The sequence below is a fragment of the Microbacterium sp. MTN4-26 genome (assembly GCF_042846595.1).
Taxonomy (GTDB): Bacteria; Actinomycetota; Actinomycetes; order Actinomycetales; family Microbacteriaceae; genus Microbacterium; species Microbacterium luteum.
Genome location: NZ_BTGO01000003.1, coordinates 1 through 226,415 on the forward strand (window position 1 = coordinate 1; position 226,415 = coordinate 226,415).

216 protein-coding genes, 4 tRNA genes, 2 pseudogenes and 1 riboswitch (1 of these 223 running past the window's edge) are annotated in these 226,415 nt (G+C 70.1%); of the genes and pseudogenes, 132 read left to right on the plus strand and 90 right to left on the minus strand.

Translation table 11 applies throughout. From position 1 onward, the window contains the following. Positions 1-44: 44 nt before the first annotated feature. From ACGG9C_RS02835 to ACGG9C_RS02880, 10 genes and pseudogenes are all read right to left on the minus strand, one after another. A complete protein-coding gene (locus ACGG9C_RS02835; protein ID WP_194385461.1) occupies positions 45-1,283 on the minus strand; it encodes an IS256 family transposase in 1,239 nt (412 codons plus the stop codon). Positions 1,284-1,484: 201 nt separating this feature from the next. Beyond that, positions 1,485-3,113, minus strand: a complete 1,629-nt coding sequence (gene lnt / locus ACGG9C_RS02840) for an apolipoprotein N-acyltransferase (protein WP_187326203.1) — start codon at positions 3,111-3,113, stop codon at positions 1,485-1,487. A 96-nt stretch (positions 3,114-3,209) separates the two neighbouring features. Beyond that, complete coding sequence (locus tag ACGG9C_RS02845) at positions 3,210-3,575, minus strand: co-chaperone YbbN (RefSeq protein WP_194384910.1); 366 nt, start codon at positions 3,573-3,575, stop codon at positions 3,210-3,212. Positions 3,576-3,629: 54 nt separating this feature from the next. After that, positions 3,630-4,523, minus strand: coding sequence for a sulfite exporter TauE/SafE family protein (locus ACGG9C_RS02850; RefSeq protein ID WP_036542721.1), 894 nt, complete (start codon positions 4,521-4,523; stop codon positions 3,630-3,632). 121 nt (positions 4,524-4,644) lie between these two features. Continuing rightward, positions 4,645-4,878, minus strand: coding sequence for a YgaP-like transmembrane domain (locus ACGG9C_RS02855; RefSeq protein WP_218871006.1), 234 nt, complete (start codon positions 4,876-4,878; stop codon positions 4,645-4,647). A gap of 112 nt (positions 4,879-4,990) precedes the next feature. Next, positions 4,991-5,245: pseudogene (locus tag ACGG9C_RS02860) on the minus strand (rhodanese-like domain-containing protein); the annotation flags it as partial. A gap of 100 nt (positions 5,246-5,345) precedes the next feature. Further along, complete coding sequence (locus ACGG9C_RS02865; RefSeq protein WP_036542718.1) at positions 5,346-6,755, minus strand: rhodanese-like domain-containing protein; 1,410 nt, start codon at positions 6,753-6,755, stop codon at positions 5,346-5,348. A gap of 71 nt (positions 6,756-6,826) precedes the next feature. Next, a complete protein-coding gene (locus ACGG9C_RS02870) occupies positions 6,827-8,071 on the minus strand; it encodes a hypothetical protein (protein WP_194384911.1) in 1,245 nt (414 codons plus the stop codon). Beyond that, positions 8,068-8,937: a cytochrome c biogenesis CcdA family protein gene (locus ACGG9C_RS02875; RefSeq protein WP_102209895.1), complete on the minus strand. Its 870-nt coding sequence runs from the start codon at positions 8,935-8,937 to the stop codon at positions 8,068-8,070. The genes ACGG9C_RS02870 and ACGG9C_RS02875 overlap by 4 nt, the downstream gene beginning before the upstream one ends. A 6-nt stretch (positions 8,938-8,943) precedes the next feature. After that, the gene (locus tag ACGG9C_RS02880) at positions 8,944-9,696 is read right to left on the minus strand and encodes a DsbA family protein (RefSeq protein ID WP_051016935.1); all 753 of its coding nucleotides are present in this window, start codon (positions 9,694-9,696) and stop codon (positions 8,944-8,946) included. Positions 9,697-9,788: 92 nt separating this feature from the next. Here ACGG9C_RS02880 and ACGG9C_RS02885 point away from each other — a divergent pair, with 92 nt between their 5' ends. Genes ACGG9C_RS02885 through ACGG9C_RS02905 form a run of 5 tightly spaced genes read left to right on the plus strand, consistent with a single transcriptional unit; the run spans position 9,789 to position 12,833 of the window. After that, positions 9,789-10,379 carry a hypothetical protein gene (locus ACGG9C_RS02885; RefSeq protein WP_194384912.1) on the plus strand — a complete coding sequence of 197 codons (591 nt, stop codon included), beginning with the start codon at positions 9,789-9,791 and terminating at the stop codon, positions 10,377-10,379. Beyond that, positions 10,376-10,765: a BlaI/MecI/CopY family transcriptional regulator gene (locus tag ACGG9C_RS02890; RefSeq protein WP_036542093.1), complete on the plus strand. Its 390-nt coding sequence runs from the start codon at positions 10,376-10,378 to the stop codon at positions 10,763-10,765. Before ACGG9C_RS02885 ends, ACGG9C_RS02890 begins: the two co-directional genes overlap by 4 nt. 17 nt (positions 10,766-10,782) lie before the next feature. Then, the gene (locus tag ACGG9C_RS02895) at positions 10,783-11,745 is read left to right on the plus strand and encodes a M56 family metallopeptidase (protein ID WP_228480970.1); all 963 of its coding nucleotides are present in this window, start codon (positions 10,783-10,785) and stop codon (positions 11,743-11,745) included. 53 nt (positions 11,746-11,798) lie between these two features. Then, positions 11,799-12,104 carry a hypothetical protein gene (locus ACGG9C_RS02900; RefSeq protein ID WP_112266848.1) on the plus strand — a complete coding sequence of 102 codons (306 nt, stop codon included), beginning with the start codon at positions 11,799-11,801 and terminating at the stop codon, positions 12,102-12,104. A 30-nt stretch (positions 12,105-12,134) separates the two neighbouring features. Next, entirely contained in the window at positions 12,135-12,833 is a 699-nt protein-coding gene (locus ACGG9C_RS02905; RefSeq protein ID WP_028850584.1) for an aspartate/glutamate racemase family protein, read from the plus strand. 39 nt (positions 12,834-12,872) lie between these two features. Here the strand turns inward: ACGG9C_RS02905 and ACGG9C_RS02910 are convergent, their stop codons facing one another. The 5 genes from ACGG9C_RS02910 to ACGG9C_RS02930 are packed head-to-tail and all read right to left on the minus strand — an operon-like array spanning position 12,873 to position 14,469. After that, on the minus strand, positions 12,873-13,526 hold the full coding sequence (locus ACGG9C_RS02910; protein WP_194384914.1) for a bifunctional 2-polyprenyl-6-hydroxyphenol methylase/3-demethylubiquinol 3-O-methyltransferase UbiG: 654 nt from the start codon (positions 13,524-13,526) through the stop codon (positions 12,873-12,875). Then, on the minus strand, positions 13,523-13,705 hold the full coding sequence (locus ACGG9C_RS02915) for a hypothetical protein (RefSeq protein ID WP_194384915.1): 183 nt from the start codon (positions 13,703-13,705) through the stop codon (positions 13,523-13,525). The genes ACGG9C_RS02910 and ACGG9C_RS02915 overlap by 4 nt, the downstream gene beginning before the upstream one ends. A gap of 54 nt (positions 13,706-13,759) precedes the next feature. Next, positions 13,760-14,035, minus strand: a complete 276-nt coding sequence (locus ACGG9C_RS02920) for a metal-sensitive transcriptional regulator (RefSeq protein ID WP_026529653.1) — start codon at positions 14,033-14,035, stop codon at positions 13,760-13,762. Next, a complete protein-coding gene (locus ACGG9C_RS02925; RefSeq protein ID WP_194384916.1) occupies positions 14,022-14,342 on the minus strand; it encodes a hypothetical protein in 321 nt (106 codons plus the stop codon). Before ACGG9C_RS02925 ends, ACGG9C_RS02920 begins: the two co-directional genes overlap by 14 nt. Then, entirely contained in the window at positions 14,335-14,469 is a 135-nt protein-coding gene (locus ACGG9C_RS02930) for a hypothetical protein (protein ID WP_257996725.1), read from the minus strand. The genes ACGG9C_RS02925 and ACGG9C_RS02930 overlap by 8 nt, the downstream gene beginning before the upstream one ends. A 263-nt stretch (positions 14,470-14,732) precedes the next feature. Between ACGG9C_RS02930 and ACGG9C_RS02935 the strand changes: the two genes are divergently transcribed. From ACGG9C_RS02935 to ACGG9C_RS03030, 20 genes are all read left to right on the plus strand, one after another. Continuing rightward, positions 14,733-15,317, plus strand: a complete 585-nt coding sequence (locus ACGG9C_RS02935; RefSeq protein WP_112266852.1) for a hypothetical protein — start codon at positions 14,733-14,735, stop codon at positions 15,315-15,317. Between the two features lie 208 nt (positions 15,318-15,525). Then, on the plus strand, positions 15,526-16,377 hold the full coding sequence (locus ACGG9C_RS02940) for a helix-turn-helix domain-containing protein (RefSeq protein ID WP_164498149.1): 852 nt from the start codon (positions 15,526-15,528) through the stop codon (positions 16,375-16,377). Between the two features lie 220 nt (positions 16,378-16,597). Then, positions 16,598-17,695 (plus strand): ImmA/IrrE family metallo-endopeptidase, encoded by a 1,098-nt coding sequence (locus ACGG9C_RS02945; protein ID WP_194384917.1) that lies wholly within the window; start codon positions 16,598-16,600, stop codon positions 17,693-17,695. 14 nt (positions 17,696-17,709) lie between these two features. After that, positions 17,710-18,609 (plus strand): bifunctional DNA primase/polymerase, encoded by a 900-nt coding sequence (locus ACGG9C_RS02950; protein WP_390178247.1) that lies wholly within the window; start codon positions 17,710-17,712, stop codon positions 18,607-18,609. Further along, positions 18,606-19,316: a helix-turn-helix domain-containing protein gene (locus tag ACGG9C_RS02955; protein WP_194384919.1), complete on the plus strand. Its 711-nt coding sequence runs from the start codon at positions 18,606-18,608 to the stop codon at positions 19,314-19,316. The genes ACGG9C_RS02950 and ACGG9C_RS02955 overlap by 4 nt, the downstream gene beginning before the upstream one ends. Continuing rightward, the gene (locus ACGG9C_RS02960) at positions 19,313-19,732 is read left to right on the plus strand and encodes a hypothetical protein (RefSeq protein ID WP_194384920.1); all 420 of its coding nucleotides are present in this window, start codon (positions 19,313-19,315) and stop codon (positions 19,730-19,732) included. The genes ACGG9C_RS02955 and ACGG9C_RS02960 overlap by 4 nt, the downstream gene beginning before the upstream one ends. Before the next feature lie 92 nt (positions 19,733-19,824). Beyond that, positions 19,825-20,721 carry a hypothetical protein gene (locus tag ACGG9C_RS02965; protein WP_194384921.1) on the plus strand — a complete coding sequence of 299 codons (897 nt, stop codon included), beginning with the start codon at positions 19,825-19,827 and terminating at the stop codon, positions 20,719-20,721. After that, positions 20,718-21,743, plus strand: a complete 1,026-nt coding sequence (locus ACGG9C_RS02970; RefSeq protein ID WP_194384922.1) for a ParB N-terminal domain-containing protein — start codon at positions 20,718-20,720, stop codon at positions 21,741-21,743. The genes ACGG9C_RS02965 and ACGG9C_RS02970 overlap by 4 nt, the downstream gene beginning before the upstream one ends. 41 nt (positions 21,744-21,784) lie before the next feature. Then, positions 21,785-22,474, plus strand: a complete 690-nt coding sequence (locus ACGG9C_RS02975; RefSeq protein WP_194384923.1) for a hypothetical protein — start codon at positions 21,785-21,787, stop codon at positions 22,472-22,474. A 13-nt stretch (positions 22,475-22,487) separates the two neighbouring features. After that, entirely contained in the window at positions 22,488-24,119 is a 1,632-nt protein-coding gene (locus ACGG9C_RS02980; RefSeq protein ID WP_390178227.1) for a M23 family metallopeptidase, read from the plus strand. Further along, a complete protein-coding gene (locus ACGG9C_RS02985; protein WP_194385462.1) occupies positions 24,119-24,385 on the plus strand; it encodes a DUF6112 family protein in 267 nt (88 codons plus the stop codon). Before ACGG9C_RS02980 ends, ACGG9C_RS02985 begins: the two co-directional genes overlap by 1 nt. 125 nt (positions 24,386-24,510) lie before the next feature. Further along, the gene (locus ACGG9C_RS02990) at positions 24,511-24,780 is read left to right on the plus strand and encodes a DUF6112 family protein (RefSeq protein WP_026529668.1); all 270 of its coding nucleotides are present in this window, start codon (positions 24,511-24,513) and stop codon (positions 24,778-24,780) included. A gap of 28 nt (positions 24,781-24,808) precedes the next feature. After that, the gene (locus ACGG9C_RS02995) at positions 24,809-26,140 is read left to right on the plus strand and encodes a conjugal transfer protein TrbL (RefSeq protein ID WP_194384924.1); all 1,332 of its coding nucleotides are present in this window, start codon (positions 24,809-24,811) and stop codon (positions 26,138-26,140) included. Positions 26,141-26,146: 6 nt separating this feature from the next. Beyond that, on the plus strand, positions 26,147-27,613 hold the full coding sequence (locus ACGG9C_RS03000) for an SCO6880 family protein (RefSeq protein WP_194384925.1): 1,467 nt from the start codon (positions 26,147-26,149) through the stop codon (positions 27,611-27,613). 50 nt (positions 27,614-27,663) lie between these two features. Next, on the plus strand, positions 27,664-28,461 hold the full coding sequence (locus tag ACGG9C_RS03005; RefSeq protein WP_194384926.1) for a hypothetical protein: 798 nt from the start codon (positions 27,664-27,666) through the stop codon (positions 28,459-28,461). A 41-nt stretch (positions 28,462-28,502) separates the two neighbouring features. After that, the gene (locus ACGG9C_RS03010) at positions 28,503-28,952 is read left to right on the plus strand and encodes a hypothetical protein (RefSeq protein WP_194384927.1); all 450 of its coding nucleotides are present in this window, start codon (positions 28,503-28,505) and stop codon (positions 28,950-28,952) included. Beyond that, positions 28,949-30,433 carry an ATP-binding protein gene (locus ACGG9C_RS03015; RefSeq protein ID WP_390178228.1) on the plus strand — a complete coding sequence of 495 codons (1,485 nt, stop codon included), beginning with the start codon at positions 28,949-28,951 and terminating at the stop codon, positions 30,431-30,433. The genes ACGG9C_RS03010 and ACGG9C_RS03015 overlap by 4 nt, the downstream gene beginning before the upstream one ends. A gap of 166 nt (positions 30,434-30,599) precedes the next feature. After that, complete coding sequence (locus ACGG9C_RS03020) at positions 30,600-31,112, plus strand: hypothetical protein (protein ID WP_194384929.1); 513 nt, start codon at positions 30,600-30,602, stop codon at positions 31,110-31,112. A 53-nt stretch (positions 31,113-31,165) separates the two neighbouring features. Further along, complete coding sequence (locus ACGG9C_RS03025) at positions 31,166-32,887, plus strand: type IV secretory system conjugative DNA transfer family protein (RefSeq protein WP_194385463.1); 1,722 nt, start codon at positions 31,166-31,168, stop codon at positions 32,885-32,887. An 80-nt stretch (positions 32,888-32,967) separates the two neighbouring features. Continuing rightward, the gene (locus tag ACGG9C_RS03030; RefSeq protein ID WP_194384930.1) at positions 32,968-33,555 is read left to right on the plus strand and encodes a hypothetical protein; all 588 of its coding nucleotides are present in this window, start codon (positions 32,968-32,970) and stop codon (positions 33,553-33,555) included. A gap of 108 nt (positions 33,556-33,663) precedes the next feature. On the opposite strand, the gene ACGG9C_RS03035 is transcribed toward ACGG9C_RS03030, so the two are convergent. Further along, positions 33,664-35,199 (minus strand): recombinase family protein, encoded by a 1,536-nt coding sequence (locus tag ACGG9C_RS03035; protein WP_228481058.1) that lies wholly within the window; start codon positions 35,197-35,199, stop codon positions 33,664-33,666. Between the two features lie 36 nt (positions 35,200-35,235). Between ACGG9C_RS03035 and ACGG9C_RS03040 the strand changes: the two are divergent. Then, positions 35,236-35,727, plus strand: a pseudogene (locus ACGG9C_RS03040) (ABC transporter ATP-binding protein); the annotation flags it as partial. Here the strand turns inward: ACGG9C_RS03040 and ACGG9C_RS03045 are convergent. Together ACGG9C_RS03045 and ACGG9C_RS03050 are read right to left on the minus strand one after the other, a co-directional pair. Continuing rightward, a complete protein-coding gene (locus ACGG9C_RS03045) occupies positions 35,708-36,229 on the minus strand; it encodes a MarR family winged helix-turn-helix transcriptional regulator (protein ID WP_071042833.1) in 522 nt (173 codons plus the stop codon). The pseudogene ACGG9C_RS03040 and the gene ACGG9C_RS03045 sit on opposite strands and share 20 nt — an antisense overlap. 42 nt (positions 36,230-36,271) lie before the next feature. Further along, entirely contained in the window at positions 36,272-37,267 is a 996-nt protein-coding gene (locus ACGG9C_RS03050; protein ID WP_071043344.1) for a LacI family DNA-binding transcriptional regulator, read from the minus strand. Between the two features lie 211 nt (positions 37,268-37,478). Between ACGG9C_RS03050 and ACGG9C_RS03055 the strand changes: the two genes are divergently transcribed. The 9 genes from ACGG9C_RS03055 to ACGG9C_RS03095 all read left to right on the plus strand — a co-directional run bounded on the left by ACGG9C_RS03055 (position 37,479) and on the right by ACGG9C_RS03095 (position 47,495). Then, on the plus strand, positions 37,479-39,509 hold the full coding sequence (locus ACGG9C_RS03055; RefSeq protein ID WP_194385464.1) for a beta-galactosidase: 2,031 nt from the start codon (positions 37,479-37,481) through the stop codon (positions 39,507-39,509). Positions 39,510-39,608: 99 nt separating this feature from the next. Beyond that, positions 39,609-40,850, plus strand: coding sequence for a maltose ABC transporter substrate-binding protein (locus ACGG9C_RS03060; RefSeq protein WP_071042835.1), 1,242 nt, complete (start codon positions 39,609-39,611; stop codon positions 40,848-40,850). Positions 40,851-40,932: 82 nt separating this feature from the next. Beyond that, a complete protein-coding gene (locus tag ACGG9C_RS03065) occupies positions 40,933-42,561 on the plus strand; it encodes an ABC transporter permease subunit (protein WP_194384932.1) in 1,629 nt (542 codons plus the stop codon). Next, positions 42,561-43,499 (plus strand): sugar ABC transporter permease, encoded by a 939-nt coding sequence (locus ACGG9C_RS03070; RefSeq protein ID WP_228480971.1) that lies wholly within the window; start codon positions 42,561-42,563, stop codon positions 43,497-43,499. The genes ACGG9C_RS03065 and ACGG9C_RS03070 overlap by 1 nt, the downstream gene beginning before the upstream one ends. A gap of 63 nt (positions 43,500-43,562) precedes the next feature. Beyond that, a tRNA-Gln gene (locus tag ACGG9C_RS03075) sits at positions 43,563-43,634 on the plus strand. A 1-nt stretch (position 43,635) separates the two neighbouring features. Beyond that, positions 43,636-45,087, plus strand: a complete 1,452-nt coding sequence (gene glmU / locus ACGG9C_RS03080) for a bifunctional UDP-N-acetylglucosamine diphosphorylase/glucosamine-1-phosphate N-acetyltransferase GlmU (RefSeq protein ID WP_194384933.1) — start codon at positions 43,636-43,638, stop codon at positions 45,085-45,087. Continuing rightward, positions 45,077-46,111, plus strand: coding sequence for a ribose-phosphate diphosphokinase (locus ACGG9C_RS03085; protein WP_194384934.1), 1,035 nt, complete (start codon positions 45,077-45,079; stop codon positions 46,109-46,111). The genes glmU and ACGG9C_RS03085 overlap by 11 nt, the downstream gene beginning before the upstream one ends. A 96-nt stretch (positions 46,112-46,207) precedes the next feature. Beyond that, positions 46,208-46,630 carry a hypothetical protein gene (locus ACGG9C_RS03090; RefSeq protein ID WP_194384935.1) on the plus strand — a complete coding sequence of 141 codons (423 nt, stop codon included), beginning with the start codon at positions 46,208-46,210 and terminating at the stop codon, positions 46,628-46,630. Between the two features lies 1 nt (position 46,631). Beyond that, on the plus strand, positions 46,632-47,495 hold the full coding sequence (locus ACGG9C_RS03095; protein WP_336510687.1) for an FAD:protein FMN transferase: 864 nt from the start codon (positions 46,632-46,634) through the stop codon (positions 47,493-47,495). On the opposite strand, the gene ACGG9C_RS03100 is transcribed toward ACGG9C_RS03095, so the two are convergent. The 4 genes from ACGG9C_RS03100 to ACGG9C_RS03115 are packed head-to-tail and all read right to left on the minus strand — an operon-like array spanning position 47,485 to position 51,738. Further along, positions 47,485-48,582 carry a hypothetical protein gene (locus ACGG9C_RS03100; protein ID WP_194384936.1) on the minus strand — a complete coding sequence of 366 codons (1,098 nt, stop codon included), beginning with the start codon at positions 48,580-48,582 and terminating at the stop codon, positions 47,485-47,487. The two genes, ACGG9C_RS03095 and ACGG9C_RS03100, sit on opposite strands and share 11 nt — an antisense overlap. Beyond that, positions 48,579-49,811 (minus strand): glycosyltransferase family 2 protein, encoded by a 1,233-nt coding sequence (locus tag ACGG9C_RS03105; RefSeq protein ID WP_286717730.1) that lies wholly within the window; start codon positions 49,809-49,811, stop codon positions 48,579-48,581. The genes ACGG9C_RS03100 and ACGG9C_RS03105 overlap by 4 nt, the downstream gene beginning before the upstream one ends. Then, positions 49,811-50,743, minus strand: a complete 933-nt coding sequence (locus ACGG9C_RS03110) for an ATP-grasp domain-containing protein (protein ID WP_194384938.1) — start codon at positions 50,741-50,743, stop codon at positions 49,811-49,813. Before ACGG9C_RS03110 ends, ACGG9C_RS03105 begins: the two co-directional genes overlap by 1 nt. Beyond that, positions 50,740-51,738, minus strand: coding sequence for a PIG-L deacetylase family protein (locus ACGG9C_RS03115; protein WP_194384939.1), 999 nt, complete (start codon positions 51,736-51,738; stop codon positions 50,740-50,742). The genes ACGG9C_RS03110 and ACGG9C_RS03115 overlap by 4 nt, the downstream gene beginning before the upstream one ends. A gap of 253 nt (positions 51,739-51,991) precedes the next feature. Between ACGG9C_RS03115 and ACGG9C_RS03120 the strand changes: the two genes are divergently transcribed. Further along, positions 51,992-53,560, plus strand: coding sequence for an FAD-dependent oxidoreductase (locus ACGG9C_RS03120; RefSeq protein WP_228480972.1), 1,569 nt, complete (start codon positions 51,992-51,994; stop codon positions 53,558-53,560). Positions 53,561-53,566: 6 nt separating this feature from the next. Here the strand turns inward: ACGG9C_RS03120 and ACGG9C_RS03125 are convergent, their stop codons facing one another. Continuing rightward, positions 53,567-55,111 carry a cell wall metabolism sensor histidine kinase WalK gene (locus ACGG9C_RS03125; RefSeq protein WP_071042846.1) on the minus strand — a complete coding sequence of 515 codons (1,545 nt, stop codon included), beginning with the start codon at positions 55,109-55,111 and terminating at the stop codon, positions 53,567-53,569. After that, positions 55,108-55,842 (minus strand): response regulator transcription factor, encoded by a 735-nt coding sequence (locus ACGG9C_RS03130; protein WP_071043346.1) that lies wholly within the window; start codon positions 55,840-55,842, stop codon positions 55,108-55,110. The genes ACGG9C_RS03125 and ACGG9C_RS03130 overlap by 4 nt, the downstream gene beginning before the upstream one ends. 167 nt (positions 55,843-56,009) lie before the next feature. Between ACGG9C_RS03130 and ACGG9C_RS03135 the strand changes: the two genes are divergently transcribed. Both ACGG9C_RS03135 and ACGG9C_RS03140 read left to right on the plus strand, forming a co-directional pair. Continuing rightward, entirely contained in the window at positions 56,010-57,485 is a 1,476-nt protein-coding gene (locus ACGG9C_RS03135) for an ABC transporter permease (protein WP_194384940.1), read from the plus strand. A 58-nt stretch (positions 57,486-57,543) separates the two neighbouring features. Beyond that, a complete protein-coding gene (locus ACGG9C_RS03140) occupies positions 57,544-58,269 on the plus strand; it encodes an ABC transporter ATP-binding protein (RefSeq protein ID WP_194384941.1) in 726 nt (241 codons plus the stop codon). A 23-nt stretch (positions 58,270-58,292) separates the two neighbouring features. On the opposite strand, the gene ACGG9C_RS03145 is transcribed toward ACGG9C_RS03140, so the two are convergent. Further along, positions 58,293-59,288, minus strand: coding sequence for an NAD-dependent epimerase/dehydratase family protein (locus ACGG9C_RS03145; protein WP_194384942.1), 996 nt, complete (start codon positions 59,286-59,288; stop codon positions 58,293-58,295). A 53-nt stretch (positions 59,289-59,341) separates the two neighbouring features. Beyond that, a complete protein-coding gene (gene gndA / locus ACGG9C_RS03150; protein WP_194384943.1) occupies positions 59,342-60,802 on the minus strand; it encodes an NADP-dependent phosphogluconate dehydrogenase in 1,461 nt (486 codons plus the stop codon). A 166-nt stretch (positions 60,803-60,968) separates the two neighbouring features. Between gndA and ACGG9C_RS03155 the strand changes: the two genes are divergently transcribed. After that, positions 60,969-62,405 (plus strand): gluconokinase, encoded by a 1,437-nt coding sequence (locus ACGG9C_RS03155; RefSeq protein WP_390178229.1) that lies wholly within the window; start codon positions 60,969-60,971, stop codon positions 62,403-62,405. A gap of 17 nt (positions 62,406-62,422) precedes the next feature. On the opposite strand, the gene ACGG9C_RS03160 is transcribed toward ACGG9C_RS03155, so the two are convergent. Further along, positions 62,423-63,121 (minus strand): FadR/GntR family transcriptional regulator, encoded by a 699-nt coding sequence (locus ACGG9C_RS03160; protein WP_286717735.1) that lies wholly within the window; start codon positions 63,119-63,121, stop codon positions 62,423-62,425. Positions 63,122-63,277: 156 nt separating this feature from the next. Between ACGG9C_RS03160 and ACGG9C_RS03165 the strand changes: the two genes are divergently transcribed. The 5 genes from ACGG9C_RS03165 to pth all read left to right on the plus strand — a co-directional run bounded on the left by ACGG9C_RS03165 (position 63,278) and on the right by pth (position 68,140). Beyond that, a complete protein-coding gene (locus tag ACGG9C_RS03165) occupies positions 63,278-64,666 on the plus strand; it encodes a GntP family permease (RefSeq protein ID WP_071042852.1) in 1,389 nt (462 codons plus the stop codon). A 39-nt stretch (positions 64,667-64,705) separates the two neighbouring features. Then, positions 64,706-65,473 (plus strand): SDR family oxidoreductase, encoded by a 768-nt coding sequence (locus ACGG9C_RS03170; RefSeq protein ID WP_286717737.1) that lies wholly within the window; start codon positions 64,706-64,708, stop codon positions 65,471-65,473. Positions 65,474-65,489: 16 nt separating this feature from the next. After that, a complete protein-coding gene (locus tag ACGG9C_RS03175; RefSeq protein ID WP_286717738.1) occupies positions 65,490-66,512 on the plus strand; it encodes a zinc-binding dehydrogenase in 1,023 nt (340 codons plus the stop codon). Positions 66,513-66,847: 335 nt separating this feature from the next. Then, a complete protein-coding gene (locus tag ACGG9C_RS03180) occupies positions 66,848-67,471 on the plus strand; it encodes a 50S ribosomal protein L25/general stress protein Ctc (protein WP_071042855.1) in 624 nt (207 codons plus the stop codon). An 84-nt stretch (positions 67,472-67,555) separates the two neighbouring features. Continuing rightward, on the plus strand, positions 67,556-68,140 hold the full coding sequence (gene pth, locus ACGG9C_RS03185) for an aminoacyl-tRNA hydrolase (protein WP_071042856.1): 585 nt from the start codon (positions 67,556-67,558) through the stop codon (positions 68,138-68,140). Positions 68,141-68,264: 124 nt separating this feature from the next. On the opposite strand, the gene ACGG9C_RS03190 is transcribed toward pth, so the two are convergent. Next, positions 68,265-69,002: a hypothetical protein gene (locus tag ACGG9C_RS03190; protein ID WP_390178230.1), complete on the minus strand. Its 738-nt coding sequence runs from the start codon at positions 69,000-69,002 to the stop codon at positions 68,265-68,267. A 71-nt stretch (positions 69,003-69,073) separates the two neighbouring features. Between ACGG9C_RS03190 and mfd the strand changes: the two genes are divergently transcribed. Next, positions 69,074-72,685, plus strand: a complete 3,612-nt coding sequence (gene mfd / locus ACGG9C_RS03195; RefSeq protein WP_390178231.1) for a transcription-repair coupling factor — start codon at positions 69,074-69,076, stop codon at positions 72,683-72,685. A 79-nt stretch (positions 72,686-72,764) separates the two neighbouring features. Continuing rightward, on the plus strand, positions 72,765-73,172 hold the full coding sequence (locus ACGG9C_RS03200) for an SRPBCC family protein (protein ID WP_390178232.1): 408 nt from the start codon (positions 72,765-72,767) through the stop codon (positions 73,170-73,172). Here the strand turns inward: ACGG9C_RS03200 and ACGG9C_RS03205 are convergent, their stop codons facing one another. Next, positions 73,173-73,403 (minus strand): hypothetical protein, encoded by a 231-nt coding sequence (locus ACGG9C_RS03205; protein ID WP_390178233.1) that lies wholly within the window; start codon positions 73,401-73,403, stop codon positions 73,173-73,175. A 44-nt stretch (positions 73,404-73,447) separates the two neighbouring features. Between ACGG9C_RS03205 and ACGG9C_RS03210 the strand changes: the two genes are divergently transcribed. Beyond that, positions 73,448-74,281 (plus strand): sulfurtransferase, encoded by an 834-nt coding sequence (locus ACGG9C_RS03210; protein ID WP_071042859.1) that lies wholly within the window; start codon positions 73,448-73,450, stop codon positions 74,279-74,281. Between the two features lie 215 nt (positions 74,282-74,496). Here the strand turns inward: ACGG9C_RS03210 and ACGG9C_RS03215 are convergent, their stop codons facing one another. Next, positions 74,497-75,141 carry a DUF2461 domain-containing protein gene (locus tag ACGG9C_RS03215; RefSeq protein ID WP_071042860.1) on the minus strand — a complete coding sequence of 215 codons (645 nt, stop codon included), beginning with the start codon at positions 75,139-75,141 and terminating at the stop codon, positions 74,497-74,499. A 94-nt stretch (positions 75,142-75,235) separates the two neighbouring features. Here ACGG9C_RS03215 and ACGG9C_RS03220 point away from each other — a divergent pair, with 94 nt between their 5' ends. Continuing rightward, positions 75,236-75,832, plus strand: a complete 597-nt coding sequence (locus ACGG9C_RS03220) for a gamma carbonic anhydrase family protein (RefSeq protein WP_071042861.1) — start codon at positions 75,236-75,238, stop codon at positions 75,830-75,832. A 6-nt stretch (positions 75,833-75,838) separates the two neighbouring features. Here ACGG9C_RS03220 and ACGG9C_RS03225 read toward each other — a convergent pair whose 3' ends face one another. After that, positions 75,839-78,514, minus strand: coding sequence for a phosphoenolpyruvate carboxylase (locus ACGG9C_RS03225; RefSeq protein ID WP_390178234.1), 2,676 nt, complete (start codon positions 78,512-78,514; stop codon positions 75,839-75,841). Between the two features lie 148 nt (positions 78,515-78,662). Here ACGG9C_RS03225 and nhaA point away from each other — a divergent pair, with 148 nt between their 5' ends. The 18 genes from nhaA to ACGG9C_RS03315 all read left to right on the plus strand — a co-directional run bounded on the left by nhaA (position 78,663) and on the right by ACGG9C_RS03315 (position 96,041). Beyond that, complete coding sequence (gene nhaA / locus ACGG9C_RS03230; RefSeq protein WP_390178235.1) at positions 78,663-79,856, plus strand: Na+/H+ antiporter NhaA; 1,194 nt, start codon at positions 78,663-78,665, stop codon at positions 79,854-79,856. Continuing rightward, positions 79,808-80,557 (plus strand): MazG family protein, encoded by a 750-nt coding sequence (locus tag ACGG9C_RS03235; protein WP_071043350.1) that lies wholly within the window; start codon positions 79,808-79,810, stop codon positions 80,555-80,557. Before nhaA ends, ACGG9C_RS03235 begins: the two co-directional genes overlap by 49 nt. 31 nt (positions 80,558-80,588) lie before the next feature. Further along, positions 80,589-81,839 carry a histidine--tRNA ligase gene (gene hisS / locus ACGG9C_RS03240; protein WP_390178248.1) on the plus strand — a complete coding sequence of 417 codons (1,251 nt, stop codon included), beginning with the start codon at positions 80,589-80,591 and terminating at the stop codon, positions 81,837-81,839. A gap of 67 nt (positions 81,840-81,906) precedes the next feature. Continuing rightward, positions 81,907-82,737, plus strand: a complete 831-nt coding sequence (locus ACGG9C_RS03245) for an SGNH/GDSL hydrolase family protein (protein WP_194384948.1) — start codon at positions 81,907-81,909, stop codon at positions 82,735-82,737. An 836-nt stretch (positions 82,738-83,573) separates the two neighbouring features. Further along, entirely contained in the window at positions 83,574-83,939 is a 366-nt protein-coding gene (locus ACGG9C_RS03250) for a GntR family transcriptional regulator (RefSeq protein WP_390178236.1), read from the plus strand. Next, positions 83,936-84,985 carry a DUF1648 domain-containing protein gene (locus tag ACGG9C_RS03255; protein WP_390178237.1) on the plus strand — a complete coding sequence of 350 codons (1,050 nt, stop codon included), beginning with the start codon at positions 83,936-83,938 and terminating at the stop codon, positions 84,983-84,985. The genes ACGG9C_RS03250 and ACGG9C_RS03255 overlap by 4 nt, the downstream gene beginning before the upstream one ends. After that, positions 84,982-85,905, plus strand: coding sequence for a CPBP family intramembrane glutamic endopeptidase (locus ACGG9C_RS03260; RefSeq protein ID WP_390178238.1), 924 nt, complete (start codon positions 84,982-84,984; stop codon positions 85,903-85,905). The genes ACGG9C_RS03255 and ACGG9C_RS03260 overlap by 4 nt, the downstream gene beginning before the upstream one ends. Before the next feature lie 32 nt (positions 85,906-85,937). Then, the gene (locus ACGG9C_RS03265) at positions 85,938-86,654 is read left to right on the plus strand and encodes an O-methyltransferase (RefSeq protein WP_286717200.1); all 717 of its coding nucleotides are present in this window, start codon (positions 85,938-85,940) and stop codon (positions 86,652-86,654) included. 60 nt (positions 86,655-86,714) lie between these two features. Next, a complete protein-coding gene (eno, locus tag ACGG9C_RS03270) occupies positions 86,715-87,995 on the plus strand; it encodes a phosphopyruvate hydratase (RefSeq protein ID WP_390178239.1) in 1,281 nt (426 codons plus the stop codon). A 30-nt stretch (positions 87,996-88,025) separates the two neighbouring features. After that, complete coding sequence (locus ACGG9C_RS03275; protein WP_228480973.1) at positions 88,026-88,553, plus strand: septum formation initiator family protein; 528 nt, start codon at positions 88,026-88,028, stop codon at positions 88,551-88,553. Between the two features lie 57 nt (positions 88,554-88,610). Then, entirely contained in the window at positions 88,611-89,132 is a 522-nt protein-coding gene (locus ACGG9C_RS03280) for a DUF501 domain-containing protein (protein WP_286717197.1), read from the plus strand. After that, the gene (locus ACGG9C_RS03285; RefSeq protein WP_390178240.1) at positions 89,129-90,406 is read left to right on the plus strand and encodes a S8 family serine peptidase; all 1,278 of its coding nucleotides are present in this window, start codon (positions 89,129-89,131) and stop codon (positions 90,404-90,406) included. Before ACGG9C_RS03280 ends, ACGG9C_RS03285 begins: the two co-directional genes overlap by 4 nt. 31 nt (positions 90,407-90,437) lie before the next feature. Then, positions 90,438-91,811: an NAD(P)/FAD-dependent oxidoreductase gene (locus ACGG9C_RS03290; protein ID WP_071043356.1), complete on the plus strand. Its 1,374-nt coding sequence runs from the start codon at positions 90,438-90,440 to the stop codon at positions 91,809-91,811. A gap of 25 nt (positions 91,812-91,836) precedes the next feature. Further along, positions 91,837-91,910: transfer RNA gene (locus tag ACGG9C_RS03295), tRNA-Leu, on the plus strand. 1 nt (position 91,911) lies between these two features. Then, positions 91,912-93,138, plus strand: coding sequence for an alanine racemase (locus tag ACGG9C_RS03300; RefSeq protein WP_194384953.1), 1,227 nt, complete (start codon positions 91,912-91,914; stop codon positions 93,136-93,138). Then, positions 93,135-94,448 carry a D-arabinono-1,4-lactone oxidase gene (locus tag ACGG9C_RS03305; RefSeq protein ID WP_194384954.1) on the plus strand — a complete coding sequence of 438 codons (1,314 nt, stop codon included), beginning with the start codon at positions 93,135-93,137 and terminating at the stop codon, positions 94,446-94,448. The genes ACGG9C_RS03300 and ACGG9C_RS03305 overlap by 4 nt, the downstream gene beginning before the upstream one ends. Positions 94,449-94,525: 77 nt before the next feature. After that, the gene (locus ACGG9C_RS03310) at positions 94,526-95,095 is read left to right on the plus strand and encodes a LemA family protein (RefSeq protein ID WP_194384955.1); all 570 of its coding nucleotides are present in this window, start codon (positions 94,526-94,528) and stop codon (positions 95,093-95,095) included. A gap of 52 nt (positions 95,096-95,147) precedes the next feature. Beyond that, entirely contained in the window at positions 95,148-96,041 is an 894-nt protein-coding gene (locus ACGG9C_RS03315) for a M48 family metalloprotease (protein WP_071042872.1), read from the plus strand. A gap of 22 nt (positions 96,042-96,063) precedes the next feature. Here ACGG9C_RS03315 and ACGG9C_RS03320 read toward each other — a convergent pair whose 3' ends face one another. Both ACGG9C_RS03320 and ACGG9C_RS03325 read right to left on the minus strand, forming a co-directional pair. Beyond that, positions 96,064-96,969, minus strand: a complete 906-nt coding sequence (locus ACGG9C_RS03320) for a hypothetical protein (protein WP_194384956.1) — start codon at positions 96,967-96,969, stop codon at positions 96,064-96,066. Further along, complete coding sequence (locus ACGG9C_RS03325; RefSeq protein WP_194384957.1) at positions 96,966-98,258, minus strand: winged helix-turn-helix domain-containing protein; 1,293 nt, start codon at positions 98,256-98,258, stop codon at positions 96,966-96,968. Before ACGG9C_RS03325 ends, ACGG9C_RS03320 begins: the two co-directional genes overlap by 4 nt. Before the next feature lie 62 nt (positions 98,259-98,320). Here ACGG9C_RS03325 and ACGG9C_RS03330 point away from each other — a divergent pair, with 62 nt between their 5' ends. Both ACGG9C_RS03330 and ilvA read left to right on the plus strand, forming a co-directional pair. Next, the gene (locus ACGG9C_RS03330) at positions 98,321-99,517 is read left to right on the plus strand and encodes an AI-2E family transporter (RefSeq protein WP_071042875.1); all 1,197 of its coding nucleotides are present in this window, start codon (positions 98,321-98,323) and stop codon (positions 99,515-99,517) included. Further along, positions 99,514-100,740 (plus strand): threonine ammonia-lyase, encoded by a 1,227-nt coding sequence (gene ilvA / locus ACGG9C_RS03335; protein ID WP_071042876.1) that lies wholly within the window; start codon positions 99,514-99,516, stop codon positions 100,738-100,740. Before ACGG9C_RS03330 ends, ilvA begins: the two co-directional genes overlap by 4 nt. 75 nt (positions 100,741-100,815) lie before the next feature. Here the strand turns inward: ilvA and greA are convergent, their stop codons facing one another. Further along, positions 100,816-101,307: a transcription elongation factor GreA gene (greA, locus tag ACGG9C_RS03340; protein WP_071042877.1), complete on the minus strand. Its 492-nt coding sequence runs from the start codon at positions 101,305-101,307 to the stop codon at positions 100,816-100,818. Between the two features lie 126 nt (positions 101,308-101,433). Beyond that, on the minus strand, positions 101,434-101,826 hold the full coding sequence (locus ACGG9C_RS03345) for a DUF4307 domain-containing protein (protein WP_194384958.1): 393 nt from the start codon (positions 101,824-101,826) through the stop codon (positions 101,434-101,436). A 65-nt stretch (positions 101,827-101,891) separates the two neighbouring features. Here ACGG9C_RS03345 and ACGG9C_RS03350 point away from each other — a divergent pair, with 65 nt between their 5' ends. Next, a complete protein-coding gene (locus tag ACGG9C_RS03350) occupies positions 101,892-102,200 on the plus strand; it encodes a hypothetical protein (RefSeq protein WP_071042879.1) in 309 nt (102 codons plus the stop codon). A gap of 10 nt (positions 102,201-102,210) precedes the next feature. On the opposite strand, the gene ACGG9C_RS03355 is transcribed toward ACGG9C_RS03350, so the two are convergent. Next, on the minus strand, positions 102,211-102,903 hold the full coding sequence (locus ACGG9C_RS03355; protein WP_083336367.1) for a hemolysin III family protein: 693 nt from the start codon (positions 102,901-102,903) through the stop codon (positions 102,211-102,213). Positions 102,904-103,043: 140 nt separating this feature from the next. Between ACGG9C_RS03355 and ACGG9C_RS03360 the strand changes: the two genes are divergently transcribed. Then, positions 103,044-103,814, plus strand: a complete 771-nt coding sequence (locus ACGG9C_RS03360) for an isoprenyl transferase (RefSeq protein WP_194385469.1) — start codon at positions 103,044-103,046, stop codon at positions 103,812-103,814. A gap of 227 nt (positions 103,815-104,041) precedes the next feature. Continuing rightward, a complete protein-coding gene (locus ACGG9C_RS03365; RefSeq protein ID WP_071042882.1) occupies positions 104,042-105,397 on the plus strand; it encodes a PhoH family protein in 1,356 nt (451 codons plus the stop codon). Between the two features lie 140 nt (positions 105,398-105,537). Here ACGG9C_RS03365 and ACGG9C_RS03370 read toward each other — a convergent pair whose 3' ends face one another. Genes ACGG9C_RS03370 through xseA form a run of 7 tightly spaced genes read right to left on the minus strand, consistent with a single transcriptional unit; the run spans position 105,538 to position 112,009 of the window. Then, entirely contained in the window at positions 105,538-106,194 is a 657-nt protein-coding gene (locus ACGG9C_RS03370; protein ID WP_071042883.1) for a response regulator transcription factor, read from the minus strand. Next, on the minus strand, positions 106,191-107,699 hold the full coding sequence (locus tag ACGG9C_RS03375; protein ID WP_071042884.1) for a HAMP domain-containing sensor histidine kinase: 1,509 nt from the start codon (positions 107,697-107,699) through the stop codon (positions 106,191-106,193). The genes ACGG9C_RS03370 and ACGG9C_RS03375 overlap by 4 nt, the downstream gene beginning before the upstream one ends. Before the next feature lie 38 nt (positions 107,700-107,737). Continuing rightward, entirely contained in the window at positions 107,738-109,132 is a 1,395-nt protein-coding gene (locus ACGG9C_RS03380) for an aspartate ammonia-lyase (protein ID WP_194384959.1), read from the minus strand. A gap of 30 nt (positions 109,133-109,162) precedes the next feature. Next, positions 109,163-109,762, minus strand: coding sequence for a carbonic anhydrase (locus tag ACGG9C_RS03385; RefSeq protein ID WP_083336368.1), 600 nt, complete (start codon positions 109,760-109,762; stop codon positions 109,163-109,165). Positions 109,763-109,794: 32 nt separating this feature from the next. Continuing rightward, entirely contained in the window at positions 109,795-110,433 is a 639-nt protein-coding gene (locus ACGG9C_RS03390; protein WP_194384960.1) for a DUF4245 family protein, read from the minus strand. Further along, on the minus strand, positions 110,433-110,684 hold the full coding sequence (locus ACGG9C_RS03395) for an exodeoxyribonuclease VII small subunit (protein WP_071042888.1): 252 nt from the start codon (positions 110,682-110,684) through the stop codon (positions 110,433-110,435). Before ACGG9C_RS03395 ends, ACGG9C_RS03390 begins: the two co-directional genes overlap by 1 nt. After that, a complete protein-coding gene (xseA, locus tag ACGG9C_RS03400) occupies positions 110,681-112,009 on the minus strand; it encodes an exodeoxyribonuclease VII large subunit (protein WP_071042889.1) in 1,329 nt (442 codons plus the stop codon). Before xseA ends, ACGG9C_RS03395 begins: the two co-directional genes overlap by 4 nt. Before the next feature lie 103 nt (positions 112,010-112,112). Here xseA and ACGG9C_RS03405 point away from each other — a divergent pair, with 103 nt between their 5' ends. Together ACGG9C_RS03405 and ACGG9C_RS03410 are read left to right on the plus strand one after the other, a co-directional pair. Further along, complete coding sequence (locus tag ACGG9C_RS03405; protein ID WP_075807072.1) at positions 112,113-113,135, plus strand: 4-hydroxy-3-methylbut-2-enyl diphosphate reductase; 1,023 nt, start codon at positions 112,113-112,115, stop codon at positions 113,133-113,135. Further along, positions 113,132-113,719 carry a DUF6264 family protein gene (locus ACGG9C_RS03410; protein WP_194384961.1) on the plus strand — a complete coding sequence of 196 codons (588 nt, stop codon included), beginning with the start codon at positions 113,132-113,134 and terminating at the stop codon, positions 113,717-113,719. Before ACGG9C_RS03405 ends, ACGG9C_RS03410 begins: the two co-directional genes overlap by 4 nt. 247 nt (positions 113,720-113,966) lie before the next feature. Here the strand turns inward: ACGG9C_RS03410 and fbaA are convergent, their stop codons facing one another. Next, positions 113,967-114,998, minus strand: a complete 1,032-nt coding sequence (gene fbaA, locus ACGG9C_RS03415) for a class II fructose-bisphosphate aldolase (RefSeq protein WP_071042893.1) — start codon at positions 114,996-114,998, stop codon at positions 113,967-113,969. Positions 114,999-115,201: 203 nt separating this feature from the next. Here fbaA and glpX point away from each other — a divergent pair, with 203 nt between their 5' ends. Both glpX and ACGG9C_RS03425 read left to right on the plus strand, forming a co-directional pair. Beyond that, on the plus strand, positions 115,202-116,191 hold the full coding sequence (gene glpX / locus ACGG9C_RS03420; RefSeq protein ID WP_071042894.1) for a class II fructose-bisphosphatase: 990 nt from the start codon (positions 115,202-115,204) through the stop codon (positions 116,189-116,191). Positions 116,192-116,329: 138 nt separating this feature from the next. After that, positions 116,330-116,536, plus strand: a complete 207-nt coding sequence (locus ACGG9C_RS03425; protein ID WP_071042895.1) for a UDP-N-acetylmuramyl pentapeptide phosphotransferase — start codon at positions 116,330-116,332, stop codon at positions 116,534-116,536. Between the two features lies 1 nt (position 116,537). Here ACGG9C_RS03425 and ACGG9C_RS03430 read toward each other — a convergent pair whose 3' ends face one another. Both ACGG9C_RS03430 and ACGG9C_RS03435 read right to left on the minus strand, forming a co-directional pair. Further along, a complete protein-coding gene (locus ACGG9C_RS03430) occupies positions 116,538-117,869 on the minus strand; it encodes a DNA recombination protein RmuC (protein ID WP_071042896.1) in 1,332 nt (443 codons plus the stop codon). A gap of 111 nt (positions 117,870-117,980) precedes the next feature. After that, the gene (locus tag ACGG9C_RS03435; protein WP_071043357.1) at positions 117,981-118,589 is read right to left on the minus strand and encodes an exonuclease domain-containing protein; all 609 of its coding nucleotides are present in this window, start codon (positions 118,587-118,589) and stop codon (positions 117,981-117,983) included. Between the two features lie 64 nt (positions 118,590-118,653). Between ACGG9C_RS03435 and ychF the strand changes: the two genes are divergently transcribed. Further along, positions 118,654-119,727 (plus strand): redox-regulated ATPase YchF, encoded by a 1,074-nt coding sequence (gene ychF / locus ACGG9C_RS03440; protein WP_071042897.1) that lies wholly within the window; start codon positions 118,654-118,656, stop codon positions 119,725-119,727. 21 nt (positions 119,728-119,748) lie between these two features. On the opposite strand, the gene ACGG9C_RS03445 is transcribed toward ychF, so the two are convergent. Next, positions 119,749-120,054: a hypothetical protein gene (locus ACGG9C_RS03445; protein WP_071042898.1), complete on the minus strand. Its 306-nt coding sequence runs from the start codon at positions 120,052-120,054 to the stop codon at positions 119,749-119,751. 221 nt (positions 120,055-120,275) lie between these two features. On the opposite strand from ACGG9C_RS03445, the gene ACGG9C_RS03450 reads away from it, so the two are divergent. Beyond that, positions 120,276-120,692, plus strand: a complete 417-nt coding sequence (locus ACGG9C_RS03450) for an arsenate reductase ArsC (RefSeq protein WP_071042899.1) — start codon at positions 120,276-120,278, stop codon at positions 120,690-120,692. 34 nt (positions 120,693-120,726) lie between these two features. Here ACGG9C_RS03450 and ACGG9C_RS03455 read toward each other — a convergent pair whose 3' ends face one another. Next, a complete protein-coding gene (locus ACGG9C_RS03455) occupies positions 120,727-121,227 on the minus strand; it encodes a GNAT family N-acetyltransferase (protein ID WP_071042900.1) in 501 nt (166 codons plus the stop codon). A 57-nt stretch (positions 121,228-121,284) separates the two neighbouring features. On the opposite strand from ACGG9C_RS03455, the gene ACGG9C_RS03460 reads away from it, so the two are divergent. Genes ACGG9C_RS03460 through ACGG9C_RS03470 form a run of 3 tightly spaced genes read left to right on the plus strand, consistent with a single transcriptional unit; the run spans position 121,285 to position 123,034 of the window. After that, the gene (locus ACGG9C_RS03460; RefSeq protein WP_194384962.1) at positions 121,285-122,169 is read left to right on the plus strand and encodes a metalloregulator ArsR/SmtB family transcription factor; all 885 of its coding nucleotides are present in this window, start codon (positions 121,285-121,287) and stop codon (positions 122,167-122,169) included. 20 nt (positions 122,170-122,189) lie between these two features. After that, the gene (locus ACGG9C_RS03465; RefSeq protein WP_228480974.1) at positions 122,190-122,684 is read left to right on the plus strand and encodes a DNA-formamidopyrimidine glycosylase family protein; all 495 of its coding nucleotides are present in this window, start codon (positions 122,190-122,192) and stop codon (positions 122,682-122,684) included. Beyond that, positions 122,663-123,034, plus strand: a complete 372-nt coding sequence (locus tag ACGG9C_RS03470) for a hypothetical protein (protein WP_237673321.1) — start codon at positions 122,663-122,665, stop codon at positions 123,032-123,034. Before ACGG9C_RS03465 ends, ACGG9C_RS03470 begins: the two co-directional genes overlap by 22 nt. A gap of 197 nt (positions 123,035-123,231) precedes the next feature. On the opposite strand, the gene ACGG9C_RS03475 is transcribed toward ACGG9C_RS03470, so the two are convergent. The 3 genes from ACGG9C_RS03475 to ACGG9C_RS03485 form a co-directional block, all read right to left on the minus strand. Next, positions 123,232-123,783: a type 1 glutamine amidotransferase domain-containing protein gene (locus ACGG9C_RS03475; RefSeq protein WP_071042902.1), complete on the minus strand. Its 552-nt coding sequence runs from the start codon at positions 123,781-123,783 to the stop codon at positions 123,232-123,234. A 105-nt stretch (positions 123,784-123,888) separates the two neighbouring features. Continuing rightward, positions 123,889-125,406 (minus strand): DHA2 family efflux MFS transporter permease subunit, encoded by a 1,518-nt coding sequence (locus tag ACGG9C_RS03480; protein WP_194384963.1) that lies wholly within the window; start codon positions 125,404-125,406, stop codon positions 123,889-123,891. Positions 125,407-125,560: 154 nt separating this feature from the next. Further along, the gene (locus ACGG9C_RS03485) at positions 125,561-125,761 is read right to left on the minus strand and encodes a hypothetical protein (RefSeq protein WP_071042904.1); all 201 of its coding nucleotides are present in this window, start codon (positions 125,759-125,761) and stop codon (positions 125,561-125,563) included. A gap of 42 nt (positions 125,762-125,803) precedes the next feature. On the opposite strand from ACGG9C_RS03485, the gene ACGG9C_RS03490 reads away from it, so the two are divergent. Beyond that, complete coding sequence (locus ACGG9C_RS03490) at positions 125,804-127,768, plus strand: ABC transporter ATP-binding protein (protein ID WP_071043359.1); 1,965 nt, start codon at positions 125,804-125,806, stop codon at positions 127,766-127,768. On the opposite strand, the gene ACGG9C_RS03495 is transcribed toward ACGG9C_RS03490, so the two are convergent. Genes ACGG9C_RS03495 through ACGG9C_RS03520 form a run of 6 tightly spaced genes read right to left on the minus strand, consistent with a single transcriptional unit; the run spans position 127,755 to position 134,372 of the window. Further along, positions 127,755-128,717: a glycosyltransferase family 2 protein gene (locus ACGG9C_RS03495; protein WP_194384964.1), complete on the minus strand. Its 963-nt coding sequence runs from the start codon at positions 128,715-128,717 to the stop codon at positions 127,755-127,757. The genes ACGG9C_RS03490 and ACGG9C_RS03495 overlap by 14 nt on opposite strands. A gap of 24 nt (positions 128,718-128,741) precedes the next feature. Further along, positions 128,742-129,869 carry a cysteine desulfurase family protein gene (locus ACGG9C_RS03500; RefSeq protein WP_075807065.1) on the minus strand — a complete coding sequence of 376 codons (1,128 nt, stop codon included), beginning with the start codon at positions 129,867-129,869 and terminating at the stop codon, positions 128,742-128,744. Positions 129,870-129,873: 4 nt separating this feature from the next. Beyond that, the gene (gene nadC / locus ACGG9C_RS03505; RefSeq protein WP_194384965.1) at positions 129,874-130,737 is read right to left on the minus strand and encodes a carboxylating nicotinate-nucleotide diphosphorylase; all 864 of its coding nucleotides are present in this window, start codon (positions 130,735-130,737) and stop codon (positions 129,874-129,876) included. Then, positions 130,731-132,284: an L-aspartate oxidase gene (gene nadB / locus ACGG9C_RS03510; protein WP_194384966.1), complete on the minus strand. Its 1,554-nt coding sequence runs from the start codon at positions 132,282-132,284 to the stop codon at positions 130,731-130,733. The genes nadC and nadB overlap by 7 nt, the downstream gene beginning before the upstream one ends. Positions 132,285-132,294: 10 nt before the next feature. Beyond that, entirely contained in the window at positions 132,295-133,617 is a 1,323-nt protein-coding gene (nadA, locus tag ACGG9C_RS03515) for a quinolinate synthase NadA (RefSeq protein ID WP_194384967.1), read from the minus strand. Positions 133,618-133,646: 29 nt separating this feature from the next. Further along, positions 133,647-134,372 (minus strand): NUDIX domain-containing protein, encoded by a 726-nt coding sequence (locus tag ACGG9C_RS03520; RefSeq protein WP_083336351.1) that lies wholly within the window; start codon positions 134,370-134,372, stop codon positions 133,647-133,649. A gap of 94 nt (positions 134,373-134,466) precedes the next feature. On the opposite strand from ACGG9C_RS03520, the gene ACGG9C_RS03525 reads away from it, so the two are divergent. The 4 genes from ACGG9C_RS03525 to gcvP all read left to right on the plus strand — a co-directional run bounded on the left by ACGG9C_RS03525 (position 134,467) and on the right by gcvP (position 140,447). Then, positions 134,467-135,657 carry a MarP family serine protease gene (locus ACGG9C_RS03525; protein ID WP_228480976.1) on the plus strand — a complete coding sequence of 397 codons (1,191 nt, stop codon included), beginning with the start codon at positions 134,467-134,469 and terminating at the stop codon, positions 135,655-135,657. An 83-nt stretch (positions 135,658-135,740) separates the two neighbouring features. Further along, positions 135,741-135,831, plus strand: a riboswitch (glycine riboswitch). A gap of 148 nt (positions 135,832-135,979) precedes the next feature. Next, positions 135,980-137,185 carry a glycine cleavage system aminomethyltransferase GcvT gene (gene gcvT / locus ACGG9C_RS03530; protein WP_071042912.1) on the plus strand — a complete coding sequence of 402 codons (1,206 nt, stop codon included), beginning with the start codon at positions 135,980-135,982 and terminating at the stop codon, positions 137,183-137,185. Continuing rightward, positions 137,182-137,565, plus strand: a complete 384-nt coding sequence (gene gcvH / locus ACGG9C_RS03535; RefSeq protein WP_071042913.1) for a glycine cleavage system protein GcvH — start codon at positions 137,182-137,184, stop codon at positions 137,563-137,565. The genes gcvT and gcvH overlap by 4 nt, the downstream gene beginning before the upstream one ends. Before the next feature lie 62 nt (positions 137,566-137,627). Further along, positions 137,628-140,447 (plus strand): aminomethyl-transferring glycine dehydrogenase, encoded by a 2,820-nt coding sequence (gene gcvP, locus ACGG9C_RS03540; RefSeq protein ID WP_237673326.1) that lies wholly within the window; start codon positions 137,628-137,630, stop codon positions 140,445-140,447. A 54-nt stretch (positions 140,448-140,501) separates the two neighbouring features. On the opposite strand, the gene ACGG9C_RS03545 is transcribed toward gcvP, so the two are convergent. Next, the gene (locus ACGG9C_RS03545) at positions 140,502-141,281 is read right to left on the minus strand and encodes a CPBP family intramembrane glutamic endopeptidase (RefSeq protein ID WP_071042914.1); all 780 of its coding nucleotides are present in this window, start codon (positions 141,279-141,281) and stop codon (positions 140,502-140,504) included. 159 nt (positions 141,282-141,440) lie between these two features. Here ACGG9C_RS03545 and ACGG9C_RS03550 point away from each other — a divergent pair, with 159 nt between their 5' ends. From ACGG9C_RS03550 to ACGG9C_RS03560, 3 genes are all read left to right on the plus strand, one after another. Further along, complete coding sequence (locus ACGG9C_RS03550; RefSeq protein ID WP_071042915.1) at positions 141,441-143,273, plus strand: ABC transporter family substrate-binding protein; 1,833 nt, start codon at positions 141,441-141,443, stop codon at positions 143,271-143,273. A gap of 161 nt (positions 143,274-143,434) precedes the next feature. Beyond that, positions 143,435-144,952 (plus strand): ABC transporter permease, encoded by a 1,518-nt coding sequence (locus tag ACGG9C_RS03555; RefSeq protein WP_071042916.1) that lies wholly within the window; start codon positions 143,435-143,437, stop codon positions 144,950-144,952. Between the two features lie 3 nt (positions 144,953-144,955). Next, positions 144,956-146,164 (plus strand): ABC transporter permease, encoded by a 1,209-nt coding sequence (locus tag ACGG9C_RS03560; protein ID WP_071042917.1) that lies wholly within the window; start codon positions 144,956-144,958, stop codon positions 146,162-146,164. Positions 146,165-146,171: 7 nt separating this feature from the next. On the opposite strand, the gene ACGG9C_RS03565 is transcribed toward ACGG9C_RS03560, so the two are convergent. Continuing rightward, a complete protein-coding gene (locus ACGG9C_RS03565; RefSeq protein ID WP_071042918.1) occupies positions 146,172-146,780 on the minus strand; it encodes a PH domain-containing protein in 609 nt (202 codons plus the stop codon). A gap of 31 nt (positions 146,781-146,811) precedes the next feature. Here ACGG9C_RS03565 and ACGG9C_RS03570 point away from each other — a divergent pair, with 31 nt between their 5' ends. The 8 genes from ACGG9C_RS03570 to ACGG9C_RS03605 all read left to right on the plus strand — a co-directional run bounded on the left by ACGG9C_RS03570 (position 146,812) and on the right by ACGG9C_RS03605 (position 155,326). Continuing rightward, on the plus strand, positions 146,812-148,713 hold the full coding sequence (locus ACGG9C_RS03570) for an ABC transporter ATP-binding protein (protein ID WP_194384970.1): 1,902 nt from the start codon (positions 146,812-146,814) through the stop codon (positions 148,711-148,713). A gap of 80 nt (positions 148,714-148,793) precedes the next feature. After that, a complete protein-coding gene (typA, locus tag ACGG9C_RS03575) occupies positions 148,794-150,707 on the plus strand; it encodes a translational GTPase TypA (RefSeq protein WP_071042920.1) in 1,914 nt (637 codons plus the stop codon). Between the two features lie 215 nt (positions 150,708-150,922). Beyond that, entirely contained in the window at positions 150,923-151,675 is a 753-nt protein-coding gene (locus tag ACGG9C_RS03580) for an AzlC family ABC transporter permease (RefSeq protein WP_071043364.1), read from the plus strand. Beyond that, entirely contained in the window at positions 151,672-151,986 is a 315-nt protein-coding gene (locus tag ACGG9C_RS03585; RefSeq protein WP_194384971.1) for an AzlD domain-containing protein, read from the plus strand. Before ACGG9C_RS03580 ends, ACGG9C_RS03585 begins: the two co-directional genes overlap by 4 nt. 23 nt (positions 151,987-152,009) lie before the next feature. Next, entirely contained in the window at positions 152,010-152,393 is a 384-nt protein-coding gene (locus ACGG9C_RS03590) for a histidinol dehydrogenase (RefSeq protein WP_071042922.1), read from the plus strand. Positions 152,394-152,402: 9 nt separating this feature from the next. Continuing rightward, positions 152,403-152,723, plus strand: coding sequence for a ferredoxin (gene fdxA / locus ACGG9C_RS03595; RefSeq protein WP_071042923.1), 321 nt, complete (start codon positions 152,403-152,405; stop codon positions 152,721-152,723). Between the two features lie 3 nt (positions 152,724-152,726). Further along, positions 152,727-153,839, plus strand: coding sequence for a succinyldiaminopimelate transaminase (dapC, locus tag ACGG9C_RS03600; protein ID WP_071042924.1), 1,113 nt, complete (start codon positions 152,727-152,729; stop codon positions 153,837-153,839). Positions 153,840-154,030: 191 nt separating this feature from the next. Then, a complete protein-coding gene (locus ACGG9C_RS03605) occupies positions 154,031-155,326 on the plus strand; it encodes a citrate synthase (RefSeq protein WP_075807067.1) in 1,296 nt (431 codons plus the stop codon). Positions 155,327-155,369: 43 nt separating this feature from the next. Here the strand turns inward: ACGG9C_RS03605 and ACGG9C_RS03610 are convergent, their stop codons facing one another. Genes ACGG9C_RS03610 through dapD form a run of 3 tightly spaced genes read right to left on the minus strand, consistent with a single transcriptional unit; the run spans position 155,370 to position 157,665 of the window. Continuing rightward, positions 155,370-156,032: a hypothetical protein gene (locus ACGG9C_RS03610; RefSeq protein ID WP_390178241.1), complete on the minus strand. Its 663-nt coding sequence runs from the start codon at positions 156,030-156,032 to the stop codon at positions 155,370-155,372. A gap of 39 nt (positions 156,033-156,071) precedes the next feature. Beyond that, positions 156,072-156,677: a YdcF family protein gene (locus ACGG9C_RS03615; RefSeq protein ID WP_071042926.1), complete on the minus strand. Its 606-nt coding sequence runs from the start codon at positions 156,675-156,677 to the stop codon at positions 156,072-156,074. Between the two features lie 31 nt (positions 156,678-156,708). Beyond that, positions 156,709-157,665, minus strand: a complete 957-nt coding sequence (gene dapD, locus ACGG9C_RS03620; RefSeq protein WP_194384973.1) for a 2,3,4,5-tetrahydropyridine-2,6-dicarboxylate N-succinyltransferase — start codon at positions 157,663-157,665, stop codon at positions 156,709-156,711. Between the two features lie 44 nt (positions 157,666-157,709). Between dapD and dapE the strand changes: the two genes are divergently transcribed. The 3 genes from dapE (at position 157,710) to ACGG9C_RS03635 (ending at position 160,239) form a co-directional block, all read left to right on the plus strand. After that, positions 157,710-158,783, plus strand: coding sequence for a succinyl-diaminopimelate desuccinylase (gene dapE, locus ACGG9C_RS03625; protein ID WP_194384974.1), 1,074 nt, complete (start codon positions 157,710-157,712; stop codon positions 158,781-158,783). Continuing rightward, entirely contained in the window at positions 158,780-159,991 is a 1,212-nt protein-coding gene (locus tag ACGG9C_RS03630) for a hypothetical protein (protein WP_194384975.1), read from the plus strand. The genes dapE and ACGG9C_RS03630 overlap by 4 nt, the downstream gene beginning before the upstream one ends. 74 nt (positions 159,992-160,065) lie before the next feature. Then, positions 160,066-160,239 carry a DUF3117 domain-containing protein gene (locus ACGG9C_RS03635; protein ID WP_064485917.1) on the plus strand — a complete coding sequence of 58 codons (174 nt, stop codon included), beginning with the start codon at positions 160,066-160,068 and terminating at the stop codon, positions 160,237-160,239. A 67-nt stretch (positions 160,240-160,306) separates the two neighbouring features. On the opposite strand, the gene ACGG9C_RS03640 is transcribed toward ACGG9C_RS03635, so the two are convergent. After that, entirely contained in the window at positions 160,307-160,948 is a 642-nt protein-coding gene (locus ACGG9C_RS03640) for an O-methyltransferase (protein ID WP_071042928.1), read from the minus strand. A gap of 72 nt (positions 160,949-161,020) precedes the next feature. On the opposite strand from ACGG9C_RS03640, the gene ACGG9C_RS03645 reads away from it, so the two are divergent. Together ACGG9C_RS03645 and ACGG9C_RS03650 are read left to right on the plus strand one after the other, a co-directional pair. Further along, positions 161,021-161,395, plus strand: a complete 375-nt coding sequence (locus ACGG9C_RS03645; protein WP_228480977.1) for a Sec-independent protein translocase TatB — start codon at positions 161,021-161,023, stop codon at positions 161,393-161,395. A gap of 102 nt (positions 161,396-161,497) precedes the next feature. After that, positions 161,498-162,655 (plus strand): carbohydrate-binding domain-containing protein, encoded by a 1,158-nt coding sequence (locus ACGG9C_RS03650; RefSeq protein ID WP_194384976.1) that lies wholly within the window; start codon positions 161,498-161,500, stop codon positions 162,653-162,655. Positions 162,656-162,688: 33 nt separating this feature from the next. On the opposite strand, the gene ACGG9C_RS03655 is transcribed toward ACGG9C_RS03650, so the two are convergent. The 3 genes from ACGG9C_RS03655 to ACGG9C_RS03665 are packed head-to-tail and all read right to left on the minus strand — an operon-like array spanning position 162,689 to position 165,668. Further along, complete coding sequence (locus ACGG9C_RS03655) at positions 162,689-163,840, minus strand: Mrp/NBP35 family ATP-binding protein (protein WP_228480978.1); 1,152 nt, start codon at positions 163,838-163,840, stop codon at positions 162,689-162,691. Further along, positions 163,837-164,373, minus strand: a complete 537-nt coding sequence (locus ACGG9C_RS03660) for a DUF1003 domain-containing protein (protein WP_194384977.1) — start codon at positions 164,371-164,373, stop codon at positions 163,837-163,839. Before ACGG9C_RS03660 ends, ACGG9C_RS03655 begins: the two co-directional genes overlap by 4 nt. After that, positions 164,373-165,668 carry a magnesium transporter MgtE N-terminal domain-containing protein gene (locus ACGG9C_RS03665; protein ID WP_194384978.1) on the minus strand — a complete coding sequence of 432 codons (1,296 nt, stop codon included), beginning with the start codon at positions 165,666-165,668 and terminating at the stop codon, positions 164,373-164,375. The genes ACGG9C_RS03660 and ACGG9C_RS03665 overlap by 1 nt, the downstream gene beginning before the upstream one ends. 38 nt (positions 165,669-165,706) lie before the next feature. On the opposite strand from ACGG9C_RS03665, the gene ACGG9C_RS03670 reads away from it, so the two are divergent. Together ACGG9C_RS03670 and ACGG9C_RS03675 are read left to right on the plus strand one after the other, a co-directional pair. After that, complete coding sequence (locus tag ACGG9C_RS03670) at positions 165,707-166,369, plus strand: general stress protein (protein ID WP_194384979.1); 663 nt, start codon at positions 165,707-165,709, stop codon at positions 166,367-166,369. Continuing rightward, entirely contained in the window at positions 166,366-167,034 is a 669-nt protein-coding gene (locus ACGG9C_RS03675) for an alpha/beta family hydrolase (RefSeq protein WP_194384980.1), read from the plus strand. The genes ACGG9C_RS03670 and ACGG9C_RS03675 overlap by 4 nt, the downstream gene beginning before the upstream one ends. 8 nt (positions 167,035-167,042) lie before the next feature. Here ACGG9C_RS03675 and ACGG9C_RS03680 read toward each other — a convergent pair whose 3' ends face one another. From ACGG9C_RS03680 to ACGG9C_RS03690, 3 genes are all read right to left on the minus strand, one after another. Beyond that, positions 167,043-168,776, minus strand: a complete 1,734-nt coding sequence (locus tag ACGG9C_RS03680) for a gamma-glutamyltransferase family protein (RefSeq protein ID WP_390178249.1) — start codon at positions 168,774-168,776, stop codon at positions 167,043-167,045. A 64-nt stretch (positions 168,777-168,840) separates the two neighbouring features. Next, entirely contained in the window at positions 168,841-170,262 is a 1,422-nt protein-coding gene (locus ACGG9C_RS03685; protein WP_071042936.1) for an aminopeptidase P family protein, read from the minus strand. 43 nt (positions 170,263-170,305) lie between these two features. Then, a complete protein-coding gene (locus ACGG9C_RS03690; RefSeq protein WP_071042937.1) occupies positions 170,306-171,331 on the minus strand; it encodes an endonuclease/exonuclease/phosphatase family protein in 1,026 nt (341 codons plus the stop codon). 119 nt (positions 171,332-171,450) lie between these two features. Between ACGG9C_RS03690 and ACGG9C_RS03695 the strand changes: the two genes are divergently transcribed. Next, positions 171,451-172,314 (plus strand): PHP domain-containing protein, encoded by an 864-nt coding sequence (locus ACGG9C_RS03695; RefSeq protein ID WP_194384981.1) that lies wholly within the window; start codon positions 171,451-171,453, stop codon positions 172,312-172,314. Between the two features lie 13 nt (positions 172,315-172,327). Here ACGG9C_RS03695 and ACGG9C_RS03700 read toward each other — a convergent pair whose 3' ends face one another. Beyond that, positions 172,328-173,797 carry a DEAD/DEAH box helicase gene (locus ACGG9C_RS03700; protein WP_071042939.1) on the minus strand — a complete coding sequence of 490 codons (1,470 nt, stop codon included), beginning with the start codon at positions 173,795-173,797 and terminating at the stop codon, positions 172,328-172,330. A gap of 215 nt (positions 173,798-174,012) precedes the next feature. On the opposite strand from ACGG9C_RS03700, the gene ACGG9C_RS03705 reads away from it, so the two are divergent. Then, positions 174,013-174,726, plus strand: a complete 714-nt coding sequence (locus ACGG9C_RS03705) for a ferritin-like fold-containing protein (protein WP_071042940.1) — start codon at positions 174,013-174,015, stop codon at positions 174,724-174,726. 30 nt (positions 174,727-174,756) lie between these two features. Here ACGG9C_RS03705 and ACGG9C_RS03710 read toward each other — a convergent pair whose 3' ends face one another. Beyond that, positions 174,757-175,047 (minus strand): hypothetical protein, encoded by a 291-nt coding sequence (locus tag ACGG9C_RS03710; RefSeq protein WP_071042941.1) that lies wholly within the window; start codon positions 175,045-175,047, stop codon positions 174,757-174,759. 3 nt (positions 175,048-175,050) lie between these two features. Continuing rightward, positions 175,051-175,275: a DUF3107 domain-containing protein gene (locus tag ACGG9C_RS03715; protein WP_071042942.1), complete on the minus strand. Its 225-nt coding sequence runs from the start codon at positions 175,273-175,275 to the stop codon at positions 175,051-175,053. 174 nt (positions 175,276-175,449) lie between these two features. Between ACGG9C_RS03715 and ACGG9C_RS03720 the strand changes: the two genes are divergently transcribed. After that, positions 175,450-178,623, plus strand: a complete 3,174-nt coding sequence (locus ACGG9C_RS03720; protein WP_194385472.1) for an ATP-dependent DNA helicase — start codon at positions 175,450-175,452, stop codon at positions 178,621-178,623. Beyond that, a complete protein-coding gene (locus tag ACGG9C_RS03725) occupies positions 178,620-181,925 on the plus strand; it encodes an ATP-dependent DNA helicase (RefSeq protein WP_194384982.1) in 3,306 nt (1,101 codons plus the stop codon). Before ACGG9C_RS03720 ends, ACGG9C_RS03725 begins: the two co-directional genes overlap by 4 nt. An 18-nt stretch (positions 181,926-181,943) precedes the next feature. On the opposite strand, the gene ACGG9C_RS03730 is transcribed toward ACGG9C_RS03725, so the two are convergent. Further along, positions 181,944-183,368 carry a phosphotransferase gene (locus ACGG9C_RS03730; RefSeq protein WP_194384983.1) on the minus strand — a complete coding sequence of 475 codons (1,425 nt, stop codon included), beginning with the start codon at positions 183,366-183,368 and terminating at the stop codon, positions 181,944-181,946. 77 nt (positions 183,369-183,445) lie between these two features. Between ACGG9C_RS03730 and nudC the strand changes: the two genes are divergently transcribed. Together nudC and ACGG9C_RS03740 are read left to right on the plus strand one after the other, a co-directional pair. Continuing rightward, positions 183,446-184,351, plus strand: a complete 906-nt coding sequence (gene nudC, locus ACGG9C_RS03735) for an NAD(+) diphosphatase (protein ID WP_071042945.1) — start codon at positions 183,446-183,448, stop codon at positions 184,349-184,351. Continuing rightward, a complete protein-coding gene (locus ACGG9C_RS03740; protein WP_194384984.1) occupies positions 184,348-186,108 on the plus strand; it encodes an ATP-dependent helicase in 1,761 nt (586 codons plus the stop codon). The genes nudC and ACGG9C_RS03740 overlap by 4 nt, the downstream gene beginning before the upstream one ends. Before the next feature lie 735 nt (positions 186,109-186,843). Here the strand turns inward: ACGG9C_RS03740 and ACGG9C_RS03745 are convergent. Continuing rightward, complete coding sequence (locus tag ACGG9C_RS03745; RefSeq protein ID WP_194384985.1) at positions 186,844-188,301, minus strand: zinc-dependent metalloprotease; 1,458 nt, start codon at positions 188,299-188,301, stop codon at positions 186,844-186,846. A gap of 126 nt (positions 188,302-188,427) precedes the next feature. Here ACGG9C_RS03745 and ACGG9C_RS03750 point away from each other — a divergent pair, with 126 nt between their 5' ends. Next, the gene (locus ACGG9C_RS03750; protein ID WP_194384986.1) at positions 188,428-189,546 is read left to right on the plus strand and encodes a PDZ domain-containing protein; all 1,119 of its coding nucleotides are present in this window, start codon (positions 188,428-188,430) and stop codon (positions 189,544-189,546) included. A gap of 110 nt (positions 189,547-189,656) precedes the next feature. After that, positions 189,657-192,569, plus strand: coding sequence for a UPF0182 family protein (locus ACGG9C_RS03755; protein WP_071042949.1), 2,913 nt, complete (start codon positions 189,657-189,659; stop codon positions 192,567-192,569). Positions 192,570-192,579: 10 nt separating this feature from the next. On the opposite strand, the gene ACGG9C_RS03760 is transcribed toward ACGG9C_RS03755, so the two are convergent. From ACGG9C_RS03760 to ACGG9C_RS03790, 7 genes are all read right to left on the minus strand, one after another. After that, on the minus strand, positions 192,580-193,473 hold the full coding sequence (locus tag ACGG9C_RS03760; RefSeq protein ID WP_194384988.1) for a prenyltransferase: 894 nt from the start codon (positions 193,471-193,473) through the stop codon (positions 192,580-192,582). After that, positions 193,470-193,796: a lycopene cyclase domain-containing protein gene (locus tag ACGG9C_RS03765; protein ID WP_071042951.1), complete on the minus strand. Its 327-nt coding sequence runs from the start codon at positions 193,794-193,796 to the stop codon at positions 193,470-193,472. Before ACGG9C_RS03765 ends, ACGG9C_RS03760 begins: the two co-directional genes overlap by 4 nt. After that, positions 193,793-194,146: a lycopene cyclase domain-containing protein gene (locus ACGG9C_RS03770; protein ID WP_194384989.1), complete on the minus strand. Its 354-nt coding sequence runs from the start codon at positions 194,144-194,146 to the stop codon at positions 193,793-193,795. The genes ACGG9C_RS03765 and ACGG9C_RS03770 overlap by 4 nt, the downstream gene beginning before the upstream one ends. Before the next feature lie 2 nt (positions 194,147-194,148). After that, entirely contained in the window at positions 194,149-195,699 is a 1,551-nt protein-coding gene (gene crtI / locus ACGG9C_RS03775) for a phytoene desaturase family protein (RefSeq protein ID WP_194384990.1), read from the minus strand. Beyond that, on the minus strand, positions 195,696-196,571 hold the full coding sequence (locus ACGG9C_RS03780; protein WP_194384991.1) for a squalene/phytoene synthase family protein: 876 nt from the start codon (positions 196,569-196,571) through the stop codon (positions 195,696-195,698). Before ACGG9C_RS03780 ends, crtI begins: the two co-directional genes overlap by 4 nt. Next, entirely contained in the window at positions 196,568-197,623 is a 1,056-nt protein-coding gene (locus ACGG9C_RS03785) for a polyprenyl synthetase family protein (RefSeq protein ID WP_194384992.1), read from the minus strand. Before ACGG9C_RS03785 ends, ACGG9C_RS03780 begins: the two co-directional genes overlap by 4 nt. Positions 197,624-197,773: 150 nt before the next feature. Beyond that, positions 197,774-197,847, minus strand: a tRNA-Met gene (locus ACGG9C_RS03790). A 102-nt stretch (positions 197,848-197,949) separates the two neighbouring features. On the opposite strand from ACGG9C_RS03790, the gene ACGG9C_RS03795 reads away from it, so the two are divergent. After that, entirely contained in the window at positions 197,950-198,468 is a 519-nt protein-coding gene (locus ACGG9C_RS03795) for a DUF6328 family protein (RefSeq protein WP_071042956.1), read from the plus strand. After that, positions 198,465-199,262 carry a carbon-nitrogen hydrolase family protein gene (locus tag ACGG9C_RS03800; RefSeq protein ID WP_194384993.1) on the plus strand — a complete coding sequence of 266 codons (798 nt, stop codon included), beginning with the start codon at positions 198,465-198,467 and terminating at the stop codon, positions 199,260-199,262. Before ACGG9C_RS03795 ends, ACGG9C_RS03800 begins: the two co-directional genes overlap by 4 nt. Positions 199,263-199,297: 35 nt before the next feature. Here the strand turns inward: ACGG9C_RS03800 and ACGG9C_RS03805 are convergent, their stop codons facing one another. Further along, entirely contained in the window at positions 199,298-200,497 is a 1,200-nt protein-coding gene (locus ACGG9C_RS03805; RefSeq protein WP_194384994.1) for an aminotransferase class I/II-fold pyridoxal phosphate-dependent enzyme, read from the minus strand. 98 nt (positions 200,498-200,595) lie between these two features. On the opposite strand from ACGG9C_RS03805, the gene ACGG9C_RS03810 reads away from it, so the two are divergent. Genes ACGG9C_RS03810 through ACGG9C_RS03820 form a run of 3 tightly spaced genes read left to right on the plus strand, consistent with a single transcriptional unit; the run spans position 200,596 to position 204,861 of the window. Beyond that, entirely contained in the window at positions 200,596-202,086 is a 1,491-nt protein-coding gene (locus ACGG9C_RS03810) for a S1C family serine protease (protein ID WP_194384995.1), read from the plus strand. 40 nt (positions 202,087-202,126) lie between these two features. Next, entirely contained in the window at positions 202,127-203,404 is a 1,278-nt protein-coding gene (locus ACGG9C_RS03815) for a CDP-glycerol glycerophosphotransferase family protein (protein ID WP_194384996.1), read from the plus strand. Further along, complete coding sequence (locus tag ACGG9C_RS03820) at positions 203,401-204,861, plus strand: CDP-glycerol glycerophosphotransferase family protein (RefSeq protein WP_194384997.1); 1,461 nt, start codon at positions 203,401-203,403, stop codon at positions 204,859-204,861. The genes ACGG9C_RS03815 and ACGG9C_RS03820 overlap by 4 nt, the downstream gene beginning before the upstream one ends. Positions 204,862-204,891: 30 nt before the next feature. On the opposite strand, the gene ACGG9C_RS03825 is transcribed toward ACGG9C_RS03820, so the two are convergent. Then, a complete protein-coding gene (locus tag ACGG9C_RS03825) occupies positions 204,892-205,917 on the minus strand; it encodes a glycosyltransferase family 2 protein (protein ID WP_071043370.1) in 1,026 nt (341 codons plus the stop codon). Positions 205,918-206,026: 109 nt separating this feature from the next. Here ACGG9C_RS03825 and ACGG9C_RS03830 point away from each other — a divergent pair, with 109 nt between their 5' ends. After that, a complete protein-coding gene (locus tag ACGG9C_RS03830) occupies positions 206,027-207,292 on the plus strand; it encodes a CDP-glycerol glycerophosphotransferase family protein (RefSeq protein ID WP_071042966.1) in 1,266 nt (421 codons plus the stop codon). Between the two features lie 6 nt (positions 207,293-207,298). Here the strand turns inward: ACGG9C_RS03830 and ACGG9C_RS03835 are convergent, their stop codons facing one another. Together ACGG9C_RS03835 and ACGG9C_RS03840 are read right to left on the minus strand one after the other, a co-directional pair. Beyond that, entirely contained in the window at positions 207,299-208,228 is a 930-nt protein-coding gene (locus ACGG9C_RS03835) for a hypothetical protein (protein WP_071042968.1), read from the minus strand. An 84-nt stretch (positions 208,229-208,312) separates the two neighbouring features. After that, positions 208,313-209,005, minus strand: coding sequence for an NTP transferase domain-containing protein (locus tag ACGG9C_RS03840; RefSeq protein WP_390178242.1), 693 nt, complete (start codon positions 209,003-209,005; stop codon positions 208,313-208,315). Positions 209,006-209,403: 398 nt separating this feature from the next. On the opposite strand from ACGG9C_RS03840, the gene ACGG9C_RS03845 reads away from it, so the two are divergent. From ACGG9C_RS03845 to ACGG9C_RS03855, 3 genes are read left to right on the plus strand one after another with little or no spacing between them, the layout of a single operon-like run. Further along, a complete protein-coding gene (locus tag ACGG9C_RS03845; RefSeq protein ID WP_286717123.1) occupies positions 209,404-210,687 on the plus strand; it encodes an ABC transporter ATP-binding protein in 1,284 nt (427 codons plus the stop codon). A gap of 8 nt (positions 210,688-210,695) precedes the next feature. After that, a complete protein-coding gene (locus tag ACGG9C_RS03850) occupies positions 210,696-212,228 on the plus strand; it encodes a hypothetical protein (protein WP_286717121.1) in 1,533 nt (510 codons plus the stop codon). A 51-nt stretch (positions 212,229-212,279) separates the two neighbouring features. Further along, entirely contained in the window at positions 212,280-212,546 is a 267-nt protein-coding gene (locus ACGG9C_RS03855) for a DUF3039 domain-containing protein (protein WP_071042973.1), read from the plus strand. Positions 212,547-212,574: 28 nt separating this feature from the next. Here ACGG9C_RS03855 and ACGG9C_RS03860 read toward each other — a convergent pair whose 3' ends face one another. Beyond that, positions 212,575-213,906 (minus strand): nicotinate phosphoribosyltransferase, encoded by a 1,332-nt coding sequence (locus tag ACGG9C_RS03860; RefSeq protein ID WP_390178243.1) that lies wholly within the window; start codon positions 213,904-213,906, stop codon positions 212,575-212,577. Between the two features lie 58 nt (positions 213,907-213,964). Here ACGG9C_RS03860 and murI point away from each other — a divergent pair, with 58 nt between their 5' ends. The 4 genes from murI (at position 213,965) to ACGG9C_RS03880 (ending at position 217,182) form a co-directional block, all read left to right on the plus strand. Continuing rightward, positions 213,965-214,783, plus strand: a complete 819-nt coding sequence (gene murI / locus ACGG9C_RS03865) for a glutamate racemase (protein ID WP_071042977.1) — start codon at positions 213,965-213,967, stop codon at positions 214,781-214,783. A 25-nt stretch (positions 214,784-214,808) separates the two neighbouring features. Next, a complete protein-coding gene (gene rph, locus ACGG9C_RS03870; protein ID WP_071042978.1) occupies positions 214,809-215,558 on the plus strand; it encodes a ribonuclease PH in 750 nt (249 codons plus the stop codon). Positions 215,559-215,571: 13 nt separating this feature from the next. Next, positions 215,572-216,183: an RdgB/HAM1 family non-canonical purine NTP pyrophosphatase gene (rdgB, locus tag ACGG9C_RS03875; RefSeq protein WP_390178244.1), complete on the plus strand. Its 612-nt coding sequence runs from the start codon at positions 215,572-215,574 to the stop codon at positions 216,181-216,183. A 90-nt stretch (positions 216,184-216,273) separates the two neighbouring features. After that, positions 216,274-217,182 carry a cation diffusion facilitator family transporter gene (locus ACGG9C_RS03880; protein WP_390178245.1) on the plus strand — a complete coding sequence of 303 codons (909 nt, stop codon included), beginning with the start codon at positions 216,274-216,276 and terminating at the stop codon, positions 217,180-217,182. Between the two features lie 7 nt (positions 217,183-217,189). Here the strand turns inward: ACGG9C_RS03880 and ACGG9C_RS03885 are convergent, their stop codons facing one another. Beyond that, entirely contained in the window at positions 217,190-219,733 is a 2,544-nt protein-coding gene (locus ACGG9C_RS03885; protein ID WP_390178246.1) for an ATP-dependent DNA ligase, read from the minus strand. A gap of 92 nt (positions 219,734-219,825) precedes the next feature. Between ACGG9C_RS03885 and ACGG9C_RS03890 the strand changes: the two genes are divergently transcribed. After that, positions 219,826-220,722: a Ku protein gene (locus tag ACGG9C_RS03890; RefSeq protein WP_194385007.1), complete on the plus strand. Its 897-nt coding sequence runs from the start codon at positions 219,826-219,828 to the stop codon at positions 220,720-220,722. 29 nt (positions 220,723-220,751) lie between these two features. Here ACGG9C_RS03890 and ACGG9C_RS03895 read toward each other — a convergent pair whose 3' ends face one another. The 3 genes from ACGG9C_RS03895 to ACGG9C_RS03905 all read right to left on the minus strand — a co-directional run bounded on the left by ACGG9C_RS03895 (position 220,752) and on the right by ACGG9C_RS03905 (position 221,968). Beyond that, positions 220,752-221,564, minus strand: coding sequence for a DedA family protein (locus ACGG9C_RS03895; RefSeq protein WP_194385008.1), 813 nt, complete (start codon positions 221,562-221,564; stop codon positions 220,752-220,754). Positions 221,565-221,615: 51 nt separating this feature from the next. Further along, positions 221,616-221,697 (minus strand) — tRNA-Leu (locus tag ACGG9C_RS03900). A 58-nt stretch (positions 221,698-221,755) separates the two neighbouring features. Further along, the gene (locus ACGG9C_RS03905) at positions 221,756-221,968 is read right to left on the minus strand and encodes a PLDc N-terminal domain-containing protein (protein ID WP_071042985.1); all 213 of its coding nucleotides are present in this window, start codon (positions 221,966-221,968) and stop codon (positions 221,756-221,758) included. A 102-nt stretch (positions 221,969-222,070) separates the two neighbouring features. Here ACGG9C_RS03905 and ACGG9C_RS03910 point away from each other — a divergent pair, with 102 nt between their 5' ends. The 7 genes in view from ACGG9C_RS03910 to ACGG9C_RS03940 are tightly spaced (at most 17 nt apart) and all read left to right on the plus strand, a layout consistent with a single transcriptional unit that may run on beyond the window. Next, the gene (locus tag ACGG9C_RS03910) at positions 222,071-223,222 is read left to right on the plus strand and encodes a CpaF family protein (RefSeq protein WP_228480981.1); all 1,152 of its coding nucleotides are present in this window, start codon (positions 222,071-222,073) and stop codon (positions 223,220-223,222) included. Next, entirely contained in the window at positions 223,219-224,073 is an 855-nt protein-coding gene (locus ACGG9C_RS03915) for a type II secretion system F family protein (protein WP_071042988.1), read from the plus strand. The genes ACGG9C_RS03910 and ACGG9C_RS03915 overlap by 4 nt, the downstream gene beginning before the upstream one ends. A 5-nt stretch (positions 224,074-224,078) precedes the next feature. Next, positions 224,079-224,999, plus strand: a complete 921-nt coding sequence (locus ACGG9C_RS03920) for a type II secretion system F family protein (protein ID WP_286716683.1) — start codon at positions 224,079-224,081, stop codon at positions 224,997-224,999. Positions 225,000-225,016: 17 nt separating this feature from the next. Then, positions 225,017-225,217 carry a hypothetical protein gene (locus ACGG9C_RS03925; RefSeq protein WP_071042990.1) on the plus strand — a complete coding sequence of 67 codons (201 nt, stop codon included), beginning with the start codon at positions 225,017-225,019 and terminating at the stop codon, positions 225,215-225,217. Between the two features lie 4 nt (positions 225,218-225,221). Continuing rightward, on the plus strand, positions 225,222-225,632 hold the full coding sequence (locus ACGG9C_RS03930) for a TadE/TadG family type IV pilus assembly protein (protein ID WP_228480982.1): 411 nt from the start codon (positions 225,222-225,224) through the stop codon (positions 225,630-225,632). Beyond that, positions 225,607-226,128: a TadE/TadG family type IV pilus assembly protein gene (locus ACGG9C_RS03935; RefSeq protein ID WP_194385009.1), complete on the plus strand. Its 522-nt coding sequence runs from the start codon at positions 225,607-225,609 to the stop codon at positions 226,126-226,128. Before ACGG9C_RS03930 ends, ACGG9C_RS03935 begins: the two co-directional genes overlap by 26 nt. Beyond that, a protein-coding gene (locus tag ACGG9C_RS03940; RefSeq protein WP_194385010.1) for a pilus assembly protein TadG-related protein crosses the window boundary here: on the plus strand, positions 226,125-226,415 show its 5' portion. The gene runs 180 nt beyond the window's last position; 291 of the gene's 471 nt are visible here — the first part of the coding sequence; the start codon lies at positions 226,125-226,127; its stop codon lies off the right edge, out of view. Before ACGG9C_RS03935 ends, ACGG9C_RS03940 begins: the two co-directional genes overlap by 4 nt.

Sequence of the window (226,415 nt, forward strand, 5' to 3'; positions counted from 1 at the left end):
TGGACGGGTGTGTCCGATAAACGGTGGATCTGGTTTGGCGTTCATTAGTTGATTCGGCCTTCGAATGCGATCGCGAACGCGTTCAGCGCCGGCTTCCACCTCGTCGCCCAGCGTGCCCTGCCGCGCCCGGTCGGGTCAAGCGAGCGGGTCACGAGGTAGAGACATTTCAGCGCGGCGGCGTCGTTCGGGAAATGCCCGCGTGCCCGGACTGCTCTGCGGTACCGGGCGTTGAGTGACTCGATCGCGTTCGTGCTGCAGATGATCCGTCGGATTTCCACGTCCCAGTCCAGGAACGGCACGAACTCACTCCAGGCGTTCTGCCAGAGCTTGCTGATCGCCGGATACTGCTGACCCCATTTCGCGTCGAACTCCACGAATCGCTCACGAGCGGCCGCTTCGGTCGGCGCCGTGTAGACAGGGCGCAGGTCCTTGCCCATCTCTTCCCAGTAATGGCGAGACGCGAACCGGAACGTGTTGCGGATCAGATGGATGATGCAGGTCTGCACCGTCGCGAGCGGCCAGGCGGTGTTGATCGATTCCGGCAGACCCTTCAGCCCGTCACAGACGACGATGCAGACATCCTCGGCGCCACGGTTCTTGATCTCCGTCAACACGCCGAGCCAGAACTTCGCCCCCTCGCCGCCATCGCCGGCCCAGATCCCGAGGATGTCGCGCTCCCCGTTCACGGTAACGCCCACGGCGATATAGAACGGCTTGTTCCGCACCTGGCCGTCTCGGACCTTCACCACCAGAGCATCAATGAACACCACAGGATAGACGCGATCCAGCGGACGGTTCTGCCATTCGGTCATCTCCTCGATGACCTTGTCGGTGATCCTCGAGATCGTGTCCTTCGACACCGACGCCCCGTAGACATCGTCGAAGTGCGCCGCCACCTCGCCGGTCGTCAGCCCGCGCGCGGTCAACGACAGCACGATCTCATCCACGCCGGTCAGGCGCCGCTGCCGCTTCTTGACGATCTTCGGCTCGAACGACCCCTCACGGTCTCTGGGAACGTCGATCTCGACGGGACCGACCTCCGTCAGCACCGTCTTCGATCGGATCCCGTTGCGAGCGTTCTCGGCGATCGTGTTGCCGTGCTTCTCGTAGCCAAGATGCTCGGTCATCTCCGCCTCGAGCGCTGTCTCCAGCACCCGCTTGGTGAGCCCGTTCAGCACCCCGTGGGGGCCGACGAGGTCGACACCCTGTTCCTTCGCCTGCTTCAGCAGCTGCTCCGCGAGCTGCTGCTCATCGATGATCTCTCCCGTCACAGGATCGATCATCTCGATGACATCGGTCATCGCCCTTCCTTTCGGTCAGGCCAGACCAGATCCACCGTTAATCAGACAGTCCCTAGTGGACCGCGGCCGTCGCCCGAGTTCGTGGAGTGGTTGATGGGTCTCCCCAGTGGTTGGATCACTGATCCGATCCATCAACTCACGGCTAATCAGCAGATCGCTGCGCTCGGCAACGGCGTTCTTCCGCTACAAGCGCTCTCGGCGATGCGCGTCGGCGCACTCGTGCAGGCCGATGCTGCTTCGTTGGCTGGAGTCCAGCACCCGATGGTGTCGCGAGGATGCACGGTCTCGCAGGAGGAGGAAGGCGAGGACGAGAAAGCCGGCGAGAGTGCCTGAGACGATCAGCGTGTTGATCGACTGCGCCAACATGACGGCGGCGGTGAGCCCGTCCCGGAGCTCAAGGTCGGCGATCATGAGTCCGGGTTCGTCCGCGGCTAGTGCGGCCAGCGTGGCGCCGTTCGGGGCGAGTACCTGGCTGGTGCCGGTGGTGGAGAGGTTGACGACGCTGCGGCCGGTCTCGATGGCGCGCATGCGCGCGAACGCAAGCTGTTGCAGGTGTTCATCGGTGTCGCGAAAGTCGGCGTTGTTCGTCTGGAACATGAGCACCTGGGCACCGCTGTGCGCGCCTTCGTGAATGACGTCATCGAAGGCCACGTCGAAGCAGATCGCCAGTCCCACCTCTACGCCGTCGACCTCGATGGCGGGTGTGTCGACGCCGGCGGCGTACTCGCGTTCTAGGAGGTCTACCAGGCTGGGCACGAGCGCGCCGTAGAACCACCGGTCGGGCACGTACTCGCCGAAGGGGACGGGATGGCGTTTGGCGTGCGCGGCCGTCGGCCCGTTCGAGGTCCAGAGGAAGGAAGTGTTGTAGACGAGGTGGCCGTCTGCCGCGGCGGCGTTGAGCAGGATCGGGGCGTCGTATCGGGCGGCTGCATCGTCGAGCGCGTGAGCGGTGGCCTCGTCGGCGAGGGGATCACTGTCGACGCCGCCCTCGGGCCAGAGCACGATGTCGACCTGTTCGTCTTCGAGAGGGGCGGAAGCGGCGAGCTGAGATTCCAGGACCGCGCCCGGTTCGTGCTCATCGACGTACGCGGCGGGGCCGTTGCCCTGCACAGCGCCCACCCGGATGGTGCCCGCGTGACTGGTCGGGAACTGCGGCACCAGGACCATCACCGCTGCGAGACCGAGCACGGGGATCGACGCCGCCCACGAGGCGAGAGGTGTTCTCGGGTGCTCGGTGGCGTTACCGCGTGCCGGTTGCGCGCGCACGATCCAACGGACTGCTTCGATCGCGGCGGCGCACACGGCGACCATCAGGAAGCCCAGGCCGGAGACGCCGACCCATGACGCGACCGGAGCGATCGGGCTTTCCGATTGGCTCATCGCCACCCGTCCCCACGGGAATCCGCCGTAGGGCCAGGAGCCCATGATGAGTTCGCGGATCGTCCAGGCTCCCGCTACCAGCAGCGGCAGCGCCAGCAGCCGCATCGCGAAGGCGTTGCGCCGGCGCGGCAGCCATCGGTAGGCGAGGGCGATCGGCACCGTCAGCACAGCCGTGTAGATCGTCAGCGCGCCAGCCAGGGCCACCCACGGGACCCAGCTCAGCGGATGCTCCCCGAGAAACTGCGCCGACCATGACACGTGAGGAAACCAGAACGCTGCGCCGAAGACTGTCCCGACCAGCAGCGCCCCCCAGGACCGTCGCCCGATGAGAGTGACGAGGGACAACGTCACCGAGACGAACGCCAGCGGCCACCACCCGAGTGCGGGGAACGCCGCATCCATCGCGAGCCCGGCCACGCCGGCGACTGGCATCGCGGCCCATAGCGGCAAGGGCGCAGTCTCGGACGCCCGCGTCCGCGTGTCGGCCGATGTCTCGACTCTGAGCCCGGAAATGATGCGCTCCCTGTTCTAGCGAGGGTCGGACGCCTGCATTTGCGCGCGCACGTGGTCCATGTCGAGGTCGCGGATTTTGCCGATCAGGTCGTGGAGCGCTTTGGCCGGGAGCGCTCCGGGCTGGGAGTAGACCAGGACGCCGTCTTTGAAGCCCATCAGCGGGGGGATGGAGGTGATCTGTGCGGCGGCGGCCAGGGATGCCTGGGCCTCGGTGTCGACCTTGGCGAACAGGATGTCGGGATGCTCGGTGGACGCGGCCTCGAAGACGGGGGCGAAGCTGCGGCATGGTCCGCACCAGGCGGCCCAGAAGTCGACCAGCACGATGGGATGGTCGGTGATGGCGGCTGAGAATGCGTCTTCGGTGAGGTCGATGGTTGTCATGAGGGTGGGGCTCCGGAGTCTGGTCGGCGACGGTGTGTTGTGAGGTGAAGTGGTTCAGCCCGGGGTCGGCCGGGCTAGGCCGAAGGGACAGTTGAGAGCGGTCAGCCGGCAGACGAGGACGAGGACCACCGTGATGAGTCCGAGGCCTCCGGCGGCGATCGCCCAGGCCGGCGGCAGCTCGATCACGAGCACGAGCGTTCCGGTGAGCAGGACGAAGACGCCGAAGACCTTCTGGAGGGCGTCGGCTGGTATGCGTCCTGACAGGCGCGCACCGAGGAGCGCTCCGAGCACGGCCATCGCAGTGACCGCGGCCACCAGGGGCCAGTCGAGGGTCACCGTGGTCAGGTAGCCGGCGAGTCCGGCGAAGGACTTCATCGCGATCACCAGCAGTGAGGTGCCCACGGCCACCGGCATGCTGAGGCCGCCCAGCAGCACGAGGGCGGGGACGACGAGGAAGCCGCCGCCGGCGCCGACGATCCCGGTGATGAGGCCGACGACGATGCCTTCGAGCATGGTCCGCAGCATCGGCAGCGAGTGGGCGCGCTCGGTCCCGGCATCGGCCGTGGGTTGGTCGGTGTCGCGCCTGGGCTTTCTGGTGACCATCGCGATCGCGGTGGCGATCATCATGATCGCGAAGGCCACCATCAGCACGGCACCGGGGAGCTGGCCTCCGATGAGTCCTCCGGCGAAGGCGCCCACCATGCCAGCGGCTCCGAAGATGAGCCCGGTGCGCCATCGGACTCGACGGTGCCGGGCGTGCACGACGAGGCTGGACAACGAGGTCACGCCGACGATCAGCAGCGAGGCCGCGATGGCCTCTTTCGGGGGCATGCCCGCGATGTAGGTGAGCAGCGGGACGGTCAGGATCGACCCGCCACCGCCGAGCGTCCCTAGCGCGAGCCCGACACCCACGGCGAGCACGAGGGTGAGGATCAGGGTGCCGCTCACTCGTGCTCACCGGGCATCGCGGTTGGTGCTGCGGGTCGTGACGCCGACCGTGCCGATGCCGGTCCTAGATGCGGGGTCGTTGCAGTTGAACGCCGTCGGAACGTCGGAGCACGCCAGGGCATCACAGTTCCTGGGTCGCGACCGGGATGGATGCGATCGCGCTCCGTGCGGTGGGGCTGGCCGTGACCTTGTTCCAGGGCATGCGGGAGAGGATGCGGCCCATCAGGCAGGAGCCGGTGAGCGCCGCGACGACGAGCCCGGCGCTGAGCGCGAACGCGATGAACCGGGACTCTGGCCAGAGGAACTCGGCCACGAGCAGGCTCACCAGGACGATCAGCCCGGCCGTGAACCGCACCCCGGCGCTCGATGTCCCAGCGAGCTGCGCTGCGGACCACCTGGCCGCCAGCGGCCTCGAAGGCGGGCACGCCGCCGGTGAGCACGTTGGCCGTCCGCACGCCGGCGGCAGCGAGATGCTGCTGGGCCTGGGTGGCGCGGTTGCCGGACTGGCACACGAGTACCGCGCGGTGCCCGAGCCGCTCTGCCAGATCCGAGGCGTGTTCGGTCAGCAGCGGCAGCGGGACGTTGTACGAGCCGTGAATGTGGAGGGTCTCGAACTCGGCCGGGGACCGCACGTCGATGATCGTGAGGTCGTCGTGGAGCTGACGCCACTGGGCGAGCTCCTCGGCGGTGAGCGTTCGGAGCTCGGCGGAGGGATCGGTCATGGGGTGGTTCCTCGTCAGGTCTGGCCGCGGGCAGCGGAGATGCGAATGGAAGGGGCTGGGGCCGACCGCCCGTCGGAGGATGCGATCGTTCTGCTGTGCGTCAGGCCAGCGCGGTCTCGCTGGTGGTCTCCTGCCATGCGCGCCAGGCGTTATAGCTGCCGTCGAGCTCGACGACGGCGTGCCCGGCGCGTCGTAGGGCACTCGCGGCGACGGTGTTCCGCATCCCGGACTGGCAATAGGTCACGATCGTGCCGGAGCGCGGCAGCTCGTCTTGGTGCCAGAGGACGCGTGCGGCGCTGAGCTGTGTGGCGCCGGGGATGTGCCCGGCGGCGTACTCGCCGCGCTGGCGCACGTCCAGCAGCAGCGCGGCATCGAAACCTGCCAGCTCTGCCGGCTCGATGAGGGGCGGGACGAACCGGGGAAGCCCGTCGATGGTGGTGACGTAGCCGGCGGTCTGGTCGATGCCGACCCGCAGCAGCCGATCCGCGATCGCCTGGGCGGCGGTCTGGTCCTCGGCCAGCAGCACCAGCGGACGCGAGTCGGCCTCGGGATCGTAGGCCCAGGCGGCATAGGTGGCGGTCTTGGAGCCGTCGGGGATGTTGAGCGAGCCGGCAACGGTGCCCTGATGGGCCTGCGCCGGCGGGCGGGTGTCGACGAAGGTGATCTCGTCGGCCTCCAGCCGCCGCGCCACCTCCGCTACGGCCAGCTCGGGCACCGGGCCGCGCTCGCCCAGCACGGCGGGACCCTCGCGGTTCTGCTTCTTCATCCTCGCGAAGTAGGCGTGCGCGTCGGGCTGCCCGTCGAGCAGCTCCTCGATGAACCCCTGCTCGTCGTCGGCAGCCAGGTGGCGCGACCACCAGGCGTTCGCGCGTTCGTAGCCGACCGTGGTCGAGGGCAGCGCGCCGAGCGCCTTGCCGCACGCACTGCCGGAGCCGTGCCCCGGGTGGACCTGGACGTGATCCGGCAAGGTCAGGAACACCTCACGCAAGCTGGTGAACAGTTGCCGCGCGCCCTCGAAGCGGGTGTCGACCCCGCCCGCGGCCTCGTCCAGCAGGTCGGGGCGGCCCAGGTCCCCGGCGAACACGAAGTCGCCGGAGATGAGGTAGCCGGGCTCGCTGGCGAAGGCGCCGTCGGTGACCAGGAACACCAGGTGCTCAGGAGTGTGACCAGGCGTGTGCCGGGCCTGGATCGTGATGTTGCCGATCGTGATCGTGTCGCGGTCGTACAGACGCCGGGCGTCGAACCCGTACTGCCAGTCCGCGCCGCCCTCGCCGGAGACGTAGACCTCGGCGCCGACCGCCGCAGCCAGCTCGCGGGTCCCGGACAGGTAGTCAGCGTGGATGTGGGTCTCGGTCACTGCGACGATCCGCATGCCGTGCTTGGCCGCGAGCGCCAGGTAGTCCGCGATGTCGCGGCGCGCGTCGATCACCACCGCCTCGCCCTTGGCCTGGCAGCCGATGAAGTACCCGGCCTGCGCCAGGTCCTCGTCGTAGATGCGTTCGAGGAGCACTGTTCATCCTTCCGTCGATGTCATCGATACCCTGGGGGGTATTTTTACCGTCTCATACCCCCTGGGGTATTTCAAGTCGAGTCTGCGACCCGAGCGCCCACGATCGACATGCCCGCGTGGCTGGACGTCGGGAAGGACTCGTTCAGAGGGGACTCAGCGATCGTCGCCACCAGGTGCCGTCGTTCCTGGAGGAAGAGTGCAGCGCCGTTGATGGTGATGTGGGTGGGCACGATGATCGGTCCTTGGCCGTCGGGTTCGTAGGCTTGGGCGACATCGCCGGTGAGGACGTTGTGGACCCGGATCGCCCCGTCCTCTCGCAGGTAGAGGAAGACGCCGCCGATCGCGGCGATGGTGGTCTCGGCGGCAACAGGCAGGGACCACAGCGGTCGGTCGTCGGCGTCGTAGCCGTGCAGGCCGGTGTCGTCCAGGGTGACGAGGGTCCCCGTGGTGGGGTCTACGGCGGCGTCGCGGGCGGTGCTGCTCACGATGCTGCCCTGATCCAGGTTGAGGAGCGCGCCGGTGGTCTCGGAGGTGGCGATGAGCGCGAGCCCGTCTCCCGGTTCAGGGCGCAGGGACGCGCTGATGGACGCCGCTGTCCAGCCGTGCTCGGCGAGGGGGATGCGCCAGAGCTCGTGATCGTCGGCCGTGTCGCGCGCGATCAGAGCGTCCTCGTGGGTGAGCAGCACGATGCCGTGGTACTCGCCGATGATGCGGATACCTTCAGGGCTCGACTCGTCGGCCGCGACGTCTCCGGTGGTGGGATCGAGCGCGACGCGTGGGCCGGTCTCGCCCATGAAGCCATCGGGAGGTGCGGCGAAGACCAGGCCGGGGCCTTGGTAGGGGCCGGGCACCTCGACCGGACCCCAGACCTGTTCCCCGGTCGTCAGGTCGTAGGCGGTGGCAGTCGTCGCGGCCAGGGCATCGGCCGTGATCTGGAGGTCGCCCAGGATCGCGAGGGCTCGGCCGTGCGCGTCGGTGGTCACGACGAACCCGGTGCAGCTCGCTGGACGTTGCGCGGCCCACAGCACGTCCCCGTAGACGTCCACGGCGGTGAACTCCAGCACACCGTCGCGTTCACCGGCGGCCAGGTACACCCCGTCCGCGTACTGAGGAGTGATGTCCCACCCGGGGTCCACGACCTCCAGCTCCTCGAACGGCGTCGGCAGCTGCAAGCCCGAGGTGTCCACCACGGGTAGCGACCCATCGACCGGGTAGGGGTCTCTTACGGGCTCGGGCTCGGATGCCCCGCAGCCGGTCACCAGCAGCGCGGCCACGGCGGCGAGGGCAAGGCTGGAGCGTCCCCGGCGCGGCGTCATGACTGTTCCGCGCGGTGCTCGCCCGCCTGGGCGTCAGCGCGAGCGTGGGTACGGCGGCGTCTGGCCCAGAGCACGAGCACGATCCCGGCGATGAGGACGACGGCGAGGATGTCCAGGATCGGGTTCGCCAGGATCGCGGTGTTCTCCTGGAGCCAGGCCTGGGCGTCGAGCGGAACCAGTTCGGGAGCCCCGACCAGGCCGTTGGTGGTCCAGAACAGCACCCCGACGCCCACGATCAGCAGCCCGGTGACCACCGAGGTGGTGTGCAGCTCCCGGCCCAGCACGGTGAACGATCGCCCGCGCAGGAACCGGCGTCCACGGGCGCCCAGGCGCTGCCAGAGCGCGGCGATCAGCAGCAGCGGCAGCACCATGCCCGCGCCGTACACGGCGAGCATGACGCCGGCGGCGAGGGTGTCGCCGCGGGCGGCGGCCAGGGTGAGCACGGCGCCCAGGATCGGGCCGGCGCAGAATCCCGCGATGCCGCTGGCAGCGCCCAGCAGCACCGTCTTGACGAGTCCGGTCTTGGACGCCGCTTGCGCGTGCAGGTCTGCCCCGGCCGGTAGCAGCCGGGCAGGGTCGAACCCGAACCCGAGCGCCTGCGCCGCGCCGAGGACGACCAGGACCAGCGAGGCGACGAGCACGATCGCCTGCCGGTGAGTCACGAACAGCGTCCCCAGGGCGCCGGCTCCGACCCCCACGGGGACCAGGACGGTCAGCAGGCCGACGTAGAACACGGCTCCGTGCAGCAGCAGCCGGGGCCCGCTGCCGATCGTGGAGGCGAAGAACGCCGGCATCAGCAGCGCCGCGCACGGGCTCAGCAGCGCGAGCGTGCCGCCGGCGAACGCGGCGAGCAGTCCGATGTCCACGCCGCCTCACTCCGCCGCGTCGAGCGCGCTCTGGAACGCTTCCTGGAACACCTCGGTGGGCTGCGCCCCGACGATCGGCTGTCCGCCCAGGATGAAGATCGGGGTGGAGGTGGCGCCGAGGTCGAACCCGAACTGCTGGTTGGCGGCGATCACCTGCGCCGTCTCCTCCGAGCCCAGGTCCGCGGCGAACTGCTCGGTGTCCAAACCGAGTTCGCCCGCCAAGGCGACGAGGGCTTCCTCGCTCAGCTCGCTCTCGGACCTGCGCTCCCCGTCCTCGAACAGGGCGTCGTGGTACTCCCAGAGCGCCCCCTGGAGGGCGGCGGCGTACGAGGCCCGCGCTGCGCGCTCGGACGCGGGACCGAACACGTTGATGTCGCGCCACTCGATCCGCAGATCCCCGGCGTCGACGTGCTCCATCATCGACGGCAGTGTCTGCTCGCTCCACCGCGCGCAGAACGGGCACTGATAGTCCGAGAACACCACCAGCACCACCGGCGCATCCACGGGCCCGGCCGCGAGCAGGTCCGCCTCGTCCCTGGTCTCGGCCGCAGACAGGTCCGGTTGCTCGGGGTTCTGCACCTCCGTCGGCGCGCCGCTATCCGACGGCGAGCCCCCCTCCTCGGCCGTCGTGCCACTCCAGTTCACCGCCACGATCACGGCGATCAGGACAGCAGCCAGGGTCAACACGGCGACCGGCACGATTTGTGACGACCTCGAACGGTTCGACGGTTTCGGGCGGTTCGTGGTCTCGGTGGGCATAGGGATTCTCCTGTCACTGTCGCGGGCACCGACCTCTACTATCTCAGATAGTCGACTATGCGTGGTAGTCGAGTCGTGTCAGAATGGGTTCCATGACCTCTCCCACGACTCGATCCCGCCAGGGCATCGGCGAAAGCTTCCGGTTGGCGGTCCAGGCGCTTCGAGGGTGGACGGGCAGGCAGGTGCTGGCCGCGATCGCTGCCTCGGCGGTTGTCGCGGTGGTGATCGGGGTGGCGACGGTGCTGATCCCCAACCCGCTGTTCGGTCGAGACATCCCGCCGGTGTGGTGGAACTATCCGGTGTGGCTGGTCACCTCGGTGCTGTCGGGCATGCTGGTCGCTACGTATATCCGCCCGTACCGCGCCGCCGCGGACGAGCAGCAGGCGAATGCGGTCAGCGGGGACGGCGCCGCCACCGACGCGGCCGATGAGGCGCAGGCTCGGCGCAGCAGCCGGATGGGAATGGCCGGCGGCATCCTGGCGTGGTTCGCGGTGGGGTGCCCGGTGTGCAACAAGCTGGCGCTGCTGGCGCTGGGGTACTCGGGAGCGATCACCTGGTTCACCCCCGTGCAGCCGTTCCTCGCGCTCGGCGCGCTGATCCTGACCGGCGTCGCACTGGTGTGGCGACTACGCGGGCAGGTCGCTTGCCCGGTCCGCCCCGAGCCGGTGGCGGCTGTGCGATGAAGGCCGCCGATGGGCGCTCCGGCGACCTGCTGCGCCTGGGGGCGTTGGAAGCGCAGGTGATGGACGTGCTGTGGGACCACGGCCCGGCTACCGTGCGCGAAGTGATCGAGCACCTGCCCTCCGACCCCGCCTACACCACCATCGCGACCGTGCTCACCAACCTGGATCGCAAGCGCCTGGTGACCATCACGAGGCAGAACCGGTCCACCCGGTACGGCGCCAAGATCACCAGGCACGAGCACGCCGCGGGGCTGATGGAGCAGGTGCTGGAGGCTAGCCGCGACCGGGCCGCCTCGATCCTGCAGTTCGTGGACTCGATGCCCGAGAACGACCTGGACCTGCTGCGCGACTACCTGGAACGCCGCGACCGGGGAGACATGCCATGACCGCGGGCATCCTCACGATGGCTCTGTGCACCGGACTGGTGGCATTGGCGGTGTTCGGGCCGTGGTTGCTGCGGCACGCTGCCCCCGCCCTGGTGCGCGTCCCGCGCTTGGCGATCGTGGTCGTCGCCGGCGGCATCGGGGTCTGGCTGGTCACGCTGCTGGCGATCGGCCCGGTGCTGGCCTGGGCCGGAGCCGGCCCCGCGCTGCTGCCCGAACGCGCGGCCGAGATCTGCCAACGGTGCCTGACCGCCGCGAACCCGTTCTCCGCCGACACCACCGAAACCCTGATCCCCGCGGTGCTGCTGCTCGCCCTGCCGGTGGCGCTGGCCCTTGCTCTGGGAGCAGGTCTTGCCCGCCAGATGGTTCGGCGCAGCTCTCGCTCCCGGGACGCCGCCCGCACGCTGCTGCACGGCGCGCGGCGGCAGCTCCTTCACGGGCACGAGGTGGCACTGGTCGACGCCGAGCACCCGTTCGCGCTTACCTTCCCCGACCGTCACGGCGGGATCGTGCTCTCCACCGGCGCGGTGCGCGCGCTGGGGCCGGGCGAGCTGGCCGCCGTGCTGGCCCACGAGCACGCCCACCTGCACCAACGCCACCACCTCATCACCGCGCTAGTGGACAGCATCGCCGCCTACCTACGGTGGGTGCCGCTGATCCGCGCTGTCGCCGACGCGCTGCCGCACTACCTGGAGATCGCCGCGGACGACCAGGCCCGCCGTCACGCAGGAACCAGGGCGCTGGTCAGCGCCCTGGTCAAGCTCGGCGAACGCACCCACCCCGCCATGCCGCAGCACTCCTGCCCTGTCGCCTTGCACGCCGCTGGTCCCGAACGCATCCGCCACCTCGTCCACCCCAGCGCCGGGCTGGCAGGCGCCCTGCCCGCCGTCGCGATCGCCGCATACCTGGTCGGCATGGCCGCCCTTGCTGCCCTCGTCCATCTGCCCTACGTCTCGGCCGCCCTCACCGGCTGCACCATCTGACCCTGCCGGAAACCAAGAGAGAACACCAAACAATGAATGAGAACACTCGTGAGGTGATCCTGCACGTGGCCGACGACCCCGCCGACGTGCAACGGGCGCTGGACGCCGCCGCCGGACTCCACGCCGCCGGCCTGGGAGTGCGGGTGCGGGTGATCGTCAACGGCCCGGCACTGGCCGGCCTGACCGGCACCGATGCCGTCCAGGTGCCCGAGCACACCGAGGTGGCCGCGTGCAGCGTCGGGCTCGGACGGCGCGGCATCGACCCCGGCGAGTTGCGACCCGAGGTCGGCACGGTCCCCTCCGCGGTCACCGCGATCGTCCATGCGCAACTGGCCGACGCCGCCTACATCCGCATCTGACCGGACCAGAAGGTGGCAGATGGAGCGCCGATGAGGACCATCGGGTTGCTGCACGGGATGAGCAGCGTCGCGACGGTGGACTACTACCGCCGGATCAACGACCGCGTGAACGAGCTGCGTGGCGGGCACGAGCGAGCCGAGCTGGTGCTGTCCAGCGTGAACTTCGGCGTCATCGAACGATGCGTGCGCGCCGAAGCCTGGGATGAGGCCGGACAGTATCTGGCAGGCAAAGCCCGGGGCCTACAGCGGGCGGGAGCGGACTTCATCGCCTGCGGGAGCAACACGATGCACCGAGTCGCGCCCGTCATCGAGGCGGCGATCACCGTCCCATTCCTGCACATCGCCGATGTGGTCGCGACCACAGCGACCGACATCGGGGTGACCCGGCTGGGACTGCTCGGCACCGCGCCGACGATGGAACAGGACTTCTACCGGAGAAGACTCGAGCGAGCGGGCTTCACTGTGCTGCCCCCGGAGCCCGTCGACCGGACCACGGTCGATCAGATCATCTTCGACGAGCTGACCAGACACGTGTTCCGGCCTGAGTCTCGGGAGACCTACATCCGGGTCATGACAGACCTCCACGCGGCCGGGGCCGAGGCGATCGTGCTCGGATGCACCGAGATCATCCTCTTGGTCGGCCCCGACGACGTGCCGGGACTGCCGCTGCTTGACTCGACCACGCTGCACGTCGAAGCCATCGTCCAGACCGCGATGTCCCGCGGCTAAGCCGCCCCACAGCGGGTCCGCCGCGCCGGGACGAGCCGGTCACCGGCGCTGGAGGAGAAGTACCCCGTCGGTCAGCTCGGCGGCCTCGCCGGAAGGGGCGGTGGCGTGTCGGGTGTGCGTCTGGATGCTCAGGACGAGCCAGTCGTGCTCGTTGAGGTTCAGCTCCACGAACTGTCGTGCCGGGCTGGGAAAGCTGTGCGCGGGATGATCCGCGGCGTCGACCCAGGGTGGGAGTGCGGCGTGGGAGAGGACCACGAGGTGACCGCCGGCGCGCACCGTGGTGGCTGCGCGTTGCAGGATCGCGATGCGCGGGAGCGGGACAGGCGAGTGCAGGAAGCTGGCGGTCATCAGATCGTAGGGGCCGTCGTCCGGCTCCCACCGTGCCAGGTCGGCAGTGACGAACCGGGTGGCCGCGCTGGCCTGTTGACGCTGAGCCTCGCGGCGTGCGCGGGCGATAGCGGTGGCGGAGATGTCCACGCCGGTGACGAGCCAGCCCTGGGTGGCGAGCCAGATCGCATCGGCGCCCTCCCCGCACCCCAGATCCAGCGCTTTCCCCGGAGCCAAGTGCTGCACAGCGTTGACCAGGCTAGGGTTCGGGCGGCCCGACCACACGCGCTCGGCGTCCCGGTAGCGGCCCTCCCAGAACTCCTGAGGATTCTGAGAGGGCGAGTCGTGGCGCGTGGCGCCTGTCATCGTCCGAACAGGCGGGCGAAGAACCCGCTCGTCGCGGCTGCCTTCTCCTTCTCCTTCTCCTTGTCGTGTCCGGGGCACCACTGGCCCGCCGGCACGGTGCGCTTGACCTCGGCGATGTGCTGGCCGCAGCCGGCCCAGGTGGTCTTGCCGCAGGTCTTACAGGTCACAGCTCGGCACATGGATTGCTTCTTCCTTCGAGGGCTGTCTGTCGGTTGGTCGTGAGGATCGCTCGTTCAGGCGAGCGTGAGGAACAGCTTCTCCAGCTCCTCGGTGGTGATGTCGTCGGCACGGTTGGTGCCGTCGGGGTCGGCGATGCAGTCCTTCATCGCGGTGGAGATGATCGCGAACCCGGCACGGTCAAGAGCCGAGGAGACCGCCGCGAGCTGGGTCACCACCTCCCGGCACGACCCGCCGCCTTCGACCGCGTCAATGACGGCGTTGAGCTGGCCGCGGGCGCGGCGGAGCCGGTTGAGGATGCGGCGCTGGGCGTCGGGGTCACTCGTGGACATGAGAACTCCTGTTCGGGACGGGGGCGCTCGTCAGGTCGACGTGCTGCCGGGCATCGGGGATGTCGAGTGTGTGCTGCGGCGTCTGAGGCTGCCGACGAGTGGTGAGCCAGCTCGTCGGGCATGTTCCTGTGACCGCCATGACCGCGATGACGGTGGCCATCACGCCGGCGGCTACCGCGATCGCCGGGTCCGTCGACAGCATGGATGCACCGAACGCGCCGACGATCAGGGCGACGACTCCACGGCTCAGCCGCCCCCATACGCCGGCGCGGCATGCCGGGGCGCAGGTGAGCTGTCGGTCAGACATAGGCGAAACTCCTCTGACTGTCAGGAACGTCGTCGAGTGGGTGGTCGGCCCAAAAGCCCAGGATCGGCACCGAGCTCTCCTCGACCACCCGGGTCGGGTTCTCTCGCCTGATCTCGGTCGCGCCCATGACTCCACTATACCCCCGGGGGTATCGCGATCTCAACTTTGTCATCGCAGCGTCGCGAACGAGGTCTCCGCGACAGAGGCAAGCGGACTCTCCGGACGGTTGTGCAGCGCCCGCCGATCGCTCCTCGCGCAGCCCACTCCTCTCGGACCGCGTGGGCCGCAGAGGTCACGAACCGGGCGGGAGGCGGCTACCCCACGGCGGCCGGCGAAGACAGGCTGAACCATACGACTATGCTAGATAGTAACTATCATGGATAGTCGAACATGAGGTTGGTCAACGTGCGGAACGGGGTTCGGAGCATGCGGGAGACAGTCGGACGGAGTAAGCCACCGCCGCGGCGCTGGCATGGGTTCCTCAGCGCGGCGGCGGGGACGGTCCTCGTCCTCGCTGGCGGGGCGCTGCTGGTAGGCCTTCTCGCCGCGCCGGAGCGGGTCGAGTATGTGTACGGGACGGTGAAGACGGCGGTCACGGGAAGCATCCATGCCGCGCGGGAGGACGCGTTCGGAGACCTGCCCACCGTGGACTTGGGCGCCACGGGTGGCGTGCACGAACTAGACGGCTGCGACGGAACGTTCACGGAGATGAGTTCCTACGAGCGGGAGGGCGTTCCGCCGGTATGGGCAGCTCACAACAATTGTCAAGGCGACGTCCTGCTCCCCTGGGAGATAGGCCAACGGGTGCAGGTCGAGGGTAGCGATCAGGTGTATCAAGTGGTTGATATCCGCCACACGCCAAAGACCTGGGCGACCACCGATGACCTACTTGGCCTCGACGGTTCATTCGCCTTGCAGACATGCTTCTACGGCGAGGACCGGATGAAGTTCGTTGGGCTCGAACCGGTCGATTAGTCGCGGGATTGTCGAGACCCGCCCGTCGCGCAGTCCTCAGCGCGGTCCGTCTGGTGCCCGCGAAAGAGGTGGTCAGGAATCCCATCCCAGGAATGCGGTTGATGAGCCCGAATCGGTCGCGGCGTCGAACCAACACGAGTCCTGCAGTCTCCGCGGTTTCGCACCCATCCTCGCCCGGAACCGCATCATCGTCCAGCCGGTCGGGCCGTTGGCCTACGACTGCGTTCAGGTCATCGTCGTTCGCGATGGAAGCGCTATCCTGTTTAGCGAGTTCAAGCAGAAGCTGGTCAAGTTTGGGGACGTGATTCTCCTGGGGGCCAACACACTGCTTGGGGGTGAGCCCGAGGGTCGTGCAACTGTGACGACGGTCTATCTCGACACCGACTACTTGATTGACCAGATTTTCTGGCAACACGTCGGCATATTACGGGACCGCCTCGACGCGCAGTGCTTTGCCGAGACTATGTATGCCGAGCCTGCGCAGGTACTTCATATCGGCGAAGATCGAGCGGGTATGCTGATGCCGCGTCTCGATGAGCTGGTTGCTCTCAGTATCGATGGCCGATTCGCGGAGAACTTCAATCGAATGCAGGCATTGTGGTTCAGCATCGCTCATGTCGTGACTCCCTTTGTCAAGACCTCACCGATCCGTACATCCCCGACGCAGCGCGCGACCGCGATACCCTCCCTACCTCGTGTTCGTCGGTTTGCGCCATTGCGCACAGAAGCGCGCAAGGTCGCTGAACTCTTACGGACGGACCCGGCGCGGCGTTGGTCCGTGTCGGACTTGGCAGATGAAGTACATCTGTCGAAGTCACAGGTCAACCGCATCTTCGTTGAGGCGTACGGGAAGTCACCGATCGCTTACCTGACCATGCAGCGAGCCGAGCGGATGGCGCATCTTCTACGCACGACGTCCCGCTCTGTTGCGGCGATCGCTCAGGAGGTGGGCTGGAGCGATCCTGACTTCGCCGCTCGCCAGTTCCGCCGCGGCGTCGGCCTTACTCCCAGCGACTACCGGACGATGCATCGGGTGACGTCCACGCAAGTGGCCGGGTGAAGGACGCATCTGTCCGGGTGATAGCCGCGGGATCGGTGGCCGCAGGCCCCAGGGCCAGTTCCGATCCGGTAGGCCGGTAGAGACTCGTCGGGTTCGTCGCGGAGCTGACGGTCGCCAGTCTTGTTCCGTCGTCCGTCTTGTCTTCCTGATCCGCCCGGCGTACCTCGCGGTCGCACGGTTGCTCCCACTCGGAGTGGCCCTGGCGGAGGGAGGTCAGGCGATGGCTGCGAACGAGGACAAGCAGGCGGCGCGGCAAGTGACGCTCGATGCGCTGGAAGAACGCATCGTGCGTTCGGTCGAGGAACTGGTGTCGGGCGATGACTGGCGGCGTGCGATCGAGTTCGCCGCGAGGTTCCGGACCCGCTCGTTCAACAACACGCTGTTGATCTGGGCGCAGCATCTCGAAGCCTACGAGCAGGGCCGGGTGCCGACGCCGACGCCGACATGGGTGGCGGGGTTCAAGGACTGGCGGAAGATGGGCCGCTGGCCGGAGAAGGACGGCGGCTATCGGATTCGCGGTCCGGTCAAGGCGCGGTTCGCATCGGCGACCCCGCGCGATCCGGCGTCGTGGCGGCGGTTGGGGTCCTGGGAGAAGCCGCGGCCGGGCGAGGTGGTGCGTCGCCGGATCGTCAGTGTCGTCCCGGCTTATGTGTGGGACGTGTCGAGGACGCATGGAGACCCGCTTCCCGAGCTGCCGCGTCCGAGGCTGCTGGAAGGCGAAGCCCCTGCTGGGTTGTGGGAGGGCCTGGCGGGGCAGGCGGAGTTGCTGGGGTTCGAGGTGTTGCGGATGCCGCGCGATCGCATGGAGCGTGGCGCGAACGGCTGCACCGATTGCGAGACCCGTCAAGTGATGGTCTGCGCGGACATGGAGCCGGCCGCGCAGGTCAAGACCCTCGCGCACGAGCTGGCGCACGTCCGGCTGGATGGCCCGAACCAGCAGGAGGAGGCCCGCGAGCACCGCGGGATCAGCGAGGTGCGGGCCGAGTCGGTGGCGCTGATGATCGCCGCCGCGCACGGGATGGACACCAGCGACTACACGATCCCGTATGTCGCCGGATGGGCGGCCAACGTCGACGGGAAAGACCCTGTGGCGGTCGTGCGGGCCACGGGCGAGCAGGTGCGCAGCACCGCCTTCGACGTTCTCGACAAGCTCGACACGCCCCAGCTCGGCAACGGCAACCCGCTGTCCCTGCGGGTCGACGACCCGGAGCACACGTCGCAGTCTCAGGAGACCCCACAGCGGGCGCCGCGCCGGGTCGAGCCGCTGCCGGAACGGGAGACGTCCACCGCGCCGGTCACTGCGGGACGGGGCCTGTGATGGTCACCGCCGTGATGGCTGCCGCCGTGTTCGGCCGGCTCGACGGGGCGCCGCTGCCGGTCGCGGCGGGTGAGCTGGTGCGGGCCGGGGTGCCGGTGTTCCCGTGCGCGCCGGGCGGGAAGCGGCCGATCCCGGAGCGCGGGTTCCACGAGGCCAGCGTCGACCTGGACCGGGTTGAGGGGTGGTGGCGGTCGCGGCCGACTGCGAACATCGGCATCCCGACCGGCGCCGTCTCGGGGCTGGTCGTGATCGACGTGGATGTGCATGGCGTCAACGGGTATGCCGCCTATGCGCGGGCGGCGCGGGTCGGGCTGATCCCCGAGCCGTTGGCGGTCGTGCGCACGCCCACCGGCGGCCAGCACGCCTACTTCCCGGCCGACCCGAACCAGGCTCAACGGTCCTGGCAGGCCGGGAAGGTCGGCATCGACTGCCGCGGGGACGGCGGCTACATCATCGCCCCGCCCTCGCTGCTGCGCCTGGACGGCGTGCGCACCCCGTACCGGATCGAGCAGGTCGCGGCCGGCGCTGCCCGGCCGATAGATGCGGGCCGGCTGCGGGACTTCCTCGATCCTCGGCCCGCGCCCCGGCCGCGCCCCGGTGGGCCGGTGCGGCGGGAGGACGCGGAGCGGCTGGCAACATGGCTGGGCCGACAGGCCACCGACCGCAACCTCAAACTCTTCTGGGCCTCCTGCCGCTTGGCCGAGGGCGGGGTGCCCCTCACGGATGCCCTGGACGCGATGGTGACGGCCGCGCAGTCGGACTTCGGGGAGAGGGAAATCGCCCGGACCGTCTACAGCGCCTATCGCAGCGTCGGCGCCGGAGCCCGGCGGGACCGTCCCACCGCGTCGCATTGGGGCGAGTTCGCTCGCGGGACCGCGCAGCAGCGGGCGCCTGCCACGCGGGGGCTGCCATGAAGGAGCTACGCGGCCGCCGGTGGGCGGTTATCACCTCTGTCGCCGGGACGGTGTTCATCGCCGCCGGCGCGTTCTGGTTGTCGTTCACGTCCCTGGCCGACCTTGCCCGCCGATCCGGGATCGGGGTCGGTCAGGCGTGGGCGTGGCCGCTGATCGTCGATGGCGTGATCGTGGTCTCCACGGTCGCCGTCGTCGCCCTCGCCGGTGAGCGGACGGCGTGGTATGCGTGGGCGCTGCTGATCGGCGGTGCCGCGGTGTCGGTGACGGCGAACAGCTTGCACGCGGTGGTCGCGGCCGACGCCGACGTGCCCGGACCGCTCGCGGCCGCGGTCGCCGCCGTGCCGCCGGTCGTGCTGCTGGCGATCACGCATCTGACCGTCGTGCTGACCCGCGCCACCGCACGCCCCGCTACTGCGATCGAGGTGCCACCGGCGGTCGAGCCGATCACCGCCCAGCCACAGAGCGAGACGGCACCTCTCGACCCGCCACCTGCGGCGGTCGGCGTCACCGTCGTGGACGCGGACGGCGGGCCGGATCGTCGGGCGCTCGCGGCAGAGCTGCGCGATCAGGACTGGTCGAACAAGGCCATCGCCCGGCACCTGGGCGTGCATCCCTCGACGGTGGGCCGCTGGCTGCCTCGTGCTCACCAGTCCGATGAGGCGGACCCCTCCGGGTCGCAGCCCGAGATGGAAGGAGCCCTGCCATGAACGACGAGGACCGGATGCGGGAGCAGCATCACCAGCACCCCGAACCCGAGCCGCTGCCCCGTGAGCGGAGCGACCCGAACTCGACCGAGCCGAGCGAGGCTGCGGAGGTTACAGGGACGCCGGATGCGGTCAAGGACGCCGAGTCCCGCAAGGCGGCGAAGGAGAGGCTGGCGCGGGTACGGGGCCGGGGCGTGGATTGGGTGCGCCCGACCGACCTGCTCGCCCAAGGCGGCGGCGCGCTGTCCCGCCGGGGCATCGACGGGACCGCCGAGATGAACCGGCACGTCCGCGCCCCGATTGAGAAGGGCGCCCGCTGGGTCGCCGAGCGAGCCAAGCGGCTGCCGCCTCTGAGCGCGTTCGGCCGTCGCGGCGGCGCCGAGCAGGGACCGCGCCGCTCCGGGGTCGGGATGAGGTAGCCGGGTGGTGATGAGTCATGGGCGCCCACTCCACAAAGGCGAGACCCGCAGTCGTCTGCGGGTGCACCTCGCCGCCGGGAGGTGCCCAGACCATGACCAACGACACCAGCACCATGAGCGAGACCAGCGGCCGGCCGGCGGAGGGCTACCGCACCAGCGAGGGCCTGCGTGCCCTGCTGAAACGGCTGCACGCCGCCGGCCAGCGCGCCTGGGAGCACGACCCGGTGGCGGCAGAGCTGATGGCGTTCGCGGCCGAGAAGTACGCGGCGCTGGCGCACAAGCACCGGCTCGATCCGTGGGAGGCCGCGTCGGCGGCGTTCGACGTGATGCGCACCAAGACCGCCCGCACCGCTGATGACCCGTGGGCGGTCATCACGCACGCGGTGCGGATCACCTGCATCGCCGAGGAACGCGGCCAAGGGCTGCTGTGCTCGACCCACCAGGCACGCCGGCCCCGCTACTCGATCTTCCACGACCCCGAACGGCTCTCCGACCGCGAGAACGTCCTGAGCGACTACCATCCCGCGTTCCAGATCAAGGACGCCCACGACCGCGACAACACCCCGGAGCAGGCACCGGCCGAGCCGGCGGCAACCACCGCGGCGTCGGCGGTCGAGGACGCGATCACGCTGCTGATGCTGCTCGACTGGCCCGAGGGCACGGCACGCCCGGCGGTAGAACACGTCTGCGTGGCGCTGACCCGCGTCGGGAACCGGCACACCGCCTACGAGACACTGCGACGCGACAAGCACGCCCGAGCCCTGATCGACCTTCCTGGCCGGTCCTGGGCGGTGCTGCTGCGCGCCCTGCTCGGCTGCCCGGACCCGGCGCTCGCGGCGACCGGCGCGGGACGCGGCATCCTGCTGCGGCTGCTGATCGGCGAGACCCTGCCGGTGCTGCTGCGCGATGACGACCTCGTGCTCACCCTCTCCCTGGCCGCACCGGGCATCAGCAAGCCGGGCGCGAGAAAGGCGCGAGGTGCGGGATGAGCGCACCGGCCGGACACATCGAGCTGGAGCGGGCGGTTGACTCCATCGCTGTCGGCCGCCGGCACCGCACGGACCTGGGCGACATCGACGCGCTCGCGGCGTCGATCGACCGGGACGGTCTGTTGCAGCCGCCGACGATCACCCCGGACGGGGTGCTGGTGTGCGGGGCGCGCCGGATGGCCGCGATCAAGAAGCTCGGCTGGCGCCGCGTCAGCGTGTGGGTGCGCTCCGGTATCTCGGACCGGCTGGGGCATCTGCTGGCCGAGCAGGACGACAACCAGCTCCACAAGCCGCTCACCGCGATCGAGGCCGCCGCCTTGTACCGGGAGATCAAGGAACTCATGGCCGAGGACGCCGCACGCCGCAAGGCCAAGACCCAGTTCCACGAGGGCCACGAGCCCGGAAAGCATGGTCCCGCCGATTCGGCGGGACCATCGGACTCGCACCAGCTCGGAGACGCTCGGACACAGGCGGCGCGGATGGTGACCGGCTCGGCGTCCTACAGTCGGCTGGAACAGATCGGCTACCTGCAACACCTGGCCGACGATCCGAGCACCCCGGAGACGATCCGCGTCCAGGCGCGGGACGGGCTGACGCAGATCGAGGCCGGTGCGGCGGTCAACCCGATCTTCCAGCGCCTCCGCGACAGCCAAGCCAAGGCCGACAGCGAGCGGGACCAACGGTTGCACGAGCTGGCCGACGAAGCCCTGGCCCGCGTCCACGCCGCCAAGACCAGCAAGGCCAGCAAGGTCAGCAAGCCGGCCACGCCGAAGCGTCGCCCCGTCGTTGAGGACGAGGAACCGACGCGGTACCCGCTGCGGGCGTTCGTACTGACCTGGGGCGACCTGGAAGCGTGGTGGACCCACTACGACGTGGACGAGCTGGCCGTCGAGCTCACCGACGAGCAGGCCGAGGCGTTCTTCGCCACCGTCGAGGGCACCACCGAGTTCGCCGACCGGCTCCGCACCGCCCGCACAACCGTCGCTGAGTCGGCGGGCCGGCCGCTGCTGCGCGCCCTCTGATGCACCGGTAGGGCCAGTCACCGGCGGGCTCACCTCTGGGCATGAAGACGAATCTCGCTTCCTGGTCCCGTGGCCGACTCATCGCGGTGATCGCCGCCGGCCTCGTGCTGCTGCTCCTGATCGGCGTCGGCGTGTATGGGCTCATCACCGGCCCACGACAGCCCACCGATCGCGCGCCCGATCCGGCTCCGACCATCACCGCTCCGGGTGAGTCCGAGCCCGGCAAACCGGGGCCGCCGCGGGTGATCCCCTCGCACGACCCGGATGAGTTCGCCCGCAATGTCGCTGAGGCGCTGTTCGCCTGGGACACCGGCTCCGGGCTGATGCCGCTGGATTACTCCGCCGCGATCTTGGAGGTCGGGGACCCCTCCGGCCATGAGCAGGCCGGCCTCGCCTCCGACATCGCCGGCTACCTGCCCACCCGTGATGCGTGGACCGAGCTACGCAAGTACGCCACCACCCAGCACCTCACCATCGAGTCCTCGTTCGTGCCCCAGGCATGGGACACCGCGGTCGAGCAGGCCCAACCCGGCCAGCTCCCGGCCGGCGCGACCGCGGTCACGATCGAGGGAACCCGGCACCGCGAGGGCGTCTGGAACGGCGAGACGGTCACGAGCGAGCACCCCGTGGCCTTCACCGTGTTCCTGGCCTGCCCGCCTCCGGCACCGGAGTTCCGCACCGGCCTGTGCCACGTGCTGCGCCTGTCGCAGCTCGATAACCCGCTGCGATGACCGGGAGCGCGTCGTGGTCAAGAAGCTCCTCATTCTCGGGCTCGCGTTCGTCTTGTTCGGCCCGGCCTGTCTCCTGCTGGCGATCGGCGTGCTGATGAACCCCGCCGCCGCGAACTGCGCCGTCCCCGGCGGCAGCGTCACCGTGGGCAACGTCCCCGACGCGCTGACCGTCACCACCGCCGACAGCACCACGTTCACGCTGAACAAGACCCAACTCACGCACGCGGCCACAATCATCACGATCGGCGGCGGGATCGAGGGCGTCGGCCGCCCCGGAATCAAGATCGCGCTGATGGCCGCGCTCACCGAGAGCACCCTGCGCCAGCTCGCCAACACCGGCGCCTACCCCGAGTCCGCGAATTACCCCAATGACGGCAACGGCGGCGACCACGACTCCCTCGGCCTGTTCCAGATGAGACCCGCCGCCGGGTGGGGAACCGTCGCGGAGCTGATGGACACGAACTTTCAGGCCCGAGCGTTCTACGGCGGACCCGATGGCCCGAACTACCCCTCGCCGCGGGGCCTGCTGGACATCCCCGGCTGGGCGCAGATGGACCCCGGCGAGGCCGCCCAGGCCGTCGAGGTCAGCGCCTACCCCGACCGCTACCGCAACTACGAGCCGGTCGCCGAACGCATCCTCGACGCCCTCACCGGCGCGACGGGTGCGGCTGGCCCGGCCGCCGCCCCCGTGGCGGCGGGTCCGGTCGCGGAGTCCTCGCGGGTCGTGTTCCCGCTCCCCGAGGGAACTTGGGTGCTCACCAGCGAGTTCGGGCCGCGTATCCATCCGATCACCGGGGAACCGTCGTTCCACACCGGCACCGACTTCGCCGCACCGGACGGCACGCCGATCCTCGCCGCCGCAGACGGGACCGTGACCGTGGCCGAGTTCTCCGGCGGCTACGGCGGACTCATTGTCATCGAGCACCAGATCGACGGGCAGACCGTGGCGACCGCCTACGCGCATATGTGGCAGTCCGGCATCCTCGTCGCGGCCGGAGATCGTGTGACCGCGGGCCAGCACATCGGCGATGTCGGCAGCTCCGGGAACAGCACGGGGCCACACCTGCATTTCGAGGTCCGGCCCGGCGGCACGAGCGGCGAGGCCGTCGACGCGGCCAAGTGGCTTAACGACCACAACGCGGTCGACCTGCCCGAAGCCACGGTCGGCAGCCCGAACGAGTGCAGTTCCGGTGGAGCGCCGGGCGATCCCGCCCCGCTGGACGGCGACCCCGACCAGATGGTCGATGACCCCACCAGCGACGGGCAGATCACCGCGCGGATGGCGCACGTCATGGCCCAAGCCCGTGCCGCGTTCCCCGACAGCTCCTGGGCCTGCTACTCGCCCCGGCCCGGCACAACGTCAGAGCACCCGCTGGGCCGGGCGTGTGACATCACGTTCGGGAACCCGATCGGGACGCACCCGACGCCCGCGCAGCTCGAGGACGGGTGGCGGGTGACGAACTGGATGAAGGACCACGCCGAGTCGCTGGGCGTGGAGTACCTGATCTGGCAGGGCCAAATCTGGTCCCTGGCCCGCGACGCCGAAGGCTGGCGCCCCTACAACGGCGGCGGGATGCACGACCCCGGCGACGTGACCGGCGGCCATTACGACCACCTGCACGTCACCGTCAGGGCCGGTTCGTGATGGAAGTGTTCCCCGACTTCGACGGGCTCGGAGGCATCGGTGATCTGAAACAGGTCATCGGCGCCCTGCTGATGTTCGTGCTCATCGTCGCGGTGCTCATGGTCATCGTCTCGGCGATCTGCTGGGCGCTGGGCGCCTCGCACGGCAACCACTCGCTTGCCTCCCAGGGCCGGGTCGGGGTGCTCGTCGGCGTCGGCGCCGCCGCGCTCGCCGGCGCGGGGGTGGCGTGGGTGAACTGGCTCATCGCCCTCGGCCAACAGCTCTGATCCTCCGTCGCCAGCAGGCCCGCTCTCTGCGTTGGGAGCGGGCCTCTCGTCTGCCCGGTCTCGCCAGTCGCTCCCTGGTTCACCTCGTCGCCACAAGCCATTCGCTCAGCGAGGGAGTAACCGCCGTGATCGACATCGACCCCAACAGCTCGGGACTGCCCGGCATCGACCAGCTCCGCACCATCGTTGGCGCCGTGATGACGGTCGGCCTCATCCTCTCCGTACTGGCGCTAATCGTCTCCGCGATCGTCTGGGCCTACGGCGCCAACAGCTCGAACCCGCATCTGGCGGGCAGGGGCAAGCTGGGCGTTCTCATCTCCTGCGGTGCCGCGGTGATCTGCGGCGCGGCGGTGACGCTCGTGAACTTCTTCTGGAACGTCGGCCAGGCTGTATAGGGCCGCCGGTCACCGCAGGAGATTTGAGATGGGTGTCTGCGACGTTCCCGTGATTTCGACCGTCTGCGACGTGGCGGGCGAGGCTGCCGCGACGGTCGTGGCTGCCCCGTTCGACTGGCTCGCCCAGGCGATGGGCGGCGCGGCCGGCTGGCTGATCGAGGCGATGTGGGCCGTGTTCGACACGACCACGCTGGTCGATGTCCAGACGGACGGGTTCACCAGCGTCTACAACCTGATCTTCGGCATCGGCGTCTTCCTCGTCCTGATCTTCTTCTGCCTGCAACTCATCACCGGGCTGATCCGCCGCGACCCGACCGCGCTGTCCAGAGCCGCGCTCGGCGCGGCGAAATCGGTGCTGGGCGCGTTCGTGGTCGTCACGCTGACCGCGCTCGCACTGGAAATCGTGGACCAGCTCAGCATCGGCATCATCCAGACGTCCGGCGAGACCACCGAGACGATGGGCGACAAGACCATCCTGCTCGCCGCCGGGCTCAGCGGCATCAACATCGCCGCGCCCGGCGTCGGCGCGATCGTCACGATCTTCCTGGCCGGGCTGATGATCGCCGCCGTCGCGATCGTCTGGTTCAGCCTGCTGATCCGCAAGGCGCTGCTGCTGGTCGGCGTGGTGCTGGCACCGATCGCGTTCGCCGGCGCGTCCTGGGACGCCACCAAAGGATGGATCGGGAAATGGGCGGCGTTCGTGATCGCCCTCATCATCAGCAAGCTCGTGCTCGTCGTCATCTTCTTGCTGGCGATCACGCAGATCGCCACCCCGATCGAGCTGGACATCGCCGCCGTCACCGAACCGATCACCGGCATCGTGCTCATGGGCATCGCGGCCTTCGCGCCCTACATGGTCTACCGCTTCGTGTCGTTCGTGGGCTTCGACCTGTACCAGCAGATGGGCACCGAGCAGGAGGCCAAGAACGCGCTCAACCGTCCCGTCCCGATCCCCTCCAAGCCCCAAGGCGGCGGCGAGCCCAAGAAGGTTCTCGAAGACCCCAATGACGGCGCGTCGGACGCAGGATCAGGTGGCACGCCTCCGCCGTCGCCCGCCCCGGCGCAGGCACCTGCCGCGGCCGGCGGTGAAACCGTGGGCGCCGAAGCCGGCGCCTCCGCCGCGGGCGCGGGACCGGCGGCAGCCGTCGTGGTCGGAGCGAAGGTCGCCAAGGATGCCGCCGAGGCCGGGCCGAAGGCCGGGCACGCGGTGGCCGGTCAGGCCGAGACCGCCGCCGACGCCGCAGGCGGGCAGAACGGCGGCACCCCGCCGCCGTCGCAGACGCCCCCGCCGTCCACGCCGCAGCCGAGGACGCCCACGGAGCCGTCCAACCCCACGGCATCGCCGTGGGGCAAGGAGTGACCACCCATGCCCACCACGGACCAGAAGACACCCGGTAGCGAGCTGACGCCGATGAAGTTCAGCCGACTCACCCGCCGAGGGGTGCTGCTCGGCCTCTCGGTCGCGCAGCTCATCACCCTCGGCATCGGCGGCCTGGCGCTGCTGGCCGCGTTCTACGGCGGCGCCGGGATGCTGCTGGTCTACACCGCCCCGGTCTGGCTGCTCGCGGTCGTGCTGACCTGGGTGCCCATCGCTGGGAGGCCGATGGTCGAATGGCTCCCTGTCGCGCTCTGGTGGCTGTGGCGCTCCACCGGCGGGCAACTGCTCTACCGGCGGCGGATCGTCAAGCCCCGCCCCGCCGGGAGTCTCGCGCTGCCCGGCGACATGGCCCGGCTTCGGGAGCACCTGGACCCCGAGACCGGGGCGAGCATGATCCACGACCCCCGCCAGGCGACCTTGACGGTCGTCACGGAAGTGACCCATCCGGCATTCATCCTGCTCGACCCCGGCGAGCAGGAGCGCCGAGTCACCTCCTGGGGACGGGTGCTCGCCACGGTCTGCCGCTCCGGGAGGATCGCGACCCTGCAAGTGCTCGAACGGACCCTGCCGGACTCCGGTAGCGGGCTGGCCGAGTGGTGGGCCGAGCACGGCACCGACGACGGCTCCTGGGCCGCGACCACCTACCGCGAGCTGATCGAGCGGGCCGGCCCCGCCGGGGAACGGCACGCCACCACGGTCAGCCTCTCCCTGGACATGAAGGTCGCGGCTCGGCAGATCAGGACCGCCGGCGGCGGCATCCGCGGCGCCGCCGCCGTGCTCCGGCAGGAGATGGCGACCCTTACGGCCGCGCTGCGGTCTGCGGACCTGACCCCTTCGGGGTGGCTCGGCCCCGGTCAGGTCGCGGTCATCCTCCGCTCGGCGTATGACCCGGCCGTGGCCGCCACCTTGGAGCGCCACGGGCGGCTCGGGCAGGAGCTCGCCGCCGCCGGCCCGGTCGCGGTCACCGAGACCTGGGGCAACCTGCGCACCGACTCCGCCTGGCACACCGTGCTGTGGGTCTCGGAGTGGCCCCGCAGCCTCGTCTATCCGGGGTTCCTCGCGCCGGTGCTGCTCTCCACCGGCATCCAACGGGCGGTGTCGCTGATCTACACCCCGATGCGCTCGGACCAGGCGGCCCGCGACATCCGCAAGAAGAAGGTCGAACACATCTCCGATGCGGCCCAGCGCGCCCGAATCGGGCAGATCGAGGACGCCGCGCAGACCGCCGAATACCAAGACGTTCTCCAGCAGGAAGCCGACCTGACCGCCGGCCACGGGATTCTACGGGTCTCCGGGCTCATCTCCGTCTCCGCCCCCAGCGTCGACGAGCTGGAAGCCGCAGTCGCCGCGATCGAACAAGCCTCGATCCAAGCCTCCTGCGAGACCCGAAGGCTCGTCGGCCAGCAAGCCGTCGCGTTCACGGCGGCCGCGCTGCCGCTGTGCCGCACGGTGTGACCGGCGCGCTCACCTGGCAGGCATCCCACCCTCGTTGAAGGAGGCCCGTGATGCCGACATACACGAACCCGACCAGCGATGCCAGCGATGCCTACGAGGCGTTGCGCGGTCTGGCTCACGCCAGCCGTAGCTTCGAGGACCCGTCCGAGACCTACGTGGTGATCGGTGAGCTGTTGGGCGGGCTGCGATCGCTGCGGCAGGTGCTCGACCAGCTCGCCGCCGCCCATCTGAGCCGGCAGCATCACGTCACCGACGAGTCCCGCGAGTACAGCGGCGGTGCGGCCGAGGCGCTGGCCGCAGCGGATGAGCTGCACCAGGCCGGCACGCTCATCGACCAGGCCGGCGACCGCCTGAGCGCGGCCATGACCCACTCGGGCCGGATCGTGTGGAACCCGCAGGACCGGATGGTGGAGCGGTGGGTTGGCGTCGTGTTCCTCCAAGGCGAGGAAGCCGACCGGGTGATCGACCTCATCGACGCCCACGGGGTCGAGGCGGGGATCGAGCATCTGTCGGCGTGGGACTACGGCGAGGAGACCACGAACGCCGCCTTGGAGAACGGCGACGTTCACGACACCGCCCCGGTCTATCCCGGTGACCGGCAGGCCGAGACCGGCGACTACGCGATGACCTACAACCCGATGGCCGGGCACGTCGCCCTGTACCGGCGGCACCTGATCCGTGCCGAGGACGCCATCGACAAAGAAGCAGGGGCGCACGTCCCGGCCCGCCGCCCGACGACAGGCCGTGAGCGAGAGACGGCCGGGCGGCGTAGCGCCGTCCGTGACGGGGGCTGGTTCGAGCATCCCGGCGTCGCCGCCGTCAAGCAGGCCCGCGGGCTGTCGCTCTGACATAGCCACCACGGAGACGTGCCGGCGCGCACCTGCCCGCCATGAACAGCGCAGACCCCACCGCTTCGATGTCCCGGCACGTCGGGACGCTCACCTTGACCGTCTGGCCGGACTCGCCGCTGGGCGAGCACCAGCGATATGCCTACCGCATCGACGACACCGCGACCGGGCAGACGCTCGACGGCCGGGACCTGTTCACCGGCACCGGCGCCCCGGTCGCCCCGGACCGCGCGATGCGCGACCTCGCCGCCTACCTGACCGCGGCCGGCGACGCCCGCCAGTACGCCATCGACAACCCCGGCAGCAGGCCCGAGCACGAGGGCCTGTTCCCCGGATGGGTCGCTGAGGCCGCTCGCCAGAACGCGGACGCGCTGGCCCTGCTCGCCGAGGGTGAACCGCCAGAGCCGACACGCCGGCCGGCACCCGACCCGTCATGGTTCGAGCACCCCGGTGGTAGCACGACGGCTCAGAGGCGGGGGCGGTCGTTGTGAGCCGGGGCGAGAAGCTGCATACCGCTGTCCTCGTCGCCCCCGCCTCGGAGCGGCACCGGCTGCGCAAGCAGCGGCGGCAAGCCGCCGCCCGACTCGTCGCCGAGCAACGCCACGTCGAGAAGGAAGCGGCCCAGGCCAAGGCCGCCGCCGAACGGGCCGAGCGCCGCGCCACGGTCTACCTGCCCGCCGCCGGCGAGTCCGGTCCGGCGGCGCTGAGGACACCGGGCCGGTTCCGGGTGCCTCGGCATCAGGACACCAGCGCGGTGCTCGCCGGGCAGTACCCGTTCCTGGCCGAAGCTGGGCTCGGAGCCGCGGGAATCTTCATCGGCCAAGACCTCTACAGCGGCTCGTCGTTCGTGTACGACCCGTGGGAGCTGTACCGCAGGGGCATCATCACCGCGCCGAACCTGATCCTCGCCGGGATCGTCGGCTCCGGGAAATCCTCGCTCGCCAAGAGCGTCTACACCCGCAGCCTGCCCTTCGGGTACCGCGTCTATGTCCCCGGCGACCCCAAAGGCGAGCACTCCGGCGTCGCGGAAGCAGTCGGCGGGAAAGCGATCATCCTCGGGCACGGGATGGGCAACAGGCTCAACCCATTGGATGAGGGCTACCGGCCCGGCGGTCTGTCCGATCAGGAGTGGGCGACGACTCTCGCCGCGCGGCGTCGCGATCTGCTCGGAGCCTTGACGGAGACGGTGCTGGATCGGCGGTTGGCGCCGTTGGAGCACACCGCGATCGACACCGCCCTGGCCGGCGCGGTGCGCGACGCGGCCGTGCCGATCCTGCCGATGGTGGTCGAACAGCTGCTGCGCCCCGACCCTGCCGACGACCCGGACGGCCGGCTCACCGAGGACGGCCGCCAGGTCGGCCACGCGCTGCGCCGCCTGGTGGCCGGGGACCTGGCCGGCCTGTTCGACGGGCCAAGCACCGTCAGGTTCGACCCGTCATTGCCGATGGTCAGCCTCGACCTGTCGCGCGTCACCGAGAACAGCACGCTGATTTCGGTGCTGATGACCTGCTCGTCGGCATGGATGGAAGCCGCCCTGCTCGACCCCAACGGAGGCCGCAGGTGGGTCGTCTACGACGAGGCATGGAGACTGATGTCGCACCCGGCGCTCCTGCGCCGGATGGACGCGCACTGGCGGCTGGCGAGGCACTACGGGCTGGCAAATCTGCTCGTGTTCCACAAGCTCACCGACCTGGAGAACGTCGGCGACGCGGGATCGGCGAACCGGGCGCTGGCGAACAGCCTGCTGGCGAACGCGGAGACGAGGATCGTCTACCGGCAGGAGACCGATCAGCTCGGCCCTACCGCCGTCGCACTCGGGCTGACCGGCACCGAACGCCGCCTGCTGCCCGGACTCGGCACCGGACAAGGCTTGTGGCGGATCAAGGACCGGGCCTTCGTCGTGCAACACCAACTCCACCCCGCCGAGCTGGCGGCATTCGACACCACCGCCCGCATGACCGGCAAAGGCTAGAAGTTCCCCGGATTCCTGAACGTTCGTCGGGATTCCTGAAGGTTCATCGGTCGGACTGACGGTTCCTCGGGATCGCTGAACGGTTCTCCCGGAGACGTGACCGGCCCAGCCGGGAAACCCCGTGCGCCCTCGACTGCTGCTGGTGGGGGCAGGTGCACCTGGCGGCATGAGGAAAACCGAGCCGCAGCCTGAGCCAGTCCCGGTCTCCATTCCGCTCGTCGTGCTCGATGTGCGCGAGGACGGCACCGTGACCGTCACCGTCGACGGGAAACGGCTGAACCCCGACCCTTTCGCGCCGCCGTGGCGACGATCCTCGTTCGGGCAGATCATCGACCGCGCCACGAACGACCGGACGACACCGGCCCGGGTCGAGGTCCGCGAAGCGGACGGCACGACCTTCACCGACATCATCGCCGCCCGCCGTCGGCGTTCCCGCCCCGAGCCCGAACCGGAGGTGCCGGCCGGGCCGGTGTTCCACACCGTCGAGGGCGAGGGGTTCGTTCCCGGCGAGGACGTGGCGGTGGCCGTCGTCACCGGGCACACCGACGCCGCCCACACCGGCACCGCGCGCGCCCTCATCGACCCGGCCGGAGTCAGCGTCGACCAGGCCGGCGGGGTCATCGAGGTCATCCTGTTCGGCCGCGTCTCCGGCACCACGATCATCCGGCGAGTGCCGTGAACGAGCAGGGCCGGCAGACCGGCTCGTTCGGGGACGAGCTGACCAACGCCGCCATGATCGGGCTGGTCCTCCTGTTCGGCGTCGCGCTGATCCTGCGCGCCGCTGGATCGGTGGCCGCGTTCCTGACCGGCACGCCCCAGCCGTCCGGCGATCCCGCCTCCGGGGTCGGAGTGCTGTTCCGCCCCGGCGACCCCGGCGCGGCGCTCGACGCGGACGGCCTGAACCCGGTCGTCTACTGGATCGTCGCCGGACTGCTGCTCGCCAGCCTCGTCACCGGCGGGCTATGGGCGTGGCTGCGGCTGCGCCGCCACACCCACCGGATCGAAACCGACCCACGCCGCATGGCCGGGATCGCCACCCGGCACGAGGTCGCCGCCGCCGCGTCAGACAAGGCGCTGCTGCGCCGCGCGGGAAACCTGCGCCCCGGTCTGGCTGATCCGAAGCCGGCGGATGTGGGCTACCGGCTCGGCACCTCCAAGGGCACCGGCGTGTGGGCGTCGGTGGAGGACTCGATCATGGTCATCGGCCCGCCCCGCTCCGGGAAGGGTCTGCATCTGGTGATCCCGGCGATCCTCGATGCCCCCGGCGCCGTCGTCGTCACCTCGACCAGGCCGGACAACCTCACCGCGACCATGCGCTCCCGCAGAAGGATCGGCCCCGTCGCGATCTTCGACCCGCAACATTTGGCCGAGGGTCTGCCCGCCGGTCTGCGCTGGTCACCGATCCGGGGCTGCGAGTCACCGCAGACGGCGATGATCCGCGCCACCGGGCTCGCTGCCGGCACCGGCCTGTCCGCGGGCGGTGTCGACGGCGGGGGCTTTTGGGAGGGCAAGACACGGGCGGCGCTCCAAGCCCTGCTGCACGCGGCAGCGATCGACCACCGGCCACCCGCCGAGCTGTTCCGATGGACTCTCGATCCGACCGCGGCCGCTGACGCGGTGGCGATCCTGACCGGCTCCACTCAGGCCGCTACCGGATGGGCCGAGTCGCTGGAAGCGATGATCGACTCCGACCCCCGCACCCGCGACTCGATCTGGCAGGGCGTCTCCCTCGCCCTTGGCTCCCTCGCGGACCCGCGCGTGCTCGACGCCGTATCACCCGGCCCCGGCGAGGGCTTCGACCCCGAAGCATTCATCCGCGACCGCGGCACGTTGTTCCTGCTGGCAACCGGGTCCGGTGCGGGAGCCAGCGCCGCGCTGGTCGCCGCGCTCGTGGAAGACCTCATCGAGACCGCCCGCCGCCTGGCCGCACGATCGCCCGGCGCCCGGCTCGATCCGCCGATGCTGCTGGCCCTGGACGAGATAGCCAACCTCTCGCCGTTGCCGTCGCTGCCGACGCTGATGGCCGAAGGCGGCGGGTCCGGGATCACGACAATGCCGGTGCTCCAATCGCTCGCGCAGGCGCGGGACAAGTGGAACGAGCACCAGGCGAACGCGATCTGGGACGCCTCGATCGTCAAGGTCATCCTCGGCGGCGCATCCAACAGCCGGGACCTGCAAGACCTGAGCGCCTTGGTCGGCGAACGCGACGAATACACCGACTCCGTGACGCTGGGCGACCACGGCACCCGCTCCAACCAGCGGTCCGTTCGCCGGGTGCCGATCTTCCCGCCCGACCGCATCCGCCGGCTCCCGTTCGCGACCGGGATCGTGCTGCTGCGCTCCGCGCCACCGATCGTCACCGACCTGCACCCCTGGCCCAAGCGCCCCGACGCCAGCCAGCTCACCGCCGACCGCGCCGAGATCGAAGCCCTGCTGCGCCGCGCCGACACCTGAACGCCGGTCGCGGCAAGGAGCACCTGCCCGCCACAACGGCCTGGCACGAACCGGCGCCGGAGAGCAGACAGGAGCACAGCATGTCCGACGAACCCCGCGGCGACGCCACGACGAACGACGTTCCCGACTCGGATGTGGACGAGATGGACGACGACGGCTACGACGAGCCGTTGATCGCCGAGCCGCCACACCCGATCAACTGGAACCTGCTGAGTGCCGAGGACGCCGAGGCCGAGTGGTTGGAGCTCAACCGCTGGGTGGACTGGCTGCGCCACACCTACGGGCTCCCCGCCTCCGTGATCCCGCCCGCCTGGCACATGCACCCCGAGCTGCTGTGGGAGCTGAGCGCGCTGCACCTGCACTGGCTCTGCGCCTACGACCCCGACCAGAACGGCAGCGCCCCGCTCGGCTGGCACCGCGACTTCGCCGACGCCCGCCAGCGGCTCCGCGAATGGGTCGCCGCCTGCGGCACCCGACTCGACCACGACCGCCCCACCAGGCAGACCATCTGGCCCGGCGAGGAACCCGCCGACCCGATCGAGGACATCCCGATCACCGACCGCGACGCCGAGTTCGTGGAGTTCGTCATGGCCGACGTCCAGGCCCGCCGCGAGGCCGAGGAAGCCTTCTACCGCGACCTCGACCCGGACACCGGAGAAGTCTCGTGAGCTCCTGCATCGAAACGAAAGAAGGCGCCGAGGTCGCCGACCTCCGTGAGAGAGGCAAGGACCTCGGCGCTTCCTTCCTGCCGCTGTCGAGCGATCAGGCCGACTCGATCAGGGCTGCTCTGATCGAGTCCATCGGTACTGCTCGTGAGGAACGAAACGCGGAGCGATCTTGATGCGGTTCGGGTCGAACTTGCCGCCCAACCGCGGTGCCTTGACCACGCGAATGTCCAGCAAGAGCTTGACGATCCGTCGCTTCTCCAACAGGTCCAGCCGCTCCCACGCGCTCTCGATGTCCTCGGCCTGCAACAGCCGAAGCACGTCGTCGTCGGAGACCGGAGGCACCGTCGCCTTCGCCGCCTGCTCAATCTCCGGGTTCAGACGCCGCTCGATGCTCGACAGCATCGTGAGACTGATCCTGCCTGCGGCGTATTCCTCGGCGGCCTCGTCGAGCCGCTGGCGAAGCCGCGCGACCTGAGCCTCGGCTTCCTGGACGCGCTCCTGCCAGTTCTCGCTTGGCCCGGCGATCACCGCCAAGCTCTCAGGCTTCGAGAGCCAGCCCAGCAGGGCGCCAACCACGTAAGCATCAGTGCGAGGGATGTCGATGCTGATCCTCCGACATCCGACAGTCGGGCAGGCGTAGTTGTCGCGGCGCGTCCCGTCCTTACGCGGCACCATCCCATGCAGACGGACCAGCGGCCCCGAGCAGTAGCCGCACTTCGCGATGAACGACAGCAGCCACTTCGGATGGCTGTGGTTGTCCTCCTCGACGTACCGGGTACGGCGTGCTCGATCTTCGAGCACCCGGTTGACCTGCTCCCAGCGGTCACGAGGGATGATCGCCGGCCAGTCCGCCTCACCGATCACCTTGCCCTGATACTTCCGCAGGCCGGCGATCGTCGGGCTCCTGAGCATCTGCCGCAGCGTCGAGTTCATCCAGCCGCGCGAGTGGTCAGAGGTCGGCTTCATCGGAGTCGGAACACCGGCCTTGTTCAGTCGGGTGACGATCGCGTTCATCGGAACGCCACTCAGAATCTCGTCCACGGCGTTGACGATGATCGCGGCCTTCTCCGGGTCGATTTCCTGACGGAGAAGCACCCCGGTGTGCTCGTCATAAACGCGGCGGTAGCCGAACGGAAGACGACCGTGTGGCCTGCCCTGCTGCGCGTGCAGGCGCACCGTGCGGAGCTGTCGCTCCCGGATCACCGCGGCGTCCTTCTCGGCGGTCAGGAACTCCAAACCCATCATGAACGCATCGTCGCTCCGGGCGAAGTCATAGACCCGTCCCTTCGTCAGATACAGCACCCCGGCCTCCTGGCAGGCGGCGCGGAGCTGGACGTAGGCCAACAGCTCGCGGCCTGCACGCGACGGCTCCCAGGTCACGAAGGCGTCGTACTGCTTCGACGCGATCAGGCGCAGGGCTTCCTCGAAACCCTCGCGCTCGCGGGTGCGCCACTGCGAAGCGGAGCGGTTGGCGTCGGTGATGACCTTGCCAACGTGCCACGTCTGCTGATCGCACCAGGAGCGGCAGTCCGTCTCTTGATCGTCGGTGGATCGCATGAGGTACTGGCGATCCATCGAGGCTCGGGTGTAGATGAGAGCGTTGACCTCATCATCGGTCGGTCGGGTGAGTGTTTGCGTTTTCATGGCGATCAGGTGCTCCGTGCTGTACGGGGTTCCTGATTGCTGGACGAGCCCACGAACGATCTCGACACCGACATGCTCGCGGCCATGGAGGATCTGCTGGACACGTGGCCGGGCACGCTCCTGGTCGTCTCGCACGACCGGTACTTCCTCGAGCGCGTCACCGATCAGCAGTACGCGATCCTCGGCGGGCACCTGCGCCACCTGCCCGGGGGCGTCGACGAGTACCTGCGCCTGCGCGCGCTCGAGGAGCGCGAGGGGTCGTCGACGGGGCCCGGGTCGACGGGTGCTGCACCGGAACCCGGCCTGTCCGGTGCGCAGCTGCGTGCCGCGCAGAAGGAGATGGCGGCGCTGGAGCGGCGGCTGGAGAGGCTCGAGGGATCGATCGACGCCGCGCGCACGGGGCTGGCCGACCACGATCAGTCGGACTACGTCGGGCTGGGCGAGGAGATGGCGAAGATCACGGCGATGGAGGCCGAGCGCGACGACATCGAGCAGAAGTGGTTCGCCCTCACGGAGCAGGTGGGCTGACCGGAGCCGCGTCGAACCCGAGGCTCAGTTTGCGCAGCAACCCGGCGAGGCGGTCGCGGTCGGTGCGCGAGAGGGAATCGAGCAGGAGCGCCTCCGCGTCGACGAGCCGGGTGATGGCGGCGTCGACCCGGGTGCGCCCGTCGTCGGTGAGGGTGACGAGGATGCTGCGCCCGTCCGCCGGGTCGGACTCGCGATGCACGAGCCGGCGACCGACCAGCCGGTCGATGCGATTGGTCATCGTGCCGCTGGAGACGAGTGTCTGCTGCAGCAGCTGCTTGGGGCTGAGCTGGAAGGGCTCGCCCGCGCGGCGCAGCGCCGACAGCACATCCCACTCCCACGGTTCCAGCTCGCTGCGCCGGAATGCCTCGCGGCGAGCACGGTCCAGGTGGCGGGAGAGCCGATCGACGCGAGACAGCACCTCGAGGGGGGAGAAGTCCAGGTCGGGGCGCTGGACGCCCCACGCGCCGACGATGCGATCGACTTCGTCGGCGGCGGTGGTCATCGTTCCATTATCACCGGTCTTCTCGCCGCGCCACGAGATCCGTCACGCGCTCTCGCGGACGATGAGCTTCGTGGGGAGGATCATGGTCCGAGGCTCTCCGCCGGCGATCGCCTCCAGGAGCAGGCTCACCATGTGCTCGCTGAGCTCCCGCCATGGCTGGCGCATCGTGGTCAGGGGTGGATCGTGCTCCTCGGCGAGTCCGGAGTCGTCGAAGCCCGCCACCGCGATGTCGTCGGGCACGCGCAATCCCTCCTTCTTCAGCGTCGCCACCGCACCGGCGGCCATGAGGTCGGATGCGGCGAAGACGGCGTCGATGTCGCGCGTGCGCCCGAGCAGCGTCGACATCGCCACGGCGCCGGATTCTCGTGTGTAGTCGCCGGCGACGACGAGATCGGGATCGAACAGGTCGTCCATCTCGCTCCGGAATCCGCGCAGGCGGTAGCGCCCGCCGGGGGTGTCGTCGGGACCCGCGATCATCGCGATGCGGCGGTACCCTCGGGAGAGGAGGTAGCGCGTCATCTCGCGCGCCGATCCCTCCTCGTCCACGGCGACGGCCGGAAGGTTGCCGGCGAGCCCCAGCGGGTCGCCCGAGCACACGACCGGTACTCCGGCCGCGCGCAGGGAGCCGACGAGCGGGTCCTGCTCGTGCGAGGAGATCAGGAGGACGCCGTCGACGTGGCCGGCGCTCACGAACGAGGCGATGTTAGCGCGCTCCTGGGGTGTGCCGGCCACGAGCAGGACGAGGGTCATCGATCTCTGGGTGAGAGCTTCGGCCGCCCCGCGCAGCAGCAGGGCGTAGGTGGGGTCGGAGAAGAGGAGGTGCTGCGGCTCGGTGAGGAGGAACGCGAGTGAGTTGGCACGCCCTGTCGCCAAGCTCCGGGCGTGGTGGTTCGCCGTGTAGCCCGTCTCGGCGATGGCCCTCTCGACCGCGTCGCGCGCCTCGGGGGAGACCCAGTGGCCGCCGTTGATCACCCGCGACACCGTGCCGCGAGAGACCCCTGCCGTCGCAGCGACGTCGCGGATCGTCGGCTTGCGCATCGAGATCGGTGCCGTGTCCACGATTCCAGACTCTACTCTGGGACCGGTCACAGTCCGGTAACGGATCGCGGTCGGTCTTGACGGATCCCGCGGGTGCGGGGTGATACTGGGACCGGTCACAGTCGCCGGATCGATTCCCGGCAGCCGACGCGCGCGCTTCGGCCACGCGCTTCGGCAGACAGCATCGGTGACCGAGACGCGACGGAGGGTCATGGCGGGCGACATCGAGTGGCCGAAAGTGGACGGCATCGCCTACGGCGGTGATTACTCGCCCGAGCAGTGGCCGCGCGAGATCTGGCACGAGGACGTCGCGCTCATGCGCACCGCCGGCGTGAATCTCGTCAGCATCGGCATCTTCTCGTGGGCGCTGCTGGAGACATCCGAGGGGGTCTTCGACTTCGCCTGGCTCGACGACGTCATCGACCTGCTGCACGAAAACGGGATCCGCGTCGACCTGGGAACCCCGACCGCGGCACCGCCGGCGTGGTTCTACGCCGCCCATCCCGATGCTCGCGTCGTCACGCGGGACGGTGTCACCCTCACGCACGGCTCCCGGGGCATGGCCTCGCACTCGGCGCCGGCCTACCGTGAGGCGATCGTGCGGATCACCGACGCGCTGGCGGAGCGTTACGCGAACCACCCGGCCGTCGTCATGTGGCACGTCCACAACGAGTACGGCACGCCCGTCGGGGAGGACTACTCGGCGCACGCCGTCGCCGCGTTCCGTGTGTGGCTGCAGGAGCGCTACGGTTCCCTCGCCGCCCTGAACGCCGCCTGGGGGACCGCCTTCTGGGGCCAGTGGTACCACGCCTGGGAGGAGATCTCCGCCCCGGCGGCATCCGCATCCGTCGTCAACCCGGCCCAGCGGCTCGACTACGCCCGGTTCACCGACGACCAGCTGCGCGAATGCTTCATCCTCGAGCGCGACACCATCCGGCGGCACGCCACCCAGCCGGTCACGACCAACTTCATGGCCAACCAGAGCTGGACCACCGACCTGTGGGCGTGGGCGCGCGAGGTCGACATCGTCGCCGACGATCACTACCTCTGGGCAGCCGACCGCGAGGGCGAGATCGGACTCGCGATGGCGGCGGACCTGACCCGCTCGGTCGGCGCAGGTGCGCCGTGGATCCTCATGGAGCACTCCACCTCCGCCGTCAACTGGCAGCCGCGCAACGTCGCCAAGCGCCGCGGCGAGATGGCCCGCAACTCCCTCGCCCACCTCGGGCGCGGTGCCGACGCGATCCTCTTCTTCCAGTGGCGTGCCTCCCGTGGCGGTGCTGAGAAGTTCCACTCCGCGATGCTTCCCCACGCCGGCACGACTTCCCGGGTCTGGCGCGAAGTGACCGAACTGGGGGCGAGGCTGGCTCGACTCGGCGAGGTGCGCGGCTCGCGGGTGCGAGCCGACGTGGCGATCCTGTGGGACTTCGAGTCGTTCTGGGCGCAGGACCTCGAATGGCGGCCGTCGGTCGATGTGCGGCATGCCGAGCGCATCCGGCAGTTCTACGAGCAGTGCTGGAAGGACAACATCACCGTGGACTTCGCCCTCCCGGGCCACGACCTCGGCGGCTACCGGCTCGTCATCGCCCCGGCGCAGTACCTGCTGCGCGCGAGCGACGCCGACAATCTCACCCGCTACGTCGCCGCGGGGGGCACCCTCGTCTGGTCCTTCTTCTCGGGCATCGTCGACGAGAACGACGCCGTGCACGAGGGCGGATACGCCGCTCCGCTGCACGAGGTGCTGGGGCTGCAGATCGAAGAGTTCCTTCCGCTCCGGGAGGACGAGACGTGCCGCCTCGCCTGGAACGACGGACGCGACGGCCAGCTCGGCGCCGACGTCTGGCAGGACGCCGTGATCCCCACGACCGCCGAGGTCGTCGCCCGGTACCTCGATGGTCCCGCCGAGGGCGGCGCGGCCCTCACGCGCAATGCGCATGGCGACGGCGTGGCGTGGTATCTCAGCACCCGCCTCGACGCCGACGCGCTCGCCGCGGTCATGTCCGAGGTGTATCGCGACGCCGGCATCGAACGGAGCGACCTGCCCGATGGCGTCGAAGTGGTCACGCGTCACGGCGACGACGCCGACTACCTCGTGGCCGTCAATCACCGTGACGTCCCCGTGACCGTGCCGGCCACGGGACGCGAGATGCTCTCGGACACCGACGTCGAGTCGGCACTGACGCTGGCCGCCGGCGGCATCGCCGTCGTCCGCACTCCCACCGCCCACCGAACCCACAACTGAACAGCACCGACAACTGAAGATCCGGAGCAACGGCTCCACATCCGGTCGTGAAGACGCGATCCCCACCGGGACGACGACGACCCCGAGAAAGGAATTCACATGCGCAAGTCATGGATCACGGGTGCTTTCGCCCTCACCGCCACCGCCGCCCTGCTGGCCGGTTGCAGCGGGGGCGGAGACGCCACCACCGACGATGACGGCGGAGATGCCGTCGACGCCTCCGGCGTGGAGCTGACCGTCTGGGTGGACGAGAATCGCGAGCCCGCCGTCGCTGCGGCCGCCGAGCAGTTCGAGACCGACACCGGCGCGACCGTCACGCTGGTGCAGAAGGACTTCGCCGACCTGCGCGCAGATTTCCTCGCGCAGGTCCCCACCGGTGAGGGTCCGGACATGACCATCGGAGCTCACGACTGGCTGGGCGAGTTCGTCGCCTCGGGCGTCGTCAACACGCTCGACCTCGGCGAGAAGGCGTCGGAGTTCGAGCCGGTCGCCCTCGAGGCGATGACCTACGACGGTCAGCTCTACGCTCTGCCCTACTCGCTGGAGACCGTTGCTCTGATCCAGAACACCGAACTCGTCGGCGAGGAGGCTCCCGCGACCTGGGAGGACATGATCGCGGCGGGTGAGGAGTCCGGCGCGGAGCGCCCCTTCGTCATCAACACCGAGGGTCAGACCGGCGACGGCTACACGATGTACGGCTTCCAGACCTCCTTCGGCGCCCCCGTCTTCGTGCAGGACGAGTCGGGCTCGTACACCAGCGAGGTCGGGATGGCCGGCCCCGAAGGCGAGGCTTTCGCGCAGTGGCTGAGCGAGAACGGCGAGGACGGTGCCGGATACCTGTCGACGACGATCGACTACGACATCAACAACGAGCTGTTCAATTCCGGCGAAGCCGCGTACACCGTGCAGGGCCCGTGGGCGATCGCCTCGTTCCCCGATGTCGACGTCGCCGTCAACCCGATCCCGTCGGCCGGTGGCGAGCCCGCTGCTCCCTTCGTGGGCGTGCAGGGCTTCTACCTGAGCTCGCAGAGCGAGAACGCGCTGATCGCGCAGGAGTTCCTCGTCAACTACATCGCCACCGAGGAGGCGCAGCGCGCACTCTACGAGGCGGACCCGCGCATCCCGGCCTGGTCCACGGTGGCCGAAGAGGTCTCTTCGGACCCGATCATCGCGGGCTTCCTGGCCTCGTCGCAGAACGGCGTGCCGATGCCCTCGATCCCCGAGATGGGGTCGGTGTGGGAGTACTGGAACGCGGCTGAGGCGCAGATCATCGCCGGCGCGGACCCGGTGTCCACGTGGAACACGATGATCGAGGATCTCAACGCCACACTCGGCGGCTGATCCCCGTCGGTGGTGGGGTCGGTGACAGCCGATCCCACCACCGGTCGATTCCACAAGAGGCTCCGTCACGAGGAGGACGAGGATGTCGGTGCACCAACAGACGGGGGAGGCCGCCCCGCCCCAGGAGGAACAGCCGGACAAGCGGCCGCGCGACGCGCACGCACGGCGCTGGAACGGCCGGGGCTGGGGCTTCATCGTGAAGCTCGTCGTGATGATGATCGTCAACGCCGCGGGTCTCGCGGCGATCATCTCGGCGCTGCGGGTGGAGTCGTGGGTGATCCTGGCGGTGCTGGTCGTGCTCCTGGTCGCAGCGGACGTCGTGTACTTCTGGAAGCGCGCCATGCCGCTGAAGTACCTGCTGCCCGGGCTCGTCTTCCTCTTCGCCTTCCAGATCTTCATCTTCGGCTACACCGCCTACATCGCCTTCACGAACTACGGCACCGGCCACAACGTCACGCAGGATCAGGCGGTCGAGGCCGCCCTGATCCAGGGCGAGCGCCGGGTGGAGGGCTCGCCGACCTATCGGCTGGCTGTGGTCGAGCGCGGGCTCGGCGAGATCGGCTTCGCGATCAACGACGGCGGCGAGGTCCTCGTCGGCAGCGAGCTCGAGCCGCTCTCGGACACCGGAGCGACCGTCGCGGCCGGCGCTCCCACCGAAGTACCCGGCTGGACCCCCGTCGACCGATCGCGCCTGCTCAGCGACCAGGACCTGCAGCAGACCGTGGTCGATCTGCGTGTGCCGGTCTCCGACGATCCGAACGACGGCGCCATCCGCTCCCGCGACGGATCGAGCGGCGCGGTGTACCAATCGACCCTCGTGTGGGATGAACAGGCGCAGACCATCACCGACACGACGACGGGCACGGTCTACGACGCGACCGATGAGGGCAGCTTCGTCGCCGCCGACGGCAGCAGCCTTCCCACCGGGTGGTACGTCAACGTCGGACTCGACAACTTCCTCGAGCTCTTCACCGATCCCCGCCTCCTCGAGGCCCTGTCGATCGTGTTCGTGTGGACGCTCGTGTTCGCCACCCTCTCGGTCGTCCTCCCGTTCGGGCTCGGCCTGCTCTTCGCCCTCATCTACAACGATCCCCGGGTGCGGGGGCGCCGCGTGCTGCGCGCGATCTTCATCCTCCCGTACGCGTTCCCGATGTTCATGTCCGCGCTCGTGTATCGCGGCATGTTCAATGCGGAGTTCGGCATCATCAACGATCTGTTCTTCTTCGGCGCCGACATCAACTGGCTGGGCGACCCGTGGCTCGCCAAGATCGCGCTGCTGTGGCTGAACGTCTGGCTGAGCTATCCCTACTGGCTGCTGGTGTGCACGGGGGCGCTCCAGTCCATTCCGTCGGACGCCATCGAGGCCGCCGAGATCGACGGTGCCGGCAAGGTCCGCCGGTTCCGGTCGATCATCTTCCCGCTGCTGCTGGTCTCCACCGCGCCGCTGGCCATCTCGTCCTTCGCCGTCGGGTTCAACAACCTGCCGCTGGTCTACCTCTTCAACGAGGGTGGTCCATCCATTCCCGGAGCTCCGTATGCGCTCGGCAGCACGGACATCCTCATCACCGCGATCTACAGCATCTCGGGCGTCTCCGGCGGCGCCGCCGACTTCGGTCTCGCGAGCGCGCTGGCGATCGTCGTGTTCGTCCTCGTCGGGATCATCGCCGCGATCGCCTTCCGACAGACCCGCCGACTGGAGGAGTTCCAGTGATGTCCGAGAACCGTGTGATGCCCGAGGGGACCGTCCGCACCCGGACGGAGACCGAGTCGCTGATCGCCGTCGACCCGAGCCGCCGCGCGGTCCGTCGCAGGCGGTGGTTCGTCGACGTGGGCTGGAAGTACCTCTTCGCCCTCGTCGTCATCTTCTACGCGATCTTCCCGCTGCTGTACGCGCTGTCGGCGTCGCTCAATCCGCGGGGCAGCCTCTCCGCCGCGACCGCCCTGTTCAGCGAGTTCACGCTCGACAACTACCTCGCGCTGGGCGAGACGCGCTACTGGACGTGGATGGTGAACAGCCTCACCATCTCGGTGGCCGTCGCGATCGGATCGGTGCTCATGGGTGCGGCGGCGGCGTATGCGTTCTCGCGGTTCCGCTTCACGGGACGGCGCGTGAGCCTGTCCGCGCTCCTCATCATCCAGATGTTCCCGCAGGCGCTCGCCTTCATCGCGATCTTCCTGATGCTGCTCGCGATCGGCGAAGTCGTGCCCGCGCTCGGGCTCAACACCAAGCTCGGCCTGATCTGCGTCTACTTCGGCGGCGCGCTCGGCGCGAACACCTTCCTCATGTACGGGTTCTTCAACACCGTTCCGGTGTCGATCGACGAGTCGGCGAAGATCGACGGCGCCACCCACGCGCAGATCTACTGGCGTCTGATCTTCCCCCTCGTGGTCCCCGTTCTGGCGGTGGTCGCGATGCTCAGCTTCGTCGCCACCTTCAACGAGTTCGTCATCGCGCGTCTGGTGCTCAGCTCGCAGGACGAGTGGACGCTGGCCGTCGGGATGTACGGGTGGGTCTCCGACCTGCTGCAGTCCAACTGGGGACTGTTCACCGCCGGTGCGATCGTCGGGGCGATTCCGATCGTCGCCCTGGTGATCGCCCTGCAGCGCTGGATCGTCGGGGGCCTCACCTCGGGGGCGGTCAAGGGCTGAGCACCCGGCGGTTCCCCAGCGGAAAGGCTGGCAGACTGGGGGAGCGGCCCGAGACGGCCGCGGTCCGCCGTGGTGTAATGGCAGCACGACAGCCTTTGGAGCTGTGAGGTCTAGGTTCGAGTCCTGGCGGCGGAGCATGGTGAACACCGACACATCCCTGGCCGTCATCGTCCTCGCCGCCGGCCAGGGCACGCGGATGAGGTCGGCGACACCCAAGGTTCTGCACCGCATCGGCGGCCGCTCTCTCGTGGGCCACGTGCTCGCCACCGCGCAGGCCCTGCAGCCCGCGCGCGTGGTGACGGTGGTGCGCCACGAGCGGGACCTCGTCGCCGCCGAGATCGCCGAACAGGCCCCGGACGCGATCGTGGTCGACCAGGACGACGTGCCGGGCACGGGGCGCGCCGTCGAGGTCGCCCTCGACGCCCTCGCCGACTTCGACGGCGACGTCGTGGTCCTCAGCGGCGATGTTCCGCTGCTGCAGTCGGACACGCTCGCGGCGCTGGTCGCCGCCCACCGCGAGCGCGCCGCGGGGGTCACCGTCATGAGCGCGCTCCTCGATGACGCGACCGGATACGGTCGCGTCATCCGTGACGCGTCCGGCGACGTGCTGCGCATCGTCGAGCAGAAGGACGCCTCCGACGCCGAGTGCGGCGTCGGTGAGATCAACGCCGGCGTGTACGTGTTCCGCATCGACGCGCTGCGGGTGCACCTGGCCGAGATCGGCACCGACAACGCCCAGGGGGAGAAGTACCTCACCGACGTGATCGCCCTCGCCCGGGCCGCGCAGCGGCCGGTGGGCGCGGCGGTCGCGCCCGACACCGCGGCGGCGCTGGGGGTCAACGACCGTGTTCAGCTGTCGGAGGCCGCCCGTGCCCTCAACGCCCGCACCGTCCGGCGCTGGCAGCTCGAGGGCGTCACCGTGCTCGATCCTGCGACCACGTGGATCGACGTTGACGTCACGCTCGCCCCGGATGTCACCCTGCTCCCCGGAACGCAGGTGCTCCGTGCCACGACCGTGGGGGAGGGTGCGACCATCGGTCCCGACACCAGCCTCGTCGGCTGCGAGGTCGGTGCGGGCGCTACCGTGACCCGTACCGATGCGACGTTCGCCATCATCGGCGAGCGCGCGACCGTCGGACCGTTCGCGTACCTGCGGCCCGGCGCGGAGCTGGGTCGCAGCGGGAAGATCGGCACGTTCGTCGAGGTCAAGAACTCCACGATCGGCTCGGGCAGCAAGGTGCCGCACCTGTCGTACATCGGCGACACCGAGATCGGCGATCGCGTCAACCTCGGTGCGGGTGCGATCACCGCCAACTACGACGACCTCGCCAAGCACCGCACCGTCATCGGCGATGACGTGCACAGCGGCTCGCACAACGTCTTCGTCGCCCCCGTTAGAATCGGTGACGGCGCGAAGACCGGCGCGGGAGCCGTCATTCGCAAGGACGTGCCCTCGGGTGCCCTGGCGTTGAGCGTCGCCCCTCAGCGCAACGTCGAGGGGTGGGTCGAGAAGAACAGAGCGGGTACTGCGGCGGCGGAGGCGGCGGCGAGGTCCCGGTCGACACAGAAGGCGGACGATGGCGCGTAAGAAGAAGACGGTCGAGCTCGATCGGGAGCACGAGGTCGCACCCGGACTGGTCGCCAAGACCAAGAAGCGCCTGGTGGTGGCATCCGGCCGTTCTCACCACACGCTCGCCGAAGATGTGGCCACGGCCCTCGGCACCCAGCTGGTGCCCACCGAGTACCGCACCTTCGCCTCGGGGGAGATCCTGACCCGGTTCGAAGTCTCGATCCGCGGCTGCGACGTCTTCCTGGTGCAGTCCTTCGGTCCTCCGGTGAACGAGTGGATCATGGAGCTGCTCATCATGCTGGATGCGGCCAAGCGCGCATCCGCCAAGCGCATCACCGTCGTCGCGCCCTACTACCCGTATTCGCGCCAGGACAAGAAGGGACGCGGACGCGAGCCGATCAGCGGTCGCCTTGTCGCCGATCTGCTGAAGACCGCCGGCGCCGATCGCGTGATGAGCGTCGACCTCCACGCCGCCCAGATCCAGGGCTTCTTCGACGGCCCGGTCGACCATCTCTTCGCCAAGCCCGTGCTGCTGGAGTACTTCGAGCAGAACCTGTCGGGCGTCGATCGCTCGCAGCTCACCGTCGTCTCGCCCGACACCGGGCGCGTGCGCGTCGCGGACACCTGGTCGGACAGCCTCGGGGCGCCGTTGGCGATCATCCACAAGCGCCGCGACCCGAATGTCGCGAACCAGGTGACCGTCAACGAGATCGTCGGCGATGTCGAGGGGCGCGTGTGCCTGCTGGTCGACGACATGATCGACACCGGCGGCACGATCGTGAAGGCGGCCGAGGCGCTGAAGGCGAACGGAGCGCTCCGCGTGATCGTCGCGGCGACCCACGCGATCTTCAGCGACCCCGCGACGCAGCGGCTGCAGAGCGAGGCGATCGACGAGGTCGTCGTCACCGACACCGTGCCCATCCCCGACGACCGGCGCTTCCCGACGCTGACGGTGCTCCCCATCGCGCCGCTGCTGGCGCGGGCGATCCACGAGGTCTTCGAGGACGGCTCGGTCACGAGCATGTTCAACGGTGCCGCCTGAGCGCGATTCCCACAGGCCATTCATAGGCCGGCCAGACGCCGCGCCGTGGTGTCGCTGTCAGGGTGGAACCACGCCGCTCGATCCCCAGGAGATCTCATGACCGTCCGTGCCGTCACCCCCGTCCGTGTCACCGCCGCGAGCATCGGCGTGGTCGGCGCCGCCCTTCTGGCCGGTTGCTCGAGCGCGGGTGCCGACGCTGCGGGCTCCTCCGGAAGCGCCGCCCCCTACACCGACGGCACCTACACCGCCGAGGGATCCTATGCCACACCGGAGTCGGTGGAGGTGGTGACGGTCACCGTGACCCTGGAGGACGACGTCATCACGGCCGTCGAGGTGGTCGGCGACCCCACCAACGCCGAGTCGGAGCGCTACCAGTCCGAGTTCGTCGGCGGCATCGCCGCCGAGGTCGTCGGCAAGGACATCGACGACGTCTCGGTGACCCGGGTGGCCGGCTCGTCGCTGACCAGCGGCGGCTTCACGCAGGCCCTCGACCAGATCAAGGCCGACGCGGCGGCGTGAGGTGACCGTCGCACCCGCGATGTGGCGATTCGATGCCATCGGCGTGCCCTGGCGGGTCGAGACACCCGAACCGGTCCCGGGAGCCGACCGGGCGCGCGTCGGGCACCTCATCGAGGACTTCGACCGTTCCTGGTCCCGCTTCCGTGACGACTCGGTCGTCGCCGCTCTCGCTCGGGGTGCGGGCTCTGCTCCGGCGCCGGCGGACGCCGTGATGCTGCTCGACACGCTGTCCGCAGCGGCGGAGGCCACGGCAGACGCCGTGACGCCGCTCGCGGGAGACGCGCTGGAAGCCCTCGGCTACGACGCCGACCTCACGCTGCGTCCGGCCGGCGTCCACCCGGCGCTTCCGTGGCGCGAGGTGCTCTCGTGGACGAGACGGGAGATCACGCTCACCCGTCCGGCGACGATCGATGTCGGCGCGCTCGGCAAGGGGCGACTGGTGGATCTCGTGTTCCAGTCGTTGCATCACCTTGCCGGCCCGCTCGTGGTGGACGCCAGCGGCGACCTGCGCTCGCGGGGCGCGGTGGAGCGCGTCGGCCTCGAGCATCCGTACGACCCGGATCGGGTGATCGGCGTGTGGGAGTTTGAGGATGCGGCGCTGTGCGCCTCGGCGACGAACCGGCGTGCGTGGGGCGACGGGCTGCACCACGTGATCGACGGACGCACGGGAGAGCCGGTGCGAACGATCGTCGCGACCTGGGCGGTCGCCGACGACGCGATGACCGCGGATGCCGTCGCGACGGCCCTCTTCTTCGACGGAGGTCCACGCTTCGCCCACGACCGGGGCGTGGCGTGGGTGCGCATGACCACCGACGGTCGTGCCGAGTACTCCCCGGGGTGCGCGGCACGTCTGTTCACCGCGTGACAGCGGCCGCGATGGCGGCCCAGTGCGCCTCCGTCATCGACGACACCGGCGTGACGCCCGCGGGCATCCGTCCCTCGATCGCGGTCAGCGCGTCGCGCAGGTCGTCTGCGCTGAGCGTGCCGTCATCGTCCCAGAGTCCCACCGACAGCACCACGCGCATCGGGTCGACACCCGCTGAGGCGAGCTCGCGACCGACGAAGCCGACCTCGGCGGGCGCGCGATCCACCAGTCCGACGTAGCACCACAGGATCAGTCGATCCGCCACCGACAGCAGGGCGCGATAGTCGTGGCCGGAGTCGGCGCGTCCGGCGGCGGGGTCCTCCCAGTCGACACGCACATCCACCGCCAGTGCGACGTCGTGGCGATGCACCGCGTTCGCCACCCTCCCCACCAGCTCGGTGATCGCGTCGCTTCGCCATGCCGCGATCTCCCGGGCATCCGTGCGGATCCGTCCGTCCGCGGTCATCGGCCACGCGGTCAGCCCGGAATGCTCGCGGAAGGACGCGAGGTCGTCGGCCCCGAAGGTGTGATCGGCCAGCAGTTCCGTGATGGCGACCTCATCCGGACGGTACCGTTGCGCGATGTCCTCGGCGAGCGCGACGAGGTCTGCGCCCACGGGGCCTGCCCAGGCGGCGAGCGACGGGAAATCGTCGCTTCGTCGGCCGTCGGCCGTCGTTCCCGCGAGGTGCGGCGAAGCAGCGAGGAGCGCCGGAGCCAGCGCATCGATCGTGAGGGTCACCCGCCGCCCTCCGTCGGAGGTCCACGGCCGCAGCTGCTGGAGGGCCTCTTCGACGTAGTCCCGTCCGGACCGGATGACCTCCGAGGAGGGTTCGCCGACGAGGTCGGGGGGAAAGGCGAGCCAGTCGATGCGCCCCACCGCGAGCGAGACTTCGCCGACGTCCGCCTCTCGCAGGTGATCGACCAGGTCGGCCCAGTCGGTGTCGCCGACGAGCGTCTCGAAGCCGATCCCGATCGTCGTGACCACCGCGCGGTCGGCACCGGCGTCATCATCAGCCGGGGAAGGCGCGCAGGACGCGAGGAGGAAGGCGACCGAGAGGCCCGCGACTGCACGCGCACCGCCGCTCACGGCTCCGCTCCGACCGGACGCGGCGACCTGACGCCGGTGCGCACGAGTTTGTTCCACGCCGCCGGACGCCCTCGCGCCTCACCGGCGATGGCTGCCACCATGACGGCGCTCATCATCATCGAGTACGCCGGCCACAGCGGCAGGGCGTAGGCATGGCGCAGATCCGCCCAGGCGTCGTTGAGACAGACCGCGAGGAGGACCAGCGCTGCCGAGACCGGAAGGCCCAGCCACAGCAGCGCCCCCCAGATGTCGGCATCCACCCCCACCGCCCCCGTCATCAGGGTGATGGCCAGCAGGGGGAGGGCGGCCACCTGGACCACCGGCAGCACGACCGACGCGACCAGAAGCGGCGCGAGAGAGAGTCCGAAGAGTCCGTAGCGCGGACGCCCGATCAGGTCCGCGTGCACGCGCACCGTCTGCAGCAGCCCGCGCCCCCAGCGCACGCGCTGCCGCCAGAGCCCGCGAAGGGTGGACGGGGACTCGGCGTAGACCACCGCGCGGGGGGCGAACACGACACGTCCGTGCGCGCGGTGGATGCGCCAGGTGAGTTCGAGATCCTCCCCGATGCATCCGGCGCGCAGTGGACCCACCGCGTCGAGGATCGCGCGGCGGAAGGCGCCGGCGTTCCCGGAGACGACCGGCAGCACGCCGAAGAAGGACTGGGCTCGACGCATGAGTCCCGTTCCGACGTGCCCGATCACCGCGAGGAATCGCGTCTGCACGCGGTCGAGGTTGACGGGGCGATCGTCGCCGCACACCGCCGCGACCGTCGGATCGGCGAAGGGCCGGAGGAGCTCGGTGAAGGTCTGCGCCGTGAACACGCCGTCGGCGTCGACGAGGAGCACGATGCTGCCGCTGGTGCGTGCGATGCCGGCGTTCAGGGCCGCGGCCTTTCCCGCGTTCTCCTGCGTCATCGCGATGACCCCCGCGTACTCGCCCGCGAGCGCGCGCATCCGCGAGAACGTGCCGTCGGTCGAACCGTCGTCGACCAGCACGACCTCCAGGCCGGCCGGGGCATGGGCGATGATCGAGCGCACGCAGCCGTCGAGCACGACGCCCTCGTTGTAGGCCGGCACCACCACGCTCACCGACAGCGTCGGCGGCGGCGTCGTGGACCGGCGGACACGGTCACGGATCTCCTCGGCGATCGCGAACGGGGCGAGGAGGAGTCGCGCGACTGCGAACAGCATCCACGCGATCCCCGCGACGAGCATCACCGCCTCGATCATCAGGGCATCCCGTGCGCACGAAGCACCGATGACAGTACAGCCGGTGCGGCCGCGGACTGCGCGCCGAACCGCGCGTTCACCTCGAGGACGACGGGAAGGCCCGTGTCGTCGCGGCGGACATCGACATCGGCAGGGCCGGTCACCCCCAGGGCCGTGACCGCCGCCCACGCGATGTCTCCGACGTCGACCGCGCCCTCATCGACGACGCAGCTCACGGCGTTCCCGATCGTTCCGCCGCTCAACGCCGTCTTGCGCAGGACGACGACGGCGCCGTCATCCGCCCCGACGGGTCGATGGATCTGCACGCAGTACTCGGTGCCGGGAGCGAAGCGCTGGATGAGCGCCCCCGATGCCGGCCACGGATCGCTCGCGTGCCGCACGACCGAGACACCGCGCGCGCCGCGCGAGATCCGCGGCTTGAGCACGAGCGGGCCGCCGAGCACGCGCAGGGCCGATGCCGCGGTGTGGAATTCGCCCGCGTCGGCGAAGTCCGGAACGCCGACGCCGGCGCGTCGCAGGGTCTGCATCGTCAGGAGCTTGTCCGAGGCGAGGGCGACCGCGGCCGCCGACGCGATCACGACGGAGCGGCGTGGCGGCTCCGGTGGCAGGGCGGCTCCGGGGTGGCCGGGTATCGACGGTCGGACACCCGCCAGCAGGGGTGCCGCGACCGCGACGATCGGGAGCTCCTCCGACACCGTCGGGATCAACAGGTCGACCTCGTAGTACTCCAGCAGGTGGTGCAGCGTGGCGAGATACTCCGACGAGGTCGCGGGGGGAATGCGCAGCACGAGCCGGGCATCGGAGGAGGCGAGCTCCCGCATGTCCGCACCGATCGTGAAGACCGGATCGTCGGCGAACGCGAAGGGCCGCAGCTGCGCGGCCAGCGCTCGTCCGGCCGGTCCACCGACGCCCGTGAGCAGGACGGTCTTCACGGCTGCCTGCCGTCGACGGGCTCGAGCCGCGTCGATGCGGTGCGGATTTCGAGGGTCTCCGCGCGGTGCTCGGAGCGGACGATGCTCGGTGCGCGGTGGTCGCCCACGAGCATCCGCATCTGCTCGAATCCCTCGGCGAACTCCACGCGGCCCTGGCTGCCGCGGAAGGCGGCCATGCCGCGCAGCCGATCCGCTCCCATGTAGGGCTTGCCGGACTGGTCCCGGTGGCGATGCACGGCGGCGATCTTCGCCGGCAGGTGGGCGCTGATGTCGACGAAGGCGGTCGGCGAGAACTCGCTGGTCACCGAGGGGGATTCGAAGCACAGGATGGAGGTCGCACGGCGCGCGGCGCGCATGACCGCATCGTGCACAGCGGCGTGGTCCTGATGCGCATCGTGGTGCGAGTGGGTGATGATGATGTCGGGCTCGATGCGCCGGAGCGTGTCTTCGATGGCGAGCACCATCTCGTTCGCGTGTTCGGCCAGACACGTGTCGGGGTGGTCGAGGACGTCGATGTCGACGAGTCCCATCGCGTGAGCCCCGGCGACCGCCTCATGGATCCGTCGCTCGGCATCGCCGCCTCGCGACCCGTGGCTCATCACCAGGCCGTGAACGTGCGCGCCCTCGGAGGCCCACCTCGCCAGGGTCCCGCCGGCGGCCAGCTCGAGGTCATCCGGATGCGCGCCGATGGCGACGACCCGCAGCGGGGTCGCCGCTCCAGCTTCGGCGGTCACGCCGCGAATCCCCATGAGACCGAGGCCGACGAGGACCAGCGGCATCACGAGCGTCGCGCTGTGCAGTGCGACCGCGGCAGGGTCGCCCGCGCGGTCGGCGAGTTCGACGAGCAGGTTCAGAACGGCGATGACCAGCAGCGCAGCAGAGATGAGACAACCGCTTCGCGCTCGCTCCCGGTTCCGGTCGGAACCTCGGAGCGAGCATGCTCCGAGAACGATCACCGCACAGGAGGCGGCGACGACGGCATCGATGACGTGCATGGTGTGACCCCCAGCCCGCGGGGCCGTCTCCGGACGAACTCGCCGTCCGGGCCACTCCCCAGTGTCGCCCCGCAGGCTGACAGCATGCGTCCCGACGTGCGTCGAGACAACGGGTGGTGAGGCACCTGGGCGGATTCTTCACGATTTCTTCACGGATCCGGCGCTGTGCTTCGGGTGCTCTGGGATGTCTGCGACACGCGTGCGCCCGTCCACGGGGAGCCGGGACATGCGCCGGGAGAGTTAGCGTGGGGGAGTGATCGCCACGCTGACCTCGTTCTCGAACCGCGTGTTCGCGGTGCTCGGCCGCCTGTCGATGTATCGGGTGGTGTTCCTCGCGCTGGTCGGGCTGAGCGCCGTCGCCCTCGTGGTGTCCGTCTTCGGGCTCGTCGCGCCCGGGCCGCTCGAGCTGCTCGCGACGCTCGCCGTGCTGCTCCTGGTCAGTGCGGCGACGGATGCGATCGCCCACCGGGTGCTGCGGCTCCCGCTGCGGCTCGAGTCCGCGCTCATCACCTCGTTCATCCTGCTGTTCGTGCTGCGACCCACTCTCGATCCCGCGGCGCTCGCCGGCATCGCCCTCGCCGGAGTCGTCGCCTCGGCGTCGAAGTACCTGCTCGCGTGGCGGGGCCGTCACATCTTCAACCCCGCCGCCGTCGGGGCGACCGTCCTCACCCTCTTCGGCGCCGCCGTGCCGGCGCTCGGCGCGTCGTCGTGGTGGGTGGGCACGCCGGTGCTGGCCGCGCCGGTCATCCTCTTCGGATTGGCCGTGCTGTGGCGTACCGAGAAGGTGCGCGTGGTCGCGCTCTTCCTCGTCGTCGCCGTCGGCGTGGGCGTGCTGCGGACGGCGGTGCAGTACCAGCAGGCGGGCATCACCGTGGCAGGAGCGGAGATCGTGGGGCCGGTGATCTGGGCCTCGCCGTTCCTCTTCCTCGGCGCCTTCATGCTCTCCGAGCCGCTCACGCTGCCGCCTCGTCGCTGGCAGCAGCTGAGCGTGGCCGCCCTCGTGGGCGTTCTCGCCGGGTGGCCCATCGACCTCGGCGCGGTCAGCCTCGGGCAGGAACGCGCCCTCCTCATCGGGAACCTGCTCGCCTTCGCGTTCACGTTCCGCACAGCGGTGCGCCTGACGCTCATCGGCCGTCGCCACCTCACGCCCACGGTGCAGGAGCTGAGCTTCCGCGCCAAGCGACCGTTGCGATTCGACCCGGGCCAGTTCCTCGAGCTCGATGTTCCGCACCACCGGCCCGACGCGCGAGGAACCCGTCGCGAGTTCAGCATCGTCTCGGCGCCCGCCGACGCTCCCGAGGTTCGGGTCGCGTTCCGGGATGCGGTGACGGCGGGCAAGGCCCAGAGCAGCTACAAGAAAGCGCTCGCCGAGGTGACCGAGGGATCGTCGCTGGCTGTCACCGGCGTCTGGGGGGACTTCCTGCTCCCGTCCAGCACCACGAGCCCGGTGCTCATGGTGGCCGCTGGGATCGGCGTCACGCCGTTCGTCTCGCAGCTCCGGCAGGGGCGACTGACCGATCAGGATCGCGACGTCGTGCTCGTCTACGTCGCCGCAGAGGCGTCCGAACTGGTGTTCCGCGACGAGATCGAGGCGTCCGGCGTTCCCGTGATCGTCTTCACCCGCGACGAACCGGACCAGCTGCCGTCGCACTGGCGCTGGGCGCGCGGAGTGCGACTGGATGCCGACGGCCTGCTGCGGGTCGTGCCAGACATCGCGATGCGCCATGCCTACATCTCGGGTCCGCCACGACTGATCGCGGATCTTGCGCCCGCGCTCGATAAGGCGCGGTCGATCACGACCGACGCCTTCTCGGGCTACTGACTCGGGCTACTGAACCGACACGTCGGAATCGACGGCGCGATCCGCCGGAGCGGCCGCGGGGTCCGCGGGACGTGCGGGGATCCGCACCTCGAACGTGGTGTCGCCGGGCTCGCTCTGCACCGAGAGCCTGCCGCCGTGCGCGGCCACGATCGCCTTGGCGATCGACAGGCCCAGTCCCGTTCCGCCGCTCTTGCGGGCGCGGGAACGGTCGGCGCGGGAGAACCGCTCGAACAGCTCGTCGGCGATCGAGGGATCGACACCCGGGCCGTCGTCGTGCACGCGCAGCACCGCGTCGCCGTCCTCCCGGCTCACGCTCACGGTCACCTCGGTCCCGGCGGGGGTGTGGGTGCGGGCGTTGGCGAGCAGGTTCGCCGCCACCTGATGCAGGCGGGTGGCGTCTCCGGCGACGTAGAGCGACTCGTCCGGAACATCGAGGATCCACTCGTGCTCGGGTCCGGCCGGCCGCGCGTCGGCCACCGACTCCACCGCGACCTGGGTCAGATCGATCGGACTGTAGACGAGCTCCTGTCCCTCATCGAGCCGGGCCAGCAGCAGAAGGTCCTCCACGAGGTCGGTCATCCGCACCGACTGCGCCTGGATCCGCTCGAGGGACTGCTCGGTGGTCTCCGCGGCCTGCGGCGAGTCCGGATGGGCGCGCAGGGCTCGCAGCGACAGCTCCGAGAAGCCTCGGATCGAGGCCAGCGGGGTGCGCAGCTCGTGACTGGCGTCGGCGACGAACGACCGCATCCGCTCCTCGTTCCGCTGACGGGCGTCGAGGGAGGAGTCCACGTGGTCCAGGAGCGTGTTCAGCGCGTGGCCGACCCGGCCGATCTCGGTGTTCTCGTCGGTCTGATCCTCGGGCACCCGCTCGGTGATGGACACCTCGCCCTCGGCCAGCGGCTGGCTCGCGACGCGTGTCGCCGTCGCGGCGACGGCGCGCAGCGGCGCCAGAGAGCGGCGCACGATCCACGCCACGATCACGGCGAGGAGGACGAGTCCTCCGGTGGTCATGAGCACGACCGACGTGATGATCGGGGTGACCGTCTGCTGCACACCCGACTCCGGCATCCCCGCGTATGCGACGTAGCCGAGCGACTGATACGGGAACATCCGGTAGTCGCCGAGCCCGTCGATCGACACGGTCGTGTAATCGGGCGTCGTGACTCCGAGGAGGATGTCCTCGACCTGCTGCGCGGTGAGCACCACGATCTCTCCCGGGCCCGCGACGTATGCGCCGGTCTGGGTGCCGTCGATCCCGCCCCGCAGCACGAGGACCGTTCCCTGTGGCTGATTCCCGGCTTGAAGGACCTCCGACGCCGTGACCTGCTGCTCATCGCGCGGCACCTTGAGGTCGAGCAGGGTCCCCGCCGTCTGCTGGGCGGCGGTCTGCACCTGTGCGTTGAGGTTGTCCTGCAGCACGCGACCGAGGACGGCGCTCGTGGCGATCGCCACCATCACGAGGATGAGCGCCACGACGGCCACGATCGCGGTGATCAGGCGCGCCTGCAGGCTCCACCGGCGGCGGCCGCGCACCGAGGGACGTGAGGTCACTGCGGCGCCTTGATCATGTAGCCGACGCCGCGGACGGTGTGGATGAGCGGCTCGCGTCCGGCGTCGAGCTTCTTGCGCAGGTAGGAGATGTAGAGCTCGACGACGCTGGAGCGCCCGCCGAAATCGTAGTTCCAGACCCGATCGAGGATCTGGGCCTTGGACACCACCCGACGCTGGTTGCGCATGAGGAAGCGCAGCAGTTCGAACTCCGTCGCTGTCAGTTCGATCTCGTCGGCGCCGCGCATGACCTCGTGGCTGTCCTCGTTCAGCGACAGGTCGCCGACGCGGAGGATCGGCTCGGCCTCCGCCGACAGCGCCGTTCCCGCGCGCCGCATCAGCCCGCGCAGACGCGCGACCACCTCCTCCAGGCTGAACGGCTTGGTCACGTAGTCATCGCCCCCGGCGGTCAACCCCGCCACACGGTCGCTGACGGCATCCTTCGCGGTGAGGAAGAGCACAGGGACGTCATTGCCCGACTGGCGCAGCCGCTGCAGCACCGCCATCCCGTCGAGGTCGGGCATCATGATGTCCAGCACGAGTGCGTCCGGCGCGAAGTCCCGTGTCTCCTGGAGCGCCTGCAGACCCGACGCCGCCGTGCGCACATCCCATCCCTCCATGCGCAGCGCCATCGACAGCAGGTCCGTCAGCATCTGCTCGTCGTCGACGACGAGAACGCGCAAGGGCGATCCGTCAGGGCGGGTGAGGGCGTTCGCGGAGATCGGGGTGGTCATGACACCCATTGTGGAGATCAAGCTATGCGATTCCTATGGCGAGTTCTATGCGGATGCTGTGAAATGCCGAGACGACGATCCATAACGACCTCATAACCCGCGCAACGGACCGTCATCAGGACGGCTCATAGTCTCGCCACGGCGGACGGACCGCCGAGAGGAGACCCATGTACGCAAGGTACCTGCGGCGGGAGCTGGCCGGCCGCAAGAAGCAGACGGTGATCGTGGCCTCGGGCCTTGCGATCGCGATCGCCCTCGTGATGATCGTGAACTCGCTGGCGGCTGGAGTACGCGACGCCCAGGCTCAGGCGCTCGAGTCGGTCTACGGCGTCGGCACGGATCTGACCGTGACCGGCGCGCAGGCGGAGCCGGGCGAAGGGACCCGCGGTCAGCAGTTCGACTTCGACGAGGATGCCGGGGCGACCGACGAGGAGGGCACGACCTCGATCGAGCAGTCGCAGCTGACGACGGAGATGTTCCGCTCGACGCTGGATGCGTCTGTGCTCGACACGGTACTCGCAGCCGACGGCGTCGAGGCCGCGACCGGCACCCTGAGCCTGACGAACACGACGTTCTCCGGCGAAGTCGGCCAGGCGCCCGCCGAGAGCCCCGCCGCCGAGGAGGGCACGGCCCAGGCTCCGCCCGAAGGCGGCGCGGGCGGCGGCGGATTCGGAGGCGGCGCCTTCGGCCTGGACTCCTTCACGGTCATGGGCATCGAGCCGGATGCGGCCGCCATCGGGCCGCTCTCGTCGGTCACCGTCACCGACGGCCGCGCACTGGAGTCCGCGGATGCAGGCGCCGCTGTGGCCGTCATCGACGCCAGCTATGCGACCACGGCGGAACTCGCCGTCGGCGACACGATGGAGATCGCCGGTGAGGAGTTCGAGGTCGTCGGCGTGGTCGCATCCACCTCCGACGAGGCCGACACCGCCGCCAACGCGTACATCCCTCTCGATGTCGCGCAGGATCTCTCGGGCGTCGGAGACGTGCTCTCGACCGTGTACGTGCAGGCGTCGTCATCGGATGGGATCAGTGCCGTGCAGGCCGAGATCGAAGAGGCGCTCCCGGATGCGACCGTCAGCTCGCAGTCCGACCTCGCATCGACCGTGTCGGGCTCCCTCTCGAGCGCGTCCGCCCTCATCACGAACCTCGGCACGTGGCTGTCGGTGATCGTTCTGGCCGTCGCCCTCGCCCTCGCGGTGCTGTTCACCATCTCGGGCGTGAGCCGGCGCACACGGGAATTCGGCACGCTCAAGGCCATCGGCTGGTCCAACGGGCGTGTCGTCGGCCAGGTCGCGGGGGAGTCTGTGGTGCAGAGCCTCATCGGCGGTGCCGCGGGTCTCGTGGTCGGGCTCCTCGGCATCGGGATCATCAACATCGTCTCGCCCACGATCTCCACCACTGCCGGGGCCACCGCGGCCGCAGGACCCGGGGGTGCAGCCGGGGGAGGTCCCGGCGGCCAGGCGTTCGGTCAGGCCGCGGCGCAGACCGCGACCGAGATCGTGCTGCAGGCGCCGGTCACGCTGTGGGTCGTCGGTGCCGCCATCGGTCTGGCGATCATCGGCGGACTGCTGGCGGGCGCGTTCGGCGGCTGGCGCGCGGCGCGCCTCAGCCCGGCCGAGGCGCTGAGGTCTGTCGGATGACCCCCGCCCGGCCCCACTGGTCGCACATCTCGCATCGATCCCTGAACGGAGAGCCCTCATGACCATGATCGACACCGACGCGGACACCGCACCGGACGCCGTCCCCGCCGTGCTCTACCGCCTGACGGACGTGAGGCGCACGTACCAGCAGAAGGGGCGGATCGTGAAGGCCCTCACCGGTGTCGACCTCGAGATCGCGACGGGTGATTTCGTCACGATCCAGGGGCCGACCGGCGGGGGGAAGTCCACGCTGCTCCAGGTGCTCGGTGCCCTGGACAAGCCGACGTCGGGTCGCGTTCTCCTGGGAGACCTCGACATCGCCGCTGCTTCGCGCGGAGAGCTCGAGAGTCTGCGGGCGCGCGAGATCGGCTTCGTCTTCCAGGGGTTCAACCTGATCCCGACGCTGACAGCGGCCGAGAACGTCGACATGGCACTCGAGCCGCTGTCGGTGCCGAAGGCGGAGCGTGCCGAACGCGTGGCCGAGGCGCTCGGGCAGGTCGGGCTCGCCGAGCGCGCGGATCACCGGCCGTCGGAGCTCTCCGGGGGCCAGCAGCAGCGCGTGGCGATCGCGCGTGCGATCGTGAAGCGCCCGAGGGTCCTCCTCGCCGACGAGCCCACCGGCAACCTCGACGAGAGCATGCGCGACGAGATCCTCTCTCTCCTGGAGCGCCTGAACGCGGACGGGCTGACGCTCATCGCCGTCACGCACGACTCCGCGGTCGCACGACGGGCACGGCGCCGGTTGCGCCTCGCGAAGGGAGTCGTGACCGACATCACCCGGTGACGGCGGCCATGCGGCCGGGGCGATCAGACCCCGGCCGCATCGGCATGCGCGATCATGCGATCGAACAGCGCATCGAGGTCCGCGTCGACGCGCCGGCGCTCGGGATGTGCGTCGTGGAAGGCGATCATGCGCCGTGCGCCCTCGTCGAAGGTCACCCTTGTGCGGAACTCCGGCACGAGGGCCGTGACCTTCGCGGAGTCGAAGACCATCGCATGAGCCTTGTCGCCCAGGAGAGTGGGGCCGAGGTCGGGTGACCACCGTGCGATCGTCTCGCTGGCCACGTGCACGAATCGCGGGTCGGCGACGCCGGCCGCCTCCGCGAGCCATCCGTAGATGTCGTTCCACGTCGGTGCGTGGGTGCCGGTGATCGTGAAGGAGTCACCGATCGCCGCCGGGTGACCGAGAAGACCGGTGAACGCCACGGCGAAGTCGTCGGCGTGGGTGATGGTCCACGGCGTGGTGCCGTCGCCGTGGATGACCACCGGCTTGCCGGCGCGCATCCGGGCGATGTCGGTCCATCCGGCCAGGGTCGGCAGGAGCGTGTCGTCGTAGGTGTGCGACGGTCGCACGATGGTCATCGGCAGTCCGTCGCGCCGCGAGCGCTGCACGAGCAGATCTTCGCACGCGATCTTGTCGCGCGAGTACTGCCAGTACGGGTTGTGAAGGGGCGTGGACTCGGTCACCGGGAGTCGACGCGGCGGCTTCTGGTAGGCGGAGGCCGAGCTGATGAAGATGTACTGAGCGGGCGATCCGACGGCGGAGAGGGTCGTCTCGACGTGGTCGGGGATGAAGGAGAGGAAGTCGGCGACGACGTCGAACCGGTCGCCTCCGATCGCCCCTCTCACGGCGTCACCGTCGCGCACGTCGGCCGTCAGCTCACGGACGCCCTCGGGAAGAGGCCGGGAGCGGCTGCCGCGATTGAGGACGGCGACGTCGTGGCCGGCGGCGACCGCGGCACGCACGCACGCGGTGCTGATGACGCCGGAGCCGCCGAGGAACAGGATGCGCAGAGAGCTCATGCTCCCCGACCCTAGACCTCGGCGGCTCCGGCGATCGCGGGGCTTGACCGGCCTCAGTGGGTGTCTTCGGCCTCGATCTCCGTGCGGTCGCCCGACCACAGGGTGTGGAAGGTGCCTTCTTTGTCGACGCGCTTGTACGTGTGGGCGCCGAAGAAGTCGCGCTGTCCCTGGATGAGGGCGGCGGGGAGCCGATCCGCGCGCAGCCCGTCGTAGTACGCCAGCGACGACGAGAACGCCGGCGCGGGGATTCCCACCCTCGCGGAGGTCGCGACGACTTCGCGCCACGCCGTCTGTGCGCGCTGCAGAGCCTCGACGAAGTACGGCGCCGTCAGCAGCACGGGCAGGTCGGCCTCGGTGTCGTAGGCCTCGGCGATGCGGTTGAGGAACTGTGCGCGGATGATGCAGCCGCCGCGCCAGATCTTCGACACCGCACCCAGGTCGATGTTCCAGTCGTACTCCGCCGCGCCGGCGCGGATCTCGTCGAAGCCCTGCGAGTAGGCGACGATCTTGGACGCGTAGAGGGCGAGTCGGATCTTCTCGATGAACGCGTCGGGGTCTTCGACGGTCCAGGACTGCTGCGCGTCGTCGGCAGGCCCCGGCAGGTCGCGGGAGACCTCGCGCTGCTCGGGGTGGCTGGACAGCGAGCGCGCGAAGGTGGCTTCGGCGATGCCGGAGACCGGCACGCCGAGGGAGAGGGCCGTCTGCACGGTCCAGGCTCCGGTGCCCTTGGCACCCGCCTGATCGAGGATGACATCGACGAGGGGCTTTCCGGTGTCGGCGTCGACCTGACGGAGCACCTCGGCGGTGATCTCTATGAGGTACGACTCCAGTTCGCCGCGGTTCCATTCCGCGAAGACATCGGCGATCTCGGCGGGGGTCTTGCCGGTGCCGCGTCGGATGAGGTCATAGGCCTCGGCGATCAGCTGCATGTCGGCGTACTCGATGCCGTTGTGCACCATCTTCACGAAGTGGCCGGCGCCGTTGTGTCCGACGTGCGTGACGCAGGGCTCGCCTTCGGCGACCGCGGCGATGGAGGTCAGGATCGGCCCCAGGGTGACCCACGACTCGTCGGAGCCGCCGGGCATGATCGAGGGCCCGAGGAGTGCGCCCTCCTCACCGCCGGACACGCCCATCCCGACGAAGTTGATGCCTGTCTCGCGCACGGCCTTCTCACGGCGGATGGTGTCGGTGAACAGCGCATTGCCGCCGTCGACGATGATGTCGCCGGGTTCGAAGACCTCGACGAGCGACTCGATCACCGCGTCGGTCGGCCTTCCGGCCTTGACCATGATGATCGCCGCACGCGGCTTCTGCAGCGACGCGGCGAACTCCTCGTAGGAGAACGCGGGGACGAAGCCGGCTTCGGGGTGCTCGGCGACGAGCTCGTCGGTCTTGGCCCGAGAGCGGTTGTACACCGCCACCGTGTTTCCTTCGCGGCTGGCGAGGTTGCGGGCCAGATTCGAGCCCATCACCGCCAGACCGACCACGCCGATGTTCGCTGAGTTCTCGCTCACGCGCGCTCCTTCTTGATCCGCTCGTCGGGTCGCCCGCGAGCCGCCGAGCGGCGTCCGGGCCGCTATACAGCCTAGGGTGTGGGTGCAACCGATACGATCGAATAAATCATATTATTGAGTGCGGGGCGACCGATGCCCCGGAAGTCACAGACGACGGACCTGGAACATGATCATTCTCGCGTTGGAATCAAGCACCACCTCGGCCAAGACGCTCCTGTTCGACTCCGAGACCGGTCACACCTCGGTGCGCAGTCGGCGCTTCGAGGTGCCGGGGCCCGACACCTCGGTCCGCGATCCCGACGCGATCTACACCCAGCTGATGGCCCTGGGTCGAGAAGCGGCTGCCGGCGTCGCGGTGGACCTCATCGTGCTCAGCGGCACCTGGCACGGCCTCACACTTGTCGATGACGACCTGCGCGTGATCACCCCCGTGCGGGAGTGGCCCGACACGAGCGCTCAGGACCTGTCTGCGCGAGAGCGACGTGACGCCGATTTCACCTGGTGGTTCTACGAGCGCACCGGCTGCATGGTCAACGCGATCTATCCCGCGTTCAAGCTCGCATGGCTGTCGGAGCAGGGGGTCTCGCTCGACGGTCGACTCGCGCTGGACCAGGCCTCGCTGAACTTCGCCCGGATGACCGGGGAGGCATCGACCAACGTCTCCCTCGCGTCCGGCACGGGAATGCTCGGCGCCGACAGCCTGGAGTGGGACGCGGAGGTCCTCGACCGGCTCGGCATCGCCGATGTGCGCCTGCCGGCCCTGCGCGGCGCCGGCCACACCGTGCCGCTCTCGCGCGACGCGGCCGTGCTCCTCGGGCTTCGAGCCGGTATCCCGGTGCTCACGCCCGGGCCGGACGGCGGCCTCAGCCAGGTCGGGGACCGGGCCACCGAACCCGGGGACATGACGTTCTCGATGGGAACCAGCGGTGCCCTCAGGTTCGCGACGCGGCATCCCTCGTTCTCGCCGGCGATGAGCACGTGGTCGTACCGATCTCCGCTCGGCGCGCTGAGCGGGGCTGCGACCTCGGGATGCGGAAACTGCGTGGACTGGGCCAGGGAGCGGCTGTTCGGGCTGACGACCGACTACTCCGAGATCGAGCCGCTCCTGTCTGCGGACAAGACCGAGCTGCCCGTGTTCCTGCCGTTCCTGTTCGGCGAGCGCAGTCCGGGATGGCAGGACCAGCGCCGCGGCGGCTTCCTCGACCTGAAGCCCACCCACAGTCGCGCCGACATGTACCAGGGCGTGCTCGAGGGGATCGTCTTCTCGCTCTACCACTGCTTCAAGGAGCTCACCGCTCTGAACGGCATGCCCCGGCGCATCGTCCTGTCGGGGGGCGTGCTGTCGTCGCCGTTCTGGACCCAGCTGGTCGCCGATGTCTTCGATGCCGAGATGGAGGTCTCGGCTCTCCAGCACAGCTCGGTCGTCGGCGCGGTCCGCATGGGACTGCTCGCGAGCGGCCTGCCGTCGGAGCACGCCGCCTTCGACGACGCCGCTCCGGGGCATGTGACGCCGCGCTCCGAGCGGAAGGCCCACTACGACGCGGAGTTCGCGCGGTATCTCGATCACTACTCGCAGACCCGTCCGGGATCGGATGCGACGTGACGGCCCGCTGAGCGCCGTCAGCCCGACTCGCCCCTGACTTCGCCCAGCACCGTGTCGACATAGCGCCGCGTGTGGTGCTCCGCGGCGGCGGCGTCGCCGCGCGCGATGGCCGCTGCCGTCTGCGCGTGATTGTGCAGCGCCTCGTGCTCGGGCGTCGCGGGAGTGAGACCGACGCGGGATCTCCCGGCGATGACTTCGGCGATCGGCTTCTTCACCGCGGCGAGCATGAGGTTGCCGCTGGCATCGAGGATGAGGTCGTGGAAGGCGATATCCGCGGCGAGGTACTCCTCCGTGTCTCCGCGGCCCTGCGCGCCGAGCTCCTCGAGGAGCGTCGAGAGACGAACGATCTCCGAGCGCTGCACGTCGCTCGCACGTGACGCGGCCAGTCGTGCCGCGATGGGCTCGATCGCGGCACGGAGCTCGGTGACGACGACCAGCTGCTGCGCTCGTCGAGGGCCGGCCAGCTGCCAGGCGATCAGGCGCGGGTCCAGCGCGCTCCACGCTGTCGCCGGCTGCACGGTGACGCCGACGCGCCGACGCGAGGCGACCATCCCCATGGCCTCCAGCACGCGCACGGCCTCCCGGATGACCGTGCGGGAGACCCCGTACTCATCCTCGAGACCGGCGGCGGTCAGGACCTGCCCGGACGTCAGCTCGCCCGCGGCGATGCGGACACCGAGGTCGTCGAGCACGTTCGTGTGCGAGGCCTGCGCCACGGCGACTCCAATAAATACGATCTTCTGGTGGTAATAATACGATCTTTGTGTAAGGATCGGGTGTCCTCGCGATGACTTGCGGAGGACGCTCGCATAGTACACGCGGACACCGCACGACTTCGTCGGTGCCCTCGGCATATCAACGGAGATTCACCGATGGAAGATTGGTCCCAGACCCTGGGCACGGCTCCGCTGCTGCTGATCGCAGCCGGCGCGATCGCGCTCATCCTGCTGCTCATCATCGTCTTCAAGGTGCACGCCTTCCTGACGCTGATCATCGTTTCGCTCCTGACGGCCTTCGCCGCGCAGATCCCCGTGAGCGCCATCGCGACGACACTCACCACGGGTCTCGGCGGCACGCTCGGCTCCGTCGCGCTGCTGGTGGCGCTGGGGGCGATGCTCGGCCGTCTGATCGAGCACTCCGGCGGCGCCAAAGCGCTCGCCGACCGGTTCGTCGACATCTTCGGCGAGAAGCGCGCGCCGTTCGCGCTGGGCATCGCCTCGTTGATACTGGGGTTCCCGATGTTCTTCGACGCCGGCCTCGTCATGATGCTCCCGATCGTCTTCGCGGTGGCCCGCCGCGTGTCCAAGAACAACGTGCTGCTGTTCGGCATCCCGACCGCCGCGGCGTTCTCGGTCATGCACGTGTTCCTGCCCCCGCACCCGGGCCCGGTCACGGCGACCGAGCTCTACGGCGCCAACCTCGGGATCGTGCTGATCGTCGGTCTGATCATCGCCTTCCCCACCTGGTACCTCTCCGGCTACCTCTGGGGAAAGTTCGTCTCGACGCGCATCCCGCTGCCGGTCCCCACCCTCTTCGGTGACATCGACGAGGACCAGCCGGTCAACCCGCCCAAGCCCGGCACGATCGTGGGTCTGCTGCTGCTTCCGATGCTCCTCATCTTCATGAACACCGGCCTGACCACCCTCGCCAGCATCGGCGCCGTCTCGGCCGATGACCTGTGGGTGCAGGTCCTGGTGCTGCTGGGCACCTCGCCCGTCGCCCTGCTCATCACCGTCCTGGTGGCCATGGTCGTGCTCGGAACGCGCCGTGGTGAGAAGGGCACGGCGATCGAGAAGCTGCTCGACTCGGCACTCGGCCCGGTCGCCTCGGTCATCCTCATCACCGGCGCCGGCGGGATGTTCGGCGCCGTGCTGCGCGCCTCGGGCATCGGTGAGGCCCTCGCCGACACGCTGAGCGACCTCGGACTGCCGGTCATCGTCGCCGCCTACCTCATCGCGGTCGTCATCCGCCTGGCCCAGGGCTCGGCCACCGTGGCTCTCGTGACCGCGGCTGGTCTGGCCGCCCCGGCGGTGCTCGCGGGTGACTTCAACCCGCTGCAGATCGCCGCGATCGTGCTCGCCACCGCCGCCGGCTCGGTCTTCGCCGGCCACGTCAACGACTCGGGGTTCTGGCTCGTGGGTCGCCTCATGGGAATGGACGTGAAGACGACGCTGAAAACCTGGACGGTTCAGCAGGCGATCGAGTCGGTCACCGCGTTCGTCTTCGTGCTCGCCGTATTCGGCGTCGCGTCGATGGTCTGATCCGCCGAACGCACCCACCCCGACGACCGGAGGAAATCCATGTCCGACATCTTCGACATCTCGGGCCGGCTCGCGCTGGTCACCGGTTCGACGCGCGGCCTCGGACGCTCGCTCGCCGAAGGCCTGGCGAACGCCGGTGCCCGCGTGATCGTGCACGGCCGAAACGCCGACGCGGCCGCTCGCTCAGCCTCCGAGATCGCCGACGCGTCGGGCCAGCCCGCCGCATCGGTCGCGTTCGACGTGACCGATGCGGCGGGGGTCGAGGAGGGGATTACCGGAATGATCGCCGCACACGGCGTCCCCGACATCCTCGTCAACAATGCCGGCGTGCAGCGCCGCGCTCCGATCCAGGACTTCGGGGTCTCGGACTGGGATGACATCATCGCGGCGAACCTCAACGGCGTCTTCTACGTCTCGCGCTTCGTCGCACCCGCGATGATCGAGCGGGGCTCCGGCAAGATCGTCAACGTCGCGTCGGTCCAGTCGTTCCTCGCACGGCAGACGATCGCGCCGTACTCCGCCTCCAAAGGGGGAGTGGCGCAGCTGACCAAGGGGATGGCCGCCGATCTCGCCCGCCACGGCATCCAGGTCAACGCGCTCTCGCCGGGCTACTTCGCCACCGAGATGAACCGCGACCTCGTGGACGACCCCGCCTTCAGCGGCTGGCTCGCGCAGCGCACGCCCGCCCAGCGCTGGGGCGACTTCTCGGAGCTCGACGGTGCCCTGCGGTTCCTCGTCTCGGACGCCTCGAGCTTCGTCTCGGGGCAGAACATCTTCGTCGACGGCGGAATGACCGCGGTCGTCTGATCGGAAGGAGAGCGATATGCGCGCCGCGTTCATCGACAGCAAGGAGAGCATCCGCATCGCGGAGCTCGAGACCCCGCAGCCGACCGATGATCAGGTGCGCGTGCGCATCGACTACGTCGGCATCTGCGGCAGCGACCTGCACTACTACTTCGACGGGGCCAACGGAGCGTTCGTCGTGCGCGAGCCCCTCATTCCGGGGCACGAGGTGTCCGGCCGCATCGACCACGACCCGACCGGGGAGTGGCAGCCGGGCACGCCGGTGACCGTGCACCCCGCGACCTTCGGCGAGCATCGCGACGACCTCGCAGACGCCCCGCACCTGTGGCCGGGCGGCGCCTACCTCGGGTCGGCCTCCACGTGGCCGCACACCCAGGGCGGCCTGGTGGAATGCATCCTCGTCGATCGCGAGATGGTCCGTCCGCTGCCGCCGACCCTTCCGGTGCGCCGCGCGGTGCTCGCCGAGCCGCTCGCCGTGGCCCTGCACGGACTGGGGAAGGCCGGCGACGTGCGCGGCAAGAAACTGCTCGTCACCGGCGTGGGGCCGATCGGTCTGCTCGCGGTGGCCGCCTCGGTCGCCGCGGGTGCCGAGGTGACGGTGACCGACGTGTTCGACGAACCCCTCCAGCGGGCGCTGGCCCTCGGTGCGTCCGAAGCTCTGAACGTCACCCGCGACGACGTGCCCGGAAGCGCATACGACGTCGTGCTGGAATGCTCCGGAGTCGCCGCGTCCATCAACACCGCGCTGAAGGCCGCAGCCATCGGCGGCATCGTCGTTCAGGTCGGGATGGTCCCCGATGCCGAACGCCCGCTGAACATCGCCGCCTTCATCTCGAAGGAGCTGCGCTGGTACGGCACCTTCCGCTTCAACGACGAGATCGACCACGCCATCGTGCTCCTCGACGAGAACCCGGGCATCGAAGACGTCGTCACCCACGTCATTCCCGCCGACGACGTCGTTCAGGCCTTCGCGACCGCGCGCGACTCGCGTGCATCCGGCAAGGTCGTCGTCGAGGTGTGGCCGTCGGGTCAGTCCCGGTAGGCCTGGCGCCCCATGCTGAAGAAGGCCAGCACCACGCCCACGCCGCCGATCGCGGCGATGGCTCCCACCGCCCAGAGAATGACGTGCGAGGCGAAGCCGTAGTCCATGAAGGGTCCTCCGAGAAAGCTGGATCGGGTGCGTCTTCATCGTACCGGCTGCGCTGGTAGACTCGTCGCTGAACTTCGGCGAGGGATACGCGCATGACGTTGCGGCATCCGTGATCGACGAGGGCGGACAGGCACTTCCTCACGCACTCGCGTTCGAGTCGAACACCCCATACCTCGCTCCTGACGGAGCATCGCAACGGGCCTGTGCGCCCGCAAGGAGAATCCATCATGTCGACCGAAATCGATGCGAAGGTCCACGCCGAGCTGCGTGAGAACTTCGGCAAGGGCTTCGCCCGCCGCCTGCGTGCCGCCGGCCAGATCCCGGCCGTGATCTACGGCCACGGCACCTCGCCCGTCCACGTCGCGCTGCCCGGCCACCAGGTCTCGCTGCTCGTGCGTCGCGCCAACGCGCTGCTCGAGCTCGACATCGACGGCAAGGACCAGCTGACGCTCGTCAAGGACGTCCAGCGCGACCCGGTTCGTCAGATCATCGAGCACATCGATCTGCTGGTGGTCAAGAAGGGAGAGAAGATCCACGTCGACGTGCCCGTCACGGTCGTCGGTGAGCCCTTCGCCGGCACCATCGCCAACCTCGACGCATCCACCGTGCTGCTCGAGGTCGAGGCCACCCACATCCCCGAGCACGTCGAGGTCGACGTGGAGGGACTGGAGGACGGCGCCCATGTCACCGCGGGCGAGCTGAAGCTCCCGCGTGGCGCGTCGCTGGTCACCGAGGCCGACACGCTCGTCGTCGCCATCTACGTGCCGACCGCCGCGCTGGCCGCGGAGGAGGAGATCGCCGAGGCCGACGCCGAGGTCGCCGCCGAGCAGTCCGAGGAATCCGCGGAGTAATCGCGAGCGGACACGAGGGGGATGCGCCGGTCGCATCCCCCTCGTGCTGTCTTCCGACCCGCCCCCGGACCGAGAGGAAAGCACATGGCACGCACGTGGCTCATCGTGGGGCTCGGCAACCCCGGACCGCGGTATGAGGCGACGCGTCACAATGTCGGCCAGATGGTCATCGACGAGCTGGCCGACCGACGCGGTGAGACTCTGCGTGCACACAAGGCGGGCGCGCGCGTCGCTGAGACGTGGCTGCGTCCGGGCGCGGACAAGCTGATCCTCGCGAAGCCGAACTCGTTCATGAACGTCTCCGGCGGGCCCGTGTCCTCTCTGGCGAAGTTCTACGGCATCGACTCCGAGCGCGTCGTGGTCGTGCACGACGAGCTCGACATCCCCTTCGACACGATCAAGCTCAAGTCCGGCGGCGGGCACGGCGGCCACAATGGGGTTCGCGACGTGGCGAAGGCCCTCGGCACCCCGGAGTTCCCGCGCGTGCGCGTGGGCATCGGCCGTCCGCCCGGCCGTCAGGACCCCGCCGACTGGGTGCTGGATCCCTTCGGCTCGCTCGAGCGTCAGAATCTCCCCAACCTCCTGGCCGACGCCGCTGATGCGGTGGAGCTGCTCGTCGACGAGGGTCTCGTCGCCGCGCAGCAACGGCACCACGCCCCGCGTCCCTGACGTGCCGGGCCGCAACGCGGCATCCCGACACCTCCGGAGGATTCCCCGCTTCACGAGGACCGACGCCGCGGCTTTCGTCCTCTGTACGCGCGATCTCCTCTCCGGGTGCGCGGGCGGCGACGCGTCAGAAGGACGGGACGCTCGACAGGGCGCCGGCGGCGAGGCCGATGAAGAAGAGGATGTAGGCGAGCGTGCCGTAGACGATCGGGCCGAGCGCCGCGATCACGATCGCGGCGATGGCCCAGCCGCGGCCGCGGGCCTTCACCGCCGCGACGATGCCCTGGATGAGCGCCCCGATGCCGAGGACGGTCCCGGTCCAGAACGTGATCTCTGCGAACAGCACCAAGCCCCGCACCGGAGCGAGGATCGCGAGCTCGAAATCCGCGCTCGCCGGCATGTCGCCGAGCTCGGCACCGACGCCGTCGCCGATGGCGTATCCGGCGACCGCGCCGAGGACGGGAACGAGAATTCCGGCGACGGCGGCCACGACGAAGGCGATGATCCCGAGTGTCGCCGATCCGTTCGCGGCGGGGCGCTGGGACGGCCAGGACGGCGCGGCCTGGCCGTACGGGGGCTGCCCGTACGCGGCCGGAGGCGGGCCGTACGGACGCTGGCCGTAGGGGGCGGGAGGTTGGCCGTACGGAGGTTGGCCCGGGTGCGGTGCGGTTCCGTAGGCGAGTGTGGGCTGCTCGCCGGATGCGGCGGGGGCCGCCGTGGGCGGTTGCGGCGTGCCGTACACCGGCTGCGACGGTGGTGCGTAGGGCGGCGCGGGGGCCGGCGGACGCGGTGGCGCCGGGGGTGCGGAGGAGTCGTGACCTGCCGTGTTCTCCTGCTCGCTGCCGGGGTCTGCGGGATCGCTCACGGCACTCATCCTAGGAGGCGCGTGCCGAGGTCGTGGGTCTCGGTGTCGGCGAGGCGGACTAGACTCGTGCGGTGACAGTTCCCGGGATCGTGCGCGCCCTCGAACAGGATGAGTCCTTCGCGGACGCCGTCTCCTCGGCCTCCCGCGACGTCGACGTCTCCGCTCCGACCGGTCTGGATGCGCCGCTGCTCGCCGCCTTCCTGCGCCGTCGGATCGACTCCGGGCGGCCTCCCGTCCTTCTCGCGGTGGCACCGACGGGCCGCCGGGCGGAGACGCTCGGGACGGCGCTGGAAGCGCTCATCCCGAACGTGGAGGTGGTGCATTTCCCCGCATGGGAGACGCTTCCCCACGAGCGGCTGAGCCCGAGTCCCGAGACGGTGGGGCGTCGCCTCGACGTGCTGCGGCGACTCGCCGAGCACGATGGCACGACGCCGTTCGTCGTCACGGCGTCGGTGCGCGGTGCCGTGCAGCCGCTCGCCGCGGGGCTCACCGACGTGCCGGCGATCACGCTGCGTCCGGGCGACCGCGGTCACGAGCTGGATGACGTCGTCGCGGGGCTGGTGGAGCGCGCCTACCACCGCGTCGACATGGTGTCGCGCCGCGGCGAATTCGCCGTGCGCGGCGGCATCCTCGATGTCTTCCCGCCGGTGGCCGACCATCCCTACCGGGTCGAGTTCTTCGGCGACGAGGTGGACCAGATCCGCGCGTTCTCCGTCGCCGACCAGCGGTCGCTGCCGGGAGAGGTCGCCCTCGTGACACTCGTCGCGAGCCGGGAGCTGCTGCTCACCCCCGCGGTGCGCGAGCGCGCCCGGGCACGCCGAGACGCCCTGCCCGGCGTGCGGGGCATGCTGGAGAAGATGGCCGAAGGCATCCCGGTGGAAGGGATGGAATCGCTCCTGCCTGTCCTCGTGGATGATCTCGTGACCCTCGCCGACTACCTCCCGGAAGGCTCCGCGCTCGCACTCGCCGATCCGGAACGGTCGGTCACGCGTGCGATCACCCTGAGTGAGACGAACCGCGAATTCCTGGATGCGGCGTGGTCGGCCGCGACCGCCGGCGCCCAGACGCCGGTCGACCTCGGCGCCGGCGATTTCGTCACCCTCCCGACCCTGCGCGAGCGGATCACCGAGCGCGGCGGCGTGTGGTGGACCCTCAGCGGGTTCGACTCGGGCGCGGCCGACGCGTCGGCGGAAGGGCTCATCGACGTGGATGCCGCCCTCGAAGCCGCTGCCACCGTCAAGGTCGCCGCGGCAGCGGTGCCGAGCTTCCAGGGCAACGTCGACGGCGCGACCGAGCACGTGCGGGGTCTGCTCTCGGACGGCTGGCGCGTCGTGGTGACCGCATCCGGTCCCGGACTGGTCGAGCGGGCGCGCGACGTGCTGAGCGAGCGGGGGATCGCCGCGCGGATCGTGGACGGCATCGATGGCGACGTGCCCACGGGCACCGCGCAACTCACCTGCGCCGTGCTCGAACGGGGTTTCCAGTCCGACGGTGCGAAGTTCGCGGTGCTCACCGAGACGGAGTTCTACGGCCGCACCATCGGCGGCGACGCGCGCGTGGTGAAGAAGCTCGCCTCGCGGCGCCGGAACGTCGTCGACCCGCTCCAGCTCAAGCCCGGCGACTTCGTCGTGCATGCCACGCACGGCATCGGCAAGTTCGTCGAGCTGGTGCAGCGGGAGGTGTCCTCGGGCGGCCGCAACGCCGTGAAGAGCCAGCGGGAGTACCTGGTGCTCGAGTACGCGCCCTCCAAGCGCGGCTACCCCGGCGACAAGCTGTTCGTGCCTACCGATCAGCTCGACCTCCTGTCGCGGTACGTCGGGGGAGAGGCACCCGCGCTGTCGAAGATGGGCGGGAGCGACTGGGCGCAGGCGAAGGGGCGCGCCCGCAAGGCGGTGCGCGACATCGCGGTGGAGCTCGTGAAGCTCTATTCCGCGCGCATGGCCGCGAAGGGATACGCCTTCGGGCAGGACACGCCGTGGCAGCGCGAGCTCGAAGAAGCCTTCCCGTTCGCCGAGACGGCCGACCAGCTGCAGACGATCGACGAGATCAAGGCCGACATGGAGAAGTCCATCCCGATGGATCGACTCCTCTCCGGCGACGTCGGGTTCGGCAAGACCGAGGTCGCCGTGCGCGCGGCGTTCAAGGCGATCCAGGACGGCAAGCAGGTCGCGATGCTCGTTCCCACCACGCTCCTGGTCAAGCAGCATCTCGAGACCTTCGCCGAGCGCTTCGCCGGCTTCCCCGTCAAGGTGCGTGCGCTGTCGCGCTTCCAGACCGACAAGGAGGCGCGACAGGTCGTCGCCGGCCTCGCCGACGGGTCGATCGACATGGTGATCGGCACCCACCGCATCCTCACCGAGAAGGTCGTCTTCAAGGACCTCGGGCTGATGATCATCGACGAGGAGCAGCGCTTCGGCGTCGAGCACAAGGATGCGCTGAAGAAGCTGAAGACCAACGTCGACATCCTCGCGATGAGCGCGACCCCGATCCCGCGCACGCTGGAGATGGCGGTCACCGGCATCCGCGAGATGTCGACGCTCGCGACGCCGCCGGAGGATCGTCATCCGATCCTGTCGTTCGTCGGTCCCCGCAACGACAAGCAGATCGCCGCGGCGATCCGGCGTGAGCTGCTGCGCGAGGGACAGGTCTTCTACGTGCACAATCGGGTGCAGTCCATTCAGCGCGTCGCGGCCGACCTCGCCGAGCTCGTGCCCGAGGCGCGGATCGCGGTGGCGCACGGGCAGATGGGCGAGCACCAGCTGGAGCAGGTGGTCGACGACTTCTGGGAGCGTCGAGCGGATGTGCTGGTCTCGACGACGATCATCGAGACGGGCCTGGACATCTCCAACGCGAACACGATCATCATCGATCGCGCCGACAAGTACGGTCTGAGCCAGCTCCACCAGCTGCGCGGACGCGTCGGACGCGGTCGCGAACGGGCGTACGCGTACTTCCTCTACGACGACGGCAAGCCGCTGTCGGAGACCGCGGCCGACCGACTCGAGACCATTGCGGTGAACAACGATCTCGGTTCCGGGATGCAGGTCGCCCTCAAGGACCTCGAACTGCGCGGGGCGGGAAACCTGCTCGGCGCCGAACAGGCCGGACACATCGCCGGCGTCGGGTTCGACCTCTACCTCCGGATGATCGGCGAGGCCGTCTCGCAGTTCCGCGGCGAGGAGACCGAGGGCCCGACGGAGCTGCGTCTGGAACTGCCCGTGCAGGCGCGCATCCCCGAGTTCTACATCGACAGCGAGCGGCTGCGCCTCGAGGCCTACCAGAAGCTGTCGGCGGCCGCGGCCGCCACGGCGGCAGACGACGCCATCGACCTCGTTCTCGAGGAGCTCGCCGATCGCTACGGCACGCCCCCGGAGGAGGTCGCGGGGCTCATCTCCGTGGCGCGGTTGCGGCGCCGGGCGGCGCGTTCCGGGCTCGCCGATGTCGTCGCGATGGGTCCGAACCTCCGGATCGTGCCGGCGCACCTGCCCGACTCGATGCGTGTGCGCCTGCAGCGCCTGTATCCGAAAGCGAAGCTCGTCGCGAACGGCGACGCGCTCGTCGTGCCGCTGCCGACCGCCGGCGGTGCGGCCCTGGCCGATGCCGATCTCCTGTCCTGGGTCGGCCAGCTGCTCGACCAGCTCTGGCCGCTCGCCGCCGAGACCGAGAAGGCCGCGGTGTCCTGAGGCTCGTCTCCGCGCGAGCGGCAGGATGTCGTTGCCGCGCGCGCGACCGGCGCATCGGGCCTGTGTCAAGCTGATTGCCATGCAGAGAGTGCATGTCAGCCGGGTGATCGCTGCCGACCCGCGACGGGTCTACGAGTTCGCAGCGGATGCGCGTCATCTTCCGCTCTGGGCCGCCGGTCTCGCTCAGGGCGATCTGGTGATCGACGGGGACCGGGTGCACCTCGACTCGCCCATGGGTCGTGTCGAGGTGCGTTTCGTCGCCCGGAACACGCTCGGGGTGATCGATCACGACGTGACCCTGCCCTCAGGCGCCACCGTGACGAACCCGATGCGCGTGCTCGCGCATCCTCAGGGGGCGGAGATCGTCTTCACCGTGCGTCAGATCGAACTGACCGACGCGGACTTCGCCCGCGATGTCGCCGCGGTCCGCGCAGACCTGGATCGTCTCGCGGCGCTCATCGAAGCGGATCGCGGAGCCCGAGGATGATCACTCGCTGACCGATCGCCTCTCGCGGATCGCGACGAGGAGGATCCCCGTCCAGAAGAGCGCGAGCACGGTCGACGCGACGGCCAGGAACATCCGCCACCCGTCGGGATCCACAACGACGGCCCAGACCCAGACGGCGGCCATCCCGAGCCAGACGACCGTCTGCAGGACGACGAGTGCGAACTGACGCGTCGTCAATGAATGGACGAAGGAACTCCACCACGCGCTCACGCGTCGACGCTAACACCCCGGCACGGGATCATTAGGCTCGAGGGATGAGCGATCCGATGCAGGTACCTCCGTTCGTCGCGATCGACGGTCTGGACGGACTCCCCGGTGACGTGGTCCTCGCCGACGTGCGCTGGTACCTCGACGGTCGATCGGGCAGAGAGGCCTACGACCGCGGTCATCTCCCCGGGGCGGTCTTCGTCGATCTCGAGACCTGGCTCTCGGCGCCCGCGTCACCCGAGGGTGGTCGGCACCCGCTTCCTCCGCCGGAGGTCTTCGCCGAGGGGATGCGCACACTCGGCATCTCGGATGACGACACCGTCGTCGCCTACGACGATCAGGGCGGGGTGATCGCCGCGCGGCTGGTCTGGATGCTGCGCGCCAGCGGTCATCGCGCCGCGCTGCTCGACGGCGGACTCGGCGCCTACCCCGGAGACCTTTCGACGCAGTCGCCGGTGCGGGAGCGGTCGCACTTCTCGGTGCGGGATTGGCCTGCGGATCTGCTGCTCGCCGCTGACGACCTCCTCCGCGACGGTGTCATCGCCGTCGATGCACGCCCCCGGGAGCGCTTCGCCGGCGACGAGGATCCGGTCGACCCCCGCCCTGGACACGTCCCGGGTGCGCGGAGCGTGCCCTGCCGCGAGAACGTGGCTGCCGACGGGCGGCTGCTCGCCGCTGACCGCATCCGGGAGAACTTCGCAGCCGTCGGGGTCGACGCGAACAGCGTCGCCAATGTCGCGGCGTACTGCGGCTCGGGCGTCACCGCGTGCCACAACCTGCTGACGATGGAGCACGTCGGGATCGGTCGTGCGCGTCTGTATGTGGGCGGCTGGTCGGCCTACAGCGCCGACCCCTCCCGCGCGGTCGAGACCGGCGCCTGACCGCGGTCCGCGTCGGGTGAGCAGCGTCCATTCGGCGGTCACAACTCCTCCCTTTCGAGCCGTTCGAGCCCGGTTCCGACCGGTCCCGCTTCGAATGCCTCGAAACTTGAGGAGTTGTGGACATCGCCGCGCTGGGAGCCGGCCGGCGTAACCGGCCGACGGGGAGGCCCGCGCTCAGCGGGTGACGGGGCGGCTCAGCGGGTGGAGGCCCGCGCTCAGCGGGTGAAGGGGCGGTCGTCCGAGGGCCCGACGTGCTCGACGATCCATCGCCGCAGCGGCTCGATCTGCTGCCAGGCGTGCTGGATGTCGTCGACAGTCGCCTCCCGAGGCAGCGGCCGCAGCGCGGCGTAGTGGGTCAGACGAAGGCGCACGATGCGAGGGTGCTCCCGGTCGTAGCCGCGCGGCGCGGTCTTCAGCGGCGGCCCGGCGAACGTGAAGCCCGCCGCCTCGATGTCATCGGCGATGCGCTCGAAGGTCGATCCGGTGGCATCGTCCTCGATGGCCTCGCGGCCGCGTCGCAGTTGTCCCCGCGAGGGCTGATAGAGCCCGCCGCCGACTTCGATGCCGTCCGCCGACACCGACAGGTAGATGCTCGCGATCGTGCCGGCGACCATGGCGGCGTTCGTCTTGTAGGGCGACTTGTCGGCGCTGAAGCGCACATCTCGATTCGGCCGGAACACCTTCGCCGAGCTGTACCCCGCTTCGGCGATCTCGCAGAGCATCTCCAGAGGCTCCCGGATGAGTCCGTCATATTCCTCGCGGTGCGCGGTGAACCATTCCCGGGTGTTGTCCGCCGCCAGACGCTCGTAGAATCCGAACGCCTCGGGCTCGAACAATCGCCCTGCCGCGTGCTCGCCCATTCCGTCCTCCTCGCGCCGCAATCGTATCGAGGCGTCGCGCCGGCCGGATGCGGCTGGCTACGATGGCGCTGACCGCCGTCGACGAGGAGGCGCCATGCGATTCGCACATCTGGGAGCAGTTCCGCGCATCCACCCCGACGCCGTCGTCGCCCCGACGGCAGTGATCAGCGGAGACGTGACGATCGGCGCCGGTTGTCAGGTTCTGCACGGTGCGGTGATCACGGCTGAGGGGGGAGCGGTCACGCTCGCGGAGAACGTCATCGTCATGGAGAACGCACTGGTGCGGGCGACGGCCACCAACCCGGTGCATGTCGGTTCCCATGTGCTCGTCGGACCCATGGCCAGCATCTCCGGAGCGGTCATCGATGACGAGGTCTTCCTCGCGACCGGAACCCGCGTGTTCAACGGAGCGCACATCGGCGCGCGCAGCGAGGTGCGCATCAATGCGGTGGTTCACCTGCGCACGGTGCTCCCGGCGGACACCGTCGTGCCCATCGGCTGGGTGGCCGTCGGTCAGCCCCCGCAGATCCTCCCGCCCGAGCGCGACGAGCAGATCCGGCGGGCCCAGCGTGAACTGGACTTTCCCGGATACGTCTTCGGACTCGACCGGGAGACCCCAGACCTCATGGTGCAACTCACCGAGAGGTACGGGCGCTCCCTCGCCCGTCACGCGGACGACGAGGCTCTCTGACGCAGATCAGCCGGTGTTCTGCAGACCCGCCGAGACGCCGTTGACCGACAACAGCAGCAGGCGCTGCTGGTCGGGGTCGAGGTCGCGGCCGTGCGCGGCGTCGTCGCGCAGGGTGCGCAGCGCCCGCAGCTGGAGCAGGGACAGCGCGTCGACGTACGGGCTGCGCAGCTTGACCGCACGCTGCAGCACGGGCTTGTTCGCCAGCAGCTCGTCGCCGTCGGTGATGCGCACGACCCACGCGCGGGTGAGCGCCATCTCCTCGCGGACCAGCGTTGCGAGCTCCTCGCGGTCGCCGAGGTCCAGGTAGCGCATCGCGATGCGGTCGTCGGTCTTCGCGAGACTCATCGCCACGTTGTCGATGAGGGTGCGGAACAGCGGCCACTGCTCGTAGGCTCGTCGAAGCTGACCCTCGTCGCCGACCGCCTCGAGGGCCGTTCCCAGACCGAACCAGCCGGCGAGGTTGATGCGGGCCTGCGACCACGCGAACACCCACGGGATGGCACGCAGGTCGGCCAGGGACTCGACCGACAGCCCGCGTCGCGCCGGGCGGGATCCCAGCGCCAGCAGCCCGATCTCCTCCATCGGCGTCACCTGCGCGAACCACGGCGCGAAGCCCGGTGCGTTCACGAGCGCGGCGAAGCGGTCGCGGCTGGCGGCATCCATCGTCGCGCCGATCGCGTGAAATCGCTCGGCGGCGTGGCGATTGGTGCGCTCCACGGAAGGCGAGGAGGCCAGGAGCATGGCGGCGGCGACCTGGTCGATATGGCGCTTGGCGATCGCCGGCTCGCCGTAGCGGGCGAAGATCACCTCGCCCTGTTCGGTGAGCTTGAACCGGCCGTCGACGGAGTGCGGCGGCTGCGCGAGGATCGCCGAGTTCGCCGGTCCGCCGCCGCGCCCGAGAGCGCCGCCGCGGCCGTGGAACAGCGTCAGCTCGATACCGGACTCCTTCGCCCAGTCCGCGATCGCCGCCTGGGCCTCGTACAGCGCAAGAGTCGCCGCGACCGGGCCCACGTCCTTCGACGAATCCGAGTACCCGAGCATGACCTCGAGCCGGTTTCCGGTTTCGCCGAGACGGGCCGCGAACGCCGGATGCTGCACGATCTCGCGCAGGATGCCGGGCGCGGCCTGGAGATCTGCGAACGTCTCGAACAGGGGGATGACATCGAGGACGGGCGGGGTGGCGCCCTCGCCGACGGCGTAGCGGGCGAGGCGGTGCACGTTCGCGAGGTCCTCAGCCGACTGCGTGAACGACACGATGTAGCGACCTGCCGCACGCGGACCGTAGCGGTCCTGCAGGAACTTCACCACGCGGAAGACCTCGAGCACCTCCTCGGCGAGCTCGGACCGCTCGCCGCCGGCATCGAGTTCGTCGAGCACCTTGCGGTGCACCGCGGAGTGCTGGCGCACCTCGAGTTCGGCGAGGTGGAAACCGAAGGTCTCGACCTGCCAGATCAGCTGCTGCAGCTGGCCGTAGGCCTGCCGCGGTGCGCTGGCACTGACCAGGGAGTCCTGCACCACGCGAAGATCGGCCAGCAGCTCGTCCGGCGTCGCGTAGGCCAGATCAGCGTCACGGGTGCGGGTCGCGGCGATCTTCCGTGCCGCCAGCAGCACGACGCTGCGGTGCAGCTCGCCGGGGGAGCGCTTGGCGATGTCGCGCGCCGCATCCTCGTCGGCAGAGCGGAGCCGATGCCACAGCGACGTGACGGCGTCGCTCGGCGGCGTCGTGTCGACGTCGAGGGTGAGGGTGCGTCCGATGCGGAGGGCCGCGCGCTCGAGACCGAGCAGCACGTGCTCGCTGGCGATCTTCGCCGCCTTGCGTGTCACCGACGCCGTCACGAACGGGTTGCCGTCACGGTCGCCGCCGACCCAGGATCCGATCCTCACGAACGGGCGCACCACGGGGGAGCGGCTTCCGGCGGCCGGTCCCTGCAGCGCATCGTCGACGCGACGGTAGACCTCCGGGATCGACGTGAACAGGGTGTCGTCGAAGACCGCCATCACGGCGCGCACCTCGTCGGTGGGCGACGGCTTCTCGGCCCGAAGCGGGCCGGTGCGCCACAGCGTGTCGATCTCCTCGAGCATCTGCCGCTCGGTCCGCCCCTCGTCGGCGCCGTTGCGCAGCGTCGCGTCGCGTTCCTCCAGCAGCTCGGCCAGACGGCGGATGCCCGTGGAGATCGCTCGCCGGCGTGCTTCGGTCGGGTGGGCGGTGAAGACAGGGTGGAAGCGCAGCGCCTGCAGACGCTCGAGGGCTGAATCGTCGCCGATCTCGGCGGCCAGGCGCACGAAGGCCGCAGCGACCGAGTCGGTGGCGTCCTCGCGGTCGGGGCGGCCGTCGCGCTGGCGCAGCACCCGCACGCGCTGGTGCTCCTCGGCGAGGTTGACGAGGTGGAAGTAGCAGGTGAAGGCGCGGGCGACCTCTTCGGCGCGGTCGATGCTGAAGGAGTCGGCGATCGCCTCTGCCCGGGCGAAGGCCTCCGGGGTCGCATCCGTGTATGCCTGGATCGTCGCCGCGCGCAGTCGCTCGACATCCTCGAACAGCCCGGGTGAACCGCTCTCGCGGAGCACCCGTCCCAGCAATCCGCCCAGCAGGCGCACGTCGGCGCGCATCGTGTCGGGGATCTCCTGGCCGGCTTCGTAGCGGCCGACGAGGTCGATCGCCTCGGTGTTCGTCAGTTCGCGCATGCGTTCAACGCTAGCGGCGTCGACGGTGTGCTCCGGACACGGGGAGGGTCGTCGGGTCCTCGCTCCCGGCGCCGGTAGACTGGGAGCTTGGTGTGCCGGGAAGTCTGGTCGGCGTCGTTCAGCGCATCCCACCAGACGAAAGGACCCGATGTCCCAGTCTCCTCAGTCGCCCCCGTTCCTGTCACTGTTCCGGTCCGAGCGCTTCCCCGCGATCGTCCTGCTCGTCGCCGCTGCGGCAGGCCTCGCCGTGGCCAACTCTCCCGCTGGGCCCGCCGTCGATGACTTCATGCACGTGTACATCGGCATCCCGGAGTTCTTCGAGCTGTCGGTGTCGCACTGGATCAAGGACGGCCTCCTCGCCCTCTTCTTCTTCGTCGTCGCCGTCGAGCTGCAGTTCGAACTCACCAGCGGCCAGCTGAACTCGGCCAAGAAGGCGTTGCAGCCGGCGATCGCCGCCGCGGGCGGCGTGATCGTCCCGATCGTCATCTACCTCGTCATCGCGCACGGCTCCGACGCGGTCAACGGCTGGCCCATCCCCACCGCGACCGACATCGCCTTCGCCCTCGGCGTGCTCGCGGTGTTCGGCAAGGGGCTCCCCTCCGCCCTCCGCGTCTTCCTGCTCGCTCTCGCGATCCTCGACGACATCGTGGGCATCATCTTCATCGCCGTGCTGTTCACGAGTGACGTCAACTACGGCATGCTCCTGGGGGCGGCGGGGCTGGTCGTGCTGTTCGGCATCCTCTCCCGCCGCGTCGACACCCGCGCCCGCATCCCGATCACGATCGCCTTGATCGTCATCGGCGTCGTGACGTGGGCGCTCGTGTACAAGTCGGGCGTGCACGCCACGATCGCCGGCGTCGCGCTCGGCCTCGCGATGAGCCAGCAGCCCGCCCTCCACGCTCGACACGTGCTGGAGCCCTGGGTGAACGGCCTCGTCCTCCCCGTCTTCGCGTTCTCCGCCGCGCTCGTGGTCATCCCCCAGGTGAGCGCGGGCGAGCTCTCACCCGCCTTCTGGGGTGTGCTCGTCGCTCTGCCGGTCGGCAAGATCATCGGCATCTCGATCTTCGGATGGATCTCCCTCCGCGTCGGTCGTCGCGAAGGCCCGCCGGCGCTCACCTTCACCGACCTTCTGGCGGCGGGCTCGCTCGGTGGGATCGGGTTCACCGTCTCGCTGCTGCTGTCGGAGCTCGCCTTCGCCGAGCATCCGGAGATCCGCGATCAGGCGACGCTCGGTGTTCTCGCCGGGTCGATGGTCTCGCTCGTGCTCGCCGGTGTTCTCGTATCGTGGCGGGCATGGCACTATCGCCGTCTCGAGCAGAAGACCCCCGCGACGACCGCCTGAGCGATCCGCTCCGGCAAGCCGCCGACACGATGCGCGCGGTGCGTGACCGGTGCGTCTGGACGCAGCAGATCGACCATCGCGCACTCGTGCCGTATCTCGTGGAGGAGAGCGCCGAGCTCATCGACGCGATCGAGGCCGGCCCTCGGGCGGAGATGAGGGAGGAACTCGGCGACCTGCTGTGGCAGGTGCTGTTCCACGCCGAGATCGCCTCGAGGGATGCCGAGGACCCCTTCGACATCGACGACGTCGCGCGAGGGCTGACGGAGAAGATGGTGCGCCGGCACCCTCATGTGTTCGCCGGTGCCGTGGCGAACACTCCGGAAGAGGTCCTCGTGCACTGGAACGCCGCGAAGGCGGCCGAGAAGCACGAGCGGCAGTCCGTTCTCGATGGAGTATCGCACCACATGCCGTCGCTCGCGCTCGCGCAGAAGCTCGTCGGCAAGGCCGCGCAGGTGGGCGTGGGCGATTCGTCTCGCTTCGCTCGCGGGGCGACCGTCCCCCCGGTCGTTGAGCGAGGGAGCGGAGCGACCGAGACGAAACGCCCCGAGTCCGAGCACGACCTCGGCGACGCGCTGCTCGCCCTCGTCGCCGTGGCCCGCGAGAACGGCTGGGACGCGGAGCGGGCCCTGCGTGAGCGCCTGCGCGGGCTCACCGCAGACGTCCGTGCGGCAGAGGGTGGGGCGGCCGACCTGGAACAATAGCCGGGTGGCATCCGTGAACCCGCCGCGCGGCATGCGCGACTTCCTCCCCGCAGACAAGGCCCGCCGCGAGCGAGTGCTCGCCGTCATCCGGGAGCGCTACCGCGCCCACGGCTTCGACGAGATCGAGACCCCCGTCATGGAGGAGTACGCGCGCCTGCATGCCGGCATCGGCGGTGACAACGAGAAGCTCGCCTTCAACGTGCTCAAGCGCGGGCTGAATGCCGAAGCGATCGTCGCGGCGGCCGAAGACCCCGCGGCGCTCACCGATCTCGGGCTCCGCTACGACCTCACCGTCCCGCTGGCGCGCTTCTACGCGACCAACCGCGGGCAGCTCCCCACGATCTTCCGGGCGGTGCAGATCGCGCCCGTGTGGCGAGCCGAACGACCGCAGAAGGGGCGCTATCGGCAGTTCATGCAGTGCGACATCGACATCATCGGGGATGCGTCCACCCGTGCCGAGGTGGAGCTGATCACTGCGACGCTGGACACCCTCGATGCCCTCGGGCTCGAGGGTGGCTCGGTGCGCATCAACGACCGGCGCCTGCTCGACGCGATGCTCGAGCACTTCGGCTTTCCCGTCGAGGAGCGCCCGAGCGTTCTCATCACGATCGACAAGCTCGACAAGATCGGCCCGGACGGGGTCCGTACCGAGTTGCTCGAGCGCTCCGGTGCGCGCGCGGCCGTCGAGGCCTTCGCGGAATTCCTTTCGCGCGAGCCGGAAGAGGCATCCGGGTTCGGCGTCGAGGCGATCCGCGCCGCGCTGCCCGCGGGGCTGGATGGGGAGGCGGTCGCTGCGCTCGGTGAGATCGGCGCGGCCGTCGCCGCCGCGCGCGGCGCCGGTGTGGCGCTCACGTTCGATCCGTTCCTCGTGCGGGGGATGGGGTATTACACCGGCACCATCTTCGAGGTCGCGCACCCGTCGGTGCCCTACTCGCTCGGCGGCGGCGGACGCTACGACGGCATGATCGGACGCTTCCTCGGGCAGGAGGCGCCGGCCGTCGGCTTCTCGATCGGCTTCGAGCGCATCGTCGACCTCGTCGCGGACCAGGTCGACCAGGTGACCCCGGCGATCGTGCTCGTGCACGACCGGGATGTGCCGGTCGCCGAGCTCGCCGCGCTGAAGGCCGCGTTCATCCGTCGCGGTCAGCGGGTGCGGCTCGAACAGCGACCGAGGAACCTCAAGACCCTGCTCGAGCGGGCTGTCGCGGACGGGTACTCCCACTTCGCGGCGGTGACCGCCGGGGCGCACATCGATGACCTCGAGGTCAAACCGCTCGAGTGAGGCGTCTGGCCGCATCCGTTCACCGCGGCGTCAGCCCGGGTTCACGTCGACCCGGTCGAATCGGCGCATGAGCAGGGCCGGGACGGGCGTCGTGGTCGGGATGACCGCGGCGGGGGCGGTCGTATCGTCGATGGTGGTCGTCCGCATCGCGCTGGCGCGGCAGGCGGCGTACGCCCGCCGCGTGATCGGGAAGCCGCTGGGGGAGGATGCCCTCGAGGCGGACCGGGTGTGGCGGCGCAAGCTCGACGGCGAGCCGCTGGAGCTGCTGATCCTCGGTGACTCGATCGCCGCCGGTCTCGGCGCGACGCGACGCAAGGAGACGCTCGGGGCGCGCATCGCCAAGGGCCTCGCGAACAGGGCGCGGCGACCCGTGCGCCTGCGCACGGTGGCGGTCGTCGGATCCGAGTCATCGGCGCTCCGCGAGCAGCTCGATGACCTGCCGGACGAGTACGAACCCGATGTCGCGGTCATCGTCGTCGGCGGGAACGACATCACGCACCGCGTTCCGGTGGCGACCTCCGTCTCGCACCTGACCGAGGCGATCGCACGCCTCCGCTCGCGCGGAACGCAGGTGGTCGTCGGCACGTGTCCCGATCTCGGTGCCCTCCGTCCGGTGCCGCAGCCGCTTCGTTCGCTCGGATCGCGCATGTCGCGCCAGCTCGCACTCGCTCAGGCGGACGCGGCCGTCGCCGCCGGCGCGTATGCGGTCTCGCTCCGGCACGCCGTCGGCCCGTTCTTCATCTCGCAGCCCGATGAGATGTTCAGCCTTGATCGCTTTCACCCGAGCGCGCTCGGCTACCGCCGCACAGCCGAGGCGCTGCTGCCCGCCGTCGCCGGCTCTCTCGGTTTCGGTCGCACCAGCGCCGCCACACGCCACCCCCGCGGCGACGCTTCCTGACGGGCTCCGCCGCCCCGGCGCGCCGCCGCGTGCCGGCGTCGACGCCCGTCGCTTTTCCTCCCCGCTCGGCCCTAACTCAGGCTGGACGCGCCGGGGACGGGGCGACACGCCGACAGGACGCGTCCCGCGCCTCGCGCAGCCTGAGTTCGTGCACGGACGTGGTCGCGACAATGGCCGTGGTCGCGACCGCGACCGTCACCGTCGCGGTCACGAAGAGCGCCGCCCCCTGGCGCGCCGCCGCTCGGCGCCCGTTCCGCCTCGCGTATGGCCCTAACTCAGGCTGGACGCGCCCGGGGCGGGGCAACACGCCGACAGGACGCGTCCCGCGCCTCGCGCAGCCTGAGTTCGTGCATGGTCGTGGTCGCGACAGTGGCCGTGGTCGCGGCCGCGACCGTCACCGTCGCGGTCACGAAGAGCGCCGCCCCCTGGCGCGCCGCCGCCCGGCGCCCGTTCCACCTCGCGTATGGCCCTAACTCAGGCTGGACGCGCCGGGGAGGGGCAACACGCCGACAGGACGCGTCCCGCGCCTCGCGCAGCCTGAGTTCGTGCATGGTCGTGGTCGCGACAGTGGCCGTGGTCGCGGCCGCTACTTCGACTGCGGCCGTCACGAAGGGCTCCGCCGCCGGCGCGCCCTGATTTGCCGGCGCCCGATGCCGTTTCGCCTCGCGCTCGGCCCTAACTCAGGCTGGACACGCCGGGGACGGGGCGACACGCCGACAGGGCGCGTCTCGCACCTCGCGCAGCCTGAATTCGTGCACGGTCGTGGCCCTGACGAACGGCTCTCCAGATCGCCGGCAGGGGTTTTGGAGTTGTTATAGCGAAAGTATAATAGTGGTGTGCTGATTCGGATCGACCCATCACGCGGCGCGGCCCTGTGGGAACAGGTCGCCGCATCGGTGCGCACCGCGATCGCCGCCGGGAAGATCCGCTCGGGGGAGAGGCTTCCCTCCGCGCGTGAGGTCGCCGGCTCGCTCGACCTCAACCTGCACACGGTGCTGCGCGCCTACCAGGAGCTGCGCGACGAGGGCCTCGTGGACATGAGGCGGGGCCGCGGTGCGGTCGTCACCGAGGCCGCCGACGGATTGCGCCGGCTCCGCGACGACGTGGTCGCCCTTGCCTCTCGTGCGCGGAGCCTCGGGCTCGCGCCGGACGTGCTCGCTTCGCTGCTGGCCGATGTGGATCCAGAGGAGGACCCGTCATGACCGTCTCCCCTCCCGAGAACGATCGGAAACGACTCACCCGGGCGCGCCGCGCGTTCGTGTGGTTCGGCATCGTCCTGCCGCTGGCGATGACCGTCGCGGCGGTGGCGATCCAGCTGTGGCTGCTGCCTCGCGTTCCCGACCCCGTCGCGGTCCATTGGGCGGTGTCGGGCGCCCCCGACGGCTTCGCGGCGCCGTGGACCGTTCCGGCCCTCAGTGCCGGCCTGGGCATAGGGATGACGCTCGTGCTGTCGGCGTTCGCCCTCCTCGGTTCGCGCGAGGGGGAGTGGGGAGCCACGATACGGTTCCTCGGCTCGCTCGCTCCCGCCGTCGTGGGTGCCGTGATGGTCGTGATCACCGGAACGTATGCGGCGCAGGTCGATCTGCCGGTGGCCACGCAGTCGGCCGGGATCTTCGGACCGCTCGTCTGGAGCGGCGCCACGGGGATCGTCGTCGGAGTCGTGGCCTGGGTTTCGCAGCCGCGCCTGACGGTGAGCGGCGGAACCGTCCGCCCGGCGACACCGGTCCTCCTGGGGCCGGGCGAGCGCGCCGTCTGGGTGCGCACCGCATCTCTCGCGAGTGGCGGGATGGCGGTGCTCGTCGGTGCGGCGGTACTCCTCTTCGCACTCGCCGCACTCGACATCGCCACCGCGGGAAGCGCCTGGCCGATCCTGCTGATCGTGGCGGTCGTCGTGACAGCGGCCATCCTCGCCACCATGCTGTTCCGCGTCCGCGTCGACCACGACGGACTGAGCGTGACCAGCCTGCTGGGCGTGCCGAGGTTCCGGGTGTCACTCGATCAGGTCGTCGAGGTGAAGGTGGTCACGATCAATCCGATGGCGGACTTCGGCGGATGGGGACTGCGGAAGGCACTGGATGGACGCACCGGCGTGGTCCTGCGCCGTGGCGAGGCCCTCGAGGTCGAGCGCGCGAGGGGCGGAGCCTTCGTCGTCACCGTCGACGATGCATCGACGGCCGCCGGTCTCCTCCTGGCCCTGCGCGAGCGCGGCGAGCGCGGCGAAGGCGGCGACCACGGAGACGCTGCATGATGCCCCGGGTCCGGGTCGTGCCGGTCGCGGTCTTCCTCGCCCTCTCGTTCGGCCTCGCCTGGCTCGTCGCACTGCCGCTGTGGATCGACCCGGCGGGGCTCGCGGCACCGGCTGCGCCGTTCCTCCTGCCGGTGATGATGTTCACGCCGACGGTGGCGACCGTCGTCGTCGTTCTCGCGCTTCGCGCCCCGCGAAAGCAGCACCGGGCCTTTCTCGGCATCTGGCCGCTCGGCCCGCTCGGTCGGTGGTTCCAATACCTCGGCATCGCGCTGGTGGTCCCGATCGCGATCGTCGTCGCCGCGGTGTTCCTCTCCGCGGCCTTCGGCTGGATCGACCTCGACCTCGTCGGGCTGTCGGGGTTCCGTGCGCAGCTGGCTGCGGCGGTGCCGGCGGGAACGCCTCTGCCGCCCCTGCACCTCCTGCTCGTGCTGCAGCTGGTGCAGATCCCCCTCGGGGCGGTCATCAACAGCGTCTTCGCCGCAGGAGAGGAGATCGGCTGGCGCGGCTGGCTCCAACCCGCCCTGATGCCCCTCGGCGCGTGGCCGGCGATCCTGATCACCGGCGTGGCGTGGGGGCTGTGGCACAGCCCGGTCATCCTGCTCGGCTACAACTTCGGCCGCACCGACATCACCGGCGTGCTGTTCATGGTCGGCGGCTGCGTGATGTGGGGACTGTTCCTCGGATGGCTGCGCCTGCGCACCGATTCCGTGTGGCCCGCCGTGCTCGCGCACGGCTCGCTGAACGCGGTCGGCGGCTTCGTGGTGCTGGTCTCGGCCGCCGGCTCCACCGTCGACATGGCCGTCGTCGGACCGCTCGGCGTGGTCAGCTGGGTGCTGCTCGGGATCGTGATGGTCGTCATCGTCGGCCTCGAGAGGATGCGGGTCGTCCGCTCCGCTGACGACACCTCGTCGCCGGGTTGACGTGGGGCGAGCGCAGGGGATTTGCTGGGGGAATGGCCGACCCCACACCTGACGCGTGGCGACGCGTGGATCGCTACCTCACCGAGACCCTCGTCGGTCACGACCCCACCCTCGACGCCGCCGTCGACGACCAGAACGCGGCGGGCCTTCCGTCTATCGAGGTCGCCCCCGTCAACGGCAAGTTCCTGCACCTGCTGACCCGCATCGCCGGTGCGCGGCGCATCCTCGAGATCGGGACCCTCGGCGGATACTCCACCATCTGGCTGGCACGCGCGCTGCCGGAACGCGGGAGCGTGGTGAGCATCGAGGCGGAGCCGGTCAATGCGGCACTGGCCCGGGCGAACATCACCCGGGCGGGTCTCGCCGACCGCGTCGAGGTGCGTGAGGGCCGTGCTGCGGATGTGCTTCCGACCCTGTCCGGCGGCGAGCCGTTCGATCTCGTGTTCATCGACGCCGACAAGGAATCGAACACGATCTACCTCGATTGGGCGGCGCGTCTGGGGCGCCCCGGAACCGTCGTCGTCGTCGACAACATCGGCCGAGGAGGGGAAGTCGCCAATCCCGCGACCACAGCGTCGAACGTCATCGGCACCCAGCGAGGGCTGGAGATGCTCGCGCGCGATCCGCGCTTCGACGCGACCGCCCTGCAGACCCTCGACGCGAAGGGATGGGACGGCATCGCCCTCGCGATCGTGGTCGAGCCGGGGCCGGCGCGCGACGCCGGTGGCGTCGAGCGCGGTCATCACTAGACTCGTCTTCGGACCGACGACGTTCCGAAGACCCACCCTCCATCTGACAAGGAGTCCTCAGTGGCACTTATCGAGGCTGTAGGCGCACGCGAGATCCTCGACTCGCGCGGAAACCCGACCGTCGAGGTGGAGGTTCTCCTCGACGACGGCATCGTCCAGCGGGCCGCCGTCCCGTCGGGCGCTTCCACCGGCGCTTTCGAAGCATATGAACTGCGTGACGGCGACAAGGGCCGCTACAACGGCAAGGGTGTCCTCAAGGCCGTCGAGGCCGTGATCGACGAGCTCGGGCCCGCGATCGAGGGCGTCGAGGCGAGCGAACAGCGCATCGTCGACGAGATCCTCATCGCCACCGACGGCACCGACAACAAGGGGCGCACCGGCGCGAACGCCATCCTCGGCGTGTCGCTCGCGGTGGCCAAGGCGGCCGCCGACTCGGCGGATCTGCCGCTGTTCCGCTACCTCGGCGGACCCAACGCGCACATCCTGCCCGTGCCGCTGTTCAACGTCATCAACGGCGGTGAGCACGCCGACAACGGCATCGACATGCAGGAGTTCTTCCTCGCCCCGATCGGGGCCGAGACCTTCTCGGAGTCGCTGCGCTGGGGGACCGAGGTCTACCACGTCCTCAAGGGCGAGCTGAAGGCTGCCGGGTTCGCCACCGGTCTTGGCGACGAGGGCGGGTTCGCCCCCGATCTTCCGAGCAACCGCGAGGGCTTGGACTTCCTGGTGAAGGCGATCGAGAAGGCGGGCTTGACTCCCGGCACCGATATCGCGCTCGGCCTGGATGTCGCGGCGACCGAGTTCTTCTCCGACGGCGTCTACCGCCTGGAGAACAAGGACTGGACCGCTGCCGAACTCACCGATTACTACGTCGGGCTCGTGAACGACTATCCGATCGTCACGATCGAGGACGCGCTCGCCGAAGACGACTGGGACGCCTGGAAGGCGCTCACCGACGTGCTCGGCACGAAGACCCAGCTCGTCGGAGACGACCTTTTCGTCACCAACCCGCAGCGTCTGGCCGACGGCATCGCCCGCGGTGTCGCGAACTCGCTGCTGGTGAAGGTCAACCAGATCGGAACGCTGAGCGAGACGCTCGACGCGGTCGACATGGCGCACCGTGCGGGCTACACGGCGATGCTCTCGCACCGCTCGGGCGAGACCGAGGACACGACGATCGCCGACCTCGTCGTCGCCACCGGTGCCGGTCAGATCAAGAGCGGCGCGCCCGCACGCAGCGAGCGCGTGGCGAAATACAATCAGCTTCTGCGCATCGAGGAGGAGCTGGGCGACGCGGCGGAGTTCATCGGCCGCGCAGCCTTCCCGCGCTTCACGGGCTGATACACCGCACGAACGACGAGAGGGGGAGCCGTGGTCAAGACGACGGCTCCCTCTTCGCGTTCCCGGACGCGCCGTCCGGTCGACGTGCGCACGTGGCTCGGCGGCATCCGGCTGTCCGGGTTCATGGTGATCATGCTCGGCCTGGTGGTGCTGGCGGCCTTCGTGCTCGTTCCCACCATCGGCACCTACGTCGAGCAGCGTCAGCGCATCGACGCTCTCGAGGCGGCGGTCGCGCTCGCGCAGGACGACGTCGAAGACCTCGAGGCCCAGCAGGATCGTTGGCGCGACCCGGCCTTCATCACGACCCAGGCGCGAGAGCGCCTCTACTACGTCAAGCCGGGCGAGGTGGTCTACCTCGTCGACAACGACCTCGCGTCGGCCGATCTGCCGCAGGAGCAGGAACCCGTCAGTGAGGACGTCGAGCAGACCCGGAACGACTGGATGACGCAGATGGTCAGATCGGTCACCGAGGCCGGCCTCGCCCAGACGGTCGTTCCCGTGGACAGCGGCACCGAGGATCCGGCTACGTCCGAGCCGACGGATGACCCGACCCCGTGAGTGCGTGCGGGCCGGCGACCCAGCGGCGGTCCAGACGCGCCCGGTAACGTGGCGCGCGTGATCCCTTCGCCCTTCGCGCCCGTGACCGACGCCGAGCGGGATGTGCTCCGCGCCCAGCTCGGGCGGCCCGCGCGCGGCGTCGTCGGCGTCGCCGCGCGCTGCGCCTGCGGCAACCCGACGGTGGTCGCCACGTCGCCCCGACTGGATGACGGCACGCCTTTCCCCACGTTCTACTACCTCACCCACCCGGGCGCGACCGCGGCGATGTCGGCGCTGGAGGCGACACAGGTGATGGTCGAGTACAACGACCTCCTGGCCGACGATGACGACGTCGCCCACGCCTACCAGCGCGCCCATGAGGCCTACCTCGCCGACCGGGCGCCGTACGGGGAGGTCCCCGAGATCGACGGTGTCTCCGCGGGCGGTATGCCCACGCGCGTGAAGTGCCTTCACGCGCTCGCCGCTCACAGCCTCGCGGCCGGCCCGGGAGTGAACCCGATCGGCGACCTGGCCCTCGAACGCGGCGACTGGTCGCCCGCGGTGTGCGTGTGCGCCGAACCCGGAGCGGCGACGACATGAAGCGCGTGGTCGCCGCCGTCGCCGCGGCTCTCCTCGGGGTCACCCTCCTCACCGGGTCGACCGTCGCCACGCCCCCCGCAGACGCCGACTCTCCCGACGACGTCATCGATCCGGTGCGCGGACTGGAGTACTGGCTCGACGACTACGGCATCACCGAGGCATGGGAGACGACCCGGGGAGCGGGGGTCACGATCGCGGTGATCGACACCGGCATCGCGCGGGGTCCCGTCGAGCTGGATCCGGCCGTCGTCGGCGGCACAGACATGTCCGGTCTCGGATCGACCGACGGCCGCACGCCGGTCGGCGCCGTCGACGCGAGCCACGGCAGCTGGGTGGCCTCCCTCGCCGCCGCGCGGGGCACCGGGGCCGACACCGGGATGATCGGCGTCGCGCCGGAGGCGGATCTGCTCTCGATCTCGGTCGGCTTCGGATCCTCCGCCGCCGTGCCGTTCGTGGACCAGGTCGCCGACGGCATCCGCTGGGCGGTCGACAACGGAGCCGACATCATCAATCTCTCCTTCACCACCAACACGACCGATTGGGACACCAGCTGGGACAGCGCGTTCCAATACGCCTTCGACAACGACGTGGTGATCGTCGTCGCCGCCGGCAACCGCGGCAGCGGCACGTCGACCGTCGGGGCGCCGGCGACGATCCCGGGCGTGCTCACCGTCGCCGGGGTCGACCCCGAGGGGACCGCCAGCGTCGAAGCCTCGACGCAGGGCATCACCCTGGGCGTATCGGCGCCCAGCGAGAAGCTGCTCGGCGTCTCGGCAGACGGTGCCGTCGTGCAGTGGGATGGCACGAGCGGTGCCGCCCCGATCGTTGCCGGCATCGCCGCACTCGTGCGCTCGGCGCATCCCGACCTCGATGCGAACAACGTCATCAACCGACTCATCCGCACCACGACCCCGGCCAAGGGCTCCTCGGTCCTCTACGGCTATGGGCTCGTCGACGCCGACGCGGCGGTGAACGACTCCGTGCCGACGGTCACCACGAATCCGATGGGAAGCCTCGAGGAGTGGATCCGCATCTACCGGCGGGCGGATGCGGGGCCCGTGGCCCAGCCGACCGCGGAGCCGGTCGAGATCGAGGCCCTTCCTCCGGCCGAATCGCTCTCTCGCGATGATTCGCCGCTGCTGCCGACCCGGGAGACCCTGCTGTACGGCACCCTCCCGCTCGTCATGGTCACCAGCGCGGCTATACTGGTGGCGCTCGGCGTCACCGCAGCTGTCCGACGCATCCGATCGGCGTCCCGAACGCCCAGCCGCTGACTCAGGGAGTACCCCACTCGTGACCAACACCGTGCCCAAGATCCTCATCGTCGGTGGCGGATACGCAGGTTTCTACACGGCCTGGAAGCTCGAAAAGACTCTGCGCAAGGGAGAAGCCGAGGTCACCATCGTCGACCCGCTTCCCTACATGACCTACCAGCCGTTCCTGCCGGAAGTCGCTGCCGGCTCGATCGAGGCGCGTCATTCCGTGGTGTCGCTGCGACGCCACCTGAAGCGCACGCGCATCCTCACCGGCAAGATCACCGGCATCGACCACGCGTCGAAGTCGGCGACCGTCACCCCCGAGATCGGCGACCCCTTCACCGAGACGTACGACCAGATCGTCGTCACCGCCGGGGCTGTCTCGCGCACGTTCCCGATCCCCGGGATCGCCGACAACGCCATCGGCCTCAAGACGATCGAAGAGGCCGTCGCGATCCGCGACCAGCTCCTGGACAACTTCGACAAGGCCGCGATGATCCCCGCCGGACCCGAGCGCGATCGTCTGCTGACGGTCATCGTCGTCGGCGGCGGCTTCGCCGGCATCGAGGTCTTCGCCGAGCTCCGCTCGTTCGCATCGTCGCTGCTGGCGAAGTATCCGACCATCTCGTTCGAGGACACCCACTTCCACCTCATCGAGGCGATGGGTCGCATCATGCCCGAGGTGTCGCTGCCCACGAGCGAATGGGTGCTGAAGGACCTCGCCAAGCGGGGCGCGTACGTTCACCTGGACACTCAGGTCAAGGGTGCCGTCGACGGCAACGTCGAGCTCTCGACCGGGGAGACCCTGCCGTCGGATCTGATCATCTGGACCGCAGGCGTGATGGCCAACCCGACCGTCGTGCGCGGCAGCGACCTGCCCGTCGAGGAGCGGGGCCGCATCCGCACCCGTCCCGATCTGCGCGTGGGGACCGACGAGGAGATCGTCGAGGGCGCCTGGGCGGCCGGCGACGTCTCGGCCGTGCCCGACCTCACCGGTGGCGGCGTGGGCGGCATGTGCGTGCCGAACGCACAGCACGCCGTGCGCCAGGGCAAGCTGCTCGCGAAGAACATCACGGCGGTCCTGCGCGGCGAGGACCCCAAGGACTACGTCCACAAGAACCTGGGAGCCGTCGCCGGGCTCGGCCTGTACAACGGCGTCTTCCAGTCCGGCAAGCTCGCGCTGAAGGGCTTCATCGCCTGGATCGCGCACCGCGGCTACCACGGTCTCGCGATGCCCACGTGGGAGCGCAAGTTCCGGGTGATCTGGGGCTGGTGGAACAACCTCTGGCTCGGTCGCGACATCGTGAGCCTTTCCAGCGTGCAGAACCCCCGCTACGTCTTCGAGGAGTTCGCGGCGCGCCCGCGACCGGCCGAGCCCGAGAAGAAGGCCGACGCCGACAAGGAGAAGGCCGCCGCGCGCTGAGCGGTAGCGTGGGGGATGCTGCGGCGCCCCCGTAGCCCAACCGGCAGAGGCAGGCGACTTAAAATCGCTTCAGTCTGGGTTCGAATCCCAGCGGGGGCACATGATCGATCTGCTGGCGCGGGAGGCCACCACACCCGGGTGGCATGACGCAGCGGCGTACTGGGGTCGCCTCACGGATGCGGTCTCCGACGTCTCGGGGCCGTGCGCGGTCGTCGAACTCGATGCGCTGCGCCACAACGCCCTCGACATGCTCGTCCGCGCGCGCGGCGTGCCGATCCGGATCGCGACCAAGTCGGTGCGCGTGCGGGAGGTGCTCGACGCGACGCTCGCGCTGCCCGGCTACGCGGGGCTGCTGGCCTACACGCTGCCCGAGGCGCTGTGGCTCGCCGAGGCCCACGATGACATCGTCGTGGGCTACCCCTCGGCCGATCGCGCGGCGCTCGCCCGCCTCGCAGCCGACGAGCGCGCCGCGGCGCGGGTGACGATCATGGTCGACGACCCGGCGCAGCTGGATCTTCTGGACGCCGTCGCCGCCCCGACCGCGCGCTGCGAGGTGCGCGTCGCGATCGACGCGGACGCCTCCTGGCGCTCGGCCGCGCTCGGTCACGTCGGCGTCCGCCGATCGCCGCTGTTCGCCGCCGCCGACGTCGCCCGCCTCGCCCGGGCCATCGTCGCCCGCCCCGGGTTCCGGCTCGTGGGACTCATGATGTACGAGGCGCAGATCGCCGGCCAGCCGGACGCCGTCGGCACCGATGCGCCGGTCATGCGGTGGATGAAGCGACGCTCGGCCGCCGAGCTCCACGACCGACGGGCCGGCATCGTCGCCGCGCTGCGCGAGATCGCGCCCCTGGAGTTCGTCAACGGCGGGGGAACCGGCTCGCTCGAGTCGACGGCATCCGATCGCTCCGTGACCGAGCTCACCGCCGGCAGCGGACTGCTCGCCGGCCATCTCTTCGACGGTTACCGCGGGTTTCATCCGGCGCCGGCATCCGCCTTCGCGCTCAAGGTCGTCCGGCGTCCGGCTCCCGACATGGTCACGGTGCTGGGAGGCGGATGGATCGCGTCGGGGCCACCGACGCCGTCGCGGCAGCCGGCACCGGTGTGGCCGAAGGCGCTGCGCACCCTCGCCCGCGAGGCGGCCGGCGAGGTGCAGACGCCCCTCCGAGGCGCTTCGGCGGGATCCCTCGCGATCGGCGACCGGGTCTGGTTCCGGCACGCCAAGAGCGGCGAGACGGCGGAGCACGTCGATGGCGTCCTGCTCGTGGCAGACGGCGAGATCGCCGGCGAGGCGCCGACCTATCGCGGCGAGGGGAAGGCGTTCCTATGACACGACCCGGGGCGACGTGGCGCAACTGGGCGCGATCGGCCGCCGTCCGACCGCAGCGGATGGAGTTTCCGCGCACGGTGGGTGCGGTGGCGCGAGCGGTGACGGCGGCGCGAGAGCGGGGGATGCCGATCAAGGCCGTCGGCGCGGGCCACAGCTTCACCGGCATCGCGGTGGCGCCCGGTGCTCTGCTCGATCTCACCGACCTCTCGGGGGTGGTCTCGGTGGACGCCGAGCGGGCCCGCGTGACGTTCCTCGCGGGAACGAGGCTGCATCAGATCCCGAAACTGCTCGCGCCGTACGGGCTGGCCATGGCGAATCTCGGCGACATCGACCGCCAGTCGATCTCCGGGGCCATCTCGACCGGAACACACGGCACGGGAGTACGCTTCGGAGGACTCTCGACCCAGGTCGTCGGCGTGGCGCTCGTCGCGGGCGACGGCGAGATGCTCCGGGTGAACGAGCACGAGAACGCCGACATGCTTCCGGCCGTCGCCCTCGGGCTCGGCGCGCTGGGCATCCTCGTCGAGGTCACCCTGCAGTGCGTCCCGGCGTTCCTGCTGAGCGCGGTGGAGAAGCCGGAGCCTCTCGACGAGGTCCGTGCGAGCCTGCATCGGCGCGCGGCCGAGGCGGATCATTTCGAGTTCTACTGGTTCCCCCACACCGACAGCGCGATGACGAAGACGAACACGCGCCTGCCCGAGAGCGCGCCGCGCAAGCCTCTCGGCGTCATCGGGGGCTGGGTGGACGACACCCTCGTCGGAGGTGCCCTGCATCAGGCGGCGTGCGGCATCGCCAAGGCGGTGCCAGCCAGCGTGCCTGCCATCGCGCAGGCCTCGGTGCGGCTCTGGGGGGACCGCGCCTTCACCGACGCGTCGCACAAGGTGTTCGCCACCTCCCGATCGGTGCGCTTCCGCGAGATGGAGTACGCGCTGCCCGCATCGGCCGTGGGCGCGGCCTTCGACCGGCTGCGTGGCCTCATCGACGACGAGGGATGGCGCGTGTCCTTCCCCGTCGAGGTGCGCTTCGCCGCGGCCGACGACCGGTGGCTGTCCACGGCGTACGACCGCGACACGGCCTACATCGCGGTCCACCGATACTGGCGCGAGGATCCGTCGGAGTACTTCGAGGCCGTCGAGCAGATCATGCTCGCACACGACGGACGGCCGCACTGGGGGAAGATGCACACGCTCGGCGTCGCCGATCTCGGCCCGCGCTACCCGCGCTTCGCGGACTTCGTGGCGCTGCGCGACCGCCTCGACCCCGATCGCCTGTTCGGCAACCGGTACCTCACGCGCGTCCTGGGGGAGTGACCCCGCAGCCCGCGGGAGTGCTGGGAGTCCGCGGCTCGGGCACGTGAGGTCCGCGGGTGCGGACTAGGATGGCGACCATGTGGGAATGGCTTATCCCGGTCCTCATCGTCGTCGCGATCGTCGTCATCGCCGGTATCTACCTGTGGGCGACGTACAACTCGCTGGTGCAGTTGAACGTTCGCGTCGACGAGGCGTGGAGCGACATCACCGTGCAGCTGAAGCGACGCGCCGACCTGCTCCCGAATCTGATCGAGGCGGTGAAGGGGTATGCCGCGCACGAGAAGGCGGTTTTCGAGAACGTCACGCGCGCTCGCGCGGAGACGCTGAACGTGGCGAGTCCGGCGGAAGCGGGCGTCGCCGAAGGGCACATGCAGCAGGCGCTGAAGTCGATCTTCGCGGTGGCGGAGGCCTACCCCCAGCTTCAGGCCAGCCAGAACTTCCTCCAGCTCCAGCAGGCGATCGTCGACACCGAGGACAAGATCCAGGCATCGCGCCGGTTCTACAACGGCGGCGTCCGGGAGCTGAACACCAAGATCAAGGTCTTCCCGAACAACCTCTTCGCCAAGAACCTCGGGTTCAGCGAGCGCGAGTTCTTCGAGGTCGTCGACGGCGCCGCGATCTCGGAGCCGCCGCGCGTGCAGTTCTGACGCAACAGCTGACGTACCGCATCGCAGTTCACACGGCGAAGGAGGACCGACCGTGTACAGCGCCATCGCGCGGAACAAGCGCAACACGTGGTTCATCCTCATCGGCTTCGTCCTGGTGCTGGGGGCGATCGGATGGATCGCCGGCTGGCTCCTGGGCAACAACTGGTTCGTGACCGGGTTCATCCTGCTGTTCGCGGCCGGATACGCCACCGTGCAGTACTTCTTCGCCGACCGGGAAGCGCTCGCGATGGCGGGAGCAGTCGAGGTGTCGTCGCACGACGCGCCACGATATTTCCGGCTCGTGGAGAACCTCTGCATCACGACCGGAACGCCGATGCCGAAGCTCTACGTGGTCGAGGATGCCGCCCCCAACGCGTTCGCGACGGGGCGCACGCCCGAGAAAGCGGCCATCACCGTCACCACGGGACTGTTCGAGATCATGACCGATCGTGAGCTCGAGGGAGTCCTCGCGCACGAGCTGGGCCACATCCGGAACTACGACATCCGCGTCTCGCTCATCGTCTTCGGTCTCGTCGTGGCCGTCGGGATCCTCGCCGACATCATGCTGCGTGCCGCGTTCTTCGGCGGGATGCGGCGCGGAGGCGGCAACAACGGGCAGGCGCAGCTGCTCTTCATGATCTTCGGCCTCGTCGCCGCGATCGTGGCACCCCTTCTCGCCGGGGTCGTGCAGGCGGCGATCTCGCGTCAGCGCGAATACCTGGCGGATGCCACGAGCGCCCTGACCACCCGCGACCCGGACGGGCTCGCGTCGGCTCTGGCCAAGCTCTCCCAGGAGGGGAGGCCGCTGCAGCGGGAGAACACGTCCATGGCGCATCTGTGGTTCGCGAATCCGCTCGCGCCGAAGGCCTTCGCCAAGATGTTCGCGACCCACCCGCCGATTCCCGACCGCATCGCACGACTCCATGAGATCGGCGGCTCCTTCTGAGGTGTCAGAAGCCGCTGTGGGCTCAGAAGGCGCGAATCACCAGCTGCGCGCCGTCGAAGGTGATCGCGCCGCGCATCATCCAGTCGTCGGTGCGGTAGGTGCGCGGTTCGTCGCCTTCCCGCGCCTGGCCGCGGACGGTGGCGACGAGCACTCCGTCGGAGGCGACGAGGACGCCGTCGACACCGAGGTCGGCCACGCTCGGGTAGGCATCGATGCGGTAGTCGATCGACGCGATGGACGTGAAGTCGGCCGGCCACGGAACGTCGAATCCGCACGAGGCGGGAACGCTCTGCGCGGAGACCGTGCACGCTTCGGCCCACGCATCGACCGCGCGTTGCACGGCGTCGACGGCCCCCGCGGCGAGTTCGGTCTCGACGACGACGTGCACCGTTTGCTGCGGGGTGATCACGGCATCCGTCCGACCCGACAGCACCTCTTCGGGAACGGCGACGACGGGGTAGACCGCCGGAAGCACGTCGACGACGGTGTCGGCCTCGACCACCGCGTCGCCCATCGTGACGGCTGCGCCGGGAGTGGTGGATGCCGACAGCTCACCGAGGTCGTCACCGGCGACCTTCCAGCCGTCGCTGTCGCCGATCACGGCGAACTGCAGCGGCCGGCGCTCCCCGGCGAGCTCCGCCGAGGCGGTCACCGCGCCCTCGTCGCCGTCCACGACCACATCGTCGATCCGCGCGTCGACGATGTGGTCCGCGCCCGCGAACGCGTCGATCGCGAGCGGCGAGAGCGATCCCCTCCGAACCTCCTGGATGGTGTCGATGTCGCCCTGCTCGAGCGCGGTGAGGTAGACCTGCGCGATATCCCGCGGGGCCGATGCCCGATCGGCGGTCGAGGTCCACCACCACACCATCGCTGCGGCTCCGAGCACCACGGCGACCGATGCGACGACGACCGCGACGCGACGGCTCACGAGGCGACCTCGGCCGGCGCATCGGGCTCGGCGGGAGAGAGGGCTTCGGGGCCGATCGGTCCGGCATCGTGGCGGGGTGCGCCGCCGAGCATTCGAGCGATGTCGTCGGTCGCATCACCCCAGTGCGAAACCGAGACGGTCTCCAGACCCTGCCAGGAAGCAGCGGCGCGCAGCCGATCTGCGACCGCCTCGGCGGCGTCGCGGGGGGCGCCGTGCTCCCACCAGGCCGACTGGACGAGCAGTCGGCCCGTCGGTCGGTCCGCCTTGAGATCGACGCGCCCGACGATGTCGTCGCCGACGAGCACGGGCAGGGAGTAGTAGCCGAACCGGCGGCGGTTCGCGGGGGTGTAGATCTCGATCCGGTAGGAGAAGTCGAACAAGCGCTCGGCGCGGTCGCGGAACCACACCACCGGATCGAAGGGCGTGAGCACGGCCGCGGCCTCGACGTGCCGCGGCAGTCGCGCGTCGCGATGGACCCACGCCTTGGCGGGACGCCCGCCCGAGGTCCAGCCCTCGACCCTCACGGGCGAGAGGTCGCCCGCATCGACGAGGTCGCTGACGGCGGCGAGGATCGCCCTGCGGTCGCGGATGCGCCAGTAGTCGGCGAGATCGGCGACGGTCGCGACCCCGTATGCCGCCGCGGCTCGACGGACGAGCTCGCGGATCGCGTCGTCGCGGGGCACGGGAGTGCGTGCGTCGTCCGGGATCACCTGGGAGGCCAGGCCGTAGCGGCGTTCGAATCCCCGGCGTCCGGCGATGGCGACCTCGCCGTACAGCCACAGGTACTCGAGGGCGGACTTCACCTCGTCCCAGTCCCACCAGGGTCCGCGCCGGGACCGGTGGGCGTCTCGCTCGATGTCGGCCGGACGCAACGGTCCGCGGGCGGAGAGCTCGTCGCGCACCCACGACACGGTCTCGGCGTGGCGCCGCGTCCAGCCGTCGGGGGCGTCGTACTTCCGGCGCAGCTCCCGCATCCGGAAATCGAACAGTCCCCAGTCCGCCGCGGGGATGAACGCGGCCACGTGGGCCCAGTACTCGACGAAGGGCGCCCGCCGCGCGAACAAAAGCCGATCCAGGTCGGCGGTCTCATAGCTCCCCAGGCGCGAGAACAGCGGCATGTAGTGCGATCGCGCGAAGACGTTCACGGAATCGATCTGGAGAGTGCCGAGGCGGCGGATGGTCGCACCGAGCGTGCGCACCCCCGCGCGGCCGTCGACGGGGCGCTTGCCGAAGCCCTGGGCGGCCAGCGCGATCCGACGCGCTTCCGGGGCGCTCAGCGTCTCCTTCACCCGGTCAGCCTAACGGCCCCCTCCGACGCGGCCCCGGCCTCGCGGGGACCTAGACTGGCGTGATGAGCGGTCCAGACGACACGTCCCGTGGCTCGTTCTTCTCCGCACTGCGCGATCGCACCCGCATCGTCTCGGGAGAGCTGAGCGAGCAGGTTCCGCGTGGGCTGCGTCTGACAGCGGAGTACGCGTGGCGCTTCCTGCTCATCGCCGCCGCGATCGGCGTGCTCATCTGGCTGATCATCCAGTTGAAGCTGCTGGTCATCCCCATGATGGTGGCCATCCTCGTGACGGCGCTGCTGTGGCCCTTCTTCTCCTGGATGATCCGGCACCGCTTCCCGCGCTGGATCGCCATCGTCATCGCGCTCCTGGGCACCTTCGCCGTCGTCGCCGGCCTCGTGTGGCTGGTGACCTGGCAGATCTCGCGCGAGTGGCCGTCGGTGCAGCAGCGTACCGTCGAAGCGGTGGGGGAGGTGCGGGACTATCTCGTTCAGGGTCCCCTGCACCTGACGGAGCGGCAGATCGACGATCTCCTCACCCAGGCGGGAACATTCCTGCAGCAGCAGGCCGAACTGCTCTGGTCGGGAGCCCTCGCCATCGGCACGACCGTCGGACACGTGGCGACCGGTGCCCTCCTGGCCGTCTTCATCCTCATCACGCTGCTCGCCGACGGCGCCGGCATCTGGCGCTGGACCACGAAGCTGTTCCCGAAGCGCACGCGCGCGGCCGTCGACGGAGCCGCCAGGGCGGGGTGGGTCACCGTCATCAACTACGCCCGCACCCAGCTGCTGGTCGCCACGATCGACGCCATCGGCATCGGAGTCGGCGCCGCGCTCCTCGGGGTGCCGCTGGCGATCCCCATCGGCGTGCTGGTGTTCCTCGGCGCGTTCATCCCGTTCGTCGGAGCCGTCGTGACCGGGGCTCTCGCGGTCTTCCTCGCGCTGGTCTACAGCGGTCCGTGGATCGCGCTGTGGATGCTCCTGGTCGTCCTCGGGGTGCAGCAGCTCGAGGGTCACGTGCTGCAGCCGCTGCTCATGGGGTCGGCGGTGAAGGTCCACCCGCTGGCGGTCGTCCTCGTCGTGGCCGGCGGTGCGATGATCGCCGGCATCCCGGGTGCTCTGTTCGCGGTGCCGCTGGCCGCGTTCGTCAACGTCGTCGCGGTCTATCTTGGCGAGCGCGCCTGGGAGACCGGCGCCGATCCGCGTGTGACGGCGGATCTGATCTGGACCACCGTCCCGAGAACGAGGAGGACGCGCGCGTGAGCGCCCCCACCATCGAAGACTTCGCCGATGCCGCCGCCACCCTGGACGGCGTGATCACCCGCACCCCGACGGACCGCTCGCAGTTCCTCTCCGACCTGCTCGGCGTGCCGGTGCATCTCAAGCTCGAGAACCTGCAGCGCACCGGGTCGTTCAAGATCCGCGGTGCCACCTACCGTCTGTCGCGCCTGAGCGAGAAGGAGCGCGAACGCGGTGTCGTCGCCGCCTCGGCGGGCAACCATGCGCAGGGGGTCGCGCTCGCGGCGCAGACCCTGGGCATCCCCGCGACCATCTTCATGCCGCTGGGCGTGCCGGTCCCGAAGCTCCTCGCCACCCGTGGCTATGGCGCCGACGTCGTGCTCGAAGGGGCCACCGTCGAGACTCCACTGCGCCTGGCCGCCGAGTACGCCGAGCGGACCGGCGCCGTGCTCATCCACCCCTTCGACCACCGAGACGTGATCGTCGGCCAGGGAACGCTCGGGATCGAGCTCTACGACGAGGTTCCCGATCTCGAGACGGTCGTGCTCGGCATCGGCGGCGGCGGCCTCCTCGCCGGCGTCGCTGCGGCCGTGAAGGCGCGTGCGGCGGCCGACGGTCGGCGCGTTCGCATCGTCGGCGTCCAGGCGGAGAATTCCGCCGCGTATCCCTCGTCGATGGCGGCGGGCAAGCCCCTCGAGGTCGCAACGCGACCCACGATCGCCGACGGGATCGCCGTCGCGCGACCGGGGGACCTGCCGTTCGAGATCATCCACGACCTCGTCGACGAGGTCGTCACCGTGACGGAGGACGACATCGCGCGCGCACTGCTGGTGCTGCTCGAGCGCGCGAAGCAGGTCGTCGAGCCGGCGGGCGCCGTCGGTGTCGCGGCGATGCTCGCGGGCAAAGTCACCGCGACCGGCACCACCGTGACGGTGCTCTCCGGCGGCAACATCGATCCGCTGCTGCTGCAGCGCGTCGTCGCACACGGGCTCGCGGCCTCGGGGCGCTACATGAGCCTGCGGATTCCGCTGCCCGACCGGCCCGGCCAGCTGGCCAAGGTGTCCGAGCTGCTGGCGCTCGCCGGGGCCAATGTCATCGAGGTGCTGCACACCCGTCACGGTCAGGGACTGCAGATCTCCGAGGTGATCCTTCAGCTCAGCGTCGAGACGCGCGGCGAGGAACACCGCGCACACGTCATCTCCACGCTCGAGCAGGCGGGATTCACCGCGACAGTCGTCCCCGATTGAACGCCGAACGGGCCGCATCCGCGCACACGCGCGAAGCGACCCGTTCGGGGCAGGCCGCTCGAGGCCGCCCGGGATTCACTGACCGTCGTACGTCTCGACCTTGACGATCTCGACGGCGATCTCCTTGCCGTTCGGGGCGGTGTACGACACCTTCTCGCCTTCCTTGCGGCCGAGGATGGCCTCGCCGAGCGGGGAGACCTCGCTGTACACGTCGAGCTCTGTGCCGCCGGCGATCTCGCGGTTTCCGAGCAGGAACGTCTCCTCGCCTCCGGCGATGACCGCGGTCACGACGGTTCCCGGCTCGACCACGCCGTGACTCTGGGGCGAGTCGCCGACCTTGGCGGACTTCAGCAGGGACTGGAGGGTGCGGATGCGCGCCTCCTGCTTGCCCTGCTCGTCCTTCGCGGCGTGATATCCGCCGTTCTCCTTGAGGTCGCCCTCTTCGCGCGCGGCCTCGATACGCTTGGCGATCTCCTCGCGACCGGTGGTCGAGAGGTGTTCGAGCTCGGCCGTCAGTCGGTCGTGCGCCTCCTGCGTGAGGAACGTCACCTGGGCATCGCTGGACACGTCACATCTCCTTCGGTTCGGATGGGACTGCTGGTTCGGACCGGACTGTCGAACGAGAATTCCGGTGCGGGTAACCGAAACGCCCCGGGCATCGGCCGGGGCGTCAGTCGTCTGTGTCTCGACAGACTACGTCACCCAGCACGTGTTGACAAAACCGGTGGTGGCTTCGCCGACGGTCGGGATGTCCTCCCGAACGGCGACCGAGTGCCGTTCGGACGCGGGGTACTGCACGATCTTCCATCCGACGACGCCGTGATCGGGATCCCGGGCCTCCAGGGCGCACGCCACGTCGCGCCCGGCGGGCGCGGCCATCTGGAAGCTGAGGGTCACCGAATGCTCGTCGACGACCTCGAACGCGACCGTCTCGACCTCCACGTCGTCGAGGACGTTGCTCACCGCACCCCAGGCGATCGCTCCGGCCAGGAGTGCACCGACGCCGATGGCGACACCGGCGACGACGCGTCGTCGCGCGGAAGGCGTGCGACCGTACCGGTCGTCGAGCTGCTCGGGGGTCGTCATGCGGCACTGCTCCGGAAGATTAGGCTGAAGACCAGGCTATGCGCTCCGGCGCGGATCGAGGAAACATGCACGATGCGCTCGTCGCTCTGGCGACCGCGACACCCACGCCGACCCCTGCCGAGCTCGTCGACCCGGATCTGGTGACGCCCGGCCCGTGGGGCTTCCTCGTGTTCGCACTCCTGGGCGTGGCGGTCATCGTGCTCATCACCGACATGCTGCGTCGCATCCGTCGAGGACGCATCCGGGCTGACATCGACGAGCAGCTCGACGCCGAGCAGGCGGCCGCCGACGCACGGGCCGGCGGGGAGCCCGCTGCACCCGATGAGGATGGCCCGGTGAGCAGCGGAGACGACCCGGCCGAGCCGCGCCGCTGACGCGGGGAGATCAGCCCGCGTGATAGGCGGGCTGCAGGGCGATGAGCAGGCACGCCGTCCAGTGGCACAGGAACGCCAGCACGGTGCAGACGTGGAAGATCTCGTGGAAGCCGAAGTGACCCGGCCACGGGTTGGGGCGCTTGAGCGCGTAGACCACGGCGCCTCCCGTGTACAGGAGGCCGCCGACGATCACGAGGATCATCATCGCCGGGTTGGCCGCGAAGAGGTCGACGATGTACATCACCGCGGCCCATCCGAGCACCAGGTACAGCGCGACGTACAGCCATCGCGGTGCGTCGATCCAGAAGACGCGGAACAGGATCCCGAGGATCGCCCCTCCCCACACGAGGGACAGCAGCAGCACGGACTTCGACGTCGGCAGTGCGAGCACGGCGATCGGCGTGTAGGTGCCGGCGATCAGAAGCAGGATGTTGGCGTGATCGATGCGCTTGAGCGTGGCGCGCATGGTCGGCTTCCACGAGAAGCGGTGGTACAGGGCCGAGTTGCCGAACAGCAGCAGCGACGTGGCCATGAACACCGCGGACGACCACTTCGCCGGTGCTCCCTGCGCGAGCACGATGAGAACGATGCCGGCGGCGATCGCGACGGGGAAGGTGCCGGCGTGGATCCACCCGCGCCAGCTGGGCTTCACCTCCGTCTGGGCGCTGAGGGCCGTCGCCTCGAGGAGGGGGAGCTCGGGCATCTTCGCGCCCTCGTCGGACACGATCGTGCGCTCTCGGCGGGCCATGATCCGAGCGTACGCGTCGGAGTATGCCGCCGGGCGCACGCGTCACCGGACCGTCTCGGCTTCGGGACCGGCGGTACGTTAGGGAGGTGACGCAGATGAAGCAGGGCAGGGGACCGCTGTATCGCCTGTACATCGGCCGGCTGCGCCGCAGTCTCACTCCGGAGACGGTGCCGCACCACGTCGCGATGATGATCGACGGCAACCGGAGGTGGGCGCGTCAGCTCGGATTCGACTCCGCCGCCCATGGGCACCGCGCCGGAGCGGCGAAGATGCGCGAGTTCCTGCGCTGGTGCGACGACATCGGCGTGAGGGTCGTCTCCCTGTACCTGCTCTCCAACGACAATCTGCGCAAGCGCGATTCCCAGGAGCTGTCCGATCTGGTGGAGATCATCGCGGAGCTGGCCGAAGGGCTCTCCCGGGAACGGGACTGGCGGGTGCAGCACGTGGGTCGATCCGAGAATCTGCCTCCGGACCTCGCTCGTGTGCTCGCGGACGCGCAGGCGCGCACGGTGGAGCATCGAGGTCTCCACGTGAACCTCGCCGTGGGGTACGGCGGGCGCGGCGAGATCGTCGACGCGGTTCGCAGCCTCATCTCCGCCCACCACCGCAGCGGCGGTTCGTTGGAGGATCTCGCGGAGAGCCTCACTCCGGAGCAGATCGGGGAGCACCTCTACACGGGCGGACAGCCCGATCCGGACCTGGTCATCCGCACGTCGGGCGAGCAGCGTCTCAGCGACTTCCTGCTGTGGCAGTCCGCGCACAGCGAGTTCTACTTCGTCGAAGCGCTCGGGCCCGACCTGCGCGAGGTGGACTTCCTGCGCGCGATGCGCGACTACGCAGAGCGCGATCGGCGCTACGGCAGCTGAACGGATGCGGCGTCACGTCGTCGCATCCAGGAATTCACTCCGGCGTAACGCGCGGACAGCGTGTCGGGATGGCGTGTCGCCGTTCGCGGTCGTAGCTTCAGAGCATCGGGCAAGGCGCCCGGTCGAGTCGGCCTCGAAGGATCGCGACTCGTGACCCACGGTCGACTCGAGTTCCCGGGTACCGGACCCGGAGCGGGGAGTGGGTTGTGACCGCACGAGCACCACACATGCAGCGCCGACAGGACGAGGGCACCGCGGGTCTGGGGGAGGCGATCCCCGACGACCAGGACCAGGCGCTTCGCACCTACGTGCTGGACACCTCGGTTCTGCTGAGCGATCCACGGGCCATCTCGCGGTTCGCCGAGCACAATGTCGTCATCCCGGTTGTGGTGATCTCCGAGCTGGAGGGGAAGCGCCACGATCCCGAGATCGGCTACTTCGCCCGGCAGGCGCTGCGCCTGCTCGACGACCTGCGCACCGATCACGGCCGGCTGGATTTCCCGATCCCGATCGGTGAGGGAGGCACGCTGCGTGTCGAGCTCAACAACACCGACGCCGCGGTGCTCCCGTCCGGTATGCGGATGGGCGACAACGACTCCCGCATCCTCGCGGTGGCGATGCACCTGTCACAGGACGGCACCGAGGTGGTGGTCGTCTCCAAAGACATGCCCATGCGGGTGAAGGCCGCCTCGCTCGGCATCAGCTCGGAGGAATACCTCGCCGAGCAGGCCGTCGACTCCGGGTGGACCGGCATCGCCTCGATCGACGTCTCCGGCGATGACATCAGCGACCTCTACGAGAGCGAAGTGGCCGTCAGCGACGACGTCGTGGGCCTCCCGGTGAACACGGGCTTGATCATCCACTCCGAACGCGGCTCCGCACTCGGGAGGGTGACCGGAGACGGCTCCTACCGGCTGGTGCGCGGTGACCGGGACATGTTCGGCCTGCACGGTCGATCGGCCGAGCAGCGCATCGCGATCGACCTGCTGATGGATCCCGACGTGGGGATCGTCTCGCTCGGTGGCCGCGCCGGCACGGGCAAGTCCGCTCTCGCGCTGTGCGCGGGCCTGGAGTCCGTCCTGGAACGTCAGCAGCAGAAGAAGATCATCGTCTTCCGGCCGCTCTACGCCGTCGGCGGGCAGGAGCTGGGCTACCTGCCGGGCGATCAGGGCGAGAAGATGAATCCGTGGGGTCAGGCCGTCTTCGACACCCTCGGTTCCATCGTCTCGTCGAACGTCTTCGACGAGGTGGTCGAGCGCGGGCTCCTGGAGGTGCTGCCGCTGACCCACATCCGCGGTCGCTCGCTGCACGATGCGTTCGTGATCGTCGACGAAGCCCAGTCTCTGGAGCGCAATGTGCTGCTGACGGTGCTCAGCCGGATCGGGCAGAACTCCCGCGTCGTGCTCACCCACGACGTCGGGCAGCGTGACAACCTGCGCGTCGGGCGCCACGACGGCGTCGCGTCCGTGATCGAGACGCTGAAGGGCCACGACCTCTTCGGACACGTCACGCTCACGCGTTCGGAGCGCTCGGCCATCGCTGCGCTCGTGACGGAGCTGCTGGAAGCGGGGGAGCTGTCCTGACGGACATGAGAGGACTCTCATCGGCCTTTCCTCCGGCTCTCATCTGAGAGCGGGAGCATGGAAGATGCCACGGTCCCCCCCCCGCCTGGCACCTCAGCCCCCGGCGCCCCGCGACGCCGGGGGCTCTTCCGCGCCGGTGGCTATTCCCACCGGTAGCCCGCGCCGCGCACGGTGGCGATGTGGTGGGCGCCGAGCTTGCCGCGGAGGTAGCGCACGTAGACGTCGACGACGTTGGAGCCCGGGTCGAAATCGAGTCCCCAGACCCGGCTGAGGAGCTGCTCGCGGCTCAGCACGTGACCAGGACTGCGCAGGAATTGCTCGGCGAGCGCGAACTCTCGCGCCGACAGTTCGACCTCTCGGCCGCCCACAGTCGCCCGGCGACCGAGGATGTCGAGGGTCACGTCGCCGTGGGACACCGACGTGCCGGCGGGCGCGGCGTGTTCGCGCAGCCGGGAACGGATGCGTGCGAGGAGCTCGTCGAAGGTGAACGGCTTCGGGACGTAGTCGTTCGCGCCGGCGTCGAGTCCGTCGACGGTGTCGCGTGTGCTCGAGCGCGCCGTGAGCATGATGACCGGAACCGCCGAGCCGTGGCCGCGGAGGCGGCGAAGCACCTCGAACCCGTCCATGGACGGCAGGCCGACGTCCAGCAGTACGAGCGCCACATCGTCGTCGAGCGCCCGGGCGAGCCCCTCGGCACCGTCTTCGACGACGGCCGTCGCGTAGCCGGCCGATTCCAGGCCGCGCCCCACGAACGAGGCGATGCGCGGTTCGTCTTCGATGATGAGGATCAGGGTCACGACGAGGCCTCTCTCTGGAGCACGTCTCCGGCGCGCACGGGGGCAGGCAGCTCGGAGGTCGGGGACGGCAGGTGGATCGTGAAGGTCGCGCCGCCGCCGGACGTGTCGGTCACGACGCATCGACCCCCGTGGCCCTTCGCGATCGCATCGACGATCGCCAGGCCCAGTCCCGAGCCTCCCACGGCGCGGGATCCGTGGGCGCGATCGAAGCGCCGGAAGATGCGGTGACGCTGCGCGCGGGGGATCCCCGGCCCGTGATCGCGGACCCACAGGCGAGCACCCGACGGCTCGAGGGTGCTTCCGATCTCGATCGGGGTGCCTTCGGGGGTGTACTTGGCGGCGTTGTCGGCGAGCTGCAGCCACGCCTGCAGGAGTCGATCCTTGTCGCCGACGACCTTCCCCCGCGCCGTGTGCTCGATCTGCCAGTGGTGGCCGGGGATGACGGCGACGAGTTCGCCGACGCGTGCGGTGAGGACCGCGAGGCTGACGGGTTTCATCTCGAGCTCGTCGCCTTCGACGGTCGCGAGGAGATCGATGTCGCTGACCAGGCGGGTCATGCGGTCGAGCTCGGCGATACCGATGTCGCGCGTCGCGACGACGTCGTCCCGGTCGTCCGGGTTCATGACCTCCAGGTGCCCGCGCACGATCGTGATCGGCGTCTTCAGTTCGTGCCGCACATCGTCCAGGAGCTGACGCTGCACATCGACCGAGCCTTCGAGGCGATCGAGCATCTCGTTGACGGTGCGCGTCATGTCCGAGATGTCGTCGTTGCCCTGCGGACTCAGGCGGGGTGACAGGTCAGCCAGGGTGATGACGCCGGCGGCATCCCGCAGGTGCCGGATGGGGGAGAGCAGCCGTCCGGCCACGAACCAGGCGACGAAGCCGATCGCGACGACCACGGCGAGCGCGACGACGCCGAAGGTGATCATCGAGGCGATCACGGGCTGCAGCTCGGCGTCGAGGTTGACGGCACGCACGTAGATTCCCGACGAGGAATCCTCGTCGAGCTCGACGGGGATCGCGATGTATCGCAGTGTGCCGCGCTCCGTGGACACGGTGCCCAGGACGGTGCGGTCGGATTCGTCGACCGCAGCCACGACGGCGTCGACGAGTTCGCTGTCGTCGGCGATGTCGAACCCCGACAGCGTCGTGGGGCGATACTGCACCTCGCCGTCGACGATCGCGGCGGAGCCCTCGTTCCGCGCCGGCACGAGGCGGGCGACCGCGGTCTGCAGGTATTCCTCGACCGAGGCGAAGTCCTCCAGCACGAGGTCGTCGTCGCCGCCGTCGGATGCCGGAGCCCCGGCGCTCTCGTCGGTGGTGACGGCCACCGTGCGCAGCTGCTCGACCTGCGTGCGCAAGCGCTCGTCGACGGTGGTCAGCGTGCGTTCCCGCTGCGCGAGGAACGTGACGCTGCCGACGACGATCAGCCCCACCGCGGCGACGGCGACGATCGCGCCGAGGATGCGCGCTCTCGCCGACAGGGGGCGTGGCAGGGACGACATCCCTCGATTATCGCGCCGAGGGGTGCCGGCGGTCACGATCAGCCCGGATGCGTCATCGAGAGCAGGTCGAGCTTCTCGTCGAGCTGCTCCAGCGTGATCTCACCGCGGTCGACGTAGCCCAGCGAGATGACGGCCTCCCGCACGGTGATCCCTTCGGCGACGGAGTGCTTGGCGATCTTCGCCGCCGCTTCGTAGCCGATGATCTTGTTCAGGGGTGTGACGATCGACGGCGACATGCCCGCGAAGGCGGCGGCCCGCTCGATGTTGGCCTCGAGGCCGTCGATGGTCTTGTCCGCGAGGACGCGGCTGACGTTGGCCAGGAGCGAGATCGACTCGAGAAGAGCCGTCCCCATGACCGGGATGGCGACGTTGAGCTCGAACGAGCCGGTGCCGCCGGCCCACGCGATGGTGGCGTCGTTCCCGATCACCCGTGCGCAGACCATGAGCGTCGCCTCGGGGATCACGGGGTTGACCTTGCCGGGCATGATCGATGATCCCGGCTGCAGGTCGGGGATGTGCAGTTCCCCGAGACCGGTGTTGGGTCCGGATCCCATCCACCGCAGATCGTTGTTGATCTTGGTCAGCGACACGGCCACGGTGCGAAGCGCACCCGATGCCTCGACGAGGGCGTCGCGCGCGCCCTGCGCTTCGAAGTGATCCTTGGCCTCGGTGATCGGCAGTTCGGTGTCGGCCACGATGAGTTCGAGGACTTTCTGCGGAAAGCCCAGCGGGGTGTTGATGCCGGTGCCGGTCGCGGTGCCGCCCAGCGGCACCTCGGCCACGCGGGGGATGACCGCCTGCACCCGCTCGATGCCGAGGCGGATCTGGCGCGCATAGCCGCCGAACTCCTGACCGAGGGTGACCGGCGTCGCATCCATCAGGTGCGTCCGACCCGACTTCACGACGTCCTTCCACTGCTCGGCCTTGGCCTCGAGGGCCACCGCGAGGTGATCGAGTCCCGGGATGAGGTCGTCGATGATCTCCTGCGTCGCGGCGATGTGCACCGAGGTGGGGAACACGTCGTTGGAGGACTGCGAGGCGTTGACGTGGTCGTTCGGGTGAACGGGGGAGCCGAGCGCGCGCGTCGCGAGCGTGGCGAGCACCTCGTTCATGTTCATGTTCGAGCTGGTGCCGCTGCCGGTCTGGTACACGTCGATCGGGAACTGGTCGGCGTGCGACCCCGCGATGACCTCGTCGGCGGCACCCGCGATCGCATCGGCGATCGCACCGTCGAGTGTGCCGAGCTCCTTGTTGGCCAGCGCCGCGGCCTTCTTGATGCGCGCCAGGGCGACGATCTGCGCCGGGTCGAGCGGGTCGCCCGAGATCGGAAAGTTCTCCACGGCGCGCTGGGTCTGCGCGGCGTAGAGCGCATTCTTGGGCACGCGCACCTCGCCCATGGTGTCGTGCTCGATGCGGTACTCGGTGTCGGTCACGTCGTCGTTCCTCCCGTTTCTCAGAGTCGTTCAGGCGTCGGCGTCGACGACGCCCACGGTGATGTCGGGCACGGCGGTGCCCTCGGACAAGCGGTAGTTCGCCCCGACGATCGCCAGGCGCCCGGCGGCGACGGCGTCGCTGATCAGCTCGCTCGAGTGCAGCAGCTCGCCGACCGTGTCGCGGAGATGTTCGCGACCGACCTCTTCGGGGTTGAGCGGCTCGCCCGGATGCTGCTGCTGGAGACGACGCGCCGCGGGAACGATCGGCGCGACCTGTCGCCAGATGCGCGGGGGCAGGGGTGCCGCGTCGGCGGCGGTGCTGTCCATGGCCGCCCTGACGGCGCCGCACGCGTCGTGGCCGAGCACGACGATCAGCGGCACCTCGAGCACCGCGACGGCGTATTCCAGGCTCCCCACGACCGAGTCCGAGATCACCTGGCCGGCGTTTCGCACGACGAAGAGATCGCCGAGGCCCTGGTCGAAGATGATCTCCGCGGACAGGCGGGAGTCCGAGCATCCGAACAGCGCCGCGACCGGCTTCTGTGCCGCGGCGAGCTCGTGACGACGCTCGACATCCTGCCGCGGATGCTGCGGCTCGCCCGCGACGAACCGGCCGTTGCCGGTCGCCATGTCGGTCCAGGCCTGGGCGGGGGTGGGTGCGCTCACGATGCCTCCTGCAGCTCGCGGATCTGGTCGGCGACGCTCTCGGCGGCCTGCGTGAGGCTCGCCTCGTCGGTGTCGCCGTAGATGAGGACGGTGTCGGCACCGGCGGCCACCGCCAGCCCCTGGGTGATGTTGCCCTCTTCGCCGGAGGTGCCGACGTCGTAGCGATCCCAGGTGATGCCGTCGATGGTGACGGTGTCTTCGATCTCGGCGCCGCGGAGGACGCGGGAGGCCCAGGCGGCGTCCGCGTCGAATCCCTGCTCGATGCGGACGTAACCCTGCGCCGATTCCGGAACGTACACGATGGTCCATGCGCGGACGGTGTCGTCGCTCTCGACGACGGCGCTGTTCACTCGCCAGGTTTCGGGCAGCTCCGGCACGATCAGGTCGTCGTCTCCGCCCGATTCGATGGTGGCGGCGGTCTCGGCCACGTCGATCTCGGTCGCCGGCAGCTGTCCACGCGGCACGGCGAGGATGATCACGGCCACGATGCCGAGCGTGACGAGCAGGGCGACGACGAGGTTGCGGACGGTCTTGCTCGACCGGTAGGCGGCGGATGACGCCGCCTTGCGCGCGGCGGTCTCATCAGGGGTCTCCGGGCGCCCGAGCTCGGCGACGACGCGGGGCTGCTTGGCCATCACGCGGTGGCGCCGGAGGGAGCGTCGGCGTCTTCCGAACGGGAGCGGGCCTCGTCGAGGCGACGCTTGGCCCCCAGCAGCCACTGCTCGCACCGGTCGGCGAGGGCTTCCCCGCGCTCCCACAGCTGCAGCGACTCCTCCAGGGTCGGAGCGCCCTGCTCGAGTTGGGCGACGACCCGCACGAGTTCGTCGCGCGCGTCTTCGAAGGAGAGCCCCTCGACATCCGTGCCGGGTGCGCTCGTCTCGGTCATGGTTCCATCCTAGGTGTCGTCCGTTCGTCACTCGTCGCGGCATCGGCGGGGTGCCCGCCCGTGATCTCGCCGTCGGATCGTGCCGCGAAGGCTCCTCGGCCGACGGTCACAACCACCGGACTGCCCGCGGGTGCCTGGGCCGCGTCGCGGACGATCTCACCGCTGTCGAGATGGGCGATCGCGTACCCGCGGGCGAGCGTGGACGCCGGGGAGAGGGCCCGGAGCGAGGCGCGCAGCTCCGCGGCGCGGCGGTGCTGCGCATCCAGGAGTCGTTCGACGATCTCGCGACCGCGCGCCACCTCCACCCAGAGGTGGTGCGACCGGGACTCGAGCATCGTCTGCGGTGTGCGGAGCACGGGGCGCGAACGCAGATGTTCGAGCTGGCTGATGTCGTGCGAGACCCGCTGGGTGAGTCGGCCGGTCAGCCGCGCGCGCAGGTGGGTCACGAGAGCTCGCTGCTCCGCGACGTCCGGCACGACGCGCTTGGCCGCATCCGTCGGTGTGGATGCGCGAAGGTCGGCGACGTCGTCCAGGAGCGGGCGATCGTTCTCGTGGCCGATCGCGCTCACGATCGGCGTCGCCGCCGCTGCGACGGCACGCAGCAGGCGTTCGTCGCTGAATCCGAGGAGCGTCTGCGGATCTCCGCCGCCGCGGGCGATGATGATCACGTCGACGTCGGGGTCCGCGTCGAGAGTGCGCAGGGCGGCGATCGTCTCGGGCACGCACCGGTCGCCCTGCACGGCGGCATGGCGGGTGCGGAACCTCACCTGCGGCCATCGCAGCTCGGCGTTGCGGTGCACGTCCTTCTCCGCGTCGGACCGTTCGCCCGTGATGAGTCCGATGACGTGCGGGAGGAAGGGGAGCGGCTTCTTCCGCTCCGGGTCGAACAGCCCCTCGGCGCGAAGCTGGGCTCGGAGCTTCTCGATCCTCTCGAGCTGCTCGCCGAGACCCACCTGTCGCAGGGAGGACACGGCGAAGCTGAAGTCGCCGGACCGGGGGAAGTAGTCCGCCTTGACGCACGCGACCACGTGATCGCCCACGGAGAAATCCCCCCGCATCCGCTGCCGGGTCGAGGACCACAGTCGTACCGAGACGGTCGAGTCGGTCGCGAGGTCCTTGATGCGCCCGAAGACGTTGCCGCCGCGCACGTTCCAGCTGGTGATCTCGCCTTCGACCCAGACCGACCCCCACCGCTCGATGAACCCGCGGATGGTGTCGTTGAGGCGACCGACCGAGGTCGGTGTGGTGGGAGAAGAATCCCGCGGCGCGACCGAGTCGGGCGGGGGCGCCTGTCCCGGCATCGATTCGGCCGCGAAGGAGGTCATCGGGTCCTTTCTGGGTGCTGAGCACCTGTTCAGGCCGCAACCGTAGACTTGAGGGGTGACCACGACCGCGCCCGCAGTGTCCGTCAGCCTGCCGGCTCCCCGTGTGCCGGGACGGCGAGACCGGCTCCAGGATATCCCCGTCGTCGGACACAAACGTGTGCTCCTGGCCGCTCCCCGTGGATACTGCGCGGGTGTGGATCGTGCGGTCGTGGCTGTCGAGAAGGCCCTCGACCGGTACGGCGCCCCCGTCTACGTGCGCAAGCAGATCGTGCACAACCGGCACGTCGTGAGCGAGCTGGAGCGGCGGGGTGCGGTCTTCGTCGACGAGGTCGACGAGGTTCCCGAGGGCGCACACGTGGTCTTCAGTGCCCACGGTGTCTCCCCGGCGGTCGTCTCGTCCGCCGACGCCCGCGGGCTCCAGGCCATCGACGCCACGTGTCCGCTGGTGACCAAGGTGCACCGCGAGGCGGTGCGGTTCGCTCGCGACGACTATGAGATCCTCTTGATCGGCCATGACGGCCACGAAGAGGTCGAGGGCACAGCCGGCGAGGCGCCCGACCACGTCACGGTGGTGAATTCGCCGGAGGCCGCCACGACGGTCGAGGTCAAGGACCCGACGAAGGTGGTGTGGTTGTCGCAGACGACGTTGTCGGTCGACGAGACGATGGAGACGGTCCGCCGGCTGCGTGAGCGGTTTCCGCAGCTGCAGGACCCCCCGTCGGATGACATCTGCTACGCGACGCAGAACCGGCAGGTCGCGATCAAGAAGGTCGCGGTCGGCGCCGACCTCGTGATCGTCGTGGGATCGGCGAACTCGTCCAACTCGGTGCGCCTGGTGGAGGTCGCCCTGGAATACGGGGCGAAGGCCGCATACCGGGTGGACTACGCCGACGAAGTGCGACAGGAGTGGCTGGAAGGCGTCGAGACCGTCGGTGTGACCAGCGGCGCATCCGTGCCCGAGGTGCTCGTCGCGCAGGTGCTCGAAGATCTCGCCCATGCCGGCTACCGCGACGTCGAAGAAGTGCGCACCGCGGAGGAGGATCTGATCTTCTCGCTGCCGAAGGAACTGCGCGGCGACGACTCCGCCCGACGCGGCGGGCGGGCGACGACGGGATCCGGAGCATGAGCGAGCCGAACACGGAGGGCGCGCGCCCTCGTCCCCAGTACGGCGAGTACGCGAGCACCGAGGAGCAGCGTCGTCGTATCCAGCAGCCCGATGCCACGTGGGCGCTCGAGAGCGGGCAGCAGCTGGACCAGAACCCCGCGCAGCAGCACAGTCCGGCGGAGGCGGCCCCGCTCGCGGATGACACCGCCGAGACGGACCTGACGCGGCGGCGACGGGTGGCTGATCGCGTCATCACGATCGGCCTGCTCGTGTACGGGCTCTTCAACGTCTTCACCAGCATCCCGCTGTTCACCGACTACAGCGCGTACGCGGCGAGCCTCTTCGAGATGATGGGGCTGCAGGCGACCCTCAGCGACCCGGAGGGGGCGCGCGCGTGGGGATTCGCCGCCGCGGTCGTTCTCGGCCTCGGGTGGTTGCTGACCGCCGTGGTGTCGTGGATGAGCATGCGGCGCGGGCGGATCAGCTGGTGGATCCCGCTCGTCGGCGCCCTCGTCTTCTCCTTCGCCAGCGGCATCCTGCTCACCGTGCCGCTGTTCCTGGACCCGGGCGTGTGGGACGTGCTCGTTTCCGGCGCGAGCAGCTGATTCACCCTCGGCTCTCGCCACGCGCCGCAGGTTTCCTGCCTCCCGCCGGTGTCCTCCCTCCTGCAGGCGTCCTCCCTCCTGCAGGCGTCCTCCCTGCGGCGGGCACCAACTCAGGCTGAGTGCGGGATCGGTGGCGCCCAGGGCCTCCTAACGCCCGCTGAGCCTGACTTCGTGCACGCCGAGGCCGACGAGACGAAGGCGAATGGCCCCGCCACCCGAAGGTGACGGGGCCATTCGTGGAGCGGCGTCAGGCTCCGAGGCTCTTGCCGTGCGAGCCCAGCTGCTGCGTCGCGGCGACGACGCGTGCCGCCATCGCTGTCTCGGCGACCTTGCCCCAGGCGCGCGGGTCGTACTGCTTCTTGTTGCCGACCTCGCCGTCGACCTTCAGCACGCCCTCGTAGTTGGAGAGCATGTAGCCGGCGACGGCGCGCGTGAACGCGTACTGCGTGTCGGTGTCGATGTTCATCTTCACGACTCCGTTGGCGACTGCGAGGGCGATCTCCTCGTCGGTCGAGCCGCTGCCGCCATGGAAGACGAGGTCCAGCGGCTTGGCGTCGGTACCGAAGGTCGCGGCGATCCCTTCCTGGATCTCGCCGAGGAGTTCGGGGCGGAGCTTGACGTTGCCCGGCTTGTACACACCGTGCACGTTGCCGAAGGTGAGCGCCGAGATGTAGCGGCCCTTCTCGCCGAGGCCGAGGGTCTCGACGGCCTTCGTGACGTCCGCGACGGTCGTGTAGAGCGCCTCGTTGGAGCCCTCGTGCTTCACGCCGTCCTCCTCGCCGCCGACGACGCCGATCTCGACCTCGAGGATCGAGTTGATGTTCTTCATGCGGGGGAGCAGGTCTGCGGCGATCTCGATGTTCTCGTCCAGCGGCACCGCCGAGCCGTCCCACATGTGCGACTGGAAGATCGGCTCGCCACCGGCCTTCACCTGCTCCTCGGAAGCCTCCAGCAGCGGCAGGACGAAGGTCGGCAGGGCATCCTTCGGGCAGTGGTCGGTGTGGAGGGCCACGGTGATCGGGTAGCTCTTGGCGACCTCGGTCACGTACCGGGCGAACGCGAGTGCGCCGGCGGCGCGGTTCTTCACCGTGTGACCGGCGAAGTAGTCAGCTCCACCCGTGGTCACCTGCAGGATGCCGTCCGAACCGGCCTCGGTGAGACCCTGCAGCACGGCGTTGATGGTCTGCGAGCTGGAGACGTTGATCGCGGGGTACGCGAATCCGCCCGCCTTCGCGCGGTCCAGCATGTCGGCGTACTGATCGGGAGTGGCGACGGGCATGGGTGCTCCTTCGTGACGGGGTCGACACTTCGAGTGTATCGATCCGGTCGAGGCCGTCGGAGGCCGGCTCCGGGCGTCAAGCTCGCCCGGTCCCACGCGATGGGATGCGCGAATTGCGCCACTGCGAAAGAACTGTCATTCCTTCGCCGTTGCCCCTCGTGATTTCCCGCGATCTTCAGGAGCACGCTGGATAGAGTCGACCCATGGTGAGTCTTACCGGCGATATGAGCCCCCTGCACCCCGACCGGAACCTGGCTCTCGAGCTCGTGCGCGCAACGGAGGCGGCGTCGATCCGCGCGGTGCCGTTCATCGGCCGCGGCGCCAAAGAAGCGGCCGACGGCGCGGCCGTGGATGCGATGCGGGCGTTCCTGACCACCGTCAACTTCGATGGCACGATCGTCATCGGCGAGGGCGAGAAGGACAACGCGCCGATGCTGTTCAACGGCGAGCGCGTCGGAAACGGTCGTGGTCCGCAGTGCGACGTGGCTGTCGACCCGATCGACGGCACATCGCTGACGGCCGCCGGGCGCAACAACGCCCTCTCCGTCATCGCGGTCGCCGACCGCGGCTCGATGCTCGACGCGTCGAGCGTGTTCTACATGGACAAGCTCGTGACCGGCCCCGCCGGCGTCGGAGTGGTCGACATCCGGCTTCCCATCGGCGAGAACATCCGCCTCCTCGCGGGCGCGCTCGGCAAGCCCGTCGAGGAGATGGTCGTCTCGGTGCTCCACCGACCTCGTCACGAGAAGCTCATCGACGAGATCCGCGAGGCGGGGGCGGGAACGCGTCTCATGAGCGACGGCGACGTCGCCGGCGGCATCAACGCCGCCCGTCACAACGCGCGCACGGACATGTGTGTGGGTGTCGGCGGCAGCCCCGAGGGCATCGTCACCGCGTGTGCCATCAAGGCCCTGGGCGGGCACATCCAGGGCCGGCTGTGGCCGCGCGACGACGACGAGAAGCAGAAGGGCATCGATGCCGGTCTGCAGTTCGGCGACCACGTGTACGAAGCCGACGAGATGGTCAAGGGAAAGAACACGATCTTCGTCGCGACGGGTGTGACCGACGGCCAGCTCGTGGCGGGCGTTCGCCGAGAGGGCGGCTACGTCTACACCGAGAGCGTCGTGCTGCGTGGCGCCTCGGGCACCCTGCGCCGTATCTCGTCGGAGCATCTCACCTCGAAGTGGCTGTGAGCCGGCTCTCGGCCGAGACGGCCGGACGGGCGGCGAGATCGTGATGGGTATGTGACAAGGCTCTCAGCATCGCTGTGGGAGACTGGGGGCGTCCGTCAGAGGAGACGCCGAACCTTCAACCCAGCGAGGGAGAACTCGATGTCCGCCACCAGCGGAACCACCACGCAGACCGGCGCGCAGGCCGTCGTCGCCGACGCGACCGATCCCGCCCGTCGACCGGATGTGCTCTTCCGGGTGCGACGCGAAGAGGGTCAGCAGCCGTCGGCGTGGTGGATGATCGGTGCCTTCGTCGGTGTCTCGGCGGCGGTGATCGTGCTGCTCAGCTTCGTGCCCGGCGGCGCCTGAGCTAACGCGCGCTCTCCTCGTCGCGCGACGACTGCGCAGAGGCCCCGGACGCGTCACCATCCGCTGTGGGCGTATCGAGCCGGAATCGAAGCGCTCCGATGTCTGCGCCCTGAGCGGGAAGCAGCTCGGGGGCGACGACTCGTCGCGGGCTGCTCTCGATCGGCGCGGGCGCCGTCGCGGAGTCCAGCTTCGTCTCATCGATGCCGGGGAATCGACGGGCCGTCACCAGGACGCGTGACTCGAGGGACCCGATGAGGCCGTTGTAGCTGTCGATCGTCCGCTCGATCGCGCGACGGAGATCGTCTGCGTGCCCGGACAGCGTCGAAAGTCGCGCGTACAGCTCGTTGCCGAGATCGAACAGGGTGCGCGCCTCTTCGGAGACGTTCTGCTGGGTCCACGTGAAGGCGACCGTCTTGAGCACCGCCCAGAGGTTGACCGGGGAAGCCAGGGCGACGCGTCGACCGAACGCGTACTCGAGCAGGCTCGGATCGGCTTCCAGCGCCGCGGCGAGCAGCGCTTCGCTCGGGATGAAGCACACGACGAACTCGGGACTGGCCGACAATCCCGCCCAGTACTGTTTCTTCGCGAGAGCGTCGACGTGCGAGCGAACCGCCTTCACGTGCTTGCGGAGGAGGCTCTCGCGGCGCGCAGCGTCGTCTCCGGTGGCGGTGAACGGAATCGCGCTCGCCTCGAGGTAGGCATCCAGGGGGACCTTCGCGTCGATGGCGATCGCCTTCTCGCCGGGCAGGCGCACGACCATATCGGGTCGGCCGGCGCCGGCATCGGAGTGCACGGATGCCTGCAGGTCGAAGTCGACGTATCGCGTGAGCCCGGCTGCCTCGACGACGCGTCGCAGCTGCGTCTCTCCCCAGACGCCGCGGGTGCTCCCCGAACGCAGTGCGCCCGCGAGCGCCTCCGTGGTCGCTCGCAACTGCTCGTCGGATTCGTGCGACCGTCGCAGCTGCTCGGCGAGAGCGCCGAACTGGTGGTGCCGGTCCCGTTCCAGCTCATCGACCTTGCCCTGCATGGTCTGCAGAGTCTCGTGCACCGGCGAAAGGGCGCGGAGAATCGCCTGCTCTCGGCGCTCGCGATCGTCGCGCGCCGCGAGGTCGGATCGCGCCTGGGACGCCAGCTCCCGATACAGCAGCTGCTGGTGATCGAGTTGCGCCTGCACCCCCTGCCGCGCGGCGTTCGCGGCGGCGACCTGGGCGCGCAGGTCGGCGATCTGCGTGTGCGAACGCGTCGCGGCTCGCGCCCCGCCGGCGGCCCAGCCGGCCAGAAGGCCCGCGAACAGTGCCGCGACGGCGAGGAGGGGAAGGAGCATCGTGTCCATGCCGACACTCTCTCGCAGACCTCCGACACCGCCTCTCTCGGCACGCGCCGGCGCGTTGAAGCGGCGTCCCGACCGACGGGGCCGCCGTCCCGGCCAGGCCGGCGCGATCGATCAGGCGGCGACGACGGCGGATGCCGCGCGACCTGCCGTGGCCGGTGCGATCTGCGAGACCCTCACCCCGGTCGCCTCCGCGAGGGCCACGATGTCGGCGGCACCGGCACGGCGCGCGGCGTCCACCATCACGTGCGCGCAGGCGAGCGCGTCGGCAGTGGCGTTGTGGTGCGCGAAGGAGGCGAAACCGGCCTCGGCGGCGACGAACGGCAGGCGATACGACTCGAGCGAGTACACCCGGCGGGCCACCTGAAGGCTGCAGGCGTACCGATAGGGCGGGCACTCGTCACCGGTCGCCTCGCATGCGCGCTTGATGACGGCCATGTCGAAGCCGGCGTTGTGGGCGACGAGGATGTCCTCGCCCACGAACGAGGCGATGTCCGAGAGCTGCTCGGTCCACGTCGCCGCATCCGCAACGTCCCGGGCTTGGATTCCGTGGATGCGGGTGTTCAGTTCGAAGAACGCATCGTGACCGACAGGTGGCCTGATCAGCCATCCGGTCTTCGCCACGACCTCTCCGGCGCGCACACGGACGAGTCCGACGGCGCAGGCCGATGCGCTGCTGGAATTCGCCGTCTCGAAGTCGATCGCCGTGAAATCCAGTGACACGTCGACAGCATCGCGTGCGAGCGGCGTCTTCTCGCGCAGGCGCGCCGCCCTAGACTGGACTCCCGTGGCTCTCACCATCGGAATCGTCGGACTCCCGAATGTCGGCAAGTCGACCCTCTTCAACGCGCTGACCAAGAACCAGGTGCTCGCGGCGAACTATCCGTTCGCCACGATCGAGCCCAACGTCGGGGTGGTGAGTCTGCCCGATCCGCGCCTGGCCCGCCTGGCCGAGATCTTCTCCAGCGAGCGGGTGCTGCCGGCGACGGTGTCGTTCGTGGACATCGCCGGCATCGTGCGGGGCGCGAGCGAAGGGGAGGGTCTGGGCAACCAGTTCCTCGCGAACATCCGTGAAGCCGATGCCATCGCGCAGGTCGTTCGCGGCTTCGCGGACGACGATGTCGTTCACGTGGACGGCGAGGTGAATCCCGCGAGCGACATGGAGACGATCAACGCCGAGCTTCAGCTGGCCGACCTGCAGACGCTCGAGAAGGCGATCCCGCGGTTCGAGAAGGAGGTCAGGGGCAAGAAGACCGATCCTGCCGTGCTGGCCGCGGCCGTCGCCGCCAAGGATGCCTTGGACGCGGGGACCCTTCTCTCCGGAGCGGGCCTCGACCTCGAGCCCATCAAGGAGCTCGGGCTGCTCACATCGAAGCCCTTCATCTTCGTCTTCAACGTCGACGAGGCCGTGCTCACGGACGATGCGCGCAAGGCCGAGCTCGCGGCGTTGGTCGCCCCCGCTCAGGCTGTGTTCCTCGATGCCAAGATCGAGTCCGAGTTGATCGACCTCGACGCCGCGGACGCCGCGGAACTGCTGGCCGCGACCGGTCAGGAAGAATCGGGCCTCGACCAGCTCGCCCGCATCGGATTCGACACCCTCGGCCTGCAGACGTACCTCACGGCCGGGCCGAAGGAGGCGCGCGCCTGGACGATCCCGCAGGGCGCGAAGGCTCCGCAGGCGGCGGGCGTCATCCACACCGACTTCGAGAAGGGCTTCATCAAGGCGGAGGTCATCTCGTTCGACGACCTCGTCGCGTGCGGTTCGGTCCTGGAGGCTCGCTCTCGCGGAAAGGCCCGCCTCGAGGGCAAGGAATACGTCATGCGCGACGGCGACGTGGTGGAGTTCCGCTTCAACAACTGAGCCCGTGCCCGCAGTCGGATCTCACGCGAGATCAGGCAGACGAAGCCAGGGTGAGGATGCGGTGAACCGCATCGTCTCCGCGCCGACGGGGAGCATGGCGATCTCGGCAAGGGATGCGTCGATGTCGAGCAGGTGATGCGTGTGCGTGGTTCCCCAGCACTCGGGATCGTGATCGACGCCGCCGCAGGAGAAGGACCAGCCGTCGGGTCCGTGCACGACGTAGCGCACCGAGCGCTCCTGTCGGAAGAGGTGGCAACAGGCGACGGCGTAGACATCGAAACCTCTCGGCATCGGTGTCGGACGGTTGCTGTTCGTGGATGAGGACATGGGCGTGCTCCGATCGTCGGGAGAGGGGCACGCTCTCGATGTGATTCCGAGGCTATGTCGGGCCCCCGACATAGCCGTCGGAGCGGATACGCACAGCACAGACTGGACGAAGCATAGATAGCCATCTATGCTTTTGCACAGCAGCCCAGGCTGCTGTGGAGTCGGGGTCCCACCGGCACCGCCCCTCGATCTCGTGTTCTCCATCCCGTGAAGGAGCCGTCATGACCGGCAAGCCGTCTGTCCTCTTCGTGTGTGTCCACAATGCCGGCCGTTCGCAGATGGCGGCCGGGTTCCTCGAGGAGCTCGGCGCCGGTCGCGTCGATGTGCTCTCGGCGGGATCGGCGCCGAAGAACGAGATCAATCCCGTCGCGGTGGCGGCGATGGCCGAAGAGGGCATCGACATTGCGGGCAACTCCCCGAAGGTCCTGACGGTCGACGCCGTCAAGGAGTCCGACGTCGTGATCACGATGGGCTGCGGCGACGCGTGCCCCATCTTCCCCGGGAAGCGCTACGAGGACTGGCAGCTCGACGACCCGGCCGGCCAGGGAATCGAGGCGGTGCGCCCCATCCGCGACGAGATCCGGGGCCGTGTCGAGGCCCTTCTCGCCGACCTGCTCGCCGAAGAGGGTGCGGCATGACCGGTACGCAGGGCCAGGGTGTTGCGCGGTCCGGTCACTCCGAGGCGAGTGCTGCCAGAGCCTCACCGGTCAGCCGCTGCGTGGTCCATTCCTTCATCGGGATGGCTCCCAACCCGCGGTAGAAGGCGATCGACGGCGCATTCCAGTCCAAGACGGTCCACTCCAGGCGGGAGTAGCCCCGCGCGCGGCACTCGTGAGCGAGAGCCGCGATGAGGGCTTTCCCGTATCCCCGGCCACGCTCGGTCTCCTCGACGAAGAGATCCTCGAGCCAGATGCCGTGCGTCCCGGTCCACGTGGAGTACGTGAGGAACCACACGGCGATCCCGACGATCCGACCTTGGCGCTCCACGACGTGGGCGAAGACCTTCGGTGCTGCGCCGAAGAACCGGTCGGTGATCATCTCGACGGTGTTCTCGACGGCATCGGGTTCGCGCTCGTAGGCCGCGAGGCGTCGGATGCTGTCGAGAAGCCCCTGTTCGTCGCCGGGCTGGGCCGGCCGGAGGACGGCGTCGTGGGGGAGAAGGCGCGGAGTCACGAGGTCAGCGTATCCGTCTCGCCACCGATCGCCGGAGCGAGAGATAGACTCACATCTATGCATGCGGCTGCGAATGAGCGACGCCTGACGGCGCTCGGGGATCCCACACGCTCCCGCATCCTGCGCCTCATCCGGGATTCCGACGACGGGCGCGCGCTCGTCGGAGAGCTGGCAGCGACCCTCGGACTGACGCAGCCCACGATCAGCCACCACATGAAGGCGCTGCTCGCCGAGGGATTCCTTGTGCGCAAGCCGGAAGGCCGTCGCGTCTGGTACGCGATCCATCCGGACGAAGACGACAGGATCGCGGCGTTCCTCGGGCAGAAGATCGGGCCGGAGCCGGACACAGCTCGCATCGTCGCGGACCTCACCACGAGATTCCGTGGCGTCTTCGTCGTCGAGGCGATCCGATCGGTCGTGACCGACAGCCTTGTCCGCCTGCGCGGCGACGACACAGCGGCGCCGTTTCTCGCGTCGCGCACGGCAGCGTTCGCCTCATCGCGGCTCGAAGCCTTGGCGCGCGCCGACGCGGGCCCCGACGACACGCCGCATGTGCTCTTCGTGTGCGTGCAGAACGCCGGGCGGTCCCAGCTCGCGGCGGGAATTCTGCGTCACCTCGCCGGCGACCGGCTCCGCGTCGCGACTGCGGGTTCGCAGCCGGCCACCGAGGTGCGTTCGAGCATCATCGCTGCGCTCGATGAGATCGGCATTCCGGCCACGGGAGACTTCCCCAAGCCGCTCACGGAAGAGGCGGTGCGCGCTGCCAGCGTCGTCATCACCATGGGATGCGGTGACGCATGTCCCGTGCTTCCCGGGCGACGATATCTCGACTGGGATCTCGAAGACCCGGCGGGGCTGCCGCCGGCCGGCGTGCGGGCGATCCGCGATGACATCGACCGTCGCGTGCGCGCGCTCTACAGCGAATTGGTGCCGGCCGCGTGATCCGATGACATGATGAGCGCATGCCGGAGTCGCCCGAGGTTCACGCACTGACAGAGGCCTTGCGATCTCGACTCCTGGATGCGCGAATCGTGCGCATCGACCTCGCGGAATTCCGCGTGTGGAAGAGCCGCGATCGCCGGCCCGAGACGTTGGCGGGCGCGGTGATCACGGACGTCACACGCGCCGGCAAGCACACGCTCGTCGCGACCGACCGCGGTGTTCTGGTCATCTCCTACGGGCGCGCCGGGTGGGCACGCTGGCCTGGCGATGGATCGGATGACGGCGACGGCGGCGACACCGACGGCCAACGCGACGAGCCGCCCGTCGTCGCGACCCTCGAGACGGATCGCGATGGGCCGATCCGCTTGCGGCGGACTGGCTGTCGTTCTCCCTCGCGCTGGTCGAAGACGCGCATACGTTGCCGGCCATCGCCGCGCTGGGGCCGGATCCGGCGCGATCCGACTACACGCGCGCTGACTTCGACGGCGTGGTGGTGGGACGGCGCAAACAGCTGAAGGCCCTCCTGCAGGAGCAGAAGTCGTTCGCGGGGGTGGGGAACGCGTACTCCGACGAGATCCTGCACATCGCCGGGTTGTCACCGCTCGCGCAGGCGTCGACCCTCACCGAGGATGAACGCGACCGGCTGTATGACGCTCTCCGTTCCGCGCTCCACGACGCCGTCACCGCGAGAGCCACCGTGCCGATCGCGCACCAGAAGGCCGCGAAAACGGCGGCGATGCGTGTTCATGGACGCGCACACGAGGCGTGCCCCGTGTGCGGCGGCGTCATCCACGACGTACCCGGGTCGCGCGGCGGCGCTCAGTACTGCCCGGGGTGTCAGACGAGCGGTGTGCCGCTGACATGACGTGCGCACGGCGATACGATCGGGACATGACCACGTCGAACCTGCCGACCCCTCCGGTCGATGACAAGAAGCTGCTCGCCACCATCGAGACCGCATCCGAGGGCTCCTGCTGCGGCGGAGGCGCCTGCGGCGGCGAGTGATTCCGCGATGACGTGAGGGGAGCCGGGTCGAGGCCCGGCTCCCCTCACGCGTGTGGTTCAGGCCGTCTGGCCGGCGTGCTGACCCTCGGCGATCTCCTCCACCGTCTTGGCGTTGAAGGCCGGCAGATCGTCGGGCGTGCGACTCGAGGTCAGTCCCTGATCGACGACGACCTCCTCGTCGACCCAGGTTGCCCCGGCGTTGCGCAGGTCGGTCTTGAGGCTGGGGTAGCTCGTGAGCGTGCGCCCTTCCAGGACCCCGGCATCGGCGAGGATCCAGGCTCCGTGACAGATCACGGAGACGGGCTTGTGCTGTGTGAAGAACGCGCGCACGAACGCCACAGCCCGGTCGTCCATCCGGAGATGATCGGCGTTCACGACACCGCCGGGGAGCACGAGCGCGTCGAACCGGTCCGCCTGCGCGGATGCCACATCGAGGTCGACACTCTGCTCGTGGCCGTTCTTGCCGGTCACGGTCCCGTCGGCGGGGGAGACGAGTGTCGCCTGTCCGCCGGCGGATGTCACCGCACCCCAGGGGCTGGTCAGTTCGCTGTCTTCGAACCCGTCGGTCAGGAGGAAGGCGACCTTCTTGCCGTCGATGTTCTCGGTCATCGCATGACTCCTTTCGGTCGGTCGGCTCCACGTTAGGTGAAGGTCGCGAACCCTCGGAGGGGATTGCGCGCCCGCGGCGCGGACGCTACCGACCGACGTCGCCGGTCAGTGCGCCATCGGTGCGGGTGCGTCGTCGGACTCATCCGGCTTGCGAATGAAGAACGCGCCCACGATGAGGGTCAGCGACACGATCGCGGAGATGAGGAACGCGGCGTGCGCGCCCTGGGCGCCGGCCGCGATCTCGTCGGTGCCGGCGTCCATGGCGGCCGTCTGCACCCCCGACATGACGGCGACGAGCAGAGCGATGCCCGCGGCGCCGCCGACCTGCTGCATGGTGCTGACGACCGCCGAACCGTAGGAGTAGAACCGGCGGGGGAGCGAGGCCAGTGAGGCCGTGAACAGCGGGGTGAACGACATCGCCAGGCCCAGCGACAGGGCGGTCTGCGCGATGAGGATGAGCCAGATCGGCGTGTTCTGATCGAACGTCGTGAACATCCACAGCACGCCGGAAGCGATGATCGAGCCCGGGAAGAGCAGCACCCGCGGCCCGAAGCGGTCGTAGAGGCGTCCGACGACGGGACCGGCGAGTCCCATCAGCAGCGCGCCGGGGAGGACCACCAGCCCCGTCACCGAGGCGGAGACCTCGAGCACGTTCTGCATGTAGAGCGGAATGATCGTGATGGCGCCGAAGAACGAGATCGACAGCAGCCCGAACTGGGCGACCGAGAGCGAGAAGTTCGCCGAACGGAACACACGCAGATCGAGCAGGGGCACGCCGCGCGTCTGCAGCGCGATCTGGCGCCACGCGAACAGGGCGAGGGCGATGGCGCCCACCGCGAGAGACACGATCAGCGTCGTGGTGGCGGCCGTACCGGCGGCCTCTTCGGCGGCGGAGCCACCGTGTGCGGCCGCGCCGCCGATCTGGCTCAGGCCGTAGACGACGCCGCCGAACCCGAACGCGGACAGGACCACGGAGAGTGCGTCGATCGGCTCACGGATCGTCTCACCGATGTTGCGGATCCATATCGCGCCCACCGCGAGCGCCGCGAGGGCGATCGGCAGCACGATGCCGAAGATCCAGCGCCAGCCGAGGGTGTCCAGCAGCACGCCGGACATCGTCGGACCGATGGCGGGTGCGAGCGCGATCACCATGCTGACGCGTCCCATCATCCGGCCGCGCGCGTGCGGCGGCACGACGTTCATGATGGTCGTCATCAGCAGCGGCATCATGATCGCCGTGCCCGAAGCCTGCACCACGCGTCCGACCAGCAGGGTCGGGAAGCCGGGCGAGACCAGGGCGATGAGGGTCCCGAGCGAGAACAGGCTCATCGCCGCGATGAACATCACCCGTGTCGGGAAGCGGCGCAGGAGGAAGCCGGTGATCGGGATGACCACGGCCATCGTGAGCATGAACGCCGTGGTCAGCCACTGCGCCGCGACGGCGGTGATGCCGAGATCGGTGATGAGGTGGGGGATGGCCACACCCATCGTCGTCTCGTTGAGGATCGCGACGAAGGCCGCGGCCAGGAGGAGCCAGATGACCCGGTTGCCGTCGGCCGAGACCGTGCCCGTGCGAGGAAGGCCGACGGTGCCGGTGCCGGGCTGGACGTCAGTGGCGGCCATGGGGTCTCCGATGGATCGGTCGCGCGAGCGAGAGGGAGAGGATGCGCGAGCGCGCAGCAGAACCGCGCCGAAAACGGCGCACGTCACAGGCTAACGGCGGCAGCCGACACCGGTATTCCCACTCCGCGGATTTTTCCGCGGAGTTGTCGGAGTCTCAGCTGTCGGAGGCCTCGTCGTCCCACTGCTCGGACCCGATCGCGTCGGTCGGCTCCGGCGTGGGCTCGCGGTCCTGCCAGCCGTGAGGCGTCGGGTTGACCATCTCCTCCACGGGCACCTTCTTCAGCTCGTCGATCTCCTCGCGCAGCGCCTCGAGGTCGGATCCGTCGTGTGCAGGCTGGTCGCCGGAGGTGCTCATGGAGCCGAGCCTACCGTGCACGGTTAGCCTGAATCCATGACGATGCTCGGGCCGCCCGGCCGCGGTGGAGGCTTCCGCGGTGTCGACGAGGCCGCGCAGCGTCGACAGAACGCGCAGGCTCCGCGGGTGCGGAATCTGGGGTCCCGCGTGGTGGCGCTGTTCCGGCCCTACGCGGGGCGCATCGCGGTCACCGCGGTGCTGGTGATCGCCGCCGCGGCGGTCGCGGTCATCCCGCCTCTGCTGGTGCAGCGCGTGTTCGACGACGCCCTGTTCCCCGTCGACGGATCGGCTCCGAATCTCTCACTGCTCGTGGTGCTGGTGGCCGCGATGATCGGACTCTTCCTGCTCTCCTCAGGTCTGTCGGTGATTCAGACCTGGCTCACCGCCACCGTCGGAAACAGCGTGACGGGCGATCTGCGCGTGCGCCTGTTCGAGCATCTGCAGTCCATGGAACTGGCCTTCTTCACGCGCACCAAGACCGGTGCCATCCAGTCCCGTCTGCAGAACGACGTCGGCGGTGTGGCCGGGGTGCTCACCAACACCGTCACCAGCATCTTGGGCAACGCCGTGACCGTCGTCGCCTCGCTCGTCGCGATGGTGATCATCGACTGGCGCCTCACGCTCATCGCCGTCGCGATCATGCCCTTCCTGGTGATCGTGCAGCGGCGAGTCGGTCAGGTGCGGGCCCGCATCGCCGGCGAGACCCAGGAGTCGCTGTCGGAGCTGACGGCCATCACCCAGGAGACCCTGAGCGTGTCCGGCATCCTGCTGTCGAAGTCCTTCAACCGGCAGCGCACCGAGTCGCAGCGTTTCCAGGAGGAGAACCGCAATCAGGTGCGGCTGCAGGTGCGCCGGGCCATGAGCGGTCAGGGATTCTTCGCGGTCGTGCAGGTGCTGATGTCCAGTGTTCCGGCCATCATCTACCTGGTCGCGGGCTATCTCATCACCGGCGGCGCCGACGCGATCACCGCGGGCACGATCGTCGCCTTCACGACCGTGCAGGCGCGCCTGCTCATGCCGCTCATGGGCCTCATGCGCGTCGCGCTCGACCTCCAGACGTCCTCGGCGCTGTTCGCCCGCATCTTCGAGTACCTCGACCTGACACCGACGATCAGCGACCGCCCCGACGCCATGAGCGTCGACGACGCTCCCGGCCCGCTCGGTCGTGTCGAGTTCCGCGATGTCGCGTTCCGGTATCCGGATGCCGCCCCGGACACCGCCGCGACCCTGGACGGCGTCTCCTTCGAGGTAGAGCCGGGACAGCACGTCGCGTTCGTCGGGCCCTCGGGCGCGGGCAAGACGACGATCCTCTATCTCACCCCGCGCATGTACGCCGCGACCGGCGGCGAGGTGCGCTTCGCCGGGGCGAACGTCGAGACCCTCGCTGGCGCGTCGATCATCGACCACGTCGGCATCGTGTCGCAGGAGACGTACCTGTTCCACGCGTCCATCCGCGAGAACCTGCGCTACGCCAAGCCCGATGCGACCGACGCCGAGCTCGAAAGCGCATGTCGCGCGGCGAACATCCACCACGTCATCGCGCGATTCGCGGACGGGTACGACACCGTCGTCGGCGAGAGGGGATACCGGCTGTCCGGCGGGGAGAAGCAGCGCATCGCGATCGCCCGCGTGCTGCTGAAGGACCCGCCCGTGCTCCTCCTGGACGAGGCGACCTCCGCACTCGACACGGTGTCGGAGCGGGTGGTGCAGGAAGCGCTGGAGACGGCATCGCGGGGGCGCACGACGTTGTCGATCGCGCACCGGCTGTCGACGGTGATCGGCGCCGATGTGATCCATGTCGTCGATGGCGGCCGCATCGTCGAGTCCGGCACGCACGGCGACCTCGTCGCCCGGGGCGGCCTCTACGCGGAACTCGCGGCCCAGCAGCTGGCGGCCTCCCGCATCCTGGAGACCGAGGAGGCGGAGCCGCATCCCCCGATGCCCGAACGTCGCGGCGACCGGGCCCCCGATGACGTCGTCGACCCCGAAGTCGTCACCAGAGGCTGACCGCGTCGATCGTCGCCCGCAGCGCCGGATCGAGCCGCGTGCGAGCGGACTCGGCGCGATCCCAGACATCGCGGGTGAACGCACCCAGAAGCTTGCGGTAGGCGGGGTCGGGGTGGGATTCGGCGATGGGCACGAGGCGCGGCACATCCATCGACAGGATGAGGAGCACCCGCTCCTGCAGGGCGGCCGGCACGCGCGCCGCGTCGAGGACGCCCAGCCCCGCCGTCATCGCGTCGAGGCAGTCCCGCAGCACCTCCACCCGCTCCTCGTGCTGGGTGATCGAGGAGCCGTCGGCACGCACGCGCCAGCGCACGACCACGTCGGGCACCGTGTCGAACCGGCGGGCTCGCGTGTACATCTGCTGGGCCAGCACCTGGTCCTCGTAGAGGCGACCCTCGGGAAATCGCAGGCCGGCTCGCCGCCAGAAGTCCGACCGGCTGACCTTGGACCACGCCACCACGTTTCCTCCGGCGGCCGGATGCGCCGCCAGAGTGGTCGCTCGCCGGGCGGGGGCGGTCGCCGCCGCGACCCACGGCTGCACCTCGCCCTCGACGTAGCCGCCGCGGCCGTCGGGACGAAGTCGGGTGTACGCCCCGACGGCGAAGTCGCTGCCGGTTTCCTCGAGGACGCCCAGCAGGGTGGCCAGCGCCGTCGGGGTGAGCTCATCGTCGGCGTCGAGGAAGCCGAGGTACGGGGTGCCGACGCGGGCGAGCCCGGTGTTGCGTGAGGCGCCCAGCCCGCGCCGGTGCTCGTGCCGCACGAGGCGGAAGCGGCGGTCGGAAGCGGCGGCTGTCGCGAAGACCTCGGCGGTGGTGTCGTCCGACCGGTCGTCGACGAGCACGGCGGTCCAGTCCTCGCGGGTCTGCGCCCTGAGGGAGGCGAGGGCGGCGGGTGCGTAGCCGGCGACGTTCCAGCCGGGAACGATCACGGTGATCGCAGGACTCGTCACGTGCCTGATCCTCCAGCTGCCGCGTCACACCGCGGCGACCGAGGCGGCGACGGCGACGGCGACGGCATCCAGCGACCCGACCCACGCGTGCGGCAGGGTGAATCTCACCGCGGTGCGGGCGAGATCGTGCTCGACACCGATCGCGGTGAGCACGTGGGAGGCTTCCTCGCTTCCCGCCGCACACGCCGATCCGCTGGAGGAGATCACGCCGCGACGCTCCAATTCGAGCAGCACCGCTTCGCCGCTGACGCCGGCGAAGGTGAAGCTCGCCGTTCCCGGGAGGCGCCTCTGGGGGTGACCGGTGAGCCGTGCCGAGGGAACCTCGCGCAGCACGCGCGCGACGAAGGCGTCCCGCGCCGCCGCGACCCGGGCCGCGGCCTCCTCGCGCTCGGCCTCGGCGAGTTCGAGCGCGACGGCGAAGCCCACCGCGCCCGCGACGTTCTCGGTCCCCGATCGTCGATCGCGCTGCTGACCGCCGCCGTGGATCACCGGCTCGAGGGGGATCCGCCCGCGGATCATCGCGACGCCGATGCCCTTCGGGGCGCCGAGCTTGTGTCCTGCGAGCGTGAGCGCGTCGGCGCCCAGCCCGGACAGGCGCATCCACCCGGCGGCCTGCACCGCGTCGAGGTGAAGACGCGCCGACCCACGAGCGTCGGCCAGCGCGGCCGCATCCTGCACGGTGCCGATCTCGTTGTTGGCCAGCCCGATGCTCACCACGGCCGTGTCCGGCCGCACGGCACCGGCCAGGTCGCCGGGATCGATGACCCCGTCGGCGTCGACGGGGAGCACCGTCACCTCGAAGCCGTGCAGCCGACGCAGATAGCCGACGGATGCGAGCACGGACTCGTGCTCGATCGGGGACGTGATCACATGCCGCGCGCCGGAGTTCTGCAGGGCCGCCAGCGCGATGCCCTTGATCGCGAGGTTGTTGGCCTCGGTCCCCCCGGAGGTGAACACGATGTCGCCGGGCCGCACGCCGAGTACCCGCGCCACGCGGCGCCGGGCGTCGTCGAGCGCCGCCGCGGCTTGCTCGCCGACGGTGTGGTGGCTGGAGGGGTTGCCGTATGCCGAGGTGAGAAAGGGCGACATCGCCTCGAGCACCTCACGCCGCACCGGTGTCGTGGCGGCGTTGTCCAGGTAGAGGCCCGACACCTCCTCACGCCTCCGATGCCGCGACCCGGATGTCCAGGCCGAGGTCGAGAGCGCGGGCTGAGTGCGTGAGAGCTCCCACAGAGATGACGTCGACGCCGGTCTCGGCGATCGCGCGCACCTGCTCGAGCGAGACCCCTCCCGACGCCTCCACGATCGCTGCGCCGCCGATCCGCTGCACGCCGGCGCGCAGATCGTCGAGGGAGAAGTTGTCGAGCATGATCGTGCCCACACCGGCCGCGAGGACTGCGTCGAGCTGGTCGAGCCGGTCGACCTCGACCTCGACGTGGGTCGTGTGGGGAAGCCGCGCTATGGCACCGTTCAGGGCCGCGGTGACGGAGACGCCCCGGTCCTTCAGGACCGCCAGATGGTTGTCCTTGACCATCACGGCGTCGCTGAGCGATGTGCGATGGTTGTGGCCGCCGCCGCAGCGAACCGCGTGACGCTCGAAGGTGCGCAGGAGCGGCGTGGTCTTGCGCGTGTCGGCGATGCGCGCGCCCGTGTGCGCGACCTCGGCGACGTACCGGGCGGTGAGGGTGGCGATCCCCGACATCCGCTGCACGAAATTCAGACCCACCCGTTCGGCCGTGAGCACGGCGCGCGCCGCTCCGGTGACCACCGCGAGCGTGCGTCGCGCCGCGAACGCTTCACCGTCCGCGTAGCGCACGTCGACGTCGATCGACGGGTCGGTGAGTCGGAACGCCGCTGCGAAGACGGTGCCGCCGGCGAAGACGCCCGGCTCACGCGAGGTCAACTCTGCGCGGGCGACGGCGTCTTCGGGGATCAGGGTCTCGCTGGTCAGGTCGCCCCAGGGCGCGTCTTCGTCGAGTGCGGCCTCGACGATCCGGTCGATCACACGGCGGGTCAGCATGGGGCTCCGATCAGGGCGGGGGAGCGGTGCGCGGACGGACCGGCGTTCGGCTCATCGATGCGGACGTGGGCACCGACCGAGCCGGTACGGGCGGATGCCGCCGCGAGCATGTGCTCGGCGACCAGCAGCAGGTTGTCGTCTTCGGCACCGGAGTCGTTCGCCGCGGTCTCCGGCCGGGCACTCCGCCATGCTGCGACCGTCTCCGCGGCCTGACGGAGACCCTCGCCGTCGCGGAGGAGTCCGGCGTGTCGCCACATCAGATCCTGCAGGGCGGCGCGGGTGAACGGCGTCGTCGGAGCTCCCGTGTTCCGTGCGGGAAGTGCTGCGGCTACCGGCGGGGTCGCGCGGGACGCTGTGATGCCGGACCGGCTGCCCGCGTCGGCTGCGGCTGCCACCCGCGCACCGAACACCACCCCTTCGAGAAGCGAATTGGAGGCCAGCCGGTTCGCGCCGTGCAGTCCGGTCCGTGCCGTCTCACCCGCGGCCATCAGACCCGGAACGCTCGTGCGGCCGTCGAGGTCGGTGACGACGCCGCCCATCAGGTAGTGGGCCGCCGGCGTTACCGGGATCGGCGTCCGCGACCAGTCGATTCCGGCCGCTCGCACGGCGCGGTCGATCGTGGGGAAGCGGGCCGCGAGGAAGGCGGTAAGGGCGTCGGCATCGTGACGGAGACCGGTGGCGTCGAGATGCACGGGCCGCCCGCCCTGCCGCATCATCGCGTCGGCGATTGCACGGGCGACGACATCGCGGGGGGCGAGCTCGCCGTCGGGATGAGCGTCCAGGGCGAAGCGGCGTCCGGTGTCGTCGATGAGCACGGCGCCCTCGCCACGGACGGCTTCCGACACCAGGAACGGCTCGGGCGCAGCGAGCACGGTGGGGTGGAACTGCACGAACTCCAGATCGGCGACGGCCGCCCCGGCGCGCAGGGCCATGGCGATGCCATCGCCGGTCGCGATACGAGGATTGGTCGTGTGCGAGAAGAGGTGCCCCGCGCCACCGGTGGCGAGGACGACGGCATCGGCGGTCAGGACCTCGCCGTCGCGGATCGTCACGCCGCATGCGCGGCCATGCTCGATGACGATGTCGGCGGCGAAGCAGTGCTCCCGCACGGCGATCCCGGGCGTTCGTCGCACCATCGCCGACAGGGCACGCTGGATCTCGCGACCGGTTGCGTCGCCGCCGGCATGGATGACCCGCGCGGAGGAGTGCGCGGCCTCGAGACCGCGGACGAAGCGTCCGGTGTCGTCGGTGTCGAAGACGACCCCGCGTGCCACCAGCTCCGCGATCGCCGATGCTCCGGACTCGGCCACGATCCGCGCCGCGCTCGGGTCGCCGAGCCCCGCGGCGGCGGTCAGCGTGTCGGCGACGTGCGCGTCGACGCTGTCGTCGGGGAACGTCACGGCGGCGATGCCGCCCTGCGCCCACGCGGTCGCCGTGTCGTCGAGTGCGCTCTTGGTCACGACGGTGACCTCGATGCCGCGCGCGGCGCTGTGCAGGGCGGCGGTGAGGCCGGCGATTCCGCTCCCGACCACGACGAGGGTTCGCACGGGTCTCACCTCACGCCGCCGGGGGCTTGGCGGCGAGCATCCGTTCGAGCGCGACACGCGCGGGATCGGCCACCTCGGCCGGCACCGTGATGCGGTTCTCAACGCGCCCGGCGACAAGGCCCTCGAGCGTCCACGCGAGATATCCCGGGTGGATGCGGTACATGGTCGAGCACGGGCAGACCACCGGGTCGAGGCAGAAGATCGTGTGCTGCGGGTGCTCCGCGGCGAGCCGCTGCACGAGGTTGATCTCGGTGCCGATGGCGAAGGTCGTCGGCTCCGCGGCCGCCCGGATGGCCTTGCGGATGTAGTCCGTCGATCCCGACTCGTCGGCGGCGTCGACGACGGCCATGGGGCACTCCGGATGCACGATGACGCGCACCCCGGGGTGCTCCGCGCGTGCCTTGTCGATCTGGTCGACGGTGAAGCGCCGATGCACCGAGCAGAATCCGTGCCACAGGATGACGCGGGCGGCGTCGAGCGTGCCCTCGTCCGAGCCGCCGAGCGGTCGGTTCGGATTCCACATGGGCATCTGTTCGAGGGGCACGCCCATCGCCTTCGCGGTGTTACGTCCGAGGTGCTGGTCGGGGAAGAAGAGCACGCGGCGTCCGCGCTCGAACGCCCACTCCAGCACGGTGCGCGCGTTCGAGGACGTGCACACGATCCCCCCGTGGCGGCCGACGAAGCCCTTGATGGCGGCGGAGGAGTTCATGTACGTGACGGGGATGACCGGCACGCGGCCGTCCGAATCGACGGCGGCCATGTCTCCATAGACCTCTTCGAGCTGCTCCCAGCACTCCTCGACCTGGTCGATGTCGGCCATGTCGGCCATGGAGCAGCCCGCCGCGAGGTTCGGGAGGATGACCGCCTGCTCCGGCCCGGACAGCAGGTCGGCGGTCTCGGCCATGAAGTGCACGCCGCAGAAGACGATCGCCTCGGCATCGGGGTGCTCCAGCGCGGCGTTCGCGAGCTGGAAGGAGTCGCCGACGTAGTCCGCGTGGGTGACGACCTCTTCGCGCTGATAGAAGTGCCCGAGCACGACGACGCGGTCTCCGAGCGTGTCCTTGGCGGCGCGGATGCGTGCGTCGAGCTCGGCGTCGCTCGCCTCGCGGTACTCGGCGGGCAGCTCGCCCTGCCGGGGCGCGCCGGTGGGGATCACGTCGCCCATCGACGCGCCGGGGCCGTAGCCGGGTCGGGTATCGATCTCCCACGGGCCGTCGGCGAGGTCTGTCGAGCACGTGTCGGCAGGGTCGGAGCCGGCGACGATGCGCTGGATGAGGTGGTCGACGGAAGCGTCGGTGGGACGGGGCTGCAGCGTGACGGGGGTGGCGGCCATGGCGTCCTCTCTTCTCTCGATGGTGGCGGTCAGATGCGCGCGCCGAGCGGCCCGCGATCGGCCAGCTCGACGTCGCGGTTGTAGCGGTAGAGGCGGGCGGGGCGGTGGCTTCCGGTGCGGAACCGCTCGGTCGGGATGAGCGTTCCCGAGCCCTCGGCCTGACGCCGGAAGTTCGCGGGGTCCAGGCGCCGGCGCAGGATCGCCTCGTAGACCTCGCGCAGTTCCGCGAGGGTGAACTCGTCCGCGAGGAGGCCGTGCGCGATGCGGCTGTAGCCGACCTTGTTGCGCAGGCGCCACAGCGCGTAGTCGACGATCTCGTTGTGGTCGAAGGCGAGCCGTGGCAGGTCCGTCGCATCGAACCACGCGACGTTCTCGGGAGCGTCGCCGGCCGCGGCGTGGGCGGCCAGCTGCGCATCCACGTCGTCTTGGCGCAGCAGCGCCCAGTAGATGATCGAGACGACGCGGCCGGGGGAGCGGTCGACGTCGCCGAAGGCGTAGAGCTGCTCGAGGTAGCTCGGCTGGAGACCGGTGGTCTCGGCGAGCGTCCGCGATGCGGCGGCATCCAGCCCCTCGGAGATGTCGAGCCACCCTCCGGGGAGCGCCCACCGTCCTTCGTGGGGATCGCGGGTGCGGCGCACCAGAGGCAGGCTGAGCGAGATCGCGTCGCCGCGACGGCGCACGGTGAAGATGACCGTCGAGACGGCGACGCGCGTGACGTCATCACCGGTCTCGGAACTTCGTGTCACCATGACCATTACCTCCGCGACCGATCTTAGTGTCGATGGAACCAGAAGTCCAACCGCGGCTCCGTCGGCACCGCCCGGCGGTCTCATAGCTGTGGCGTCTAGGGTGCGAGGGGGAGGACTCGTGCTGCTGCTGGACATCGTGCTGATCGTGATGCTCGTCATCGCGTTGATCGTGGGCGCCGTGCGCGGCTTCATCGCCAGTCTCGGCTCCCTCATCGGCCTGGTCGTCGGCGTGCTCGCGGCGTGGTGGCTCGTGCCCCTGGTCAACGATGCGTGGCCCTATCCCGAGTGGCGCTCGCTCGTCGTCGTGGGGCTCGCCCTCGTTCTGGTGCTCGGCGGGACGGCGATCGGCGCGGGCATCGCCGGCAGGATCCGCTCCGGCGTCGACCGCACGCCGCTGCGCATCATCGACCGGCTGCTCGGGGCGGCCGCCGGCGTGGTGGCCACCGCCCTCGCCCTGTCCCTCATCGGCGCGAGCGTCACCGCCACCGGCGCGCCGATGCTCGCTCCGGCGGTCGGATCCTCGCAGGTGCTGCAGACGATCGATCGCTACACGCCGACGCCGGTGTCGCAGGCGATGGCACAGCTTCGCGCGATCGTGCTGGATGACGGCATCCCCCGGTTGGGGGAGCTGCTTGCGCCGCAGGCGGAGGCGACGGAGCCGCCGATCGCCCTCGACGACCCCGAACTCGCCACCGCGGCGGCATCCGTCGCGCGCGTCTCCGGCACCGCGTATGCGTGCGGCACGAGCTCCACCGGGAGCGGGTTCGTCATCGCCGCCGATCGCGTCGTCACGAACGCACACGTGATCGCGGGGGTCGACGAGCCGCTCGTGCAGCTCCCCGGCGGCCAAGCGCTCGCCGGTCGTGTCGTGTACTTCGACGCCGTCGACGACATCGCCGTGATCGCCGTCGACGGGCTCGATGCCGAGCCGCTGGCGCTCGGCGACGTGCTCACTCCCGGGTCCGCCGCCGTCGTGCAGGGCTACCCGCTGGGCGGGCCCTTCACCCAGAACAACGCGCAGGTGCTCTCCACCGGCACCGTTCCGGTCCCGGACATCTACTCCGACCGGTCCGAGCCCCGGGAGATCTACACCCTCGAGGCGCTCGTGCGTCCCGGCAATTCCGGCGGACCGGTGCTCACCGGTGACGGGGTCGTCGTGGGCATCGTCTTCGCACGTGGGCAGAACGACGACACCCGCGGCTATGCCGCGACCAACACGGAGCTCGTCGACGTCGCCGCCGCCGCTCCGGGTCTGACGGACCCGGTCTCCTCCGGCGACTGCACGAGCTGATCGCAGGCCGCGCCACTCCGGCGAAAGACTGTTCCCCGTCTCGACCGACTGGCTATGCTGGTCGGACACGTCAACACAGGCCGACGATCGGGTCGGGAGAGCCCCGGGTGACCGGGCACCGAAGGAGCAAGCCTCCCCGCCAATCTCTCAGGTAATGCGTACCGCTCCGATCTGGCCGACTCTGGAAAGCGACCCTGCACGCGGGGTCCGCCGATGGTGAAAGTCCGGGCATCCGTGCCTCGACGAATCTCTCAGGCCCATGACAGAGGGGGAGTTCACATCCGCTCGTCCGAACGGATGCCCGACCGGACCGGGAGAACTCATGACCGACCCCCGCACCACGGCGCTGCACACGCGCCACCAGGCACTCGGCGCCTCCTTCACCGACTTCGGCGGATGGCTCATGCCGGTGCGCTACTCGTCGGATCTCGCCGAGCACCGCGCGGTGCGCGAAGCGGCGGGCCTGTTCGACATCTCGCACATGGCGGAATTCCTCGTGACCGGCCCCCGCGCCGGCGATTTCCTCGACGACGCCCTCGCGGGTCGGTTCTCGGCGCTCCCGATCGGCAAGGCCACCTACTCACTCGTCCTGACCGAATCGGGCGGCATCGTCGACGACGTCATCGTCTATCGCCTCGGTGAGGAGTGGTTCCTCGTCATCGCCAACGCCGGCAACCGCGACGCGGTCGGCAGTGCGCTCGACGAGCGGCTGCGCGCTTTCCCGGCACCCACTCCGGCGAGCGCCGCCGACGAGAGTGGTTCGTTCGCGTTCGTCGCCGGAGCCCAGCCCCGCGTGGAAGACGTCTCCGACGTCTCTGCGCTGATCGCCCTCCAAGGTCCCCGGGCCGCGCAGATCCTCGCCGACGTGAGCGGACTCGAGCTCGTCGCGCCGCCGGTCGGACGCGACGGCGTGCCCGAGGAGTGGGCGGTCGCGGATCTCGGCTCCTACGCGGCACGCGGAGCGGCGTTCGCGGGCACGACCGTCGTCGTCTGCCGCACCGGCTACACCGGCGAAGACGGATTCGAACTCCTGATCGCCGCCGACGCCGCGCCTGCGCTGTGGGACGCCGTCCTGGAGGCGGGAGAGCCCCAAGGGCTCATTCCGGCGGGACTCGCCGCGCGCGACACCCTTCGCCTCGAAGCGGGCATGCCGCTCTACGGCCACGAGCTCGGCCGCCATGTCCGTCCCGCTCAGGCCGGGCTCGGCCGCGTCGTCGCGATGGGCAAAGACGACTTCGTCGGAAAGGCAGCGCTCGCCGAGGCCCAGGACCCGGCGGCGCGGGTGCTCGTGGGGCTCGTCTCCGGGGGCCGCCGGGCCGCTCGTGCGGGCTACGCCGTACTGGCCGGAGACGACATCGTCGGCGAGGTCACCAGCGGCGCCCTGAGCCCCACGCTCGGCCATCCGATCGCGATGGCCTTCGTCGACCCCGCCCAGGCAGAGCCCGGAACAGCCCTCGCCCTCGACGTGCGGGGGACCCGCATCCCCGCGACCGTGACCGCCCTGCCCTTCTACCGGAGGAACCGATGACCGACACCACCGCCCTGAAGTACACCGCCGAGCACGAATGGATCGCCCTGGACGGCGACACCGCGACCATCGGCATCACCGCCTTCGCCGCCGAGAAGCTCGGCGACATCGTCTTCGTCGAACTGCCCGGTGTGGGATCCGAGGTCTCCGCGGATGCCGTCTGCGGCGAGATCGAATCGACCAAGTCGGTCGGAGAACTGTACGCGCCGCTGACGGGAACCGTCTCGGCCGTCAACGACGCCGCCGTGGACGATCCGTCGCTGGTGAACTCCGACCCCTTCGGCCAGGGGTGGCTCATCAAGCTCACCGTCGACCCGGCCGCCGTCGACGGACTCCTCGACCACGAGGCGTACGCGAAGCTCACCGGCGGGCAGGCGTGACGGGCGGAGCCGCGGCCTTCGCCGCCCGCCATATCGGCACGGACGGTGCCGCCCAGCGGGTCATGCTCGACACGATCGGCTACGCCGACACCGCCGCTCTCCTGGAGGCGGCCGTTCCGGCGTCCATCCGTCTCGCCGACGGAGCCGGCCTGCACCTCGAGGCCGCCACCGAGGCCGAAGCGCTCGCCGAGCTGCGCACCCTCGCCGACGGCAACACCGTCGCGCGATCGATGATCGGGCTCGGCTACCACGACACCCACACCCCCGCGGTCATCGCACGCAACGTGTTCGAGAACCCGTCGTGGTACACCGCCTACACCCCCTATCAGCCCGAGATCTCCCAGGGGCGGCTGGAGGCGCTCATCACCTTCCAGACGATGGTGACCGATCTCACCGGGCTCGACACGGCGAACGCATCGATGCTGGACGAATCGACCGCGGTCGTGGAGGGCATGCTCGTCGCGCGACGCGCGTCGAAGAGCCCCTCGAACGTCTTTCTGGTCGACGCCGACGCGCTGCCGCAGACGCACGCTCTCCTCGCTCACCGCGCCGCGGCGCTCGGGATCGAGCTGCGCCCGGTCGACTTCACCGCAGGCGCCTCGGTCGACGGTGACGCGTTCGGCGCCTTCATCCAGTACCCCGGAGCCTCCGGGCAGGTGTGGGACCCCGCCGAGGTCATCGCCGCGGTGAAGGATGCCGGCGGTCGCGTCGTCGTCGCCGCCGACCTGCTCGCGCTCACCCTGCTGCGCTCGCCCGGCTCGCTCGGGGCCGACATCGCCGTGGGGACCACCCAGCGATTCGGCGTGCCCATGGGCTTCGGCGGGCCGCACGCCGGCTACATGGCGGTGCGTTCCGGCCTGGAGCGTCAGCTTCCCGGACGCCTCGTCGGCGTGTCGCAGGACGCCGACGGCGCCCCCGCCTACCGCCTGTCCCTGCAGACGCGCGAGCAGCACATCCGTCGAGAGAAGGCGACGTCGAACATCTGCACCGCGCAGGTGCTGCTGGCGGTCATGGCGGCGATGTACGCCGTCTACCACGGCCCCGAGGGCCTGCGTGCGATCGCCCGGTCGGTGCACGGGCAGGCGACGCTCGTCGCCGACGCGCTCACGGCGCGGGGGCTGCCGGTGCTCGCCGAATCGTTCTTCGACACGATCCAGGTGAGGGTGGCGAACGCCGACGCCGTGATCGACGCCGCCCGCGCGCGCGGCATCCTGCTTCGCCGGGTGGACGAGGGCACCGTCGGGGTGAGCTTCGATGAGGTCTCGGCGTCGACGCGCGGGATCGTCGAGGACCTCCTGGCGGCGTTCGGGGGCGCGGATGACGCCGGGGCGGCGCCCGCCGGCGGGCCTGTCGGCACGGCCGCGGCGCAGTCCTTCCCGGCGGCGCTGCGGCGCACGGACGACTGCCTCACGCATCCGGTGTTCACCACCCACCACTCCGAGACCGCCATGATGCGGTACCTCAAGCAGCTCGCCGACCGTGACTACGCCCTCGATCGCGGGATGATCCCGCTCGGGTCGTGCACCATGAAGCTCAACGCCGCCACCGAGATGGCCGCGGTGTCCTGGCCCGAGTTCGCGCGGATGCATCCGTTCGCGCCTGCCGAGCACGTGACGGGATACCTCGACCTCGTCACGCAGCTCGAGCAGTGGCTCGCCGACCTGACGGGCTACGACGCCGTCTCGCTGCAGCCGAACGCGGGATCGCAGGGCGAGCTCGCCGGCCTCCTCGCGATCCGCGGCTACCACCGCTCGCGCGGTGACGATCGGCGCGCGGTGTGCCTCATCCCGTCGTCGGCACACGGGACCAACGCCGCGTCGGCGGTGCTGGCGGGCATGCGGGTCGTCGTGGTGGCGTGCGATGAGGCCGGCAACATCGACCTCGACGATCTGCGCTCGAAGGTGGAGGCGCACCGGGACGAGCTGTCGGCGCTCATGATCACCTATCCGTCGACGCACGGGGTCTACGAGCACGACGTCATCGAGATCACACGGGCGGTGCACGACGCCGGCGGTCAGGTCTACGTCGACGGCGCGAACCTCAACGCCCTGCTGGGGTTCGCCCGCTTCGGAGACCTCGGCGGCGACGTTTCGCACCTGAATCTGCACAAGACCTTCGCGATCCCGCACGGCGGCGGCGGTCCGGGCGTCGGACCCGTCGCCGCGAAAGCCCATCTCGCCCCCTTCCTGCCGTCGCACCCGCAGGCGCAGCGGGCGGAGCATGCCGGTGGGCACGCGTTCGACGGCGGCCCCGTCTCCGCGGCGCCGTACGGTTCGGCGTCGATCCTGCCGATCTCGTGGGCGTACGTGCGCCTCATGGGAACGCGGGGGCTCACCGAGGCCACGGCGTCGGCGGTGCTGGCGGCGAACTACATCGCGGCGCGGCTGAAGGACCACTTCCCGGTGCTCTACGCCGGGGAGAACGGCCTCGTCGCCCACGAGTGCATCCTCGACCTCCGGCCGCTGCGGGAGTCGACGGGCATCACGGTCGACGATGTCGCCAAGCGACTCATCGACTACGGCTTCCACGCCCCGACGATGTCGTTCCCGGTGGCGGGCACCCTCATGGTCGAGCCGACCGAGTCGGAAGACCTTGCGGAGCTCGACCGGTTCGTCGAGGCGATGATCGCGATCAAGGGCGAGGCGGACCGCGTCGCGACGGGGGAGTGGCCGGTCGGCGACAACCCCCTCGTGAACGCCCCGCACACGGCGGCATCGATCGCCGCGGCCGATTGGCCGCATCCCTACTCCCGGGAGACCGCGGTCTTCCCGGTGCGCAGCCTCGTGCGCACGAAGTACTGGCCGCCGGTGCGTCGCATCGACCAGGCCTACGGCGATCGCAATCTCGTGTGCGCCTGCCCGCCGCCCGAGGCCTTCGCCTGACCCCGTTGCGAGACCCGGGTTCGCGTCCGACACCCGGGTCTCGGCGGTCGGGGGTCAGAAGAGGGCCGGCCAAAGGGCGACGGCCAGCGGATAGCCGACGAAGGCGACGACGTCGAGCAGCGTGTGGGCGATCACGAGAGGCATGACGCGACCCCAGCGGTGGTAGCACCAGCCGAAGACGACACCCATCGCGATGTTCCCGACGATCGCTCCGAAGCCCTGGTAGGCGTGGTACGCGCCGCGGAGGGCGGCGGTCGAGAGGATGATCGTCCACGTCGACCACCCCACACGCCGCAGCCGATCGAAGAGGTAGCCGATGAAGATGACCTCCTCGGTCAGTCCCGCCCGGAGCGCTGACAGGGCGAGGAGCGGGATCGTCCACCATGCCGCGTCGAGGGGCGAGGCCACCACCGAGACGGTGACACCGAGGGCGCGTCCGGCGGCGTAGAGCGCCAGCCCGGGGATGCCGATCGCGGCCGTCAGGAGCACTCCGCGGCCGAGGTCGCCGCCGAAGCGGGAAAAGTCCAGGCCGATCCGGCGCAGAGCGCTCTTCCCGGGTTCCCACAGCAGGTAGATCACGAGCGCGACCAGGGCGAGATCGAAGAAGAGGTCGAGCAGCCGATAGAGGGCATCCCACAGCGCGAGGTCGTCGCGCGCAGTGTTCAGCTGCGCCTCCTGCTGCCCGAGCGGAGTCTCGACAAGGAGGCGACGCACGAGCGTGAGCAGGCTGTAGACGGCGGACTGTCCCACCGTCACGGCGAGGACCAGACCGATCTCCCACCACGTGCGAGCGTTGCCGAAACGTGCAGAGTCGGGGGCGGGGGACGACGTCACGTTGTCAGATTGTCACATTCCGGTCGCCTTGAGTTAAGGCTCTGTAACGTTTGCCAAGGATGTTTTGACCATCTCCCACCCCGTGCTTAGGGTTTTCCCATCCGCGCCTGAGCCGGGTCATACCCGGGGTCAGGCGCATAAACCTGCACAGGAGGAATAGTGAGAATCAAGCGCTTCGCGACGGCGGTGGGCCTCACCGCGGTCGGAGCCCTGGTGGTTTCGGGCTGCGCGCCCGGCGGCGACAGCGGCGACTCGGGTCTGGTCGAGGGATCATCCATCACCGCCGCATGGAACCAGGCGTTCTATTCGATGAACGGCAACACGTCGTTCGGAAACGCCACGGCGAACAACAACATCAACTACTTGGTGCTCGACGGGTTCAACTACTACAACAACACCCCGGAGCTCGTGCAGAACACCTCGTTCGGCACCTACGAGCTGGTGTCGGAAGACCCGCTGACGGTCACCTACACCGTCGCCGAGGGCGTCAACTGGTCCGACGGCACTCCTGTGGACGCCGCCGACCTGATGCTGAACTGGGCCGCGCTCTCGCGCGCGCTGGACACGCCGGACTTCGACCCGAACGACTTCGTCGACCCCGACACCGGTGAATTCACCGACGCGTTCCCGACCGATGTCGTCTACTTCGACTCGGGTGCCACTCCCGACTCGGGCATGGGCCTGGTCACGGAGACCCCGGAGATCGGCGACGACGGCCGGTCGATCACGATGACGTTCAACGAGCCGTTCGTGGACTGGGACCTCGTCTTCGCGTCCCCGCTCCCGGCCCACATCATCGCCGAGAAGTCCCTCGACATCGAGGACGCCGACGAGGCCAAGCAGGCCGTCCTCGACGCGATCGAGTCCGAGGACGCCGCCGCCCTTGCGCCGATGGCCTCCTTCTGGAACTCGGGCTTCAACTTCACCGAGATGCCCGAGGACACCGACCTCGTGACCGCGAGCGGCCCGTACATGATCAGCGACTACGTCGCCGACCAGTACGTCACCCTCACCGCGAACCCCGAGTACTCCGGTGACAACTCGCCGAACATCGAAGAGATCACCATCCGCTTCATCCCCGACCCGCTCGCCGCGGTGCAGGCGCTGGAGAACGGTGACGTCGACATCATCCAGCCGCAGGCGACCGCCGACATCACGACGGCGCTCGAGGCGATCGACGGCATCACCGTCACCACCGGTCTCGGCGGCACGTACGAGCACGTCGACCTGCAGTTCGACAACGGCAAGAACCCCGAGAACATCTTCAGCAACCCGCAGGTGCGCGAGGCGTTCATGATGACGGTTCCGCGACAGGAGATCGTCGACACGCTGATCAAGCCGATCATCGGCGACGACGCGATCCTGCGCGACTCGCAGCTGTTCGTTCCGGGCGCCGAGGGCTACGACGAGTCCGCCGCGAACAACACGTCGGCCGACTACGCCGAGGTCGACATCGAGGGCGCGCGTCAGCTGCTCGAGGAGTCGGGTGTCACCGACACCTCGGTCTGCATCCTCTACGCCTCGAACAACCCGCGCCGCGTCAACGAGTTCGCGCTCATCCAGGCGTCGGCCAACGAGGCCGGCTTCGATGTCACCGACTGCGGTTCGGAGGAGTGGGGCGGTCTGCTCGGAACGCCCGGCGCCTACGACGCGTCGCTGTTCGGATGGCAGTCCACGAGCCTGGGCGTCACCAACTCGCTGCCGACCTTCGTCACCAACGGCATCAACAACCTGAACTTCTACTCCAACGAGGAGGTCGACAGCATCATCTCGCAGCTGAACGTCGCCTTCGACCCGCAGGAGCAGATCGATCTTCAGGTCGAGATGGACCGCCTGCTGTGGGAGGACTTCTACGGCGTGACGATCTACCAGTTCCCTGAGGTCACGGCCTTCAGCGATCGCGTGGAGAACATCGACCCGTCGATCCTCGCCCCGACGATCTTCTGGAACGCCTGGGACTGGGCAGTCACCGACAGCGCCACCGAGGAGTGATCCGCACCGGTTCGCCGCGGCCTGACGGTCGCGGCGGACCGGGTGGGCGCGGGCCGAGGCCCGCCGCCCGCACGTACACTTCTCAGTGATCGAGCGTGCGGCTCGGGGAGCCCCCGGGCCGCACGCTTGTGCTGACAGACCGATAGGCAGGCAGCCACACCATGGCTTCATTCATCATCCGGCGACTGATCGCGTCCATCTTCGTGCTCTTCGCCGCGACCTTCCTCATGTACATCCTGACCTCGTTCGCGGGTGATCCCCTCGACGAGCTCAGGCAGTCCAACGCCCCGAACAAGGCGGAACTCATCGAGTCCCGCACGCGGCTTCTCAACCTCGACGTGCCCCCGCCGCTGCGCTACTTCCTCTGGCTCGGGGGAATCTTCCGCGGTGACTTCGGCGTCAGCGTGCAGGGTCAGCCCGTCAACGCGCTCCTCGGCAACGCCATCACCGCGACGCTGACTCTCGTCACGACCGCGACGATCGTCGCCATCGTGCTCGGCATCTCGGTCGGCATCGTCTCCGCCCTGCGCCAGTACAGCGGCTTCGACTACTTCGTCACCTTCCTCTCCTTCCTCTTCTTCTCGCTTCCGATCTTCTGGGTCGCGGTGCTCCTCAAGCAGTACGGCGCCATCGAGATCAACAACTGGCTCGCCGACCCCACGTTCGCGATACCCGTCATCATCGTCGTCTCGCTGCTGGCGGGTCTGCTGTGGATGTCCGTCATCGGCGGCACCTGGAAGCGCCGGCTGATCATCTTCGGCATCAGCGCGCTGGCGACCGGGGCCGTGATGACCTACCTGTCGCTTACTCGCTGGTTCTCCGACCCGAGCATCGGCATCGTCGTCTACAGCGCGCTCGCGATCGGGATCGCCTTCGGTGTGACAGCGGTGTCCACCGGACTGCAGAACCGCCGTGCCCTGTACGTGGCCCTCGGCATCGCCGGGGCCGGCATCGCCCTCTACTACCCGATGATGACCTCCCTCCTGAACGGGATGACCCTCGGACTGTTCGTCGTCTACGCGGTCGCCACGGTGCTCGTCTGCGGCGCGGTCGGCTGGTTCCTGGGCGGCGCCGATCGCGGACCGGTGGTGCGCACGGCTGCCCTGACCGGTGTGCTCGTTGCCGCCTTCATCGCCCTCGAGAAGTACATGCAGTACTGGGAGGCCTACTCCAATTCCAGCCGCATCCGAGGCCGTCCGATCGCCACCGTCGGCGCGTCGACCCCGGGTCTCGGCGGCAACTTCTGGGTGCAGGGGATCGACCTGTTCACGCACCTGCTGCTGCCCACGATCGCGATCATCCTCGTGTCGTTCGCGAGCTACACCCGCTACTCGCGCGCGAGCCTGCTCGAAGTGATGAACCAGGACTACATCCGCACCGCGAAGGCGAAGGGCCTCACGCAGCGCACCGTCGTGGTCCGCCACGCTTTCCGCAACGCCCTCATCCCGATCACGACGATCATCGCGTTCGATGTGGGAGCGATCGTCGGCGGCGCGGTGATCACCGAGACCGTCTTCGGCTGGACCGGGATGGGACGCCTCTTCGTCGACGGGCTCAACGCCGTCGACCCCAACCCCGTGATGGCCTTCTTCGTCGTCACCGGAGCGCTGGCCGTGCTGTTCAACCTGGTCGCCGACCTCGTGTACGCCGCGCTCGACCCCAGGATCAAGGTGGGCTGACCCGTGAACACCACGAAGAACGACAACGTCAGCGAGAAGGAAGCTCGCGCCGAGGTCTCCATCGAGCAGAAGGAGACCGAGGGCCTCAGCCAGGGGCAGATCGTCCGTCGGCGGTTCTTCCGCCATCGCGGCGCGCTCGCGGCCATGGTCGTGCTCATCTTCATCGTGCTGCTCGCCTTCACCTCCGTCGGGGTGACCCTGTGGGGGCTCCGGATCCCCGGTTGGTGGCAGTACGACTGGACCGAGATCCCCGCCGTCGAGAACGGCGGTCGCCCGACGATGAGCCTGCTCCCCGAGTTCCTCGGGGGCGCGGGCATCCAGTTCGGCGACCACCCCTTCGGTCAGGACGAGGTCGGCCGCGACATCTTCGCCGTCGTCATGCGCGGTGCGCAGCAGTCGATCATGGTGATGGTCATCGCCGGAGTCGTGGCGACCGTCATCGGTGTCGTCATCGGTGCGCTCGCGGGCTACTACCGCAAGGCCACCGACTCGGTCCTGATGCGCTTCACCGACATCGTCATCACCATTCCGCTCATCGTGATCGGCTCGGTGCTCGGCAACGCGTTCGGCAACCTCGGCGCCGCGGTGCTCGGCGTCGTGATCGGCCTGTTCGCGTGGACGTCGATGGCGCGCCTGGTGCGAGGCGAGTTCCTGAGCCTGCGCGAGCGCGAGTTCGTCGACGCGGCGCGGGTTTCGGGTGCGCGGGACCGGCGGATCATCTTCCGCCACATCCTTCCCAACGCCGTCGGCGTGATCGTCGTCAACGCGACGCTGCTGATGGCCGGTGCCATCCTCCTCGAGTCGGCGCTGAGCTTCCTCGGCTTCGGTGTGCAGTCGCCGGACACGTCGCTCGGAAAGCTCGTGTCGGACAATCAGGCCGCCTTCTCGACACGGCCGTGGCTGTTCTGGTGGCCGGGCCTGTTCATCATCGCGATCGCGCTGTGCATCAACTTCATCGGCGACGGACTGCGTGACGCCTTCGACCCGCGTCAGAAGAAGATGCCGAGCGAGCGGGCGATGGCTCGTGCCGGTCGCGCCGGGGGACCGGTGGCGCCCGTCGCCGCCGGGGCCGCCGGCTCGGAGGGTGGCGAGCAGCACACCGTGACCGTCGGCGGCGAAGCCGTGTTCACGGGAGATGTGACCAACTATCACGATCCCCGCCCCGAGGAGCCCGGTGACGGACGGCACGAGCCGCTCGACCCGGAGCGATGACGTGCGCTCAGACCATCAGACCGATCACCGTCGCGGCCGCAAGGAGCGCGACGGTGGTCAGGCTCGCCCAGTGCCACGTCACCGTCGCGGCCTCCGGGTCCTCCCCGTGGGCGAAGGCCCCCTCGGACTCGAGGCGGTCCCAGTGCTGACGGATCACCTGCGCGAGGTTGCCGCTGGGGACGCTCGAGGCGTCACTCGGTCGCAGGCTCCCGTGCGCGCCTCGCGCCGACGCGGAGACGCCGTCGAAGTCGGCACGAGACAGGCCGAAGAGCCGATGGCGACCGGGCGCTGGCGTCGCCCACACCGACACGCGACGGCGCGCCGTCTGCAGCGACAGCGAGTAGCGTGTGTCGATCGCGTGGATGGCCGGCCACGGCACGAAGAAGGTGCGGAACGGGTTGACCACCGTGATCCCGTGCACCTGGATGTGCAGCCGGGGCCTCCAGAACAGCGCCCACGCCACCACCGCCACCAGGGCGATCGGCCAGCCGTAGCGCAGCAGATCACCCGGCCCGCTCCACACGAGGGAGCCCAGTCCCGCGGCGCAGACGATCCCCATGATCACGGCGAGCACGCGACCGAACACGGGGCGGTAATCGACTTCCTCAAACGACATGACCTCAAGCTTCTCAGATCGGAATCCTGCAATGACTGACACCTCGGGCATCCACGCGAGCACCGCGCACGCGCACCAGGGTCTCCCCGAGACCGTTCTCGAGGTGTCCAACCTCGGGGTCGAGTTCTGGGTGGAGGGGGAGTTCTACCCGGCCGCCGTCGACATGAACTACGTCGTCCGTCGCGGCGAGGTGCTCGCGATCGTCGGCGAGTCGGGTTCGGGCAAGAGCACCAGCTCGATGTCGCTGCTCGGTCTGCTGCCGGAGAACTCCCGCGTCACCGGCTCCATCAAGCTTCTGGGCAGGGAACTGCGCGGCGTCGACGAGAGCGAGCTTCGCGCCCTCCGCGGCAACGAGATCTCCGTCATCTTCCAGGAGCCGATGACCGCTCTGAACCCGGTGTACACCATCGGCTTCCAGATCAGTGAGGCGCTTCGCTCGCACGACCGCGCGATCGCTCCGTCGGCGGCCAAGGAGCGCGCGATCGAGCTGCTGCGCATGGTCGAGATGCCGAACCCCGAGCAGTCGTTCAACAAGTATCCGCACCAGCTCTCGGGTGGGCAGCGCCAGCGCGCGATGATCGCGCAGTCCATCTCGTGCGACCCGCTGCTGCTGATCGCGGACGAGCCGACGACGGCCCTGGACGTCACGGTGCAGGCCGAGATCCTCGACCTCCTGCGCAACCTCCACAAGCGGCTGGACTCGGCGATCATCCTCATCACCCACGACATGGGTGTGGTCGCCGACATCGCCGACCGGATCATGGTGATGAAGAACGGCGTCGTCGTCGAATCGGGAACCGTGGGCGAGATCTTCCACGACCCCAAGCACCCCTACACGCGGCAGCTCCTGGCCTCCGTGCCCCACCTCGGCCTGGGCGTGCTGGAGGATGCCGACACCTCCGAGGGAGAAGAGGTGCGCACCGACACCTCGGCCGTGCCGGTCGTGTCGGCCATCCGGGAGCGTGCCACCGAGGTCGAGCCCTCGCAGGCGGGTCTCGATCCGGTGCTGTCCTTCCAGGACGTCGCGATCGAGTATCCCAAGCGCGGCCGCATCCCTGCCTTCCGCGCCGCCGAGCACATCGACCTGGACGTCTATCCCGGCGAGATCGTGGGTCTGGTCGGCGAGTCCGGCTCGGGCAAGACGACCCTCGGACGGGCCGCGGTCGGCCTGCTCCCGATCGCGGAGGGGAAGCTCACCGCGGTCGGCGCCGACATCTCCGACGCGTCGGCGAAGGAGCTGTTCGCCATCCGTCGTCGCACCGGCATCGTCTTCCAGGACCCGGCGTCGTCGCTGAACCCGCGCATGCCGATCGGGCAGTCCATCGGCGAACCGATCCTGCTGGCCGGGGAGGCCAAGGGCAAGGAGCTGGACCGTCGGGTGGAGACGCTGCTCTCCCAGGTCGAGTTGCCCGCGTCCTATCGCAACCGCTTCCCGCACGAGCTGTCCGGCGGTCAGCGTCAGCGCGTCGGGATCGCCCGCGCACTGGCTCTCGCTCCCGAACTCCTCGTCGCGGACGAGCCCACCTCGGCGCTCGACGTCTCGGTGCAGGCGCGCTTCCTCGACCTCCTCCAGGAGCTGCAGCAGGAGCTCAAGTTCGCGTGCCTGTTCATCAGCCACGACCTCGCCGTCGTGGACATCCTCGCGCACCGCATCGCGGTGATGAACCACGGCAAGCTCGTCGAGACCGGGACGCGAGACCAGATCCTCCGCGGCGCACGCGACCCCTACACCCGGCGCCTGATCGCCGCCGTTCCGGTGCCCGATCCCGAGGAGCAGCGCAAGCGTCGCGCGGCACGTGCGGCCCTGCTCGGCGAGCGCGCTCCGGAGACCGGGCGGGTGCCTTCGCAGCCGTCCGACCCGTCGCTGCCGCAGCAGTTCAACGAGGCGACGGACAGCCGCCGGCACGGACAGTCGGGGGTGACCGGGGGCTGACGCGGGCCGTCGGTCGGGAGGCCGGTAGACTGGGATGCGCTCGATTCCGGGCGCATCCCTCACTCGGCAAGGACCCCCTCATGGCGCACGCCCTTCGCACCGACCTCCGCAACGTCGCGATCGTCGCGCACGTCGACCACGGTAAGACGACCCTCGTGGACGCGATGCTGCGCCAGACCGGGTCGTTCGGGGAGCACGCGCACGTCGAGGAGCGGGCGATGGACTCCAACGACCTGGAGCGTGAGAAGGGCATCACGATCCTCGCCAAGAACACGGCGATCACCTACAACGGTGCCCACACCGACGAGCCGGTGACCATCAACGTCATCGACACCCCCGGGCACGCGGACTTCGGCGGCGAGGTCGAGCGCGGACTGTCGATGGTCGACGGCGTCGTCCTGCTCGTGGATGCCTCGGAGGGGCCGCTTCCGCAGACCCGTTTCGTGCTGCGCAAGGCGCTCGAGGCGAAGCTGCCGGTCATCCTGCTGGTGAACAAGACCGACCGTCCCGACGCGCGGATCGCCGAGGTCGAGGAGGAGGCGCACGACCTGCTGCTCGGCCTCGCGTCCGACATGTCCGACGACGTGCCCGACCTCGACGTCGACGCGCTGCTCGATGTGCCCGTGGTCTACGCCTCCGGTCGTGCCGGCGCGGCATCCCGCACGCGACCCGCGAACGGCGAGCTGCCCGACAACGACGACCTCGAGCCGCTCTTCGAGGCGATCCTCGCGCACGTTCCGGCCCCGAGCTTCGACGACGAGGCTCCGCTGCAGGCCTGGGTGACGAACCTCGACTCGAGCCCCTTCCTCGGGCGTCTCGCGCTGCTGCGCGTGTTCAACGGCACCCTGAAGAAGGGGCAGACCGTCGCGTGGGTGCGCCACGACGGCTCCCACTCGACCGCGCGCATCACCGAGCTGCTGAAGACCCGTGCGCTCGAGCGCTACCCTGCCGAGTCGGCCGGCCCTGGCGACATCGTCGCGATCGCGGGGTTCGAGGACATCACGATCGGCGAGACGATCGCCGACCCCGACGACGTGCGCCCGCTCAAGGCGATCACCGTCGACGACCCCGCCATCTCGATGACGATCGGCACCAACACCTCGCCCCTGGTCGGCAAGGTCAAGGGACACAAGCTCACCGCGCGCATGGTGAAGGACCGCCTGGACCGCGAGCTGATCGGCAACGTCTCGCTCAAGGTCGTCGACATCGGCCGGCCCGACGCGTGGGAGGTGCAGGGGCGCGGGGAACTCGCCCTGGCCATCCTCGTGGAGAACATGCGCCGCGAAGGTTTCGAGCTCACCGTCGGCAAGCCCCAGGTGGTCACGCGCAAGAGCGAGGAGGGCAAGGTCCAGGAGCCTTACGAGCACCTGACGATCGACGCGCCCGAGGAGCACCTCGGCGCCATCACCCAGCTCATGGCCGGTCGCAAGGGCCGCATGGAGACGATGGTCAACCACGGCACCGGTTGGGTGCGGATGGAGTTCGTCGTGCCCTCGCGCGGCCTCATCGGGTTCCGCACCGAATTCCTGTCGGTCACCCGCGGCACGGGCATCGCCAACGCCATCTCGCACGGCTATGACGACTGGGCGGGGCAGATCGTCGCGCGACAGAACGGCTCCATCGTCGCCGACCGGGCAGGGGTGGCCACCCCGTTCGCCATGATGGCCCTGCAGGAGCGCATGTCGTTCTTCGTGCAGCCCACCGAGGAGGTGTACGAGGGCATGGTCGTGGGGGAGAACACCCGCTCCGAGGACATGGATGTGAACATCACCAAGGAGAAGAAGCTCACCAACATGCGCTCGTCGACCGCCGACGAGCTCGAGAAGCTCACCCCGCCGCGCCAGCTCTCGCTGGAGGAGTGCCTGGAGTTCGCCCGTGAGGACGAGTGCGTCGAGGTCACGCCCGAGCGCGTGCGCATCCGCAAGGTGATCCTCGACCAGACCGAGCGCGCCCGCCAGACCAGCCGCCTCAAGCGCCAGGACGCGAACGCCTGACCCGCCGCGTCGAGCGGTGAGCGCGCTGCCACAGCGCCGCCATCTCCGCATCGACATCGCGCGCCGGTGAACAACGCCGGAGATTCTCGAGCGCGGTGAGGACGCCGCCCGGTTTTCCGGGCCGCGGCCGCCATGCGCGCGCATGGACTCCTGCGTTGTTCACCGTGCCCGGCGGCGTCGCGTGAGAGTGTCGGAGCTGAACGGTGGTGACGTCGATGGATGAGGCGGCGGATGTGAACGACGAAGCGGACGCGCGCGCGGCGTGGCGCGAGGCCGTGGGCGTTGCGCTCGCCACGAGCGCCTACGGCGTGTCGTTCGGTGCCCTGGCGGTCGCGTCGGGACTGGACGTGTGGCAGGCGTGCGTGCTCAGCCTGCTGATGTTCACCGGCGGATCGCAGTTCGCCTTCGTCGGCGTCGTCGCCGCGGGCGGCGTGGCGGCCGCGCCCTCGGCGGTCGCGTCGGCGGCCCTGCTGGGGGTGCGCAACGTCGCCTACGGAATGCGGATGTCCCCGATCATCGGACGACGCCTGGCCACGCGGCTGGCCGCGGCCCCGTTCACGATCGACGAGTCCACCGCCGTCTCGCTTGCCCGCGAGACGCCGCGTGCGCGCACGATCGGGTTCTGGGTCACCGGGATCGGCATCTACGTCGGATGGAACCTGTCCACTCTCGCGGGCGCTCTCCTCGGCGACGTGCTCGGCGATCCGCGTGCGTACGGGCTGGACGCAGCTGCGGCCGCGGCGTTCCTCGCCCTGCTCTGGCCGCGCCTGCGGCACCGGCAGCCGATCGCGGTCGGGATCGCCGCAGCCGTCGTCGCAACCCTCCTCACCCCCGTGCTGATGCCGGGCATCCCGGTTCTTGTCGCCGCCGTGGTGGCCGTCGTGGTCGGGTGGTTCAACCTGCTGGGCCGCGAGGACCGTCCGCCCCGCGAGCCCGCCGACGCGCCCGAGCGGGAAGGGCTGCCGTGAACCTCTGGACCGCGGTGCTGATCGCCTCGATCATCTGCGTGGCGTTGAAGACGGTCGGCTACCTCATCCCGCCACGCTGGCTCGAGGCGCCGCGTCCCGCCCGCATCGCCGATCTGCTCACGGTGGCGCTGCTTGCCGCGCTCGTGGCCGTGCAGACGCTCGGTGACGGGCAGGCGGTGACCGTCGATGCGCGGGTGCCGGCGGTGCTCGTCGCGGCGGGGCTGCTGCTGCTGCGCGCACCGTTCCTCGTCGTCGTCGCCCTTGCCGCGGCGACGGCCGCCCTGCTGCGCCTGGTCGGCTGGGCGGCGTGACGCCCTCGGACTAGGCTGTCACGGTGAACTCGTCCCTCCCGGTGCGCCTGGCCACGTGGGCCCTCGCCTTCGTCATCGGAGCCTTCTACGGCCTCGCGGGCACGATCGGCCACTCCTACGCGATCGTGGGCATCCCCGTCGGCCTCGTCGTCGCGATCATCGGCTCGGCGGCCCTCCTCCTGGCGGTGCGGCTGCTCACGGCCGATCGCTGGTCGACCCTGGCAACGGGAGGGGGGATGATGGTCTCGACCCTCGTCTTCTCGGGTGAGGGGCCGGGCGGGTCCGTCGTGGTGCCGCAGACGGAGATCTCCCTCGTGTGGACCTTCGCGGTGCCGCTGGTCGTGGCGCTCGCGGTCGCCTGGCCGAGCCTGCCGTCGGTCGACGAAGCCGCCACGCGTGACGCGTAGACTGAGACCGTGACGTATGTGATCGCCCTCCCGTGCGTGGATGTCAAAGACCGCGCCTGCATCGACGAGTGTCCGGTCGACTGCATCTACGAGGGCGAGAGATCTCTCTACATCCACCCCGATGAGTGCGTCGACTGCGGAGCCTGCGAGCCGGTGTGCCCCGTCGAGGCGATCTACTACGAGGACGACCTGCCCGACGAATGGCAGGACTACTACAAGGCCAACGTCGAATTCTTCGACGACATCGGCTCGCCCGGTGGTGCCGCGAAGGTCGGCGTGATCGCCAAGGACCACCCGGTCATCGCCGCCCTCCCGCCGCAAGAGCACTGATCCGTGGGAGTCGCAGACCTCGCCGACTACCCCTGGGATGCGGTCGCTCCGTATGCGGAGCGGGCGCGCGCCCATCCCGACGGGATCGTCGACCTGTCGGTCGGCTCGCCCGTCGACCCGACTCCGGCGGTGGTCGCCGCCGCCATCGCGGCGGCGACGGACGCCCACGCTTACCCGCAGACCGTCGGCACGCCGGCCCTGCGCGAGGCGATCGTGCGCTGGTACGAGCGGCGGCGCGGCGTGACGGGGCTGACCACCGCGAACGTGCTCCCGACCATCGGGTCGAAAGAGCTCGTGGCGCTGCTGCCGTTGCTGCTCGGCCTCGGCTCCGGAGACATCGTCGTGCATCCGCGCGCCGCGTACCCCACGTACGAGGTCGGCGCACGTCTGGTCGGAGCGGTGCCGCTCGCCGCCGACGATCCCGCGGAGTGGCCCGCCGGCACCCGGCTGGTGTGGCTGAACTCGCCCGGCAACCCTGACGGACGGGTGCGGGATGCCGCGGCCCTGCGCGCCGCGGTCGAACGGGCCCGGGAACTCGGTGCCGTCGTCGCATCGGACGAGTGCTACGCGCTGCTCGGATGGGATGCGCCGTGGGATGCCGTCGGCGTGCCGTCGGCGCTCGAGCCCGGCGTGACCGGTGGTGATCTCGCCGGCGTGCTCTCGGTGTATTCGCTGAGCAAGCAGTCCAACCTCGCGGGGTATCGGGCCGCGTTCGTCGCCGGCGACCCGGCGCTCATCGCCTCGCTGCTGACCGCCCGCAAGCACCTCGGGCTCATGCTGCCCGGGCCCGTGCAGGCGGCGATGATCGCGGCGCTCGACGACGACGCGCACGTCGACGCGCAGCGCGAGCTCTACCGCCGTCGCCGAGACGTGCTTCTTCCCGCTGTGCGCGAGGCGGGCTTCCGCGTCGACGCGAGCGAGGCGGGGCTCTACCTGTGGGCGACCGAGGGACGTGACGCGTGGGAGAGTCTCAGCCGGCTCGCCGACCTCGGGATCCTCGCCGGTCCTGGGCACTTCTACGGTGCCCACCATCCGCAGCACGTTCGCTTCTCGCTCACCGCCGCCGACGAGCGGATCGACGCCGCGGCGACGCGCCTGCGCGCTACCGTGCGCTGAGGGCGCCGTAGGAGGGATCCACCATCGGGTGCGGTCCATCTTTGGTCGTGTCATCAGTGGGCGCCCGCCATGGGTAGGCTGTAGAACGCGCGGCCATCGCGAACATCGCCTTCCGCGCCGACCCGAGGGCACCACCCGGTGCCGGACGGGTCGACGACCCCCGGGACGACCAGAAATCGCGAGGAGGCGCCGTGAGCGACGCGGGCATTCAGCAGGACAACGCCACCATCACCATCGGTGGCACCACGACCGAATATCCGCTGGTGCACGGCACCGAGGGCGCGCCGAGCATCGATGTCTCGGCGCTGACGAAGAAGACCGGTTACACGGCGCTCGACTACGGCTTCGTCAACACCGCCGCGACCAAGTCGTCGATCACCTACATCGACGGCGATCAAGGCATCCTGCGCTATCGCGGGTACCCCATCGAACAGCTCGCCACCCATTCCAGCTACCTCGAGGTGGCGTGGCTGCTCCTGTACGGCGAGCTGCCGAGCGCCTCGGAGCTCGAGGCCTTCGACGGACGCATCCGTCGTCACACGCTTCTCCACGAAGACCTCAAGCGCTTCTTCTCGTCGCTGCCGCCGACCGCGCACCCCATGTCGGTGCTCTCGGCGGCGACCGCCGCTCTTTCGACGTACTACGAGAACGAGTCCGACCCGCACAATCCCGAGCACGTGGAGCTCAACACCATCCGCATGCTCGCCAAGCTCCCGGTGATCGCGGCGTACGCGCACAAGAAGAGCGTCGGGCAGGCGTTCCTCTATCCCGACAACGGGCTGAGCTTCGTCGACAACTTCCTGAAGCTCAACTTCGGTGTGCTCAGCGAGATCTACGAGGTCAACCCCGTCATGTCTCGGGCCCTGGAGCGCCTCCTCATCCTTCACGAGGACCACGAGCAGAACGCCTCCACGTCGACCGTTCGGCTGGTCGGCTCGACCGGAGCGAATCAGTTCTCCTCGATCTCGGCGGGCATCAACGCCCTGTACGGACCCCTCCACGGCGGCGCCAACGAGGCCGTGCTGGCGATGCTCGCGCAGATCCGGGATTCGGGTGAGAGCGTGCAGCGATTCGTCGAGCGCGTCAAGAACAAAGAAGACGGCGTGAAGCTCATGGGCTTCGGACATCGCGTCTACAAGAACTACGATCCGCGCGCGAAGCTCGTCAAGGAGTCGGCCGACGAGGTGCTCGAAGCGCTCGGTGTCAGCGATCCGCTCCTCGATCTCGCCAAGGAGCTCGAGGAGATCGCCCTCAGCGACGATTACTTCCGGGAGCGCCGCCTGTACCCGAACGTCGACTTCTACACCGGCGTGATCTACAAGGCGATGGGCTTCCCGACGCGGATGTTCACCCCCCTGTTCGCCATCGGCCGTCTGCCGGGATGGCTCGCCCACTGGCGCGAGATGCAGACCGATCCGCAGACCAAGATCGGCCGGCCGCAGCAGCTGTACGTCGGGTCGGCCGAACGCCGGTACCCCGGCGCCTGAGCGGGGCGGGGCCGCGCGGTCGATCGGCTCCGAGAACGACGGCTCAGCCGCCGGCGGGGGAGAACGTGTAGGAGAGCCCCACAGGTGCGTCTTCGCCCCGGATCGTGACCATCGCCCCGATCGTCATGCCGTTTGCCGTGACCGGCGGAAGTGCGGCCGCGTATTCACCGTCCGACGCGCCCGACGCGGCGGTGAGCTCCTCCTCCAGACGCGAGAAGTCCTCTTCGCGCCATCCCCAGGTCTCGGCGTCCTCCCGGAGCTGCCCGACCGCCGCCGTCCACGATGTCGGCGCGACGGGACGCAGCTCGACGGTGGTCACCGAGTCGGCGTCGGTCGTCAGCGTGAGCGCTTCGACGAGCTCGACGCTCGCGACGCCGTCGTCGCCGAGCAGGATGGCTCGCACCGGGACCAGGGGCTCCACCTGCTGCGAACCGGACGCGGGGAGCCCGAGGGATGCAGCCGGCTCCGCCGTCTCGCGAAGATCGATGCGGACGACCCCCTGTCGGGTGAGGTAGTCCACTCCGGCACGGGTGAACGTCGACATGCCGTCGTCGGTCACCTGGTCCGTCGACGGCGTCTGGGCCGGATCGGTCCACCACGAGTTCTGGATCGACAGGGCGCCCCACGCGATGGCCACGCAGATGATCGCGACCACGGTGATCGGCACCCATGACAGCGCACGCCGATGCCGTCGGGTCAGGCGCATGGCCCGCGGCGCGAGGACGGCAGCATCATGCTTCTCAGGCTACGCGTCATCCGGTTGCTCCTCCGGTGGCGGAAGGCGCCGCCGATGCCGGATCGAGACGACGGTGCCGAGGATCTTGAACGGCAGCACTTCGCCGAAACGGTGGTCGGCGGCGCGCCGCAGGCGTGAGGCGAGGTCGGGTCGCTGCTCGGCGAGGGCGGCTCGTGCCATCTCGGCGTGCGGGGAATTGGACACGATCGCTATCGATTCGGCGTCTTCGATCAGGGGGATGATCTCGCGGAGGTTCTCCCGGGTCGACCGGCTCCCGGTCTCCAGGGCGATGGGTCCGCGGTAACCGCGCTCGCGGGCATAGCGCGCCATGATGCGTGCTTCCGGAACGGAGCTGTGCACTGCCCCGCCGCTCAGCACGAGCACCGTGCGCGGAACCCGCGGATCGATGGAGCGGATGCCCGCTCGCACGCGGTAGCGGTTGACGGCGTTCGCGCGCACGCCGCGATTGCCGTACCCGAGCACGACGATGGCTTCGACCCGGGGAGGCGTCGTGCGGCGGCGGGGAAGTCCGCGCCGGCTGGAGAGCCAGTGGTAGACATCGGCGGCGAGGGCGACCGCGATGACCGTGGCGACCGCGATCGTCGCCCCGGTCATCGCCGGGTTCCGCCGCACGTGCCGGTCCGGTTCAGGCGTGGAGGGCCTCGTTGAGCGTGACGCCCACGCCCGCTCGGGCGAGGGCCTCGATCGCTCCCGTGACGGAGTTGCGTCGCAGCAGCACGCCGTCGCGCCCGGAGAGGTCGCCCCCCTTGACGGTCGGGCGGCCGCCGTCGGCGACCGGCGGCTGATCGGCGAGCACGATCTTCGATCCGGCGGTGACGTAGAGCCCCGCCTCGACGACGCAGTCGTCGCCCAGCGAGATGCCGATGCCGGCATTGGCGCCCAGCAGCGTGCGCGCGCCGATCGACACCTTGTGGGTGCCGCCGCCGGAGAGGGTTCCCATGATCGACGCGCCGCCGCCGATGTCGCTGCCGTCGCCGACGACCACACCCTGCGAGATGCGTCCCTCGACCATCGACGCGCCGAGCGTGCCCGCGTTGAAGTTCACGAAGCCCTCGTGCATGACGGTCGTCCCGGGCGACAGGTAGGCACCGAGTCGCACACGCGACGCGTCGGCGATGCGGACGCCCTCGGGCGTGACGTAGTCGAGCAGGCGCGGGAACTTGTCCAGCCCCTGCACCTGGATTCCCTCGCGCGCCAGGAAGGGGCGCAGCCGCGTGGCATCGTCGGGGTGCATCGGCCCGGCGTTGGTCCAGGCGACGTTGGGCAGATGCCCGAAGATCCCGTCGAGGTTCAGACCGTTCGGGGCGACGAGGCGGTGGGACAGCGCGTGCAGTCGCAGGTAGGCGTCGGATGTGCCGGTCGGCGCGGCATCCAGGTCGATCTCCAGCGTCACCAGCTCGACGGAGACGGCGCGGCGCTCGTCGGGCACGGCCAGGTGGTCGAGGTTCTCGGTCGCCTTCGCGGGGTCGTATCCGCCGGGGATGCGGCCGGCAGCCGGGGACGGGAACCAGGTGTCCAGCACCGTCCCCGACTCGGTCACCGTCGCCAGGCCCGTGCCCCAGACCCATCGTTCGTCGCTCATGCCGTCCACGCTACCGGCTGCGATGCGGTCGTTAGACTCGGGGGATGCCGGACCTCGACCTCACCGCAACGTCCGTCGACCTCACGCGCGCGATCTGCGACATGCCCAGCGTCTCGGACGACGAGACCGTGCTGGCCGATGCCATTCACCTCGCTCTCGCCGAGCACGGTCACCTCGACCTGCATCGCGACGGCGACACGATCGTCGCACGCACCCATCTCGGTCGTGACCGCCGCGTCGTCATCGCCGGGCACATCGACACCGTTCCGATCAATCAGAACGTGCCCACGCGCGACATCGAGATCGACGGCGAGCCGTTCATCTGGGGTCGTGGGACGGTCGACATGAAGGCCGGCGTCGCCGTGCAGCTGAAGCTGGCGGCGGAGCTCACGTCGTCCAACGTCGATGTGACGTGGATGTGGTACGACCACGAGGAGGTCGCGGCCGAACGCAACGGTCTGACCCGCCTCGCGCGGAACAGTCCCGAGCTGTTCGCCGGCGACTTCGCGATCCTCGGCGAACCGTCCAACGGGGAGGTGGAGGGCGGCTGCAACGGCAACCTGCGCGCCGTCGTGCGCACCGAAGGGGTCAGAGCCCACAGTGCGCGCTCGTGGATCGGCGAGAACGCGATCCACAAGGCCGCTCCCATCCTCGCCCGCCTCGCGGAGTACCGCGCGCGGGAGGTCACCGTCGAAGGCCTCGCCTACCGCGAGGGGCTCAACGCGGTGCACGTGCGCGGAGGGGTGGCCGGCAACGTCATCCCCGACGCGTGCGAGGTCGAGGTGAACTACCGGTTCGCGCCCAGTCGCGACGGCGCCGAGGCGGAGCGCCATGTGCGCGAGGTCTTCGCGGGCTTCGACGTCGAGGTCGTCGACCTCGCCGAAGGGGCGCGACCCGGGCTCGATTCGCCGCTGGCGCAGGAGTTCCTCACGGCCGTCGGTGCCGAACCGCGCCCGAAGTACGGGTGGACGGACGTGGCACGGTTCTCGGCCATGGGCGTTCCCGCCGTCAACTACGGTCCCGGCGACCCGCACCTCGCACATCACGACGAGGAGCGGGTCCCCGTGGCGCAGATCGTCGAGGTCGAGCGCGGTCTGCGAGCGTGGCTGACCGCGTGACGGAGCGGGCGGAAGCTTCCGCCCCGTCGCTCTGGACGCGCCCGGCGCTGCGCGTCGCGTTGGTGTACCTGTCGGCGCGCGTGGTCACGAGCGCGTTCTTCGTTCTCGCCTCCGCGCTGGCCCCGGCGGATGCCCGGCACGGCCAGGGGGCGACGATCGGCACCTATGTGCTGGCGTGGGACGCCCAGTGGTACTGGCTCATCGCCTTTCAGGGGTATCCCACCGAGCTGCCGCTGACCGAGGCCGGCCGCGTCGCCGAGAACGCGTGGGCGTTCATGCCGCTGTATCCCGCACTGTCGGCGGTGGTCGCGGCGCCCTTCGGGCATTGGGGGGTCGGGGCGTTCCTGGTCACGCTCACGGCCGGCTACGGATGCGCGCTCGTGCTGCATCGGATGTTCCGCGAGCGTCTCGGCGAGAGCGCCGCGCTGTGGGGAGTGGTGTTCTTCTCCGCCGGGCCGCTCGCCGCCCTGCTGCAGGTGGGCTACGCCGAGGCGCTGTTCCTGTTCTTCCTGCTGCTGGCGATCCGCTGCGTGCAGAAGCGACGCTACGGCTGGCTGTACCTGCTCATCCCGCTCATGGGTTTCACACGACCCGGGGTGCTCGCGTTCGCGCTGTTCCTCGCCCTCTACGGTCTGTGGCGGCTCACCCGTCGCACGGTCGAGCCGGTCACCCGCCGGGATGTCGTGCACATCCTGGCCCTGGGCGCCCTCGCGACGATCGTCGGGTTCTCGTGGCAGGTGATCGCGGCGGTGGTCACGACGGACGCGTCGGCTTATCTGGAGACAGAGCTGGCCTGGCGGCGGCAGTGGGTCGGCGACGCGGGCGGATTCCTGCCGTTCGAGGGGTGGGTGCAGGGAGCGACGTTCTGGTTCCCGCGGTGGGGACTGCCCGCCTGGCTCGGCGTCACCGCCCTGGTTCTGCTGGTGGCCGCTGTCGCCGCCCTTCTCCTGCTCGAGCCGCATGTCCGCAGACTCGGGGTCGAAGTGCGCCTGTGGTCGGCGAGTTATCTCGTGTACCTTCTCGCGGTGTTCTTCCCGCAGTCGAGCACGTTCCGTCTGCTGTTCCCGCTCGCTCCGCTGGCCGGTGCGCTCGCCGTTCCCCCGTCCCGGCGGTGGCGGATCGGGGTGCTGGTGGCGTGTCTGATCGGCCAGGTGGTGTGGATCTACAACATGTACACGCTCGGAAACACGTTCTGGCGCATCCCCTGACGGCACATTTCCGTCGACGGGCGGGTGTGCACGATAAACTCGGGAGGCAGACCTCCACAAGAAAGGGAGCCACGATGGCAGCGATGAAGCCGAGAACCGGAGACGGGCCGATGGAGGCCGTGAAGGAGGGGCGCCTCATCATCGTGCGTGTTCCACTCGAGGGTGGGGGCCGTTTGGTCGTCTCTGTGAACGATGCTGAGGCCAAGGAGCTTCACGACGTTCTGGGGGGTGTCGTCAGCGCAGCCTGACGTACGTTCTCGTCTCACATACGAAAAGGCCGGTCCGAGGACCGGCCTTTTCGTGTGTGAGACCGGGTCAGCGAGGCTCTGCGGCGACGGTGGTCAGCTGGAGGAGGCCTTCGCCCACGATCGAGAGTGCGCCGATGACGGCGGATGAGGATTGCGTCTCCTGGATGAGGGAGCGGTATGCGGCTGTCGTCGGGTCGCGCCGCACGGGGTCGGAGACCGCCCCGCCACCGAGCACGCGCGGCACCAGCACCGTGCCGCCGGCGCGCACCAGGCGCAACCCGTGCTCGACGTACTCGATCACACCCTCGGGGTCGGCATCGACGAAGACGATGTCGTAGGAGGCCTCGTTCATGCGCGGGAGCACCTGGGCGGCGCGACCGGTGATGAAACGGGCTCGCGCGGCGGGCACGCGCGCGTCGGCGAAAGCCTGTCGGGCGGCGCCGAGGTGCTCGGGCTCGCTGTCGATCGTGGTGAGGGTCGCGCGAGGCGACCCGTGCAGAAGCCACAGGCCCGACACGCCCGCTCCGGTGCCGATCTCGACGATGTTCAGGGCGGCCGAGGCCGCTGCGATCACCGCGGCCTGGGCGCCGACTTCGGCGCTGATGGGCGCTGCGCCCAATTCCAGCGCGGCCGCGCGGGCACGTGCGATGTGATCGGGTTCGACGACGGACTCCGCCGCGAAGCGCCGATCGGCGTCTTGATCTGCCATGTCCACTCCTTCCGGATCAGCTTAGGTGCCGCATCGCGACGCGCCGCTGAGGCGCGACGGTAATCTGAAGGGGTGTTCAACGGCCTGACGTTCGAGAAGCTGATGCTGATCCTCGTCATCGCCGCCTTCCTGCTGGGACCGGAGCGGCTGCCGCGCTACGCCGAGGCGCTCGCGGGCCTCGTCCGGCGCGTGCGGGATTTCGCGCAGGGCGCGAGGACGCGCATGAAGGACGAGATGGGCGACGAGTTCGACGACGTCGACTGGCGGCAGCTCGATCCGCGCCAGTACGACCCGCGGCGCATCATTCGGGAGGCCCTCCTCGACGACCCGCCGGTTCCCGCCGCGAAGGCCGCGAAAGCCACGACGACAGCGGCTCCGGCGGTGAAGCCCGTCACGAGCAAACTCGAGCCCGGCACGCGGCCGCCCTTCGACAGCGAAGCGACCTGAGGGCGGGTTCGTATCGCCGACATCGCGCGGGCATAGGAGGCGCATAGGAGAGCGCGGTGCACTGTTCTCACGACACACGCACCCCATCCGAAGGAGTCGACCATGCGACGACCGGCCCTGACAACCGCCGCTCTCCTCACCTCCGTGCTGCTGGTCAGCGGCTGCGCGGCGACCTCGGCGTCGTCCGACACCGCGACCGCCACGACCGCGCCCTCCACCAGCACGGAGTCGACCACGTCCTCGACCGTGGACACCTCCAGCGAGAGCGGCGACATCGACTGGAGCACCCTGCCCACCACCGAGGTGGCGCTCACCGACGACGGGCTCACGATCACCGAGCCCGGAACCTATGTGCTCACCGGATCATCCACCGGGCAGATCGTCGTCGACAGCGACGGCCTCGTGCGCATCATCCTCGACGGCGTCACGATCGACAGCGCGGACGGTGCGGCGATCCGCGTCGACAATGCCGAGACGACCGTCATCGAGCTCGCCGAGGGGTCGACGAACTCCGTCGCCGACGCTTCGACCCGCAGCGACGAGGAGATCGACGGTGCGATCTACTCCGCGGACGATCTCGTGATCACCGGGACGGGCTCGCTCGAGGTCGCCGCGAACTTCGCGGACGGCATCGTCGGCAAGGACGATCTGTGGATCGAAGCGGGAACGATCGCCGTCTCGAGCGTCGACGACGGCATCCGTGGCACGGACTCGCTCACGGTGACCGGCGGCACGATCGACGTCGACGCCGCCGGGGACGGGATCAAATCCAGCAACGACACCGACGCCGGGGCCGGGCAGCTGGTCGTGTCGGGCGGTGAGATCACCATCACCAGCGGTGACGACGCCGTGAAGGCCGAGCAGCAGGTCACCATCAGCGGCGGAGTGATCGACATCGTGTCCTCCGTCGAGGGTATCGAGGCGCCCGTCATCGTGATCGAGGGCGGTCAGACGAGCGTCAACGCATCGGACGACGGCGTGAACGCGGCCGCCTCGGCCATCGTGACCAGCGGACTGTCGATCTCGATCAGCGGCGGCGACCTCAGCATCGTGATGGGTTCCGGCGACACCGATGCGGTCGACAGCAACGGAGACCTCACCATCAGCGGCGGCACGATCGACATCACGGCGCAGTCCGCGTTCGACTACGACGGCAGCGGGACCCTCACGGGCGGCACGATCACCGTCAACGGGGAAGAGGTCACGGAGCTGTCGAACCAGATGATGGGCGGCGGCATGGGCGGCGGCGGGCGTCCCTGAGACGACGTCTCCCGAAGAGGCACCCGGTCGCGCTCAGCCGGTCGTGAACGGCAGGGCGCGGCCGGGCAGATCGCGCGGCCGTGCGGCGAGAGCCTTCGCCAGCGCCGTGATGGCGCGCGCGGCCGGGTCCTCCGGGACAGCGATCACGCCGGGCACACCGTCGTCGCCGGCCTGACGGAACGCCGGACTCAGGGGGATCGATGCGACGACCTCCACTGGCTCGGAGGCGGTGGTCAGCGCATCCGCCACCGCGCGTCCGCCGCCGGAGCCGAACACCTCGAGCGCCGTGCCGTCGGGAAGAGACAGGGCGGACATGTTCTCCACCACGCCGATCAGGCGCTGTCCGGTCTGACGGGCGACGAGCCCGCTGCGCACCGCGACGTCGGACGCGGCCGGCTGGGGCGTCGTGACGACGAGCACCTCGGCGTGGGGGAGGAGCTGGCCCACCGAGATGGCGACGTCTCCGGTGCCCGGCGGCATGTCCAGCAGCAGCACGTCGAGGTCACCGAAGAACACGTCGGTGAGGAACTGCTGCACGGTCCGGTGCAGCATCGGACCGCGCCAGGCCACCGCGCCCACCGGTCCGTCGGCGTCACCGCGACGCAGGAACATCCCGATCGAGACGACCTTCACGCCGTACGCGACCGGCGGCAGCATGAGGTCGTCGATCCGGGTCGGCGAGGGTGCTCTGCCGTCGGCGTCGACGAGTCCGACCAGGCCCGGGATCGAGAAGCCGTGCACGTCGGCGTCGATGAGCCCGACGGAGAGGCCCTGTTCGGCGAGCGCCACGGCCAGGTTGGCCGTCACACTCGACTTGCCCACGCCCCCCTTGCCGCTCGTGACGGCGATGACGCGCGTGAGCGAATCGCGGCCGAACGGCATCTGCCGTGCGGGTCGCCCGTCGCGGAGCTTGTCGGTCAGGGCCCGGCGCTCGTCGAGGGTCATCACCCCCACCTCGAGGTCGACGGCGTCGACGCCGGTCACCGCCGCCGCTGCGTCGGTGACATCACGCGAGATGCGGTCGGCGGCGGGGCATCCGACGATGGTCAGAGCGATCGCGACGTGCGCGGTGCCGGCGTCGACGCTCACCTCGCGCACCATGTCGAGATCGCTCAGCGGACGGCGCAGCTCGGGATCGATGACCGAGCCGACGGCCGTGCGGACGCGGGATGCGAGGTCGCTCACGTGGTGGAGGACTCCTTCCGCGGGGCGTCATCGAGGTGCGTGAGCATCTTCTTCAACTCTCCGCGGAGCACGTCTTTGGTGAGCACATCGCCCTTCATGTCGTTGACCGCCATGCGGAGAGCGACGATCTCCCTCGCGAGGTACTCCGTGTCGGCCAGGTTCCGCTCGGCACGCTGTCGGTCCTGCTCGATCTGCACGCGGTCGCGGTCGTCCTGGCGGTTCTGGGCGAGCAGGATGAGCGGAGCAGCGTACGACGCCTGGAGCGAGAGCATGAGCGTCAGGGCGGTGAAGCCATTCGCCGCCGAGTCGAACCGGAGGTCGACCGGCATGAGGGTGTTCCACGCCAGCCACGCCGCGCAGAAACCGCTCAGGATCACCAGGAACGCCGGCGTGCCCATCGCACGTGCGATCCACTCGGTGAACCGCCCGAAGCGATCACGGGAGGGCTGCGGGGTGCGCCCGAGAACACCGGAGCGCCCGCGGGGCGCATCGAGGCCTCTGATGCGGGTGATCTGCTTGCGCTCGCGAGCCATCATCGCCTCCTCGTGGGGATCGCGGCGGTCGTGGTCGGAACGGCGGGCACCTCGGGGCCCTCCGTCTCGACCGAACGCCAGTCGTCCGGCAGCAGGTGGTCGAGAACGTCGTCGATGGAGACGGCCCCCACCAGGCGTCGCGCGGGATCGACCACCGGTACCGATACCAGGTTGTAGCTGGCGAGCATGCGCGCGACCTCGGACGCCGCCGCCGTCGCGGGGATGGGGTCGACGGAGTCGTCGATGATGGCGCCGAGCCGCTCGTGCGGCGGGTAGCGCAGCATCCGCTGGAAGTGCACGGTGCCCAGGAGCCGGCCCGTGGGGGTCTCGTAGGGCGGGAGGGTGATGAACACCGAGGCCGCCAGTGCCGGATGCAGCTCGTGGCGCCGGATGAGGGCGAGAGCCTCGGCGACGGTCGACTCCGCCGACAGGACGATCGGCTCGTTCGTCATGAGGCCGCCGGCGGTGTCGGGGCCGTACTTCAGCAGGTCGCGCACATCTTGCGCCTCCTCGGGCTCCATGAGGCCGAGGAGCTGCTCCGATCGCACCTTGGGCAGCTGGCCGAGGAGATCGGCGGCGTCGTCGGGTTCCATCGCGTCGAGGATGTCGGCGGCGCGCTCATCGTCGAGCTGCTCGAGGATGTGCACCTGCTCGTCTTCGGGCATCTCTTCCAGCGCGTCGGCCAGGCGGTCGTCGGGAAGCTCCTCGGCCACTTCGATCAGGCGATCCTCGGGGAGATCGAGGAGGGTGTTGGCGAGGTCGGCGGGCTTGAGCTCGGAGAAGCTCGCCACCAGCTGCTCGGCCGATTGCGCTTCGCCCGGCTCCTGGTCTTCGCGCACCTGCGACCAGGTGGCGAAGGTCGTCGCGCCCTTCGAGAAGGGGGATCCTCCCGTCTTGGGTCGCCGCAGGAAGAGCTGGCCGATGTCCCAGTCCCCGAGGCGGCTGCGCTCGATGGCGACGTCCTCGATGACGGCGGTGCCGGATCCGTCGCGCAGGAAGACGCGACGACCGACGAGCTCGGCCATGACCCGCACCTCGCCGCCGCGCTGCTGGAAGCGGCGCACGTTGATCAGGCCGGTGGTGATGACCTGGCCCGGACGGATCGAGGTGACACGGCCGATCGAGAGGAACACGTGACGCCGACCGGGGATCTCCACGATCAGCCCGACGACCCGGGGCGGGTCATCGGCACGGAAGATGACGACCACGTCGCGCACCTTGCCCAGCCGGTCGCCCGCGGGGTCGAAGACGGCGCAGCCGGTCAGGCGGGCGATGAATACCCTCTGCGTGCTCACGATTCCAGCGTAGACCGGCGTCGTGGGAGGATGGAGGAATGAGCATGATCGGCGGACGCGGCTCCCAGGCCACCGGAGAGGTGGGTCCCACGGTCGCGTCGTTCCCGACGTACGAGGCCGCGCAGAAGGCGGTGTCGGAGCTGATCTCCGGGGAGATCCCGGCTCGTGAGATCGCGATCGTCGGCACGGGACTGCGCTCGGTCGAGCGGGTGACCGGCCGTCTCGGGTACGCGTCGGCCGCTCGGTCGGGAGCGATCAACGGGCTGCTCCTGGGGCTGTTGTTCAGCGCCGTGGTCGTACTCGGATCTCCGACGGTTCCCATCCAGGTCTTCGTCGGCGTGCTGTTCGTCGGCATCGCGATCGGGATGCTCTTCAGCATCGTGACCTACTCCCTCGTGCGCCGTCGGCGCGACTACGCCTCGGTGATGGCCGTCGTCGCGGACACCTACGAGGTGACCGTCACGGCCAACAGCCTTCATCGTGCCCGACAGGTGCTGGGCCCCCGGGCGAACGGGCCCGCCGGGACCGACCCCGCCGTGCCCGGCCCCGCCGTGCCCGGCCCTCCCGCACATCCTTCCGACCCGCCGGCTCGCCCGTCGTCCACCGACGCGCCCGACCGGCCGGTCGCGCCGCCGCAGTACGGCGAGCGCGTCGACCCGGATGCGCCGCGCCGCGCCGAGGACGACGCCCCCGGCTCGTGAGCGCCGACACCGTCGAGGTGGAGCTTCCCGCGGGCACGGTGCCGGTGAGTGCCGCCACCGCGGTCCCGGCCGAGCCGTGGGCGGTCCTGGCGGTGGCGCACGGTGCCGGCTCGCGGTTCGATCATCCCGGCGTGACCGGCTTCACCGACGCGCTGAACGCGTGCGGCGTCGCGACGGTGCGCTTCAACTTCCCGTACGCCGAGGCTGGTCGGCGCATGCCGGGCCCACCCGCGCACGCGATGACGGCATGGGAGGCGGTCGCCACGAAGGTGACGTCGGAGTTCCCGCATCTGCCGTTCTTCGCCGCGGGGCGCTCCTATGGCGGCCGGATGGCGTCGATGGCCGCCGCAGAAGGCCTCCTGCGCCCCCGGGGATTGATCTATCTCGGCTACCCGCTGCATCCGCCGGGCAAGCCGGAGAAGCCGCGTACGGAGCATCTTCCCGCGATCGTCGTGCCGCAGCTGTTCCTCTCGGGAACGCGCGACGCCTTCGTGCAGCCGCTCGAGCAGCTCGACGAGGCGGTCGCGGCGTGCCGGGACGCCACCCTCGTGACGATCGACGGGGCCGGGCACGGCTTCGAGGTCGCGGGGCGACGTCGATCAGCCGACGAGGCGGCCGCGCACCTCGCGCCGATCGTCGTGGACTGGATGCGCGCCCGGGTTTGAGCGTCTGGTCACCGCCCGGCGGCGTACCCCTGCATGCCGCGGGCGTTCGCGGCTGCCCACAGCACGCCGTCGTCATTCCGTCCCACCGCGGAGACCCTGCCGAGCGCCCACGCGCCCGCGCGCGTGATCCGATGCCCGCGCGCGGCGAGGGCGTCGATCACGTCGTCGCCCAGCCGGTCTTCCACGACCGCGCCCGCCGGGGTCCAGGTGCGCGGCCAGAACGAGTCGGCGAGGGCCGTGGTGTGCAGTGCGGGCGCGTCGATCGCAGCCTGCGGGGAGAAGCCGCCGACGAGGATGCGCAGCAGAGTGAGCAGCTGCCACTGGTCCTGCTGGTCGCCGCCGGGCGATCCGAGCGCCATCCGAGGGCGGCCGTCGCGCAGCACGAGCGTCGGGGTGAGCGTGGTGCGGGGGCGCCGTCCCGGCCGCAGAGCGGACGGTCGCCCCGGCTCGAGCCACGTCATCTGCAGTCGGGTCCCGAGGCAGAAGCCGAGCTCGGGGATCGTCGGCGATGACTGCAGCCAGCCGCCCGACGGCGTCGCGGCGACGACGTTGCCCCACCGGTCGATGACATCGATGTGGCAGGTGTCGCCCCGCGTGTGCCCGGTCCGGTCGACGGTCGGCTCCCCGGTGCCCGCAGCCGCGGCGGGCGAGCCGGTGCGCAGCGGCGGAACGAACGGCGTCGCGCCGCCGGGGGATCCGGGTCGGAAGTCCGCGGCGGCGGTGGGTCCGATGAGGTCGCGACGCGCCGCGAGATAGTCGGCCGACAGGAGCGCCTCGAGGTCGACCTCGTCGTCGCCGAACCAGGCGTCGCGGTCGGCGTAGGCCAGCTTCTGCGCCTCGAGGATGTGGTGGGCGCCCGCCTCCTGCGACGGATCGAGCAGATCGTCGGCGAGCGGCTCGAGCATCCCGAGCACCGCCAGCAGCGCGGGCCCCTGCGTCCACGCGCCGGCCTTGACGATCTCGTGGCCGCGGAAGGTCGCGCTGACCGGCTCCTCGTACCGGGCATCGAATCCCGCGATGTCCTCGGCGGTGAGGACGCCGGCATGGTCCCGGCCGTCGGAGTGACGGTGCGGCGTCGCCGCGAAAGCCGACGCCGCGCGGGCGACCTCGCCCGTCTTCCACTCCCGTCGAGCGGCGTCGACCCGCGCGGCGCGGCCCACGGGGCCGTCGTCGCGCACCGGGCACGTTGCCTGCACGAGGCTCTCCAGGACCTCCGCGTAAGCGGCGTTGCGGATCAGCTCGCCCGCCCGCGGAGCCGCTCCGCCGGGCAGCCACTGCGCCGCCGAGGTCGGCCACGCCTCCCGGAACAGGCCCTCGACGCGGGCGATCGTGGCCGCCGCGCCCGCCACCAGCGGATGGCCATCGCGCGCGTAGCCGATGGCGTACGCGAGAACGTCGCGCAGCTCCCACGTGCCGTGGTCGCGCAGCAGGAGCAGCCACGCGTCCACGGCGCCGGGCACCGCGGCGGCGAGGGCGCCTGCCCCGGGCACGAGATCGAGACCCTCGGCCCGCAGATGCGCGATCGAGGCGCCGGCCGGCGCCGGGCCCTGGCCCATGAGCACGCGCGGCTGCTCGCCGGCGGGTTGGATGAGGCCGACGAGGTCACCACCCGGACCGTTCAGATGCGGTTCCACGACGTGCAGCACGAAAGCGCCCGCGACGGCCGCGTCGAAGGCGTTGCCACCGCGCTCGAGCACCGCCTGAGCGGTCGCGGTCGCCGTCCAGTGGGTCGAAGCCGACATGCCGAAGGTGCCGGTCAGCGTCGGCCGCGTCGTGAAGGCGGGCTCTTCGGTGTAGCTCACGGCGTCAGGATGTCGCCCGCGCGATCCAGGCCTCGACCTCGTCGGCGGTGCGGGGGATCGCCGCAGAGAGGTTCTCCACGCCGTCCTCGGTCACCAGCACGTCGTCCTCGATGCGCACACCGATGCCGCGGTATTCCTCCGGCACCGTCAGGTCGTCGATCTGGAAGTACAGTCCGGGCTCGATCGTGAACACCATGCCCGGCTCGAGCAGTCCGTCGTAGTACATCTCGCGGCGGGCCTGTGCGCAGTCGTGCACGTCGATGCCGAGGTGGTGACTCGTGCCGTGCACCATGTAGCGGCGGTGCTGCCCGCCGCGGTCGGCGTCGAGGGCCTCCTCCGCCGTCACCGGCAGGAGCCCCCACTCGGCGACCCGGGCGGCGATCACCTCCATGGCGGCCGCGTGGACGTCGCGGAACCTCACCCCGGGCCGGGCGACGGCGAACGCGGCGTCCGCCGCCTCGCGCACCGTCTCGTAGACACGCCGCTGGGTGTCGGTGAAGGAGCCGGAGACCGGGAGCGTGCGGGTGATGTCGGCGGTGTAGAGACTGTCGACCTCGACGCCGGCGTCGACGAGGATGAGATCCCCCGGCGCGACCGCCCCGTCGTTTCGCGTCCAGTGCAGGTAGCACGCGTGCGGCCCCGAGGCGGCGATGGTGTCGTAGCCCTCACCGTTGCCGTCGCTGCGGGCGCGCAGGTGGAAGACGCCCTCCACGACGCGCTCGCCGCGAGGGTGGGCGACGGCACGGTCGAGATGGCGCACGATGTCGTCGAAGCCGCGAGCGGTCGCATCCACCGCGAGGCGCATCTGGGCGATCTCGTAGTCGTCCTTGATCAATCGAAGCTCGGAGACGGCACGCGTGAGGTCCTCATCCTCGCCGAGGACGAGGTCGTCCTCGGCGCCGGCGAAGTCGTCGATGTGCGCGGTCGCGATGCCGAGGTCGACGGCGACGCCCTCCCGCGCGGGACGGGGGCCGATCCAGAACTCCCCGATCGACGCGTCGGCGTAGAACTCAGCGGTGGTGCGGTCGGCGCGCTCGCGGAAGTACAGCGTCGCCGTGTGACCGTCCGCGACCGGGTCGAGCACGAGAACGGAGTCCGGCTCGGAGTCGGAGGCCCAGCCGGTCAGGTGGGCGAAGGCCGAGTGGGCGCGGAAGAGGTAGTCGGTGTCGTTGCTCCGCTGCTTCAGCGAGCCCGCGGGGATCACCAGCCTTCTTCCGGGGAACGACGAAGACAGCTTCTTGCGCCGGGCTGCCGCGAAGGGGGCCTGGTCACGCTGCGGCGGTGCGGAATCCGGCCGCGGGGCCCACCCGGTGGAGATGGTGTCGAGGAAGCCCTGCGGAAAGGGCTGCCGACGATTGGTGCCGCTGTCGTGCGTGGTCTCCGCCGTCTCGGTCGCCGCGATCGTGTCGCTGTCGCCAGTGCTCATCTGTTCAGTCTCGCACTTGTGAGCCCGGGCGTCACCGGGCCGATCATCGGGGCTCGTACTGCACCACGAGAGGTCGGTGGTCGCTGCCCGAGCCGTCGGTCGACTGCAGCACGAGCGACCCGGTCGCCACCCATGACGGCGATGCGAGGATGTGGTCGATGGGTGCGCCCACGTGGGAGGGCAGCTGCGAAGGCCACGTGCCGACGGCGCCGTTGCCGGTCTCCGAGGCCGCGTCCAGGCATCGACCCAGCGTGCCGCCGTCGATTCCGTAGGCGGCAAGATGGTCGACCGTGGCGTTGAAGTCACCCGCCATGATGACGTTGTCCTCGGCGCACTGGTCGGCGAGCCACTGCAGGTCGCTGCGCCACTGCGCCATGTCGTCGACGCGCGGGGCGACCGCGTGGGCCGCGACGACGGTCGGACCGTCGCCGGAGGTCGGCATCACGACCGCGCTCGGGACGGTCGAGGTGTTGCTCGAGCCGTCCTGCGAGGATTCGATGACGGCGTAGTCCCCGAGGTCGGGGGAGATGAGGATCGTCGTCGAGAGGGCATCCCATCCGGCGTCCTGGCTGCCGAACGTGGCGTGGTGCACCCACATGGGGCGCCCATAGTCCCGCATCGCGATCGCGACCTGCTCACCTGTCTCCGCGCTCGTCTCGGGCAGGGTGACGATGTCGGCCTGCATCGCCACGGCGATCTCGGCTATCGACGCCGCCGACGTGTTCCCGCTCCCGGCGGTGTTCCAGGTCATCACCCGGATGCTCTCCTCGGTCGACGCGGGGAGGGCCTCGGTGCCCCACCCGCGCCCGTACAGGATCGCGCCGTTGCCGGCCGCGGCCAGCAGGCACACGATCGCGAGGGTCGTGGCGAACGCCCGGAGCGGTCGGATCAGCGCGACCAGCAGCGCCAGCAGGGCGAGCACCACGAAGGCGGCTGCGACGAGGCCTCGGAAGGAGACGATCTGCGCGATGGGGAATCGGTCCTGGACGCGGAACACGTCGGGTACCGTCACGATCGCCGCCGCGAGCGCGAACGCCGCAGCGGCGACGAACCCGAACACGCGCAACACGACACGAACCCTATTCGCGCAGACTGAAAGAAGCGTCAAGGTCGGCACGGTGCGCCCTGGATCGCCCTTCCGGCCGGGCATCGGACGCCAGGGCGCTGGCGGACGCTACCCTCGGAAGAATGCAGCGGTCGGGTCGATGTGAGGGGCCGGGCGATCTGCATCTGCACTCGACGCACTCCGACGGGACCGAGCCGCCCGCGCAGGTCATGGCCGCAGCCCACGCGCACGGCATGCGCACCGTGGCGCTCACCGATCACGACACGACCTCCGGGTGGGCGGAGGCGGCAGACGCCGCGACGTCGCTGGGCATGACGTTCGTGCCCGGCATGGAGATGTCCTCGCAGCACGAGTGGCGCAGCATCCACGTGCTCGCCTACCTGTTCGACCCGGACGAGCCGCGCCTGCGCGCGATGACCGACCGCGTGCGTCGCTCGCGGCTGCAGCGAGCTCGGATCATGGCCGACCGCATCGCGCGCGACTACGACATCACGTGGGAGGACATCGTCGCCCAGACGAGCACCGGCGCGACCGTCGGACGCCCGCACATCGCCGACGCCCTCATCGCCCGCGGCGTCGTCGCCGACCGCGGCGAGGCGTTCTCGACGATCCTCGCAACGGGCGGCGACTACTACGTGTCGCTGTTCTCGCCCGACCCGGTCGAGGCGGTCGAGCTCATTGTGGGCGCCGGGGGAGTGGCGATCATCGCGCATCCGGCCGGCCGGGCCGGGATCCCGCCCAAGCGCCTGCTGACACGCATGCTGGATGCGGGACTTGCCGGCTTCGAGCTCGGTCACCGCGAGAACCTCCCGGCCGCGGTGGCGACACTGCGCGCGCTCGCCGACGAGCGGGATCTGATCGTCACCGGATCCAGCGACTACCACGGGCTCGGAAAACCCAATCAGCCGGGAGAGCACACCACGAGCGAGGCGATGCTCGAGCGACTGATCGACCGCGGGACGGGCTGCGCGCCGGTCTTACCGTGAGCGGTGATGCCGCTCAGGCGGTGCCGGCCGCGCCCTCGCGCGGGCCGCGCGGTCCTCGCCGGCGACGGCGGCGCGGCGCGGGGCGTCCGTCGTGGTGCTCCTTGCCCTGACCGTCGTGCGTGCCGGCCCCGTCGCTCTCGCGGTCGGATGCGTCCGCGCCGCGCGCGGCTTCGCCCTCAGCCGGGCGGGGTCCGCCGTCGGATCCGGTGCTGCGGCGGCGGCGACGGCGTCGCGGCGACCCGTCGCCGCCGTCACCGGCTTCGCGTCGGGGTCCGTCGGCCTTCTGGGCCTTCGGAGCGGTCGCCATGCGCCCCTTCGTGCCCGCCGGGATGTCGAGGTCCGTGTACAGGTGCGGGCTCGACGAGTAGGTCTCGGTCGGCTCGGGCTGGCCGAACTCCAGCGCTCGGTTGATGAGCGCCCACTTGTGCAGGTCGTCCCAGTCGACGAAGGTCACCGCGATGCCCGTGCGCCCGGCCCGGCCGGTGCGGCCCGCGCGGTGCAGGTAGGTCTTCTCGTCGTCGGGGATGGTGTGGTTGATCACGTGTGTGACGTCGTTGACGTCGATGCCGCGCGCAGCGACGTCGGTGGCGATCAGGACATCCTTCTTGCCCGCCTTGAACGAGGCCATCGAGCGTTCCCGCGCCTCCTGGCTCATGTCGCCGTGCACAGCGGCGGCGTTGAAGCCCCGGTCGCCCAGTTCGTCGACGAGCTTCTGCGCGGCCCGCTTGGTGCGGGTGAAGATCACCGTCTTGCCGCGGCCTTCGGCCTGCAGGATGCGCGCGATGACCTCGTCCTTGTCGAGCGAGTGGGCGCGGTAGACGAGATGGCGGATGTTCGCCTGGGTGAGACCCTCGTCGGGGTCGTTCGCCCGCATGTGGATCGGGTTGGACATGAAACGCCGGGCGAGGGTGACGATCGGCCCCGGCATGGTCGCGGAGAACAGCTGCGTGTGGCGCACGGCCGGCACCTTCTGGAAGATCTTCTCGATGTCGGCGAGGAAGCCGAGGTCGAGCATCTTGTCGGCCTCGTCCAGCACGACCTCGGTGGCGTTGGAGAGATCGAGCAGACGCTGATTGTTGAGGTCGATCAGGCGTCCGGGCGTGCCGACGACGATCTGTGCTCCGGCCTTCAGCTGGTCGATCTGACCCTCGTAGGCCTTGCCGCCGTAGATCGCCACCACCGAGGTGGAGCGGTTCGAGGTCAGCATGTCCATGTCTTCGTAGACCTGCACCGCGAGCTCACGCGTGGGCACGACGATGAGCGCCTTCACCCCCGGCTCGGGGTTGTGGCCAAGACGCTGGACGACGGGGATGCCGAACCCGAACGTCTTGCCGGTGCCGGTCTTGGCCTGCCCGATGATGTCCTGCCCCGGCAGGCCCAGCGGGATCGTCTGCTCCTGGATGGGGAACGCGTCGACGATTCCTCGTGCGGCGAGGGCGTCGACGATGTCCTGGTCGACGCCGAGTTCGGCGAAGGTGGTCACGGTGTGGGAACCCGTCCGGCAGTGAGACGCTGCCTGTGGTCGGCCCCGGGCGCATCCGTGGCGCACGCTGGGGCGAAAGTGTGTCCACGCCCTTCTCTCAACCACGGGCGCGGTGCCCCGATCCGACGCCGGGGACCGAACCAGGATAGCCGAGGGCGCCGCGCACGCCGCGCGGCGGGCCGCGCGGACCCGCGTGGCGGCCTAAGGTGGAGGCCGTGGTGACCTGGTTCTGGCAGCGGCGTCCGCAGGGGCGCCTGCTTCAGCTTCGCTCCCGCGGCGAGCTCGGCGACGCGATGCGGGTGGACTTCGAGGAACTCGCCCCGGAGATCGCCACCTACCTCGGCCAGGCCGCCTATCTTCAGCTGGGGTTCTTCGAGACGCTGAGCGAGCTCATCCAGACCACGCCGGAGCTCGCGCAGAAGGAGGCCGTGTCGCGCGCCGCGGGTGCCGCGCTGACCAAGCACGAGGAGCTGGTGGCGCTCATCCGCGATCGCGGTGAGGACCCCACCAATCTGATGCTGCCGTTCCGCGAGCCGCTCGATGCCTTCCGGCGGGCGACGCACGGTCGACGGCCGCAGGAGACGATGCTCTCCGTGCACATCACCGCGGGGCTGCTCGATGACTTCTACCTCGCCCTCTCGGCCAGCTACGGCGAGGCCGGCCGCCGCGTGGCTCGTGTGCTTCGCGCCGACAACGACCGCCAGGCGATCGTCGACATCGTCGCCGAGACGATCGCCAGCGACCCCGAGTGGAAGGCGCTCCTTGCCATGTGGGGGAGACGCCTGGTGGGCGACACCCTTCTGATCGCCCGATCGGCTCTTCGCCCGACCGCGCTCGACGCCGACGACGAGGAGAAGGTCGAGCCGGTCTTCACCGAGCTCATGGCAGCTCATTCACGACGCATGGACGCGATGGGCCTGGCTGCCTGAGGGCCCGGCCGGGTGTTCCGGCTACGACCGTCAGTCGATTCCGAGCGCTGCCCTCTCGCGGGCATCGTGCGTCAGGCGAACCCTCGCCAGCAGAAGCGCCGCCGGCCAGCACACCACCGCCGGCACGACGAACGCCGACAGCCACGGCCACAGCGAGTCGATGCCGATGCCGGCCCAGGTCAGGGCGAGCCACGCCACCCCGGCGGCGATGGTGCCGAGAACCGGGATGACCGCCGCCCCGCGCGTCTGGCGATGGGGCACCTGGAGGTGAGCGGCGATCCCGATCGCCGCGCCGATGATGAGGGCGATGAGGATCTGCATCGATCAGGCGACGAAGCCGACGCGGCGGGATTCCTCGCTGCCGAGCTCGACGTAGGCGAGCGCCGCGGTGGGCACCAGGTAGGAGTTGCCCTTCGCGTCGGCGAACTCGATGTGCGCGGCGCCGGAGTCCAGAGCCGTCGCGACGGAGCTCTTCACGTCGGCGGCCGACTCGTTCGTGTCGAAGTTCAGCTCACGTCCGGTGTTCGCGATGCCGATGCGGATCTCCACGTCACATACCTCCTGGCGACTCGGGCCGGTACGGCCCGCACCCGCGGGGTTCTGCGGGTGCACGGCCAGCCTACGGCACCCGCACGCCCGGCTCCCGGGCCTCGCGCACGCTCTGGGCGAACGCGCGCGGGCCGGGACCGGGATGTCGGCGGCGGCGGCTAGCGTCGTGGCGTGATGACTTCCGTCGCGAGCGCCTTCCCCGCGTCCGCCGCCGACGCCGCGTCCGGCCCAGGGGTGCGCGCGGAGAACCTCGACGATGCGCAGCGCGCGGTCGTGGCGTCGGCGATCGGGGCATCCGGAGTCGTCGTCGGCGCACCGGGCACGGGCAAGACCACCGCCGTCGTCGCCCGCGTCGTGGCGCTCGTCGAACGCGGGGTCGACCCGGACGAGATCGTCGTGCTCACGCCCTCCCGGCAGACCGCGACGGCGTTGCGGGACCGCCTGGCCGTCGCGGTCGGCACGGCGACGTCGGGGCCGCTCGCGCGGTCGGTGGCCTCCTTCGCGTTCGCGATCGTGCGATCGTGCGCCGTCGCGGCGGGCGCCGAGCCGCCCCAGCTCCTCACCGGCGGCGACGAGGACCAGATCATCCACGACATGCTCGACGGCGACGCAGAGGACGAAGCGCTGCCGGGGGCGGTGAGCCGATGGCCGTCCGGGCTCGGGGCCGGCATCCGTGACACCACGGGTTTCCGATCCGAGGTGCGCGCCTTCCTCGCCGAATGCGCGACGCTCGGGCTGGACCCTGTGCGGCTGGACGCTCTCGCAGCCGACCACGACGTCGCGGAGTGGCGCGCGATGGCGTCGTTCCAGCGCGAGTACGTGCGCGTGCGCGCCGGGATGCGCGGCGCCCATCGCGATGCCGCGGGCCTGGTCCGCGAGGCGGTCAGCCTGGTCGCAGCGGGAGCGGTGGGGGTGGAATCGATCGCGCGCATCCGTCATCTGCTCGTGGACGACGCCCAGGAGATGACGGCCGGGGCCGTCGATCTCCTCGACGCCTGCCGTGCGCGCGGCATGAGCGTGCTCGCGTTCGGTGACCCCGATGTCGGTTCCGGAGCGTTCCGCGGCGCGACGCCGCAGAACTTCGCCCGCCTGGCGCGCGTCCTCGGGTCGGTCGCTGTGCTCGGCGCCGCGCACCGGGGCACAGCGCACTCGACCGACGTCGTTCGCCGGGTCACCCAGCGGATCGGAGCCGCGGGGGTCGTCGCGCACCGATCCGCGCCGGGGGATACCGTGCCCGACGGATCTGTGCGCGCCGTGACGGTCCGCTCCGCCGCCGAGGAGTACGACGTCATCGCCCGGATGCTGCGGGAGCGACACGTGCACGACGGCGTTCCGTGGCGCGAGCTCGCCGTGATCGCCCACGACACCCGTCAGGTGACCGGTCTGCAGGCCGAACTGTCTGCGCGTGACGTGCCCGCCCTCTCGCCCGGTTCCGCCCAGGCCCTCGGACAGATCGCACCCGTGCGCGATCTGCTGCGCCTGATCGAGATGGCCGCCGCCGACCGGTGGAGCGCGGATGAAGTCACGGACGCGCTCCTCGGCGTGACCGGGCGACTCGACCCGATCGAGCTGCGCCGGCTGCGGTCCGCCCTCCGGCACGCCGAGGTGGCCGCCGGCGGCGAGCGTGCGGGTCGGGAGCTCCTGCTGGCCGCGATGCGCAGCCCCGTCGAGTTCGACATCATCGATGCGCGCGAGGCGCGACGCGCCGCCGCGCTCGCGCGGACCCTGGCTCATCTCCGCGACGAGCTGGAGCGGGGTGCGAGCGCCCACGAGCTGCTGTGGGCGGCGTGGGAGCGGTCCGGCCTGCAGAAGCCGTGGGCGCGGACCGCAGCGGGTCACGGTCCGATCGCGGATCAGGCCGGGCGGGACCTCGACGCCGTCGTCGCGCTCTTCCAGGCGGCGAAGCGGTTCGGTGAGCGCTCCGTCGACGCCGACCCGCGTGTCTTCGTGCGCAGCGTGCTCGATGCGCGTGTCGCCGAGGACCGACTCGATCCGCCTCCGCACGACGACGTCGTGCGCGTGCTCACTCCGGCGGCGTCGCTCGGGCTCGAGTTCGACACCGTCGTCGTCGCCGGCGTTCAGGAGGGGGTGTGGCCGAACACCCGCCTGCGCGGAGGACTGCTGCACACCTGGCGCCTGGCCGACGCTCTCTCGCGCGATGACGAGCATGCCCCGTCGACCCTGGACCGACGTCGCGCCGCGATGCACGACGAGCTGCGGCTGCTGGTGCGGGCGCTCAGCCGCTCCCGGGCGCGCACCGTCGTGACCGCGGTGGACGACGACGACACCGGCCCGAGCGTTTTCTTCGAGTTCCTCCCGCCCGCCGAGTCGGTCGCCGTCGAGCATCCGCTGTCGCTGCGCGGCCTCGTCGCCGCCCATCGGCGCACGCTCACGACGACGCGCGCGATCCTCGACCCCGGCGCGGCGGCGGCCGCTCGCGCGCACGCGGCCGCACAGCTGGCCCTGCTCGCCGACGCGGAGGTGCCCGGGGCGGACCCGACGCACTGGTACGGCGTTGCCGGACCGACCTCCACCGGCCCGCTGCGCGACCTCGAGCGCGAGCACATCCGCGTGTCCCCCTCACGCCTCCACGCGCTGGAGGAGTGCGAGCTCAACTGGGTGATCGCCGACCTCGGTGGAGACCCGGGCGGCGTCACGGCGGGGCTCGGCACGATCGTCCACGCGGCGCTCGAGCATGCCGTCGAGACGTCGGAAGAGGCGCTGTGGGCCGTCGTCGAGGCGCGCTGGGGCGAGCTCGCCTTCGAAGCCGGCTGGCGTGAGCGCGCCGAGAAGGCGCGTGCGCGCGACCTCATCCGGCGCCTGCACGCCTATCTGCGCCGCTTCGACGGCGACGGGGGTCGCCTGATCGGCGCGGAACCGCACTTCGAGGTCCCCCTCGCCGTCGTCGGTGCCGAGGACGCACCTCACGGCATCGTGCTCTCGGGATACATCGACCGCGTCGAGCTCACGCCGGAGGGCACTGTCGTGATCGTCGACCTCAAGACCGGGAAGCGGGAACCGCAGACGGACGCGAAGGTGGCCGACAACCCGCAGCTGGCCGCGTACCAGCTCGCGTTCGAGTCCGGTGCCATTCCCGAGGCGGTGGGGCATCCCCCGGGCGGCGCGCAGCTGCTCGTGCTGCGACCCACGTCGAAGGCGGACTACGTCACGCCACGCCAGCCGCCGTTCGACGAGGAACGCCGCGCGGCGTTCCACGCCCGCATCCAGGAGGCCGTCGCCGTCATGCGGGCGACGTCCTTCGCCGCACCCTACGAGGAGCACTGCCGCGACGAGCACGCCTACGGGCTGTGCCGCATCCACACCATCGGGGCGGTGAGCGCGTCGTGACCGTTCCCGCCGTCGTCCTCGCCGCGGCGCTCGGTCAGTACCCTCCGACGCCGGAGCAGACCGCCGTCATCGAAGCCCCGCTCGCTCCGGCGCTCGTGGTCGCGGGAGCCGGGAGCGGCAAGACCGAGACGATGTCGGGACGGGTGGTGTGGCTCGTCGCGAATCGACTCGTGCGCCGGGACGAGGTACTCGGTCTCACCTTCACGCGCAAGGCCGCCGGTGAACTCGCCGACCGCATCCAGAGGCGGCTGGCGCGGCTGGCCGAGTTCGACGCGCGAGGTCTACTGCCGCACCTCGAGCGCCTTCACGCCGAGGGGCGGCTCGAGGTGTTCGCACGCATCGAGCGCGCGGGGGGTCCGGCCCTCGCGCGACGTGCGGCGATGGAGGAGCTCGCCGTCGCCGTCGGCGCCACGCCGCGCGCGGCCGGAGAGCTCGACGACGAGTTGCTGCACCGGCCGACCGTGTCGACGTACAACGCGTTCGCCGACCAGATCGTGCGCGAACACGCCGTGCGTATCGGCCGCGACGCCGAAGCCGCGGTGCTGAGCGAGTCGGCGGCGTGGCTGCTCATGCGGCGCGTCGTCTTCGCGTCCGACGATGAGCGCCTCGAGGAGCGGGGCGAGGCGGTGCGATCCATCGTCGATGCGGCGCTGCGCATCGCACGCGACGCGGTGGACAATCTCGTCGACCCCGAGGAGCTCGCGGCGTTCCCCGAGCGCTTCTCGGGTGTGCTCGAGCGGCCCTCCACCACCAAGCGCACCGTCGTCTACAGAGACGTCGAGGTCGCCGAGAACAACGTGCGCGCGCTGACGCTGCTGTCCGACCTCGCGCGCGAGTACGCGGCGCAGAAGCGACGCCTCGGCGTCATCGACTTCTCCGATCAGGTCGCCGGCGCCCTCGAGGTGGTCGCGGCGCATCCGCCGGCGGCCGACGAACTGCGCGACCGCTATCGGGTCGTGCTGCTGGATGAGTACCAGGACACCTCCGTCGCCCAGACCGATCTGCTTGCGTCTCTGTTCGCCGGAACGGCGGTGATGGCCGTCGGGGATCCGCATCAGGCGATCTACGGCTGGCGGGGGGCGAGTGCCGGCAACCTCGGCGGATTCGTCGACGCATTCGCTTCGGAGCAGACCTGCGCGCGCTTCGCGCTCCTGACGAGCTGGCGAAACGGCATCGGCGTCCTCGACGCCGCGAACGCGGTGCTCGCGCCGCTCGCCACCTCCTCGCCGGTCGCCGTCGCCGAGCTCCGGCCGCGACCGGATGCACCGGCTGGGGAGGTCGAGATCGGCTTCGACGACGCGCTGGACGCCGAGACCGATCGGGTGGCACGGTGGTTCACCCGGGTCCGCGCGGAGCGTTCCGCGCGAGGACGTGCGACCACCGGTGCGATCCTGTTCCGATCCAAGAAGCACATGGTGCGCTTCGGCGACGCCCTCGCGCGGCACGGCATCCCGCATCGCATCCTGGGCCTCGGCGGCCTGCTGTCGACCCCCGAGGTCGTCGATGTCGTGAGCGCACTCCGGGTGATCAGCGACCCGTCGGCGGGCTCGGCCCTCATCCGACTCCTGGCCGGTCCGCGCTGGAGCATCGGGCTGCCGGACCTGCGCGAGCTGTCGGCGCTGTCTCGACGTATCGCGTCGCACGACGAGGCGCTGCGGCCCCTTCCGGCAGAGGTCGTGGCGACGATCCGCGGAAGCGCCGCGGACGATGCCGGGTCGTTGTCGGACGCTCTCGACTTCGTCGTGCGCCACGGCCCAGACCACGGCTGGCTCTCGGGGTTCACCCGCGAAGCGGTGACGCGCCTCACCGAGGCGGGCGCGGTCTTCGCGGGACTCCGTCGTGCCGTCGGCATGCCCCTACCCGAGCTCGTGCGCCTCATCGAGAGCGAGCTGCGCCTGGACATCGAGCTCGCCGCCAACGAGTCTCGCGGACCCGCGCGCATCGCCTCGGCCCAGCTGCGCGCATTCGTCGACGAGCTGCACGCCTTCCTCGCCGCCGACGAGACCGGTTCGATCGCGAGCCTCCTCGCGTGGCTCGATCACGCCGAGCAGCTCGACGAGTTCGCGCCGCGCACCGAGCCGCCCGAGGACGACGTCGTGCAGCTGCTCACGATCCACGGGTCCAAGGGGCTGGAATGGGACGCCGTGGCCGTGGTGCGGCTCGTGAAGGACGAACTGCCCAGCGCCCCGCGCGACACGAAGGGCTGGCTCGGCTTCGGCGTGCTCCCTTACGCTTTCCGCGGCGACGCCGCCTGGCTTCCGGACTTCCGGTGGCGCGCGGACCTCGCCGAGACCCAGCAGGACCTCAAGACGAATCTCGACGCCTTCGTGGCCGAGAACCGTGCCCGTCAATTCGACGAGGACCGGCGGCTCGCCTACGTCGCGGTCACACGCGCGCGGGATCACCTGCTCCTGACCGGCTCGACGTGGTCCGGCACCAAGCGTCCTCGCGAACGGAGCGTCTTCCTCGAAGAGGTCGCTCGCGCGATCGGCACGGAGCTCCCCGCGGACGAGGTCGGCGAGAACCCGTATCTCGGCGAACGACGCGTGCTGCACTGGCCTCTCGATCCGCTCGGGGAGCGACGCGAGCTGGTCCTGTCCGCCGCGGGCGCGGTCGGTGACGCGATCAGCGCGCCGCGCACCCGGCCCGACGACGATCTGGCCCTGCTCCTGGCCGAACGCGAAGCTCGCGCGCGACCCCGTTCGGGCGGTGCGCCCACGCGCATCGCGGCATCCCGCTACAAGGACTTCGTGTCGGACTACGACGGCACCGTCGCGCGGCTGTCACGGCCGTTGCCGGAACGACCGTACCGGCAGACCCGGCTCGGGACGCTGTTCCATGCGTGGGTCGAGCACCGGTCGGGCCTCGTGGGCGCGGGAGGATCCCTCGACGACGCCCTGTGGGAGTCGGACGACGAGTCGGCCGACGCTCCGGCTGCCGGCGACGCCGATGCGGATGCGCTCGGCGCGCTGCGGCGCACGTTCGAGCGCAGCGAGTGGGCACCGCTGCAGCCTCTCGAGGTCGAATCCGAGATCGACTTCACCATCGCCGACCTCGACGGCGCCACGCACGTGGTCATCTGCAAGCTCGACGCGGTCTACCGCCGCGACGACCGCGACGGACGGATCGAGATCGTCGACTGGAAGACCGGCGCGCCGCCGCGGAACGACGCCGAACGCGCCGAGCGCATGCTGCAGCTGGAGCTCTACCGTCGGGCCTACCACCACAAGCACGGTGTTCCGCTCGCAGAGATCGACGTGGCGCTGTACTACGTCGCCGACGATCTCGTGCTGCGCGCCTGACCCGGCCGGAGGGGTGCTTCAGTCGGCGAGCCAGCGGCGGAGCGCGGCGTCGGATGCTCGCTGCGCTTCGGCCGCATCGTCGGGCTCTTCGGGGTCATCGGCGGTGCGGGTGGCGGCGCGGCGGGCCGTGTCGGACCCGGTGGCGGTGACCAGGGGTCGCGGCACGTCGCGCTCGGTGATCGGGGCGCGTGAGACGGGTGCGGGCAGGTCTTCGTCGGCCAGCGGCGCGGTCTCGGCGAAGGTGATATCCGACCAGATCGGCTCGGGAGCCTTCACCTCCGGCGCATCATCATCCACCGGCTGCTCATCGAGGAGGGGTCCGGTCGCCGATCGCGCCCGCTCGACGGCACCGGCCAGATCGGTCGTCGACTGAGCATCGTCATCCGAGAGCCACGTCGACAGCTCCTCGGGATCGTACGTGTCGGTGTGCATCGACGTGTCCACGCCCGCGGCGGGAGCCTCGGGCGTGCGGTCCAGGAGCGCCAGGGCCTCGTCGACGCTCGAGCCCGCCCGGGGCACCACATCGTCGTGCCCGACCCCCTCGGCGAGCGACTCCAGCAGTTCCACGGCGTCGTGGACGATGTCTTCGCGCCCCGATTCGTCGCCGTGGACGAGCCAGCGTGCGAATTCCAGCTCGGCGTACATGCGGGCACGCTCGCGCACCAGGCCGTCCGGTGCGCGCCCGCTCGCCGCGCCGTAGGCGTCGAGGACGTCGTCGGCGGCGTCGGGCGCCCCCGCGAGCCATTGCAGATCGACAGCCGGGTCTCCGACCTGGAGCCCCTGCCACTCCAGCAGACCCACGACGGCGGGTGCATCGTCCACCTCATCGAAGAGGAACGAGGCCGCGGTCGCTCCGCCGAGCGTCACCGCCGACTCGAAGCGCCAGAGCTGCTCCGACGACACCGCGCGGCGCCATCTCGCCAAGAGCGGAGCGGGGACCCGACGCGTCGCCTCAGCGCGATCGAGCAGGCGCGTGACGTCGTCTCGTACCTGCGAGGGGGTGCGCACCGGCAATCCCTCGGCGCGGACGATCGACGGGGGCAGGCCGTGCAGTGCGGCGAGGGCTTCACCCAGTGAGGTGGCCACACCGCGCCCGGCGGGGATGTGAGCGGCATCCACCCGGTACCCCTCGAGGAGGTCGACCACCAGCACGCGGTGCGCGTCGAGCGACGTCTCGCCCAGAAGCTCGGGCGCGCGGTACGGCAGCAGACTGCGCACGCCCGGCGTGAGCGCCCGCAGCGCCCGGGCCTCGGCGGCCAGGTCGGCCGAGCCTGCGGCGTCCACGGGCACGCGGACCACCACGCGTCGTCCGTCGTCGAGCTCGGCGACAGCCGCGTCGTACCGGCCGGCCGCTCCCTCGGTCAACGCTCTCACCGCGACCACGACGGCCTGCGGAAGAGCCGATGTCACCGTCGCGGCTAGAGTGAGAGGTGAGCGTGCCATGAGCCCAGGGTAGGTCGGTGACCCCCGCGCCCGGCCGCGCCACGCCCGGCTCCGCGACCAATGCAGGAAGGTCCTCGATGACGGCGCAATCGCATCCTCCCGTCGCCATCGGGCTGGCGGTCGACCGGTCGGCCGAGGAACGAACGCTCGACGGACTCATCGATGCGGCCGTGGCCGACAAGGACACGGTCGTGCTCGCGCTCGCTCGCGATGCGGCTCCGCTGGCCGCCCGCGACGCGCTGGCCTGGATGTCGCCCTGCGAGGTGCCCGCGCCCGATGAGTGGGCATTCCTCGGCCGTCGCCCCGACGGCCGTGCCGTGCTCGCCGCCGTCTACGTCGACGATGAGCCGCCGTTCGACGCTCCCGGCGGGTGGGGCGGGCTGCGGGTGGTGGGGGCCGACCTCGACCCCGCCGAGGCAAGCGTGTTCACCGAAGCGCTCAGCCTCGCCCGCTGGCTGCGCGATTCCCCCTTCTGCCCCGCGTGCGGTACGCGCACCGACGTGCGCATGTCCGGGTGGTCCCGACACTGCGCGTCCTGCGGGCGCGAGCACTTCCCCCGGACCGACCCCGCGGTGATCGTCGCGGTCACCCACCCGCACGATCCCGACCTGCTGCTGCTCGGCTCGAACGTGCTGTGGGGCGAGGACCGATTCTCCTGCTTCGCCGGGTTCAACGAGGCCGGGGAGTCCCTCGAGGACACCGTCGCGCGAGAGCTGTACGAAGAAGCGGGCGTCGCGTTGACGGATGTGCGCTACCGCGGGTCCCAGTCCTGGCCGTATCCCCGTTCGCTCATGGTCGGCTTCCTCGCCACGGCGGTCGACGCTCACGCGGTGCGCCCGGACGGCGAGGAGATCGTGGCGGTGCGGTGGTTCCACCGCGATGAGATCGGTGCCGCTCTGTCGGGCCGCGGCCCGGTGCAGCTCCCCGGGCCCGCTTCGATCTCGCGCCGCCTCATCGAAGGCTGGCACGGCGGGGTCGCGTGAGCGCGCTCGACGGACTGGACGACCGCCAGCGAGAAGCCGCACGCGCCCTGCGCGGGCCGGTCGCGGTGCTCGCGGGCGCGGGCACCGGCAAGACCCGGGTGATCACCCATCGCATTGCGCACGGCGTGGAGACGGGAGCTTTCACGCCGAATCGCGTGATGGCGGTCACCTTCACGGCGAAGGCGGCCGGCGAGATGCGCGGGCGGTTGCGGGCGCTCGGCGTCGGCGGGGTGAGCGCACGCACCTTCCATGCCGCGGCGCTGTCCCAGCTGAACTACTTCTGGCCCACGCTCGCCGGCGACAGCGCCCCGGCCGTCGTCGACAACAAAGTGCGGCTGCTCGCGCATGCCGCCGACACGGTGGGGATGGACCCGGACACCGGGACGCTTCGTGACATCGCGTCGGCGATCGAGTGGCGCAAGGTCACGATGCGTTCGATCGAGGATTATGCGACGGCGCGTCCCGACGGCGTCGGGCGCTACGACATCTCGCGCATCGTCGACCTGCAGCGGGCCTACGAGAAGCTCAAGGACGAACGGCGCCAACTCGACTTCGAGGACGTGCTTCTGGCGTGCGCGGGCATGCTCGAGACCGAACCGGCGGTCGCGCATGCCGTGCACGAGCAGTACCGCCACTTCACCGTCGACGAGTTCCAGGACGTCTCACCTCTGCAGCATCGGCTGCTCGAGCTCTGGCTCGGCGACCGCCGGGATCTGTGCGTGGTGGGGGACGCCAGTCAGACGATCTACTCCTTCGCCGGCGCCGACGCGCGGTATCTCCTGGAATTCGCCCATCGGCACGCGGACGCGACGGTCGTGCGTCTCGAAACGAGCTATCGGTCGGATGCGGGCATCCTGCACGCGGCCAACGAGCTCATGCGCGGTCGCCCCGGCGCGCTCCGGCTGGAGCCCTCGCGCGTCCCCGCGTCCGACGGGGCGGCCCGGGAGCCGGAGGCGACCGCCTACGAGGACGAAGCGGCCGAAGCCCGTGGAATCGCCGCGGCCGTCGCGCGGCGATTGAGCTCCGGCGCCGATCCCGCCTCGATCGCCGTGCTCTACCGCGCGCACGCGCAGTCGGCGGAGATCTCCGCCGCGCTGTCGGATGCGGGGGTGCCCACCACGGTGCTCGGCGGGCGGCGATTCTTCGACATGCCGGAGGTGCGACAGGCGGTGCTCGCCCTCCGCGGGGCATCGGTCGCGCCGATCGACGGCGACTTCGTCGACGCGGTGCGCGACGTGCTGCGCTCCCTCGGGTTCACCGCCGAGGCGCCTCCGGCCGGCGGCGCCCTCCGCGACGCCTGGGAGGCACGGGCTGCTCTGCTGCGCCTGGCCGAGGAGGCCCCCGAGGGCACGACCCTGCGTGCGTTCACCGATGAGCTCACCACCCGTGCCAAGACGCAGGACGAACCCGCGCTGCGCACGGTCACGCTGGCGACACTCCATGCGGCGAAGGGCCTCGAGTGGGACCACGTGCACCTGGCCGGTCTGGCCGAGGGACAGCTGCCCATCTCGTACGCGCAGTCCTTCGAGCAGATCGACGAGGAGCGTCGACTCGCCTACGTCGGGATCACGCGGGCACGGCGAACGCTGTCGCTGTCCTGGGCGCGGGGGGTGCGAGATCGGGATCCGTCGCGGTTCCTGCAGGAGATCGGCATCCGCAGCGCTCGGCCGGCCGGTGCATCCGCCGGGCCGGCGACGCGTCGGGGCGCAGCGCCCACGAGACCGTCCCAGCGACCGGGGGATGCGGCGCCTCGGTGAGCAGCCGAGCCGCGAACAGGCCGGCCTCGCCGGCGATCGCCGGCGACGAGGGCGGCGGGGGTGAGCCGAGGAGCTGCGCCGCCACGGCCGGCCACCACGGCTCGCGCTCCGTTCGAACGGTCGCGACGCACGTGAGGCATGCCGTCTTCCCCGGGAGGACGAGGGGGCCGACCTCGGCGCCGGAGCAGGTCGCCACGATCGGGAGGTGCCGGCGGTCATCCGCCATCAGCCGCGCCGTCACGCGCGGATCCAGCACGTGGGAGGCCACGACGATCAGGGGCGCGTGATCGTGGTCGACGATCCGAACGCCCGCGGCGACGAGACCGTCGTGGACGCCCGCGTAGACGCACGGGTCGACGGCTCCGCTCACGCGGAGCATCACCTGTTCGCCCGCCGGAGCGTCGTCGTCGCGCAGCGCCGGCGCGATCGCGGCGAGGAATTCCGCCGCCTCCGCTGCGGGTGCGCCCATGGCGCCCGCGACCCGGACGGCGTGTTCGGCGGGCAGTCCCTCCTCGAGCACGGCCAGCAGGCGGGTGTGCCAGGGCTGGTCGGCCTCGACCACCGCGACGGCGTCGGCTCCGAACTGCACCGCCGTCGGGGTGCGCCACAGCGGCGGGTGTCGGGGGTCCAGGCGCAACGGCATGCGCCGATCCTGCACGAGGAGGCGGAACGGCACCGATCGCTGTCCACAAGGCTTCCCACCCGCGTCGCTGCGAGGCGGGTGGGGAGGAGAGGTCAGACGGGGCGCGCGGGCCCGTGCGCGTCGCCGTCGGACTCGTCGCCGTCGGACTCATCACCGGGTGCGGCGTCGTCGCCCGGCGTCGTTCCCTCGGCCGTGGGACCTGGCGACGCCTCGTCGCCGGACTGAGCATCGGCGAGGAGCCTGGCGAGGGCGTCGTCCATCTCGTCGGTCGCCGGCTCCTCGCCGCGTGCGCGCGCTTCGAGACGCGCGATGAGCGCGGCGGGGTCGTCGATGTCATCGGATGTCGGCATGAGGTCGGGATAGTCCCACAGGGAATCCCGCGCCGCGGTGCCGACGGCATCGCTCACCGACCGCCACATCGCAGCCGCCTCCCGCATCCGTCGCGGGCGGAGCTCGAGTCCGACGAGCGAGCTCAGCGCCTGTTCGGCCGGCCCGCCGACCGCGCGCCGTCGCCGCACGGCCTCGGCGATGCGACCCGCGGCGGGCAGGCGCGTGACGGCGTCCTCGGTGACGACTTCGACCCATCCCTCGATCGTGGCCAGCAGACTCTCCAGGCGAGCGAGGGTCGCGTTCTGCGCGTCGGTGCGCTGGGGGAGCAGGGCCCCGCTCTCCAGCGCTCGCCGCAGCTCGTCGGGCTCGGACGGATCGAAGCGGGATGCGAGATCCTCCAGCGCGTCGGTGTCGACGTGCACGCCGCGCGCGAAGTCGGTCACCTGCGAGATCACATGCAGACGCAGCCAGCGCGCGTGACGGAACAGGCGCGCGTGCGCGAGTTCGCGCGTGGCGATGTAGAGGGCGAGCTGATCGTCCGGAACCTCCAGGCCTTCGCCGAACGCGGCGAAGTTCTGCGGCAGGATGCCGGCCTGGCCGGCCGGCATGAGCGGGATGCCCACGTCACCGCCGCTGACGACCTCCTTGGAGAGGTTGCCGACCACGGCGCCCAGCTGGGTGGCGAACAGCGAACCGCCGATGGTGCGCATGAGCTTTCCGGCACCCTGCACCAGCTGCTGCATGTCGTCGGGTGTCTGCTCCTGCAGAGCCTGCGTGAGCGCGTCGGCGATGCTCGTGGCCACCGGGGCGGCCAGCTCCTGCCACACCGGGAGGGTCGCCTCGACCCAGCCGCCGCGCGTGATCGCGCGGGGTGCGTCGGACAGTTCGGAGATGGTCGTCGCCTCGCTCAGCCACAGACCCGCCAGAGTGAATGCCTGGTCGAGGTCGGTGCGCTGCCCGGCGGTGACGCCGTGGTCGTCCTGGTTCGCGATGTGCAGGGCCTGACGCTCGGCAGCCTCCCACGAGATCGGCTGGTCGTCGCTCGCGCTGAAGGCGTCCTGGAGATGACGCATGACCGTCTGCATCATCGCCGGGTCGATGTTCATCCCGGCCATCCGCGACAGCTGCTCGGGGTCGATCCCCGCCCCGGTGCCGCCGAACAGCTGCTTGAGCAGCTCCTGGAACTCCTCTTCGGGAGTGCGGTCGTCGTCCTCTGCCACTTCAGCCGCCTTTCAGACAGGTCTGCGGGTGTTGGTCCTAGGCTAGTCAGCCGGATCATCGCTCTCCCCGGCCGGGACCCGATCGCCTTACGCCGGTCGCGAACGACCTGCACGGAAAGGCCCCTCTTGGCTCTGTTCGACGAGAACGTCACCCTCACGCCCGCCCCGCGACGCCGCGTCGCTCGCCGCACCCTGGTCGGCATCTGGGCGCTGGTCGTCGCGCTCGCCGCGCTGCTGGTCCTCACCTTCCTCCCCACCGCGTACGTGATCCAGCAGCCCGGCCCGGTCTACAACACGCTCGGGACCGCGCAGACCGCCGAGGGCGAGGAGGTGCCCCTCATCAGCGTCGAAGGAGCGCAGACCTATCCGACCGACGGCGCGCTGGACCTCCTCACCGTGCAGGTGGTGGGCAACCGCGAGCGCACCCCGTCGTGGTTCGAGCTCGCGGTGGCCTGGTTGGACGCGAGCCGTGCGGTGCTGCCGATCGATTCCGTCTACCCCGAGGGCGTATCCACCGAACAGCGCAGCGAACAGAGCGCCGCCCTCATGGTCGACTCCCAGCAGGAGGCGACCGCGGCGGCCCTCGTCGAGCTGGGCTACGACGTGAACCCCGAGTTGACCGTCGTCGAGGTGGGGGAGGATGCCGCCGCGGCGGGCCTCGTCCAGTCCGGCGACGTCGTCGTCGCCGCCGACGGGCGTGAGGTGAGGGATGTCGCGGAGCTCCGCGACGTCGTCGCCGAAGCCGAGGGCGATGCGGTCGAGCTCACGCTGCGCCGTGACGGCGAGGAGGTCGTCGAGACCGTCACGCCCGAGGCGGTCGAGGCCGACGGCGAGACGACGTGGCTGCTCGGCATCGTGCTCTCCACGTCGTTCGACTTCCCGATCGACGTGACGATCCAGCTCAACAACGTCGGCGGCCCGAGCGCCGGGATGATGTTCGCGCTCGGGATCATCGACACCCTCACCGAGGGGGAGCTCAACGGCGGTGAGAACGTGGCCGGCACGGGGACGATCACCGCCGACGGCACCGTGGGCCCCATCGGCGGCATCCGTCAGAAGCTGTACGGTGCGGCCGAGGCCGACGCGGAGTGGTTCCTGGCGCCGGATGCGAACTGCGACGAGGTGGTGGGCCACATCCCCGACGGCCTCGAGGTGTTCGCGGTGCAGGACCTCGACGACGCACTCGAGGCGCTCGCGGCGATCAGCGCCGGCGACGACACGGCGGACCTTGCGACCTGCTCGTGATCGCGCCCTGAGCTGACACAGGTCACTCTGCGGTCACGGCGCGCTGGGAGTGTCTTGAGGACCGTCGCCCGCCGGGCGTCGGCGTCGTCCGCCGTGCCTAGGATGGACAGGTGACCACGACCTCAGCGCCGAACCCGGCCACGCCTTCCCGATCCCGCCGCATCATCGGCATCACCCTCGCGATCATCGCCGCGCTCGTCGTGGCCTTCTTCGTCTTCGCGGGGCTCTACGCGGACTGGCTGTGGTTCGCCCAGCTGGGCTTCGAGGAGGTGCTGGTCACCCAGTGGGTCGCGCGCACCGTGATGTTCGTCGTGGGCTTCCTCGGAATGGCGATCCCGGTGTGGGTCACCATCCAGCTGGCATACCGACTGCGCCCGGTCTATGCGCGACTGAGCTCGCAGCTGGACCGCTATCAGGAGGTCGTCGAGCCGCTGCGCCGCCTGGCGATGTGGGGGATCCCGGTCTTCTTCGGCTTCTTCGCCGGCTTCGCCGCATCCGCGCAGTGGGAGACCACGTGGCTGTGGTTCAACGGGGTGGCCACCACGACCGTCGATCCCGAGTTCGGCCTGGACACCGGCTTCTACCTGTTCGCCCTGCCGTTCTACTCGACGCTGGTGGGGTACATCTCCGCTGTTCTCCTGATCTGCCTGCTCGTGACGGGACTGGTGTCCTACCTCTACGGATCGGTGCGGGTCGGGCAGCGCGAGCTGCGCATCTCCAAGTCGGCGCGCATCATGATCGCCGTGCTCGCGGGTCTGTACCTGCTGGTCCAGGGAGTGAGTCTCTACCTCGACCGCTTCGCGACGCTCGTCGAGCCGGGGGAGCGCATCACCGGTCCCGGGTATGTGGGCGTCAACGCCACGATCCCCGGGCTCACGATCCTCGCGATCGTCGCGGCGATCGTCGCCATCCTCTTCTTCGTCACCGCCGTCATCGGCCGCTGGCGCTTCCCGCTCATCGGAACCGCGCTCCTGGTCGTCTCGGCGATCGTCGTCGGCGTCGGCATCCCGTGGGTGGTCAACACGTTCCAGGTGCAGCCCAACCAGCTGGCGCTCGAGCGCGAGTTCTACCAGCGCAACGTCGACATGACCAAGGAGGCGTACGGCATCGACACGGTCGAGAAGACCCAGTTCGAGGCCGAGACCACGGCCGAGGCCGGACAGCTGCGCGACGACGCCGCGACCACCGCTCAGATCCGCATCATGGACCCGAGCATCATCGGCCCCACCATCCGTCAGCTCGAGCAGTACCGGGCGTTCTACCAGTTCCAGGATCCGCTGGATGTGGACCGCTACGACATCGAGGGCACGTCGCAGGACACGATCATGTCGATCCGCGAGCTGAACATCGATCAGCTCGGGGCCGCGACGTCGTGGGAGAACACCACACTGACCTACACCCACGGTTACGGACTGGTCGCGGCGGCCGGAAACGAGCGGACGCCCGACGGCGACCCGGTGTTCCTGGAGCGCGGCATCCCCGCGCAGGGCTTCCTCTCGGCGCAGGAGGACTACCAGCCGCGCGTGTACTTCGGCGAGTACTCGCCGGACTACTCGATCGTCGGCGCGCCGGAGGGTGCCGACCCGATCGAGCTGGACTATCCCACCGGCGCCGACGGGGCGTCCGAGACGCGCACGACCTTCGAAGGCGACGGCGGGCCGAGCGTGGGGAACGCCTTCAACCGGCTCATCTACGCGATGAAGTTCCAGGCCGAGCAGATCCTCTTCTCGGACGCGATCAACGAGGACTCGCAGATCCTGTACGACCGCGACCCGTCGGTGCGGGTCCAGAAGGTCGCCCCCTACCTCGAGCTCGACAGCGACCCGTACCCGACCGTCGTCGACGGACGCATCGTGTGGGTCATCGACGGCTACACGCTGAGCGCGAACTACCCGTACTCGTCGACGGTGAGCCTGTCGTCGGCGATCTCGGACTCGACCAACCCGACGCCGCGCTTCGCGCTGGATGACATCAACTACATCCGCAACTCGGTCAAGGCCACCGTCGACGCCTACGACGGTTCGGTGACCCTCTACGCGTGGGACGAGGAGGATCCGCTGCTGCAGGCGTGGCAGAAGGTGTATCCGTCGACGCTGAAGTCCTACGAGGACATGTCGGCCGAGCTGATGGCGCACGTGCGGTATCCGACGGATCTGTTCAAGGTGCAGCGCGCGATGCTGCAGGTCTACCACGTGGACACCGCGCAGTCCTTCTACCAGCGCGACAACGCGTGGGCGGTGCCGGAAGACCCGCAGAGCGACGCCGAGCTGCAGCCGCCCTACTACCTGACGATGCAGATGCCCGATCAGGAGGAGCCGTCGTACTCGATGTTCACGACGTTCATCCCGAACTCCGAGGGCGGTGCGAGCCGAAACGTGCTGATGGGCTACCTCGCGGTCGACTCGAACGCCGGTGATGAGGCGGGAAGCATCCGCGACGGCTACGGCACCCTCAGGCTGCTGGAGATCTCGGCGGACACGACCGTGCCCGGTCCAGGCCAGGTGCAGAACACGTTCGACTCCGACACTGCGGTGTCGTCGCAGATCAATCTGCTGCGCCAGGGCCAGTCCGAGGTGCTCAACGGCAACCTGCTCACCCTCCCGGTCGGTGGTGGCCTGCTCTACGTGCAGCCGGTGTTCGTGCAGGCGTCCCAGGGCACGCAGCTGCCGCAGCTGCGGAAGGTCCTCGTCGCGTTCGGTGACGACATCGCCTTCGAGGACACGCTCGACGAGGCTCTCGACGCACTGTTCGGCGGTGACTCGGGCGCGAGCGCGGGTGACGGTGACGTCGACCCGACGGATGTGCCGACGCCCGACCCGAGCGACACGGGGGACACGGGTGACACCGGAGACACCGGCGGTTCCACCCCGACGCTCGAGTACGAGGCGGCGCTGGTCGAGGCCCAGCAGGCGATGCTCGACCGCGATGCCGCGCTGCAGGCGGGCGACTGGACGGCCTACGGTGAGGCGGATGAGCGCCTCACCGCGGCCGTCGACCGGCTGATCGAGCTCGGCGGCGAGTGAGCCGACGCGGTCAGGGCGTCAGCAGCGCATACCAGATGAGCAGCAGGGTGGTCATGAAGCCACTCAGCTGGTTGATCCACAGGAAGCGGTCCCAGCCGCGGGTGGCGGTGTGCGCGGCCTCGTCGGTGGTGTTCCGATAGGGCCAGACGGCCACGAGGTACGGCACGGCGATGACGGCGCCGAGGGGGCCGGGCCACGCGGTCGCGAGCATGAGCAGGCCCGAGGCGGCGTAGCACGCGAGGGAGAAGCGCACCGTCCACCGCGCCCCGCGGACGGTGGCGATCGACGCGATGTCCGCCTCGCGGTCGGCGACGACGTCCTGCACGGCGCCGAAGGCGTGTGAGGCGACGCCCCACAGCGCGAAGGCGGCCACGATCGCCCCCAGCGGCCACGTCCACGTCGCCCCGGCGAGGACGAGGCCGTAGACGGCGGGGGAGAAGAAGTGGATGCTGCTGGTCACCGAATCGGCGAACGGCCGCTCCTTCAACCGCAGCGGCGGGGCGCTGTAGAAGACGACGAAGAACATGCTCGCCGCGAGCACGAGCGTCGCCGGCCACGAACCCACGAGCACCAGATAGACGAGGAAGGGCAGGCACGACAGCGCGGCCGCCCACAGGGTGACCCGGTGCAGCCGACGGTCGAGGATGGCTCCGTGAGCGCCCCCCTTGCGGGGGTTGCGCAGGTCGGACTCGTAGTCGAAGACGTCGTTCACCCCGTACATCGCGAGGTTGTACGGCACGAGGAAGAACAGCGTGCCGACGACGAACGTGAGATCGATCTGCCGCGCCGTGAGCAGGTAGGCGGCCGCGAACGGGTAGGCCGTGTTGATCCAGCTGACCGGTCGTGACGAGACGAACAGCTGTGCGAGCACGGTCGCGGGACGAAGCGGCGCAGGGGTGGTCATTCGGCTGCCTCCGTGGGGCGTCGGGCGGTGCGGGCCTGGAGCATCGTCCACACGGCGGGAACACCGAATGCGGCGCACAGCGGGTAGGAGAAGTCTTCCAGGGGAGCAAGCCCCACGCGAAGGCCGCTCAGATGCTCGTCGGGGTAGGTGAACAGCCCGGAGCCGATCATGATGTTGTCGAACACGGCCGTGAGCAGGCACAGCGCCACGGCGGCCAGCGCAGACGCGACCATGCGCCGCCGGAACCGGGGCAGTCGCACGGTCGCGAGGGTCACGAGAACAGTCGCCAGCGCGAAGGGCAGGACCAGCAGGGCATAGGTCACGACGGATCCGGTTCCGTCGTGGTCTCGCCGCGGCCGTCGCGTCGGCCCTGCAGCCGCAGGGCGGCGTTCCAGCACACCAGCGTCAGATAGCTGAGGAACATGAGGAACGCCACCTCCTCGAGCGGAAGATGGGGGGCGAGCTCGATTCCGACATACAGCGGACTGTCGCCCTGCACGAAGACGCCCGCGGCGATGCCGGCGAGATCCCACGCCAGGAAGAAGACGGTCCCGGCGACGGTGGCGAGGAGGGTGCGACCCGGGTGGGGTCGCAACGCCAGCCGGAACCGCACGTCGACCAGGGCGATGCCGAGGAGCGAGAAGAGGATCGCGCCCAGGTAGATCCCCGGCACTCCTAGAGCTCCACCGGCGCCGGCTCGGGAAGGGGGCCGGCGGTGCGGTCGCCGCGCAGGCGCTTGAGTACGAGCTCCGCGGAGATCAGGCACATCGGCAATCCGATCCCGGGTAGGGCCGACGTGCCGGCGTAGGCCAGGTTCGCGACTCGGCGCGACATGTTGCGGGGCCGGAACATCGCGCTCTGCCCGAGGGTGTGCGCCAGGCCCAGCGAGTTGCCGCGCCACGAGTGCAGGTCGCGGGCGAAGTCGCCCGGAGAGATGGTCCGGCGCACGACGATGCGGTCGGCGAGATCCGGGATGCCCGCCCACGAGGCGATCTGATCGATGACGCGATCGGCGGCCGCCTCGATGCGGGGGTCGCCGTCGCCCTCGGTGCCGCCGTGCCCGAGGCTCGGGTCGGCGGGGATCGGTACCAGCACGAAGAGGTTCTCGTGCCCGGCGGGGGCGACGGTGTCATCCGTCGCGCTCGGTCGGCACACGTAGATCGAGGCAGGATCGGGGATGCGCGGGCGATCGCCGAAGATGTCGTCGAAGTTCGTGCGCCAGTCATCGGTGAACAGCAGGGTGTGGTGCGCGAGCTCGGGGATCTGGCCCTCCACGCCGAGGAGCAGCAGCAGCGCTCCGGGGCTCGGGGTGCGCTTGCTCCACCAGGACTCCGGGTAGCTCTGCAGGTGGCGGGGGAGCAGCTGGGTCTCTGTGTGGTGGAGATCGGCGGTGGACACCACGAGATCGGCGGCGATCTCGCGGCCGTCGTCGAGCCGCACGCCCCGCGCGCGGGTGTCCTCGGTGACGATCGACGCGACGGGGCATCCGGTTCGGATCTCGACCCCGCGTTCGCGTGCGAGCCGCTCGATCGCCCCGATCACCGTCGTGAAGCCGCCGCGGGGGTAGAGCACGCCCTCGTCGAGGTCGAGGTGGCTCATGAGGTGATACAGGCTCGGTACAGCGTACGGGGAACCGCCGAGGAAGACGGCGGGGTAGCCGAGGATCTGCCGCAGCATCGGGTCGTCGAACCGCTTGTCGATGTGCTGCGACAGCGACCGGGTCAGGAGCGGGGCCAGCTGCGGAACGCGGCGCAGCAGGGCAGGGTCGCGCAGCCCGGCGGTCGTCTCGTAGGTGTCGTAGAGGAATCGACCGACCGCGAGGTCGTACGCGTCGCCGGCGGAATCGAGGTACGCGGCCAGGCGCTCGCCTGCTCCGGGCTCGACGCCTTCGAAGAGGGCGACGGCGGCCTCGCGACCCGATCTCACATCGATCGACGAGGTGCCGGGCGGGCCGTACACGCGGTAGGCGGGCTCGAGGGGCACGAGGTCGAGCTCGGCATCCGCTGTGGTGCCGAGCAGACGGAAGAAGTGGTCGAAGACCTCGGGCATGAGGTACCAGCTGGGGCCGGTGTCGAAGCGGAATCCGCCCTGCTCCCACGACCCGGCACGGCCGCCGAGTTCGTCTCGCGCTTCGAGGAGGATGACGTCGTGGCCCTCCTCGGCGAGGAGCGCGGCCGTCGCGAGCCCGGCGATTCCTCCGCCGATGACGATCGTGCGCTGCGTCATGACGTTCGTGCTCCTCTCGGTGCGAACCCGAGCCAGGCGCGGGCCGCCAGTCGGGCCTTCACGGGATCGGGGACGCGCACACGGGAGTGCGTGTCATCACCGGCACGCCGGAGCCGCAGCGACAGCTCGCCGAACAGATCGTGCGCGGCGGTGACGGCGCGGCGACAGTCCGACGGCAGCTTCGGCACGACCGCCGCGGCCGCAGCGAGGTCGCCGTCGATGCGGTCGAGAACCGTCGTGCGCGTCGCGGTGCCGGCGTCGATTCCGAGGTAGTCGCGACCGAGCGCATCCTCGTCGAAGTCGAGGTCGCGCAGGAAGTTGACGTCCTGGAACGCTGCGCCGAGCCGCCTGGCGCCGTCGACGAGGTCCGCGGGGGCAGGCTCGGGATGCGGCTTGCCCGCGTTGACGAAGACCTGGAGGCACATCAGGCCCACGACCTCTGCGGACCCGTACACGTAGCTGTCGTGGGACGAGGCATCGTGCTCGCGCGTGGTGATGTCCACGCGCATCGACTGGAAGAACGGCTCGATCAGATCGCGGCCGATCCCGCACTCGCGTGCGGTTCGCGCGAACGCGTGCACGATGAGATTCGAGCTGAAGCCCCTGCCGATAGCGGTGCAGGTCTCGGTCTCCAGATCATCCAGGATGCGCCGCTGGGCTCCGGCGTCGAGGCCGGCGCTCTCGCCGGGGCCGTCGACGATCTCGTCGGCCACCCGCACCAGCGCGTAGATGTTGCGCACGTGGGGCCGCGGTCGCGGCCCGAGCAGCCGACATGCCAGGGCGAACGAGGTCGAGTAGCGGGAGATCACAGCGGCGGCGGCCGCCTCGGCGGTGCGGTCGTAGAGCGCGAGGCCGGTGGGGGCGGTGCTCACGGGATCCGACCCGTCACCTGTTCGGCGAGGTCTCCGAGGAGGTTCCTCGCGGCCGGGGGAAGCACGGGATCGCCGGCTTGGCGGAGAGCGTCGGCGAGGGTGTCGTCGATGACCGTGCGAAGGCGCGAGCGTGCTCCGCTGCGCTCGAGCAGACGCTGCGCCTGTCGGACGGCAACCGGACCGGTGTGGGCGACGGCGACCGCCGCGTCGACCCGCGCCCATTCCGCGCTCTCGCGCGCGTAGGCGATGAGCGGCGTGCGCTTGGCCTCCCGCAGGTCGACGCCCTCGTCCCTGCCGGCGGCCTGGGCGGTGCCGAAGGCGCCGATCAGGTCGTCGACGAGCTGGAACGCGAGCCCGACGCGCCCACCCGCCGCGCCGATGCGGTCCACGGCGAGCGGGGACGCGTCGGCGAGCAGGGCGCCGGCGCGCAGCGGTGCGGAGAACGAGTAGACCGCGGTCTTGTTGTAGGCCGCGGCGAAGATCGAGGCGCTGTCGGCCACGTCGGCGGCGACGGCGTTGCCGACGTCGGCGAGCTCCCCGGCTGCCGAGACGTAGACCGCATCGTCGAACTGGTCCAACAGCGCGCGCCTCACCGGCTCCGGGGTGGGCGAGAGGGCGATGATCCGCTGGGCCTCGTGGAGCAGCAGGTCACCGGCGAGAATGCCCGCCGCATCGCCGAGGAGTGCGGCGCCGCCGGCGTCGGCCCCGGTGTCGAGAGCGCGCGCGCGGAACTCGCCGCCGATGTTGGGGATGCCTCGGCGCACCGTGTCGTGGTCGATGACGTCGTCATGGGCGACGAAGGCGGTGTGGAGCAGCTCGTAGGCCGCGGCGACGTCGTAGACGCCGAGCGCGTCGGCATCCGCACCGCCGAAGGCGCGGAACGAGGCGACGACCAGCGCGGGACGGAATCTCTTGCCCCCGCCGGCGGCGCGCTCGATGGCCGCCCCCAGCGCCTCCATGTCCCCGCCGAGTCCCGATGCGCGGCGCCGCACGCGGGCGAGGCTGCGGGCGATGGCGTCATCGGTCTCCGCCCGAGCGTCGGTGTCGATCATCGGCGCCTTTCCACATTGCTAGTTTGCCTAGCAATACCTCTTGAAGACCGATGCTACCGGGCGCCGAGGGCGGTGTCCACGCGGCTGTTCCGTGCGCGCCGAAGGTATGACGAAGGCCCCGAATCCAAAGGGATCCGGGGCCTTCTCTCGTTGCGGGGACAGGATTTGAACCTGCGACCTCTGGGTTATGAGCCCAGCGAGCTACCGAACTGCTCCACCCCGCGGCACAAGAGAAAAGCCTAGCACGGCCGTGAAGGGGTGTCGAATCAGCACCGACGATGCGTGCGCGCGTTGCCTCGCCGCGATGCTGTCGAGAGGATGGCGGCATGCCCGATCCTTCCGCCCCCGTGGACCGCGACGACCGTCGCGACGGCCGTGACGAGACGCCGTACGAGCGTGCCGACCGCAATTGGAACGAGATGCTCCAGGAGCTGCGGGTGTTGCAGACCGGGGCGCAGATCCTGGCGGGTTTTCTGCTGGCGCTGGCGTTCCAACCCGCCTTCCCGGACCTCACGGCGGGGCAGCGCGTGCTCTACCTGTGTCTGGTCGTGCTCGCCGGAGTGACGTCGATCACCGCCCTTGCGCCCGTCGCACTGCATCGGCTGCTCTTCCAGCAGCGCGCGAAGGTCGAGGTGGTGACGCTCGGACACATCGCGGTGATCGTCGCGCTCGGTCTGGTGGCGGCGCTCATCGTCGGGGTGGTCGCTTTCGTCTTCGACGTCGTGCTCGGCGGTTCGGCCGCGTGGATCATCCTCGGCGCGCTCGGTACGCTCGTGATCGTCACCTGGATCGCTGCGCCGTTCGTGGTGCGAGCGCGTCGTCGCACGCGGGAGGAGAGCACATGAGTGTCGCCGTCGGCGTCGCGCAGTTCGCTCCTGCGGCCGATACCGCCCGGAATGTCGGCGAGATCGGCGAGCTCGCCGCCGTCGCCGCCGAGCGCGGAGCGCGGGTGGTCGTCTTTCCGGAGTACTCCAGCTACTTCATCGACCCGTTCGACGCCTCGCTCCGCGATCACGCGGAGCCGGTGGACGGCCCGTTCACCGCGGCACTGCGCGACATCGCCGCGGCGGAAGGGGTGACGATCGTCGCCGGTCTCCTCGAAGCCGGCGACGGCGACCGTGTGCGAAACACCGTCGTCGCCGTCGATGAAACGGGAGTCGTCGCGTCGTACCGGAAGCTCCACCTCTACGACGCCTTCGGTCAGCGCGAATCGGACTGGGTGGAGCCGGGTGAGATCGCCGAGCCGCCGGTCTTCGCCGTCGACGGACTCCGCTTCGGAATCATGACCTGCTATGACCTCCGCTTCCCCGAGGTGACGCGCCTGCTCGCCGACGCCGGTGTCGAGGCGGTGCTCGTCGCGGCCGAGTGGGTGCGGGGTCCGCTCAAGGAGCACCACTGGCGCACCCTGCTGCACGCTCGCGCCATCGAGAACACGGTCTTCGTCGCGGCGTCGGATCACCCCCCGCCGCTCGGCGTGGGCCACTCGACGGTCGTCGACCCGCAGGGCGTGGAGATCGCCGCGGTCGGCACGGGCACGGGGGTCGCCGTGGCGCACCTCGAACCGGAGGCGATCTCGCGGGTCCGAAGGGTCAACCCGGCTCTGGCGCTGCGCCGGTTCACCGTCGTGCCCCGCGGCTGAGTCGCCGGGAGGACGCGACGCAGAGGCGCGCGGGCTCAGCCCATCGCCGCCAGGCGCGCCCCGGCGTCGCGGATGACGTCTTCGCGCTTGCACGCCGCGAAGCGCACGAGCGTGGCATAGTCCGCGCGTCGTTCCGCTGTCACGAAAGCCGTGATCGGCACCGCGACGACGCCGGCCCTGTCGGGGAGGCTACGGCAGAATGCGTCGGCGTCAGTGGCGCCGACCGGCGCCGCGTCGGCGACGGTGAAGTAGGAGCCGGCCGGGGGTGAGACCGCGAGACCCGCCGCGGTGAGTCCCGCCCCCAGCAGATCGCGCTTGCGACGCAGGGTGTCCGCGATCCCCGTGAAGAAGGCGTCAGGCAGGCGCAGGCCGACGGCGATCGCCGGCTGGAACGGCGCGCCGTTGACATAGGTGAGGTACTGCTTGACGGTCATCGCGGCATCGATGAGGTCGGCCGGCCCGGTGGCCCATCCGATCTTCCACCCGGTGGCGGCGAAGGTCTTGCCCGCCGACGAGATCGCGACCGTCCGATCTCTTGCGCCCGGAAGCGAGTGGACGGGCGTGCGCCGGCCGTCGAGGACCAGGTGCTCGTACACCTCGTCGGTGACGATGATCGCGTCGTGCCGCTCCGCGAGAGCGACGACGTGCTCCAGCACGGTGCGGTCGAAGACGGTGCCGGTGGGGTTGTGCGGGTCGTTGATCAGGATGATGCGGGTGCGGTCGGTCACCGTGGCCGTCAGCTCGTCGAGGTCCGGCTGGAAGTGCGGCCACCGCAGCGGGACCGTCACCAAGCGTGCTCCGGCGAGCGCGACCAGCGCGGCGTAGGCGTCGTAGTAGGGCTCGAAGACGACGACCTCGTCGTCGGGGGAGTCGATGAGGGCCAGCAGCGTCGCCGCCAATCCCTCGGTCGCCCCGGCGGTCGCGATGACCTCGGTCGCCGGGTCGAACGCGACACCGTCGAACCTGCTGCGGTGCTCGGAGACAGCGGCAAGGAAGTCGGGAAAACCCCGCCCCGGCGGATACTGATTCACTCCGTCGGCGATCGCCTGCCTCGCCGCCTCGCGCACGGCAGCGGGCCCGTCCTCGTCGGGGAAGCCCTGCCCGAGGTTGATCGCGCCCGATTCGGCCGCCAGCACCGACATCTCGGCGAAGATGGTGGGGGAGGCGACGCCGTCCGCGCTCATGAGACCGGCGCCTCGAGCGGTGCGGCGCCACGCGCCGGGAATCTCTCGCATCGGGCCCACGCTACTCCCATAGAGGCATCCCATCTCCGCCATAGGCAACCCACAGACTCGCTCGGCATGGTTGTCAGCGCTAGGCAGAAGGAGCAGCAATGACCGAGAACCAGGGCGAGCGCCCCGAAGACCGCACCCCCGAGGAGCCGCAGGTCGGCGGCGAAGCCGTCTGGCAGCCGCCGCGTCCGACGACGCCGGCGAGCGAGGGCTACCCGCAGCCCGCTCGGCCTGCCGCCGGGCCTCAGGCGCCGGCACCGCAGGCGCAGATGCCGCAGACGCCGCAGACGAGCATCCCGCCGCGCCCCCAGGCGCCGTACGGACAGTACGCGTTCGGGCCGGGCGCGCCCACCGGCACGCAGCAGACGGTGCCGCTCGGGGATTCGGCCGCACCTGCCGGCCGGCAGAAGGTCGGCGCGGGCAAGGTCGTCGGCATCATGGTCGCCGCGGCGATCGTCGGAGGCGCGGCTGGTCTCGGCGGCGCATACGCCGGCGCCTCACTCTTCTCCACCTCGAGCGCGACCACGGTGGCGGGGCCGTCGACGGTGACCGTCAACGACACCGACGCGGTGAATCAGACCACCGGCATCGCGGCGAAGGTGGTGCCGAGCGTCGTGACGATCTCGGCGAGCAACGGCAGCACCGGGGGGACCGGTTCCGGTGTCGTGCTCAGCGAAGACGGCTACGTCGTGACGAACACGCACGTCGTGACCCTCGACGGTGCGACCGCGGACGCCACCATCACCGTCAGCACATCCGATGGTCGCGTATTCGACGCCGAGATCGTCGGAACCGACCCGATCTACGACCTCGCCGTGATCAAGCTCACCGACGCCGAAGCCCTCACCCCCATCGACTTCGCGTCGTCGGCCGACCTCAACGTCGGTGACACGACCGTCGCAGTCGGTGCACCGCTCGGCCTGTCGAACACGGTCACCACCGGCATCGTCAGCGCGCTCAACCGGTCGATCCAGATCGCCTCGTCCGCGGCGCCGGAGACGACCGAGGACGACACGCAGGACGACGGCAACGACCGCACTCCGCCCTTCTACTTCGACTTCGGCGACGAAGGGCAGCAGACCACGGCGACCGAGACGATTTCCATCGCCGTCATCCAGACCGACGCCGCGATCAACCCGGGGAACTCCGGTGGCGCGCTCGTCGACGACGAGGGGGCGCTCATCGGCATCAACGTCGCGATCGCCTCGGCCGGCAGCTCCGCCGAGGCCGGATCGATCGGCGTGGGCTTCTCCATCCCGTCCGACGTCGTGCAGCGCGTCACCGACGAGATCATCGCCGACGGGACCGCCACCCACGGCCTGCTCGGCGCGAGCGTGACGCCCGCCGCGTCGGTGGAAGGTGCGACGATCTCGGGTGCCTACCTCGCGGATATCTCCGCCGGCGGCGCCGCGGAGGGCGTCGGGCTGCAGGTCGGCGACATCGTCACCGCCTTCAACGGCGTGCCGATCACCGATGCCACCGATCTGACCGCGCAGGTGCGCGCCGCCGCCGGCGGCAGCGACGCGACGATCACCTTCGTGCGCGACGGGGAGACCCGCACGGTCGATGTGACCCTGGGCGAGCTCGGCTGAGCTCGCCGCACCGAGGACGCCGCCCCGCTAGGCTCGCGGGGTGGCGTCCTTCTCGTTCGGCGCGGGGAATGCGCGCAAGATCCTCAGCATCCCCCTCTATGTCCTTGGTCGCCTCGCCACCGCGGTGATCCCGCGAACCGCGGACCAGTGGGTCTTCGGATGCGCCGTCGGCGTCGCCGACGGCGCGTGGGCGCTGTGGAACGCGGCCGGTGGCGATCTGCAGGGTCGCGCGACGTGGCTGGTCGCCGACGACGTCGAGGCGGCGGAGGCGACCCGACGGGGGATCCCGTGGGTGCGCAAGAACTCGCCGACCGGCTTCTGGCGCACCGCGCGAGCCCGCGTCGTCGTGATCACCCACGGCTTCGGCGACGTCCAGCGTTACGCCGTGTCCGGAGCTTTCGTCGTCCAGCTGTGGCACGGCATCCCGCTCAAGCGCATCGGTCTGGATTCCCCGGTCACCACGCGCAGCCGCATCCTGCCCGGCTCGCGACTCGTGCGGGGGATGCTCGCGCGGATGTATCGGAGTGCGACCCGCCGCATCCGGGTCCTCCCGGCCGCCTCCCACCGCGTGCGGGGCCGGCTCGAATCGGCGTTCGGGCTGCCGGATGAGCGTGTGCCGGTGACCGGGGAGCCCCGGGTGGACGTGCTGTCGGCAGGGCGACCCGACGACCGTCGACGGCAGGCCCGGGCCGCGCTCGCCGCCGTGAGCGGGCACGAGGTGGCCCGACACCGGGTGCTGTATGCGCCGACGTGGCGCGACGGTGACCCCGACCCGGCGGTGCCCGACGAGGGGGAGTGGCACCTCATCGCCGAAGTGCTGGAGCGTCATGACGCCGTGCTCTACGTGCGATCGCATCCCCTGGGCGCAGGCGACTACGTTCCGCCCCCCGGCGCTGCCGGCCGGCGCGTGCGCCCGCTCGGTGCCGACCTCGTACGCGACGTGACGCCGCTTCTGGCGGGGTTCGACACCCTGGTCACCGACTACTCCTCGCTCGTGTTCGACTCCTCGCTCGTTCCGCTGCCCGTCGTCTTTCTCGCGCCCGACGTGCATCGATACGCTGCGGAGCGTGGTTTCTACGGCTCCTACCGCGACGTCGCGGGGGATGACGTCGCCGGCACATGGGAGCAGGCCGTCGCACAGATCGACGCCGTTCTCGGTGATCCGGCCGAACGCGCCCGACGCATCGAGTGTGCCAGGCAGATCGACGTGCGGGTGCACGCGTTCCGAGACGGCGGGAACGCCGCGCGGGTGTACCGTGCCATTCTGACCGCCCTCGCCGACGAGCCGCCTTCCGGATCGAGAAAAGGACCCCGATGACCCAGGCCCGCTTCGACACCGGCGAGCGTCCCGCTCTCGTGCTGACAGGGACGGGAGCGCGCCCGCGCTCCGTCGATCTCGTGGGCAGTCGCGCCCGCACGAGCGCGCGGCTCACCGGTCGTGGCACGACGTGGCGCGCCGTCGTGCCGCTCACCGCCGCACGGTGGGGCGGCCCGGATCTCCCGCTTCCCTCCGGCGAGTACCGCCTGACGATCGCGCCCGCCGAGCCCGAGTCGAGCCAGGAGCGGACGCCGCTCGAGGAGCTCCCGGTCACGCAGCTCGGCGGTCTTCGCGCGCAGCTCGTGCAGGACATCGTGACCGTGGGCCCGCCGATCGATCCGGCGTACGACTCTGGTGAGGGGCAGGACGCGCTCGAGCGCCGGTACGCGACGCGCCCGGGGGGCCTGGAGAACGCGGTGTTCTTCGAGAGCTTCTATGGCCGCAACGCCGGCTGCAATCCGCTCGCCATCGATCGTGAGCTCGCCCGCCGAGCGCCCGGTGTCACCCGCTACTGGAGCGTCGTGGACCTGTCGGTGCGCGTGCCGGACGGCGCCATCCCGGTCGTCGAGGGCAGTCCCGAGTGGTGGCGAGCACGCGGGCACAGCCGGCTGCTCGTGATCAACGACTGGCTGCGCCGACGATTCGTGCGCGAGCGCGGCCAGGTCGTGCTGCAGACCTGGCACGGCACGCCGTTGAAGCGCCTCGCGCTGCACCGCCCGGGCTTCGATCCGCGGCGCATGGCGGCGGTGTTCAAGGAGTCGCGGCGCTGGAACGTGCTGCTCGCCCAGAACCCCTACGCCGCGAAGGTGCTCGGCAAGGCCTACGCCTTCCTCACCCGTCCGCTCTGGGTGGAGGGGTATCCGCGCAACGACGTCCTCGTGCACGGAGACGACGGTCGCACGCGCGCCGCTCTCGGGATCGGTGCCGAGGAGCGAGTGCTCCTCTACGCGCCCACCTGGCGCGACGACCGCCGCGAGATCGTCGACTTCATCGATCCCGTCGCGCTCGCCTCCGACACCGACGCGGTCGTGCTCGTGCGCGGCCACTCCCGCACGCTTCAGCCGGGACGCGATGCGGAGGGCCCGCGCGTGATCGACGTGACGGGATACCCGGACACCTCCGGGCTGCTGTCGGCGGCGGACGCGCTCATCACCGACTACTCCTCCGTCATGTTCGACTTCAGCGTCACCGGAAAGCCCATGTACTTCCTCGTGCCCGACCTCGAGCGATATCGCGGCGAGCTGCGCGGCTTCTACTTCGACCTGGCCGAGCGCGCGCCCGGTCCGCTCGTGCGGTCGCAGGACGACCTGGTCACGGCTCTGCTGCGCGACGACATCCAGGAGTTCGCCGAGCGCTACGCGGTGTGGCAGCAGACGTTCAATGCGCGGGACGACGGCCACGCGGCCGAGCGCGTGGTCGACCGCATCCTCGACCAGGGGTTCGTCGAGGTCGCCTGAGACACCCGGATCAGGCCTGAGTCAGCCGGCTCAGGGAAGAGGCGTGTTGCGCCCGCCGAGCCGCGAGGTGTCGACCGTGTCGTCGGCGCCACGCGCCGTGCCGACGAGGAACCCCGCACCCCACGCGAGGTGCATCGTGGGGATCACCGCGAGGGTCCACAGCTTGTCCCGCCAGCCGTCGCCCCCGCCGCGGCCGGCGGCGACGACGGCGATGAGACCCGCGTACGCGAGCACGGGCAGGTACACGACCGCCGCGACCCAGGCCCAGATGCCGGTGAGGATGCGCGTGAGCTGCAGCACGCCGACGAGGACGGCGCCCGCCAGCGTGGCCACCAGGGCGGGCGGTGCGAAGAAGCGCAGCGAATTGGTCCGCCCGTAACGACGCACGAGCTCACCGCGCCAGCGACCGGTCGCGAAGAACTGACGCACCAGCCGCGGCCAGCTGTCGCGCGGCCAGTACGTCACGGCCAGTTCCGGGTCGAACCAGACGCGGTGGCCGGCGCGTCTGATGCGCAGGTTCAGCTCCCAGTCCTCGCCTCGGCGAATGGACTCGTCGAACAGGCCGACCTCCTCGAGCACGTCGCGACGCATGACACCGAGGTAGGCGGACTCCGCCTCTCCCTCCCGGGCTCCGCCGTGATACGCGCCGCCGCCGAGGCCGATGGGGGAGTTGTACGCACGCGCGACGGCGCGCTGGAACGGCGTGCGCCCGTCCGCGCGCATGACCCCGCCGACATTGGCGGCACCGACCCGCCTGAGGGTGGCGAGCGCGCGCACGGTGTATCCCGGCTCCAGCTCCGAATGCGCGTCGACGCGAACGATGATCGGGTGCGAGCCGGCACGGATCGCGAGATTCAGGCCCACGGGGATGTCGGCATCCGGATTGTGCACGATGCGCACCCGCGGATCCTCCGCCGCGAGCTCCGCCGCGACCTGCTCGGTCCCGTCGGAGGAGGGGGCGAGGGCCAGGATGAGCTCCACGGGACCGGGGACCTCCTGTGCCAGCACCGAAACGACGGCCCGCCGCAGGTAGGCGCGCTCGTTGAGGACCGGCATGACGAAGGTCACGCCGCCGGTGTCGGACACCTGCGGCGCATCCTCGCGCCCGGGCCGGTGGACATGCACCCGACGATCATGTCATGCGCCGCCTGGGTAGGCTGGAGGAGTGAGTGTGGTGACGGACGCGCGCAAGGCGATCGCTCTCCTCCGCAAGGCCGTCGCTCAGCGGCGCGCCGTGCGCGATGTGCGTCGGCGTGTGGCGGCGTCTGCGCCGCATCCTCCCCACCACTACCGCGTGGCCGTCTACTTCGCAGACGGCGACGTGAACATGTATCAGATGCGTCAGTGGTACAAGCCGCTGGCCGACCTGGCCGCGACGTGGCCGGTCGTCGTGCTGAGCCGTGCCGTCACCGGCGCATCGGCACTGCTGGCCGACGGCGCCCTGCCGGTCGCCTTCGTGCCGACGGTGCGTGATCTCGAGGCGTTCATCGCCGACCAGGACATCCGCGTCGTGCTGTACGTGAACCAGAACACCCGCAACTTCCAGATGTTCCGCTACGGGCGCCGCTGGCACGTGTTCATCAATCACGGCGAGTCCGACAAGATGTACATGACGACCAATCAGTTCAAGGCATACGATTACGCGCTGGTCGCGGGGGACGCGGCGCGGGAACGCCTGTCGCGCGTGCTGTGGGACTACGACCTCGATCGGCGCACCATCGAGATCGGCCGCCCGCAGGCCGACCACTACTCCGGAGACACCCCGTACGTCCCGGATGACCGCACGGTCGTGCTGTACGCGCCGACGTGGGAGGGCGACCGCCCTTCGGCGCACTACGGCTCCGTGCTCACGCACGGGGAGGCCCTCGTCACAGCGCTGCTGCGCACCGGCCGTCACCGCGTCATCTACCGTCCGCATCCGCGCTCGGGTGTCGTCGACCCCGACTACGGCGCCGCGAACCGTCGCATCATCGCCGCACTCGCCGAGGCCAATGAGGCCGACCGCGCGGCGGCGCACGTCTTCGACGACGGTCCGGACCTCGGCTGGCAGCTCGCTGCGGCCGACGTCGCCGTCGTCGACATCTCGGCGATGGTCTACGATCGGCTCGCGGCCGACAAGCCGCTGCTGGTGACGCGGCCCGTCGATCCCCAGGCCGCCGTCGACTCCCACGGCTACCTTTCGGCATGCGAGTGGCTCGATGCGCCGCGTGCCTCGCACATCGTCGAGCAGACCGATCGGGTGCTCGCCGACCCGGAGGCCGTCGCCCGGCTCGAGCACTGGGTGCGCCACTACTTCGGCGACACGGCGCCCGGGGCCGCGACGGCGCGGTTCCACGCCGCGATCGCTCAGCTGATGGACCGGTGGAGCCGGTGGGACAGCGAAGCGGCTCCCGAGGAGCCGGACACCGACGAGGCGGACCTCGACGACTGATCGAGATCAGACCGGCTCAGCCGTGTCCTCCTCGCCGGAGTCGAGCTCACGGGATCCCTTGCCGCGGGTGAGGGCTCCACGCACGGCGGAGGCGCCGCGTGCCGTTCCCCCGGTGATCGCGTCGCTCACACGGCGGATGCGGCGGCCCGCCTGATACTCCAGGCGCGTCGCGCCGGGGAGGGGCTCGAGCTGGGGCGGCAGCGTGAACGGCGCATCCGGAAACGCGCGACGCGCGTTCGTGAGCACGCGTCTGCCGAGGATGTTGTTCCCGGCGCCGCCGACGGCTGCGCCGATGCCGAAGGGCAGGGCCTTGCCGATCCAGGAGGCTCCGCCCCGGGCGGCGAACTGGCGCACGAACGTGGACTTCAGGCGATCGACGAGTGGACCGACGGCGGCGCGTGGCAGCGTCTGCGTGATCATCTGCCCCCAGTAGCGATCCCGCGCCGGCCCCTTGCCGGCCGCCTGGTTCGCCAGCTGGGCGACGAGGTCGACGCCCTCCTGGCCCAGCATGAGCGTCAACACGAGAGCTCGCGCCCTATCGGGGTCGGACACCGGGATGCCGTGCACCTCGGCCACCGACTGCGCGAACAGGGCGGTCGCCTCGAGGAAACCGACAGTCTCGACCCCGCTGAGCGCGAGCGTCACCCCGGTCCCGATGCCGGGGATGACGGCCGTTGCTCCGACGGCCGCGCCGCCGGTGGTCACCGCAGCGAGGTAGCGGCGCTCGAGCATCCGGATGATGTGATCGGGGGGCGCATCCGGGTGGCGCAGCCGAATGCTGCGCAGGTGCGCCAGGACCGCCGGACGCTGGATGGCGAGCACCCGGTCCAGCGCGCGGATCGTGTGCGGGTGCTCGTCGGAGCCCACGGGTGGCAGCCCGCCGTCCCAGGGGGCTTCCTCGGACAGTGAGTGGATGCGGTGCACCTTGTCGGACATCACCGCGATCCTAGATCGACGGGCTGAGTCCGAGCCGGAAACGTCCCGGCCGGGCCGAAACCCGGTCGGGACGGGCATCGGCGATCAGACGAAGAGATTCGCCCGCTCGAGGTCCTCGGCGAAGTCGATCTCCACCGCATACAGATCGGAGATGTCCAGCGGCGCCACGCGCACGCCGTCCTCGGCGATCGCGAGTTCGAGGCCGCGCTCGAAGTAGTCCTGATCGTCCACGCGCTGCAGCTGGCGCATGAACGCCTTCTTGTCGTGCGAGGAGATGTAGTTGATCCCGACGGCCTCGCCGATACCTCCGCGCACCGTCTTGGACAGCTCGTCGATGTGGCCGTCGGCGGCGACGGTGTACTTGACCTCTTCGTCGCTCACCTTGGAGGTGTTGACGGTGACGAACGAGCGGTCGGCCTCGATCAGAGCGACCGCGCGGCCGAGCACGCGGGGGTCGAAGACGACGTCGCCGTTCATCCACAGCACACCCGAGCGGCCGGTTTTGCCGAGGCCGCGCAGCAGGCTCTTGGACGTGTTCGTCTGGTCGTAACTGTCGTTGTAGACGTAGTCGGCCTCGGGGAAGGCCTCCACGATGCTCTCGGCGCGGTAGCCGACCACCGTGGTCACGCGCGCGTCGGATCCGAACGCGGCGCGGATGTTGTCGTGCTGCTGCCGCATGATGGAGCGTCCGTCGGACAGCTGCGTCAGCGGCTTGGGCAGGCTGCGGCCGAGCCGCGAGCCCATTCCGGCCGCGAGGATCACGATCTGAGTCGTCACGATTGAGTCTCCTGGAGTGTTGGTTCACCGTCGGTTCACCGACGCGACACCCCGTTGTGCCTTGAGCATGGTAGCGAGATCGCCTGAGAACGCGCAGAATCCCTGGCCACCGTGTCCTATTCGTGATATACCGCATCGATGGCGGCGCGCGACGGTGCGAATCGTCTGAACGTGTCGCTCGCGGGGCCGGTGGCGCGCGGCGGGGTTGATACCTTTGATCGGTGACAGCATCGCTGCCCATGCCGGGGGAATCCAATACGCCGCACAACGGCGTTCGAGGTGCGGGCGCTCGCGACAGTGGTGCACTCATCTCCCTCCCGCCCAAACCTCCGCTTCCGCCGGTGGGTCCCCGGACCGATCCGGGTCCGCCGCCGCCGCTGCCGCCGGACCTTCGGGATGTGTCCACTCCCGCCCCGGAGACGGACGCTCTGATCATCCCGCCGCGCCCGCCGATGCCGACGGCGCCGATGGACGACACGGTCGAGGCCGGGAAGGATCTTGCCGTCCCCGAGGCCGATCCGGTCGTCGACGAGGACGACATCGACGACCTCCTCGACGAGGACGACATCGACGAGGACGGGACCGAGCTCCTTGATGATCCCGTGGCCGGGGAGCACACTCTGGTGGATGACGAGCCGGCACCGCTCGACGACATCGAAGACGGGTCGGACGACGAGGAATCGGTCGCAGACGAGTCGGACGACGACACTGATGTCGAGGGCTCGGCGAGCGCCGAAGACCTGCTCGTCGACGACGAAGACGACGTCGCGACGGACGACGCCGATCCGGACGTCGTGGATTCGGATCCGGCCGCGGCGGATCTCATCGATCCGGACCCTGTCGAGGCTGACGCACCGGCCACCGGCATCGCCGCTGTCACCGACATCGTGTCCTCGGTCATGGCGGAGGACGAGCCCGCCTCGGACGCGGCGCTCGCTCTGCGGGGAGTCACCAAGGTGTTCGGTCAGACGCGTGCCGTCGACGGGATCGATCTGACCGTCCCCGCGGGAACGTTCTACGGCCTCGTCGGGCCCAACGGCGCCGGCAAGACGACCACGTTGTCGATGATCGCGGGCCTCCTGCGGCCCGACCGCGGCGAGATCAGCGTGAACGGCGTCGACGCCGTCACCGATGCCGTGCGAGCCAAGAGCATGATGGGCGTCCTCCCCGATCGACTCCGCACCTTCGACCGTCTCACCGGTCGTCAGCTGCTGTACTACTACGGCGTGCTGCGCGGGCTGTCGCCGTCGGTCGTCGAGTCGCGCACCGCCGATCTCGCGCGCGCGTTCGACCTCACCGACGCACTCGGCCGCGTCGTGTCCGACTATTCCGTGGGCATGTCGAAGAAGGTCATGCTCGCCGGCGCGCTCATCCACTCGCCGCGCGTGCTGGTGCTGGACGAGCCCTTCGAGTCGGTCGATCCCGTCTCGAGCTCGGTCATCCTCGACATCCTCGGCACCTACGTCGATCACGGCGGCACCGTCATCCTCTCCAGCCACGGCATGGACCTCGTGGAGCGCGTCTGCAGCCGGGTCGCGGTGATCGTGGCCGGACAGGTGCTCGCCGAAGGGACCATCGACGAGGTGCGCGGCGAATTGACGCTCGAGCAGCGCTTCGTCGAACTCGCCGGCGGGCTCAGCGACGTGGAAGGCCTCGAGTGGCTGCACACCTTCTCCGACTGAGGCTCGCGATGATGCTCGGCGCTCTGCGCGGCGAGCCCCGCCACATCGTCCGCATGACGGCCGGCCTGCTCGTGCTCACGGCGGCCGTGGTCGCCGCGTGCTGGGCCCTGACGACGATCGAGGATGCGACCCCCGAGGCGTTCGCAGCCGTGGCCGTCATGGGGGGCGCGGCGATCACGCTCGGCTTCGCCCTGGCTCCGGTCGTGACCGGTTCGCCGGACCCGCTCGACCCGCGCCGGTTCGGGGTGCTGGGACTGTCGCCTCGCCGTCTTGCCGGTGTGCTCGCGGTGCTGGGGGCGGTGTCCGTCCCCGTGTTCGCGGTGCTGGCGCTGGCGACGACGACGGCGACGGTGTGGGAATCTCTCGGCGCACCCGTCTGGGCCGGCATCCTCTCGGTCGTGCTGATCATCGCCACATGCGTGATGCTCGCCCGCGTGGCGATGGCGCTGACGTCGATGTTCCTCCGCGAGCGGCGCTCGCGCGAGCTGTCGAGCGTGCTCGTCGTCGGGATCCTCGTCGTGGTCGTCCCGGTCGTCGTCTTCCTCGCCTCACTGGAATGGCAGGGAAGCGTGCCGGTGCAGCTCACCGAAGCGGTGCGTGTGCTGGCTCTCACCCCGGTCGGCGCCGCGTGGGCGCTTCCGGGGGCCGTGGTCGCCGGCGAGAGCGTCGCACTCACGGTGGTCGTGGCGGTCGCGACGCCCGTCCTGCTCGGTGCGGCATGGCTGGGTCTGGTCACCCGCATCCTCACCACGACCGAGCGGCCGGTCTCGGTCAAGGAGCGCGGGGGTCTGGGATGGTTCACCGTCGCCCCGGGCACCCCCACCGGCGCCGTCGCCGCCCGGAGCCTGGTCTACTGGCTGCGGGACCCGCGCCATATCGTCAACGTGATCGTCATCCCGGTCGCGGCCGCGATCCTCATCGTTCCGCTGCTCCTCGCGGGCGTGCCGGCTCATCTCGTCGCGCTCGTGCCGGTGCCGATCGTCGCGCTGTTCCTCGGCTGGCTCCCTCACAACGACCTCGCCTACGACTCGACCGCTGTGTGGATGCACATCGCCAGCGGCATTCACGGTGCCGCCGATCGCATCGGCCGGCTCGTGCCGGTGGTGCTCCTGGGGGTGCCGCTGCTGGCGATCGGTATCCCGGTCGCAGTGTCGCTGCACGGGCGCTGGGCGATCCTGCCGGCGATGGTGGGCGTGTGCGCGTCGCTGTTCCTCTGCGGGCTCGGTCTGTCGAGCATCGCCTCGGTGCTCGGCCCCTACCCCGTCTCCCGACCCGGCGACAGCCCGTTCCAGCAGCCGCAGCGTACCGGGCCGAGCGGCGTGCTGTCGCAGTCCCTCGTGATGCTCGGGTCGATCGGGCTCAGCGCGCCCGTGCTGTGGTGGTCGTGGCTGGCTCTCGGCGGTGACCTCGCCTCGGCCGAGCTGGCCCTGTGGTGGGGCGTCGGAATCGGCGTGGGCGTGCTGGTGATCGGCGTGGCCGTCGGCGGCGGGGTCTTCCGCCGCCGCGGCAGCCGGATCATGGAGTTCGCCGAGGCGAGCTGAGTCGGTTCCGACCCGGCCGCAGCGGGCGGCGCGGCGGTACACTGGCTCACCATGAGCACCCCTCTCGACAGTCCCGACCAGGGCGGTCTGGCGACACTCGACCGCGAGCTCGAAGAGCTCATCCGCGAGGAGAGCGTCGAGCCGGGCGATCATGAGCGGTTCTCGCACTACGTCAAGAAGGACAAGATCCTCGAATCGGCGCTCACCGGCAAGCCGGTGCGTGCCCTGTGCGGCAAGAAGTGGACACCGGGCCGCGACCCGGAGAAGTTCCCGGTCTGCCCGCAGTGCAAGGAGATCTACGAGGGCCTCAACGGCTGACGCCTCGCGGCCGGGCCGGCGCGCTCGGTCAGTCCGCGTCGACGTAGACCGTGGGAATCGCCGGATCGGACCGGCTGAGGGCCAGTGCGGCCTGCGGCAATTCCGCACGCGCGCGCAGGTGATGCTCCCGTGCCGCGGACACGCCTTCAGCGCCGAGCGCCGCGTGATCCGGCTGGCCGTGGTCGATGAGCGTCGCCTGGAGCGTGCGTGATCCCGGGTGCTCGGCACCCGTGTCGAGCTCGTCGAACCCGTCGCTCACGGCGATGAGCTCGGCGCTGGCGACTTCGTGCTCGAGGGTGCGGAAGGCCGCCTTGCGGCCGCCTTGCGACCCTTTCGCGGATGAGGTCTTCGCCACCGGGACCCACCCGCCCGCAGCGTCCTGCCGCGCCACGAGCTTGTAGACCATTCCCGCCGTCGGAGTACCGGAGCCGGTGACCACCGACGTGCCCACGCCGTAGGCGTCGACGGGACTGGCCGCGAGCGCCGCGATGGCGAACTCGTCGAGGTCGCTGGTGACGGTGATGCGCGTGTTCGTCGCGCCCAGCTCATCGAGGTGACGACGCACCTGCGCAGCCATGTCGGGAAGGTCGCCGGAATCGATGCGGACCCCGCCGAGCCCGGTGCCGGCCACGCGGACGGCCGTCTCGACCCCTGTCCGGATGTCGTACGTGTCGATGAGCAGGGTCGTGCCGGTGCCGAGTGCGGCGATCTGCGCGCGGAAGGCGTCCTCCTCGCTGTCGTGCAGGAGCGTCCACGAGTGTGCCGCGGTGCCCATCGTCGGGACACCCCACGCGCGCCCGGCCTGCAGATTGCTCGTGGCCCCGAACCCGGCGATGTGCGCGGCACGTGCGGCCGCCACCGCCGACTGCTCCCCGGCGCGGCGCGATCCCATCTCAGCGAGGGGTCGCGACCCGGCGGCGATGCTCATGCGCGCGGCGGCCGTGGCCACTGCCGAGTCGTGGTTGAGCACGGAGAGGGCGAGGGTCTCGAGGATGACCGCCTCGGCGAACGAGCCCTCGACGGTGAGCACGGGCGAGCCCGGGAAGTACAGCTCGCCCTCTCGGTATCCGGTCACGGTGCCGGAGAACGTGTAGTCCTCGAGCCACCGGACGGTCGAGGCATCCACGATGTGCTCATCGCGCAGGTACCGCAGCTCGTCGTCGCCGAAGCGGAAGTCTCGGATGAGGTCGAGCAGGCGGCCGGTGCCGGCGACGACCCCGAACCGGCGCCCCGCGGACAGTCGCCGGCTGAACACCTCGAACACGCAGCGGCGGTGGGCGGTGCCGTCGCGGAGGGCGGCATCGAGCATCGTCAGCTCGTAGCGGTCGGTGAGCAGGGCGGTGCTGTCGCGGGCGCGCATGATCGCCAGCCTAGCCACGCCGCGGCGGGCCGGCCGTCGGCGGGTAGGCTGGTCGATCGTGGACGACGCGCCGATCGGGATCTTCGACTCCGGAGTGGGCGGACTGACCGTCGCCCGGGCGGTCTCGGCGCTGCTGCCGCGGGAGTCGATCCTCTACATCGGCGACACCGCGCGCTCGCCGTACGGCCCGAAGCCCATCGCCGACGTGCGCCGCTACGCCCTGGAGATCCTCGACACCCTCGTCGAGCAGGGGGTGAAGATGCTCGTCATCGCGTGCAACACCGCGTCGGCGGCGATGCTCCGCGATGCGCGCGAGCGCTACGACGTTCCCGTGGTGGAGGTGATCGGTCCCGCGGTGCGCACGGCGATGTCGACCTCGCGAAACGGCCGCATCGGCGTGATCGGAACCGCCGGCACGATCGCCTCCGGCGCCTATCAGGACATGCTCGAGGTCAATGAGCGGCTCACGGTGTTCGCGCAGGCGTGTCCGCGCTTCGTGGAGTTCGTCGAGCGGGGGGTGACGGACACCCCGGAGGTGCTCGCTGTCGCCGAGCAGTACCTTTCGCCACTGCGGCACGCGGGCGTGGACACCCTCGTGCTGGGCTGCACGCACTATCCGTTCCTCGAGGGCGCCATCAGCTACGTGATGGGGCCCGACGTCTCGCTGGTCTCGAGCGACACCGAGACCGCCAAGGACGTCTATCGCCAACTCGTCGGCCGCGATCTGCTGGCCGGCCCCGACGCGGTCGCCCGTCACCTGTACGAGGCGACCGGATCATCCGCCGACGACTTCGTCGATCTCGCGCACCGTCTCATGGGTCGCGAGGTGCGCGACGTGCGTCTCGTGCAGACCGGCGCCATCGATCTGCCCCGCTGAAGACCAACCGCATCCGAGGAGGAACATGACCGACATGACCCGTGCCGACGGCCGCACCGTCGACCAGCTGCGCCCGATCACCATCGAACGCGGATGGTCGACACAGGCCGAGGGGTCCGCTCTCATCTCGTTCGGGGGGACCAAGGTGCTGTGCACCGCGTCGTTCACCAACGGCGTGCCGCGCTGGCTGACGGGCAAGGGCAAGGGGTGGGTCACCGCCGAGTACGCGATGCTGCCGCGCGCGACCAACGAGCGGAACAGCCGCGAGAGCGTGAAGGGGAAGATCGGGGGGCGCACCCACGAGATCTCGCGCCTGATCGGCCGCGCCCTTCGCGCCGTGGTCGACACCAAGGCGCTGGGCGAGAACACCATCGTGATCGACTGCGACGTGCTGCAGGCCGACGGCGGCACCCGCACCGCCGCGATCACCGGCGCCTACGTGGCACTGGCGGATGCGATCGAGTGGGGCCGTGAGAAGAAGTTCGTCGCCCAGCGCTCGAACGTCCTGTTCGACTCGGTGTCGGCGGTGTCGGTCGGCATCATCGACGGCACGCCCATGCTCGACCTGGCGTACGTCGAAGACGTGCGCGCCGAGACCGACATGAACGTCGTCGTCACCGGGCGAGGTCTCTTCGTCGAGGTGCAGGGCACCGCGGAGGGGGCGCCGTTCGACAAGCGCGAACTCGACCAGCTCCTCGAGCTGGGTGTCGCCGGATGCGCCGAGCTGCGCGACCAGCAGGTGTCGGTGCTCGACGGCGCCGGACAGCCGCGCTGAGCGGGCGCCGGGAATGGCAGCGCCGAGCGCCGGCCGCATCGTGCTGGCCACGCACAACCCGCACAAGGTCGAGGAGTTCCAGGCGATCGTCGCCGAGGCGCGGCCGGATCTCGAGGTCGTCGCGTACGACGGACCCGAGCCGGTCGAAGACGGCGTCACGTTCGCCGAGAACGCGCTGATCAAGGCGCGTGCGGCGAGCATCCACACCGGGCTCCCGGCCCTCGCCGACGACAGCGGCATCTGCGTCGACGTGCTGGGCGGTTCACCGGGGGTGTTCTCGGCCTACTGGGCGGGGCACGCGAAGGATGCCGGAGCGAACCTGGCGCTGCTGCTGGACCAGCTCTCCGACGTCGCGGATCTGCATCGCGCGGCGCAGTTCGTCTCGACCATCGCGCTGGTCATCCCCAGCGGTTCGGAACAGACCGTCGCCGGCGTCTGGCCCGGGCGCCTCGCGACCGAAGCGGCCGGCGTGGGGGGATTCGGATACGATCCGGTCTTCATCCCCGATGGGCAGGACCGCTCGGCCGAGCGGACGGTTGCGGAGTGGTCGGCCGCGGAGAAGAACGCGGTATCGCACCGTGCGCGCGCGTTCGCGGCCCTCCTGCCGCTGCTCGTCGCCGTCTGATCGGTCCGGGGGCAGGAATGAGAACCGGCATCGTTCCCGACTTCAGGTGGATGCGTGTCGGCGGCGAGGGCGCGTCCTAGCCTGGGATGCATGCACGATCATGCCCCCGGGCTCCGGGGCGCGAGCAATCGCCGCCTGCTGACCCTGTCGCTGATCATCACCGCGTCGGTGATGATCGTGCAGATCGTCGGCGCCGCGCTCACCGGCTCCCTCGCGCTCCTCGCCGACGCGGGGCACATGTTCGCCGACACCGCGGCCCTCGTCATCGCTCTCCTGGCGAGCATCGTCGCCGCGCGGCCGGCCAACGATCGACGAACCTTCGGCTATCAGCGGGCCGAGGTGCTCGGGGCCCTCATCAACGGCGTGATCCTCATCGCGCTGTCGGCATGGATCGCCGTCGAGGCGGCGACGCGCCTCGTGGGCCCGGACGATCACGAGGTCGCCGGTGGGCTGATGCTCGTCGTGGCGGTCGTCGGCCTCATCGCCAACGCGATCGCGATGTGGCTCCTGAGTGCGGCGCAGCGCCACAGCATCAACGTGAGGGGCGCCTACCTCGAGGTGCTCGGCGACCTCATCGGATCGGCGATGGTCATCGTCGCCGCGATCGTCATCGTCACCACGGGCTGGACCGGCGCCGACGCCCTCGCCTCCCTCGCGATCGCCGCCCTCATCATCCCGCGCGCGATCGGGCTGCTGCGCGAAGTCGCCTCGGTGCTGAGCGAGGCGGCGCCGGCCGACATCCATGTCGCCGAGATCCGGGAGCACATCCTGCGCACACCGGGCGTGACCGCCGTGCACGATGTGCACGTGTGGCAGCTCACCCGCGGCGCACCCGTGTTCAGCGCGCACGTGGTGGTCGACGACGTCTGCCTTCGCGACGGTCGTGGCCCGGCCATCCTCGCCTCGCTCCAGACCTGCCTCGCCGACCACTTCGACGTCGAGCACTCCACGTTCCAGCTCGAGCCCGCCGATCACGTCGAGCACGACGCGCACGCCTGACCCGGTCTCAGGAGTCCTCGCGCCGCACCTCGGCCGGCGACTTGTCAGGGCGCAGGCCGCGCCAGCGCGCGTGGCGGAGGATCCCCCCGGGAGTGAACTCGGCGAACTCCACCTCGCCGACCACGTGCGGCGACACCCATTGCGCGTCGCGGGCGTCAGCGGCCGGGACGCCCACGAACGGATCGGCGTCGGTGCGCCGGGGGAGGAGCTCTTTCTCCAGTCGCGCCAGCGTCGCGTCGGAGAACCCGGATCCGACGCGGCCCGCGTAGCGCAGACCGTCGTCGCCGGGGATGCCGACCAGGAGCGACCCGATGCGGCCGCTCCGACCGCCCCTGCCCGGCCGGATGCCGCCGATGACGACCTCCTGCGTGCGGGTGAGCTTCACCTTCAGCCACGACTCGCTGCGCGGGCCGCGGCGGTAGCGGGAGGCCGGATCCTTCACGACCACCCCCTCCAGGCCGAATCGCTCTGCGGCGGCGAGAGCCGCATCCACGTCGTCGAAGACCGGCGGCACGCGCAGCGGCGACGCTGCGTCGCCGGCGATGCTCTCCAGCAGCTCCCGCCGAGCCGACAGCGGCAGGTCGGACACGTCGCGATCATCGAGGGAGAGCAGGTCGTAGAGATACCACTGCACCGGCGTGCGCGCCGCCTCCCGGGCGATCTCGCGCCGGTCGGTGAGGTTGATGCGACTCTGCAGCAACGGGAAGCTCGGTCGTCCGGATTCGTCCAGCGCGACGACCTCGCCGTCGATGATCGCCGGCACCGGCCCGAGGTCGGGCGGTGCCGCCGTGAGCTCCGGGTAGGTCGCCCTGATGTCGGCGCCGCTGCGTGCACGCAGCAGGAGGGAACGGCCGTCCCAGATGCCGAGTGCGCGCACGCCGTCCCACTTCAGTTCCGCCCACGCGGAGCCCCCCGGGTCGGCCCAGCGTCGCGCAGCCTGCCGAGCGATGGCGGGCGTTGCGTTGACGGCGAGCATCGGTCGCAGGGCGCTCGAGTCCGGCGCGGCGCCCGACCTCTTGTCCGCATGTCCCGCTTTCCGTCCTTTCGCCGTGGTCTTCGCCGCAGTTTTCGGGACATGCTCGGCGGGGGTGGGGCCTTCCGCGTCGGCGATCAGGTGCGCGTGGTCGGCTGGCTCGACGGGTGCACCCTCGGCCTGCGGTCGGCCGACGGCATCCGTCTTCATGCGGTGCAGCAGCCAGGTGGACTTCTCACCCTCACCGTCCGTGCGGATCAGAGCCAGGCGCACGTCACCGAGGGGGCCGTCATCGCGGCCGCGGGCGGTGAAGATGACCTCGTCGTCGCGCCACTTCTCCAGCTCGTAGTGACCGGTGTCCCACACCGTCATCGTGCCGGCACCGTACTCGCCCTTCGGAATGACGCCGCGGAAGTCGAGGTACGACAGCGGGTGGTCCTCGGTCATCACCGCGAGGTTGTTGCGTGCGTGGGTGTGGGGAACTCCGCGCGGCACCGCCCAGCTCACGAGCACGCCGTCGCGTTCGAGGCGGAGATCCCAGTGCAGCCGGGACGCGTGGTGCTCCTGGATGACGAATCGAGGCTGCGCGCGCGGATCGGACGGCTCCCCGGCGGGATGCTCGGGCACGGGCTCCGGTGTGCGTGACGCGGAACGCTTGGCGATATAGGCCGTGAGCGGCGCGCGGGACGGACGCGGATCGAGGGCGACGAGGGGATCGCCCAGCCGGTCCACGCGACGCAGCACCTCGTCGAAGGTCAGATGCGAGAGCTTCGGATCGTCGAGTTCCTCCCACGTGCGAGGCGCGGCGACCGTCGGGTGAGCACGTCCCCGAAGCGAGTAGGGTGCGATGGTCGTCTTCGCGGCGTTGTTCTGGCTCCAGTCGATGAACACGCGACCCGCACGCTCCGCCTTCGCCATCTGGCTGACGACGAGGCCGGGGTGGTCCGCCTCGATCGCCCGGGCGAGTTCCCGAGCCACGCCGGAGACCTGCTCGCTCGACCAGGCGCCGTCCACGTGCGCGTAGAGGTGGATGCCCTTACTGCCGCTCGTCACCGGGAAGGCCTTGAGCCCCATGCCATCGAGGATGTGCCGCGCGTGCCGAGCGACCTCAGCACACTCGGCGAGACCAACGCCCGGACCGGGGTCGAGGTCGAGAACGATGCGGTCGGGAGTGCCGCGCTGGCCGTCGGCGTCGAAGCGCCACTGGGGCACGTGGAGCTCCAGGCTCGCGACCTGGGCGAGGTAGACGAGGGTCGGCACGTCGGCGATGAGCGGATAGTCTTTCGGGCCGCCCGAGTGGGCGATGGGCAGGCGCCGCACCCACGCGGGGGCGCCCGGTTCGAGGTCCTTCGCGAAGAACGAGGTCCCGGGGTGGGCCTCGGTGCCGACGCCGTCCGGCCAGCGCTTGCGGGTGACCGGGCGTCCGGCCACGTGCGGCAGGAGCACGTCAGCCACGCGCGTGTAGTAGTCGATCACCTCGCCCTTGGTGGTGCCGGTGGCGGGATACAGCACTTTGTCGAGGTTCGTCATTCGCAGACGGCGGCCGTCGATGCGCACCAGCTGTTCCGCCCCGGCCATGGCCTCAGGTTAGTGCGGGAAGTCCTCCGCACGGCCCGCCCGCCGTCCGCAAGGGGTGGCAGCGAGCCCTGTGACGGGTGTGTACTGGTGTGGTGAGAGCCATCTGGAAGGGCGCGCTGACCTTCGGCCTGGTCAATGTTCCGGTCAAGGTCTACTCGGCGACCGAAGACCACGACGTGCCGCTGCATCAGGTGCACAACGCCGACGGCGGACGCATCCGCTACCAGCGCATCTGCGAGATCGACGGCGAGGTCGTTCCGTACGCCGACATCGACCGCGCCTACAACGACGGCGAGAAGACCGTGATCCTCACCAAGGCGGACTTCGATGCGCTGCCGAGCGAGCGCAGTCGAGAGATCGACGTGGTCGAGTTCGTGCCGAGCGAGCAGGTCGACCTGCTGACGCTCGACAAGGCGTACTACCTCGAACCGGACTCGGCCTCGCCGAAGGCGTACGTGCTGCTGCGGAAGACCCTCGAGCAGACCGACCGCACCGCGATCGTGCGTTTCTCGCTCCGGCAGAAGACGCGCCTGGCGGCGCTCCGTGTGCGCGGTGAGGTGCTGGTGCTCCAGACGCTGCTGTGGGCGGACGAAGTGCGGGAGGCGTCCTTCCCGGCGCTCGACGAATCCGTCAGGATCTCGGCGAAGGAGCTGGAGATGTCCGCCGCTCTCGTCGACAGCTTCGCGAGCGATTTCGACCCGGAGGAGTTCGAAGACGAGTATCAGGCCGAGCTGCGCACGCTCATCGATGCGAAGCTCGAGCAGGGCGACGCCGTCGACACCGCGGAGACCTTCGGTGAACGCGACGACGACGCTTCCGGCGGCGAGGTGATCGACCTCATGGAGGCCCTTCGGGCGAGCGTGGAGAAGTCGCGCGCCGCGCGGTCGGCGACCACGGCGGGTACGAAGGCATCGAAGGAGTCGGACGGCGAGGGGTCGGCTGCGCCGCCGAAGAAGAAGCCCGCGAAGAAGTCGGCCAAGGCGTCGTAGCCGCCATCCCCGCGGCTCCCGCGCGTGGGTCAGCGCCCGGGGGCGTCGGGATCGTCGTGGTCGTGACGGCGCGCGCTCTCGCCGTAGCGGTCCGGGTGGTCGAAGACGTCGTGCTCGAGCACGAGGTGGCGGGCTTCGTCTTCGTCGGTGACGACGTCCTCTCCTGCCTCGGCAGCTCGTCGCGCCTTCCGGCGCTGCTGCACGTAGTGGGTCGCGACGAAGGTGACGGTCCCGAGCACGGCGACGAGCAGGATGACGTCGATGTAGTCCGCGACGATCTGGCCGACTCCGGGGATGAGACTGATGCCGTATCCGAAGACGGTGAGCCCGAAGCCCCACAGCACCGCGCCGATGAGGTTGTAGAGCGTGTAGGTCCACTTGTTCATGTGCCCCACACCCGCGGCCACCGGCGCGAAGGTGCGGACGATGGGCACGAAGCGCGCCAGGATGATCGTGAGCCCGCCGAACCGCTCGAAGAACGCGTTCGTGCGCTCGACGTTCTTGACGCTGAAGAAGCCGGATTCCTTGCGCTCGAAGATGCGGGGGCCGGCCTTGTGCCCGATGAGATAGCCGACCTCGCCGCCGAGGAACGCCGCCAGGCCGATGAGGAGTCCGACGAGCCAGACGTTCACGCCGAAGACGCCGTGGGGCGGATGCGCGGTGGGATTCGACAGCAGGCCGGCCATGATGAGCAGCGTGTCGCCGGGGAGGAGGAACCCGACGAGCAGGCCGGTCTCGGCGAACACGATCCCGCACACCACGAGGAGCGCCCAGGGACCGGCTGCGTCGATGATCGCGGCAGGGTCGAGGAAGGGGATCAGTGCTGCGGGTCGGAGATCCAAGGAAGTCCCAGCGTCGGAACGGCTTCGGTCAGGGCGTGCGAGGTCATCGCGTGCGGAAGGTGGGACTTGAACCCACACGCCCGAGGGCACAGGAACCTAAATCCTGCGTGTCTGCCGATTTCACCACTCCCGCGAAGTGGGTCAAGTCTACTGACCGCGGTGAACGTCTTCTGTGGGGGTTTCCCCCGGGTTCAGCGCCGGATGCCGACCAGGAAGTAGGCGGCCGGACCGATCCAGTTGACGAGGATCACCGGTACCCACATCGGCTTCGACCCGACGACGTCGCGGTGATCGCGGTGCGCGAGGTCCCAGAAGGCGAGGAAGGCGAACGCGACCTGCACGACGCCGACGACGCCGAGGCCGAGCTTCGAGACGGGGGAGAGGTTCTTCGTGGCGGTTCCCATGGTGATCCTTTCGCAATCGTCTCCATTCTCGCGCGCCCGCTCGCATGGCGCACCTGTGGATAACGAACACGGCCCCGCGCCCGGACTTGCGAGGATTCCCGGGTGACCCTGACCGCCGATCCTGCCGTGTCGGTGGCCGAGCGTGTGCGCGAGCGGTTGCGGCGCGAGGCCGCCGACCCATCGCGTGAACCGGACCGGGCGGCGCAGATCGCCCGCTCCGAGGTGCGACGCCACAACGACTTCGCTCTCGCCCGCGGGCTTCGCCCGGTCGATGACGAGGCTACGTGCGTGCGGCAGGTGCTCGCGACGGTGTCGGGGTTCGGCGCGCTCCAGGTCTACCTCGACGATCCGAGTGTGGAGGAGCTGTGGATCAACGCGCCGGACCGCATCTTCGTGGCTCGCGCGGGCGTGGCCGAACGGGTGCCTCTCACCCTCACCGACGTCGCCGTGCGCGATCTTATCGAGCGGATGCTGCACTCGACCGGTCGCCGGGTCGATCTCTCGCAGCCGTTCGTGGACGCGTCGCTTCCGGACGGCTCCCGGCTGCACGTCGTCATCCCCGACATCACGCGTCGTCACTGGGCGGTGAACATCCGGAAGTTCTCTCCCAGCCTGCGCGACCTGCGGGAGCTCGTGCGGACCGGGTCGCTCGCCCCGGAGGCGGCGGAGATCCTGTTCGACGGGGTCCGCACCGGTCGGAGCATCGTCGTGTCGGGTGCGACCCACGCGGGCAAGACGACGCTCCTCGGAGCGATCATCGCCGCCTGCACGCCGGAGACGCGCGTGGTGACCGTGGAGGAGACGTTCGAGCTGGCGGTCGAAGCCCCCGACATCGTGTCGCTGCAGGGCCGGCAGCCGAGCTTGGAGGGCAGCGGTGAGGTGAGCCTGCGACGCCTTGTGAAGGAGGCGCTCCGCATGCGGCCGGATCGCCTCGTGGTCGGCGAAGTGCGCGACGCGGAGGCGCTGGATCTCGTGTTGGCGCTGAACACGGGCGTGCCCGGCGCCGCGACCATTCACGCGAACTCGGCACGCGAGGCGCTGACCAAGCTGGCCGCCCTCCCGCTCTTGGCCGGTCGCAACATCGACGCCGGATTCATCCAGCCGGCCGTGGCCTCGTCGGTGCACCTCGTGGCGCACTGCCGTCGAGAGCCTGACGGCCGGCGTCGCGTGGTGGAGATCGTCGCCCCCACCGGCGTGGACGGCGGCGGCATCGCGGCGAAGACGCTGTATCGCGCTGAGGGTGTGTCGCCGTGACCTGGATCTGGGGTGCGACCCTGGCAGCCGGCATCCTGCTGGCGATCTCCCCCTGGGTCTGGCCGGAGCGACCGAAGCCGCCGGCGGCGGTGACCGGGGGCGTGTCCTCGTTGCTCGAAGGAGCGGGCCTCGCGCGGGTGGCGCCCACGAGCGTCGTCGCCGTCGGCGGGCTGTGCGCCCTGGTCGCGGGTGCACTCGCGTGGCTGATCACCCAGGTCGCCGCGCTCGCCGTGGTGGCCGGCGTCGCCGCCGCCTTCGCTCCCGTCGCCTGGCTGCGGTCGCGGCGCACGCGGTTGCGCCGCACTCGTCGCGGTCTCTGGCCCGATGTGTGCGATCTGCTGATCGCGTCGGTGCGGGCGGGGATGTCGCTTCCGGACGCGGTCGCGGCGCTCGCGGACTCAGCGCCGGCATCGCTGCGCCCGGCTTTCGCCGTCTTCGCGCGCGACATCGCCGCCTCCGGCCACTTCGACTCCGCCGCCGCTCACCTGAAGCAGAACCTCGGAGATCCCGTCGCCGACCGCATCATCGAGACGCTCCGCATGGCGCGTCAGGTGGGAGGGACGGAGCTCACGACGGTCCTGCGGGCGCTGTCGTCATCGGTGCGCGCTGACGCCGCCCTGCGGGCGGAGGTCGAGGCGCGTCAGTCGTGGGTGCGCGGTGCCGCCGTCCTCGGTGTGACGGCGCCGTGGGTCATCCTCGGTCTTCTCGCGCTGCGGCCCGAGGGCGCGCAGGCGTACGGCAGCCCGGAGGGCGTGGTGCTCATCGTCGTCGGTGCGGTCATGTCCGTCGTGGCCTACCGGGTCATGATCCGGCTGGGCCGTCTTCCCGAGCCGCGGCGGTGGTTCGCGTGACGGGCGTGACGGAACTGGCGCTTGCGATCGTGCTGGGCACGGCCTTCGGGCTCGGCGCATGCTTCGTGCTCGCGCGGGCTCCGCGCATCGGGGCGCCGAGCCTGTCGCGCCGGATCGCCCCGTACGTGCGCGACGTCGTGGACCCGCGCGGTGTCGTCGTCGACGGGGGCGGCCTTCCCGCGTGGGACGCCGGCACGATCGGACGACGCCTCGCGGACGCGCTCGGTCGCGTGGTGGGCTCGTCGGAGGCGATCGAGCGGCGCCTGCGGCAGGCGGGGTGGCGCGTCGACGTCACCACGTTCCGGGCGAGGCAGCTCGGCGGTGCCCTCGCCGGCTTCGCGGCCGGCGGTGTGTTCGCGGTGGCGCTCGTTCTGCTCGGACGCGGGGGAGCCGCATCCCTTCTGCTGCCGGTCGTCGGTGGGGCGATCGCCTACTTCGGGTGCGACGTGTGGCTGTCGCGGGCGGCGTCCGCCCGACTGTCGCGCATCAGCGAAGAAGTGCCGACGGTCTTGGAGTTCCTCGCGCTGTGCCTCTCGGCGGGCGAAGGGATGCTCGACTCGCTGCGTCGCGTGTCGTCGGTGGGCGCCGGCGAGCTGACGGCCGAGATCCGGACCGCGGTGGTGGAGGTGGGCACGGGGTCGTCGCTGGCGGATTCCCTCGCGGCGATGGCGCATCGGCTCGAGCTTCCCGCGCTCACACGCAGCGTCGATCAGATCGTCGCGGCCATCGACCGTGGTGCGCCGCTCGCCGACGTGCTCCACGCTCAGGCCGCCGACGCCCGCGAAGACGCCAAGCGCGCGCTCATCGAGAGTGCGGGACGCAAGGAGATCGCGATGTTGGTGCCCCTCGTCTTCATGATCCTGCCGCTGAGCGTTCTGTTCGCGGTCTTCCCCGGGATCCTCATGCTGCGGCTGGGGGTCGGATGACACAGAAGGAGAATCGGATGTTGCGAATCTGGAGCCGCTTCGAGGTCGCCGTGCGTACGCGCATTGCCGACGCCCTGGAGGACGAGACCGGTGACGTGCCCGGCTGGGTGCTGATCACGCTCATGACGGCCGGGCTCGTCGTGGTGATCTGGGCGCTCGCGGGTCCGGCGCTGGCCGGTCTGTTCGAGCAGGCGATCAACCGCGTGTCGGGTCTCTGACCCGGTGACGAGGCTCCGCAGGCGCATCGCGGCCGCCCTCGCGGATGACACGGGTTCGGCGCCGGTCGAGTTCGTGCTCGTCGGCGTGCTCCTGACCGCCCTCACGCTGGCCGTGCTGCAACTCGGCGTCGGACTGTACGTGCGCAACGTCGTCCACGACGCCGCCGCCGAGGGCGCGCACCGCGCGGCGCTCGCCGATACGACGCTGGGCGAGGGCGCTGCGCGCACGCGTGAGATCGTCTCGCGAACGGTCGGGGCGGAGTACGCCGCCGACGTCGATGTCACGCAGACCTCCCATCTCGGACACCCGGCGGTTGCGGTGACCGTGCGCGCGACGCTGCCGCTGGCGGGTCTGTTCGGCCTGCCCCACGGGATGGAGGTGACCGCGCATGCGCCCCTGGAGAGCTTCGACTGAGCCGCGGTCCACGGCGACGCCCGCAACGGCTCTCAGGTGGCTGCACGCGAGGGCGACGCGTGTCGTCGCGGACGATGCCGGCTCGGCGGCGCTGGAGTTCATCGTGGTCGGTCTGCTGATGCTCGTGCCGCTGATCTACCTGGTGATCACGTTGTCGCTCGTTCAGCATCAGTCGCTCGGCACCGAGGCCGCTGCGCGTCATATCGCGCGAGCGATCTCGACGGCCGAGGATGCCGGCGCCGCGGCCGGTCGGGTCGAGCGGGTGCTGGCATCGGTCGTCGACGAGTACGGCATCGATCCGGCCGCGGTGCGCGTCGAGGTCGGATGTCGCCCGGCCGGTGACTGTCCGCAAGCCGGCGCCCTGGTGGTGGTCACCGTGTCGGCGACCGTCGCGCTTCCGCTCGTTCCCGATGTGCTTGGGCTGGATCGCCTCGCCAGCGTGCCGGTCGAGGCCACCTCCGCGCAGAAGGTGTCGCGAACGTGGAGTGCGGGATGAGTCGCGCATCGTGTGAGGTCACGAAGCCTCGTGGGGGAGGGTCGGCTCGATGGCGCCGCGCAGCCGCGGGCGAGGAGGGCAGCATCCTGCCGCTCACCCTCGGCTACGTCGTCCTCGCCCTCGTCTTGGTGCTCGTGTGCGTCGACGCGACGAGCCTCTACCTCGCGCAGAAGCGCGTGGACGCGCTCGCCGACGGTGCCGCACTCGCGGGCGCCGACGGGTTCGTCTTCACCACCGTCGGGGGCGAGCCGACCGCGCGGCTGACCGATGCTGCGGTCGCTGAGCAG

Excerpts from the sequence above, each read along its gene's own strand:
- ACGG9C_RS02995 (WP_194384924.1), top strand. The coding sequence starts at position 24,809 with ATGGGTGTCTGCGACGTTCCCGTGATTTCGACCGTCTGCGACGTGGCG.
- ACGG9C_RS02870 (WP_194384911.1), bottom strand. The coding sequence starts at position 8,071 with ATGACGCCGCGCCGGGGACGCTCCAGCCTTGCCCTCGCCGCCGTGGCC.
- ACGG9C_RS02930 (WP_257996725.1), bottom strand. The coding sequence starts at position 14,469 with ATGGGCGCGACCGAGATCAGGCGAGAGAACCCGACCCGGGTGGTCGAG.
- ACGG9C_RS02890 (WP_036542093.1), top strand. The coding sequence starts at position 10,376 with ATGAAGGCCGCCGATGGGCGCTCCGGCGACCTGCTGCGCCTGGGGGCG.
- ACGG9C_RS03885 (WP_390178246.1), bottom strand. The coding sequence starts at position 219,733 with ATGGCCGGGGCGGAACAGCTGGTGCGCATCGACGGCCGCCGTCTGCGA.
- ACGG9C_RS03695 (WP_194384981.1), top strand. The coding sequence starts at position 171,451 with ATGCAGCGGTCGGGTCGATGTGAGGGGCCGGGCGATCTGCATCTGCAC.
- ACGG9C_RS03025 (WP_194385463.1), top strand. The coding sequence starts at position 31,166 with ATGATCGGGCTGGTCCTCCTGTTCGGCGTCGCGCTGATCCTGCGCGCC.
- ACGG9C_RS03935 (WP_194385009.1), top strand. The coding sequence starts at position 225,607 with ATGCGCCCCTGGAGAGCTTCGACTGAGCCGCGGTCCACGGCGACGCCC.
- fbaA (WP_071042893.1), bottom strand. The coding sequence starts at position 114,998 with ATGCCCGTCGCCACTCCCGATCAGTACGCCGACATGCTGGACCGCGCG.
- dapE (WP_194384974.1), top strand. The coding sequence starts at position 157,710 with ATGCCGGACCTCGACCTCACCGCAACGTCCGTCGACCTCACGCGCGCG.
- hisS (WP_390178248.1), top strand. The coding sequence starts at position 80,589 with ATGCGCGACTTCCTCCCCGCAGACAAGGCCCGCCGCGAGCGAGTGCTC.
- ACGG9C_RS03310 (WP_194384955.1), top strand. The coding sequence starts at position 94,526 with ATGTGGGAATGGCTTATCCCGGTCCTCATCGTCGTCGCGATCGTCGTC.
- ACGG9C_RS03220 (WP_071042861.1), top strand. The coding sequence starts at position 75,236 with ATGCGATTCGCACATCTGGGAGCAGTTCCGCGCATCCACCCCGACGCC.
- ACGG9C_RS03155 (WP_390178229.1), top strand. The coding sequence starts at position 60,969 with ATGATCATTCTCGCGTTGGAATCAAGCACCACCTCGGCCAAGACGCTC.
- ACGG9C_RS02885 (WP_194384912.1), top strand. The coding sequence starts at position 9,789 with ATGACCTCTCCCACGACTCGATCCCGCCAGGGCATCGGCGAAAGCTTC.
- nadA (WP_194384967.1), bottom strand. The coding sequence starts at position 133,617 with ATGGCCGCCACCCCCGTCACGCTGCAGCCCCGTCCCACCGACGCTTCC.
- ACGG9C_RS03175 (WP_286717738.1), top strand. The coding sequence starts at position 65,490 with ATGCGCGCCGCGTTCATCGACAGCAAGGAGAGCATCCGCATCGCGGAG.
- ACGG9C_RS02935 (WP_112266852.1), top strand. The coding sequence starts at position 14,733 with ATGAGGTTGGTCAACGTGCGGAACGGGGTTCGGAGCATGCGGGAGACA.
- ACGG9C_RS02970 (WP_194384922.1), top strand. The coding sequence starts at position 20,718 with ATGAGCGCACCGGCCGGACACATCGAGCTGGAGCGGGCGGTTGACTCC.
- ACGG9C_RS03795 (WP_071042956.1), top strand. The coding sequence starts at position 197,950 with ATGCCCGATCCTTCCGCCCCCGTGGACCGCGACGACCGTCGCGACGGC.
- ACGG9C_RS03905 (WP_071042985.1), bottom strand. The coding sequence starts at position 221,968 with ATGGGAACCGCCACGAAGAACCTCTCCCCCGTCTCGAAGCTCGGCCTC.
- ACGG9C_RS03555 (WP_071042916.1), top strand. The coding sequence starts at position 143,435 with ATGGCTTCATTCATCATCCGGCGACTGATCGCGTCCATCTTCGTGCTC.
- ACGG9C_RS02985 (WP_194385462.1), top strand. The coding sequence starts at position 24,119 with ATGGAAGTGTTCCCCGACTTCGACGGGCTCGGAGGCATCGGTGATCTG.
- ACGG9C_RS03880 (WP_390178245.1), top strand. The coding sequence starts at position 216,274 with ATGCACGATCATGCCCCCGGGCTCCGGGGCGCGAGCAATCGCCGCCTG.
- ACGG9C_RS03000 (WP_194384925.1), top strand. The coding sequence starts at position 26,147 with ATGCCCACCACGGACCAGAAGACACCCGGTAGCGAGCTGACGCCGATG.
- ACGG9C_RS03360 (WP_194385469.1), top strand. The coding sequence starts at position 103,044 with ATGAAGCAGGGCAGGGGACCGCTGTATCGCCTGTACATCGGCCGGCTG.
- ACGG9C_RS03680 (WP_390178249.1), bottom strand. The coding sequence starts at position 168,776 with ATGTCGGCTTCGACCCACTGGACGGCGACCGCGACCGCTCAGGCGGTG.
- ACGG9C_RS03820 (WP_194384997.1), top strand. The coding sequence starts at position 203,401 with ATGACCCAGGCCCGCTTCGACACCGGCGAGCGTCCCGCTCTCGTGCTG.
- ACGG9C_RS03090 (WP_194384935.1), top strand. The coding sequence starts at position 46,208 with ATGACCGTCCGTGCCGTCACCCCCGTCCGTGTCACCGCCGCGAGCATC.
- ACGG9C_RS03030 (WP_194384930.1), top strand. The coding sequence starts at position 32,968 with ATGTCCGACGAACCCCGCGGCGACGCCACGACGAACGACGTTCCCGAC.
- rdgB (WP_390178244.1), top strand. The coding sequence starts at position 215,572 with ATGGCAGCGCCGAGCGCCGGCCGCATCGTGCTGGCCACGCACAACCCG.
- ACGG9C_RS03490 (WP_071043359.1), top strand. The coding sequence starts at position 125,804 with ATGCTCGGGCCGCCCGGCCGCGGTGGAGGCTTCCGCGGTGTCGACGAG.
- ACGG9C_RS03730 (WP_194384983.1), bottom strand. The coding sequence starts at position 183,368 with ATGGCACGCTCACCTCTCACTCTAGCCGCGACGGTGACATCGGCTCTT.
- ACGG9C_RS03130 (WP_071043346.1), bottom strand. The coding sequence starts at position 55,842 with ATGACCACCCCGATCTCCGCGAACGCCCTCACCCGCCCTGACGGATCG.
- ACGG9C_RS03685 (WP_071042936.1), bottom strand. The coding sequence starts at position 170,262 with ATGAGCACTGGCGACAGCGACACGATCGCGGCGACCGAGACGGCGGAG.
- ACGG9C_RS03460 (WP_194384962.1), top strand. The coding sequence starts at position 121,285 with ATGCATGCGGCTGCGAATGAGCGACGCCTGACGGCGCTCGGGGATCCC.
- ACGG9C_RS03850 (WP_286717121.1), top strand. The coding sequence starts at position 210,696 with ATGATGCTCGGCGCTCTGCGCGGCGAGCCCCGCCACATCGTCCGCATG.
- ACGG9C_RS03005 (WP_194384926.1), top strand. The coding sequence starts at position 27,664 with ATGCCGACATACACGAACCCGACCAGCGATGCCAGCGATGCCTACGAG.
- ACGG9C_RS03385 (WP_083336368.1), bottom strand. The coding sequence starts at position 109,762 with ATGGCGACCGGCAACGGCCGGTTCGTCGCGGGCGAGCCGCAGCATCCG.
- ACGG9C_RS03810 (WP_194384995.1), top strand. The coding sequence starts at position 200,596 with ATGACCGAGAACCAGGGCGAGCGCCCCGAAGACCGCACCCCCGAGGAG.
- ACGG9C_RS03055 (WP_194385464.1), top strand. The coding sequence starts at position 37,479 with ATGGCGGGCGACATCGAGTGGCCGAAAGTGGACGGCATCGCCTACGGC.
- ACGG9C_RS03225 (WP_390178234.1), bottom strand. The coding sequence starts at position 78,514 with ATGCGCGAACTGACGAACACCGAGGCGATCGACCTCGTCGGCCGCTAC.
- ACGG9C_RS03395 (WP_071042888.1), bottom strand. The coding sequence starts at position 110,684 with ATGACCGAGACGAGCGCACCCGGCACGGATGTCGAGGGGCTCTCCTTC.
- ACGG9C_RS03365 (WP_071042882.1), top strand. The coding sequence starts at position 104,042 with ATGCAGCGCCGACAGGACGAGGGCACCGCGGGTCTGGGGGAGGCGATC.
- ACGG9C_RS03350 (WP_071042879.1), top strand. The coding sequence starts at position 101,892 with ATGCACGATGCGCTCGTCGCTCTGGCGACCGCGACACCCACGCCGACC.
- lnt (WP_187326203.1), bottom strand. The coding sequence starts at position 3,113 with ATGCCAGTCGCCGGCGTGGCCGGGCTCGCGATGGATGCGGCGTTCCCC.
- ACGG9C_RS03375 (WP_071042884.1), bottom strand. The coding sequence starts at position 107,699 with ATGTCGTCCCTGCCACGCCCCCTGTCGGCGAGAGCGCGCATCCTCGGC.
- ACGG9C_RS03760 (WP_194384988.1), bottom strand. The coding sequence starts at position 193,473 with ATGACCACCCCTGCGCCGCTTCGTCCCGCGACCGTGCTCGCACAGCTG.
- ACGG9C_RS03105 (WP_286717730.1), bottom strand. The coding sequence starts at position 49,811 with ATGATCGAGGCGGTGATGCTCGTCGCGGGGATCGCGTGGATGCTGTTC.
- ACGG9C_RS03020 (WP_194384929.1), top strand. The coding sequence starts at position 30,600 with ATGAGGAAAACCGAGCCGCAGCCTGAGCCAGTCCCGGTCTCCATTCCG.
- ACGG9C_RS02975 (WP_194384923.1), top strand. The coding sequence starts at position 21,785 with ATGAAGACGAATCTCGCTTCCTGGTCCCGTGGCCGACTCATCGCGGTG.
- ACGG9C_RS02955 (WP_194384919.1), top strand. The coding sequence starts at position 18,606 with ATGAAGGAGCTACGCGGCCGCCGGTGGGCGGTTATCACCTCTGTCGCC.
- ACGG9C_RS03640 (WP_071042928.1), bottom strand. The coding sequence starts at position 160,948 with ATGGCAGATCAAGACGCCGATCGGCGCTTCGCGGCGGAGTCCGTCGTC.
- dapD (WP_194384973.1), bottom strand. The coding sequence starts at position 157,665 with ATGAGCGACGAACGATGGGTCTGGGGCACGGGCCTGGCGACGGTGACC.
- nhaA (WP_390178235.1), top strand. The coding sequence starts at position 78,663 with ATGTCCCAGTCTCCTCAGTCGCCCCCGTTCCTGTCACTGTTCCGGTCC.
- ACGG9C_RS03070 (WP_228480971.1), top strand. The coding sequence starts at position 42,561 with ATGTCCGAGAACCGTGTGATGCCCGAGGGGACCGTCCGCACCCGGACG.
- ACGG9C_RS03565 (WP_071042918.1), bottom strand. The coding sequence starts at position 146,780 with ATGTCGTTTGAGGAAGTCGATTACCGCCCCGTGTTCGGTCGCGTGCTC.
- ACGG9C_RS03355 (WP_083336367.1), bottom strand. The coding sequence starts at position 102,903 with ATGCCCGAGCTCCCCCTCCTCGAGGCGACGGCCCTCAGCGCCCAGACG.
- ACGG9C_RS03860 (WP_390178243.1), bottom strand. The coding sequence starts at position 213,906 with ATGCGCGCCCGCGACAGCACCGCCCTGCTCACCGACCGCTACGAGCTG.
- ACGG9C_RS03145 (WP_194384942.1), bottom strand. The coding sequence starts at position 59,288 with ATGAGCTCTCTGCGCATCCTGTTCCTCGGCGGCTCCGGCGTCATCAGC.
- gcvH (WP_071042913.1), top strand. The coding sequence starts at position 137,182 with ATGACCGACACCACCGCCCTGAAGTACACCGCCGAGCACGAATGGATC.
- ACGG9C_RS03390 (WP_194384960.1), bottom strand. The coding sequence starts at position 110,433 with ATGGCCAAGCAGCCCCGCGTCGTCGCCGAGCTCGGGCGCCCGGAGACC.
- glpX (WP_071042894.1), top strand. The coding sequence starts at position 115,202 with ATGGTGAGTCTTACCGGCGATATGAGCCCCCTGCACCCCGACCGGAAC.
- ACGG9C_RS03480 (WP_194384963.1), bottom strand. The coding sequence starts at position 125,406 with ATGGCCGCCACTGACGTCCAGCCCGGCACCGGCACCGTCGGCCTTCCT.
- ACGG9C_RS03670 (WP_194384979.1), top strand. The coding sequence starts at position 165,707 with ATGAGCATGATCGGCGGACGCGGCTCCCAGGCCACCGGAGAGGTGGGT.
- xseA (WP_071042889.1), bottom strand. The coding sequence starts at position 112,009 with ATGACCTCCTTCGCGGCCGAATCGATGCCGGGACAGGCGCCCCCGCCC.
- ACGG9C_RS03210 (WP_071042859.1), top strand. The coding sequence starts at position 73,448 with ATGAGCGATCCGATGCAGGTACCTCCGTTCGTCGCGATCGACGGTCTG.
- ACGG9C_RS03245 (WP_194384948.1), top strand. The coding sequence starts at position 81,907 with ATGAGCAGGGCCGGGACGGGCGTCGTGGTCGGGATGACCGCGGCGGGG.
- ACGG9C_RS03710 (WP_071042941.1), bottom strand. The coding sequence starts at position 175,047 with ATGCAGATCCTCATCGCCCTCATCATCGGCGCGGCGATCGGGATCGCC.
- ACGG9C_RS02915 (WP_194384915.1), bottom strand. The coding sequence starts at position 13,705 with ATGTGCCGAGCTGTGACCTGTAAGACCTGCGGCAAGACCACCTGGGCC.
- ACGG9C_RS03265 (WP_286717200.1), top strand. The coding sequence starts at position 85,938 with ATGGCCGACCCCACACCTGACGCGTGGCGACGCGTGGATCGCTACCTC.
- ACGG9C_RS02835 (WP_194385461.1), bottom strand. The coding sequence starts at position 1,283 with ATGATCGATCCTGTGACGGGAGAGATCATCGATGAGCAGCAGCTCGCG.
- ACGG9C_RS03720 (WP_194385472.1), top strand. The coding sequence starts at position 175,450 with ATGACTTCCGTCGCGAGCGCCTTCCCCGCGTCCGCCGCCGACGCCGCG.
- ACGG9C_RS03520 (WP_083336351.1), bottom strand. The coding sequence starts at position 134,372 with ATGGTCATGGTGACACGAAGTTCCGAGACCGGTGATGACGTCACGCGC.
- ACGG9C_RS03045 (WP_071042833.1), bottom strand. The coding sequence starts at position 36,229 with ATGACCACCGCCGCCGACGAAGTCGATCGCATCGTCGGCGCGTGGGGC.
- ACGG9C_RS02880 (WP_051016935.1), bottom strand. The coding sequence starts at position 9,696 with ATGCCCACCGAGACCACGAACCGCCCGAAACCGTCGAACCGTTCGAGG.
- ACGG9C_RS03170 (WP_286717737.1), top strand. The coding sequence starts at position 64,706 with ATGTCCGACATCTTCGACATCTCGGGCCGGCTCGCGCTGGTCACCGGT.
- ACGG9C_RS03450 (WP_071042899.1), top strand. The coding sequence starts at position 120,276 with ATGACCGGCAAGCCGTCTGTCCTCTTCGTGTGTGTCCACAATGCCGGC.
- ACGG9C_RS03485 (WP_071042904.1), bottom strand. The coding sequence starts at position 125,761 with ATGAGCACCTCCGGCGACCAGCCTGCACACGACGGATCCGACCTCGAG.
- ACGG9C_RS03060 (WP_071042835.1), top strand. The coding sequence starts at position 39,609 with ATGCGCAAGTCATGGATCACGGGTGCTTTCGCCCTCACCGCCACCGCC.
- ACGG9C_RS03085 (WP_194384934.1), top strand. The coding sequence starts at position 45,077 with ATGGCGCGTAAGAAGAAGACGGTCGAGCTCGATCGGGAGCACGAGGTC.
- ACGG9C_RS03410 (WP_194384961.1), top strand. The coding sequence starts at position 113,132 with ATGAGCGAGCCGAACACGGAGGGCGCGCGCCCTCGTCCCCAGTACGGC.
- ACGG9C_RS02925 (WP_194384916.1), bottom strand. The coding sequence starts at position 14,342 with ATGTCTGACCGACAGCTCACCTGCGCCCCGGCATGCCGCGCCGGCGTA.
- ACGG9C_RS03260 (WP_390178238.1), top strand. The coding sequence starts at position 84,982 with ATGATGCCCCGGGTCCGGGTCGTGCCGGTCGCGGTCTTCCTCGCCCTC.
- ACGG9C_RS02895 (WP_228480970.1), top strand. The coding sequence starts at position 10,783 with ATGGCTCTGTGCACCGGACTGGTGGCATTGGCGGTGTTCGGGCCGTGG.
- ACGG9C_RS02965 (WP_194384921.1), top strand. The coding sequence starts at position 19,825 with ATGACCAACGACACCAGCACCATGAGCGAGACCAGCGGCCGGCCGGCG.
- ACGG9C_RS02960 (WP_194384920.1), top strand. The coding sequence starts at position 19,313 with ATGAACGACGAGGACCGGATGCGGGAGCAGCATCACCAGCACCCCGAA.
- ACGG9C_RS03135 (WP_194384940.1), top strand. The coding sequence starts at position 56,010 with ATGTACGCAAGGTACCTGCGGCGGGAGCTGGCCGGCCGCAAGAAGCAG.
- ACGG9C_RS03425 (WP_071042895.1), top strand. The coding sequence starts at position 116,330 with ATGTCCGCCACCAGCGGAACCACCACGCAGACCGGCGCGCAGGCCGTC.
- ACGG9C_RS03925 (WP_071042990.1), top strand. The coding sequence starts at position 225,017 with ATGTTGCGAATCTGGAGCCGCTTCGAGGTCGCCGTGCGTACGCGCATT.
- ACGG9C_RS03010 (WP_194384927.1), top strand. The coding sequence starts at position 28,503 with ATGAACAGCGCAGACCCCACCGCTTCGATGTCCCGGCACGTCGGGACG.
- ACGG9C_RS03215 (WP_071042860.1), bottom strand. The coding sequence starts at position 75,141 with ATGGGCGAGCACGCGGCAGGGCGATTGTTCGAGCCCGAGGCGTTCGGA.
- nudC (WP_071042945.1), top strand. The coding sequence starts at position 183,446 with ATGACGGCGCAATCGCATCCTCCCGTCGCCATCGGGCTGGCGGTCGAC.
- nadC (WP_194384965.1), bottom strand. The coding sequence starts at position 130,737 with ATGCTGACCCGCCGTGTGATCGACCGGATCGTCGAGGCCGCACTCGAC.
- ACGG9C_RS02920 (WP_026529653.1), bottom strand. The coding sequence starts at position 14,035 with ATGTCCACGAGTGACCCCGACGCCCAGCGCCGCATCCTCAACCGGCTC.
- gcvT (WP_071042912.1), top strand. The coding sequence starts at position 135,980 with ATGACCGACCCCCGCACCACGGCGCTGCACACGCGCCACCAGGCACTC.
- ACGG9C_RS02950 (WP_390178247.1), top strand. The coding sequence starts at position 17,710 with ATGGCTGCCGCCGTGTTCGGCCGGCTCGACGGGGCGCCGCTGCCGGTC.
- ACGG9C_RS03330 (WP_071042875.1), top strand. The coding sequence starts at position 98,321 with ATGAGCGGTCCAGACGACACGTCCCGTGGCTCGTTCTTCTCCGCACTG.
- ACGG9C_RS03140 (WP_194384941.1), top strand. The coding sequence starts at position 57,544 with ATGACCATGATCGACACCGACGCGGACACCGCACCGGACGCCGTCCCC.
- ACGG9C_RS02945 (WP_194384917.1), top strand. The coding sequence starts at position 16,598 with ATGGCTGCGAACGAGGACAAGCAGGCGGCGCGGCAAGTGACGCTCGAT.
- ACGG9C_RS03855 (WP_071042973.1), top strand. The coding sequence starts at position 212,280 with ATGAGCACCCCTCTCGACAGTCCCGACCAGGGCGGTCTGGCGACACTC.
- ACGG9C_RS03445 (WP_071042898.1), bottom strand. The coding sequence starts at position 120,054 with ATGTCCTCATCCACGAACAGCAACCGTCCGACACCGATGCCGAGAGGT.
- ACGG9C_RS03200 (WP_390178232.1), top strand. The coding sequence starts at position 72,765 with ATGCAGAGAGTGCATGTCAGCCGGGTGATCGCTGCCGACCCGCGACGG.
- ACGG9C_RS03065 (WP_194384932.1), top strand. The coding sequence starts at position 40,933 with ATGTCGGTGCACCAACAGACGGGGGAGGCCGCCCCGCCCCAGGAGGAA.
- ACGG9C_RS03165 (WP_071042852.1), top strand. The coding sequence starts at position 63,278 with ATGGAAGATTGGTCCCAGACCCTGGGCACGGCTCCGCTGCTGCTGATC.
- ACGG9C_RS03050 (WP_071043344.1), bottom strand. The coding sequence starts at position 37,267 with ATGCGCAAGCCGACGATCCGCGACGTCGCTGCGACGGCAGGGGTCTCT.
- ACGG9C_RS03570 (WP_194384970.1), top strand. The coding sequence starts at position 146,812 with ATGACTGACACCTCGGGCATCCACGCGAGCACCGCGCACGCGCACCAG.
- ACGG9C_RS03580 (WP_071043364.1), top strand. The coding sequence starts at position 150,923 with ATGGATGAGGCGGCGGATGTGAACGACGAAGCGGACGCGCGCGCGGCG.
- crtI (WP_194384990.1), bottom strand. The coding sequence starts at position 195,699 with ATGACGCAGCGCACGATCGTCATCGGCGGAGGAATCGCCGGGCTCGCG.
- typA (WP_071042920.1), top strand. The coding sequence starts at position 148,794 with ATGGCGCACGCCCTTCGCACCGACCTCCGCAACGTCGCGATCGTCGCG.
- ACGG9C_RS03610 (WP_390178241.1), bottom strand. The coding sequence starts at position 156,032 with ATGCGCCTGACCCGACGGCATCGGCGTGCGCTGTCATGGGTGCCGATC.
- ACGG9C_RS02845 (WP_194384910.1), bottom strand. The coding sequence starts at position 3,575 with ATGACAACCATCGACCTCACCGAAGACGCATTCTCAGCCGCCATCACC.
- pth (WP_071042856.1), top strand. The coding sequence starts at position 67,556 with ATGGCACGCACGTGGCTCATCGTGGGGCTCGGCAACCCCGGACCGCGG.
- ACGG9C_RS03305 (WP_194384954.1), top strand. The coding sequence starts at position 93,135 with ATGACACGACCCGGGGCGACGTGGCGCAACTGGGCGCGATCGGCCGCC.
- ACGG9C_RS03785 (WP_194384992.1), bottom strand. The coding sequence starts at position 197,623 with ATGATCGACACCGACGCTCGGGCGGAGACCGATGACGCCATCGCCCGC.
- ACGG9C_RS02910 (WP_194384914.1), bottom strand. The coding sequence starts at position 13,526 with ATGACAGGCGCCACGCGCCACGACTCGCCCTCTCAGAATCCTCAGGAG.
- ACGG9C_RS03475 (WP_071042902.1), bottom strand. The coding sequence starts at position 123,783 with ATGACCGAGAACATCGACGGCAAGAAGGTCGCCTTCCTCCTGACCGAC.
- rph (WP_071042978.1), top strand. The coding sequence starts at position 214,809 with ATGACCGACATGACCCGTGCCGACGGCCGCACCGTCGACCAGCTGCGC.
- ACGG9C_RS03805 (WP_194384994.1), bottom strand. The coding sequence starts at position 200,497 with ATGCGAGAGATTCCCGGCGCGTGGCGCCGCACCGCTCGAGGCGCCGGT.
- ACGG9C_RS02905 (WP_028850584.1), top strand. The coding sequence starts at position 12,135 with ATGAGGACCATCGGGTTGCTGCACGGGATGAGCAGCGTCGCGACGGTG.
- ACGG9C_RS03660 (WP_194384977.1), bottom strand. The coding sequence starts at position 164,373 with ATGGCTCGCGAGCGCAAGCAGATCACCCGCATCAGAGGCCTCGATGCG.
- gcvP (WP_237673326.1), top strand. The coding sequence starts at position 137,628 with ATGCTCGACACGATCGGCTACGCCGACACCGCCGCTCTCCTGGAGGCG.
- ACGG9C_RS03800 (WP_194384993.1), top strand. The coding sequence starts at position 198,465 with ATGAGTGTCGCCGTCGGCGTCGCGCAGTTCGCTCCTGCGGCCGATACC.
- ACGG9C_RS03635 (WP_064485917.1), top strand. The coding sequence starts at position 160,066 with ATGGCAGCGATGAAGCCGAGAACCGGAGACGGGCCGATGGAGGCCGTG.
- ACGG9C_RS03345 (WP_194384958.1), bottom strand. The coding sequence starts at position 101,826 with ATGACGACCCCCGAGCAGCTCGACGACCGGTACGGTCGCACGCCTTCC.
- ACGG9C_RS03465 (WP_228480974.1), top strand. The coding sequence starts at position 122,190 with ATGCCGGAGTCGCCCGAGGTTCACGCACTGACAGAGGCCTTGCGATCT.
- ACGG9C_RS03825 (WP_071043370.1), bottom strand. The coding sequence starts at position 205,917 with ATGCCGGTCCTCAACGAGCGCGCCTACCTGCGGCGGGCCGTCGTTTCG.
- ACGG9C_RS03235 (WP_071043350.1), top strand. The coding sequence starts at position 79,808 with ATGGCACTATCGCCGTCTCGAGCAGAAGACCCCCGCGACGACCGCCTG.
- ACGG9C_RS03285 (WP_390178240.1), top strand. The coding sequence starts at position 89,129 with ATGAAGCGCGTGGTCGCCGCCGTCGCCGCGGCTCTCCTCGGGGTCACC.
- ACGG9C_RS03035 (WP_228481058.1), bottom strand. The coding sequence starts at position 35,199 with ATGAAAACGCAAACACTCACCCGACCGACCGATGATGAGGTCAACGCT.
- ACGG9C_RS03180 (WP_071042855.1), top strand. The coding sequence starts at position 66,848 with ATGTCGACCGAAATCGATGCGAAGGTCCACGCCGAGCTGCGTGAGAAC.
- ACGG9C_RS03430 (WP_071042896.1), bottom strand. The coding sequence starts at position 117,869 with ATGGACACGATGCTCCTTCCCCTCCTCGCCGTCGCGGCACTGTTCGCG.
- ACGG9C_RS03650 (WP_194384976.1), top strand. The coding sequence starts at position 161,498 with ATGCGACGACCGGCCCTGACAACCGCCGCTCTCCTCACCTCCGTGCTG.
- ACGG9C_RS03835 (WP_071042968.1), bottom strand. The coding sequence starts at position 208,228 with ATGTCCGACAAGGTGCACCGCATCCACTCACTGTCCGAGGAAGCCCCC.
- ACGG9C_RS03255 (WP_390178237.1), top strand. The coding sequence starts at position 83,936 with ATGACCGTCTCCCCTCCCGAGAACGATCGGAAACGACTCACCCGGGCG.
- ACGG9C_RS03300 (WP_194384953.1), top strand. The coding sequence starts at position 91,912 with ATGATCGATCTGCTGGCGCGGGAGGCCACCACACCCGGGTGGCATGAC.
- glmU (WP_194384933.1), top strand. The coding sequence starts at position 43,636 with ATGGTGAACACCGACACATCCCTGGCCGTCATCGTCCTCGCCGCCGGC.
- ACGG9C_RS03115 (WP_194384939.1), bottom strand. The coding sequence starts at position 51,738 with ATGCACGTCATCGATGCCGTCGTCGCCGCCTCCTGTGCGGTGATCGTT.
- ACGG9C_RS03615 (WP_071042926.1), bottom strand. The coding sequence starts at position 156,677 with ATGACCGGGGCGACGATCGCGGTCGCCACGGTCATCGCGGTCGCCCTC.